Origin of the sequence: Aminobacter anthyllidis, assembly GCF_018555685.1 — a bacterium.
In the GTDB taxonomy this organism is placed as follows: domain Bacteria; phylum Pseudomonadota; class Alphaproteobacteria; order Rhizobiales; family Rhizobiaceae; genus Aminobacter; species Aminobacter anthyllidis.
Genome location: NZ_JAFLWW010000005.1, coordinates 1 through 222152, shown reverse-complemented (window position 1 = coordinate 222152; position 222152 = coordinate 1). Strand labels below are relative to the sequence as shown.

Below are 222152 nucleotides of genomic sequence, written 5' to 3'. Positions count from 1 at the left end.
GCTACGCCGCCGAACGCCGCTTCCGCCTTTACGGCGTGCTGGCGATTGCCGTTGGCCTGGCGTTCCTGGGTGTCATGCTGACCTCGATCATCTCCAAGGGCTACACTGCCTTCTGGCAGACGACGGTGACGCTGCCGATCAATTTCGACGAAAAGATCATCGACCCGTCCAACAAGCGGGCGACCGATCCGAACGTGCTGATCACGGCGAACTATCCCAAGATCGCCGAGGCTGCGCTGATCGAGAAGCTCGGCATCGACCCGAACGACAAGGCCGAGGTGCGCAAGCTCAAGGGCTTCCTGTCCGACAGTTCGCGTGTCCAGCTCCGGGCGATCGTCGCCGCCGACCCGTCGGTCATTGGCACGACGCGCAATGTCGACATCCTGGCTGCCGCCAATCTCGACTCGGCTTTCAAGGGCCAGATCGATCTCGAAGTGCCGGAAAGCCGCCGCAAGGTGTCCGACCAGCAGGTCGAGTGGATGAACAAGCTCAAGGCCGAAGGCGTGATGGCCGAGCACTTCAACACCGGACTGTTCAGCTACGGCGCATCGAGCCGGCCTGAAACCTCTGGTGTCGGCGTCGCTCTCATCGGCTCGTTCTACATGATGGTCATCGTGCTTTTGCTGGCGCTGCCGATCGGCGTCGCAGCCTCGATCTATCTCGAGGAATTCGCCAAGAAGAGCCGCTTCACCGACCTGATCGAAGTCAACATCAACAACCTCGCCGCCGTGCCGTCGATCGTCTTCGGTCTGCTCGGCCTTGCGGTGTTCATCAACTTCCTCGGCCTGCCGCGCTCGGCTTCCTTCGTCGGTGGCCTGGTGCTGACGCTGATGACGTTGCCGACGATCATCATCGCAACACGTGCCGCCCTGGCTGCCGTGCCGCCGTCGATCCGCTCGGCAGCGCTGGGTCTGGGTGCTTCGAAGATGCAGATGGTGTTCCAGCACATCCTGCCGCTGGCCGCACCCGGCATCCTGACCGGCACGATCATTGGCCTGGCGCGCGCGCTCGGCGAGACAGCGCCACTGCTTCTCATTGGCATGGTCGCCTTCGTTGCCGACTATCCCACGACGCCTTTCGATCCGGCGACGGCTTTGCCGGTGCAGATCTACATGTGGGCGAACGAGGCCGAACGCGCCTTCGTCGAACGCATGTCGGGTGCCATCATCATCCTTTTGATCTTCCTCATGGCCATGAACATCGTCGCCATCGTCCTGCGCCGCCGCTTCGAGCGCCGCTGGTAGGGCATGGACAAGGAGTATCCTGCTATGAACATCATGACCGAAAAATCCCTTGACGACGCGGTGAATGCTGAGATGAACGCCAGATCGAATGAAATCATCAAGATGCGCGGCGACAAGGTCACCGTGCACTATGGCGACAAGCAAGCGCTGTTCGGCGTCGATCTCGACGTTCGCCAGAACCAGGTGACAGCTCTGATCGGCCCGTCCGGCTGCGGCAAGTCGACTTTCCTGCGCTGCCTCAACCGCATGAACGACACCATCGACAGCGCCAGCGTCGGCGGCAAGATCACGCTCGACAACGAAGACATCTACGATCCCAAGATCGACGTCGTCGAGCTGCGCGCTCGTGTCGGCATGGTGTTCCAGAAGCCGAACCCATTCCCCAAGTCGATCTACGAAAACGTCGCCTACGGCCCGCGCATCCATGGCCTTGCCAAGAACAAGGCCGATCTCGACGTGATCGTCGAGAAGTCCCTGCAGAAGGCAGCCCTTTGGAACGAGGCCAAGGACCGTCTCAACGAGCCGGGCACCGGCCTGTCGGGCGGCCAGCAGCAGCGCCTGTGCATCGCACGTGCCATCGCCGTTGCGCCCGAGGTGATCCTGATGGACGAGCCGTGCTCGGCGCTCGATCCGATCGCCACCGCGAAGGTCGAGGAGCTTATCGACGAGTTGCGCGAGAACTACACCATCGTCATCGTGACGCACTCGATGCAGCAGGCAGCACGCGTGTCGCAGCGCACGGCGATGTTCCACCTCGGCTATCTCGTCGAGGAAGGCCCGACCGACAAGATGTTCACCAACCCCGACGACAAGCGGACGCAGGACTACATCACCGGCCGCTTCGGCTGAGTGAGCGTTTTCGCCGCGGTACACGAGACGAGGAAGAAATCATGGGCGAACATACAGTCCGGTCCTTCGACGAAGAACTCCAGCACGTCGACCAGCTCATCCGCGACATGGGCGATCTCGCCAGCGCGATGGTCGCCGGCGCCATTCGCGCGCTTTTGTCGTCCGACCAGTCGCTGGCGCAGAACGTGGTTGCTGACGACACCATCATGGACGCCAAGCAGCGGGACCTCGACAATTCGGCGATCACGCTGATCGCCAAGCGCCAGCCGATGGCGCAGGATCTGCGCGCGGTTGTCGGCGCCATCCGCATGGCCGGTGATCTCGAACGCATCGGCGACCTTGCCAAGAACATCGCCAAGCGCGTCGGCGCTGTCGGCCAGTCGGCGACACCGCGCAACCTGTCGCATTCGATCGACGCCATGGCACAGCTGGTGCTTGGCCAGGTCCGCGGCGTCGTCGACCTCTATGTCGCGCGCCAGGCCGAGGGCCTGAAGGAGCTGCGCGCCGACGACCAGAAGATCGACATCCAGTACACTGCGGTGTTCCGCGAACTCCTGACCTACATGATGGAAGATCCGCGCAACATCACCGCCTGCACGCATCTTCTGTTCTGCGCCAAGAACCTCGAGCGGATTGGCGATCACGTCACCAATATCGCCGAGAACGCCTACTTCGTGGTGACCGGCACGCAGCTGCCGCTGAACCGGCCGAAGGTCGACGAGACCACGGCGACGGTTCCGGCCTGAGCACTCCGCAACCGCATGCGTTTGGCGCGGGGGCGCTGCACAGGTTAAATCAGCGCATGGTCCGCAAGGGGCCATGCGCCAGGACAAGGTATCGCCGATGATCGCTCCCAAGATCATGGTCGTCGAAGATGAAGAGCCGCTGGGCGTGCTGCTTCGCTACAACCTCGAATCCGAAGGCTACCAGGTCGAGGTCGTCACGCGTGGCGACGAGGCCGAGATCAGGCTCCAGGAAAACGTGCCCGACCTTCTGGTTCTCGACTGGATGGTGCCGGCACTTTCCGGCATCGAACTGTGCCGCAGGCTTCGGATGAGGCCCGACACCGAGCGCCTGCCGATCATCATGCTGACGGCGCGCGGCGAGGAGAGCGACCGCGTGCGCGGGCTTTCGACGGGTGCCGACGACTATCTGGTCAAGCCGTTCTCGACGCCGGAGTTCATGGCACGGGTCAAGGCGCTGCTGCGCCGGGCCAAGCCCGAAGTGCTGTCGTCGGTGCTCAAGGTCGGCGACATCATGCTGGACCGCGAGTCGCACCGCGTCTACCGCAAGAAGAGCGAGATCAAGCTCGGCCCGACCGAGTTCCGCCTGCTCGAATTCATGATGCGGCATCCGGGCCGGGTGTTTTCGCGCAGCCAACTGCTCGACAATGTCTGGGGCGAGACGATCTACATCGACGAACGCACCGTCGACGTTCATGTCGGACGCCTGCGCAAGGCGGTCAACAACGGCCGCATGCCCGACGTGATCCGCACCATCCGCGGCGCCGGCTACGCCATCCGCGAGGATTAGGCGACATCCGCCTCGGCACGGCGCGGAGCGGTGCCGGCGGCGAAGATTTCCTGATCGACGGTAAGCAGGGCGCGCATCGTCGCGCCCTCGCGCTTGAGCGGAACCTCGTTGGGTTCGGTGTCGAACGAGATCGCCTTCGAGTGCAACCCGCCTGCCGTCTTGGCGATTGCACTGCGCACATGCGGCTCCATGATGTCGAAGGCAGTGGCGCCGACGCCGACGAAGGCGAGCGGGGCGGGGTCGAACAGGGCGAACATCGAACCGAGCCCGAAGCCGATGGCCTCACCGGCCTTGCGGAAGGCTTCGCGCTCGGGACCGTCATGGTCGCGGGCGGCATCGGCGAGTGCCCTGATGTCGTCGTCGGACAGGTCGGCCAGCGGCTCGGCGTTTTCGTCGCCGAGGCGAGCGTTGCGCCAGATGGCGTAGTTGCCGGCATAGGCTTCGATGCAGCCGCGGCGGCCGCATCGGCACAGCGCGCCATCAGGCCGATGAATCATGTGGCCGAATTCGGCGCCGGAGGACTGCGTGCCGGTGAACAGTTCGCCCTTGATGACCAGGCCCATGCCGATGCCGTGCGACAAAAGGATGGCGATGAAGTCGTCGCGATAGCGGACCGGGTCGCGCCAGCGCAGCGCTTCGGCGATCATGTTGCAGTCGTTTTCGACCGAGACCGGCACGCCGAACTCCTGCTCGAGCCGGTCGGCGAAGGGGATGTCGTCGTGCGGGGTGATCGGCGACCACAACAGCTTGCGCGAGGCGGCATCGGTGATGCCCTGCACCGCCATGGCGATGCGCAGGACGGCTCCGCCGGAAGCCGCGTCACTTTGGGTCAGTCGGCGGATCATGGCGACGCATTCGTCGATCAACGCTTCGGCGGACATATGCTGGGTCACCAGCCGCGTGGTTTCCTCGACGACCGTGTTGCCGGCATAGTCGATGACGGCGGCCGACAGGCTGTTGAGGGAAAGCACGACGGCAACGACCGACGCGGCCTTGGGCTCCAGCGTCAGGGCGACCTGGGGGCGGCCGCGCTTCATCGAAACCGGCTCGTTGCTCTTGGCTTCGGCGAGGATGCCTTCTGAAATGAGATCGGAGGAAATCGTCGAGATCGTCGAATGGCTGAGGCCGGTGGTGGCGGCGATTTCGGTGCGCGACGGCTGGCTGGCGCGGCGAACCGCGGATATAACCATGGCGCGGTTGCGCCGTCTCAGATCGTCGTGACGTATGCCGACCGACATGTGCTCGTCTTCCTCCCGGCGAAGCGCTGCCTTCTTAAGCGGCAGTCCCTTACGCGCCAAGTGATTGTGACAGAGCCAGTGCAAAATGTCTCTATTTATTTCGGGTTCCGAAAAAAATAAGGAGCGTAAGCGAAACCATGTTGACAGTGGCGGGCCGTTGCGTCACTATTTTTTCGAGGCTCGAAAAAAAGAGCTTCTCCAAGGGCTATCGCGAAGTAGGCGCGCCCGTTGGGCGCAGGGAGGAAATCATGAAAAAGTTTACCACCGCCATCCTGGCGGGTGTTGCCATGACTCTGTCGCTTTCGGCAGTGGCTTCGGCAAAGGACAAGGTCATCGGCGTGTCGTGGTCGAACTTCCAGGAAGAACGCTGGAAGACCGACGAAGCCGCCATGAAGGCCGCCATCGAGGCTGCCGGCGACAAGTACATCTCGGCTGACGCGCAGTCTTCGCCGGCCAAGCAGCTGACCGACGTCGAGAGCCTGATCTCGCAGGGCGCCAACGCCCTGATCATCCTGGCGCAGGATGCCTCGGCCATCGGACCGGCCGTCGACAAGGCTGTCGCCGAGGGCATTCCTGTCGTCGGCTACGACCGCCTGATCGAAAACAAGGACGCCTTCTACCTGACCTTCGACAACAAGGAAGTCGGCCGCATGCAGGCCAAGGGCGTGCTCGCCGCGAAGCCCGAAGGCAACTACGTCTTCATCAAGGGCAGCGGTGCCGATCCGAACGCCGACTTCCTGTTCGCCGGCCAGATGGAAGTGCTCAAGGAAGCCGTCGACGCCGGCAAGATCAAGAATGTCGGCGAGGCCTATACCGACGGCTGGCTGCCCGCCAATGCCCAGAAGAACATGGAGCAGTTCCTGACCGCCAACGACAACAAGATCGATGCGGTCGTGGCCTCGAACGACGGCGCCGCCGGCGGCGCGATCGCAGCGCTCCAGGCACAGGGCCTTGCCGGCTCGGTGCCGGTTTCGGGCCAGGACGGCGACCATGCCGCGCTGAACCGCATCGCACTCGGCACCCAGACCGTTTCGGTGTGGAAGGACGCGCGCGAACTCGGCAAGAACGCGGCCGAGATCGCCTCGCAGCTCGCCGACGGCAAGAAGATGGAAGAGATCGCCAACGTCACCAAGTTCAAGACGCCTGGCGGCCTCGAGCTGAACTCGGTGTTCCTGACGCCGGTTCCGATCACCAAGGACAACCTCAACGTCGTCATCGACGCCGGCTGGGTTGGCAAGGACGTCGTCTGCCAGGGCGTGGCAGCCGGCTCGGTCGCAGCCTGCAACTAAGATCGGCTTGATCCGATTGGTCAAACGCCGCGGCAATGCCGCGGCGTTTTTCAAAAGCGCCGCTTCATGACATGGCAGATTGACCCTATCATGCGCGCACCGGCTGCCGCGTAGACGGCCCCCGGTCGGGAGGTAACAATGACAGATACGACATCCAACGCGCCGACCGACCGTGCGCGAACGACGGAGCTTAGCCCGATCGGGCGCTTCCTCAGAGACACGGAAATCGATACCCGCATGCTCGGCATGGTTGGCGCGCTGCTGCTGATCTGGGTTGGGCTTCAGGTGATCTCGAGCCTGCGCCTTGGCGTCAATCCGCTCGATTTCGACAGCCGTACCTTCCTGACCTTCCGCAACCTATGGAACCTGTCGGTGCAGGCTTCTGCCGTAGCTATCATGGCTACCGGCATGGTTCTGGTCATCGTCATGCGCAACATCGACCTGTCGGTCGGCTCGGCAGAAGGCCTGATCGGGATGGTGATGGGGTTCGCCCAGGTGCATTTCCTGATCAAGGCCGTCGGTCTCGAACTTGGAAATCCGTGGATCTGGGCCTTGGCACTCGTCATCGGCATCGTACTTGGCTTGGTGATCGGCGGGCTGCAGGGCTTCGTCATCGCCTATATGGAGGTCCCTGCCTTCATCGTGACGCTGGGCGGACTGTTGATCTGGCGTGGCGCGGCATGGTGGGTCACCTCAGGCCAGACGATTGCGCCGCTCGATGCGAACTTCCAGCTCATGGGCGGTGGTCCGCAAGGTGCCATCGGCGCGATGTGGAGCTGGATCGTCGGCCTTGCCGCATGCCTTGCCGTGGTGCTCGCGCTGCTGAATGGTCGCCAGCAACGCAAGCGCTTCAAGTTCCCGCTGAGGCCGCTCTGGGCCGAGGCATTTCTCGGCACCATCACCTGCGGTGTGATCCTCGGTGCGGTCTGGATTGCCAACTCCTATCCCTGGCCCATCGGGATTGTACGCAAGTATGCCGAGGCCAACGGCATCACCATCCCCGAAGGCGGGCTGTTCATCGCCCATGGCATCGCCATCCCCGTGCTGATTGCGGTCGCCGTGGGCATCATCATGACCTTCGTCACCAACCGCACCCGCTTCGGCCGCTATGTGTTCGCCATCGGCGGCAACCCTGAAGCCGCCAACCTCGCCGGCATCAACACGCGCTGGATCACCATGAAGGTGTTCATGATCATGGGCGTGCTGGCGGCGATCAGCGCAGCGGTTTCGAGTGCCCGCCTGAACTCGGCCACCAACTCGCTCGGCACGCTGGACGAACTGCTGGTCATCGCGGCAGCGGTCATTGGCGGCACGTCGCTCGCTGGCGGTGCCGGCACAATTGCGGGCGCCATGCTCGGCGCGCTTTTGATGCAGTCGCTGCAGTCGGGCATGGTGCTGCTCGGCCTCGACACGCCGCTGCAGAACGTCGTCGTCGGCCTGGTGCTGGTCGTGGCCGTGTGGCTCGACACGCTCTACCGCAAGCGCGTCTAACGAAATCCGGGAGGCAAGATCATGGAACAGACCCGTATCCCGCTCGTCGACCTCAGGAACATCTCGATCGCCTTCGGCGGCATCCGCGCCGTCGATGACGCCTCGGTCGACCTCTATCCCGGCGAGGTGGTCGCACTTCTCGGCCACAACGGCGCCGGCAAGTCGACGCTGATCAAGATCCTGTCGGGTGCCTACAAGCGCGACGCAGGCTCGATCTTCGTTCGCGGCGAGGAGGCATCGATCTCCAATCCGCGCGACGCCAAGAAATACGGCATCGAGACGATCTACCAGACGCTGGCTTTGGCCGACAATGTCGACGCCGCTGCCAACCTCTTCCTCGGGCGCGAGATCATGACCGCCTACGGCACGCTCGACGACGTCGCCATGGAGGCCGAGGCGCGCAAGGTGATGGGCCGGCTCAACCCGCGCTTCCAGCGCTTCAAGGAGCCGGTGAGCAAGCTGTCGGGCGGCCAGAGGCAATCGGTGGCGATCGCGCGCGCCATCCTGTTCAACGCCCGCATCCTGATCATGGACGAACCGACGGCGGCACTCGGGCCGCAAGAGACGGCGCAGGTCGGCGAACTGGTCAAGCAGCTCAAGGCCGACGGCATCGGCATCTTCCTGATCAGCCACGACATCCATGACGTGTTCGATCTTGCCGACCGCGTCTGCGTGATGAAGAACGGCCAAGTGGTGGGCACGGCGCGTACCCAGGACGTGACCAAGGACGAGGTGCTCGGCATGATCATCCTCGGCAAATGCCCGCCCGGCGCCACACCCGGACCGGGTGCGATGCAGATCGCCGCCTGATCGACCAGCCATCGGCTTTGCCGGCTACGAATCTGGCTCAAAACATGATCGCGAAAAGCAGTTCCCACTTTTCGCGATCATGCTTTAATGAGTGGAGGGTGACGCGAGCCAGCCGGAATTGAAAAAATACTTCCCCACTTTGATATTCATAGCCGTCGCGCTGGTCAGCCTGACGATGGCGGCGCTCGTTTATTTTGCCACGGTCGAGGCGGCGCGCATCAAGTTCCAGTCGGTGGCCGACGATGCGCTCAACCGCATCGAGGGCAGGATGGAGTTCGACCTTGCCTTGCTGCATGCGACGCAAGCGATGTTTGCGGCCCAGAAGGGCAATCTCTCGCGCGACCAGTTTCGCAGTTATTTCGCTTCGCTCGATGCCGAGCGGAGTTTCCCGAGCCTGCGCGGCATCGGCTTTGTCAGGCTCATCGACAGTGGACAAAGCGACTCCATTACAGCCGAGCTGAAAGAAGGCTACGGCATCGACCGGCGACCTTTTCCTGATACAAACCTGCCATGGCGAACGCCGATCGTGCTGTTCGAGCCGATGAGCAAGGCCAGTCTAGACGCCATGGGCTTCGACATGGCGACCGACCCGCTGCGCCGCCCGGCGATCGAAGCGGCATTGGCGGCAAAAGGCGAGCCGCGGGCAACCGGCCGGGTGTTGCTCGGCCAGGGCGACAACGGCCCGCGCCAGCCGGGGATATTGGTGTTTTCGCGCGTCGACCGGCCCGATGGCGAGGGTACGGCGCCTGCGGGGTTCCTCTATGTTGCCTTCCGCACCTCCGAGCTGTTCCAGGCCGCACTCGGCAAGGCGCCGCTGCTGCCGGTTGTGGTCGAAGTGTTCGACGGCACGATGGGCGACGACACCTTGCTGTTCCGCTCGGAGGCGCCGCCCGACCCAAGCTATGGCCACGACTTCTCGGTGACGCGCGAGGCCGATGTCGCCGGCCGTAAGTGGACGATCAATTTCAGGCCGAGCACCGCTTTCGTGCCGCCATCGCCGCGCGCCGCGCCGTTGATGCTGGGGCTGTTCGGGCTGGTGCTGGCCGGCTCGATCGCGCTGGTTGCCCGTTACCAGCAGCGCGCCTACGAAGTGGCGGTACTGCTTCACGAAACGACGGAGAAGAGCCTTCTGGAGAAGGACCTGATGCTTCAGGAAATGAAGCATCGCATCAAGAACTCGATCGCCCGTGTGTTGGCGATGGCGCGGCAAACGGCGGCTCACTCCGAAAACATCGACGAATTCTCGGCGTCGTTTTCAGCGCGGCTTCAGGCGATGGCGTCGTCGCAGGACATGCTGACGCGTTCGCGCTGGCAAAAGGCGGATCTCGGCGAGTTGCTGCGCATCGAGCTCGGCCAGGTGTTCGGCAAGGAGCTCCCCGTGGACATGATGACCGGTCCTACGGTCGAACTCGACGAGACGACGACGCAGGCGCTTGGGCTGACCTTCCATGAGCTGGCGACCAACGCACTGAAGTATGGCGATGGCGACAATTCGGTTGGTGGGGTGAAGGTGAATTGGCGTGTAAGCGGCCAGGGCAAGCAGCGGCGGCTGCTCCTCAATTGGGCCGAACGCAACGCCAACGGCGTATCGGCACCTGAAAAGACCGGCTTCGGCACCAAGCTGATCGACATGAACATTACCCGCGAACTCGATGGCCAGATCGTGCGGCGCTATGCCGAAGACGGGCTGCGGGTGGAAATCGACATACCCTATCGCGGCTGAAAGCCTCGCGCAGGCATGAAAAAAGCCCGGCGCCGACCAAGGCCGACGCCGGGCTTTGTCTGGCAAACCGTGTTAGCGGCAGCGCGCCGTGTAGATCTGGCCGCGGCTGTTGCGGTATTCGCAGTAGCCATTGCGCAGGTTGCGAACCAGCAGGCCCGACGCAGCGCCTACGGCACCGCCGATGAGTGCACCGCGGCCGCCGCCGATGAGCGCGCCGGCAACAGCGCCGACACCCGTGCCGGTCGCGACGTCGCGCTCGGTCGTCGTGCAGCCTGAGATTGCAACGACGGCTGCAACGACAAGGATAAGCTTCTTCATGTGGTCAGTCCTCTCACTTTAACATCGCCCTGTGAATACTTAGCGTATTGGTCTGAAAATCGGAATCGTTTTTCCGCTCGCCGCATCAATTCAACGGCTTAGCGTATCCGCATGATGTCGGCTCCTTGGTATGAGGGGGGTGGGCGGATACGCTGCCCCATCAATGGAGATAAGCCGGCTTGCCGGTGGCCGTACCCGACGCCACAACGACGCTGGAAACGGTAAGAGACGCCTCGATGGTGCCATTGGGCAGGACATTCCAGGTCAGCTGGTCGTAATCGTCTTCAAGGGCTGGATCGACCTCCAGGCACTTGGCAAAAGTGCGGTTGCTGCTTGACCTGAACGCGCCGAGAACCTTCGGCAGTTCGGCCTGACATGCGTCATAGGCCTCGAACAGGGGCGCAGGCGCCGGAATCTCGCGGCAGCCCGACAAATCCTGGGAGCAGGAAACGACCAACAGAAATGCTGCGATGTGTTCCATGGCAAACCACCTCGGCCAAGAAACGGCGGGTGGCGGCTAAAAGTTCCATGGCGCGACGGAGCTGAACCGTTTGAATTTCGAATCGAGCTAATCCTGCTCCAGCTCGAAGTTCGCCTGGGGCATGACGAGGCGGTACTGCAGCTTGTCGACGCCGATTTCGAGTTCGGCGTTGCCGTTCAGCGCGGCCGGGACGACACGTTCGAGCGCGACACTGCCAAACCGCTTCTTGCGCATCGACGCATCCGCAACGGGATCGATTATCTCCGACCAGTGCAGGGCAATCTGCTCTTCGCCGTCGGGACCCTTTATCTTGCTGGCAGTCACCTCGACATGGCCGTCCACGCGCGAAAGCGCGCCATAACTCACCGAATTGACGGCCAGTTCGTGCACGGCAAGTCCGATATGCAGGGCGGCATTGGGATTGAGATACGGGTCTTCGCCCAGGATGCGCACGGCATGCTCGGTATCGTTGCTGTAGCGCTTGACCTGGCCGACAACCAGTTCGCGGAAGCCAGCGCCGCGCCAGTTGGACGAGGTGACCAGATCCTGCGACGAGGCGAGGGACTGGAGCCTCCCGCGGAAGCGCTCGAGGAAGATGTCGATGGAACCGGAATAGTGGCCAGTCTGGCTGGCGATGCTCTGGATGATGGCAAGCAGGTTCTTGGAACGGTGGCTGACCTCGCGCAGCAGCGCCTTCAGGGTCTGCTCGCGGCGCTTCTGCTCGGTGGTTTCGATGACGGTGACGACGACACCCTGGACCTGGCCGCCGGGGGATCGGTCGGCGTCGATGCAGACGTCGAACCAGCGCATGCCGGCGGAATTGTCGGCGATGCTGACCTCGAGCCCGTCCGAATTGCCTGTTGCAAGGACGTTCTTCTTGGCGGCCACGAGGCGATCGGCCTGCTGTTCGGGGAGAAAGCCGCCTTCGCCGGTCTGCTCTTCCAGGGCGCCTGCCCAAGGCGGCTGCAGATTGTGCGACCAGACCGTGTGGAGCGTGTGATCCTGGTAGAGCACGGCAATGCCCGCATTGCGGGAGGCATGGAGCAGGGCGACGTCGACCCGTTTACTCTGTCCCGCTGTGGGGGAATTGGCCATGCGACGAGAGCCTTTGCTCCGCTCATTGCGGTTCGGCCGAATGATTTCGGAAGAACCAGATGGGACCGCCGGGCAACGCTTCAATAGTGAGGCGCTACCCGGCGGCGCTGGATTCCGACTGAGGGGGCCGGCTTCCAGTCTCGGGTTGGTTCTTCATATTCCCGGTGTCATCAAGCGCGCCTGAACAGGCCCGCGATCAGTGAAATGACCAGGAACGCCAAGAAGATGAAGAACAAGATTTGCGCGATGCCGGCAGATGTTCCAGCGATGCCGCCGAAGCCGAGGGCGCCGGCAATAATCGCGACGACGAGGAATACTAGCGCCCAGTACAGCATGATCTATCTCCTTCAAATGATGAATGAAAAACGTACCGCCCCAAGGTTGGTTCCCTGGGGCGGTGCTAAAAAACCCTATGCAGCAGCCTTTGCCTGTCTGTCAAAGAACAAAGCCTGACTAATCAGCGCCTTGACCATATCGGGGTTGAACGGCTTGGTGACGAGGAACGCCGGCTCCGGGCGCTCGCCTGTCAACAGGCGTTCGGGAAAGGCAGTGATGAAGATCACGGGCAGCGGTGCCGAAGACAACATCTCGTTGACGGCGTCGATTCCGGAACTGCCATCGGCAAGCTGGATGTCGGCCAGGATCATCTTGGGCCGGGTCTTCTTGAACAGCGCGATGGCCTCGGCACGGGTGCGTGCCGTGCCGACGACACGATGGCCCAGGCTCTCCACCATCTCTTCGATGTCCATGGCGATGAGCGGTTCGTCCTCGATGATCAGGATGTCGGTTGCCACCTGACGCGAGATTTCGCCGCTCGCTTCCTGCAGGAGCCTTGTGAACTCATCCTGGTCGGCGTCGAGGACCTCGGCGGCTTCGGCTTCATTGAAGCCTTCGACGGCAACCAGAAGGAATGCCTGGCGCGGGCGCGGCGAAAGAGCGGAAAGATTGGCAGCGGCTCGCTTTTCCCAGCCGAGCGTTGGAGAATCCTGCGGCACGCGGATGGAGACTGAGGTGAAAAGGCGGGCAAAAATCTTGTAAAGCGCAATGCGGTCGTTGGAAGCGGATGGGAAAACATCGATATCGTCGATCAGTGCTTCGAGCATCGCGGCCACCAGCGCATCGCCGCTCTCCTGGGACCCCGCCACCGCGCGTGAGAAGCGGCGGAGATAGGGCAGGTGCGGGGCGATTCTCGTGGATAGTGTCATGATTGACGTCTCCCTCATTCGACGTTGCTGAAACTGTTGTGAAGCGACACACAACGCTTGGTTTGTGCAAAAGTTCCTCGTTTGTGGAACCTATCCGCATTTGAGGAGTTGGATGCAAAATTCGATAAACCAACAAGGTTGTTGCGCGCCGTTTGGGGCGGGACGTCCGACGGGGCAAAAGGGCAAAGACAAGCATATGACCAAGCAGACCAGTGGCGTAGCCAGCGCCGGGCCGAACCGTCGACGCGACGGGGAACCTCTTGGGGCAAATTCCGAAATAGGCCGCAAACTCAAACAATATTACGATGAGCTCGTGTCCGACGAGGTGCCGGATCGATTTGCCCAGCTGCTCAGCCAGCTGGAACAAGCCGAACCTGAGCAGCAGAAGGACTGACCGGGCATGGCAGCATCTCTCGGTTTCAAGGGCGACTTGCTCGCGACCATCCCTGGCCTGCGCGCTTTTGCCATGTCGCTGTCGCAGAACGCCGACAGGGCCGACGACCTGGTCCAGGAAACGCTTGTCAAGGCGTGGGACAAGCAGTCCAGCTTTCAGCCGGGCACCAACCTCAAGGCCTGGCTGTTCACCATCCTGCGCAACGAGTTCTATTCGCAGATGCGCAAGCGCGGACGCGAGGTGCAGGACAGCGAGGGTCTTTTGACAGCCCGCCTGGCCGTGCATCCGAGCCAGCACGGGCGACTCGATCTTGACGACTTCCGCAAGGCGCTGGAGCAATTGCCGGAAGACCAGCGCGAGGCGATCATCCTGATCGGCGCTTCGGGTTTTTCCTATGAGGAAGCGGCGGAGATCTGCGGCTGTGCTGTCGGCACCATCAAGAGCCGCGTCAGCCGCGCCCGCAACCGGCTGCAGGAGATACTCGATATCTCCGGCGAGGCCGATTACGGCCCCGACGCCATTGCCGCTCAGGTGATGGGATCAACTGTCGGCTGAACGCGCAGCCTTGCGGATGCTCTCGGCAACGGCCTCGATGAGGTCGGCGCCGGCATAGGGCTTGCTCACCAGGGCGACGCCCGGGAAGCCGGCAAAGATCTCGTCAAGCTGGTCGTAGCCGGAAGCAAAGACAAACGGCACGCCGGCAGCCTCGAGGGAGCGTGCGAAATCGAAAGTCGGCTCGCCGCCGAGCATGACGTCGATGATGGCGGCATCATAGGGCACTGCGACTTCGCGTGCTTCGCGAAGATTGCCGGCGATGGCGACTTCTCCGGCACCGTGGTCCCGGCAGAGCTGCTCGACATCGAGTGCAATCAGTGCCTCGTCTTCGAGCACGAGGATACGTAGTCCTGAAAGCGGGGTTGGCACGTCGCGGGGCACTCCATGAAATCGAAGCAGAACATGGCGGCAGTTGCGCTTGCTGTCATTTAAAAAAGACATGCCGCGGTCGAGTAGCAGGCATTGGCGCGCGGATGAGGAACCTTCGGTGGTCTCACGGCGTTGCCGGTCACATTCCTGGAGGGTTTCATGACGGCGCAGAGCATTCCAACCGACATGGCGCGGCAGGTTCCGTGCGAGAAGTGTCCGCTCAGGCCATTGCCGGCCTTCAGGCCATTCGACAAGGCGGAACTGGCTTTCGTCAGCAGCTTCAAGCGCGGCGAACTTGCGGTCGACAAGGGTGCGACGCTGCTTTCCGAAGGCAGCAACAGCGCGCATCTGTTTACTGTGCTGGCAGGATGGGGCTTTCGCTACAAGCTGCTCGAGGATGGCCGCCGCCAGATACTGAACTACGTGCTGCCCGGCGACATGATCGGCCTGCAGGGCACCCTGATGGGCGAGATGCAGCATTCGGTGGAAGCGCTGTCGCCGATGCTGTTGTGCATGTTCGAGCGCGACCGGCTGATGGACCTTTATCGCGACTATCCTGGCCTTGCCTACGACATCACCTGGATCGCGGCGCGCGAAGAGCGCATGCTCGATGAAAACCTGTTGAGCGTCGGGCGCCGCTCGGCACTGGAACGCGCGGCCTATCTTCTCGCCTTCATTGCCAGCCGCGCCCACAAGGTCGGCATGGACGGCAAGGGCGATGTCGAAATCCCGATCACCCAGCAGCACCTGGCCGACACGCTCGGGCTTTCGGTCGTCCACACCAACAAGACGATCCGCAAGTTGATGGACCGAAAGCTGGTGCAGTGGCGCGATGGCGGCTGCAAGGTACTCGACATTGAGGGGCTCATGGCGCTAGCGAACTGGAGCGGCCTCGACGAGGGTGTGCGACCACTGCTGTGAAACGCACCGATGCATGACCTCCCCGACATTTGCAGCCATGCCCCTAGCGCTCGTATTGCCGGTCGAGTTCGTCGACACCCCAGTTCACGCCGGGCAGCACGTTGCGGATGATGGCGTAGCCTACGAGCAAAGCGGGGATGGCGATGAAGCCGCCGATGGCACCCCACAGCCAGATCCAGAACGCCAGAGCGAGCAGCACGACGAAGGGGTTGAGCGTCATCGTCCTGCCGATGACCAGGGGCGTGACGAACTGGCCCTCGATGGTGTTGACGCCGAGATAGAGTGCGACCGGTAGCAGGCTCGCGCCCAAAGTGTCGAACTCGGTCAGGCCGACGGCAAACAGGATCGCGACCATGACCAGCGGGCCGACGAAGGGCACGAAATTGGTTACGATCGCCAGCGCGCCCCATAACGGCGCGGAGGGCACGCCGAGCAGGTAAAGGCCGATGCCGACGGTCAGGCCTTCGGCGAAGTTGATGACGGTGATCGACAGCAGATATTGCGAGACGAGCCTTTCGACGTCGCGGAAGATGTGGGCGACACGCCAGCGCAGGCGGCGGTTGAAGCACACCCTGAGGATGGCGGTACGTGTCTGGTAGCGCGTCGCGACAAAGAAGTAGAGGCTGGCGAAGAACAACAGCACCTGGGCAATGACGGCCGGGGCCAGCGTCGCCATCGTCTCTACGCCCATGCCTTCGTCGACAGAGACCGACACACCTTCGCCGCCGGTGACCTGGCGCAGCTGATCGCGCATGCTCTTGAAGGTTTCGAGTGGCCCCTTGAGGTCGGACAGCTGGGTGGCGAGCTGCGCCCAGATCTGCGGCAGGCGCTGAAGCCAGAAGCTGAGCGGAGAGCTGATCAGAAGCGCAAAGATGCCAACGGAGACGATGAACAGCAGAAAGACGATCGCCGCCGACAGTGCCGGCGGAACCTTGAAGCGTTCAAGCCGCGAGGCGAGCGGGCCGAGCATCAGGCCGATGACGACGCCGAGGCCGATGGGGGTGAGGATGAACTCGCCGGCGTGAAGGGCAAAGACGGTGACGACGATGCCGATGAAGATGATCGATACCTGGGCGCCGCGCGTAAGCAGGATCTCGAAATTGGATTTTGGCGGCAGGCGCACGGTCGGCGCCTTCTTGATGGTGCGGGACGGCATCGATGATTTTTCCAGCTGAATGAGACTGGCAAAACGTCCGGCGGTCGGCGATGGTTCCTGCGACGACGGAACCGACAGGGATATCAGGCGTTTCGGCCCCATCGAAATGCAAGGAGCAATGACATGGCGACAGCGACAGGCAAGACCGGCAACGGCACCAAGACGACGCCGGACCTCGAGGCCGACATCAAGCAGTTGAAGGCCGACATCGAAGCGCTCGCCAAGCAGTTGGCCGCGACCGGCGAGCATGGCTACGGTGCTGCGCGGCGCGCGGCGTCGCAAGGTGCCGAGCAATTGAAGGCACAGGGCGACGCGGCGGTCGAAGCCTTGCGCGCCAACGCCCGCGACATCGAAGAGCAGTTCATGACGACCGTGCGCGAAAAGCCGGTGACGTCGCTTGCCATCGCCGCCGGCGTTGGGTTCCTCATCGCGCTTCTGGCGCGGCGCTAGTAACCAGGTCGGGGGACACATGCTGGCATCATTGATTGCGGGTTTCGCCACCGGCGAGACGACACTGGCGCTGAGGCGGACGCGCCGCGCGGCAGCGGCTTATCTGGCCGCTGCGATCGCTGGCCTGTGTGGCACCGGCTTTCTCGTCGGTGCCGCCTTCATCTGGGCGGCCGAGAAATATGGCCATCTTGAAGCGGCAATCGGCTTTGGCCTCGGTTTCCTGGTGCTGGCGGGATTGATCCTGCTTGTGCACAAGCTGATGGCAGGGTCGCGGGCTCGCGAGGACCAGCGGCGGCGGCGCGCCGACATCGCAGCATTGGGCACGACGGCGGCGATGGCCGTGCTGCCGACACTGCTGCGCAGCAAGGGCGGTATCGGCGCACTGCTGGGGCCGGTGGTGGCGTTGGCCGCCTATGCGATCTATCGCGAAAATCACAAGCCCGACGACACCGACGGCGTGGCGGGCGAGTAGGTCTGCGGCCTTCAGGCCTCAGCCAGTTCGCCAAGCGGCATCGAGATGTGGGCGCGCACGCCGTCTGCCGGAAACTCGTGTGTCACCTCGCTGGAGATGACCTTGGCGAGGCTGCGGCGGATAAGGATCGAGCCGAAACCATGATGGGCGGGCGGGGTGACCTTGGGCCCGCCGCTCTCGACCCATTCCAGCTCCAGCTGTTTTTCGCCGCTCACGGTCCACGACACGGAAACCCGACCGGCCGGCACTGAAAGGGCGCCATATTTGAGCGCATTGCTGGCCAGTTCGTGCAGGATCAGCGCCAGGCCCAGTGTCTGGTCCGGGGTCAGCAGCGCGTCGGGGCCTGATATCGCAATGCGCGGGGTGTCCGCGTCGTCGAACGGCGAGAGCTCCAGCCGCGCGAGATCGCGGATGCCGATGCCGCGCCATTCATATTCCGACAAAAGCCCGTGAGCGACGCCGAGTGCGCGCAGGCGCTGGCTGAAGGCGTCAAGGAACTCGCGCGGCTCGCGTGCATGTCGCACCGTCTGGGTGGCAAGCGCCTGAACGGTGGCGAGCGTGTTCTTGACCCGGTGGTTGATCTCGCGCAGCAGGAGGCGCTGGCGCTCCTCGCCACTGCGGCGCTCTGAAATGTCGTAGTTGACGCCGAAGACCAGCGTCGGACGGCCATCGGCATCACGCTCGACGACGCGGCCGCGGGCGGCGAGCCAGCGCGGCGGATCAAAGCCGCGGATGCGGTATTCGCCGGAATAGTCGTCGCTGCCTTCAAGCGCTTCCTGGAAGATCTTCCGCGTCCTGCCGATGTCGCGGCGATCGATGGCGACGACAATATCGCGCGCCCGCATTCTCGTTGCCGGCGGCATGTTGAAGAGTTCGGGCAAGAGCGCGTCGCATTCGACGACGCCGGTACGCGGGTCCCAGACCCAGCTGGCAAGGGCAGCGGCTTCAAGCGCGATCGCACGACGGGTTTCGGCATGCACAAGCGCCGCCTCGGCGCGCGCGCCGGCCTGCGAGCGGTCGCGCAGGACAATCAGGCTTCCGGCAAGTGCCGCGACGTCCTGCAACTGCTCGAGCATGTCCGGATCGGGGGCGGGGCGCTCCCCGCCGTCGAGAACCAGCAAGGCACCGACGCCGCGGCCGGATGCGACGATCGGCGCGCCGGCATACAGGAGAAATGTGCCATCACGCGCTTCGGCCGGGTCGTTTGCCAGGAACCGTTCTGCCAGGCCGAGCGCCTCCGCGGCCTGCGCGGGAGACGTTCCGACATGTGCATGGACGACTTGCTGCCCTGCCGTGTTGGTGAGGGTCAGCAGGGCCGCGGGTGCCGCCATCAGCTTTGCAGCAAGGCGTGCCAGCCGGTCGAAATCGGCGTCACGCGGCCCACGCTTGTGCGCAGCGTTTTCGCTGTCCTCGGCGATGGTGACTGGGTTGGTTCTGTCGTCCTGCACTCGGCCACCCCTCTTGGCCTGGGGAAACTAGACGGGCGCGGCACGCTTGAAAAGCCTTGGTCGAAACTTGGGAACCATGCCGTGATGCTGTCGTTAGCCTTTCTGGAACCAGATGGGAGAGCAAGATGACCAGGATCATTCCAGCCCGAAATGCGCGCCAGGGAACGCGCGGCCGCCACGTCTTGGTGGTGCTATTGGCAGCGCTGATGCTGGCAATGGCGGCATGGGGTGCTGCGGAATTCTATGGCGAGATGATCGACCAGAACGCCAGCCAGACCACCGCCGCCCCGGGCTAAGTGCCCTTGGGGAATGAGGAATTTGAAATGCTTGCCGAAATGCGAGTGACGCTTCGGTTCCCGGCACTCACCGAAAATAAGCCTGCCACAATTTCGGAACCATGACCGGGTCACGACGTTGTGAACCCGTAAAGGGGCCGCGCCGGACCCTTCCCGCAAAAGACTGGTCGAGGCGCGGCATGCATGAAAACACGCACGAGGAGAGAATATCATGATCCGCAACCTTTTGGCCACGACCGCCTTTGCCACGCTTGTTGCAACCGGCGCATACGCCCAGGATACCACCGCACCGGCTCCCGCACCGGCACCGAGCCAGGCCACTCCGGCCACGCCTGAAGTGATCCCCCATGCCGACGGTTTTCTTGCCGCCAACATCATTGGCGAGAAGGTCTATAACGGCACCGCCGACGACGCCGAGAATATCGGCAACGTCAACGACATCGTCCTGACCGCAGACGGCAAGGCCGATCAGCTCGTCATCGGTGTCGGTGGCTTCCTTGGCATCGGCGAAAAGAATGTCGCCGTCAGCTTCGACAAGTTCGACTGGGCCGAGAAGAACGGCGACCGCTGGTTGGTGATGGCCACGACCAAGGAGCAGCTGCAGGCGCTGCCCGATTTCGACCGCCGTGGCTATGAGCCGGCGCCGGCACCTGTAGCAGCGACGGATCCGGCTGCTCCGGCAACCGACCAGACGGCACAGGCTCCCGTAGCACCTGAGGCGACGCCTCCGGCGACGGAAGAGACGGCCCAGGTACCGGCTACGCCTGATGCGGCAACGGCAGACGAGACCAAGACCGCTGCCATCGACAAGTCGACGCTCAAGGAGCTGCCTGCTGCCGATCTGCGCGCCGAGGAGCTGATGGGCACCACCGTCTATGGCGCCGACGACGCCAACATCGGCGAGATCGGCGATATCCTGATGACGGCGGACGGCAAGATCGATGCTTATGTCATCGACGTCGGAGGCTTCCTTGGCATGGGTGAGAAGAAGGTTGCCGTGGGCAGCGACAATCTCGCCTTCATGGTTGATGCCGAAGGCAAGAAGTATCTCTACACCACCTTCAGCAAGGAACAGCTCGAGGCCCAGCCGGCCTATGACGCCGGCAGCTGGGCTGCCAAGCGCGACGAGCAGCGCCTGATCATCGTTCAGTAGATGCGGCGGCACTGAGCAAGAAAGGCCCGCGCTTCGGCGCGGGCTTTTTTACGTGCTAGGGCAGGCGCAGGAAATGGCCGGTGGGACCGGTCTCGGCCAGCTCCGACAGCGCCAGCGACTGGTCGAGGTGCTTGGCACGCCAGGCCAAGAGCCGTTCCGCGAAATCGAGCCGCACGGCCAGCCAGGCCGGATCATCGGCGAGATTGCGCGTTTCGCCGGGGTCGTTGACGAGGTCGTAAAGCAAAGGCGGCAGGCCGCCGCCGAAATGCACGTACTTGACCGCCTCGGTGCGGATGACTGACAGGTTGAGCGAGCGCGAGCCGGTGCCGAAATGGGCTTCGGTGGTGCCGCCGGCGACCGAGCGGAAGTCGTATTCCCAATGGGCGGCATCGCGCCAGCCAGCCGGTTCGTCGCCGTCGAGGAACGGCTTGAGCGACTGGCCGTCGAGATGCGGTTGCGCTGCCCCGCCGATCAGGTCGAGCAAGGTCGGCATGATGTCGACGGCGGCGGTGAAGCGGTCGACGCTGCTGCCCGCTGCCTGCTCGTGGCCCGGCGCCTTGACGATCAGCGGGATGTGATAGCTGCCGTCGAACCAGCCGCCTTTGCCGAGCATGAAATGGTCGCCCATCATCTCCGCATGGTCGGAGGTCAGGATGACGATGGTGTTGTCCCAGTCTCCCTTGTCGCGGATGCCTTGCCAGATCCGGCCGAGCTGGGAATCGACCTCCGAGATCATGCCGTAATAGAGCGCGCGGATCTTGCGGAACTCGTCCTCACTCCAGTCGCCGACATTGCCAGGGGCGCCGGGGATGAAGCTCGACTTATTCTGGTGATGTTCGAGGTGGTAGGCGAGGAACGGATGGCTCGCCTTCTCCGCGCCAAGGGTCGCTGCGCGCGCATAGGCCGGGCCTTCGGCCGGGTCGTACATTGTGTTGAACGGCTCGGGCACGATGAAGGGTGGATGCGGGCTGAGGAACGAGACATGGGCGAACCATGGTTCGCCTTCGTCCAGTTCGCCGAGCCAGCGCAGGAATTCGCCGGTGAGGAAGGCGGCAGGCGTTTCGTCCTTCGAATAGACGGGGATCGCGTTGCTGACTTCTGGAGCATCGGCGTTCGCCGGCCGGTGGACGTCGGGGAAGCCGGCGCTGGAATCGATGCCGCGAGCGGCGAGCCAGGACAGCCAGCCCTTCTGGTGTTCGGGCAGCAGCTGCCTCGTGGTGAACCCCGGAAGCACGCCCTCATAGGTGCGCAGGAACGGATCGCCCGGTGCACGATTGCGCGGGTCAGGCGACACATCGGTGTAGCCGAACAGCGTCGGGTCGTAGCCGACGCGACGGGCGGCGCGGGCGATGTTGTCGTGCCTGTCGTCGAGCGGCGTGCCATTGCGGCAGACGCGGTTGTTCATCTGGTAGAGGCCGGTATAGAGGCAGGCCCGCGCCGGCGAGCAGGGTGCTGCCCCGGCATAATGGCGCTTGAACAGGACGCCTTCGCGGGCGAGCGCGTCGCTGTTGGGTGTCTTAACCACGGGATGGCCTGCGGCGGACAAGGAGTCGCCGCGCCACTGGTCGCAAGTGATGAGAAGAATGTTCTGCCGTCTGCCGGTGCCTGCCAAGCTCGCCCCCAAATCTGAAATCGCGGCCAAGGAAGCCGGATTCATCGGCGCGTGCAAGCGCCATTGTGCCTGCATGGCTCATGCCAAAATCTGTGAACATTTGTGTGATCGTCGTTCACAAATTGGCGACAGTCCATTCTGCGCCGGCCCACTTTGCCGCCACAGCCAATGCGACCATATTCATCGCAACAGCGCGGCAGGGGCCGCAGCGAGAAAGGGAGCAAGTTCATGCTCGACCAGATCAAGGGTCTGCATCACGTCACCTCGATGGCCAAGGATGCGGCACAGAATAACCAGTTTTTTACCCACAAGCTCGGCCTGCGCCGGGTCAAGAAGACAGTCAATTTCGACGCGCCTGATGTCTACCACCTCTATTATGCCGACGAGCTGGGCACGCCGGGTTCGGTCATGACCTACTTTCCGTTCCCCAACATCGGCCAGGGCCGTCCCGGCGTTGGCGAGGTCGGCACGACGGTGTTTTCGGTTCCCGATGGCACGCTACCTTTCTGGGAAAAGCGCTTTGCCGAACAGGGCGTGGGCGGGCTTGCCCGTAACGAGCAGTTTGGCGAGAAGCGCCTGAGCTTCGCCGGGCCCGATGGAGATGGTTTCGCGCTGGTCGAGGCCAAGGGCGACACCCGTGCGCCCTGGGTCAAGGGCGGCGTCGGCAATGACGAGGCGATCCGCGGCTTTCATTCGGCGACGCTCAGGCTGCGCGACGGTGGTGCCACCGAAGAGCTGCTGAAGTTCATGGGCTATGAGGCGGTCGACACGTCCGGCAACGTCAAACGGCTGGCGGTGAAGGACGGCAACGGTGCCGACTTCATCGACATCGAGACGCTGCCTGGGGCATCGTTTGCCGGCATGGGCGCAGGATCCGTGCACCACATCGCCTTTGCGGTGGAGAACCGGGCCAAGCAGCTCGAGGTGCGCAAGGCGTTGATGGATACGGGTTACCAGGTGACGCCGGTCATCGACCGCGACTATTTCTGGGCGATCTACTTCCGCACCCCCGGCGGCGTGCTGTTCGAGGTGGCGACCAACGAGCCCGGCTTCGACCGCGACGAGGACACCGCCCATCTCGGTGAGGCGCTGAAGCTGCCGTCGCAGCACGCGCATCTCCGCGATTATCTCGAAAACAACCTGCAGCCGCTGGACGACTGAGGAGGGACCAATGAGCAAGGATAGCTACATCCACAAGCTGTTGCCCGGCGAACCGGGCAGCGCGTTGGTCTTCGCCTTCCACGGCACCGGCGGCGACGAAAACCAGCTTCTGGGCTTTGCCCAGGAGCTGGTGCCTGGCGCGACGATCGTGTCGCCACGCGGCGACGTCTCTGAAATGGGCGCGGCACGCTTCTTCCGCCGCACCGGCGAGGGCGTCTACGACATGGACGATCTTGCAAGGGCGACCGACAAGATGGCCGGTTTCGTCAGGGCGCACATCGCGGCGGCAAAACCGTCGCGGATTCTGGCGCTCGGCTATTCCAATGGCGCCAACATCCTGGCCTCGGTGCTGTTTGCCGAACCCGGATTGTTCGACGCGGTGGCGCTGATGCACCCGCTGATCCCGTTTGCGCCTGACGTGAAGGGCAGCCTTGCTGGCCGGCAAGTGCTTGTTACCGCCGGCCGGCGCGATCCGATCTGTCCGCCCGAACTGACGAGCCGGCTCGACGCCTATTTGCGGCAAGTCGGTGCCGATGTCAGTCTCGAGTGGCATGAAGGTGGCCACGAAGTGCGACCCAACGAAATCGATGCGGTGAAGCGCCTTTTCACCACCGCAACAAAGGAGCTGTAACAATGGCTGAAGAACTGGCGGCGATCGAGCACGAGGACCGCGGCAGCAAGGGGCGCTACGTCATACGCGGCGCCGGCGGGGCCGAAGCCGAGATGACCTACAGCAATGTCAGCGAACAGCTGTTCATCATCGACCATACCGAAGTGCCCGATGCCTTCCGTGGCCAAGGCGCGGGCCTGCGGCTGGTGACGCGGGCGGTCGAAGACGCACGCGCCGCGGGCAAGAAGATCATCCCGCTGTGCCCGTTTGCGGCGGCGCAATTCCGCCGCCATCCCGAATGGGCTGACGTGCTGAACGGCTAGGCTCAAACACCGACGCCGGGCATCGCCCGGTCCAATCCGATAGGCCGGTGCAGGCGACTGCACCGGCCTTTCGTTATTTTCGTATATGCCTGAATTTCAGGCAGGCTGTTACAAAGGCACTTTCGGCGCTTTCTCGGAATGGTACAGCTTGCCGGCCGAAATGACTGATATGACGACTGATTGTGACCGATTGGACAGAAATACTGACTGTTTATGAGGTTTGCCGGTTGTTGCATTAGACGTCGCTGATCAGCATCGGCGCGTTACAAAGCGCGGTTACATTCATATCAACAGGGGAATGAAATTTAACGAAAAGAGCTGCCCAATGTCCGGTTCCACCCAGCTTTCCGAGTTCGACCACAAGTTCCAGCCGCGTTCGCACATCTATCGCCGTCCGCGCCTTGCCATCCGCCAGCGTGCCAACGAGCACCCGATGGCCATGTTTTCGGTTTTCGTGATCGCCTCCCTTTCGTCGATGGTGCTGGCCCCGACCAGCGGTCCGGCCTTTGCCTCGATGGGCTCGACGCCACGGGTCATCGACGGTGCGCAAACGACTGCCAAGACCGACAGGTTGCCGCTGTCCGAGACCGAGATCGCCTGCCGTGGGCAGGCCTGGGGCGCCGAAAGCAAGATCTGCGTCGAGACCATCGCCAAGGAAACCGGCATGCGCGAAGCGCGCAAAGTCAGGCTGATCGCCAGCGCCGAACTGGTCCGCACCACGCCCAACATCTTCTAGCGCACCGAGCGCTGCCACCAATCCCCGCGCCTGCACACAGATCCTCCAGCGCGTACCTCCCCCGCGGCTTCGGCTGCGGGGGCTTTTTTTGTTCTGGCGCAAGCGTGCTGTTAGTCCCTCAGGACGATGCAGTGGCCAGCGTCGTTGCCCGACCATGAACTCCTCATGCAAGGGGATCAGCGATGGGCCGCGTCGAAGGAAAAGTTGCGATCGTGACCGGTGCCGCGTCAGGCATGGGGGAAGCGAGCGCCAAGCTGCTGGCGCGCCAGGGCGCGGCAGTCGTCGTCAGCGACCTGCAGGCCGACAAAGGCCGCCAGGTCGCCGAAGCCATCCGGATAGCTGGCGGGCGCAGCCTCTATGCCGAACATGACGTGACTTCGGAAACCGGCTGGCAGGGCGTGATGGCAAAGACGCTCGAGGCGTTTGGCGGCCTGCATATCCTGGTCAACAATGCCGGTGTCGGCGCTCCTTTCGGCAGCGTCGAAGATCTCAGCCTCGACGATTGGCGCAAGGTGATGGCCGTCAATATGGAAGGCGTGTTTCTCGGCACCAAATACGGCATCGAGGCGATGCGGAAGACCGGCAAGGGCGGGTCGATCGTCAACTTCTCGTCGACAATGGGCATCGTCGGCAGCCCCTCGACCGCCGCCTATGTCGCGAGCAAGGGCGGGGTCAAGCTGTTCAGCAAGTCGGCGGCGCTGCATTGCGCCAAGGAGCGCTACGGCATCCGCGTCAACTCGATCTGCCCGGGCTGGGTCCGTACGCCGATGTCGACGGGCGCGCTCGACAGGCTTGCGGCCAGCGGTGCGGGCAACAAGGCCGTCGAGCTGACACCGCTCGGCCGGGTTGGAGAGCCTGACGACGTCGCTTATGGCGTACTCTACTTGGCTTCCGATGAATCGAGCTTCGTAACCGGGACGGAGCTCGTCATCGACGGTGGCTACACCGCCCAGTGACGCTATCGATGCAGGACAAGGTCAGGCGCTGTCGGCGACCTGTTCGGAGACCGCGCTGAGCGCGCTGCGCACATCGAAGGTGCTGAACGGCTTTTCCAGTATATGCGGCTTGAGGTTGGGCGGCAGTTGCTCGAGTTCGGCCTTGGCACCGATCAGATCGCCGGTGACGAGCACGAAGCGTGGCGCCATCTCGGGCTGCGACGCGACGATCTCGCGGAAGATGGTGATGCCGCTGCGGTCGGGCATGCGCAGGTCGGAAAAGATGATGTCGGGCTGGTCGGCCAGCGCTTCGGCGACCGAATCCCAGGTCGAAACGATGCGCGACTTGACGCCCATCAGTTCTAGGATGTCGGCCAGCGATGCGGCGACATCAGGCTCGTCGTCGATGATGACGGCATGGCGCAGGCCGCTCGACTTTGGCGTTGCCTCCAGAATCGTGCTGTGGCCGGCGCCCATTGGCGGCAGTTCGACGATGAAGCGCGCGCCCGTCGGCACCACCGGCTCGAACCAGACCTTGCCGTTGTGGCGGTCGACGATGGCTTTCGAGATCGACAGGCCGATGCCGGTGCCGACCCCGACCGGCTTGGTGGTGAAATAGGACTCGAAGATGCGGTCGCGGATCGCCTCGGCGATGCCGGGGCCGGAGTCCTCGACCGAGAAGCCGGCGCTGCCGTCGGCATTGCGGAAAGTCCTGACGCGGATGATCCGGTCGGCGGGTGCCGCAGCCAACGCATGCTGGCTGTTGACCAGGAAGTTGGCGGCGACCTGGGTCATATGGTCGGCGTCGGCCATCACGCTCAGCGTGCCGGGTGCAAGCTCGGTGGCAATGCTGATGCCGCTGGAGCGGGCGCCATAGGCGGTGACCTCAAGTGCTGCGCGAATGACCTGGTTGAGGTCGGTCTCCGCCCGTGAGGTCGGGTGCAGGCGCACCATGCCGAGGAAACTCTTGACGATGCGGCCGCAACGTTCGGCGGCGGCGCGTACCTTTTCAGCGCGGATCTTGGTCTGCGGGTCGGGGGCGAATTCGTGCAGCAGCGTCGACTGGGCAACGACCACGGCAAGCGGGTTGTTGAGCTCGTGCGAGACGCCGGCGAGCAGCGAGCCCATCGCCGCCATCTTTTCGTTCTGGTGCAGCTTCTCGCGCTGGCGGTTGATCTCTTCTTCGGCGCGGTGCTTTTCCCTGAGGTCACGGATCGAGCCGAGCACGAGCCGCCGGTCGGCCAGCCGCATCTCGTTGGCGGTTAGCTCGATCGGGATGATCTCGCCTGACGCGTTCTGGGTCACGGTCTCCAGCCGGTGGCCGACCATCGGCGAGCCACGCCCGGCCAGGTACTCGGCGCCGTTGTTGTAGCCCTTGCGGTAGTAGCTGGGGATCACCGTATCGAGCAGGTCCTTGCCAAGGATCTCGTCGCGGCTCCAGCCGAACATCTTTTCGGCCGCCGGGTTGAACTCGATGATCGAGCCCGTCTCGTCGACGACCATGATGGCGTCGAGCGAGGCCTGCAGCATGGTGCGGCGGATGATCTCGCTGACATGATATTCCGACAGCGAACGCTCGATAGCATCGCCAAGGGCTGCGGCGATGATTTCGAGCGCGGCGATCTCGTCGTCGTTCCAGTGACGCTCGACCAGGCAGTCATTGACGGCGAGCGTGCCCCAGAGATGGCCGTGCGCCGAGACCGACACCGACAGGAACGACTTGATGTGCTGCTTTTCGAAATCGGTGCGCAGGAAGCCGGTCAGGTCGCGTGTCAGGCCGGTGAAGATCTTGCCCTGGCGGCCTTCCTCGGCAAGACGTTCGAGCAGCGGGTCGGAATCGACAAGCGTCTGGTTGATTGTCGTTGGCGGTGCGGCAATGGACTCGATCTTCGGATCGACCCAGTAGGCGGAGATCGACTGCGCGAAGCCCTGGCCGGGCACGTCGCGCAGCCGAAACAGGATGGTGCGATGGCCGCCGAAGCCGCGCGCAAAGCTTTCCAGGATATGGTCGATCTCGATCTGCCAGTCCTGGGCAGCGCGCAGCCGGCGCACGATCTGCCCGGCCACGATGGTGGGGCTCGGCGTGCCCGACGGGTTGTCGGTGCGTGAGACGGTCAACAAGGTCATCGCGGTTCCTGGCGGGGCCGGAGGCTTTAGAGCGCCGTGCGTCCAATCGAATGCACAAAAGACGCTCTAGTTTCTGATTCTGCGCAGCGTGCTTTCCGAAAATCGACTCCGATTTTCGGGCCGATACGCTAGTAGCCTTCGCTGCCGGGCAAGGAGAAGATATAGCCTTCCCCGCGCACGGTGCGCAGAAATTTCGGGTTCGCCGGATCGTCTTCGATCTTCTTCCTCAGCCGCATGATGCGAATGTCGACGGCGCGCGAGGATTCGGGGTCTTCGGCAAAGCCGATGGCCTCCGATATGGTGGTGCGGCTGAGCAGCCGGTTGGGCCGCGTCAGGAAGACCTCGAGCATGTCGAATTCGCTCTTGGCGAGGTCGATGATGGCGCCGCTGCCACCGGTGACCAGGCGGCCGTCGAGGTCGGCCTGGAACGGCCCGAAGGCGATGGTGCGGCGCGGCGGCTGGGCGGCAAGCAGCGACTGCCTGTAGCTTTCGGGCTGTGGCACACGCCGGATGACGGAGCGCACACGCGCCAGAAGTTCGCGCAGTTCATAAGGTTTGACCATGTAGTCGTCGGCACCGATCTCGAGGCCGACGATGCGGTCGAGTGCGGTACCGGCGGCAGTGGCATAGATGATGCCGATCGGCATTTTCGCCCGCAGCCAGCGGCCAAGCGAAAGCCCGTCTTCGCCGGGCATGGCGATGTCGAGGATGGCAAGCTGGAATTGTTCGGTTTCGATGAGGGTGCGCAGGGCAGCGGCACTTTCGACTGCGGTCACGTCGAAGCCGTTCGCGCCGAGATACTCGGCAACGGCGTCCCTCAGGTCGGGCTCATCTTCGACGATGACAATCCGAGCGCGCAGTTTGGTCTCGCCTCCGCTACCGGCGGAAAGTAGATTGGGTATAAACATGATGTCCAGCGATCATTTTAGGTGGGCAGTTGCCAATGGCGTCCTGCCTCGTTAGGGGCGATTTGAGGCTTGGGGCGAGACGACTGGGGACCCATCCCCGGCCAAGCGCATCCCTGGGCATTTTCTTGCCACGGCAGGCGCCGCGCAGTCCGCGCCGGCAGGCAATGGTCGCACTGAGGCTGACGATGCGGGGTGGAACGTGGCTGGAAGATCGGTCGTAGCACTTGTCGCCATAGCGGAGGTCGTCGCCTCCGACCTGACTGATCATCTCGACCGGCGCGGTCATGACATTCGGTCGGCCAAGCGGCTGTGGGAAGCCGAGTCGCTGCTTTCCGCCAAGGGAATGGATGTCGTGGTGGTGGGCGACGGGCTGACGCCGGCAGAGGGCCGCGACCTGCTGCGCCGCTTCGGCGGCGAGGGCGGGCCTGATTTCGTGCTGATCTGCCGCCCCGGCGAACTCGTCGACAAGGTGCTGGCACTCGAACTCGGCGCCGCCGATGTCGTGGAGAGCCCTCTCAATGTGAGGGAGCTCGCCGCGCGCATCGGCGGCCTCCTCGCGCGCCGGGGACGCGGCACGCAGGAATTGGTGGTGCTGGAGAATTCGACAGTCGACCTGCGCTCGGCGCTTGTCATGCACAGCACCGGCGAGGAGGAGCAGCTGTCGCCCGGGCAGATCGCGCTGCTGAAGCTGTTCCTGTCGCAGCCCAGGCGCGTGCTGACGCGCGACGACATCATGGCGGCCGCGCCGGCCGAAAGTGCCGATGCCTTCGACCGCTCGATCGACTCGCGCATCGTGCGCCTGCGCCGCAAGCTCGACACCGAAAGCATCACCACGATCCGGGGTTCGGGCTATCGCTTCGATCCGCCGACAAAGACAGCCGGCCAGGAGGCCGGCACAACCACTCCAACCGAAAACCCGAGCTGATGACGCTGCACTGACCAAAATGTCAGCGGGCCGGCTTAACGACCGCCGGCGCGGCCATCTCGACAACCGCCATCTCTTCGGCATGGGCCCTGTCCTTGAGGAGCACGCTCGCCACGCCCGCGAAGCCAAGCAGCCCCTGGGCATAGAGCAGTGCCGAAAGCACCGATGCTGCGAATTGTCTCTTCATCGCTGTGGCCCCGTTTCCGTTTCAGGGGTTTCAATCAAAACCGGCTACCGAGATACCCGCGCCGCCTGACCTGCCGTGGACGGCGCGGGTATCCTGTCCTCGCTGCGAGTGACGCGCGAGGTTCTGCCCACCCAGGCCAGGCACCCACGCCCATGGACCCGGCAGATGCGCAGAGTTGCGACGAACAAGGCTGCTGCGAAGAAGATGGCGGCGGAGGCCACCGGGGCCATGTCCTGCACCGGCGGCAATTCAGCTGCCATGGCGTTGCCCGGATTGGCCAGAAAGCCGATTCCTGACAGAATCGCCGTAGCGACGCCCACCCGCAGGAACCATCTTGCAGCCAACCGTTTCGCGCTCATCCAACCTTCGCAACGTTCGTTTCGTCGAGGCTGAATGTGCCGGCCGGCTGTATCGGGAAGATGCCGCCGGATAGTCTTTAGTGCTTCCGAATGTTTCAGCCAGGTTGCGGGACAGTCGGGCGCTTGCGCTGCACTTTCAGCAGCATAACGCGCCGAAGCAGCAAGGGATTCATAAAGGGGTGGGCTGCCTGGAGGCGCGAATTCAGGTCAATTCGCGTGGGGCAGTGGCGATTGCAAATTTGGGAGGTGCGGGCTGTAGCGAAACTAAAATTGCCAATCTGGAAACGAGTATGAAACACAAAGAATAGACAAACGAAATTTGTCTGAAACACGAAGCTGGCAAAAAGACGTCCATTCCGAAATGCATTTTTACTGCCGGCACGACCGGCTCAAGGGGACGTCATGAATTCCGAACTGAAGAAGCGACTGATCAACATCACCGCCATCGCCATATCAGGCGCGGCACTGTTGCTGGCCGCCGGCCAGGGCAGCGTCTTTGCGGCGAGCAAGATCGTGGCGCGGGTGTCGATCAGCCAGCAGCGCATGCATGTGATCATCGATGGCCGTTCGGCCTTCGTGTGGAAGGTGTCGACGGCGGGCCGCGGCTATGTCACGCCCAAGGGCTCCTACAAGCCGACGCGTTTGCACGAGATGTGGTATTCGAAGAAATACGACAACGCGCCGATGCCGCATTCGGTGTTCTTCAATGGCGGCTATGCTGTGCACGCGACCAACCACATCAGCCGCCTCGGCCGGCCGGCCTCGCACGGTTGCGTGCGCCTGCATCCCGACAATGCCGCCGACTTTTATCAGCTGGTCCAGGCTTACGGCCCGTCCAACACCAGCATCCAGATCGTCAAATAGACGCGCGCCAGCCAACGACCGGCGCGGCCGGTCTTGACTACAGCTTGTTGTTGACGAACCAGTCGTAGGTCGAGCGTATGCCGCTTTCGAGTTCGATGCGTGGCTGCCAGCCAAGGCGGGCGAGCTTGTCGCCACTCATCAGCTTGCGCGGCGTGCCGTCGGGCTTGGAGGTGTCGAGGGCGATGCGGCCTTCGAAGCCGACGACACGCGCCACGGTCTCGGCCAGTTCGAGGATGGTCACGTCAGTGCCCGACCCGACATTGACGTGCTGGTCGCCGGAATAGGACTTGAGCAGGAAGACCAGCGCATCGGCGGCATCGTCGACATGCAGGAACTCGCGCCGCGGCGTGCCGCTGCCCCAGATCGTCAGCTCGGCGGCGCCTGCGAGCCTGGCCTCATGCGCCTTGCGAATAAGTGCTGGCAGGACATGACTCGACGTCAGGTCGAAATTGTCGCCTGGGCCGTAGAGGTTTGTCGGCATGGCCGAGATGAAGTCGACGCCATGCTGCTTGCGGTAGGCCTCGGCAAGCTTGAGCCCGGCAATCTTGGCGATGGCATACCACTCGTTGGTCGGCTCGAGCGCACCGGTGAGCAGAGAATCCTCTGTGATCGGCTGGGCCGCGAATTTCGGATAGATGCAGCTCGAGCCCAGAAACAGCAGCTTCTCCACGCCGACCTTGTGGGAGGCGTGGATGACGTTGGTCTCGATGGCGAGGTTCTCGTAGAGAAACTCGGCGGGGTAGGTGGCATTGGCGAGGATGCCGCCGACCTTGGCGGCAGCAAGCAGCACGGCCTGGGGACGGGTTTCACCCAGCCAGGCCTCGACCTCAGCCTGCCGGGTCAGGTCGACAATGTCGCGCCCGGCGGTGATGACTTCGCAGTCTTCCTGCGCCAGTCGGCGCACAAGGGCTGAGCCGACCATGCCGCGATGTCCGGCGACCCAGACGCGCTTGCCGGCGAGCGGGTAGAGAATGTCAGCCATTCGTCCGCTCACTGGTTTTTGCCAGCGCTCGCCGATCCTCACGTACCATCTCGGCCACCAGCTGGTCGAAGCTGGTGTTGTGATGCCAGCCAAGCGCTTTGCGCGCCTTGGAGGCGTCGCCGAGCAGGTGGTCGACCTCGGTGGGGCGGAAATAGCGCGGGTCGATCTCGACGAGAACGCGGCCGCTCGCGCTGTCGATGCCGGTTTCGCCAACGCCCTCGCCACGCCATTGGATGGTGGTGCCGATCTCGGCGAAGGCCTTTTCGACGAAGGTGCGGATCTTGTGGGCCTCGCCGGTGGCGAGGACATAGTCGTCGGGCTTGTCCTGCTGCAGCATCATCCACATGCCGAGCGCGTAGTCGCGGGCATGGCCCCAGTCGCGCCGGGCATCGAGATTGCCGAGATAGAGGCGATCCTGGATGCCGGCCTCGATCGCCGCCACGGCGCGGCTGATCTTGCGGGTGACGAAGGTTTCGCCGCGCAGCGGGCTTTCGTGGTTGAACAGGATGCCGTTGGACGCGTGGATGCCATAGGCTTCGCGGTAGTTGGCGACGATCCAGTAGGCATAGAGTTTTGCAGCCGCATAAGGCGAGCGCGGCGCGAAGCCAGAGGTTTCGTGCTGCGGCGCGGGGATGTTGCCGTAGAGCTCGGAGGTCGAGGCCTGGTAGAAGCGCGTCTTGCCGACGAGGCCGAGCAGGCGGATGGCCTCAAGCAGCCGGAGCGGGCCGAGCGCATCGGAATTGGCGGTATACTCGGGCGTTTCGAAGCTGACCTGGACATGCGATTGGGCGCCGAGATTGTAGATCTCGTCAGGCTGGGTCTCCTGCACGATGCGGATCAGGTTGGTGGCGTCGGTGAGGTCGCCGTGATGCAGGACCAGCCTGGGGTCGGCGACATGAGGATCCTCGTAGAGATGTTCGATGCGGCCGGTGTTGAAGGACGACGAACGGCGCTTGATGCCGTGGACGACGTAACCCTTTGATATCAGGATCTCGGCGAGATAGGCGCCGTCCTGTCCGGTCACACCGGTGATCAGCGCTACCTTGCCGTTTTTTGCCGGCGCTGATTTCTGCTCGTTCGACATTCCCGATTCCTTGCGGTTCTTACGTGCCGCGCACCCTAGAGATGTTGAGTGCACTGCGAAAGAGGCGCCGTCCGGATCGGGCGCCGGCGGAGCTCTCCCGTGGATTTCAACACGTTTCGGCAATGCCGCGTTTTGTGCATTGCACGGCAGTGCATGCTTTCATCTTCGTGGAGCTTCTGGACTGCGGTTGGTTCAAGCTTAGCTGTATAAAACATGGGTATTTCAAACAAACTCCGATGATTTGCACGCCTGTGCAATTTTTTGCAGATTCCGGATTGACATGAACGTACCGCCAATGGAATGAATATGCCAACAGGCACGGGAATGTGCCGCACCGCCTGGAGGTGGCGGTGGTGTCGGAAGCAGGACGGGTGAGGTGCGTTCGGGCGGCTGCGGTCGCAAGGGGCAAGTCCCGCTTCAAGGCGCCCAACGGAGGAGAATTCATGCTCATGCCATTGCATGCAAGTCGTGCCGTGCATTCGCGCCGGATCGTTGCCGGCGGCGGGCGTTGCGCCGATTGCGGAACTTGCCCGCGAGGCGTTGCCTCGTGACCAGCTCGTCCCAGACATCTGCCAAGGTCGTTGCGATGCGGCCGCTCAAGGCATCGATAGCCGCGCCGACGCGCGGGCAGCGCCTGCGCTACCGGCTGAAGGTGGCGCTGCGCGAGCCGACGACGACGATCGGCATACTGGCCGCTGCGCTGTTTGCCTATCTCATCGTCGTGCCGATCATCTCGATGCTGTCGGATGCGATGCGGGTGCAGTTCGGCGACGAGCGCCGCATCAAGCAGGATGTCGGCGAGCTGACCTGGTACTATATCGACCGCGTCTTCCTCTCGCGCATCTCGCACGACCTGTTCTGGGAGCCGCTGATCAACACGCTGAGCGTGGCGGCGGGCGCGATCACGCTGTCGATGCTTGTCGGCGGCACGCTCGCCTGGCTGCTCAGCCGCACCGACATGTTCGGACGGCGCTGGTTCGCCACGGCTCTCATCGTGCCCTACATGCTGCCGGCCTGGACCTTCGCGCTCGCCTGGACGACGTTGTTCAAGAACCGCACCGTCGGCGGCCAGCCCGGCTGGCTGGAATCGCTCGGCTTTTCGCCGCCCGACTGGCTGTCCTACGGCCAGCTGCCGGTGACCATCATCCTGGCGCTGCACTACTCGCCCTTCGTCATCCTTTTGTTCGGCAATGCGCTGCGCCGCTTCGACTCGCAGCTCGAGGATTCGGCCCGCATTCTCGGTGCCAGCAGGCTGACTGTGGCAAGCAAGATCATCATGCCGCTGATGCGCCCGTCGCTGATGTCGGCGATGGTGCTGATCTTCGCCAAGTGCCTCGGCGAGTTCGGCGTGCCTTACGTGCTCGGCCTGCCGGTCAATTTCGACGTGCTGGCGACTTCGCTGTACCAGAACATCTCGTCGCGCCAGGTCGGCGTCGGTGCGGTGCTTGCCGGCGCGATCATGCTGATCGGCATCGTCACAATCACCATCGATGCCCGGCTGATGCGGGAAGCGCGCCGCTTCGTGACCATCGGCTCCAAGGGCTCGATGAACAGGCTGAGCCCACTCGGCATCCTCAGGATGCCGGCAACCGGCTTTGCCGCGCTGATGTTCGTGCTCAGTGTCGGCCTGCCGATCGGAACGCTGTTCCTGTCGACGATCATGCGGGTGCCGGGCCAGTTCAATTTAGGCAATTTCACGCTCGACTACTGGATCGGCACCAACCTCAATACGGTGGCGCTGCAGACCGGCATCCTGCTCAGCCCGGATCTGTGGAACGCGGCCTGGAACAGCCTGCGCATCGTTGGTGTCGCCTCGATCACGTCAGGCATCCTCGGACTGCTGGTCGGCTATGTCGTGGCCCGCACGCCGGTCAGGCCGCTCGGCACCTTCCTGCGCCAGGTGACGTTCCTGCCTTATCTGGTGCCGGGCATCGCCTTTGCCGCAGCCTATCTTTCGCTGTTTGCCGTGCCGCGCGGCCCGATCCCCGCCCTCTACGGCACGACGCTGATCCTGATGCTGGCGCTGATCGCCGACCAGATGCCCTATGCCTCGCGCGCTGGCATCGCCGCGATGACGCAGCTCGGCAAGGAGCCGGAGGAAGCGGCGCAGATCGCCGGCGCCGGCTGGTTCCGTCGCATGATCTCGATCGTCATCCCGATCCAGAAGGGGTCGCTGACCACAGGCATCCTGTTGCCTTTCATCTCCGGCATCAAGGGGCTCAGCCTGTTCGTGGTGCTGGCGGTGCCGTCGACCGACGTGCTGACGACCTATTCGCTGCGGCTCGTCGACTACCACTACACGCAGGCCGCCAACGCCGTCGTGCTCATCATCGCCGGTCTCGCCTATTTCGGCGCGCTGCTCGGCCAGAAGCTGACCAAGACCAATCTCGCGCAAGGACTGGGGAACTGACATGCCGAAGATCAACCTGAACGGCGTCGAGAAGAACTACGGCGGCAACTCCGCAAATGCCGTGGCCGACCTCGACCTCGAAATAGGCGACGGCGAATTCATGTGCCTGCTGGGGCCCTCCGGCTGCGGCAAGACCACGACTTTGCGCATGATCGCCGGGCTGGAGCACCTGACGGCGGGCGAGATCCGCGTCGGCCCGCGCGTCGTCGACTCGGTCGTCGAGGGTGTGTTCGTGCCGCCGGAACGGCGCGAGATGGGGCTGGTGTTCCAGAGTTACGCGCTGTGGCCGCATCTGACCATCGAGCGCAACACCGATTTTGGCCTGCGCCTGCGCAAGATGCCCAAGGCCGAGCGCGAGCAGCGCGTCGACAAGGTGATGAAGACGCTCGGCATCGAGAAGTACCGCGACCGCTACCCGTCGCAGCTTTCGGGCGGCCAGCAGCAGCGCGTGGCGCTGGCCCGGATGCTGGCGGTCAATCCGGAGGTGCTGCTGCTCGACGAGCCGCTGTCGAACCTCGACGCTGCACTCCGGCTCGAGATGCGCGCCGAACTCAAGCGGCTGCATGCCGAGTTCAAGACCACGATCGTGTTCGTGACCCACGACCAGTGGGAAGCAATGACGCTTGCCACCACGATCGCCGTGATGAGCGAAGGCCAGCTGCAGCAGGTCGGCACGCCGAACGACATCTACGACCGTCCGGCCAACCGCTTTGTGGCGCAGTTCGTCGGCAACCCGCCGATCAACATCATCGAACTCGGCGAGGCCAGGTCAGAGCTGTCGCGGCTCGCCAATGCCTATCTCGGCTCGCGCTTTGCCGAGCTGCGCGACGCAGGCTCGATCGGCATCCGGCCGGAAGCGCTCCGCCTCGCGGACGCCGAGCGCGGCGTGGCGGAAGGGGCGCTGTCGGGACAGGCCGAGGTGACCGGCATCCTGCCCACCGGTGGCAGCTGGATCATCGAGCTGACGGCCTCAGGCGAGAAGCTGTTCATGACCACGCATCAGTCGCCGGAAATCGAGGTCGGCGAAGCCGTGACCTGGTGGGCCAAACCCAAGGCGCTGCATGTCTTCGACAAGGCCGGCCAGCGCCTGGAGGCGGCCGACAGGCTGATGCGGCCGACGAAGCTGCACTGAGAGGTTCCGGGGGCGGTGGAGGACCGTCCGCGGAAGGAGGCAAGCAGGACTATCGGGAACGAGACGGCCGGCATGGCGCCGGCCCGACAGAGGGAGGAAAAGATGAGCAGACATTTCGATGTGAAACGGCTCCTTGCGGCGACCGCACTTGGTGTCGCAGCCGGCCTGTTTACAGGCGCCGCGCAGGCGGAGGAGTTCGACCTGAACGCGCTGATCGAGGCGGCAAAGAAGGAGCCGCCCATCAACGTCTATTCGAGCACCGGCAAGATCGTGAAGCAGGCCGAGAACTTCACCAAGAAGTACGGCGTGCAGGCGACCGGCACAAAGGCCAATGCCGCAGCGCAGCTGGAAATGGTGATCCGCGAAGGCCAGGCCAAGAACGTGCAGGGCGACGTCATCCAGATCAGCGACGTGCCGGCGGGCGTGGCGCAGCTGGTGCCACAGGGCTTCGTGGAGAGCTGGCTGCCGCCGGATCTCGCCGCCAAGATTCCGGCGCAGTACCAGAACCCGCTGACCGTCTCCAACGAGGCCAACGTCTTTGCCTACAACACCCAGCTCAACGAAAGCTGCCCGGTCAAGAACATCTGGGAGCTGACGGAAGCCAAGTGGAAGGGCAAGCTCGCCATGCAGGACCCGCTGAACAAGGCGTCCTATGTCGACTGGTTCAACCAGATGGCCACCAACGCCGACGACAAGGTGGCTGCGGCCTACAAGGAGTATTATGGCAAGGATCTTGAAGCGGGTGAGGACGGCGCCACCGGTGCCTGGGTCAAGGCGCTTGCCGCCAACGGCCCGCTGCTCACCGACGCTGACGAAGGAGCTGCGCAGGCTGTCGGCGCGCCTGACCAGAAGGAGCAGTTCATCGGCCTGATCAGCTCGGCCAAGTTCCGCAACAACCAGGATGTCGGCTCAAAGCTTGGCCTGTGCACCGGTCTCAAGCCCTTCGCCGGCTGGATGTATCCGAGCCTCGGCTTCATCGCCAAGGGCACCGACAGCCCGAACGCCTCGAAGCTTTTCATCCATTATCTGATGACCGACGAAGGCATCGCCCCGCAGGCGGCCGACGGCAAGATGTCGACCAACAGCGAGGCCAAGCTGCCTGACGACGAGCCCTCCGGCATCGGCAAGGTGCTGGACCAGATTTTCCCCTACGACTCGGCGTCGGCCCAGAGTGACTGGGACGCGCGCCAGGATTGGCAGGATCTCTGGCGCATCAACTACAAGAAATGACGCTTGCGATTGCCGCGCCCGGCACTGACGCCGGGCGCGTTTCAGCCGGATTTTTGGGGAGAAGACGATGAAACCGGCATTTGGAACGAGCAGGACATTTGCACTGGCGACGACGGCGCTGGCCGGGATGATGGCAGCGAGCGTGATGGCGGCGGCTCCGGCACGCGCGGAGGCCTTCGACCTCAACGCACTGGTGGAGGCGGCGAAGAAGGAAGCGCCGATCAACATCTATGACAGCACCGGCAAGATCGTCGAAATGGCCGAGAACTTCAGCGCCAAATACGGGGTGAAGGCGACCGGCGTAAAGGTGTCGGCGAGCGCGCAGCTCGAGATGATCATCCGCGAGGGGCAGGCCAAGAACGTCAAGGGCGACGTCGTGCTGATCACCGACGCGCCGGCAGGGCTGGCGCAACTTCTGCCGCAGAAGTTCGTCGAGAGCTACCTGCCGCCAGACATGGTCGACAAGATCCCGGTCAAGTTCCAGAACCCGCTGGCGATCACCACCAATGCGGCGGTCTGGGCCTACAACACCGAGGCCTACGACGCCTGTCCGGTCAAGAACATCTGGGAACTCACGGACCCCAAGTGGAAGGGCAAGGTGGCCTTCTACGATCCGCTGTCGAAGGGCACCTACCCGGACTGGTTCAACCAGACGGCGACGCATGACGACGACAAGATGAAGGCTGCCTACAAGGCGCATTTCGGCAAGGACATCGAGGTCGGCGAAGACAGCGCCACGGCAGCCTGGGTCAAGGGTTTTGCCGGCAACGCGCCGCTGCTTGCCGATGCCGACGACGCGATCTCGGAGGCGGTCGGCGCGCCGGGCCAGAAGGAGCCGTTCTTCGGCCTGATGAGCTCGGCCAAGTTCCGCGACAATGCCGACAAGGGCTACAAGCTCGGGCTCTGCGAAGGGCTCGATCCCTGGCCGGGCTGGACCTATGTCAAGCTTGGCCTGATCGCGACCGGCACCAAGAGCCCAAACGCGGCCAAGCTGTTCATCCACTACATCCTGACCGAGGAAGGCATCGCACCGCAGGTCAAGGACGGCAAGCTGCCGACCAATCCCGACATCGGCTTGCCCGCCGACGAGCCCTCGGGCATCGGCAAGGTGCTGGACAGGCTGCAGCAATACGACGCCTCGACGGCGCTCGAAGACTGGGATGCGCGCCAGGATTGGCAGGACCTCTGGCGCGTCGCCTACAAGAAATAGCTTTCCGGTGGACTGGGACGGAGCCTTTCTCCTTCGGCTCCGTCCACTTTTTTCCACCGGCGACATGGAGATTATTGAATGACCGGAACCTCGGCGAGGAAACTCGCGGCTGCCAAGGCACTGCTGCTCGATTTCGGCGGCGTCATCGTGTCGACGACGCATCTGCCGGGTTGGCAGGCGCGGCTGGCCGGCCATGTGCGTGTCCTGCTCGACGGGGCCGGTGTCGCGGCGCCTGAGCTTTCGGTCGAGCAGATCACCGACGACATCAAGGCTGCAGGCATCGCCGATTCGCATTGGAAGGATGCGATGTCGCGGCCCTTGGCGCCGCGCGAATTGCGGCACGAGGAGTTCTGGGGCGATTTCGTCGCCGGTGACTGGCCACAACAGGCGCAAGATATCGTCGTGACTGAAGCCTATGATCTCTGCCGCAAGATGGGCAACTGGAAGAGCGAACGCGTCCTGCGCAACGGCATGCTCGAGTTGCTCGATGCCGCGGATGCGGCAGGCGTGCCGGTCGGCATCGTCAGCAATGCGCTATGCGGCCGGGTCCATCTCGACTTCCTCGACGCGCACGGGTTAACCGACCGATTTGCCACCATCATCCACAGCGACGAGGTCAAGCTGCGCAAGCCCAACCCGGAGATGATCTGGCTGGCGACGCGGGCGCTCGGCGTCGAAGCAGGCGCGGCCTGGTATGTCGGCGACAATTTCGACCGCGACGTGCTGTGCGGTAAGCGTGCCGGCATCGGCGGCAACATTTTGATGGAAGCCAAGGGTACCTACAATCTGCCCTATGAGCTGAAGCTAAAGCCCGACGCCATCGTGGCCGACCCGGTCGGCCTTCTCGCCCTTTTCACCCAGGCGACGCGTGGGATCGCAGCATGACGAACATCGAAGAATCAAGGCGCCTTCGCGCCGTCGCCGAGGAAGCGTCGCAGCTGATGCGCGAGCCGCTGCTGGCGGCGTTCCGGTCGAACATGGATGTAAACTACAAGGTCGACCTGCATGACGTGGTGACCAAGCATGACAAGGAATCGGAAGTGGCGATCCGCGACTTCATCCTGCGCGAGGTGCCTGATTCAACCGTGCTCGGCGAGGAAGGCGGAGCCAGCGGCGAGGGCCGGGTGAAATGGTATGTCGATCCGATCGACGGCACCTCGAACTTCGCCCGCGGCTTTGCCTTCTGGTGCGTTTCGGTAGGGGCGGTGATCGACGGCGAGATCGTCGCCGGTGCCGTCTATGACCCTGTCGCCGGCATGTTGTTTTCGGCCGACCTGACCGGCGCCTGGCTGAATGGCGAGCCACTGCGCTCGCGCGCCATTTCAGACGAGCGACAAGCGACGCTGATATCAGGCTATCCGGTTGCGCGCGACCTGCGCCTTGACGGACGCGAACAGGCGCTCGAAAATTTTGGCGAATTGGCCGAGACCTTTTCGACCCTGCGGCGGCCAGGCAGCGGCGCACTCAGCCTCTGCCATGTTGCCGCCGGCTGGGTCGATGCCTCCGCCGGGTTTGGCAGCAACCCGTGGGATGTGGCGGCGGCGGTCCTCATTCTCAAGCAGGCCAGAGGCAGTTATCACCCCTTGACCCTTGGCAAGGTCAGCGCCGACACAAGCGACTTCATGTGTCCGGGCTACGTCGCGTTGGGCGAGGGGGCTGACTATCCAACGCTGATGCGGGTGGCGAGGCGTATCTCCGACGGTCGTGTCGCGGCCCGTGCCCGAGACGCGGCATGACCGACAGAACGCGTGTGCATCCATATGAAATCGTCGGATGCTGAGTGTTCGCGGATGTTCGGAAACATTATTCAACTTAAGACGTTGACGATTTTGCACACCTGTGCAATTTGAGGTCAACTGTTATCACAGGCGGCATAAAAATGACGGTTCACGCAACAGCCAGCGAAGCCAGACTTGAAACCGGCATGGACCGGCGCGCAGCATTCTGCCGCGACATTGCGCGTTCGGCCGGTGCCGTGGCGCTCGACGGGTTCACCAACCGCGTGGCCGGTTTCGGCATGAAGGGGCCGCAGGACTTCCTGACGGAAACCGACGCCGCCGTGGAGCGGCATCTCAAGGCGCGCATCGCCGAAGAATTCCCCGAGGACGGGTTCCTCGGCGAAGAAGGCGGCGGGGCGATCAAGTCGGATATCTGGGTGGTCGACCCGATCGACGGCACGGCGAATTTCGCCCGCGACATTCCACATTTCTGCATTTCGATCGCCTTCGTCAGCAATGGCGAAACCGAGATCGGCGCGATCTACAACCCGGTGCTGGACGAGCTGTATTTCGCCCGTCGTGGGCACGGTGGAACACGCAACGGCAAGGCATTGGCGGTCGCCCAGACAAGTGATTTCGATGCCGCCTGCGTCGAGTTCGGCTGGTCGAACCGCAAGACCAACAAACGCTATCTCGAAGTGCTGTCGAACATCCTCGAGCGCGGCGCCAATGTGCGCCGCGGCGCGTCGGGCGCGCTCGGTCTCGCCTATGTCGCCGATGGCCGCTCGGACGCTTATGCCGAGTTGCACATGCACGCCTGGGACTGCCTGGCCGGGCTGCTGATGGTCAAGGAGGCCGGCGGCGCTGTCGCTCCCTTCCTTTCGCTCGGGGGGCTGACCAAGGGCGGCGCGGTGCTCGCTGCGGCGCCCGGCGTGGCGTTCGGCATGAGCGAGGCGACCGGCATCGCGCTCGAAGCCGGCAAGTGAGTTTTTCGGACACAATCAAGCATCAAGGCCGCCAAATGGACCTCACCAGCCCGCGATATGAGCGCCCGGCGCTCAGCCTGATCGAGCGCGACATCGCCGGCTACGGCATCGACCTCTATGTCGGTGGCATGGACGGTGCGGGCGACCTCCAGCTGCTCAAGGAAAACAACATCACCACGGTGGTGAACTGTGCCGTCAATCTCGACTTCAACTACGCCACCGAGCCGTTCGGCGAGGGCGAGGCGGCTGATGCCATCTACGGCGTCGGTGCCGTGCGCTACTACAAGCTCGGCCTGATCGATGGGCACGGCAACCCCGAGACCATGATGCTTTCGGGCTTCTATCTGCTACGTGGCGCGCTGAGCCAGGTGCTTCCTGACAAGGCCACCTACAGGCGGCGCGAGAAGGGCAATGTGCTCGTCAATTGCCGTGGCGGCCGCAGCCGCTCGGTGTCGCTGGTCGCGCTGTTCCTGCATGTCGAGATGCCCGAGAAATTCCCCACGCTCGACGCCGCGCTCGATCATGTGCGCACGAAGCGCGAGTTGCGCCGCGACGAATGGCACGAGGCGCCGAAGCCGATGCTTGTCGAGGCCGCGCGCAAGGCGGCGCGTTGGATCGCGATGATCGACAAGGGATTGCCTGTCATGGCCTTGGCCGCCCAGGACTGACGGCGAGGCCGTCCAGCTACGAGACTGATATGAAGATTGCCGTCATCGCCGACCCGCATTTCCATGACATCAACCACCGGCAAGGTGTGGGTGTCGGCGAAGGGGCGGCGATCCGGACGCTCGCCGATACGGCGGCGTCGACCCGCGTCTTCAACGAGAGCTATCACGCGACCCGCGCGCTGCTCGACGACATCGTGCGGCGCGGCATTTCGCTGGTCGTCGTCGCGGGCGACCTGACCGACGACGGCCAGCAATCGACGATGGCGGCGGCAACGGCCTTGCTCGACGACTATGCCAGGCGCTTCGGACTGCGCTTTGTCGCGACTGCAGGCAATCACGATCTCTACGCCATCCATGGACGCCACCAGAGCAAGCGCTTCCTCAACACTGATGGTTCGCACACGCTGGTTTCAAGCGATCCGGCGATGCAGCAGGGCGACTCCGTCGAGCGCATCGTTTCGGATCAGATGTATTGCGGCGGTTATGGCACGGCGATCCCGGCGCTGGGTGCCTACGGCTTTTTCAGGCGCGAAGGCGACCTGCACTGGGAGTGCCCGTTCGGGAGCGATGACAGGCTGGAGGCGCGGAGCTTCGAGATCGTCTCGGCAGACGGTTTCACCAGGCGGCGCATGATCGATGCCTCCTTCCTTGTCGAGCCGGTCGAAGGCCTATGGTTGCTGTCGATCGATGCCAACGTGTTTGAACCGAAGGATGGCGACCTCGATCCGAGGTTGGAAAAAAGCTACCACGACAGCACCGATGCCGGCTGGAATTCGATGCCGCGCAACAAGGGTTTCGTGCTCGACTGGATGAGGGATGTGGCGGCCCGAGCGAGGGCGTCGGGCAAGCGGTTGATCGCATTCTCGCACTACCCGATCGTCGATCCGCTCAACGGCACCTCGACTGATGAAGCCAGGCTGCTCAACGACACAAGCTTCCTGCGCCGCACGCCCAATCCCGAGGTTTCCAAGGTAGCGGCAGCGACAGGCATCAAGATCCATTTCAGCGGGCATTTGCACATCAATGACACCGCCGTCTTCCGCGATGGCGATGACTTCCTCGTCAACATCGCGGTGCCGTCGATGGTCGGCTTTCCGCCGGCCTACAAGATCGTGGATGTCGGTAGCGATCGACTCGGCATCGAGACGGTCACCATCGCCGACGTGCCGGGATACGACGCTGCGTTTCCATACTATCGCATCGAGGCTGCGAGAGAAGGGCTGTCGGCTAGAGTGGCGGAAGCGGAAAACCATGCCGACTTCCTCAGCCGGCACCTCGCCGAGATGGTGCGCCACCGCTACCTGCCCAAGGAATGGCCACAGGATCTGGCGCGTCTCGTGCCGCAGCTTACGCTTGGCGACCTGGATGCCTTCGCCGGCAGCCTGCTGCCGCTCACCGTCGAGGATGCGACCGCCATCGTCGGACGCGAGCAAGATGGCGCAGGGGCGATGGATGCACTCCCGCTCTTCGAGGTGATCGTCGACTGGTACCGGCTGCGCAAGGGCAGGGAGATCGCGCTCGACTTCATCGATCCGGCGCGTATCGCAGCCTACCGCCTGACAGCGCAGCGCTATGCCGCCGGTTCATGGCCGCAGGGCAGCCTGCAGGATCGCCTCGGCTCGTTCATGCGCATGATGATGGACTGGCTCGACAGCCAGCCGTCGCGCGATTTCTCCGTAGACCTCGCCACCGGCGAGGTGACGTCAAGCGCTCACTTGGGCCGCACCGTGCGGCGCCAGACCGGAGCCGCGTGAAAGCAGACGCGGCTGCCACTGGCGGCGCCCGGGCCGTTGACAACGTCCGGATTGTCACTGTCGAGCAATGTCGTGATGTGCTCGGCGATCTGGGCGATCGGCTGGCGGAAGGTGGTCAGCTGATAGGATGCCCAGCCGGCCTGCTCGATGTCGTCGAAGCCGACGACGCAGAGGTCGGTCGGCACGTTCATGCCGAATTCGACGCGCGCCGCATCCATGAAGCCGCAGGCGAGCAGGTCGGTGACGCAGAACGCCGCGTCGGGCCGTTCCGAACCGCTGAGCAGCAGGCGCCCCGCCTCGAAGCCGGCGCCGTAGCCTGTCGGGCCGGCACGGGTGATGGTGACGGCCAGGCCCGCCTCACGCGCCGCCTCTTCGAAGCCGCGTTCGCGCGCAACCAGGCTGGGCGTGCCGGCCTGCGAGGAAACGACAGCAATGCGGCGGCAGCCGGCGCGATGCAGCATATGGAAGGCTTCGCGGGCAGCGACGCCGTTGTCGACGGTGATGCTCTCTGGGCCATCGAGATGATCGTCGCGGTTGATCAGGATGACGTGCTGGCCGCTGTTGATGCAGGTGTTGATCAGCGATGCCGGCGGCGTGCCTGACAAGACGATGGTGGCGTTGGCGCGGTAATTCAGCGTCTGGCGAAGGGCGGCCTCGACGCTGTCGCTGTCGCCCGAGGTGTTGATGACCATGGCGACGCGGTTGATCGCCTGCAGGCGCCGGGTGATCGCGTCAAGCAGGCGCGAATGGTAGGGCGTGTTGATGTCGGCGCCGATCAGGCAGACGATGCCGCTGTCTTCATGGATCAGGCTGCGGGCGAGATGGTTGACGTGGTAGCCGAGCTGTTCGGCGGCCTCGAGCACCTTCTTGCGGGTCGTTTCAGAAACGCTGGCGCCGTCGGTGAAGGTGCGCGATACCGCCGAGCGCGACACGCCGGCCAGTTCAGCGACCTGCTGTGCGCTGACGAATGACCTGCCCGGCTTCATTTCGGACATTGCACAGCTCCAGTTTGGCCACGCGGCGAACCGCTTCGCAAGCGTTGCACAAATGTGCAACCCACTGTCCCTGATACAATCGGATCGCCTCGCCTGCAATCCTGCAGCTGCAATCTTGCAGTGCCAGGCCGTGGCCTAGGATACTGCTTCGGCCATCGCCTCGACGGGTGGCGTGATATCGGCAACCGACAGGCTGCGGATGAGGGTGGCAAGCTCGGGTTCGTCGATCAGGACGGCCGCATCGGCAGGCTTGAGCCAGGCGCGCTGGCGTGCCCCGGCCTCCTGCCAAGCCTCGAGTTCCTCGCTGACCTCGACGAGATAGGCTGTGACCACGACATGGACGAAGCTTGTCGACAGCCGCTTCCAGTAGCAGTAGCTGCCGGCCGGCTTTTTCAGCGCCTTGCCGCGCACGCCGGCCTCTTCACGAGCCTCGATCAGCGCCGCCTGGCGCTCGCTCTTGCCCTTAATAGGCCAGCCTTTGGGCACGATGAAACGACGGGTGCCGCGCGAGGTGACAAGCATGACCTCGAGTTCGCCCCGGTCATCCAGCCGGAACGGAATGGCGGCAACCTGGGCGATGATCTCGCCGTTGCTCGCCTTGCGGATGGTCTTCTTGTCCTTTGGCATTTTCGCCCGGTCGTTCCTTTGCCTGTGCCGAAGCGCTGTCGGCTTCGATAGTATCACCTCGGCCCGTTTGGGTTCATGACGCTTAAGATAGTACAATGAACACGATTGCAAAATGCGTAAAAACCACTCACTCTGCAAGTGACCAAAACGACATCAGATCGTTAGACGGCGAATAATTATGTGGAGGGAACCGAAATATGAAAACTGCCCTTTTGCGTTCGGCCGCGCTGGCCGCATTGATGATGGCCGGCGGCGCGTCGGCGCAGGCTGAGAGCCTGACGCTCTATTGCAGCGCCGATGAGGCCTGGTGCCAGCAGATCAAGACCGGTTTTGAGGAAAAGACCGGCATCACCGTCGACATGACCCGCAAGAGCTCGGGCGAGACCTATGCCCAGGTGCGCGCCGAAGCGAGCAACCCCAAGGGCGACGTCTGGTGGGGCGGCACCGGCGATCCGCACCTGCAGGCGGCCGAGGAAAACCTGACCGAAGAATATGTCTCGCCGATGCGCGGCGAGCTGCACGACTGGGCGATCAAGCAGGCGGAAGCCGCCGGCAACAAGACCATCGGCGTCTATTCGGGCGCGCTCGGCTTCGGCTACAACAAGGATCTTCTGGCCAAGAACGGCCTGCCCGAGCCGAAATGCTGGGCCGACCTGACCAAGCCCGAATTCAAGGGCCAGATCCAGATCGCCAACCCGAATTCGTCGGGCACCGCTTACACGACGCTGGCGACGATGGTGCAACTGATGGGCGAGGACAAGGGCTTCGACTACATGAAGGCCCTGCACAAGAACGTCAACCAGTACACCAAGTCGGGCTCTGCGCCGATCAAGGCCGCGGGTCTCGGCGAGACCACCGTCGGCATCGTGTTCATGCATGATGCAGTGGCGCAGACTGCGGCCGGCTTCCCGATCGTGACTGTCGCGCCGTGCGAAGGTACCGGCTACGAGATCGGCTCGATGTCGCTGATCAAGGGCGCCCGCAATGCCGAGGCGGCGAAGAAGTTCTACGACTGGGCGCTGACGGCCGAGATGCAGGGCAAGGCCAAGGACGTGAAGTCGTTCCAGCTGCCGTCAAACAAGGCGGCGACGGTGTCCGAGCTGACGCCTGACCTGTCGACGATCAAGCTGATCGACTATGACTTCAAGAAGTATGGCTCGAGCGAGGAGCGCAAGCGGCTGCTTGGCAAATGGGACACGGAGGTCTCCTCGCTGCCGCAATAATCCATGCGCTCCCGCGAACAGAGCGGCGGCCTGCATCCGACCGTCATCCTGTGGATGGCGGTTGGAATGCTCGGCTTTGCCGTGCTCCCCTGGTATGGCGTCGAAGATGGGTTCTTCGGCTTGTCCTGGCTTTTCGAGGGCTATCCTCTCGAGTTTGCACCGGCGCTGGTGCTCAGCCTCAAGGGCGAAAAGCTATGGCTGGCGCCGCTCGGCCTGCTCATGGCCGCGCCGCTGCTCCTGTGGGGGCGACAAAAATCCGATCCGCTGTTCGGCAAGCTGCTCGTCGCCATCGGCGCGGCGGGTTTCGCCTGGATGCTGTTCCAGGGCTTCGCCATCGGCCTGCGCGGCTGGCAGTTCGGCTGGCTGCAAGGCCTGTTCGGCGAACTTGGCGACCGCCAGTTCGGCATGGGCTACGGCGCGCTTCTGGTCGGGTTGGCGTTCCTGTTCCTGTTCTCCGTCGGCCTTGCGGCGCGTGGCGCGGTTGGCGGCGACGTCTTCGTGGTCTCGACGATCGCGTTTGTGGTGGCGGCGGTCGGCCTGTTCATCTTCATGCCCATCCTGCAGATGCTGGCCAATGCGCTGGTCACCGAGGACGGCAGCTATTCGGTCACCACCTTCCTCGGCAAGCTGTTCAGCGCCCGGCTGTGGAGCCTCGATTGCCTCGCCGGTGGCAGCCGCTGCGGCGTCGCCTGGAACTCGCTGTTCCTCGCGGTTCTTGTCGGCGTCCTGACGACGGTGCTCGGCCTCGTTTTCGCGCTGATGGTGACGCGCACCGGCTTCCGCTATGGCAAGCTGCTCAGGGCGCTGACGGTGCTGCCGATCATCACGCCGCCCTTTGTCATCGGCCTCGCCATCATCCTGCTGTTCGGCTTGTCGGGCGCGGTGACGCAGACATTCTCGGAGCTGTTCGGCATCCAGCCGACGCGCTGGATCTATGGCCTGCCGGGCCTGCTCATCGCCCAACTGCTTGCCTTCACGCCGATCGCCTTCCTGGTGCTGATCGGCGTGGTCGAGGGTGTCAGCCCGTCGATGGAGGAGGCCGCGCAGACGCTGCGCGCCAATCGCTGGCAAACCTTCTGGACGGTGTCGCTGCCGCTGATGCGGCCCGGCCTCGCCAATGCGTTCCTGCTCGGCTTCATCGAAAGCATGGCCGACTTCGGCAACCCGCTAGTGCTGGGCGGCAACTTCGATGTGCTGTCGACTGAGATCTTCTTTGCCATCGTCGGTGCCCAGAACGACGAGGCGCAGGCCGCGATCCTGGCGCTGGTGCTGCTCGCCTTTACGCTGCTCGCCTTCTATGCGCAGCGTTTCTGGCTTGGCAAGAAGTCGTACACAACGATGTCGGGCAAGGGCGACGCCGGCATGCATCCGCAGTTGCCCACGGGCCTCAAGCGCGCCGTCTATGGCGTCGCCGGTTTCTGGGTGGCGTTCACCATCTTCATCTATGCGACCATCTTCTACGGCAGCTTCGTCAAGCTCTGGGGCGTTGATCACAGCCTGACTTTCGCGCATTACGTGAAGGCCTTTGCCGTCGGCTGGAACGAATTCGGCATCCACTGGAAGGGTTCGGCCTGGAGTTCGTTCTGGACGACGCTGCAGATTGCGCTGATCTCGTCGCCGCTGACGGCAGCGATCGGCCTGCTCACCGCCTATCTGCTGGTGCGGCAGAACTTTGCCGGCAAGAATGCCTTCGAATTCGGCACCATGCTGTCCTTTGCCATTCCGGGGACAGTGATCGGCGTGAGTTATGTGATCGCCTTCAACGTGCCGCCGATCGAGCTGACCGGCACCGGCATCATCCTCGTTTTGTCCTTCATCTTCCGCAATATGCCGGTCGGCGTGCGGGCGGGCGTGGCGTCGATGTCGCAGATCGACAAGAGCCTGGACGAGTCGTCGCTGACGCTCGGCGCCAATTCCTGGCAGACCTTCCACAGGGTGGTGCTGCCGTTGCTGAGGCCGGCAATCGTCGCCGCACTGGTCTATTCCTTCGTGCGCGCCATGACAGCGATCAGCGCCATCATCTTCCTGGTCAGCGCCCGCTACGACATGTCGACCAGCTACATCGTCGGCCGCGTCGAGAACAACGAATACGGCATCGCCATCGCCTATTCGGCGGTGCTGATCGGCGTCATGCTGGCGGTGGTCGGGTTGATGCAGCTCGTGGTCGGCCGGCGCAACATCGGCCGGCGCGGGCATGAGCTGTCGCAGTCGCGCACCAATGTGAGCCAGCCGGCATTTTCGGGAGGTAGCTGATGGGCGCGCTCCTGTTGCCGTTCGGGGCGCGGAGGTTGATACCCCCACCCCTAACCCCTCCCCACAAGGGGGAGGGGGACTGCCGGAGCGCAGTCTTGCTTCAGTCAACCAGGGGGCGGAGAAGGCCGGCCGCTGGAGGCAAGGCGCAAGAATCCCCCTCCCCCTTGTGGGGAGGGGTTAGGGTTGGGGATACTGCCGGGCGTAAACCGAAATCGAGGAAACTCTGATGGCCGAGATCAAGAGCAACGCCGCTTCGGTGGAGTTCCGCGACGTCACCAAGGTCTACGGCAAGAGCCCGGTGCCGGCGGTCAACAACGTGTCGCTGTTTGTCGAGGCGGGCAAGCTGGTGACACTGCTTGGCCCATCGGGCTGCGGCAAGACGACGACTTTGCGCATGATCGCCGGGTTGGAGATGGCGACGCGCGGACAGATCCTGATCGGCGGGGCCGATGTCACGCAGCTGCCGGCGACCGATCGCGACGTGTCGATGGTGTTCCAGTCCTATGCGCTGTTCCCGCATATGACAGTCAACGAGAACGTCGAATACGGGCTGAAGTTCTCCGGGTTCGCCAAGAAGGAGATCGGCGAGCGCGCCCGCGCCGGGCTCGAACTGGTCGGTCTCTCCGGCTATGGCAGCCGCTTGCCGAGCGAGCTGTCGGGCGGCCAGCAACAGCGCGTCGCCGTGGCGCGCGCGCTGGTGCTGGAGCCGCAGGTGCTGTTGTTCGACGAGCCGCTGTCCAATCTCGACGCCAAGCTGAGGCGGCGGGTGCGCGAGGAAATCCGCGACATCCAGACCAAGCTCGGGCTGACGGTGGTCTATGTCACCCACGACCAGGAGGAGGCGCTGGCCGTCTCCGACCGCATCATCGTCATGAACAATGCCGTCATCGCCCAGGATGGCACGCCGCGCGAACTCTATGACGCGCCGGCGGATGCCTTCGTTGCCGACTTCATCGGCGAGGCCAACATCTTCGACTGCGAGATCGCCTCGGTCGACGAGGGTCTTGCCAAGGTGCGGCTGGGTGGCCTTGAGACCGAGCTCGACGCGCGTGGCATGAAGCCGGGGCCTGCCAAGCTCGCGGTGCGCCCGAGCCGTATCGAGATCAAGCCGGCCGGCAGTCCACGCACCATCCCGGGCCGGCTCGACAAGGTGACTTATGTCGGATCCGACCTGGAGTTCATGGTTGGCACCGAGTTCGGCGAGGTGTTTGCCGTGTCATCAGATGTCGATGCGCCGTTTGTGCCGGGGCAGGATGTCGGGCTGGGGTTTGCGGCGCGCGGACCGGTGCTGATCAGGGCGTAGGGTAGTGCTGCCCCTCAACCCCTGCCGGACCTTCTCCCCGTAAGGACGGGGAGAAGGAGGCTGACCGCAACGCTGACGCCCCCTCGCCCCGTTCTTCACGGGGAGAGGGTAAGGGTGAGGGGCAGTTTGAACTGCAGTTTCAGATGAAACTCTGCGCTGCCGCGGCCACCGCCAAGTACCGCGTCAGCTTGGCGATGCTGACCAACCCGAGAAAGCTCCACAGCGGCTCCTTCAGCGTGCCGGCGATCAGTGTCAACGGGTCCCCGATGATCGGCACCCAGGAAAGCAGCAGCGACCAGCGGCCATAGCGCCGGTACCAGCTTTCGGCTCGTGCCAGCGCTGCCGGACCGACCGGGAACCAGCGCCGATGCTTGAAGCGCTCGACCTGGCGGCCGAGCAGCCAGTTGACCCATGAGCCAAGGACGTTGCCAAGCGTGGCGACGGCGATCAGCAGCGCAAGCGAATAGCCGTCATTAATGACCAGCCCGGCGAGCAGGGCTTCGGACTGCGCGGGTAGCAGCGTCGCGGCCGTGAAGGCCGCGACGAAGAGACCGCCATAGGCGGCAAGGCTCGTCATGGGAAACGCGCCGGCTACTGGGTCTGTGCCCGGCCGGAGAGGCCATCGATGATCGGGCAGTCGGGACGGCTGTCGCCGTGGCAATTGTGGACGAGATGGCGCAGCGTGTTGCGCAGTTCCGTCAGCTCCGCAAGCTTGCGGTCGATCTCGGTAAGCTTGGTCTCGGCGAGGGCCTTGACGTCGGCGCTCTCGCGCTCCTTGTCGCCGTAGAGCGACAGAAGCTGGCGGCATTCCTCGACCGAGAAGCCTAGGCTGCGCGAACGCTGCAGGAAGCGAAGGCGGTGCACATCGGACATGGAATAGTCGCGATAGCCGTTGTCCGCCCGGTCGGGACGCAACAGGCCGATGTCTTCGTAATAGCGGATCGTCTTGGCCGGCAGGCCAGACTTTTCCGAAGCGGTACCAATGTTCATCTGTCACTCCTTGCGCATCTCGGAGCGGCCTTGTGCGTCCATCAGGATGCACGGCGCTCGAGTGCGAGTTGTTGTCATATAAAGCTTCCAGTAACTGGAAGTGCAAGGGGCTGGTGAAATCGTGATGCAGGTCGGCACGAAACGCACCGGCCTGCTGCTTTCGAATCAATCGTTGTAGGCCATCGATGTCATCATGCCGCCGGCCATGTGGTAGAGGTGGTGGCAGTGCAGCGCCCATTTGCCGGCATTGTCGGCGTCGAAGGCGATGGTCACCATGCCCATGTTGGCCGGCACCAGCACCGTGTCGCGAAGCGCGCCGGCAAAACGCTTGCCGTTGACCGCGACGACCTGGAAATGGTGGCCGTGCAGGTGCATCGGATGCGACATGGTGGTGTGGTTCATGAAGGTGAGCTCGAAGCGGTCGCCGCTCGCCACCGCCAGCGGCTTGTCCTGGCCGTGCATGGCGCCATCAAGCGTCCAGGCATAGTTCGGACCTTCGCCGAGCATCATGGTGTGCTTGCGGGTTACCACCTTCTCATCCAATGGCTTTGCCGCCCGCAGCTTCTGTTCGAGGTCGGCCCCGACGGCGGGGAAGTCCTCATCAGCCATCTCAGTGAGTTTGCCGACCGACGCGCCCTTGGCGGCAAGCACCACGCCGGTGCGCATGCGGCCGCCTTCCTGGACGGCGAAGACCGGCCAGGCCGCGGCCTCCTTGGGCAGTTCGAGCAGGATGTCGAGGCGCTGGGCCACGGCGAACTCGAAGCGTGTGCCCTTGATAGGCTCGATCGGCATGCCGTCGACGGCGATCAGCTTGCCCTCGAGCTTGCCGAGGTCGAGCCACATGTTGGTTGAGGCGGCACCGTTGATGAGGCGCAGGCGAACGCGGCCGCCCGGCTCGACGGCGAAGACCTCGGGGTCGTCGAGCGTGCGGTCATTGGCCAGCAGGGCGTCGTACTGCACGTCCTGCAGATGAGACATCCCTGCCATCTGGCCGCCGCCCATCTGCATGCCGCCCATCGCGCCATGGTCCATGTTGTCGTGGCTCGACTGGCCGGTGCCCATCGCGGTGCCTGACATGCCTGACATGTCGTGGCCCTCATGGCCGCCTGCGGCCGGCGCAGGGGCAGGCGCCATGGCGCTCATGTCGTGGCCGCCGGCCTTGAGCTCGGCGAGAATCTCCTGCGGATCGCGGAAGGTGAAGTCGTGGAACAGCACCACCACCTCCTGCACGTCCTGGCCTGATTCAGCCGGGTCGTGCACGATCAGCGGGGCAGCGAGCATCAGTTGCTCCTGCAGGCCGAAATGCGAGTGCATCCAGAAGGTGCCAGGACGGGCGACGGGGAAGTCGTAGTCGTGGCTGCCGCCGTCGGGGATCGGCTCTTGCGAGATGCCGGCGACGCCGTCCTGCTGCCATGGCGGGGTGAGGCCGTGCCAGTGGATGGCGGTCGGCTCGCCGATGAGGTTGTTCAGCCTGACGCGAAAGTTCTCGCCGGCATTCATGACGAGGCCGGAAGAGCCGTCGGCCTGGGTGAGGCCAAAGACGTTGGCGGCCTTGCCCTTGACCTCGATGATGCGCTTGCCTGCGGTGATGACCTTGTGGCCGTCGGCGTGGGCCGGGCGCACCGGCAGGAGGAGGGACGGGACTGTGGCAGCCGAAAGCGTTGCCGCCGATGCCGCGAGGAAGCCGCGGCGCGAAAGGGTATTCATGTTCATTGTCTCCAAAACTCGATGTCTCCCGGCGCTGACAGGGCCGGGGCGTGCACGTCGAAACGCGTCAGTTCAGGAGAGGGATGGCGGTCGCAGGTGCGGCGAGGAAATCGCCCCGTGCAGCGGTTCGGTCCTGGCGGGAAGCGGCGAGACGCCTACGAGTTCCGGGAAGACAGTCGGCAACGGAACCGGCGCGCAATAGCTGCACGAGGCGAGACATTGGGCGAGACAAGCCTTGGCGTCCTGCGAAAGGTCGCAGCAGCCGGCGTCGGCCTTGGCGTGATGCGACAGCGTCTGGGTGGCGTGCGGCTGGTGCTGGCTGCCGGTCGGGTGGGCGGATGCGGCCTGGCCGAGCGCCAGGAACAACACAAGCAGCAGCGGCAACAGCAGGCTGAGGGCTTTCTGCGCCCCCGACCTGGGCATCACAACAGCTCGCGCACGAGCCTGCCCGCGCCTGGTGGCGCGGAGCGGATGGGTCGTGGCCGTGACGTGCCGCATTGATTGCATGTCCTATTAATGGGTATTGAGACCCGCCAAGGTCAAGCGGCGTTGTTGTCGCTGGCTTCCGCCGTGAAGAAGACGTCGGCGTGGATGTTGGTTGCCAGCACCCCGCGCGTGCCGAGAATGGCCATGGCCGCGTCGACCATCGCGGGCGGGCCGGCGACATAGGCCTTGGCGCCAGTGAGGTCGCGATGGTCCTCGGCAAGCGCGTCTGAAACGAAGCCGCTGCGCCAGCCATCCGAGGCGATCTGCGACAACACCGGCACGAAGCTCAGGTTCGGAAATCTCCGTTCCAACGCGCGGAAGTGCTCGACCAGATAGAGGTCGCGCTCGGCGCGACCACCGAAATAGACATGGATCGGCTGGTCCATGCCTGCATGTAGCGCCGCCTCGACGATCGACTTGATCGGCGCGAGGCCGCTGCCACCGGCAAGAGCAATAATCGGGCCGGCATGGGCCTCGCGCAGATAGGCCGAGCCGGCCGGACCCTTGATCTCAATCTTGTCGCCGACGGCCAGCGTCGTGTGGATCAGGCTGCTGGTGCGGCCGCCCGGTACAGCCCTGACATGAAGCTCGACAAACTCCTCGTCGGGTCGGCTCGCCATAGAGTAGTTGCGAGGAGGGGCGCCCGGCATCGCCAGCGACAGATACTGGCCTGCGGCGAAACGAAAGCTTGCGCGGTCGGCAAGTGCAAGACGGAGCGCAAGGATGTCGTGCGTCATCCGATCGATGGCGACCACTTGCGCGTCCTGCACGACAGTCGGTTCGACGCCGAAGCTCTCGTCCAGCCATTCGACGACGACATCTTCCGTGGGCACGGCGCGGCAGGCGAGGATGAGGCCGTCGGCCTGATCTTGTTCGCTGAGCGCAAAGGGCGAGTGCTTGCCGAGTTCGACATGGCCGGAGACCAGCCGCGACTTGCAGGCGCCGCAACGGCCGGAACGGCAGCTGTGCGGGTAGGCGATGCCGGCGTCGAGTGCCGCCTGCAGGATCGTCCTGCTATCGCCGACCGGGATGCGTCGGCCGGGCTGGGGTAGGGTCAGGTAGCTCATGGTCATGCTGCTCGGGTGAGATCCAGCAGCGCTGCGATCTCGGCGCGCTGGGTGGTGAAGGTGCCGTAAAAGACATGCTTGCCGTCGATGATGGTGATGGGGGCGACGCGAACACCGGTGCGGCGCTTGGCTTCGTCGGCGATTTCAGGGTCGCGCAGGTCGCGCTCGACGAAGGGCAGGCTCTCGGCATTGAGCCAGCGCTTCAGCGCCAGGCAGTCGGGGCAGGTGGGCGTGGTAAAGATCTCGATCCAGGGAGCGTTGGGCATGGCGGCCTCGCATGATGAGGGAACGGAGAGGGGAGGAGCGGCCTGCCTCCTCGTTTAAGCACGATCTTTCGGGATCGCGCTTTGCGAGGCAGGCCGCTGGGTTGGTTACTCGGCAGGGACCAGCGACGGGGCGCCCGATACGGCGGTTGCGCGGGCCGGAGCCTTGAAGCGCTTCAGCCGCATCGCATTGCCGAGCACGAAGACGCTCGACATCGCCATCGCACCTGCCGCCAGCATCGGCGACAACAGCGTGCCGCTGACCGGGTAGAGCACGCCGGCGGCGACCGGGATCAGGGCGGCGTTGTAGGCGAAGGCCCAGAACAGGTTCTGCCTGATGTTGGCAATCGTCGCCTTGGACAGCGCAATCGCGTTGGTGACCCCAAGCAGGTCGCCGGACATCAGCACGACGTCGGCACTTTCGATGGCGACGTCAGTGCCGGTGCCGATGGCAATGCCGACATCGGCCTCGGCCAGGGCAGGGGCATCGTTGATGCCATCGCCGACGAAAGTCACCGCCCGGCCACCAGCACGCAGGCGCTTGATGGCGTCGACCTTGCCGTCGGGCAGCACTTCGGCGACGACCTCGTCGATGCCGAGCTGGGCGGCGATGGCTTCGGCCGTGCGGCGGTTGTCGCCGGTGATCATCGCCACCTTCAGACCCAGATCGTGCAGGGCGCGGATGGCCTGCGGTGTCGTCGGCTTGATCGGGTCGGAGACGGCGATCACGGCGGCGAGCTTGCCATCGACGGCCGCATAGAGCGGGGTCTTGGCCTTGTAGCCCATGCGAACCGCAGTCTCGGCGAACTCCTGCACCGAGATGCCGAGCTTGGCCATGTAGCGGTCGGCGCCGACATTAACGCGACGCTTGCCAACGCTGGCGCTGACGCCAAAGCCGGGCACCGCCTCGAAGGAGTCGATCTCGGCCAAAGCGAGACCTTCTTCCTTGGCAGCAACGACGATGGCCGCCGCGACCGGGTGTTCGGATTGGGCCTCGACTGCGGCCACAAGGGCGAGCACCTTCGTACGCTCAAACCCGTTGGCGACTTCGAGGTCGGTCATCACGGGCTTGCCGGCGGTCAGCGTGCCGGTCTTGTCGAGCGCCACCACCTCTGTCGACTTCAGCGACTGCAAAGCCTCGCCGTTGCGGAACAGCACGCCGAGTTCGGCGGCGCGGCCGGTGCCGACCATGATCGAGGTCGGGGTGGCCAGACCCATGGCACATGGGCAGGCGATGATGAGTACCGCAACGGCGTTGACCAGCGCAAAGCTCATTGCAGGCTCTGGACCGAAGACCAGCCAAACCAGGAAGGTCAGGGCGGCCGCGGCCATCACTGCCGGCACGAACCAGGCCGTGACCTTGTCGACCATCGCCTGGATGGGCAGCTTCGAACCCTGCGCTGTCTCGACCATGCGGATGATCTGGGCCAGCAGCGTGTCAGCACCGACCTTGGTGGCGCGGTAGGTGAAGGAGCCGGTCTTGTTGATCGTGCCGCCGACGACTTCAGCACCTTCGCCCTTGCTGACGGGGATGGGTTCGCCCGAGATCATGGATTCGTCGACGAAGGACGAGCCGGTGAGCACGATGCCGTCGACCGGCACCTTGTCGCCGGGGCGCACCTGTACGACATCGCCGGCAACGACTGCCTCGAGCGGAACGTCGACGAATTCCCCGTTGCGCTCGACGCGCGCCGACTTGGCCCGCAAGCCCATCAGCCGCTTGATCGCTTCGCTGGTGCGGCCCTTGGCCTTGGCCTCGAGCACGCGGCCGAGCAGGATCAGCGTGACGATGACCGCCGACGCCTCGAAATAGACATTGGCGGTGCCTGCCGGCAGCACGCCGGGGGCAAAGGTGGCGACGACCGAATAAGCCCAGGCGGCAGTCGAGCCAAGCACGACCAGCGAGTTCATGTCGGGCGCGAGCCGCAGCAAGGCCGGCACGCCCTTCTTGTAGAAGCGCAGGCCAGGGCCGAACTGGACGATGGTCGCGAGCACGAAGAAGGCGATGTAGAGCTTCTGCTGGCTGACATTCATCATCAGCCAGTGGTGCAGCGCGGGGATGGCGTGCGAACCCATCTCCAGCACGAAGATCGGCAGGGTGAGGGTGGCGGCGATGCCAAAGTCGCGCTTGAGGTTGGAGAACTCACGGTTACGGGCGTCCTCGCGGCTGTCGCCTTCGGCGCCCGCTGTGTCGCTGCGGCGCGGCTCGTAGCCGGCCTTGCGGATGGCGGCGTCGATCGCCGCGCGGGTGGTGCCGGCAAGCGTCTCGATGGTGGCGCGTTCGGTGGCGAGATTGACCGAGGCGGTCTTCACGCCGGGGACGGCAGCAATGGCCTTTTCGACCCGGCCCACGCAGGACGCGCAGGTCATGCCCTCGATTTCGACTTCGATCTTTTCGACCGCCACGTCGTAGCCGGCGTTGCGGATGGCAGCGATGACTCCGTCGGAGTCGATGCTGCCACCGAAGGTCACGTCGGCGCTTTCAGTGGCGAGGTTGACCGCAACAGTGGCCACACCAGGCACCTTGGCGATGGCCAGCTCGACGCGGCGCACGCAGGAGGCGCAGGTCATGCCCTCGATCGGGAAGCTTTGCCTGATGGTGCCGGCTGGCGCATTGGGCGGGTTGAATGGAGCGTTCATGGTCATGGACCTCTATGTCATCAATTTCGAAAACGAGGTCTAAGGCTTCCAGTGTTGGGAAGGTCAACAGCTTTCGTGGACGTTTTTCAGAAATAATGTAACCGGCTGAAAATATTGATTTTTGTCACTCCACCGCAGCCCGTGAGGCTGTGCCGAACAGGATAAGGTCATGGTAACAAATCCGTGATCGAAAAAATGTTTGACCTTCCAGTTGCTGGAAACACCAGATTGCAGTCACGGCGCGATGCCGACCCAGACAAGGATCTTGAAATGCTGAAGATGAATGTTCCCGACATGACCTGCGGCCATTGCGCGGGCATGGTCACCAAGGCGGTGCAGAGCGTCGATGCGGGCGCGCGGATCGATATCGACCTCAAGGCGCAGACGGTATCAGTCGAAACCAGCGCTGACGCCTCCAAGGTTGCCCAGGCGCTCGACGCGGCCGGCTATCCGGCCCAGGCCGTCTGAAGCCTGCCTTCCGGAAAGGGCGGCGCGACCGGGGGCGGTGCGCCGCCCACTTCGTTTGACTTCGCACTCAACAGCATAAAGCCGTTTGCGCAAGAGTTTCCGCAGCCACAAGTGGCCGCGCGAACATGACGCAACCTGCAACCGTCCTGATCCCCTAGTATTTCCGCGCCAAATCAAGCTATGATGCGGCTGGCCTTCCTGCTGGGACAGCGTCCCCCGGAATGCCGGGGAGGACAGAGGATGGCCATAGCGCTCGTACTCGTTCTTGTTGTCGTAGGCTCGGTGCTGTTTCATGCGCTGAGCCCGTGGTGGTGGACGCCGATAGCCTCCAACTGGGGCTACATCGACAGCACTCTTGTTGCGACTTTCTGGATTACCGGCGCCGTGTTCTCGGCAGTTGTCCTGTTCATGGCCTACTGCGTCTACCGCTTCCGCCACAAGGAAGGGCAGAAGGCCGCCTATGAACCCGAAAGCAGGAAGCTCGAATCCTGGCTGACACTGGTGACGGCGGTCGGCGTGGCGGCGATGCTGGCGCCGGGCCTCTATGTCTGGAAGCAGTTCGTCACCGTGCCCAAGGATGCAACCGAGGTCGAGGTCGTCGCCCAGCAATGGCAATGGAGCTACAGGCTGCCAGGTGCTGACGGCAAGCTCGGCACGTCGAATGCCCGGCTGATCAATGCCGACAATCCGCTCGGCATCAATCCCGAAGATCCCAACGGCCAGGACGATGTCGTGGTCGAGGCGGCCGACCTGCATCTGCCGATCGACAAGCCGGTCAAGATGCTGCTGCGCTCAATCGACGTGCTGCATGATTTCTACGTGCCCGAGTTCCGCGCCAAGATGGACATGGTGCCGGGCATGGTCACCTATTTCTGGTTCACCCCGACACGGACGGGCACCTTCGAAGTGCTGTGCGCGGAACTCTGCGGCACCGGACACGGTTTCATGCGCGGCATCGTCATGGTCGACACCGAACAGGACTACACGAGCTGGCTGCAGCAGCAGTCGACATTCGCCCAGCTGACCGGCCCGGCCAAGGTGGGTGCGCTTGCCGACCAGGCGAAAGCCGTGGCGGCGATGGAATAGGAGACACGGCGCGACCGCTCGAAAGCGGCCTCACCGCGAAAGCCAGAGGCAAGAGCAACAGGTGAACGCATGGTCGATGTCACGCCTCACGGAGCAGACCTCATCCCGCCAGCGGAAGTGGGCGAGATGGAGCTCTACCATCCGCACAGCTGGTGGACGAAATATGTCTTCTCGCAGGACGCCAAGGTCATCGCCATCCAGTATTCGGGCACCGCACTTGCCATCGGGCTCGTCGCGCTGGTGCTGTCGTGGCTGATGCGGCTGCAGCTCGGCTTTCCCGGCACCTTCGATTTCATCACGCCCGAGGCCTATTACCAGTTCATGACCATGCACGGCATGATCATGGTCATCTACCTGTTGACGGCCCTGTTCCTCGGCGGTTTCGGCAACTACCTGATCCCGCTGATGGTCGGCGCGCGCGACATGGTGTTTCCCTATGTCAACATGCTGAGCTACTGGATCTACCTGCTCGCCGTGCTGGTGCTGGTGGCAAGCTTCTTCGCGCCCGGCGGGCCGACGGGTGCCGGCTGGACGCTCTATCCGCCGCAGGCGATCCTTTCGGGCACGCCAGGCGGCACGGGACCGGGCATCATCCTGATGCTGGTGTCGCTGATCCTGTTCATCATCGGCTTCACCATGGGCGGTCTCAACTATGTCGTGACCGTGCTGCAGGGGCGCACGCGCGGCATGACGCTGATGCGGCTGCCGCTGACGGTGTGGGGCATCTTTACCGCCACCGTCATGGCGCTGCTGGCCTTCCCTGCCCTGTTCGTCGCCTGCGTGATGATGCTGTTCGACCGCGCCATCGGCTCGAGCTTCTTCATGCCGGCGATCGTCGAGATGGGCGAGCAGTCGCCGCATAATGGCGGCAGCCCGATCATGTTCCAGCACCTGTTCTGGTTCTTCGGCCATCCAGAGGTCTACATCGTGGCGCTGCCGGCCTTCGGCATCGTCTCTGACCTGATCAGCACCCATGCGCGCAAGAACATCTTCGGCTACCGCATGATGGTGTGGGCGATCGTCGGCATCGGCGCGCTGTCCTTCGTGGTCTGGGCGCACCACATGTATGTCTCGGGCATGCATCCCTATTTCGGCTTCTTCTTTGCCACCACCACCCTGATCATCGCCGTACCGACGGCGATCAAGGTCTATAACTGGGTGCTGACCCTGTGGCGCGGCGATATCCATTTGACCATCCCGATGCTGTTTGCGCTCGCCTTCATCGTCACCTTCGTCAATGGCGGGCTTACCGGGCTGTTCCTGGGCAACGTCGTCGTCGACGTGCCATTGTCGGACACCATGTTCGTCGTTGCCCATTTCCACATGGTGATGGGCGTGGCGCCGATCATGGTCGTCTTCGGCGCGGTCTATCACTGGTATCCCAAGATGACCGGCCGGATGCTCAACGAGTGGATGGGCCGGTTCCACTTCTGGGTCACCTTCATCGGCGCCTATCTGATCTTCTTCCCGATGCATTATGTCGGGCTGGTCGGCGTTCCCCGGCGTTATCCCGAGCTCGGCGACACGGCCTTCATCCCGCCGTCGGTGCATACGCTGAACGAGTTCATCACCGTCGCAGCACTGACCGTCGGCTTCGCCCAGCTGGTGTTCCTGTTCAACCTGTTCTGGAGCATCCGCCACGGCAAGGAAGCGGGCGACAATCCATGGCGGGCAACGACGCTGGAATGGCAGACGGCGGGAACACCACCGCCGCATGGCAATTTCGGCAAGGAACTGCCCGTCGTCTACCGCTGGGCCTATGACTACTCGGTACCAGGCGCAGCTGAGGATTTCATCGCCCAGAACGATCCGGGTCCGGCAACGCAAGGCGGGCCGGCATGAGCGCCATCCTGATCTTCCTCGCTTTGGTCACCGCGGTCGCCGGCTGGTGGCTGGCGCGCCAGCGGCTGATGTCCAAGCCGTGGCTGGAAGCAGGGCCGGTCAATGCCTTTCCCGAGACGGAAGCGTCACTGCTGCATCCGGCAAAGCTCGGCCTCGGAGTGTTTCTCGCTGTCGTCGGCGCGCTGTTTGCGCTGTTCATCAGCGCCTATTTCATGCGCATGGTCTACGCCGACTGGCAGGCGGCGCCGATGCCGCGGCTGCTGTGGCTCAACACCGGCATGCTGCTGCTGGCGAGCGTGGCGCTGCAATGTGCAGTGGTCGCCGCGCATAAGGGGCAGGTCGACAATCTGCGCCTTGCCTTGCTTGTGGGCGCGCTGACGTCGGTGGCGTTCCTCGGTGGGCAGTTGCTGGCCTGGCGCGACCTTGCCGCCGGCGGCTACTTCGCCGCCGAGAACCCGGCCGTCAGCTTCTTCTACCTGATCACTGCGATGCACGGCCTGCACATCATAGGCGGGCTGTTGGTGCTTGGCCGAACCAATGTCAGGGCGTGGCGCGGCGAAAGGCCGGCAAAGCTCACACTGACGACAGAACTGTGCGCCATGTACTGGCACGTGCTGCTCGTCGTGTGGCTGGTGCTGTTTGCCGTGCTGGCCGGCTGGGCCGCCGACTTCGTCGACATCTGCCGCCAATTGCTGAGCTGAGGAGAACGCGGATGGCCGAAACCACGCTGGGACATGTCGACCACACCGCGCCGCGGCCGCCGGGCCTGCGCGGCTTCATCGCAGACTGGTCGTCGGACCAGCGGGCGTTCAAGGGTGTCTCCTGGGGGAAGGCCATGATGTGGATCTTCCTGCTCAGCGACACATTCATCTTCGGCTGCTTCCTGCTGTCTTACATGACCGCGCGCATGTCGACTGTCGTGCCGTGGCCGAACCCGAGCGAGGTCTTCGCCCTGCATCTGTTCGGCCAGAACATCCCGCTGATCCTGATCGCGATCATGACCTTCGTGCTGATCTCGTCGTCCGGCACGATGGCGATGGCGGTCAATTTCGGCTACCGCCGCGACCGCAGGAAGACGGCGATCCTGATGTTGTTGACCGCAGCCCTTGGCGCCACCTTCGTCGGCATGCAGGCCTTCGAGTGGACCAAGCTGATCAGCGAGGGCGTGCGGCCATGGGAGAACCCGTGGGGTGCAGCACAGTTCGGCTCGACCTTCTTCATGATCACCGGCTTCCACGGCACCCACGTGACCATCGGCGTGATCTTCCTTCTGATCGTCGCGCGCAAGGTCTGGCGCGGGGACTACGAGACCGGCGAACGGGGGTTCTTCACCAGCCGGCGGGGCCAGTATGAGAGCGTCGAGATCATGGGGCTCTACTGGCACTTCGTCGATCTGGTGTGGGTGTTCATTTTCGCGTTCTTCTATCTTTGGTGAGGTGAAGCGATGGCACAGGTAGAAGCGCAGGATCACGGGCTGCACGGACATGCCGCTCCCGCTCCGGCAATGGCGCATGCCGAAGGGCAGCAGCACCCGATCAAGCTCTATCTCGTCGTCTGGGGCTGGCTGTTCATCCTCAGCGCCTGCTCTTACGCGGTCGATTATTTCGCTCTTCAGGGCATGCTCAGATGGAGCCTGATCCTGATCTTCATGATGCTCAAGGCCGGGCTGATCGTCGCCGTGTTCATGCACATGGCCTGGGAGCGGCTGGCGCTGAGCTACGCCATCATCGTGCCGCCGCTGGTGATCCTGGTGTTCGTCGCGATCATGGTGGTCGAGTCCCGCTATACGGAAATCACCCGGGTACTGTCGTTCGGCACCGGGCAATAGGCACGGGCAATTTGGCCGGCCGACGGCTCGGCCGGCGGCATGCGTTCTTCGTTGACAGGAAAAATGATGGGAGGAGAATGAGCTTTCTCGTTCTCCGATGCGTCACCATGCCAACAGAAGGACGCCCACGATGACGATCGCAAGGAAACTTGAAGACTACCTGACCGGCAAGGGTATCAACTACGATACCGTTGCCCATCACCGGACCTCGACCAGCAGCCAGACGGCGCAGGCGGCGCACGTCCCCGGCCGCAGGCTGGCCAAATCGGTGCTGCTGCACCATGAAACGGGCTATGCGCTGGCGGTGGTTCCCAGCAGCCACCGGGTCGAGCTCAGCACGTTGCAGGACGTGATCGACAAGCGTCTCGGGCTCGCCTCGGAAGACGAGGTCAGCCAGCTGTTCAACGACTGCGACATCGGTGCCGTGCCGCCGGTGGGTGCCGCCTATGACGTGCCTGTCATCCTCGACGAAAGCTTCGGCGCGGATGGCGACGTCTATTTCGAAGGCGGCGACCACAGGACGCTGGTGCATGTCACGGGCGCTGACTTCCGCAACCTGTTGCAAGGTGCACGGGTCGCCCGCTTCAGCCACCCGGCGTGAGGCCAACTGAAGCGCCCGCCCCTTGAACAGGGCGGGCGAAGTTTTTCGATCGAGGGGTGAGCCGACGGCCGGACGCCGGCGGCGGGGATAGTTCAGGCTGCGCGTTTGCGCGACTTCTTGACGGGCACAGGTGCGGGCGCCGGTTCGATCAGCTTGCGGTAGAGGTGCCAGGTCGAATGGCCGAGCACCGGCAGCACGATGGCCAGGCCGACGAGCAGCGGTATCGATCCCAGGACCAGACCGGCGGCAACGATCAGGCCCCAGAGCAGCATCGGCACCGGGTTTGCCATGATCGCCCGTGCCGAGGTTTCGACCGCGGCGTAGGCGCCGATGTCGCGATCAAGCAGCAGCGGGAAGGCGACGACAGTGGTGCTCAGCGCGACAAGGGCGAACAGCAAGCCGACGAGGTTGCCGACGATGACCAGCGTCCAGCCGCGCTGGGTGGTCAGCACGTCGTTGATGAAGGCGGTGTAGCTCGCCGGTGCGGTGTCGCCATAGAGCCATGCGAACAGCGCCTGCGCGGTGAACAGCCAGGCCACGAACAACGCCATCAGCATGATGCCGAGGACCGCGATGGCCGGCATGGCGGGCGACTGCCTCACCTCGAAGGCATGCTTCCACGACGTGTCGAGATGTTGCTCCCGCCTGCGGCTGATCTCGTAGAGGCCGAGTGCAGCGAACGGTCCGAGCAGGGCGAAGCCGGTGACCAGCGGATAGATCAGCTGGAGCGCGTTGCCGCCGGAGGTCCATGTGATCAGGAACACGCCGACAACCGGATAGATCAGGCATAAGAAGACATAGTGTGAGGGTTTGTCCCAAAAATCTTCAAATCCCAGACGAAGCGCGTCGAAGACATCCGCAACCCCTATCCGACGTATGGCGGGTTGTTCGACGTTGCTGCCAGTGCCTGCTGCGTAGACGTGGAAATTTGCCATGAACCATTCCTCCGGGATCGGGTCCGGTTCGGGTCGCGGCTTGCGGTGCTGCCGTCCAGCGTGTCTGGTCACGCAAAACCGCGACCTGCACCGGCAAGGATGATAGCAACCATCGCGGCGCTTGTCGCCCCTCCAGCGTGTTGGCTCCAAAGGCTGCAACGGAATGGCGCATGGTGCGTTGGCAAAGGCAACGCTAGTATCGGCAGCGTCGGCGCCAGGCGCCGGCCTGACCAGGGAGACAGCCATGAGACTGACAGCATGGGGCGTACAAGCCCTTCTTGCAGCTTCGGTTCTAGCCACCAATCCGGTTCATGCGGCGGGCGATGCGGCGGCCGGCAAGAAGGTCTTCACCAAATGCATGGCCTGCCACGACATGGCAGTCGACAAGAACAAGGTCGGCCCATCGCTGCATGGTGTCATCGGCCGCACGGCGGGCACGCTGCCGAGCTTCGAAGCCAAGTACTCCGACGCCATGAAACAGGCCGGTGCCGGTGGCCTCGTGTGGGACGAGGCCAACATCGCCGCCTATATGAAGACGCCGAAAGAGAAGGTGCCGGGCAACAAAATGGCTTTCGCTGGTCTCAAGGAAGATGCCGACATCGCCAATGTGATCGCCTACATCGAAGAGATGTCGAAGTAGCAGTAGGCGCAAGCCGCCACTGTCTTTCATCGGACTAGACGATGGTCACCTGCCCGGTCGCATGCGCGAACGGAGGGGCTTTTGGTATTCCGGCTTGCAGGCAGCGTCAGGGATGCTTCCTGTACGCTTTTGGACGAGGCTTTGATCAAACCGGCCTGAGCGCGCCTCTTTGCCTTGGAAAAGCGCGAGGTTCGATACTTGCCGTGAAATTACACCTTGCTGACATTGTATGAAGCCGGTATCTCTTTGCAATACTGTATGCATTGGTTTTAAGTCACTTAGCTATTACGCCTTCCCTTGGAGGGGAAATTGCGGCTTGCTCTGGGGGGCTAGGCAGCCGCATCATTTCCTTTGCGCGATCTCAGTCCGGTGCGTCGAAATCGGGCGCCACAGCCGCGATATTGTAGGCTTCGAGCCGTGCCGTCGGGGCGTCGGCCGTATCGAAGCTCAGGATCGTTGCGGTACCAGGCGTCACCGGCACGACGCGTGACGGCGGCAGTCCCAGGAAGGCGTGGCAGGCAGCGCGGATGACACCGCCATGGACGATGGCGAGCGTGTCGCCGTTGCACTTCCTCAAACAGTCGCGCAAGCCTTCGACGATCCGGGCGCAGAAATCCGCCCATGGCTCGCCTCTGTCGGGGGTGAAGGTGCCGGCGCGCCAAGCGAGATATTCGTGCGGTCGCTCGGCCTCGAGCTCCTGCTTGATGCGGCCGGTCCAGTTGCCCATGTCGATCTCGCGCAGACGCGGGTCGAGCGGTGCGTCGCCATAGCCGAGCAGGCCGGCGGTCTGGCGCGTCCGGCCAAGGTCGGAGACCACGACATGGTCAGGCGCCATCGCCTTGGCGAAGGATGCGAAACTCTGGACCTGCTTGATGCCACGCGGCGACAGCGGCGCATTGTCGTGGCCCTGCAGCCTGTGCTCGGCATTCCAGGTGGTCTCGCCATGGCGCACCATTACCAGTCTCATCAGCTAATCCTTTCACCGCTCATTGCAAAAACTGCGCTCGGCCCGTTGACGAAGCTGAGGCTTATCTGGTCGCCGATCGCGGCACGGAAGTAGCCGTCGGCCATCGCCGTCAGCCGCTGGCCGTTCGAAAACGCCGTCACCATCGTGCGCCCGGCGATCGGGGCGGCTTCCTCGAAACGCGCGCTGATCGTCGGCCGCCCCTCGACGTCGCCGACCATCAGATCGTGGGCGCGGTAGAGAAGCTGCACACCATCCTGCGCTTCTGCGCGGCTGGCGTCGGCCAGGCGCAGGCCGTCATAGACAAGGCCGTCGCCGCTCTTGTTGACTTCGATCAGATTGGCCGGCGGCGTGCCGAGGAAGGTGGCGACAAAGGTCGTGCGCGGGTTTTCCAAAAGCTCCAGCGGTGCGCCGAACTGTTCGACCTTGCCATTGTTGAGCACGGCGACATGGCTCGCCATGGTCATCGCCTCGACCTGGTCGTGGGTGACGTAGACTGAGGTCGCGCCGGTGGCGCGGTGGATGCGCATCAGCTCGCTGCGCATCTCGATGCGCAGCTTGGCATCGAGATTGGACAAAGGCTCGTCGAACAGCAGGATGTTCGGCTTGGGGCCAATGGTGCGGGCAATCGCCACGCGCTGTTGCTGGCCGCCGGAGATCTCGGCCGGGTAGCGCTCCTTGAGCGCCGCGATGCCGAGCAGGCCCAGCACCTCGTCGACACGGGCGGCGCGGTCGGCCTTGCTCCATTTCGCCACCTTGAGCGGCCATTCAATGTTGCCGGCGACGGTCATGTGCGGCCACAGCGCATAGCTCTGGAAGACAAGGCCGGCGTCGCGGGCACCGGCATCGGCGACGAGGCCGCGGGTGCCGTCGGAGACGATGCGGCCCATGAAGGCCATTTCGCCTTCGCTCGGGGTTTCGAGCCCGGCAAGCATCCTGAGCAATGTCGATTTGCCGCAGCCGGATGGGCCGACCAGCACCAGGAATGCGCCTTGCGGCACCGAGATGTCGACATTGTCGACGGCGGTGAAGCTGCCGAAACGCTTGGAGACGTTGCGGATCGCGATCGCGGCCGGATTGCCGTTGGCGGGGCTCATGCGGATTTCCACTTCTGGACGCGGTTCTGCAGGCGGTGCGCCAGGAGCGTGGCGACGACGCAGAGGACGAGGATGACCATGGTGATGGCGTTGGCGAACTGCATGAAGCCTTCGGCGGCATAGCGATAGGCAAGCATGCTGAGCACCGGCGAGGTCGAGGTGAACAGCAGCACCACCAGCGACAGGTCTCGCACGATCTTGACGAAGACCAGCAGCGCGCCGGCCAGCAGGCCACGGATGGCCAGCGGCATGATGATCGCGCCCATGCGGCGGAAGAAGCCGGCGCCGGTCAGCCGGGCGCTTTCCTCGATGTCGGCCGAGATCTGGCCGAGCACCGAGCGGCCGGACTGGACCGCATAGGGCAAAAGGTGGGCGGAGGCAGCGAGCACCAGAAGCAGGAAGGTGCCGTAGAGCGATGGCAGCGGCCCGATGGGCGCGCCGAACAGGGCGATGTAGGCGGCGGCGAAGGCGATGGAGGGGATCAGGATCGGCGTGAACGAGACCTGGCCGAGCACCGTTGCCAAAACCGTGCCCTTGTTGCGGGCGATGGTGTGGGCCAGCGCCAGGCCGAGCGCCATGGTGGTGACAGCCACTGTCACGGCGAGCTTCAGCGTCATCCACAGAGCTTCGATCAACACCGGATTGCGGAAGATGCCGGCCTGGCCCTGCGCCATGTCGGTGCCGCCTTCACCGATCCAGAAATGCGTCGTCCAGTTGGAAAACAGCGAGCCGTTCTGCAGCGCGAAGCTGGATGCGGTGAGGATCAGCGCCGGCAGGAAGGTGGTGAGCAGGCAGAGCAGCACGGCAACGGCGAACAGCGGCCAGCGCCACTTGCCGAGCGGGAAGCGCTTGGTGCGGCCGCCCTTGCCGGTGACGGTGACGAAGTTCTTGCGGCCGGCGACAAGGCGTTCGCCGAGCCACAGGAAGGAGGCGGAGACGACGATCAAGAGAAGCGCGATGACGAAACCGCGCTCGGTCTGGCCGGTCTCGATCATACCGAACAGGCGTGTCGACAGCGTCTGCATGCGCACCGGCAGGCCGAGCAGGGCAGGGGCGGCGAAGTTGGAGACGGCCCCGGCAAAGGTCAGCGATGCCGCAGCGATCAGTGCCGGGGTGACGACCGGCAGGATGATGCCGAAGAAGATGCGCGAGCGCCTGGCGCCGGCGACCTGGGCGGCCTCGACAAGATCGGCGCCGATCGAACTCAAGGCGGCCGAGATGACGGTGAAGGCGAGCGAGTAGTAATGCGCAATCAGCACGATCAGCGTCGGCACCAGGCCCCAGGCGAGCCAGTCGGGAACGATATAGCCATTGGCCTCGAAGAAGCCGACGGAACCGCCAAGCCGGCTGTTGCGGAACAAGGCGCCCCATGCAAGGGCCGCGGCAAAACTCGGGATCATGAACGGCATGGTGGCAAGCAGGCCAATGGTCCGGGGCGCCGGCACGTCGGTGAGCATCACCAGCCAGGCAAGGAAGCCGCCGATCAGGATGCAGCCGGCGGCAACGCCGACACCGAGCAGCACGGTGTTCCACAGCGGGCGCCACCACAGGTTTTCGGACATCTTGGAGGCAAGCACCGCCTGCCAGGCATCACGGCCTTCGACGGTCAGGGTGGACAGCACGATCTTGACCAGCGGCGCGATGACGAGGATGCCGACGATCAGGATCAGGATGATGGGAACGAGTGTTTCGGAGCGCAAAAAGCCTCTCCTCGACAACACGGATGTTGCGACGACGGACATGACAAGCTTTCTCACAGGAGAGACCGGGGGCAACAAGGCCGCGGCGAAGCGGCTGGGCGGGCTAAGGGTGTGGACCGGCGCCTCCCCCGAGGCGCCGGTCCGGCCGCGGTCATTGCAGCGTCAGCACCAGGTCGGCGATACGCTTGCGGGCAGCGGCGGTCTTGACCGGATCGATGCGCCAGGCCTTGAGCTCCTTGAGCGGCACGGAATCCGGGCTGTCTTTCACAGTCGGTCGCACGGCGTAGTCGCCTGGCACGTTGAAGGGCTCGAAGGCCGGTCCGCCGGTGGCAGAATCGTCGCCCATCATGAAGTCGATCAGCAACCGTGCCGCAGCCGGGCTAGGCGCCTTGTCGACCAGCGCAAGGACTGCCGGAAACAAAATGCCATTGGAGGGCTCGACGTCGTTGGCGACCTGCAGCGCCCAGCCTTCCTTGTCGTTGTCGCGGCGGTCGGAATAGGTGGCGAAGCCGACAGGCGGATTGGCCGAGGTCTTGTCGCCGATGGCCTTGTTGATGACGTCGGAATTGGGAACCATGACGAGGTCGTTGGCAAACAGGTCGCGGACGAACTGTTCGCCGGCGCCCTGCAGGTCGCTGTCGACGGTGATCGGCTTGCCGAACTGCGCCTCGTAGGCCTTGGCCATCTCGTCGGGGCGCAGCGAGAATTCAACCAGCAGGTCGAGCAACTCGCCGCGCTGCAGCGGATCGACCATCAGGACACGGCCTTTCCATTCCGGCGTTGTCAGCTGCCACAGGTTCTTGATCGGCGCGCCATTGGGGTTTGAGGCTTCGTTGTACATCAGCACCTTGGTCGACAGGCGCTGGGTCAGGAGCGGGGTCTTGTGCTCGTCGGCGAGTTCGCCTGATACACGCGGCGGGACGTAAGGCACGACGCGGTTGGTCTTGACCAGGTCTTCATAGACCACCGGCGTGTCGGCGATGTAGAGCACGTCGACGGCGTTGACGCCGGCAGTCTGCTCGGCAACGACGCGGGCGATCTGCTTGACCGAGCTCATGTCGATGCCGACGAGGTCGATGCCGGGATAGGTTTCCTCGAAGGCCTTCTCGACCTTGGCGATGCGGCTCGACAGCGAGAAGACGGTGACCTTGCCTTCCTTCTGCGCCAGCGGCAGCAGTTCCTTGACGCTCATGGCGTCGAGTTCGGCAGCACTGGCTGCCAGGGGCAGCAAGGCGGCTGCTGCGAAAAGCGTCCATTTCATCGACTTGAGCATATTTTCCCTCCCAGGTTTTTCTCAATCGAATTCGTCGAACAGGCCCGACAGGCGTTCGAGCGCGCCCATGACGCGCGTCTGGTGCCGGCCGGCAATGGTCAAGAGAATGGCGTTGACGATGGCGAACGGCACCGTCGGCGTCTGGAACTCGCTGCCCGAACGACCACGCGGTGCGGCCAGCACAAGGTCGGCTTGGGGCTGCATCATGGTGCCGGCAAGGTCGGTGACCAGCATCGCCTTGGCGCCTTGCGCATGACAGTGCTCGACAAGCGGGGCATAGCTGGTCGGCTGCTTGCGGAAGGCCAGCGCCAGCACGAGGTCGCCCTTTTCCATGCCGACCACGCGCTCGGCAATGTCGCGGCCACGGCCCTCGAGCACGATGGTGGTCATGCCGAAGCGGTCGAGCCGGCGGCGCAGGAACTGGGTGATCGACTGGGCATGGCCCTGGCCGAACAGGAAGATGCGCCTGGCGTCGACGATCATGTCGGCGGCGCGGTTGATGCTTTCTTGCGAGACGGCGAGGCGCAGATGTTCGAGGGCGGCGATCTCGCTGCCGATCAGGTCGAGCAGGAAGTCGCCATGCTCGACCTTGGCGACGGAGCGGCGCATGCGTTCGGCGGCGTCCTGGCTCTCGACCAGTTCGCGCTGCAGCTGCGAGCGCAGTTCGGGATAGCCCTTGAAGCCAAGCTTCTGCGCCAGCCGGGTGGTTGCCGCCTCATGCACGCTGGCGCGTTCGGCAAGCCTGGCGCTCGACAGGAAGGCGGCTTCGGCGGCGTTTTCGAGCAGGGCTGAGACGAGTCGCTGGTCGGCCTCGGTGAGGCGGGTCGAATGGCTCTTGATGCGATCCAGCAGCGTCATCATCTTGCATCCATTTTGCACTCGACTCTTATGATGCAAGATATCTTGCAGTCAAGTGCAAACGTGTGCAAGATTGGCTTTTCTGTCTTGCAAGGCGGGTGCGGCGACATGAAAAAGGCGCTCCGAAGAGCGCCTTGATTTCGGTCAGGGCCGGTGAACGACGGTGCCCGAAAACTCAGATGTACTTCATGTAGCCGACGAAACCGGTGATCCTCCAGCGCCCGTCCGCCTTGCGGCAGAAATACAGCGTCTGCCAGTTGAGGACGTCGTCGCTGCCGTCGGCGCGGCGGATGGTGCCGTCGAATTTCTTGCGCGCCACCGCGACATCGCCCGTGATGTCGATCTCGGTCAGCCGTGTCGCACGGTGGATGCCGTCGGCGAGCGGCTCGGCATATTGGGTGGCAGCTGTCTCCGCCGCCTGGCGCAGCCACTCGTCGCGATAGACCGCGAGCGTCGGGAAGGCGGCGTTCCACGCGTCGGGATTGGTTGCGTTATGGGCATGGATGCCGAGGAAACGCTGCTCGTCGAAATCGCCTGCCACCATGGCCCAGTCCTGGCCGACGAAGGCGGCGATGTCGCGCTCGACCAGCATCTCCCAGATGGCCGCGCGGTCGGCATCTCCAGCGAACGGGTTTTCGGCAATCGTCATGTCAGTCCCCCAGAGGCAGTCGCGGGTCGTCGATCTTGAGCATACTCAGGCTCTGCTTGATGCGCCGCAGGCCTTCGAGCACGTTGGTACCGCGGGTCTCGGCGGTCGCGGTGGCGATCATGTCGAGGATGGCCAGCAGCGCGAAACGCGACGAGGTCGGCTTGTAGATGTTGCCGTCTTCGATCGGCTGGAACGGGATGACGATGTCGGCGACCTTGGCCAGCGCCGATCCGGGCGCCGTGATCGCCACGGTGCGGGCGCCATATTGCCGGGCGACCTGGACCGCATCGACAACCGACTTGGCGTGGCCCGAAACGGAGAAGGCAATGACCGTCGTCTCGGGCTTGGCGACCGCCGCATACATGCGCTGCAGCTGGCCGTCGACCTGGGCGACGACAGGCAGGCCAAGCCGGAACAGCCGGTTCTGCAGTTCCGTCGCCATCATCGAGGAGATGCCGCCGGAGCCGAAGCACAGGATGTTCTGCGAGGCCGACAGCCGCTCGGCCACCGAGACCAGCGTCGCCATGTCGAGATTGTCCGAGGCGCGCTGGATCGCGACGATAGCCGCCTCGGTGACGGCGGAGGCGATGCGCTGCTCACGCGCGTCGCGGCTGAGCGGTTCGGGCTTGAGATACTGCCCGCCGATGGCGATCGCCTGCGCGAGGAAGAACTTGAAGTCGCGCACGCCGTCGCAGCCGAGGTTGCGGCAGAAGCGGGTGACAGTGGGTTCGCTGACGCCGACGCGCGCGGCGATCTCCGAGATCGCGGCCTTGGAGGCAAAGTCGAGATCCGACAGCACCAGGCTCGCCAGGCGCTTGTCGGACTTCGATCCGTCCTGCGCCGTGACCTGAAGCCGGGTGATGATGTCGGCGATGTTGCTCATACGGGCAGGCCGGTCGCCTTGTCGAACAGATGGATGTTCTTGGGGTCGGCAGTGACCGGCAGTGTCTCGCCCGGCCGCACCGAAACGCGGTCGCGGAACACGGCGCGTACCTGCTCGTCGCCGATGGCGCCGTAGATATGGGTCTCCGAGCCTGTCGGCTCGATGACGTCGACCTTGAACGGCAACGCGCTTTCGCTGCCGCTGATGACGAAATGCTCGGGCCTGATGCCGGCCTCGACCGCTCCTGCGAAGGCCGAGGCGCGGCCGCCATTGAGCGACAGCTTCTCTCCGGTCGCCGTCTCGAAATGTGCGCCTGTCGCCGATGCGCCGATGCTGCCCGAGACAAAGCTCATCGACGGCGAGCCGATGAAGCTTGCGACGAACTTGTTGGCCGGGCTGTCGTAGAGTTCGAGCGGTGCACCCACCTGCAGGATCTTTCCCTGGTTCATGACGACGATGCGGTCGGCCATGGTCATGGCCTCGATCTGGTCGTGTGTCACGTAAACCACCGTCGATTTCAAGCGCTGATGCAGCGCCTTGATCTCGGTACGCATCTGCACGCGCAATTGCGCGTCGAGATTGGACAGCGGTTCGTCGAACAGGAACACCGAGGGTTCGCGCACGATGGCGCGGCCCATGGCGACACGCTGGCGCTGTCCGCCGGAGAGCTGGCGCGGATAGCGGTCGAGATAGGCATGCAGGTTGAGGATCGCTGCGGCCTTGTTGATCTTCTGGTCGATGGCGGCCTGTGCCTCGCCGCGGATCTTCGGCCCGAACCCGATGTTCTCGGCTGCGGTGAGATGCGGAAACAGCGCGTAGGACTGGAACACCATGGCGATGTTGCGCTTCTGCGGCGGCAGGTCGTTGGCGCGCGTGCCGCCGATCAAGAGGTCGCCGTGGCTGATCGGCTCAAGCCCGGCGAGCATGCGCAGCAAGGTCGACTTGCCGCAGCCGGAGGGGCCGACGAGCACGACGAACTCGCCGCTTGGAATGTCGAGGTTGATGTCGTCGAGCACTTTGTGCTGGCCAAACGACTTGGAGAGGTCGCGGAAGGTTACGCCGGTCATGGTCTTCACGCTCCCAATATGTCGTCGATGAAAGGCAGGCAGCCGGCGGTCAGGCCGGCGTCGACGGGCAGCACCGTACCGGTGATGCCCGAGGCGCGTGGCGAGGCAAGGAAGGCGACGGCCTCGGCCACTTCCTGCGCGTTGACGATGCGGCCAAGCGGATAGAGCCGCTGCAGCTTGCCCAGAATGGCGGGATCCTTGGCCAGGCGATGGTCCCAGGCCGGGGTGCGGATCGAGCCCGGGCAGACGACGTTGGCGCGGATGCCCTGGCGGCCATGCTCGACAGCAATGGCGCGCGACAAGGCGTTGATGCCGGCCTTGGCCGCGGCATAGGCCGGGTTGCCGAAATGCGACAGCGCATTGACCGAGGAGATGAAGACGAAGCAGCCCGCGCCGCGCGCCACCATTGGCTTGAGCAGCGTATTGGTCAGGCTGGCGACGCCGGTCAGGTTGAGGTCGATCTCGGTCTCGACTCGCTCCTGGGTCAGCGCCGGCATGGTTTCGGCGCGGGTCCAGCCGGCATTGTTGATGACGATGTCGGGCACGCCGTCGGCTTCGACCAGCTTGCGCGCCGCGGCTTCGAGGCCGGGGCGGTCGGTCAGGTCGAAGCTGTGGCGCCCGGCGAGATCGAGCCCGTCCATCGCCTCAATGTACTGGTCGCAGCCGATGACGCGGGCGCCGCGATCATTGAAGATCGCAACCAGTGCCCGCCCGAGGCCGCCGCCGGCGCCGGTGATCAGGACGGACTTTCCCCGGAATTCGCTCTCACTGCTCAATGATGTGCTCCCATAGCGATCTTGGCCGCTTTCTTTGCTCAGGACTATGGCTGAAAATGTAATTAAGCAACAAAGAAAATCGCTTGATATGGCGAAAATGCCGGATAATGTAAGAAAGTCACTTAATCAAAGAGGCGCGGCAAAGCGCCGGAGGAACGGGCCTTGGCCCGTGGGAGCAAGGGAACACCGACATGGCGATTTCGAAGTGGAAGACTGGCCTGCTGGCCGGGTTGAGCGTGCTGGCGCTGGCCGCCCAGGCAAATGCCGGCGAAGTCAGGGTCACGGTCGCGGAATACAGCGCAAAGACCGGGCCCTATTTCCAGGAAGTGGAAAAGGCATTCGAGGCAGCCAACCCAGGCGTCGACGTCAAGTTCGAGGTCGTGCCGTGGGACGTGCTGCTGCAGAAGCTGACCACCGACATCACCGCCGGCACCAATGCCGATTTGTCGATCATCGGCACGCGCTGGCTGATCGACTTCGTCCAGCAGGGCGTCGCCGAGCCGCTCGACGGCTACATCACGCCCGACTTCAAGGGGCGCTTCATCGACACCTTCCTGTCGCCTTCGATCATGGACGGCAAGACCTACGGCCTGCCGATCGCCGCTTCGGCGCGTGCCATGTATTACAACAAGGAACTGCTCGAAAAGGCTGGCGTCGCCAACCCGCCGGCGACCTGGGCCGAGCTCAAGGATGCGGCTGCCAAGATCAAGGCGCTGGGCGGCGAGAACTACGGTTTCGGCCTGCAGGGCAAGGAGATCGAGACCGACGTCTATTATTATTACGCGATGTGGTCGCAAGGCTCCGAGATCCTCGACAAGGACGGCACCTCGGGTCTCGACAGCCCCGGGGCCATCGAGGCGGCCAAGCTCTACAAGTCGCTGATCGACGAGGGCCTGACCCAGCCTGGCGTCACCTCCTATGCGCGTGAGGACGTGCAGAACCTGTTCAAGCAGGGCAAGGTCGGCATGATGATCACCGCGCCCTTCCTGTCCAACCAGATCAAGGAAGAAGCGCCGAAGCTGAAATATGGCGTCGCCGCCATCCCCGCCGGCCCGACCGGCGCGCGCGGCACCTATGGCGTCACCGACTCGATCGTCATGTTCTCCAATTCGAAGAACAAAGACGAGGCCTGGAAGCTGCTCGACTTCCTGTTCCAGACCGACTGGCGCGCCAAGTTCACCCAGGGCGAAGGCTTCCTGCCGGTGAACAAGGAAGAGGCCAAGATGGACTATTACGTCAACAATGCCGACCTCGCTGCCTTCACCGCGCTTCTGCCCGACGCCCGCTTCGCGCCGATCATTCCCGGCTGGGAAGAAGTCGCGCAGATCACTTCGGACGCCATCCAGAAGGTCTATCTCGGCGAAGGCGATCCCGAGGCCCTGCTCAAGGAAGCGGCAGCCAAGGCCGACGGCATCCTGAAGAAGTAGTTCTTCTTCCTCCCGCCGGTGGCGCGCCTCAGGGTGCGCCGCCGGTTCCCTGTCCCGTGCTCCGGCCAAGGCTCCCATGCACAATCGCGCCCTGCCATATCTGCTGACGCTGCCGAGCCTGATCCTGGCGGCGGTGGTGATCTTCTGGCCGGTCGTCGACCTGATCCAGATCGCGACGCATGACGTCAGCCGCTTCGGCCAGCTGCGCGATTTCAGCGGCCTCGACAATTTCGCTGCACTGGTTGCCGATCCTGATTTCATCAAGGCGCTGCTGCGCACCGGCGTCTGGACCGCCGCCGTCGTCGGTGGCGCGCTGTTGGTGTCGATCCCGGTGGCGGTCATCCTCAATACCGATTTTTACGGCCGTTCGCTTGCGCGTGTCATCGTCATGCTGCCCTGGGCGGTGTCGCTGACCATGACGGCCATCGTCTGGCGCTGGGCGCTGAACGGCGAAAGCGGCATGCTGAATTCCGCCCTGCGCGGGCTCGGCCTCGCCGACCACAACATCCAGTGGCTGGCGAGCGCGGCGACCGCATTCCCGATGCAGATCATGATCGGCATCCTGGTGACGGTGCCGTTCACCACCACCATTTTTTTGGGCGGGCTGTCGTCGATCCCCGACGATCTCTATGAGGCGGCGGCACTGGAAGGGGCGGGACCGGTGCAGCAGTTCCGGCGCATCACCTTTCCGCTGCTCAAGCCCTTCGTCAACATCGCCATCGTGCTCAACACGATCTATGTCTTCAACTCGTTCCCGATCATCTGGGTGATGACGCAGGGCGGTCCGGCCAACTCGACCGACATCCTCGTCACCCATCTCTACAAGCTGGCCTTCCGCATCGGCAAACTCGGCGAGGCGTCGGCGGTGTCGCTGGTCATGCTGGCGATCCTTTTGGTCTTCACCGCCATCTACATCAGGCTCGCCATGCGGGGAGAACGCGCATGATCGCGCCCAAACTCAAGCGCACCATCATCGCCTGGGGGCTGCTGGCGCCGCTTGTCGTCGTCACGCTGTTTCCCTTCGCGGTGATGTTTTTGACCGCGGTCAAACCGGCGCAGGAAGTGCTGACGCCGAGCTGGTGGCCGAGCGAGTTTCGCTGGCGCAATTTCTACGACATGTGGGTGCAGGCCGGCTTCGGCCGGGCGCTGTTCAATTCGCTTTACGTGTCGGTGATCGCCACAGTCGGCGCGATCGTCATCTCGATCCCGGCCGCTTATGCGATGTCGCGCTTCCGTTTTGCCGGTCATGGCGCCTTCCGGCAGTTCCTGCTGGTCTCGCAGATGATCTCGCCGATCGTGCTGGTGCTTGGCCTGTTCCGGCTGCTCGCCTCCTTCGGGCTGGTTGAAAGCCTGAATGCCGTCGGCGGCGTCTACATGGCCTTCAACATCGCCTTCACCGTGTGGATGCTGCAGAGCTATTTCGACACCATCCCGCGCGACCTCGAGGAAGCCTCGTGGATGGAAGGCGGCAGCCGCTGGCTGACCTTGCGCAAGGTGTTTTTGCCGCTGTGCGTGCCGGCCATCGCCGTCACCGCCATCTTCACCTTCATCAATGCCTGGAACGAGTTCGTCGTCGCGCTGACCATGCTGCGCAGCCAGGAAAGCTATACGCTGCCGATCCAGGTGTTTTCGCTTGTCGCCGGGCGCTACACTGTCGAATGGCACTACGTCATGGCGGCCACGCTCGTCGCCACCGTGCCGGTCGCCATCCTGTTCGTCTGGCTCCAGCGCTATCTCGTCCGCGGCCTGGCGCTCGGCGCCGTCAAGTGACCGCAACCTCCTGACTTCAACGATAAAGAAACGAACCTGACATGCGCATCTTCACCGCCTCGCTGGCGACCGAGACCAACACCTTCTCGCCGGTGCCGACCGATCGCGCCTCGTTCGAGATGGCGTTCTACGCCGGGCCGGGCCAGCATCCGGAGACACCGACCTTGTGCTCGTCGCCGATCGTGGCGCTGCGCCGCCGCGCCGCTGCCGACGCACTGACCGTCATCGAAGGCACCGCCACCTGGGCCGAGCCGGGCGGGCTGGTGCAACGCCAGACCTTCGAGGCGCTGCGCGACGAAATCCTCGACCAGCTCCGGGCGGCGCTGCCGGTCGACGCCGTCATGCTTGGCCTCCACGGCGCGATGGTGGCGCAGGGCTATGACGACTGCGAGGGCGACCTCCTGGCGCGGGTCCGCGACATTGTCGGCCCCGACGTCGTGGTTGCTGCGGAGTTCGATCCGCACAGCCACCTGACGCCGAAGCGCGTCGCCGCCTGCAATGTGCTCGCGGCCTTCCTCGAATTTCCGCACACCGATTTCTACGAGCGCGGCGAGCATGTCGTCGCGCTTGGCCTGGCCGCAGCGCGTGGCGAGATCAAGCCCGTCATCTCGACCTTCGACTGCCGCATGATCACCGTGCTGCCGACCAGCCGCGAGCCGATGCGGAGCTTCGTCGACCGCATCAAGGCGCTGCACGGCAAGGACGGCATCCTGTCGGTGTCGGTGATTCACGGCTTCATGGCCTCCGACGTGCCGGAAATGGGCTCGCGCATCGTCGTCGTCACCGACAACGACAAGGCCAAGGGCGACGCGCTCGCCGAAAAGCTCGGCCGCGAGCTTTATGCCATGCGCGAAAAGACCGCGATGACGATGGTCGACACCGACGCCGGCATCGACCAGGCGCTGAGCGCGCGCCGGGCCAATCCGGCAAAGCCCGCTGTTATCGCCGACGTCTGGGACAATCCCGGCGGCGGGGTCGCCGGCGACGGCACCTTCATGCTGCGGCGGATGCTGGAGCGCGGCCTCGACAAGGTCGGCGTGGCGACGATCTGGGACCCGATCGCGGTGACCTTCTGCCACGCGGCGGGCGAAGGTGCCGTCATCGACCTGCGTTTCGGCGGCAAGGCGGGACCGCAGGCCGGCGAGCCGATCGACGCCAGGGTTCAGGTGCTGAAGGCGGTCGAGGAAGGCTGGCAGAGTTTCGGGCCGAGCCGCGTGACGCTCGGGCAAACGGCGCTGGTGCGCATCCTGGGGACCGAGGTCGACGTCATCCTCAACACCAACCGCACCCAGACCTTCGAGCCCGACATCTTCTCCAATCTCGGCATCGACCTAGCCAGCAAGGACATTTTGCTGGTCAAGTCGACCAACCATTTCTACGCCGGCTTCGCGCCGGTGGCGGCCGAGATCATCTATGTCGACGCGCCGAGTTCGTATCCGAGCAATCCGCGCGTGACCAACTACACCAAGCTTGTCCGTCCGGTATGGCCCAGGGTCAATGATCCCTGGGCATGACAGGCGAGGCCGCCAGGCCTCGCCATTTGTCCGTCAGGTCGCGGGCCGGAACGGCTTGGCCAGCGACGCCGGGAAATGCAGCGCCAGCATCTGGCGGTTCTGCGAGATGATGACCAGCACGATGATCGTTGCGAGATAAGGCAGGGCGGAAAGCAGTTCCGAGGGAACCGCGATGCCGAGCGCCTGGCCCTGCAGCTGCAGGATGGTCATGCCGCCGAACAGCCAGGCGCCAAGCAGCACGCGCAGCGGCCGCCATGTCGCGAACACCACCAGCGCCAGCGAGATCCAGCCCTTGCCGGCGGTCATGTTTTCGACCCATAGCGGGGTGTAGGCGACCGACAGATAGGCGCCGGCGAGACCAGCCATCAGCCCGCCGAACAGCACGGCGAGATAACGTATGCGGATCACCGGATAGCCGATGGCGTGCGCCGTCTCCGGCGACTCGCCGATGGTGCGCAGCACCAGCCCGCCCTTGGTGCGGTAGAGGAACCAGCTGATGACAAAGAACATGACGATGGCGAAATAGACCATCGGATCGAAGCGGAACAGCATCGGCCCGATGACCGGAATGTCTGAGAGATAGGGAATGTAGATCTTCTTCAGCGCGTCGATCGGTGCCGAGCCGAAGTTGCGGCCCAGGAAGGCCGAGACGCCGGAGCCGAAGATGGCGAGCGCCAGGCCCGCGGCGTACTGGTTGGTCAGGAAGGTCAGCGCCAGGACGCCGAACAGCAGCGAGGCGGCGGCCCCGCCAAGCGCGCCGGCAAGGATGGCGACAGGCATCGGCAGCCCGGCGATCACTGCCCAGAAGGCAAAGGCAGCGCCCATCAGCATCATGCCTTCGATGCCAAGGTTGAGAACGCCTGATTTTTCGACGACGAGTTCGCCAAGGGCAGCGAAGATCAAGGGTGTCGCGGCTATGATGGTGCCGGTGAAAATGGCTATGAACAAGTCCATCAGGCATGCTCCGGAATGCGGCGAAGCCGGTAGAAGATGAAGAAGTCTGCGGCAAGCAAAAAGAACAACAATATGCCCTGGAAGATGCGGGTCAGCGCAGCCGACAGGCCAAGATTCATTTGCACTGCTTCGCCGCCGAGGAAAAGTAGCGACATCAACAATCCCCCGAGGACGATGCCGAAGGCATTGAGGCGACCGATGAAGGCGACGATGATGGCGGCGAAACCGTAGCCGGGCGAGATCTGCGGCGACAATTGTCCGAGCGGGCCCGAGACCTCGGCCATGCCGGCGATGCCGGCGGCAGCGCCACCGGCAAGCAGGCCGGTCCAGACGGCGGCGGATTCGCGGAAGCCGGCGTAACGTGCCGCCAGAGGTGCAGCACCACTGACCGACATCTTGTAGCCAAGGAAGCTGCGATCGGTGAACAGCCACATCAGGAATACGGCGACCACGGTGATGAACACCGAGGCGTTGAGCCGGTAGGCATAGTCGAAGGGCTCGAACATCGCCGCCGCCGAGAGCAGTGCCGTCTGCGGATAGTTGAAGCCGGCCGGGTCACGCCAGGGGCCGTGGACCAGCCACGACAACAGCAGGGTGGCGATATAGGTCAGCATCAGCGTGACGAGGATCTCGTTGGTGTTCATCCGCGCCCGGAGGAAGGCGGGGATCGCGGCCCACGCCATGCCGGCGATGGCGCCGGCGAAAAACATCAGCGGCAAAAGCAGCATGCTGTCGGGGTCGGGGTAAAACAGGCCGACGCCGCAGGCGGCAATGGCGCCGATGATAAGCTGGCCCTCGGCGCCGATGTTCCAGACATTGGCGCGGAAGCCGACGGCCAGGCCGCAGGCGATGAGGATCAGCGGCGAGGCCTTGAGCAGCCACTCTGAAATCCCGTTCAACGAGTTGAGCGGGGCGATGAAGAAGGCTTGCAGCGTCGCCAGCGGGTCATAGCCGAGCACGGCAAACAACAGCGAGCCGACGAGAAGCGTAAGCCCGGTCGCGATGACCGGTGCCGCCACCCGCATCCTGGCGGATGGTTCCGGTCTTTGTTCAATCCTGAATCGCAACTTCGCCTCTCCCATTGGTGCCGTTGCCGCGGTCGACCCTTGTCATCAGCAGGCCGATTTCCTCGCGGTTGGTTTTTGTCCTGATCAGTGGCGGCGAGACCTGGCCCTGGCAGATGACGAGCAGGCGGTCGCAGATCTCGAACAGCTCGTCGAGTTCCTCCGAAATCACCAGCACGGCGGCACCCGAGCGGCTCAGGTCGACAAGCGTCTGGCGGATGAAGGCGGCAGCACCGACGTCGACGCCCCAGGTGGGTTGGGCGACGAGGAACAGCTTGGGCTCGAGTGCGATCTCGCGGCCGACGATGAACTTCTGCAGATTGCCGCCGGAAAGACTCTGCGCGCTCGACTGCGGGCCGTTGGCCTTGACCTTGAAGCGCTCGATGATCTTGGCGGCGAAATTGCTCGCCTGCTTGCGGTCGACGAGGCCATTGCGCACCAGCCCGGAGCGATGGGCGGTCAAAACGGCATTCTGCCACAGCGCATGCGGCGGCACGGCTCCGCGACCGAGCCGCTCCTCCGGCACGAAGGCCATGCCGAGCTTGCGCCTTTCGCTGGCGTTGAGATGGGCGGCCGCCTTGCCGTCGATCTGGATCGACAGCGCATTGCCATGGGTGCGCTCGCCGCTGAGCAGCGAGATCAGCTCGGCCTGACCGTTGCCGGAGACGCCGGCAAGCCCGACGATCTCGCCGCCACGCACCTCAAACGAGATGTTCTTGAGTTCGACGCCGTATTTGTCGCGGGCAGGGGCGGTTAGCCCGCGCACCTCGAGCACCGGCTTGTCGCTCGGCACCGAAGGGCTGACATGCATTTCGGGCAGCTCGGCGCCGACCATCAGCCGGGCGAGCTGGGCCGAGGTGCTTTCCTTTGGCCTTGCGGTGCCTGTCACCTTGCCGTTGCGCAGCACGGTGGCGCTGTCGCAAAGCTCCTGCACCTCGTCGAGCTTGTGGCTGATGTAGACGATGGAGCAGCCTTCGGCGGCGAGCTGACGCAAGGTCTCGAACAGCTTGACGACGGCCTGCGGCGTCAGCACCGAGGTCGGCTCGTCGAGGATCAAAAGCTTCGGCGCCTGCAGCAGGCAGCGCACGATCTCGACGCGCTGGCGTTCGCCGACCGACAGGTCGTGGACGCGGCGGTGCGGGTCGATCGGCATGCCGTAGCGGTTGGACAGCTCGGTGATCTGGCGCGCCAGCGCATCGAGGTCGAAGGTGCTCGAGACGGCGAGCGCGATGTTTTCGACCACGGTGACGGATTCAAACAGCGCGAAATGCTGGTAGACCATTTCGATGCCGAGCGCCCGCGATGTCGCTGGCGTGTGGGCGGCGATGGGTTTGCCGTCGCAGAAGATCTCACCGGCATCGGCCTGCGCCGCGCCATAGATGATCTTCATCAATGTCGATTTGCCGGCGCCGTTTTCGCCGAGCACGGCGTGGATTTCGCCTGGCATGATCGACATCGAGATGTCGTCATTGGCGATGATGCCTGGGTAACTTTTGGTGATGTTGCGCAATTCGAGGCGTGGGGGCATAGCCGGGTCCTGCCGTGAGGGTTGGACGGTGCGCAGCCATAGTCCACCGGAGCCAGCACCTGATCCCGAGATCGGAATCATGCGGCGCTGTAGAGCCCCGGTGGCCTTGCTAGCGGATAAGCGAAGATCAGCCGAGCTTGCCGATCATTCCCTTGACGAACCAGTTCATGCCGCGGATGTCGGCATCGGCCAGCACGCTGCCTGCCGCAACCTTGACGTTGCCGTCCTGGTCCTTGAGTTCGCCGGCATAGGGATGGACCTTGCCGGAGCCGATGTCGGCCTCGAGCTGCTTGAGCTTGGTGATGACGTCGGCCGGGATCGCCTCATTGTAGGGCGCCATTTTGACGACGCCGCCGGCCAGGCCGTCCCAGCGCGCTTCGGGCTTCCAGGTGCCTGCTGCCACGCCCTTGGCGGCGCCGACATAGTCGCTCGACCAGTCGAGGGTGAAGGCGGTCAGCTGCTTGCCCGAGCCGAACTTGGCCATGTCGCTGGCGTAGCCGATTGACCACGCGCCGCCTTCGCCCGCGACCTGCACACCGGTCGCGGTGTCGGTCATCGAGCAGATGACATCGCAGCCCTGCGACAGCAGCGTGTTGGCCGCTTCCTTTTCCTTGCCCGGATCGAACCAGGAATTGAGGAAGATGGCATTGCAGGTAGCCTCGGGATTGACACTCTGGGCGCCGAGCAGAAGCGCGTTGGCAGGGCCGACGATGTCGGGGATCGGGAAACCGCCGATGAAGCCGATCTTGCCGGCTTTGCTCATATGCGCGCCGGCAGCACCGGCGACGAAAGTGCCCTCGTAATACTTGGCTTCGAAGGTGCCGAGATTGGCGAGATGGACGATGCCGGAGCAATGCTCGAAGGCGACCTTGGGGAAGCGCGGCGCCACCTTCTGCATCGGCGTGCCATGCGAGAACGAGGTGCCGAAGACCAGCTGGTTGCCGGAAGCGGCGAGTTCGCGGAACACGCGTTCGGCATCCTGCGGCATGAAGATGTTGTCGATGACGGTCAGCGCGACCTTGTCGCCGAACTCCGCCTTGATGGCGTCGACACCGAGGCTGTGCTGCTTGGTCCAGCCGATGTCGGCGATCGGCGAGACATAGACGACACCGATCTTGAGCGGCTCCTGGGCGCTGGCGATGCCGGCAAGGCCCGTGGTGCCGAGAGCGGCCCCCGCGGCGCCGGAATATTGCAGAAATTGCCGTCTGGTCAGATTGAACATGGTGGTAACCCTCTGTTGGTTGGATGCGCCCGGCTTTTTGCCGGGTCTATTTTGCGGCGTGGACATGGGCATGCGCCCGTGCCGCGCCATTTTCTCCGGCCTTCTTTCGTGGTGCCGGTTTCGGCGGCTCGCCTGATTTGCCGTCGAGATAAGGTTCGAGCGCTTCGCGTGGTGTCAGTTCGGGAAACACCTGCCGGTCCATGATGTAGCCGCGCACGACGGAGCGGTGATGCGCGTCGATCAGCTCCATCGCCGGCTTGAGCCGGCCTTTTTCGAGCAGTTCGACCACACGGGCATGGTCGTCGAGCAGGTTGCAGTAGTCGAAATCGGCGGTGATCAGCGAGCGCAGCAAGGTCGTACGACGGACCAACTGGGCGTGAATCTCCTGCATCACCTTGTTGCGGCTGAGCCGCACGAACACTGTGTGGAACTCCTGCCCGAGCACGTCGGCGAGCGCGTCGTTGCCCGAAGCCACGGCTTGGCGCTGGCGCTCGACATGCTGGCGCAATTCGGCCCAGCCGGCTGGGCCTAGGCGGTCGCTCAATTGAGCGGCGACGCCCTGTTCGACGAGCGTGAGCGCGTCATAGATTTCCATTGCGTCCTGCATGCTGGGACGGGCGACAAAGGCACCGCGGTTGCGCTCGATCTGGGCAAGACCATCATCGGCGAGGCGGATCAGTGCCTGGCGGATGACGATGCGGCTGACGTCGAATACCTCTGACAGTTCGCGCTCACCGAGCTTGCAGCCGGGGACGAGGCGGTGATCGAGGATCGCCCGCGTCAACATATCGGCAATGGCCTGCGAGCGGTTGCTCATGGCATTCTCCTCCCCGCCAGCGCCTTTGGCTTGCTTGGCGGCCAGCCCGGTTATCGCTGCGCCGGCGACGCCGCATATCCCGAGTTGCGTTTCTCATATCGGTAGTCAATCAAATCAAGCTGTCAATCAAAATTCTTTCTTTGGCATGCAAATTGTCATTGATTGATATCCAATCCTGTGGTTCCAATATGGGCATAACAGAGCTAGGTTCACGGGGAAGTGCTAGCCAGGGAGGGTGCGATGAGCATAGCTGCCCTTTGTAGCGACAGAGTCCTTCTTAACGATTGGCATGTGATCGCCGACCTGACCAACCTGTCGGCGCACGAGCCGTTCCAGACCCGCCTGCTTGGCGTTGACCTGACCGTCTATTGCCGTGGCCGCTACAACAAGGAAGTGGTGCGAAACGACACCGGGGCGCTGGTCAATGCGACCAAGCGTTATGGCTTCCTGTGGGCCTGCCTCGGCAAGCCGGAGCGCGACATCGTGTTCGTGCCGGAGGCCGAGGAGGAAGACCGCTACCTGCTCACCGGCGGGTCGATCGCTGTCAAGGTTTCAGGCCTGCGCACGGTCGAGAATTTCCTCGACATGGGCCATTTCCCGTTCGTCCATACCGGCTGGCTTGGCGAGGAGCCGCATACGGAAGTCGCGCCTTACAAGGTCGAGCTGACGGCTGCCGACGAACTGGTCGCGACCGAATGCAAATTCTACCAGCCGGTGGCGTCGCCGACGGCCAAGGAAGGCTTTGTCGTCGACTATATCTACAAAGTGATCCGCCCCTACACGGTGGCGCTCTACAAGAGCAATCCGGTGCAGAAGGAGCGGCTCGACGTCATCACCTTGTTCGTCCAGCCCGTCGACGAGGAGAATTGCGTCGCCCATCCCTTCCTTTGCTATCTCAAGGACGGCAGCGACGAGGCCGGAATCCGCAACTTCATGCAGCTGATTTTCGCCCAGGACAAGCCGATCCTGGAAAACCAGCTGCCGCGACGCCTGCCGCTCGACCCGCGTGCTGAAACGCCGATCCGCGCCGATGCGGTTGCTGTCTTGTACCGGCGCTGGCTGCGCGACAAATCAGTCACTTACGGCGCGATACCGGCGCGGATGTGAACCCGCGCCCTCAGGAGGAACCTTAGATGACCGAGACGAGATGCAAGGATCAGGTGATCCTCGACCTTTGGCACCCGCTTGCCGCACTTTCCGAAGTGCCGGCCGGCGTGGTGGTCGGCACCATCCTGCTCGAAGAGCGCCTGAGCCTGGCCTCCGACGGCACCGGCAAGGTTGCCGTCTGGCGTTCGCGACGCGATCTGCCTGTCGACGGGCCGGTCGACATTACAGCGGTCGAAGGCACGCTGCCGGTCAAGCTTGCCTATGGCTATGTCTGGACGTCGCTCGGCAATCCGCCGGCCGACATCTTCCCGATCCCCGAATATGCCGAGGCTGACCGACGCAAGCTCAACGCCGCCACGTTCGGGGTCAATGTCTCGGCGCCGCGGGCGATCGAGAACTTCCTCGACATGGGCCACTTCCCTTATGTCCACACCGACATTCTCGGTGCCGAGCCGCATACCGAAGTGAAGGAATACGACGTCGAGATCTCGGTCGACCGCGACGAGATCCTGGCCACACGCTGCCGCTTTTTCCAGCCGATGGCATCGACCACTTCGGATGGCGGCGCCGATGTCGACTACATCTACCGGGTGCCGCATCCCTATTGCTCGGTGCTCTACAAATCGAGCCCGATGGACGAGACGCGGCTCGATGTCATTGCCGTGTTCCTGCAGCCGGTCGATCAGGAACATGTCCGGGCGCACATGTTGCTGTGCGTGCTCGACGAGGACAATGAAGACAAGGTGATCAAGCGTTTCCAGCAGACGATCTTCGGCCAGGACAAGCCGATCCTGGAAAACCAGTTCCCCAAGCGCCTGCCGCTCGATCCGCGCGCCGAGACCCCCATCAGAGCCGACAAGTCGGCGATCGCCTACCGCCGGTGGCTGAGCCAGAAGGGCGTGACCTACGGGGTCATCCCGGCCGCCACCTGAGCGCCTGAAGGCGCCAACGACAAGATATCAGCGAGGAACCTATGCTCGACCTAGCCAAATCCAGATGGCATCCCATCGCCGCGGCGCACGACCTTCCATTGCGTCATGTCTTTCATGGCCAGCTGCTCGGCCGCGAATTCGCCGTCTGGCGCGCCGACGACGGCTACGTCAACATCTGGGAAAACCGCTGCCTGCATCGCGGCGTGCGCCTGTCGATCGGCATCAATGACGGCCGCGAGCTGAAGTGCCAGTACCATGGCTGGCGCTATTCCAACCGCACCGCCGGCTGCACCTATATCCCGGCGCACCCGGCCGATGCGCCGGCCCGCACCATCACCAACCGCACCTTTGCCGCCGTCGAACGCTACGGCCTGGTGTGGTCGGCAGAAGAGCCGCAAGGCGAGGTGCCCGAGGTTGCTGGGTTTGCCGAGGGCGAGCTTCTGGCGCTGCGCGCCATTCCGGTCAACGCGCCCGCCGACGTGGTGGCGGCCAGGCTTACGGGCTACCGCTTCCAGCCAAGCGGCTACATCGACGGCTCCGCAGCCAAGGTCGCGGTCGAAGCCTCCAACGCCTTTTCGGTGGCGCTGCGTTCGAGCGAGGCTGATGCCAGCACACTCGCCGTGTTCTTCGTCCAGCCGGTCGATTCCAACCGCTCGGTGATCCGCGGCGTGCTCGACGGCGAGGTCGAAGGCGCCGCCCGTCTCGCCGTGCTGCGCCACCACAACGAGCTTCTCTCGCGCCTGCGGGTCGCCGTCGAAGCCGAGGCCGCGCGGGAACCTGCACCGGCGCCGCTGGAGCCGATCATCGAACGCGTCTCGCCAGAACTGGCCGAAATGCCGGAAGAGACGACACATGGCCGCAAGGCGACGATCCGTGTCCAGGTGGCGAGGAAGTGGCCGGCCGCTGACGGCATCGCCGGCTTCGAACTCAGGCCGATCAAGGGCCTGCTGCCGACCTTCCAGCCCGGCGCCCATATCGACGTGCATCTGCCCAACGGGCTGATCCGGCAATATTCGATCACCAACGGTCCGGGCGAAAGCGACAGCTATGTCATCGGCGTCAAGCTCGAGCGCGACTCCAAGGGCGGTTCGACCTGCCTGCACGAGACGGTGCGCGAAGGCGACGTGCTGGCGATCTCCGAGCCGCGCAACAATTTCCCGCTGCGCCGCGATGCGCTCCAGACATTGTTCATCGCCGGCGGCATCGGCATCACGCCGCTGCTCGCCATGGCCCAGGCGCTCAACAACCAGAGCCTCAACCACGAACTGCACTACTTCGCCCAGAACGAGGCCCAGCTCGCTTTCCCCGAGAAGACCAGCACGCTCGGCGCTTCACTCAAGCCGCATCTTGGCCTGACGCCAGAGCAGACCGGCGCCCAGCTGCGCGAGATCCTGAGCGGTTACGGCCCCGACAAGCATGTCTATCTCTGCGGACCCGGCCCGATGCTGGAAGCGGCGCGCAGCATCGCCGCCGAGATGGGCTGGCCGGAGACGGCAGTGCATTTCGAATACTTCAAGAACACCAATGTCATCGACGACAGCACAAGCTTCGAGGTGGCGCTGGCGCGCTCCTGCATGACGCTGACCGTACCGGCCGGCAAGACGATCCTCGAGGTGATGCGCGACGCCGGCATCGACATGCCGTCGTCGTGCGAGCAGGGCGCCTGCGGCACTTGCCTGGCCACCGTCATCGAAGGCGAGCCGGACCATCAGGACGTCTATCTCAACGATGCCGAGCGCAAGTCCGGCACCAAGATCATGACCTGCGTGTCGCGTGCCAAGTCGGCGCGGCTTGTGCTCGACCTCTAGGAGTTTCCCGATGATTACGCTTTACGACTACGAACTGTCGGGCAACTGCTACAAGCTCAGGCTTCTGATGGGCATGCTCGGGATCGAGTGGAAGACGGTGCCCGTCGACTTCTATCCCGGCCGCGAGCACAAGTCGGACTGGTTCCTCAAGATCAATCCGCTCGGCCAGCTTCCCGTCATCGACGACGACGGGCTGATCCTGCGCGATGCCCAGGCAATCCTTGTCTATCTCGCCTCGAAATACGATGCGTCGGGCAGCTGGTACCCACGCGACAATCCGGCGCTGCTCGGCGAAATCAGCCAGTGGCTGGCCTTTGCCGACGGCATCACCGGTACCGCCTCGGCGGCGCGCCTGCACGATGCGCTGTTTTACGATTTCGACGTCGAGGCGGCCCGCGCCGGGGCGCACCGGCTGTTCCGCATCCTCGACGAGCATCTGTGGTTCGGCGAACAGGAAGGGCGCAGCTGGATCTGCTCGGCCGCCCAGCCGACGATCGCCGACATCGCCTGCTTCCCCTACATCATGCTGTCGGAAGAGGGCGGCATCCCCAGACAGGACTATCCGGCAATCCGCCGCTGGTGCGACCGTGTCAAGCGCATCAAGGGCTTTTCCGTGATGTCGGGCGTGTTCCCGGCAGGTCCGGCCAAGGCTGCCTGAGCACAACAAGCAACATCCAGGCCGGGCGATGCGCGCGGCCATGAATCCAGTTTTGGGAGTGAGAAAAGATGAAAACCCGCGCCGCCGTCGCCGTAGGAGCTGGAAAGCCGCTCGAGATCATGGAGGTCGACCTCGAGGGGCCGCGCGAGGGCGAGGTGCTTGTCGAGATCAAGGCGACCGGCATCTGCCACACCGACGAGTTCACGCTGTCGGGTGCCGATCCCGAAGGCATCTTCCCGGCCATCTTGGGCCATGAGGGTGCCGGTGTCGTCGTCGATGTCGGCAAGGGCGTGACCTCGCTCAAGAAGGGCGACCACGTCATCCCGCTCTACACGCCGGAATGCCGCTCGTGCCCGTCCTGCCTCAGCCGCAAGACCAACCTCTGCACCGCGATCCGCTCGACGCAAGGACAAGGGTTGATGCCGGACGGCTCCAGCCGATTCTCGATCGGCAAGGACAAGATCTTCCACTACATGGGCTGCTCGACGTTTTCGAACTTCACCGTGCTGCCCGAGATTGCGCTCGCCAAGGTCAACCCGGACGCGCCCTTCGACAAGATCTGCTACATCGGCTGCGGCGTGACGACAGGCATCGGTGCGGTCATCAACACGGCAAAAGTCGAGATTGGTTCGACGGCGATCGTCTTTGGTCTCGGCGGCATCGGCCTCAACGTGCTGCAGGGCCTCAGGCTTGCCGGTGCCGACATGATCATCGGCGTCGACATCAACAATGACCGCAAGGCCTGGGGCGAAAAGTTCGGCATGACGCATTTCGTCAATCCGAAGGAGGTCGAGGGCGACATCGTGCCTTACCTCGTCAACATGACCAAGCGTGGCGCCGACCAGATCGGCGGCGCCGACTACACCTTCGACTGCACCGGCAACGTCAAGGTGATGCGCCAGGCACTCGAAGCATCGCATCGCGGCTGGGGCGAGAGCATCGTCATCGGCGTTGCCGGCGCCGGCCAGGAGATCGCGACCCGTCCGTTCCAGCTGGTCACCGGCCGGACCTGGAAAGGCACCGCCTTTGGCGGCGCGCGCGGCCGCACCGACGTGCCGAAGATCGTCGAGTGGTACATGGACGGCAAGATCCTGATCGACCCGATGATCACCCATACGCTCAAGCTCGAAGACATCAACAAGGGCTTCGACCTGATGCATGCGGGCGAAAGCATCAGAAGCGTCGTCGTCTACTGAGCTGCCACGGCCGGCCAGGCCCCCATGGCCGGTCCCCCAAACGCCACGGCTTTTCGCCGGCCTTCAAGCCTCCCAGCTTGGCCCGCGTGTTCCCAAAGTCGTGGCGTCGACCGGCGGTGCGCCCGAGGTTTCTGCAAACCCTCGGCCGCGCCGCCGGCATCTCTTTTGAGCGGTTGCAGGTCTTGTGCCCCGAGGTTATGCCGGGGCAGGACTGTTTGACGAGAAGGCAGAGCAGATGAAGACCATTTCCACGTCGAAGTCGCATGGCGGCATCCAGGGCGTCTATGCGCACGCCTCCGAGGCCTGCGCCTGCGACATGACCTTTGCCGTCTTCGTGCCGCCGCAGGCCAAGGACGGCCCGGTGCCGGTGCTGTGGTATCTCTCGGGCCTGACCTGCACGCATGCCAATGTCATGGACAAGGGTGAATACCGCCGCCTGGCCGCCGAGCTTGGCCTGATGATCGTCTGCCCCGACACCAGCCCGCGCGGCGAAGGCATAGCCGACGAGAAGGACAATTGGCAGTTCGGCTCGGGTGCCGGCTTTTATGTCGACGCGACCGAGGCGCCATTCGCGAAAAACTACCGGATGTATTCCTATGTCACCGAAGAATTGCCGGCGCTGATCGCTCAAAACTTCCCGGCCGACATGTCGCGCCAGGCGATCACAGGCCATTCGATGGGCGGCCACGGTGCGCTGACCATCGCCCTGAAGCACCCCGAGCGCTTCAAGAGCTGCTCGGCCTTTGCGCCGATCGCCCAGCCCTCAACCGCCGGCTGGTCGAAGCCGGCACTGGAGAAATATCTCGGCACCGACGAGGCGGCCTGGCGCGCCTATGACACGACGCTTTTGATCGAGGACGGCAAGCGGTTCCCTGAATTCCTCGTCGACCAGGGTTCGGCCGACGGCTTCCTGCAGGAAGGCCTGCGCCCCTGGCTGCTCGACGACGCCTGCAAGAAGGCGGGCATCCGCCTCATCTTGCGCATGCAGGACGGCTACGACCACTCCTATAATTTCATCTCGACCGTCATGGACGATCATCTGAGGTGGCACGCCCAGCGGCTGGGTTGAACCAGGGGATCAGCGCCCTTGCTCGCTTGAAGCAAGCAGCCTGGCGAAGACATGACGCTTTGCCAGGCCGATGCTTGTCTCGAGGCTTTCGCCGAGGGCGAGGTGGGCCGATATGGCGCTGGCGAGCATGCAGCCGGTGCCGCGCATCGTGCCGGTCAGGCGCGGCGCGTCGAAGCGGATGGGTGTGTGGCCCGGCAGCACCAGCAGGTCCGTCGCTGTCGTTCCGGTTGCATGGCCGCCCTTGACCAGCACCGCCTGCGCGCCGGCGTCGAACAGCTTGCCGGCCTGCCTGGGAATGTCACCTTCGCCGGTGGCGAGCGGCAGGCCGCTGAGCAGCGCGAGCTCGGGCAGGTTGGGCGTAACCAGCGCGCAGAGCGCAAACAGCTTGCGCTTTAAGGCATCGACAGCGTCGGTTGCGAGCAGTTGCCGGCCCGAGGTCGAGGCGATCACCGGGTCGAGCACCACGGGTATCGGCAGGCTGCTTGCCAGCACCGATGACACGGCATCGATCATTGCCAGCGATCCCAGCATGCCGATCTTGACCGCAGCGACCGGGTTGGCGGCAAAGGCGGCGCGCATCTGCTCGGCGACGAGGTCGGGCGGCATCTGCTCGATGCGCGCGACGTGCTGATGCGTCTGCACCGTCACCGCCGTTATGGCGACACAGGCGCGTAGGCCGAAGGCCGACACCGTCTCGACATCACGGACGATGCCGGCGCCGCCGCTCGAATCCGAGCCGGCGACAATGAGCACATGCGGGAGCACATGCGGGCTCATCGCCACTGAGCCGTCGCTGCCAGCCATTGACGCGCGCGCGCCTCGGGATCGGGGTTGCGCGTGATGTCGGTGACGACGGCAGCGCTGTCGGCGCCCTGGGCGAAGACGCCCGCGATGCGCTCGATGTTGAGCCCGCCAATGGCAACGAGCGGCACTGTGCCGACGCGCCGTTTCCATTCGGCGATGCGGTCGAGCCCTTGCGGCGCCCATTTCATCGCCTTGAGGATGGTCGGGTAGACGGGCCCGAGCGCGACATAGTCTGGTTCGGCGGCAAGGGCGGTGTCGAGTTCGGCATCGTCATGGGTGCTGAGGCCAAGCTTCATGCCGGCATGGCGGATCGCTGCCAGGTCAGCCTCGGCCAGATCCTCCTGGCCGAGATGGACGAAGTCGCAGCCTTCGTCGATGGCGAGCTGCCAGTAATCGTTGACGATGAGCTGGCAGCCATGGTGCACGCAGATGGTTTTCGCGGCACGGATTTCGCGGCGCAGGCCAGCCTCGTCCATGTCCTTGATGCGCAGCTGCACCAGCTTGACGCCCAAAGGCACGAGACGCTCGATCCAGGCGGCGGAATCGACGATGAGATAGAACGGGTCGAGCTTCATGAAAATGCTGCCATGCCGATGACGGGGGTGGAGGGGACGGCCATGTCGCGCGGTTCGAGCGGGCCGGCGCGGAAAGCCTGGCGTCCTGATTCAACCGCCTTGCCGAAGGCAGCGGCCATGGCGACGGGGTCGCCTGCCTTGGCGACCGCCGTGTTGAGCAGCACGGCGTCGTAGCCGAGCTCCATGACGGTGGTCGCATGCGATGGCCGGCCGATGCCGGCATCGACGATCAGCGGCACGTCGGAGAAATGGCCGCGCAGGCTGCGCAAGGCATCGAGGTTCTGCGGGCCACGGGCGGAGCCGATCGGCGCGCACCAGGGCATCAGCACCTTGCAGCCGGCATCGAGCAGCCGCCCAGCGACGACCAGGTCGTCTGTCGTGTAGGGAAAGACCTCGAAGCCTTCGGATGCGAGAATCCGGGCTGCTTCGACGAGGCCGAAGACGTCGGGCTGCAGCGTGTCGTGATTGCCGATGACCTCGAGCTTGATCCAGCTGGTGGCAAAGACCTCGCGCGCCATCTTGGCCGTCGTCACCGCTTCCTTGACCGAGTGGCAGCCGGCGGTGTTGGGCAAGACACGCACACCGAGCGACTGGATCAGCGACCAGAACTGGCCGCCGGACTTGCCGCCCGAGGTCTCGCGGCGCAGCGACACCGTGACGATGTTGGCTCCGGATGCCGTGATCGCCTCGGCCATGATGGCGGGCGAGGGGTAAAGGGCGGTGCCGAGCAGCAGGCGGGATGAGATGTGTTGTCCGTAGAGTTCGAGCATGGGTCAGCTCCCCGATTTCGATTGGGAGGCTGAGGTACCACCACCCCTAACCCCTCCCCACAAGGGGGAGGGGGACTTCAGTCGCGTCCACCCTGCTAGAAGCCACGCGGGTTCCAACGTCGCTGATCGAAGGGCGGGGCGCTGGCGATCAGCGTTCCCCTCCCCCTTGTGGGAAGGGGTTAGGGGTGGGGGTAGGTTCGCCAAAGCCTTACCCTCCCTTCATCGGTGCGAGGATTTCGATGCGGTCGCCATCGGCGAGCGCGCAGCCGTCGCGCTCCCTGGCCGGCACGACCTCGCCATTGAGTGCTGTGGCGAGCCAGCCGCCTTCGTAGTCGAGATCGGCAAGCAGGGCGGCGAGCGTGGCCGCGGTCACCTCGTGCTGTTCGCCGTTAATGGTGAGCTTCATGGGCGCGCTCCTTCTCCATCTCTGTGCCCAGGATCATGGCGGCCGCCTGCCGCGCCATGGCAGGTGCGAGCAGGAAGCCGTGGCGGTAGAGGCCATTGATGCGGATGGTGTTTCCCTTGCGTTCGACGCGCGGCAAATTGTCGGTAAAGGCCGGGCGGATGCCGGTGCCGGTCTCGACAAGCTCGGCCTCGCCGAAGGCCGGATGCAGCGCATAGGCGGCGTTGAGCAGCTCCATCACCGAACGCGCGGTGACGGGACCAGCGGCATCGCTCTCGATCATCGTTGCGCCGACCATGAACAGATTGCCCGAGCGCGGCACGACATAGACCGGAATGCGCGGATGCAGCAGCCGCACCGGCCGCGCCAGTCCCACCTCCGACGTCCTGAGGATCAGCATCTCGCCGCGCACGCCGCGCAGGCCGGGCTGCCTGCCGGCGATGCCTGTGCAGTCGGCCTCGACATCGCAGGTGGGCATATGCACCGCGCCATAACCGAACTCGAAACGCACGCCCATCGTCACGAGCTTTTGCTGCAGCCCGAGCAACGCCCGGCGCGGGTCGAGATGCGCCTCGTCAGCGAAAAACAGCGCGCGGGCGAACCTGCCTTCGAGATCCGGTTCGAGTGCGGTGATTTCCTCGGCCTCGATGGCGCGAAAACAGGAGGTGCGGCGGCCGAAGCGGTCGAGTTCGGCCACATCGCGGGCGGCGGCAACGACAAGCGTGCCGTTGCGCATGACATGGCCGGGCAGGGCGGCGTCCCACCACTCGGCGGCACCGCGTCCGAGCGTCAGCACCGCCTCTTCGGCGCTCTCGCGTTCGCACCACGGTGCCAGCATGCCGCCGGCCTGCCATGAGGCATTGCCGGCGATCTGCCTGCTGACGTCGACGACGGTGACGTCGACGCCGCGGGATGCGAGATCGTGGGCGAGCGTCAATCCCGTGACGCCCGCGCCGCGGATCAGCAGCTTCATGGCTGGCCTGCTGTCTCCGCCGGCTCGACGCTCTCCACCGCCATGTAGAGGTCGCCACCGTCGCGGTATTTCGCCGCCATGGCCGCAAGCCCTTCCTTCTGTGCCTCGGCGCGGATGTCGTGGGAGATCCGCATCGAGCAGAATTTGGGGCCGCACATTGAGCAGAAATGCGCCACCTTGTGCGCTTCCTTGGGCAAGGTCTGGTCGTGGTAGTTGCGCGCCGTCTCAGGGTCGAGCGAGAGGTTGAACTGGTCCTCCCAGCGGAACTCGAAACGCGCCCGCGACAGCGCGTCGTCCCTGACCTTGGCCGCCGGATGGCCCTTGGCGAGGTCGGCGGCATGTGCTGCGATCTTGTAGGTGATGACGCCGACCTTGACGTCGTCGCGGTCGGGCAGGCCGAGATGCTCCTTGGGCGTGACGTAGCAGAGCATCGCCGTGCCGAACCAGCCGATCATCGCCGCACCAATGCCCGAGGTGATGTGGTCGTAGCCAGGCGCGATGTCGGTGGTCAAAGGCCCGAGCGTGTAGAACGGTGCTTCGCCGCAGACCTCGAGCTGCTTGTCCATGTTCTCCTTGATCTTATGCATCGGCACATGGCCGGGGCCCTCGATCATCACCTGGCAGTCCTTGGCCCAGGCGATCTGGGTCAGCTCGCCGAGCGTCTCCAGTTCGGCGAACTGGGCGGCGTCGTTGGCGTCGGCAATCGAGCCGGGGCGCAGGCCGTCGCCGAGCGAAAAGGCGACGTCATAGGTGCGGCAGATGTCGCAGATCTCGTCGAAATGCTCGTAGAGGAAACTCTCCTTGTGGTGGTGCAGGCACCATTTGGCCATGATCGAGCCGCCACGCGAGACGATGCCGGTGACGCGGTCAACGGTCAGGTGGATATAGGCCAGGCGCACGCCGGCATGGATGGTGAAGTAGTCGACGCCCTGCTCGGCCTGCTCGATCAGCGTGTCGCGGAACACCTCCCAGGTCAGGTCCTCGGCGATGCCGTTGACCTTTTCCAGCGCCTGGTAGAGCGGCACCGTGCCGATCGGCACCGGCGAATTGCGGACGATCCAGTCGCGGATGTTGTGGATGTTGCGGCCGGTCGACAGGTCCATCACCGTGTCGGCGCCCCAGCGCGTCGCCCACACCATCTTCTCGACCTCTTCGGCCATCGACGAGGTGACGGCCGAGTTGCCGATATTGGCGTTGATCTTGACCAGGAAATTGCGGCCGATGATCATCGGCTCGCTCTCGGGATGGTTGATGTTGGAGGGGATGATGGCGCGACCGCGCGCCACTTCGTCGCGGACGAATTCGGGCGTGACGAAGTCGGGGATGACGGCGCCGAAGCTTTCGCCGTCGCGCACAAGCTTGGTCCTGATCTGCTCGCGGCCGAGGTTTTCGCGGATGGCGACGAACTCCATCTCGGGCGTGACGATGCCGGCGCGGGCATAAGCGAGCTGGGTGACGGCACGGCCGCCGGTGGCGCGCAGCGGCGCGTTGCGGACAGGGAATTCCGGCGTCAGCCGCTCGCCCGAGACAAAGCCGTTGTCCTCGGCCTTGACGGCGCGGCCCTCGTAACGTTCGACGTCGCCGCGCGCGACGATCCAGTCTTCGCGCAGCCGGGGCAGGCCACGCTCGATGTCTGTCTTCACCGAGGCGTCGGTGTAGGGCCCCGAGGGGTCATAGACGGTGACGGGCGGCTCGCCCGATGTCGGATGCAGCGAGATCTCGCGCATCGGCACGCGGATGGCGGGATGGAGCTTTCCAGCTTTGTGGACCTTCCGCGATGCGGGAAGTTCGCCTGACGTGACTGTCGGGGTGTGGGCATTCATGCGTGAGCCTCCTTGCTTCGGCGCGCCATGCGTCCGCTAGGACGCACAAGGACGCTCCGGGTCCTTGGGTTTGCGCATCGTGCTTGCCGAAACCGAGAACCGGTTTTCGGACGCGATGCGCTGCAATGGAGACCCAGTTCGTGCGATGAGGAGGAGGTGAGGTTTGCCTGAGGGACTTCGGGCATGAGCCCGAATGCCAAAGCCGGAATGCCCGACCCGCAACGCCTCGCACCGTCCCTACGCCAGTGTGAACTGGATCAGGTTCAACGGGTCACTGCGCTGCGTTAGCGAGCAGTATCTCAGCCCCTTGTCGGGACCCCCCTGGTGAGGCCGGCAACATGAGGGAGGAAGGCCGGTGCTGTCAACCGGGCTTTCGATATTGTCGCGACAATGCCAAACTCGCATCAGCAGCCATTGCGGTTTCGAAAGCGTTGGGATAATAGGTCAGCGTTGCTGACATAAATTGTCTGCCGCGCAGGGAGGATCGGTTGGCCTGCGCGCGAGACAGGAGGAACATCCGTGACGGACAATCCCTCGCCACTCAAGTTTCACGTGCCCGAACCCGAGGTTCGGCCGGGCGGCACGCCCGACTTCTCCAATGTGCCTATTCCCAAGGCCGGATCGGTGGCGCGACCCGAGGTCGATGTCGACCCGCGCAACATTCGCGATCTGGCCTATTCGATCATCCGCGTGCTCAACCGCGAGGGTGACGCCGTCGGCCCCTGGGCCGGCACGCTGAGCGACGAGGAGCAGCTCGAGGGCCTGCGTCACATGATGACGCTGCGCACCTTCGATGCGCGCATGCAGATGGCGCAGCGCCAGGGCAAGACCTCGTTTTACATGCAGCATATGGGCGAGGAGGCGGTGAGCTGCGCCTTCCGCAAGGCGCTCATCCAGGGCGACATGAATTTCCCGACCTATCGCCAGGCCGGCCTGCTGATCGCCGGCGGCTATCCGATGGTCGAGATGATGAACCAGATCTATTCCAACGAGCGCGACCCGCTGAAGGGCCGGCAGCTGCCGGTCATGTATGCCTCCAAGGAGCACGGCTTCTTTTCGATCTCCGGCAATCTGACGACGCAGTATATCCAGGCGGTCGGCTGGGCGATGGCATCGGCGATCAAGGGCGACACCAAGATCGCCGTCGGCTGGGTCGGCGACGGCGCCACCGCCGAGAGCGACTTCCACGCCGCCCTCGTTTTCGCCTCGACCTACAAGGCGCCTGTGGTGCTCAACATCGTCAACAACCAGTGGGCGATCTCGACCTTCCAGGGCATCGCCCGCGGCGGCTCCGGCACCTTTGCGGCGCGCGGCCTTGGCTTTGGCATCGCCGCCTTGCGTGTCGACGGCAATGATTATCTCGCCGTCCATGCGGTGGCCAAATGGGCGACCGAACGCGCCCGGCGCAATCTCGGCCCGACGCTTGTCGAATACGTCACCTACCGCGTCGGTGCGCACTCGACCTCGGACGATCCCTCCGCCTATCGGCCAAAGACCGAATCGGATGCCTGGCCGCTCGGCGACCCGGTGATCCGGCTCAAGAACCATCTAATCAAGCGTGGCCTGTGGTCGGACGAACGCCACAAGCAGGCCGAGGCCGAAATCCTCGAAACCGTCATCGCTGCGCAGAAGGAAGCCGAAAGCCACGGCACGCTGCATGCCGGTGGCAAGCCGTCGACGCGCGACATGTTCGAGGGCGTCTATGCCGAGATGCCGCCGCATCTCAGGCGCCAGCGCCAGAAGGCGGGGGTATAGACCATGCCGCGCATGACCATGATCGAAGCCATCCGCAGCGCCATGGACGTTGCCATGGGGCGCGACGACGATGTCGTCGTCTTTGGCGAGGACGTCGGCTATTTCGGCGGCGTCTTCCGCTGCACCCAGGGGCTGCAGCAGAAATACGGCCGCTCGCGCTGCTTCGACGCGCCGATCAGCGAACTCGGCATCGTCGGTGCCGCCATCGGCATGGCCGCCTACGGGCTCAAGCCTTGTGTCGAGGTGCAGTTCGCTGATTATGTCTATCCAGCCTATGACCAGATCGTTTCGGAAGCGGCACGATTGCGCTACCGCTCCAATGGCGAGTTCACCTGCCCGATCGTCGTGCGCATGCCGACCGGCGGCGGCATCTTCGGCGGCCAGACCCACAGCCAGAGCCCGGAAGCGCTGTTCACCCATGTTTCGGGCCTGAAAGTCGTCGTTCCGTCGAACCCGCTCGATGCCAAGGGCCTGCTGATCGCTTCGATCGAAGACCCCGATCCGGTGATCTTTCTGGAGCCGAAACGATTGTACAATGGCCCCTTCGACGGCCATCACGACCGGCCTGTCACGGCCTGGTCGAAGCATGAGCTCGGCGAGGTGCCGGAGGGGCATTATACCACCCCGCTCGGCAAGGCGGAGATCCGCAGGGCGGGCTCAGCCGTCACCGTGCTTGCTTATGGCACCATGGTCTATGTCGCCCAGGCGGCGGCTGAGGAGACCGGCATCGACGCCGAAATCATCGACCTCAGGACACTGCTGCCGCTCGACCTCGAAACCATCATCGCCTCGGTCAAGAAGACCGGCCGCTGTGTCGTCGTGCATGAGGCGACGCTGACCTCGGGCTTCGGTGCCGAGCTGGCAGCCCTGGTGCAGGAGCACTGCTTCTACCATCTCGAAGCTCCGGTCGCACGTGTCACCGGTTGGGATACGCCTTATCCGCATGCCCAGGAATGGGATTATTTCCCCGGCCCCAAGCGGGTCGGCGAAGCTTTGATCGAAACGATGGGGGCCTGAACATGGGCGAACATGTCATCAAGCTTCCCGACGTCGGCGAAGGCGTGGCCGAGGCCGAACTGGTCGAATGGCACGTCAAGATCGGCGACCTCGTGCGCGAGGACGCGGTGATCGCCGCCGTCATGACCGACAAGGCGACGGTCGAAATCCCCTCGCCGGTCGATGGCGAGATCATCTGGCTCGGCGCCGAGATCGGCGAAACCGTCGCGGTCGGTTCGCCGATCGTGCGCATCAAAATTGCCGGCGACGGACCGGCGGAAACTGTGGCTGAGGCCGCGCCGGCCGAGCCGAAAAGCGAAGCCAGGCAGCCGGCCCCGGCAGCTGTGGAAGCGGCTCCTGCGCCGGCTAAGAAAGCCGAGCCTGCGGCAGCACTCAAGCCTGTGCCACGTGCGACAACGCTCGGCCTGCCCAGGCCGGAAGGCGAACGCCCGCTGGCCTCGCCCGCCGTGCGCTTGCGCGCCAAGGAAGCCGGCATCGACCTGCGCCAGATCCCCGGCACCGGTCCGGCCGGCCGCGTCACCCATGAGGATCTCGACGGTTTTGCCGCGCGCGGTGCGGCGGTCCCGGTGGCCGGCTTGCAGGCCAAAACAGGCGTCGAGGAGATCAAGGTCATCGGACTGCGCCGGCGCATCGCCGAAAAGATGGCACTGGCCAAGTCGCGCATCCCCCACATCACCTATGTCGAAGAGGTCGATGTCACAGCGCTCGAGGAGTTGCGCGCCAAGCTCAACGCCACGAAGAAGCCGGATCGGCCGAAGCTGACATTGCTGCCGTTCCTGATGCGGGCGCTGGTCAAGGCGGTGGCCGAACAGCCGCAGCTCAATGCGATCTATGACGACGATGCCGGCATCATCCACCGCCATGCCGGCGTGCATATCGGCATGGCCGCCCAGACCCCCGGTGGCCTGATGGTGCCTGTCGTCAAGCACGCCGAGGCACGCGACCTGTGGGACTGCGCCGTCGAGGTCAATCGCCTCGCCGAGGCCGCCAAGGCAGGCACGGCGACACGCGAGGAGCTGACGGGTTCGACCATCACCATCACCTCCTTGGGGGCGATGGGCGGTGTCGCCACCACTCCTGTCATCAACTACCCGGAAGTGGCGATCGTCGGCGTCAACAAGATCATGATCCGGCCGATGTGGGACGGCAGCCAGTTCGTGCCGCGCAAGATGATGAACCTGTCGTCGAGCTTCGACCATCGTGTCATCGATGGCTGGGACGCGGCGGTCTTTGTCCAGCGCCTCAAGGCGCTGCTCGAAGCGCCGGCAATGATCTTCGTGGAGGGCTGAGGCTGTGAAGGAAATCTCCTGCAAGCTTCTGATCATCGGTGCCGGCCCCGGCGGCTATATCTGCGCCATCCGTGCCGGCCAGCTCGGCATCGACACCGTCATCGTCGAAGCCGTCAAGCCCGGCGGCACCTGCCTCAATGTCGGCTGCATCCCCTCCAAGGCGATGATCCATGCCGCCGACGAATATCTCAAGGTTTCGGAGATGGCGTCGGGCACAAGCCCGCTCGGCATCTCCCTGTCGGGACCGGCACTCGATCTCGCCAGGACGGTTGCCTGGAAAGACCGGATCGTCGGCCGCCTGACCACAGGTGTTGCCGGCCTGCTCAAGAAGGCCAAGGTCAAGTCGGTGCAGGGCTGGGCGCGCTTCCGCGACGGCAAGACCGTCGAGGTCGACACCGAGACCGGGCTGCAGGTGATCCGCGCCGAAACCATCGTCATCGCCACCGGATCGGTGCCGGTCGAATTGCCGTTCCTGCCCTTTGGCGGATCGGTGATCTCGTCGACCGGGGCGCTGGCGCTGAAGCAGGTGCCGCAAGCATTGGCCGTCGTTGGCGGCGGTTACATCGGCCTCGAGCTCGGCACCGCCTTTGCCAAGCTCGGCGCCAAGGTGACTGTCGTCGAGGCCTTGCCGCGCATCCTGCCGCAATATGATGCCGAGCTGACCCGGCCCGTCGCCAAGCGGCTTGAAGCGCTCGGCGTCAAGGTGCTGACCGGCGCCAAGGCCAAGGGGCTTTCAGCCAAGGGCGATGCGCTTCTGGTCGAGGCCGCCGATGGCAGCGAGCAGAAGATTGCCGCCGACAAGGTGCTGGTGACGGTCGGGCGCAAGCCGCTGGTCGAAGGCTGGGGCCTCGAGGAGATCGACCTCGACCGCGACGGCCGCTTCATCCGCATCGACGAGCAGTGCCGCACCTCGATGCGTGGCATCTATGCCATCGGCGACGTCACCGGCGAGCCGATGCTGGCGCACCGCGCCATGGCCCAGGGCGAAATGGTCGCCGAGATCGTCGCCGGCCACAAGCGCAGCTGGGACAAGCGCTCGATTCCCGCTGTCTGCTTCACCGATCCAGAGGTCGTCACCGCGGGCCTGTCGCCCGAGGAAGCCAAGGCGCTCGGCATCGAGATCAAGTCGTCGTCATTCCCGTTCTCTGCCAATGGCCGGGCGATGACCCTGCTCGGCGAAGACGGCTTTGTACGCATCGTTGCCCGCGCCGACAACCATCTGGTGCTCGGCATCCAGGCCGTCGGCACCGGTGTATCGGAGCTGTCCTCTGCCTTCAGCCTGGCAATCGAGATGGGCGCGCGGCTGGAAGACATCGCCGGCACCATCCACGCGCATCCGACCCAAAGCGAGGCCTTCCTGGAAGCGGCATTGCGCACGCTCGGCCACGCGCTGCACATCTGATCGCCTATCGAGGGACGCGGCCTTGCGCCGCGTCCCTTCCTGCCTTGCCCAATCAGCCAAGCTGGGCTAACAAGCCCACGCACTGGACGACCAGTGCCTAGTACGTTCGGGGACGGCCCCATCCAAGAGATGGCGCCGCAGACTTGTCACCTGAACCTATTCACCCCTTGAAACCGCGAAAACATGCAGCCTCCGCGCGGCGGACTGCCCTGTGCGCTCGACCCTGTCCGGCTTCCGGATCGGGTTCCGGGGCGCGCGCTTTCGCATTCGCATTGACCAGACCGGAGAGGCGCCATGGCCGGACCGATAGAACAATTTGAAATCAAGCCGATCTTCACCGTGTTCGAGTTTGCCGGCCAGGAAATCGCCTTCACCAACTCCGCCGCCCATATGGTCGGCGTCGCGGTGTTCGGCGGGCTGTTCCTGCTGGTGTCGACAAGTGCCCGTGCGCTGGTGCCGACGCGGCTGCAGTCGATCACCGAGCTGATCCATGAATTCGTCTCCAAGACCTTGCGCGAAAATGCCGGCGAGGGCGGCATGAAGTTCTTCCCGCTGGTGTTTTCGCTGTTCGTCTTCATCCTGATCGCCAACCTGGCCGGCATGTTTCCTTATGCCTTCACGGTCACCAGCCACATCATCGTCACCTTCTCTTTCGCCATGATCGTGTTCGGCACTGTGACGCTCTACGGCATCTGGAAGAACGGGCTCGGTTTTTTCAGGCTGTTTTTGCCATCCGGCGTGCCGCTGGCTTTGGCGCCGATCATCGTGCCGATCGAGATCGTTTCCTACATCTCGCGGCCGATCAGCCATTCGGTGCGGCTGTTTGCCGTCATGCTGGCCGGCCACATCACGCTCAAGGTCTTTGCCGGCTTCGTCGTCAGCCTCGGCAGCATGGGCACGCTCGGCATCTTCGCCGCCGTGCTGCCGCTTGCCATGACGGTCGCGCTGACCGCGCTCGAACTTCTGATGGCGGTGATCCAGGCCTACATCTTCACCATGCTGACCTGCATGTATCTCAACGACGCGCTGCACCCCGGGCATTGACCGGCGCAGAAAACAAAAACCCCGGCGTCAGGCCGGGGTTTGAACGCCGAAGCAGATCGATCGGCTCAGTCGCGCGGCGGCCAGAGCTGATCGCTCATCCCCATCCTGGGCTCGCCGAGCAGCGGCGTCTTCAGCGCATGCACGCCATTGACCGAAAACAGCCAGATGATGTTGCGGTCATATTCGGTGAACACCGCAAAGCTGGCATTGTCGAAAGTGTAGTCGGGCATTTCCGATGTCGTGGGGAAACGCGGCACGAAATAGCCTGATATCTTCGGCTGTGCCGGGTCCTTGACGTCGAAGATCTGCAGCCCGGCATTGTAGAAGGCATAAGGCACGATGCCGTCGTGGCCATGGCCGGGCTGGTGCGTGGTGCCGGAGCGCTTGGGCCCGAAGCTGCCCTTGCGCTGGCAGAAATCGCTGAACTTCGCCTCCTTCGGCGGGGTCGGGCGCGGCAAGGTCGCCACCACCTTGGGTGCCGCCACATCCTTGGCGTCGATCACCAGCACGTCCTTGTAGGGCTCGTAGCAGTTCGAGTTCATCGGATAGCCATTGGCAAGGACATAGCCGGTGCGGGCATATTGCGAGGTGTCGACATTGTCGAACTCGGTGCCGGCAAAGCTCGGTGCTGTCGCGACATGGCCCTTGATCTCAGGCTTGTCGGGATTGCTCAGATCGAAGGTGTAGAGCCCGAGCCCGCCCATGGCGCCGAAGGCTATCTTGCCGCCCTTTTCGACCGGCGTCGGCAGGAACGGCGGCATGCGCGAACCCATCCACGACGTGCGGTTGCCGGCGCGTGGGTTCATCAGGTACGCGTCCTCGCTTGCCTTGTCGCCGACCACCTGGCCCGGCACCGTGACCTGGCTGACAAAGACCGGATTGGCCGGGTCCGACATGTCCCAGACCTGGTAGCCCGGCGAGTGCAGGTAGTCAGGATATTCGGTCAGCGCGTAGGAATCGTCCGGAGCCGCCGACAGATACATGTATTTGCCGCCAAACCAGGCCGGCGCGTCGAGCGAGCCCGAGCCCTGCTGTTTGCCGATCGGCGCATCCGGGTTCTTGGTGTCGGTGGTGCGGGTGGCGATCAGCTTCCAGTCGTCGGGCAGCGGCCCGTTCATCTCATAGACCTTGAAGCCCTTGAGCGAATTGTAGTTGCGCAAGCTCGCGACGATGTCGGGCTGGGTGCGCTTGTTGTCGAGGATGCCGAAGCGGCCGATCTCGTAGGAAGCGACGACGACATTCTTCTGAAGCTTCGCGCTCCAGGCGATGGTGATGCCGCCGAAATAGTCCTGGACCGTCTTGGCGTCCCAGTCCTCGCTCGAACCTTCCGGCCCCCACACACCGCCCTTGGAATAGACGACCTTGGCCTTGGCCGGGTCGGTGATGTCGAGCACGCGCATATAGTCGCGGTCGTGCACATACATATAGCGCTTGCCGTCGAAGTCGGCGACGTCGGGCCAGGCATGCCAGGGCGAGCTTATATGCGGATAAAACGCGATCTCCTCGACATTGTGGCTGTAGCTGTTGTCGTCCCAGGCCTCGAGCTGGCCGGGAAAGGCCGGGCTTTCGCCCAAAGGCGTGGCGCGCGGCGCGCGGAACGTGCCGTCCTCCGCCATGCCATAATCCTTGCCGGGCTCCAGCGCCGGCGGCGCCTTGTCATAGGTCAAGGCGTTCCACTGCTTGAGGTAGGGATCGGTGATGTTGATCTCGCTCGGCACCTTGCTGCCCCAGTCGGCGGCCCGGGCCACGCCGGCCGTCAGCGCCAGCACCGAACAGCTGATCGCGATAATCCTTGGTGTCATGACGTCCCTCCCGACGGTTGGCCGCCCGCGTTCTTCGCATTAGGCCGGCCCGGCCAGTTGAGGAAAGTTCGGTCAGTCAGAAAAGTGAATTTTTGGCAGCTGGGTATGAGGGGGTGGCATAGGTAGGTGCTGAAGCGGATGAATATGCATGCACGGTGCGTTAAACGGCATGCAAGATGCAGTCGAAACGCTTGCAAATGCATCAGAGATATCGAGAGCAGCGAGTGGTGATCCCGACAGGAATCGAACCTGTGACCTACAGATTAGGAATCTGCCGCTCTATCCTACTGAGCTACGGGACCACTCGGCTGCACACATAGCGGCTTAGAACGGATTCGCCAACGGTTTTTGGCGGGCCGGTTGTGAAACGTTTTGGCGGGTTCCGGCCCGGCCAAATGCTGTTTCCGCGTCCAGGGCCGGCAGGCGGCCATGGACGCGTTTGGGCGGAGACGGTCAGGCCGCCAGGGCCGTCTCGGCGAGGCGGACCCAGTAGCTGACGCCGTGCGGGATGGCTTCGTCGTTGAAGTCGTAGGCCGGGTGGTGGAGGTTGGCGGTGTCGCCATTGCCGATGAAGATGAAGGCGCCGGGGCGGGCTTCGAGCATGTAGGAAAAGTCCTCGCCGCCCATCAAGGGCTGGATCGCCCGGTGGACCTGCGCTTCGCCGGCGACTGACGCGGCGACATCGCCGGCAAACACCGTCTCGTTTTCATGGTTGAAGGTGACGGGATAATTGGTGTCATAGTCGAGCTCGATCGCCGTGCCAGTGGCTTCGGCGATGCCGCGGCAGATCGCATTCATGCGCTCTTCGGCGAGTTTGGCGATCTCCTTTTTCAGCGTGCGCACCGTGCCGGCAATGACAGCCTGTTCGGGAATGATGTTGTAGGCGGTGCCGGCATTGAACTTGGTCACCGAAACGACGATCGCCTCGGCCGGGTCGGTGCTGCGTGAGGCGATTGCCTGCAGGGCTGTCACCAGTTGGCTGCCGGCGACGATCGGGTCGATGGCGCGGTGCGGCATGGCGGCATGGCCGCCCTTGCCCTTGACGGTGATGGTGAACTCGGCGGTCGCCGCCATGATCGCGCCCGGACGGATGGCGAACTGGCCGACCGGCAGGCTCGGCATGTTGTGCATGCCAAACACCTTCTGGATGCCGAAACGCTCCATCATGCCGTCCTTGACCATCTCGTTGCCGCCGCCGCCGCCCTCTTCGGCGGGCTGGAAGATGACCGCGACGGAGCCGGCGAAATTGCGGGTTTCGGCGAGATATTTGGCAGCGCCCAAAAGCATGGCGGTGTGGCCGTCATGGCCGCAGGCGTGCATCTTGCCGGGGACTTGAGAGGCATAAGGCTTGCCGGTGATCTCTTCGATCGGCAGCGCGTCCATGTCGGCGCGCAGGCCGACCACGCCGCCAGCGCCCAGGCTGCCCTTGATGATGCCGACCACGCCCGTCTTGCCCAGGCCGGTGACGATGTCGTCGCAGCCGAATTCCGCAAGCTTGGCTTTGACGAAGTCGGCGGTTTCGAAGACGTCGAAATTGAGCTCCGGCTTCTGGTGCAGGTGACGGCGCCAGCCGGCGATCTCGTCCTGCATTTCGGCGGCTCGGTTCAGGATCGGCATGTTTGTCTCGACTTCCTGTGTGTTGGACCGGCTGAGTTGCGCCAGGGTCCGGATTCGCAATTGTGATCGTCCAAGCTCTGCCATCTTGGCGTCACATAGGTTATTTAGCAGCGGCGGCGGCGCCGTGGCCATGGGTCTTTTGTACCGGCCAGCGCGTTGCCATCCCGGTTTACGGAAATCTTATGGACGGCCGGCTATGATCGGCAAGAGGCGATTTCGGATTTGATGATGAAGATGCAGTTCGTCAAAAGCATGCTCCTTGGCCTTGTAGCCACAACCGTGCTCGGTGCAGCGCCGGCCGCTGCCAATCCGGTGATGCTTTTCGACATCAATTCAGGTGCCATCATCGAGCACCAGGATGCGTTCAAGCGCTGGCACCCGGCATCGCTGACCAAGCTGATGACGGCCTACACCACCTTCCGCGCCGTCCGGGCGGGGGAACTGGCGCTCGACTCGCCGATCAAGATCTCCAAGAAGGCGGCGGCCTTCCCGCCGGCCAAGATGGGCTACAAGCCCGGCTCGGTGCTGACGCTCGACAATGCGCTCAAGATCATCATGGTCAAGTCGGCCAACGACGTTGCCGCGGCGATCGGCGAGAATGTCGGCGGCACGTCAGAGGCCTTCGCCGCGCGGATGAATGCCGAGGCGCAGCGCCTGGGCATGTCCGGCAGCCACTGGGTCAATGCCAACGGCCTGCATGACCCCGAGCAGTACACCACGGCGCGCGACCTCGCGATCCTGGTCAGGGCGATCCGCCTGGAGTACCCGCAATACGCCGCCTATTTCGACATCGAGGGCATCGTCGCCGGCAAGGCCAAGCTCAAGAATTTCAACCCGCTGGTCGGCCGCTTTCCCGGCACCGACGGCATGAAGACGGGCTTTGTTTGCGAATCGGGCTTCAACCTGATCGCCTCGGCCAATCGCGGCGGCCAGACGCTGGCTGCGATCGTGCTCGGCGCGACGTCGCCGGGTGACCGCGCCGAAGAGGCGGCCAAGATGCTGCAGGGTGGTTTCGGCCGGACCGGCATCAGCTCGGTGACGGTTGCAACGCTGGCACCTTATGGCGACAACCGCGACCTGGCCACCGACATGCGCGAAGTGGTCTGCTCGAAAAAGGCCAAGCACGTGGCTTCCGACGGCCCGACCGAAACGGGTGCTGCACCTGAAAAGGTCTCGATCATCCCCGAGATGACGCGCCCGCGTAACTGGGTGACCGTCAGCCTTGGCGGCGCCACCGGGCCCAGGCCCAAGGCGCTTGGCGGGCGTGACATCGTCGAACAGGCCGACGTGCCGCTGCCGACCTGGCGCCCCGACAGGCCGGCGCCGACAGGTGCCGTGCCGGTGGTTTCGAGCAACAGCCAGGCCCGGTCGTGAACCCGCAGGCAGCGTTCCCGATCCCGGTATCGGTGCTGACCGGCTTTCTTGGCGCCGGCAAGACGACGCTGCTCAACCGGCTGCTCAAGGACCCCGAGCTCACCGACACGGCCGTCATCATCAACGAGTTCGGCGATGTCGCCATCGATCACCTGCTGGTCGAAAAGGCTTCCGACGGCGTCATCGAATTGTCCGATGGTTGCCTGTGCTGCACGGTGCGTGGCGAACTGGTCGACACGCTGGCCGATCTCGTCGACCGCCTGCAGACCGGCCGCATCGAGCGGCTGGCGCGGATCGTCATCGAGACCACCGGCCTCGCCGATCCGGTGCCGGTGCTGCAGTCGATCATGGGCCATCCCGCACTGATCCATGCCTTCCGGCTCGACGGCGTCATCACGGTCGTCGATGCGGTCAATGGGTCGGCGACGCTCGACGCCCATGTCGAGGCGGTCAAGCAGGTGGCGGTGGCCGACCGCATCGTGCTGACCAAGGCCGACCTCGTCGACGACGCGGAATGGCTCCGCACGCTCAAGGCGCGGATCACCCGCATCAATCCGGGCGCTGAAATCCGCGAAGTCGAAGGGGCTGCGGTCGCCAAGCTGTTGCAATGCGGGCTCTACGATCCGGCGACCAAGACCGCCGATGTGCGCCGCTGGCTCGGCGAGGCGCAGGCGCATGATCATCATCACCATGGCGAGCACGATCATCATCACCACCATCATGATCATGACGACCATCACCCCGCCCACGGCCATCACGATGCCCGTATCGGCTCGTTTACGCTGACACATGACGGCCCGCTGCCGTTTTCGACCGTCGAGATGTTCCTCGATCTTTTGCTGTCGACCCAGGGCGACAGGCTTTTGCGCATCAAGGGCATCGTCGAACTGATGGAGGACCGGGCACGGCCGCTGGTCATCCATGGCGTGCAGAAGTTGTTGCATCCGCCGGCACGCTTGCCGTCCTGGCCCGATGCGGTGCGCGGCACGCGGCTGGTGCTGATCGGCATCGACCTGCCGCGCGACTATGTCGAACGGCTGTTTGCAGCCTTCGTCAACAAGCCTGCCATCGACACGCCGGACCGCGCGGCGATGGAAAACAACCCGCTGGCGATCGCCGGGCTGTAGGTTCTGCCGCTGCGTCCTTCGAGGCTCGCCCGCCAACGATATCGCTGGTTCTGCCGCGCCTTGCGGGCTCGCACCTCAGGATGAGGACCTTTGATGCTGGTTATGGTGCCTTGAGTCTGCGGACACATCGAGCTTGCTGAAACATATCCGACAGGCGACTGCGTAGCCGGTGGCGCAAGCGGTCCTCATCTTTGCGGGCTCGCGCCTCAGGGTGAGGACTGTTGATGCAGGCCGGCCTGGTGCCTTGAGCTTGCGGAGACATCGAGTCTGCTAAAACATCTCCGGCAGGTGACGGCGTGAGCTGATGGCGCAAGCGGTCCTCATCCTGAGGTGCGAGCCCGCAATGCGCGGCAGAACCAGGGATACCGTAGGCGGGCGAGCCTCGAAGGACGGATCGACGCTAACTCAGCTTCCGCGTTCAACCAGAAAGCGATGACCGCCTGCGACGGCTGTCGTCTCGACCAGCCGGTGGCCGGCGTCCTGGCAGAAGGCCGGGATGTCGATGACAGCGAGCGGGTCGGTGGTTTCGAGCCACAACAGCTCGCCTGATGCCATGTCGGCGAGGCGGCGCCTGGCCTTGAGCACCGGCAGGGGGCAGTTGAGCCCCCTGAGGTCGTAAATGTCGGTGGTTTCGCTCACGCCGCTCAGCTGCCGAACAGGCCGAGCAGCTTCTTCTTGAGCTTGGTGGCGGCACCTGCCTCTTCGACGGGCGCGACCTGGGCGGCCTGCCTCGGCGCTTCGGTTGCTGCGGGCTCGGGCTGCGGCACGGTCGCGGTCACCACCTGCTGCTGGGCGGCAAGCTTGGCAGCCTTGGCGGCAGCGACCGCGGCAAGCTTCTCCTCAGCCGCCTTCTTCTTGGCTTCGGCGGCGGCGTCAAGCGCTGCCATGCGGCGGCCTTCAGCCGAATCGATGCGGCCCATGCGCGAGGTGACCGTCACGGTGCCATCCTGGTTGAGCGATGGCGGCTCGATCGGCACGCGCTCGCCGCGGGCCCGCTTCTTGGTCCAGTCCGAAACGATGGCCGCTTCCTTGAGGCCGGCGATCGTCGGCTTGGGCGCGGGAATGTCGCCGCCGGTGGCGCTGGCGAAAGCCGCGTCATACTTGCTCTTGTAGGCCTGATAGGCGGTCTGCAGCGCCTGCGGCTGGGTCACGGCAGGGCAGGCGCCGGTCGGATTGAACGTTCCGCCCGCTTCCGGGACCTGGTTGAAGACGTAGCGCTTCTCGCAGACGTCGACCTTCGGCGGCACCTTGGTGATCTCGAAGTGGTCGTAGCCTTCCTTCAGCATCGCCCAGAACTGGTAGTTCGGGTCGTTGCGGTAACGCGCCATGTTGGCGGCGGTCATGCGGAACGGATAGGACTGGACCTGGAACTCGGTCTGGCCGCCCTTGAAGGCGTCGCGCGCGAAGGCGTAGATCTCCTCGATCTGCGCATCGGTCATCGAAAAGCAGCCTGACGACGAGCAGGCGCCATGCACCATCAGGTTCGAGCCGGTACGGCCGTTGGCGCGGTCATAGGTGTTGGGATAGCCGATGTTGAAGGCGAGGTGGTAGCTGGAGTTCGGGTTCATCTGCCCCGGACGCACGGTGTAGAAGCCTTCCGGCGACTGGCGGTCGCCCTCGGTGAATTTGGGGCCGAGCTTGCCCGACATCTTGCAGATGTCGTAGGTGGCGATCAGGTCGTAGCGGCCGTTGGTCTTCTGTTTCCAGACCTCCAGCTTGGCCTCTTCCTTGAACACGCGCGCCAGCACAGGCGAGGTGCGCGTCATGCCCTTGGCTTTCATTTCCGCCACGATCTTGGCCGGCAGCTGCCTGTTGGCGTGCTGCGGCACAAAATCAGTCACGGAAGATTCGGAGCAGCCGGCCAGCGCGAGCGCAGCGAAAAGCAGTCCGGTACGTGCGATATTGGCGATCATCGGTCTAAAAGTCGTCTCTACATTGCAGTCATGGCGCCTAGCGCCATCGACCGGCCCGTCCTGATACTGCTTCGACTTTAGGGTCGTTAACCTTGAAAATTCCTTACCGCAAGTTCCTGGCCCGTCCCACGCGCAAAAATCACGGCCCGTTCATTGACCGTGGCGAGGCGGCAATTTTGTGGCGAAAAGGTGCCGTGGCCCGTTGAGGCCACAGTTTGTGCAATCACAGGCTGCGCATCGTGCTTTTCCGAAAATCGGTTTCGATTTTCGCGCCGATGCTTAGAGGCTGCGACCGATCGCCAGATATTTCTCGCGGCGCTGCTCGCGGAAATCGATGTTAGAGCCGTTGAATTCGGCGAACGTGCTGGCGATCAGGTCGCCGGTGGCCGAAATGACGGCTTCGGCGTTGCGGTGGGCGCCACCGAGCGGTTCGTCGATGATCTTGTCGATGATCTTGAGGCCGAGCAGATCCTGCGCGGTGATCTTCATGTTGGTTGCCGCGTCCTTGGAGCGTGTCGTGTCGCGCCACAGGATGGAAGCCGCACCTTCCGGCGAGATCACCGAATAGATCGCATGTTCGAGCATGAAGACACGGTTGGCCGCAGCGATCGCGATCGCGCCGCCCGAACCGCCTTCGCCGATGACGATGGCGATCGACGGCACCTTGAGGCCAAGGCAGGTCGAGGTCGAGCGCGCAATGGCTTCGGCCTGACCGCGCTCCTCGGCACCGACGCCTGGATAAGCACCGGCGGTGTCGACCAGCATGACGACAGGAATCTTGAAGCGGTCGGCCATTTCAAGCAGGCGCACCGCCTTGCGGTAGCCCTCGGGGCGAACCGAACCGAAATTGTGCTTGAGGCGGCTCTTGGTGTCGTTGCCCTTTTCCTGGCCGAGCACCAGCACCGGCTCGCCGCGGAAGCGGGCGAAGCCGCCGACCATGGCGTTGTCTTCGCCGAAGTTGCGGTCGCCGGCCAGAAGCGTGAAGTCGGTGAACAGGCCGTTGATGTAGTCGAGGCAATGGGGACGGTCGGGGTGGCGCGCCACCTGGACCTTCTGCCACGGCGTCAGCGCCTTGTAGGCGTCGCGCAGAGCGTCGCGCGAGCGTTTCTCCAGCCGTTTGATCTCGTCGCCGACATCGACGGCTTCGCCATTCTCGGCAAGCTTCTTGAGCTCGAGGATCTTGCCTTCGAGATCTTGGACCGGTTTTTCGAAATCGAGGTAATTGTACATTGGCGAGCGGACTACCACGCTGAAAATTTGAGGCACCGGGGGCCGGGGAATGTGGCACCGCGCCAGTGGAACGTGGCACTCACATAGCGATATGGGCCCTAATCGGCAAGCGGATGATGCTCGTTGACCAGTTTCAGCAGCCGTTCTTCCAGAACATGCGTATAGATTTGGGTGGTCGAAATGTCGGAATGGCCGAGCAATTGCTGCACGGCGCGCAGGTCGGCGCCATTTTGCAGCAGGTGGCTGGCGAAGGCATGACGCAGCACATGCGGCGAAATTTTTGCCGAGGCGATGCCGGCACGCGCGGCAAGCCCCTTGAGGTCGCGGGCGAAAACCTGGCGCGGCAGGTGTCCGATCTCGGATGAAGCGGGAAACAGGAACACACTTTCGGCTTGCCCGGGGTCGCGATTGCGCTGGTCGAGCCAGGCCCGCATCGCCTCGCGCGCCTTGGCTGACAGCGGCACCATGCGGTCCTTGTCGCCCTTGCCGCGCACGACGAAAAAACGCTCGTCGCGCAGCGCCACCGTCAGCGGCAGGCTGACCAGTTCGGAGACACGCAGGCCGGTGGCGTAGAGCACCTCGACAAGCGCGTGCATCCTGGCCGCTGCAAAGCTGCCACCACCGTCGGGATCGGCGGCCTCCGCCGCTGCCCTGTCGAGCAGCCGGCCGGTCTCGGCCTCGCTCATCGTCTTGGGCAGCGGCCGTTGCCTTTTCGGGCTGTCGAGGATGCCGGTCGGATCGTCGGTTCGCAGCCCTTCGGCATAGAGGAAGCGGAAGAACTGCCGGAGTGCCGAGAGCTTGCGCGCCTGCGAGGTGGTGGCGAAGCCGCGGCCGGCGATGTCGTCGAGATAGCCGCGGATGGCAGCGGCATCGGCATCGGCAAGGTGGCCGCCGAGATGTTCGGAGGCGTCTTCGAGATCGCGGCGGTAGCTTGACAGCGTATTGTCGGCGGCACCGCGCTCGGCGCTCATCATTTCCAGGAAGGCCTCGATGCGCGCGCCGCTTTTCATTTTTTCGGCGCGAGCTTTTCCGGCGGGATGCGTATGGTGATTTCCGCCTTCTTGGGCTCGACGAACATCACCAGCGCAAACATGGCGCCGTAAGCGATGCCCGCCAGAACAGCGAGCGTGACAAGGAACCGGAAAAGTGTCGGCATCGATGTGTTTGCCCGTCTGTCCTATCCTGTGCCCTTATGGGACGCCGCTTCAGGCAATTCAAGGGCACGTTTGGTGCCATGCGCTTGACGCAACGGGGCTTTTCATGTCGATACGCCGGCGAAAGGGACGCCATGACACCCGACGTGCAGACTCCATTTCCTGAAGGCTCGGTTGCTGCCCTGCTCGAACGGCTCGGCACGCGCTCGATCGTCTTTGTCGGCCTGATGGGCGCGGGCAAGACCGCCATCGGCCGCAAGGTCGCCCAGGCGCTCGGCCTTGGCTTCATCGACAGCGACCACGAGATCGAAAGCGTGTCGCGGATGAGCATCCCCGAGCTGTTCGAACGTTATGGCGAGGTCGAGTTCCGCGCGCTCGAGCAGCGCGTCATCGGCCGCGTGCTGGAGAACGGGCCGCAGGTGCTGTCGACCGGCGGCGGCGCCTTCATGAACGCGCAGACAAGGTCGGCCATCTCAGGCCATGGTGTCTCCGTTTGGCTGAAGGCCGAGCTTGATCTGTTGATGGAGCGCGTCTCCAAGAAGCAGAACCGGCCGCTGCTGCAGAATGCCGATCCGCGCGCGGTGCTTTCCAAGCTGATGGACGAGCGCTACCCGGTCTACGGGCTTGCCGACCTCACCGTTGCGACGCGCGACGACCGCAAGGAAGCAATCGCCAGCGAGGTCATCGAGGCGTTGTGCAACCATCTCGGCGTGCCCGGCAGGATACATGTCTCGGAAGCCTCGGAGGATCACGAATGAGCGTCGTCACTGTCGAAGTCGGGCTTGGCGACCGCGCCTATGACATATTGATCGGCCCGGGCCTGATCGCGCGTGGTGGCGAGCTGATCCAGCAGCGCCTGCCCAAGGCGCGCGCGGCGATCGTCACCGACGAAAATGTCGCTGCCGCCCATCTCGAACCTTTGGTCGCAAGCCTTAGCGCTGCCGGCAATGTGCCGGCGGTGATCAAGCTGCCAGCGGGGGAAAAGACCAAGAGCTTTGATTCGCTGCAGACGGTGGTCGACGACATCATCGCTGCCCGCCTCGAACGCGGCGATGCGGTGATCGCGCTCGGCGGCGGCGTCATCGGCGATCTCACCGGCTTTGCTGCCGGTATCGTCCGGCGCGGCATGAATTTCGTGCAGATGCCGACCTCGCTTCTGGCCCAGGTCGATTCGTCGGTCGGCGGCAAGACCGGCATCAACAGCCCGCGCGGAAAGAACCTGATCGGCGTCTTCCACCAGCCCAAGCTGGTGCTGGCCGATACCGCGGCCCTCGACACGCTGCCGCTGCGCGAATTCCGCGCCGGATATGCCGAGGTCGCCAAATACGGCCTGATCGACCGCCCCGACTTCTTCGCCTGGCTGGAGACCAACTGGCGCGAGGTTTTTTCAGGCGGTGCGGCCCGCATCGAGGCCATCGCCCAGTCCTGCCGCGCCAAGGCCGATGTGGTTGCCCGCGACGAATTTGAAACCGGCGACCGCGCTTTGCTCAATCTCGGCCACACTTTCGGCCACGCGCTTGAAGCCGCGACCGCCTATGACGGTTCGCGTCTCGTTCATGGCGAGGGCGTCGCCATCGGCATGGCGCTGGCGCATCGCTTCTCGGCGCGGCTCAATATGGCAAGCCCTGACGATGCGGCGCGTGTCGAGGCGCATCTGCGCGATGTCGGCCTGCCATGGCGCATGGCCGACATCCCCGGCGCCTTGCCGGATGCCGAGGCGCTGTTTGGCTACATCACCCAGGACAAGAAGGTGTCGCGCGGCGCGTTGACCTTCATCCTGACACGCGGCATCGGCCAGTCCTTCATCGCCAGGGATGTGCCGGCCTCCGAGGTGATCTCCTTCCTCAAGGAGAACCACGCGGGATGATCAATGCTGGCTGGATCGTCGCAGGCATTCTGGCGGGGCTGATCTTGTTGGCCCTGGCGTTCCGCGACCGTCTGCTCGCATCGCTTGGCTACGAGCTTTTTGCGCTGACGCCGCAGCGTTCCGCCCATGACGAGCTGCGCGGGGCGGTCGACGAGTTCCACCGCGACGGCCAGGTGGTCAAGCAGGACCGCGACCGTGTCGGCGGTTTGCTCGACCTGCACGAACTCGAAGTCTCCGACGTCATGGTCCACCGCACCGCCATGCGTTCGGTCAATGCCGACATCGCGCCTGAGGCGCTGGTCCGCGAGATCCTGCAGAGCCCCTATACGCGCATGCCGTTGTGGCGCGGTTCGATCGACAACATCGTCGGCGTCGTCCATGCCAAGGACCTTTTGCGGGCGCTCAACGACGTCGAGGGCGACTATTCCAGGGTCGACGTGCCGAAAGTCGCCTCCAAGCCGTGGTTCGTGCCCGACACCACCACGCTTCAGGAACAGCTCAACGCCTTCTTGCGCCGAAAGGCGCATTTCGCCATCGTCGTCGATGAATATGGCGAGGTCGAAGGGCTGGTGACGCTCGAAGACATCATCGAAGAGATCGTCGGCGAGATCGCCGACGAGCACGACATCGACGTCCAGGGCGTCAAGCAGGAGGCCGATGGCTCGGTGGTCGTCGACGGCACCGTGCCGATTCGCGACCTCAACCGGGCGCTCGACTGGCATCTGCCCGACGACGAAGCTACGACGATCGCGGGCCTCGTCATCCACGAGACGCAGTCGATCCCCGAGGAAAAGCAGGCCTTCACCTTCCACGGCAAACGCTTCATCGTCATGAAGCGCGACAAGAACCGCCTGGCGCGAATCAGGATCAAGCCGGCGGTGGTGGAGCCGCAGACGGCCGCAGCGCGCCCGTCGAAGTAACGCCTGCCCACAACAGTCTTCCCGCAGCCAGTCCGAGAAGCGCCCCGACGATTTGGGACGCGATGAATGCCGGCGCGTCGGCTGGGGCGATGCCGGCAAATGTATCGCTCAGCGCGCGTGCGATCGTCACGGCAGGATTGGCAAACGACGTCGACGAGGTGAACCAGTAGGCCGCAAGGATGTAGAGGCCGACGGCGAAGGGCGTCGATTTCGGCGCCTGCGCGGTGCAGCCCAGGATGGTCAACACCAGGCCAAATGTTGCGATGGCTTCGCCGAGCCATTGGCCAGCGCCAGTGCGGACGGTTGTCGAAAACTGCAGGATCGGCAGGTCGAACATCGCGTGCGCTGCCCAGACGCCGAGGATAGCGCCGGCGAGCTGAGCTGCGATGTATGGTAGGACCGCCGACCATGACAGGCGCCGCTCGATCGCCATGACCAGGCTGACCGCCGGGTTCAGCTGCGCGCCGGAAACCGGCCCAAGGATGGTGATCAGCACGACCAGCATGGCAGCGGTCGCCAAGGCGTTGCCCAAAAGGGCGAGCGCGATGTTCCCGCCCGCCAGTTGTGCGGCCATGATGCCTGAGCCGACGACGGTGGCGAGCAGGAATGCCGTGCCCAGCGCCTCGGCGAGCATGCGGCGGGCGAGCGGTGTGATCATTTGCCGGTATCGCCAGCCTTTGCGCTCGCGCCGTCCATCTTGCCGATGTCGTCGAGGTGCGAGGTCAGCGCCAGATGATCGAGGCTGGAGAGCGGCAGCGCGGTGAAAGCCCTGATGCGGTTGCGCATGTATTTGAAGGCGGTGACGAACGCCGCTTCCTTTTCGAGGTCGGTGCCTTCGATGTGGCTCGGATCTTCGATGCCCCAATGCGCATTGGCCGGATGGCCGAGCCATACCGGGCAGGCTTCGCCGGCGGCGTCGTCGCAGACGGTGAAGATGAAATCCATCTCGGGTGCGCCTTCGACCGCGAATTCGTCCCAGGTCTTCGAGCGGAAACCGTCGGTCGGATAGTCGTAGCTTTCGAGTACCTTCAGCGCGAAGGGGTTGACGCTGCCCCTGGGCTGGCTGCCGGCAGAGAAGGCGTTGAAATGGGGCGCGCCGTCCTTGCGCAGGATGCTCTCGGCAAGGATCGAGCGGGCGCTGTTGCCGGTGCAGAGGAAAAGCACGTTGAAGGGGCGGTGGGTCATGGCATCACTCCGATGTGGTGCAGCAAGGGGCGAGTTCGGCAATCAATGGCGCGCAGATTTCCGGCCTGCCGTCGCAGCAGTCCTGCAGCAGGAACAGCAGGACCTTGCGCAGGGCAGGGAGGTCGGCGCGATAGATGATCGAGCGGCCCTGGCGGTCGCTTGTCGCAAGGCCGGCACGGGCGAGCACGGCGAGATGCGCGGACAATGTATTTTGCGGCACGTCGAGGCGGCGCGCCAGGTCGCCGGCGGCGATGCCGCCAGGTTCAGCTGCCGCAAGCCGGCGGAAGGCCTCGAGCCGTGTCGGTTGGGCCAGGGCGGCCAGCGCGTCTATCGTGTCGTTCGCATCCATATATCCAGACTAATGGATATATGTGACAGCCACATGACGGCGCAGTGGCGCCGCCAAGGTTCACAAGGGTTTAGCTACCAGCGCGTCTTTTCGCCGGGGGCGGCCGGCTCGATCGCAAGCGCATGCAGCCCGGCCTTGAGTTCAGCGGCCAGCGCTTCGTTGACCGCGCGGTGGCGGTCGATGCGGCTCATGCCGGCAAAAGCAGGTGCGACGATACGGATGCGAAAATGCGTTTCGCCCGAGCCGTCAAATGTTGCATGGTGGCCGCCATCAACGTGGTGATGGCCGGCATGCAGGTGGCTTTCGTTGAGGACGGCAAGCCGTTCTGGCGAAAAAGCCTCGTTCAGCTTGTCTTCGATGGTCGCCTGTATGGACATCGGTCTCGCCTTTCACCACATGTGTCGCCGCGGACAATCGTGCTATCAGGCGCAATTGAGCCGCAAATCAGGCGTTAGGGCCAACATCCTTGAAATGTCAATTCTTGTTTCGCCGCGCCAAGAGGCGGTAAATACAATCCGATGAAGCCGTATCCGAAATATTTCGACAAAATCCGCGTCCGGCCCGATCCGGAAACGGAGGTGAAGTCGCACGCGCCGGTCTGCCAGTGGGACGGCTGCAAGCAGCCGGGAACGCACAAGGCACCGGTCGGCCGCATGAAGGAAGGCGAGTACTTCCAGTTCTGCTTCGACCACGTGCGCGAGTACAACAAGGGGTTCAATTATTTCTCCGGCCTCGCCGACGGCGATATAGCGCGCTTCCAGAAGGAAGCGCTGACCGGGCACCGGCCGACCTGGACCATTGGCTCCAATGCTGCCGCCGGTTCCAGTGGCGCGGCGCGCTCGGCACCGGACTTTGCCCAGCAGCGCTCGGGCCGCGCCGGCTACTACAATCGCATGCGCGACAGCAGCAATGTGTTCGGCGGGCAGGGCGCACCACGCCAGCGCAAGGCCAAGCCCCTGGAGGCCAAGGCGCTGGAGACGCTCGGGCTTGATACGCGGGCCACCGGCACCGATATCAAGACGCGCTACAAGGAACTGGTGAAGCGCCACCACCCCGACGCCAATGGCGGTGACAGGGGTTCCGAGGAGCGCTTCAGGGATGTGCTCCAGGCATACCGCGTGCTCAAGCAAGCGGGATTGTGTTGAGCCAGCCGCGGCCGCGGCCTTTTTCCAACTTTCATCTGATCGGAAAAGGCTTTAAGACCGCCCCCGAAGAAAATTCGATTGCCGGCGTGGCCTGAAGCCTCGCGCGTGGAGACGCTATGAACAAGGTCGATCGCGACATCACCAATCTGCCGGACACGACAGTGTCGGTGAAAGACACCTTCGGCTTCGATTCGAAGATGGTCGTGCCGGCCTACGCAGCCTCGTCCGAGCACGTACCCGACATCGATCCGGACTACCTGTTCGACAAGGCGACGACGATGGCGATCCTCGCCGGCTTCGCCTACAACCGCCGCGTCATGGTCTCGGGTTATCACGGCACCGGCAAGTCGACCCACATCGAGCAGGTCGCTGCCCGCCTCAACTGGCCGATGGTCCGCGTCAACCTCGACAGCCACGTCAGCCGTATCGATCTGGTCGGCAAGGACGCGATCGTCGTCAAGGAGGGCATGCAGGTCACCGAGTTCAAGGACGGCATCCTGCCCTGGGCCTACCAGCACAATGTCGCGCTGTGCTTTGACGAATACGATGCCGGACGCCCGGACGTGATGTTCGTCATCCAGCGCGTGCTCGAATCCTCGGGCCGCCTGACCCTGCTCGACCAGAGCCGCGTCATCCGTCCGCACCCGGCCTTCCGCCTGTTCGCCACCGCCAACACGGTCGGCCTCGGCGACACCACCGGGCTTTATCACGGTACCCAGCAGATCAACCAGGCACAGATGGACCGCTGGTCGATCGTGACGACGCTGAACTACCTGCCGCACGACAACGAGGTGAACATCGTCATTGCCAAGGCCAAGCACTATCGCGACGCCAAGGGCAAGGAGATCGTCAACAAGATGGTCCGCGTCGCCGACATGACGCGTTCGGCCTTCATCAATGGCGATTTGTCGACCGTGATGAGCCCGCGTACGGTCATCACCTGGGCTGAAAACGCCGAGATCTTCGGCGATGTCGGCATGGCCTTCCGGCTGACCTTCCTCAACAAGTGCGACGAACTCGAGCGCTCCGTGGTTGCCGAGTTCTACCAGCGCGCCTTCGGCGAGGACCTGCCCGAATCAGCCGCCAACGTCGTGCTGGGATAAGAACAGGCTCAAATGGCGGGGCCGGGCGACAACACACGCAACAAGTCGAAGACGGGCTCGGAAGCCGACAGCTTCAAGCGCGCCGTGACCGTTTGCATGCGCGCTATTTCGGGTGACAACGGCCTCGAAGTGGCATTCGCCAAGGAACGGCCGGCGCTTGCCGGAAATCGTGCTCGCCTGCCTGAACTGCCGAAGAAGGCTTCGGCCGGCGACATTGCTGTCACCCGCGGCCTTGGCGATTCGATGGCGCTCAAGCGCGCCTGCCACGACACCCGTATCCATGCCCGCCTGGCCCCGGAGGGCAAGCAGGCCCGCGCCGTGTTCGACGCCGTCGAGCAGGCCCGCGTCGAGGCCATCGGCAGCCGCGCCATGGCTGGCGTTGCCGCCAACATCACCTCGATGCTCGAGGACAAGTACGCCAAGGCCAATCTCTCCGACGTCACCGAGCAATCGGAAGCACCGCTCGAAGAAGCGCTGGCGCTGATGGTGCGCGAGAAGCTGACCGGCCAGCCCATCCCCAAGAGCGGCGAGCGCATGGTTGCGCTCTGGCGCGAATGGGTTGACCAGAAGGCCGGTGGCGATTTTGACGGCCTGCTTGGCAGCCTCGGGGACCAGCAGGCATTTGCGCGCGCCGTTCGCCACATGCTTGCTTCGCTGGAGATGGCCGAGGAATACGGCGACGACCAGGAAACCGAGGACAACGAGGACCAGGACGACGACCAGCCGCAAGGCGAGGAGCAGAGCGAGGAGGGCGGCGACGACGATTCCGGCTCCGAGCAGGCGCAGTCCGAAGATGCCGAATCCTCCGAAGACGAAGATCAGTCCGGCGAGATGGAGGCGTCCGACGCAACCTCCGACGAGATGTCCGACGACGATGACGTCGATTCGGAGACGCCGGGTGAGGCCCGTCGCCAGGACAACCCGTTCGCCAACCTGCCGCGGGAAATCGACTACAAGGTCTTCACCACCGCCTTTGACGAGACTGTGGGTGCCGAGGAACTGTGCGACGAGGACGAGCTCGACCGTCTGCGTGCCTTCCTCGACAAGCAGCTTGCCAATCTGTCGGGCGTCGTCGGCCGCCTGGCAAACCGCCTTCAGCGCCGCCTGATGGCGCAGCAGAACCGCTCCTGGGACTTCGACCTGGAAGAGGGCTATCTCGACCCCGCGCGTCTCGTGCGTGTCGTCATCGACCCGATGCAGCCGCTGTCGTTCAAGCAGGAGCGCGACACCAAGTTCCGCGACACTGTCGTCACGCTGGTACTCGACAATTCTGGCTCGATGCGCGGCCGTCCGATCACGGTTGCCGCCACCTGCGCCGACATCCTGGCCCGCACGCTGGAGCGTTGCGGCGTCTCGGTCGAGATCCTCGGCTTCACCACGCGTGCGTGGAAGGGCGGCCAGGCGCGCGAGAAGTGGCTCAAGGACGGCAAGCCGCCGAATCCCGGCCGCCTCAACGACCTCAGGCACATCATCTACAAGAGCGCCGACGCGCCGTGGCGGCGTTCGCGCCGCAACCTTGGCCTGATGATGCGCGAAGGCCTGCTCAAGGAAAACATCGACGGTGAAGCCCTGCTTTGGGCGCACCAGCGCCTGATCGCGCGGCCCGAACAGCGCAAGATCCTGATGATGATCTCGGATGGCGCGCCGGTCGACGACTCGACGTTGTCGGTCAACCCGGGCAACTATCTGGAGCGCCATCTGCGCGCGGTCATCGACCTCATCGAGACACGCTCGCCGGTCGAGCTGCTGGCCATCGGCATCGGCCACGACGTCACGCGCTACTATCGCCGCGCCGTCACCATCGTCGACGCCGAGGAACTGGCCGGTGCGATGACCGAGCAGCTGGCGTCGCTGTTTGGCGAAGAGAGCGCGCGCGAGAACCGCCGCGGCGGCTTCCGGCGCGCCGGATGATCTTGTCGCCAAGGCAATTCCAGGAAAAGTGTGCAGCGGTTTTCCGTCCGGAATTGCGCAAAAACAAGAAGTTAGAGCGCTTCCGCGTTTCGAAGAAAAGCGGCAGCGCTCTATCCCGACTGCGGCAGTTTGCGTGCGCTGCAACGGCGGCGCTCGCGCTTTCGACCTTGGTCACCGCCTCCTCGCGGGCCGAACAGCCTGACATCGAGCGCATCGAGATTTCGGCCCGTTCTATCGCCCGCTTCCAGATCGGGCTCGACCAGAAGATTTTCGGCCCGCTCGAATTCGTTGGCGGCCTCGAAATGACCTCGTCGTCGCGCAATCTCGGGGCGCTGTCGGCTTTTCGTTTCCTCAAGCCAGGCAGCGATTTCATCGGCGTCGCCGACACTGGTTTCTGGTATTTCGGCCGCATCGTGCGGGATTCGGCGCTGCGCCCGACCGGCGTCGAGAATTTCCGCATGGTCCAGATGGTCGACGCCACCGGCAGCGCCATCGAGAAGAAATGGCAGGCCGATGCCGAAGGGCTTGCGGTCAAGGACGGCATCGCCACCGTCGGTTTCGAGCGCACGCATCGCGTCGCCCAGTACAAGATCGATCCCGACAACATGGCGCCGCCATTCGGCGAGCTCGATTTCCTGGTGCCGCGCAACGAGTTGCGTATCAATCGTGGTTTCGAAACCGTCGCCTATTCCGCCCAAAAGGGCAGTCTGGTGGTGGTGTCGGAAAAAAGCCTCGACAAATCAGGCAACATCTTCGGCGCCGTGCTTGATGGTCCCGGCAAGGGCGTCTTCACGGTCAAGCGCAATGGCGAGTTCGACATCACAGACGGCGCCTTCCTGCCCGATGGCGACCTGCTGCTGCTCGAACGCAGCTTCTCGATGGCGTCAGGCGTCAAGATGCGGCTCCGACGCATTGCCTCCGAAACCATCGCCAGGGGCCAGGTCGCCGATGGTCCGGTGCTGCTGGAAGCCAATATGGGCTACCAGATCGACAATATGGAAGGGCTCGACGTCTGGCAGCGTGCCGACGGCGCGCTGATGGTGTCGCTGGTCTCCGACGACAACCACTCGATCCTGCAGCGCAATCTCTACCTGGAATTCATCCTGCACGGCGATTGAGCGGCGATTTTCCGCTATTGTCGGCGCTTGCGATGCGGGAGCCGGCCATGTCGTTCGATGTCACAAGCCTCATCGACCGTTACTGCGCGGTCTGGAACGAGCCCGACGCTGTGCGGCGCAAGGCGTTGCTCGAAGCCGTCTGGACTGAGCGGGCGACATACACCGACCCGCGTGCCGATACTGTCGGCGCGGATGAGCTTTTGGCGCATATCGCAAAGATCCGGGCCAGCCGCCCCGGCGCGAAGATCGTTCGCACCACGGCGGTCGACCTTCATCACGGAGTTGCCCGGTTCGGCTGGCGTGTTGTCGAGGCCGACGGCACGCCGCTGCCCGAAGGCATAGACTTTGTCGAGCTGGCGCCTGACGGGCAGCGCATCGAGCGCATCATCGGCTTCTTTGGGCCGATGACGGCGATCTGATCTGCTTGAATGCGTCCATCGGTGCCCGAGTCCAACGCCGTACCCACCTCAGCCTTTCAGGCAAAAAGAAAGCGAGGGGTTCCCCAACCCCTCGCTGCATAAGTCGGACCTCCGGGATATCCTTCCCGTAAGGCGTCCCGTGATCAGGCTGCCAGATGGCTTGCCGCGGCCTGGGCGTAGTTGTGGCCGAAGCGGTTGGCGAGGAAGGCGTCGAGCGCGATGTCTTCCTGGCGGATGAAGCCCTGCTGCGGCAGCGCGCCGGAAGCCAGCATGTCGAGCACCGAGCAGATGCCGGATGCCGTGGTGATCTGGATGGCGCTGCGCGTCATCTTGCCCATCTGGCGGCTGTAGATCTTGTTGGCGTAGCTCTCCTGCATCAGGCGGCCGTTCTTGTGGCCGCTGACGGTGACGAAGATCACCACCACGTCCTGCATGGTTGCCGGCAGGGCGTTTTCCAGGATGTCCTTCAGCACTTCGCGGCGGTGGCGCAGGCCGAGGTCGTTGAGCAGCGCCTTCATGATCGCGGCGTGGCCGGGATAGCGGATGGTGCGGTAGTTCAGCGTGCGCACCTGGCCCTTGTAGGTCTCGCACAAAGTGCCGAGGCCGCCAGAGGTGTTGAACGCCTCATAGGTGATGCCGTCGAGCGAGAACTCCTCGCGCTCCTCGAGCGGCGGCACTTCGACCAGCGAACCCTCGACGATCGCCTCGCAGGGCTCGCAATACTCGTTGATGACGCCGTCGGTGCTCCAGGTCAGGTTGTAGTTCAAAGCATTTGACGGATACTGCGGCAGCGCGCCGACACGCATGCGCACGCTTTCCAGCGTGTCGAAGCGCTTGGCGAGATCGTTGGCGACGATCGAGATGAAGCCCGGCGCCAGGCCGCATTGCGGGATGAAGGCGCTCTTGGCCGTCGACGCCAGTTCCCTGACGATGCGGGTCGAGGCGACGTCCTCGGTCAGGTCGAGATAGTGCACGCCGGCCTTGGCAGCGGCCTCGGCGATGCGCGTGGTCAGGTGGAACGGGGCAGCGGAGAGCACGGCGAACTTGCCGGCCAGCACGGCGTCGAGCGCGCCGGCTTCCGAGATCTCGACCTTCAGCGTCTCAACAGCGTTGCCGGTCTCGAGCGAATCAAGCGCCGCCTGCGAGCGATCGACCACGGTTACCTTGTAGTCGCCCGTTTCGGCCAGCATGTCGGCGATCGTCGAGCCGATCTTGCCTGCGCCTACAACAACGATCTGTTTCATGGTCATGTCCCCTTCGACTGGAATTTCGTGGCGGATTCTACGTCCGCGCCTCGTCGAAAGGCAGTATCGATATTGCCGAAAAGCCGATATGTTTTAGACATAACGACGTAGAGTATTGACGAAATGACGACAGACCCTGACCGTGCCCTGCTTGCCTTGCTGCGCGACAACGCGCGTGCCTCGACCGCTGAACTGGCGCGCAAGCTCGGCGTGTCCCGGACGACAGTGCAAAGCCGCATCGAGCGTCTGGAGCAGCGTGGGGTGATCGCAGGCTACAGCGTCAGGCTGTCGCCGGACTACGAGAAGAACCTCGTCCGCGCCCACATCCTCGTCACCGCCTTGCCCAAGGTCTCGGCTGCGGTCGAGGCGGTGCTGAAACGCATTCCCGAGGTCCGCACGCTGCATTCGGTCAGCGGCAACTTCGACATGATCGTCGTCGTCGAGGCTCCTTCGGTGCGCGACCTCGACGCGCTGATCGACCGCATCGGTGCGCTCGAAGGCGTCGAGCGCACCTTGTCGTCGATCATCCTGTCGACGCGGATAGACCGCTGAGCCGTTTCAGCCGATCGCCGACAGGTCGTGACGGAAGACGACCTCGCCGCCGATGATCTCGCCCGTGGCGCGGAAGCCTGTCGCCCGATACAGCGCCATCGCCGTTTCGTTTTCAGGCACGACGCCGAGGGTGACATGGCTGCAGCCGGGCAGCTTCGACATCAGCGTCAGCATTTCCAGCAGCGCCTTGCGGCCATAGCCGCGCCGCTGGTAGCGCTGGTCGATCATCAGCCTATAGATCCAGTAGTTACCGTCGTCGGGATCGAGCGCATACATGGCGAAACCGACCGGCCGGTCATCGGCATAGATGGCGAACGGCACGCAATGGTCGCCATCATCAGCCTCCTCGATCGATTCTTCATTGCTCGCGACGAACTCCTGCTGTGCGGGAGCGACCTGCAGTTCAAGCATTCTTGCCCGCTCGGTATCGTCGAGCGGGCGTAGTGTAGTAGTCATGTATCCACCGTGTTTGACGTAATGCCGGCGACAATTGACGAGATGCATTACGCAAGCATGTCCCCGGTCGTCTCGTCGTCGCAAGTGCTGGATGCCTTGACGTGATCACCCGCCCGGCTGGCTCCCGGCTGCCTGTCGCAGCAGGCCGGCAAGCTCTTCCACCTGCTTGACCGCCGAAGTCGGCGCGGCCCCGGCCAGGACCATCACCGGCACGCCCGATATGCCCCGTTCGACGGCGAGCCGCCTGTCGGCGCGCACCGCATCGGCGAAGTCCTTGCCGACGAGCAGTTCCGCCACCGCACTCGGCTCAAGTCCGGCCTCGCGGCCAAGCCGGTCCAGCACGCCGAGATTGGCGATGTTTTGTGCCTCGCTATGATAAGCGCGCAGCAGGCGTTCCATCACGGCATCGGCCTTGCCGACAGCCGCACCGAGATGAACAAGGCGATGCGCGTTGAAGCTGTTGACTGGACGGGCATTCTCGAGGTCGAGCCTGATCCCCTCGGCCGCCCCTAGCGACATGATCTCGTTGATCCGCGCCTCGGCCGCATCGCCGCGCCACTGCCTGATCATGTCGGCGGCACTGTCGCCCGGCATCGGGCCGCCTTCGGGTGAAAGCTCGAAGCTGCGCCACACTGTCGTAACAGGGGTGCCGGCCAGTGCCGAGGCCGCTTCGAGGCGGCGCTTGGCGATGTAGCTCCACGGGCACAGTACATCGGCATGTATTTCGATTTGCATGATGCCCTCCCGGCTCAGGCGTCGACTGGGCGCGGACCGGGGGCCACTTCGCGGACGAGGTTGTATCGCGGCGGACCGCTCATCTTGGGCTCGGCCTTGCCCTTGAGGCCGTCGATCACCCCCTGGATCGCCGCGATGCGCGCGGCATTGTCGGAGACGCGCTCGAACTCGCGGTGCGCGGCTTCGCTTTCCCAGTGGATGATGTTGTAGACGCGGGTGCCGTCGGTGCTGGCAAACAGATGCGCCGACTTGTAGCCGGGATAAAACCGCACCCATTTTTCCTGCAGGCCGGCGAAGCCGTCTATCAGCTCGCGCTGCGTCTCGGGGCCATCCACGGTGTAGTCGATGATCGAGTAGAAACCTTGTGTGTCTTGCATCTGCTTGTCCTTTGTCCGGTTCGATGAGCCGAAGGTAAGGACAGGCGGCCGGCCGGATTAGCCGGGGATTTCAGGATGCAGCTTCCGGATCGACGGAAGATCAGCCGGCGAACAGCTGGCGCGGAAAATGCGCGACGACATGGTCGATGAAGGAGCGCAGGCGCCTCGAGACGATGCGCTGGTTGAGATAGACGATGTGGATCGGCTGGGCCTCGCCGCGCCACTCGGGCAGCACCGTCACAAGCTCGCCGCTCGCCAGCTCACGCGCCAGGAACGCGGCAGGCACCAATGCTATGCCACGGCCGGCGACAGTCTGGTGCCGCAATGATGACAGCTGGTTGCCGCTGAAACGGCCTGAGATGTTGACCTCGCAGGTGTCGCCATTGGCGTGGCGGAGCTGGGCTGCGCCATATCCGGCAAAAGACATCAGCTTTTGCGCATCGATGTCGACGGGATGGCCGATCGGCGGATGTTCGGCGAGATAGTCAGGTGAGGCCACAAGCTGCAGCGCGGCAGCGCCAAGCGAACGGGCAACAAGGCCCGAATCGTCGCGCAGCGCCCCGACACGGATGGCGACGTCGATACCGTCGGCAAACAGGTCGGCGTTGCGGCCGCTCAGATTAAGCTCCAGCGACATGTTGGGATGGGCCTCGAGATAGCTGCTCAGCAGCGGTGCCAGCACGTCGTCCATGGCGATCGTGCTCGCCACCCTGAGCTTGCCGCTCAGGCCTGCTGCCGTATCCGTCAGCTCGGCCTCGTAGCCGCGCAGTTCGGCGAGCGCCCGCGACGCAACCTCGTGATAGCTGGTGCCGACCTCGGTCAATGCGAGGCGCCGCGTCGTGCGCTTGAGCAAGGTGCTGCCGAGGCGCGCTTCGAGAGCGGCGATGCGCTGGCTTACCGTGGAGACGGGGATGCCGGTGGCTCTCGCTGCGCCGGAGAAGCTTCCGGTCCGAACGACCTCGAGGAAAAGATCAACCGAATCGAGAGCCATTATCTGCCTGCTATGCCGTGGCGCGAGCCGGCAGCCTATTCGGCGGCGTCCGACATGCAAGAGCAGCCGATGGATCATCGGCTGCTCTTGGCAATGTGGTCGTATGTGCTTGGTGGCTAGGCCAGCGCCGGCTGCGTCCAGCGCGCAGCGATCAGGCGGTAGGGGATGAGCGCGAACAGGGCGATCAGCAGCTTCACCGTCAGGTCGCCCAGCGCCCAGGAGACCCAGCGCGGCGCTTCCATCGACAGCACGCCGAACAAGGGTGCTGCTTCAAGCGCAAAGGCGTCCTCGGGGCCGAGGAAGGCGAAGGCGGCGGCGAAGGCGATGCCGAAGAAGATCGCCGTGTCGAAAACCGAGCCGACAAGCGTGCCGAAGATCGGCGCGCGCCACCAGCTCTGCCGGCGCAGCCAGTTGAACACGGTGATGTCGAGTAGCTGTGCGGTCAGGAAGGCGGCGCCGGAAGCGACAGCAATGCGCGCCAAGCGGTCGGCAGCCGTGTCGAAGGGGATCAGGCCATAGCGGAACAGCACCGGCGGGATGACGATCGAGCAGACCACCGCGGTCATGAAGCCGACGAAGACGATGCGCCGCGCCAGCCTCGGGCCGTAGCGGCGGTTGGCAAGGTCGGTGACCAGGAACGAGAAGGGATAGGTGAAAGCGCCCCAGGTCAGGACATCGGCAAGCGCCAGAGATCCGACCTGTCCCTGCATCGGGAACTGGACGAGAATGTTGGAAGCGACGACGACAAGCGCCATGGCTGCCACGAAAGGCAGATATTTTGAACCGGAGTTCATTTTTTTATCCTGGGTAATGGAACCAGCTGTACGGGCCATGCCCGGGCATTTGGGCGGAGCCTCCATCGTCCTTGCGGCCGTCAGAGGCTCCAGGCGGTCGTCCCCCGCCCTGATTCGTCGATTAGGCTGCGGCCTGCTCGGCGGTCTTCTTGGCGATCTGCTTCTTGAGCAGGCGCGCACGCTGCGACAGCTCTTCGGCGTCAGCCTTGACCAGGAAGGCGTCGAGGCCACCGCGATGTTCGACCGTACGCAGGGCGTTGGCCGAAATGCGCAGGCGCACGTTCTGGTTCAGCGTCTCGGAGATGAGCGTGACGTTGACCAGGTTCGGCAGGAAGCGACGACGGGTCTTGTTGTTGGCGTGGCTCACATTGTTGCCGGTCATGACGGCTTTGCCGGTGAGTTCGCAAGCGCGGGACATGTTACTTACCTTCAGTTCTGGCGGACCAAGCGACGATAACGCACCGATATGGCGCGCGGTCTCAGTCAGGCGGCCTCATGGAAAAAGTTGGCGTTCCATAGTTGTATTTGGCTGACGCGTCAAGCGTCGTGGTCGTTTCCGGGTGTTGTCCCCAACTCCACAGAATGGCCGGAATTGGTTCTATAACCGATCGCAAGGGACACGAACAGCGCGAAGTCAGCTTCCGCTGACGATGAGGTGTTCCCGACGATGCGCCGCCTTTCGCCTTTCCTGCTCGCTTTCTCCCTGGTCCTGTTGCCGTCGCAGCTGCTGGCCGCCGGCAAATCCTTCAGCGGCGACTACTCGCTCTCGTTCCTCGGCATTCCGGTTGCCAAGGCAACCTTCGACAGCAGCTATGATGGCGATTCCTACGTCGTCAACGGCAGGGTCTCCAGCGCCGGCCTAGCGGCGTTCTTCGACGATACGCGCGGCACGATCTCGTCGCGCGGCAGTTTCGGCGACGGCCGAACCCAGCCGCGCAGCTTCCGTGCCGACTATGTCTCGGGCAAGGTCAGCTCGCTTGTCGATATCCGTTTCGCCGGCGACCGCGTCACCAACACCCAGGTCGTGCCGCCGCCCAAGAAGCGCGGCAAGACGTGGATACCTCTCGGCGCCAACGACCTCAGCGGCGTTGCCGATCCGATCGCCGCAACCGTCATCCGCGCCCCCGGCCTCGACAAGGTCTGTGGCCGCACGGTCAGGATCTATGACGGTGAATTGCGCGCCGACCTCAGGCTGACCGAGGTGTCGCGCAAGAAGATGTCGGTTGGAGGCTTCACCGGCGACACGGTCACCTGCCGCATGGGCTTCAAGCCGGTTTCTGGCTACCGCACCGACAAGAAGGCTTTGACCTTCCTGCGCGATCGCAGCCGCATCATGGTGACGTTTGCGCCGCTCGGCAAAACCGGCGTATATGCGCCCATCTATGCCACGGTCAGCACGCAGATCGGCACGATCACCGTGAAGGCCCGGCGTTTCGAGGCAATCGACTAAGCCGGGAGGGGTGTGTGGGGCGCGCGACTTTGATTGGGTTTTCGGCGGTCGCCATGTGGGCGCTGCTGGCGCTGCTCACCGACGCGTCGGGTGCGGTGCCGCCATTCCTGATGTCGGCCATAACCTTCGCCATCGGCACCTGTGTCGGCCTCGTTGCGCGGCTGTTCATGCCGAAACCCGACAAGGCCGAGAAGATCCCGGCACAGGTCTGGGTGATCGGCATCGTCGGGCTGTTCGGCTACCACTTCTTCTATTTCACCGCGTTGCGCAACGCGCCTGCGGTGGAAGCCAGCCTGATCGCCTATCTCTGGCCGCTGTTCATCGTCCTTGGTTCGGCACTGATGCCGGGCGAGCGGCTGCGCTGGAACCATATCGCCGGCGCCTTGCTTGGCCTTGCCGGCACCTTCCTGATCGTTACCAAGGGCGGCGGGCTGGCATTCGAGCCGCGTTATGCCTTCGGTTACGCCATGGCCTTCGCCTGCGCCTTCCTGTGGGCGGGCTATTCGCTGTTGTCGCGCCGGTTTCCGTCGGTGCCGACGACAATCGTCACCTGGTTCTGCTTGGCGACCTCGGTGCTGTCCTTCGCCTGCCACCTGGCGCTTGAGGAAACCGTGCTGCCGGCCAATACCAGCCAGTGGCTCGCCGTGCTCGGCCTCGGCCTGATGCCGGTGGGTGCGGCCTTCTATGCCTGGGACATCGGCGTCAAGCGCGGCAACATCCAGGTGCTGGGGGCGGCGAGCTATGCCGCGCCACTGCTGTCGACGCTGGTGCTGATAGCAGCCGGTTTCGCCGAGCCCAGCTTGCGCATCCTCGCGGCCTGCGTGCTGATCACCGGCGGTGCCGTGCTTGCGGCGAAGTCGCTGATCTTCGGCGAGCGCAAGGCGGCAGTGGACGGAGCAGGGGCTTAGCCGAAACTCGGCTCCCAGCCCGGCTTGGCCAGCTCGAATTGTGCGAATTCGAAGCCGGGCGAAACTGTGCAGCCTACCAGTGTCCAATCGCCCAGGCTGCGTGCGCTCTGCCACCAGCCTGATGGCACCACGCATTGCGGCCGCTGGCCGGCAGCGATGTCGATGCCGAGCGTGTGGGCGACGATGTCGCCGCCTTGCTGGAACAGCCTGAGCTCGATCGGCGCCCCGGCATGGAAGTGCCAGATCTCAGTGGCATCCCTGACGCGGTGCCAGTGCGAGACGTCGCCGCGCTCCAGGAGGAAATAGATCGCCGTCTGGTTGCCGCGCGGACCATGCGGTCCGCTTGCCGGGTTGTCGCGAAAGGTCTCGACATACCAGCCGCCTTCGGGGTGGCGCTGCATGCCGAGTGTGGCGATGATCTCTTGAGCCCTCATGGTCAGATCGGGGTCGAAGCCGAGCCGTGCCCATAGATCACCACGAAGCTATCCTGCTCGATAAATGGAACGTGGATCCGTGTGAGCAGTGCGATCAGTTCGCTTGAGCAATCCTGTATCACCGGGCTTACCAACAGGCCTCTGTGCTCGGTGTAGCGGGGTGCAATCCTTATCCACTCGATGTGCAGGCCAAGGCTCGCTTCGTGGGTTCTTGCCCAGTCGCCGAAGTATGCCGGTGCGTACTCAAGCTCGTGTGTCTCAGGTGCCTGATGCACGTATTTGACCTGGTATGCGGGCGGAAAAGGCAGCTGATACATACCCCGACAAAGTTCCCGCCACTTCGTGTCGTTCATGTATGAAGTCAAACCACGCTCAGTCAGGATTTCCCTGATGCGTTTCTTGCCCTTTGCATCGGTGAGCAGATACACATAGTCTGGATCGGGCGTCGCTATTACCATTTGTCCATCATTGCAGCGATGCTGGAAGGCCGCAACATTTCGTGCGGCTGACGTGTGACTGATCATCCCACCCGCTGCATGCTAAATGTGGCGATGATCTCCTGAGCCCTCATGGTCAGAAATTGTCCTTGCGTTTGCGGATTTCGGCAAAGACGTCGACATCAGCCGCTTTCTCCATGCCGAGATGTGTGCGGATCGCCGGATCGGCCCAGCGCAGGAACGGGTTGGTGGCGAGCTCCTCGCCGATGGTGGTCGGCAGCGTCGGCTTGCCGTCGGCGCGCAAGGCCTCGATCTTTTCGCTGCGGGCGCGCAGCGCCGCATTGTCCGGGTCGATGGTGAGCGCAAAACGCGCGTTGGAGAGTGTGTATTCGTGGCCGCAATAGATCACCGTTTCAGGCGGCAAGGCGGCGAGTTTGTTCAGCGATTCGAACATCACGGGCGCCGGGCGCTCGAACAGCCGGCCGCAGCCGAGCGCAAACAGCGTGTCGGCGGTGAACGCCACCTTCGACTTCGGCAGGTAATAGCAGACATGGCCGGCGGTGTGGCCCGGCGTCTCGATGACCTCAATGGTCTCGCTGCCGAACGGGATCACCGAGCCTTGCTCGACGGTGTCGTCGATACCGGGGATCTTGTCGCGTTCGGCCTCGGGGCCGACGATGCGCAGCTTGAAACGCTGCTTGAGCGCCAGATTGGCTTCGACATGGTCGGCATGGTGGTGCGTCGTCAGGATCGTCGACGGCGTCCAGCCGCTCTGTTCGATCGCCGAGAGGATTGGAGCCTCCTCCGGCGCGTCGACAATGGCTGTCTCGCCAGTTTCGCGGTCGTGCAGCAGCGCGCCGAAATTGTCGGTGCGGCACATGAAAAGCTTGATCTCGACGGCCATCGCAAAACTCCATTTCTCAAGAACGATAGGGCGCGCCGGCAAACCTGTCACGCCAAATGGGCCGGGGTCGTTGAAGTCGACCGTCGGCGCGTCTACCTTCCAGCGATGAATTCCGACATCGTCGACCTTCGCTCCTTCTACTCGACGCCGCTTGGCCGCCTCGCCGAGCAGTCGATATCAATGGCATTGTCGTCGGTGTGGGCCGGGCTGCCCAACGAACGCCTGGTCGGGCTCGGCTACACGCTGCCATGGCTCGACCGCTTCGGCACTGACGCCGAGCGGGTCTTCGCCTTCATGCCGGCAACGCAAGGTGCTGTCGTCTGGCCGGCGAACGGGCCGTCGTCGACCGCACTTGTCTTCGACGAGGAACTGCCGCTCGTCGATTCGTCGATCGACCGGGTGCTGCTCGTTCATTCGCTCGAACATGCCGAAAGCCCGCGCGAGACGCTGAAGGAAATCTGGCGGGTGCTGTCGCCGGCGGGGCGCATCGTCATCGTCGTGCCCAACCGGCGCGGCATGTGGGCGCGCTTCGAACACACGCCTTTCGGCACCGGCCGGCCGTTTTCTTCGGGCCAGCTCAACGAACTGTTGCGCGAGGCCAATTTCACCGTCTCGGCCTGGTCCGATGCGCTGCATTTCCCGCCGTCGCGGCGCAAGTGGATGATGAAGTTCGACCATCTGTTCGAGCGCGCCGGCCGCCGCTTCTGGCCGATCTTTTCCGGCGCCATCGTCGTCGAGGCGCAAAAACGCGTCTACCAGGGCATTCCGGTGGCGCAGCGCGCTTCGCGGCGCGTGTTCGTGCCGGTGCTGTCGCCCAGCGGCGCCTCGCGTGGGTTCCCGGCGCTGCGGCGTGAGGATGCAGAGCACGGCGGCTGAGCGGCACCTCACGAAGGGGTGAAGCCGCGCCACTTCCATTCCGGCGCCATTGCCGCGACACTGGCTTTTCCGACCGGAGAGCCTGCGAATGCTGGGCGTGCTGGCCATAGTCTCATGTCTGGGCTGCGAATTGCCCAAGCCAGTCGCCGTGCCGGTGGCCGGTGTCGCTGTCGACGTCGAGCTGGTGCTGGCTGTCGACGTTTCCAGGTCGATGGACCTGGAAGAATTCACCCTGCAGCGCGCCGGTTATGTCGCAGCACTACGTCATCCCGATTTCGTCGATGCTGTGTTGTCCGGCAAGAATGGGCGCGTCGCCATCACCTATTTCGAATGGGCAGGCACGGTGCGCGAGGAATCGGTGGTGCCCTGGCAGATCATCGACGGGCCGCAGAGTGCCGCAGCCTTCGCCGCCCGGCTCGAGGCGCGGCCATTCAGTGGCTTTCGCGGCACCTCGATCTCGGGTGCCGTGACTTATGGTGCCGCCCTGTTCGACCGCAACGATGCCGATGGCTTTCGCCGGGTCATCGACATCTCAGGCGATGGACCGAACAATTTCGGAAACCCGGTGATCCCGGCGCGCAATGCAGCGCTTGCCCAGGGCATCGTCATCAACGGCCTGCCGATTCTGATCCGGCCGTCGCGAACGGCGGCCAGGCTCGATCGCTACTATGCCGAATGTGTCACCGGCGGCCCAGGCTCGTTTGTCCTGCCGATCAAGGCGGCGTCGGAATTCGCCACCGCGATCCGGCGCAAGCTGGTACTCGAAGTCAGCGGCGATACCCACGTCTTGCCGCTCGTCAGGATCGAGACTGAAGACGCGGTCGACTGCATGGCCGGCGAACGCGACCGGCGGATCTACTCAGATCCCTATTTTCCGGAGCTCGACCGCTAGGTTTTCCTGCCCTGATTTCGGGACACACCTTAAAATCGAACAGTTTCCACCCTAGATGACGCGGGCTTCTATTTGCCCGTACGCCAACATAGGGATTTTCCACCTGACCGACGTCATCCAACAAAAACGCGCCGTGCAGCACTCGAAAGGCAAGCGCGCAATGCTGATCGTCAACCCGCGTGCCCGCCGTGGCGGCGGGTCGATCGACGCCGCGCGCCAGGTGCTCGTCGACGCCGGCCTTGAAATCGAGGAGATGGCGACGAGCAAGGACGAGAACGCCTCCGAGCTGATCTCGCGCCACGCCGATCATTTCGACATAGCGATCGTCGGCGGCGGTGACGGAACGCTCAACAACGCGGCTGCCGGTCTTGCCCATTCCGGCCTGACGCTCGGCGTGCTGCCGCTGGGCACCGCCAATGATTTCGCGCGCACCATGGGCATTGCACCGGACCCGGTGAAGGCGGCCGAGATCATCGCCGCCGGCCACCAGACGACGGTCGATCTCGGCGAGGTCAACGGCCATCTGTTCTTCAATGTCGCCAGCATCGGCTTCAGCGCCGAACTGGCCGGCGAACTGACCGAGCATGCCAAGAAGCGCTGGGGCACGCTCGGCTACGGCATCGTCGCGGCCCGGATGTTGATGCGCTCGCGCCTGTTCACCTGTTATGTCGACCATGACGACACCACCGAAAAGATCCGCACCATGCAGGTCTCGGTCGGCAACGGACGTCACTATGGCGGCGGCATGACGGTCGAGGAAACCGCGACCGCCGACGACGGCTGGCTTGATCTCTACAGCCTCGAGGTCGACCACTGGTGGCGGCTGCTCAGGCTCTTGCCCAGCCTGCGCAAGGGCACGCAAGGGCAGTGGGACGACGTCCGCGCCTTCAAAACCACCGAAGTGACGATCCGCACCAAGCAGCCGCGCCCGGTCAACACCGACGGCGAACTGGTCACCTGGACGCCGGCGCATTTCCGCATCCGCCCGAAATCGGTCAACGTTTTCGTGCCGAAGGCCTGACGCCGCCGCGCCGATCGCAACGCGTCTCGTTCAGCGTCGCGATACGCAGCGGCGCGGTTGGATGGCACACTCGGCCGCGCCGATTCGCACGAAGCGGCCAGCCGGAGGATGCGCATGCCAGGCCAATCGTTCATCCAGACCAATCGTGAGCCTCTGGCAGCGGATGTCGACGGCGGGTTTTTCGACCATTTGAAGATGGCGCGGCAGGCGCTTGCCGGCTCGCCGGTGCGCAGGACGCTTCTCTGGCTCGGCCTGTCGATCCTTGCCGTCATCCTCGCAACGTCGGCCGGGCAGATCGTGCTCAACCGCTGGAACAAGCCGTTCTACGACGCGCTCGAAAACCGCGACCTCGATGCCTTCCTGCATCAGCTGACGATCTTTGCAGCGATTGCCGGCTGCCTGCTGGTGCTCAATGTCGGCCAGCAATGGCTGAACCAGATGATCCGGCTCAAGCTGCGCGAGGGGCTTACGCTCGACCTCATCACCGAATGGCTGCGGCCAGGCCGCGCCTTCCGCCTCGCCAATGCTGGTGCCGTCGGCGTCAATCCCGACCAGCGCATGCAGCAGGATGCCGGGCACCTTGCCGACCTCACCACCGACCTTGCCATCGGCCTGTTGCAGGCCTCGATCCTGCTGGTGTCTTTCGTCGGCGTGTTGTGGAGCCTGTCGTCCGGTTTCGTCTTCCACGTCGGTGATCGCTCGTTCAGCATCCCCGGCTACATGGTCTGGGCGGCGATCGTCTATGCCGGGTCCGCCTCGCTGCTGAGCTGGCTCGTCGGCCGGCCGCTGATTGCCCAAAACGCCGACCGATATTCGCGCGAAGCCGAACTGCGCTTCTCGATGGTCCGCATCAACCAGAACATCGACGCGATCTCGCTGGCGCGCGGCGAAGCCGATGAAAAGCGCCGTCTGGAACTGGATCTCGCCGGTGTGCTCAATTCGCTGCGCCGCATCTTCGCCACCCAGATCAATCTCGGCTGGGTCACCGACGGTTATGGCTGGTTCACAGTGGTCGCGCCGATCCTGGTCGCGGCACCGGTCTATTTCGCCGGCGACATCAGCTTCGGCGGGCTGATGATGGCGGTCAGCGCCTTCAACCAGGTCCACGCTTCGTTGCGCTGGTTCATCAACAATGTCGGCGCCATCGCCGACTGGCGTGCCACGCTGATGCGTGTCGGCGTGATCCGCCGCGTGCTGGTCGCCGCCGACGTGCTGCACGACAAGGAGGAGCGCATCGACCTGACTGAAAGCCGCGATGGCAGCCTGGCGTTCGACGATCTCCAACTGGTCTCGCCGAGCGGCTGCATCAGGCTTTCGGAGCCGCATCTCAGGGTCAAGCCGGGTGAGCGCCTGCAGGTCACGGGCGAGGCGGGCGCCGGCAAGACGCTGCTGTTCCGCGCGTTGGCCGGGCTTTGGCCATGGGGCAAGGGCCGCATCGAGCTGCCTGCCGGCAAGCAGGTCGCCTTCCTGCCGCGCGTTTCCTACCTGCCGCCCGGCACGCTGCGCGAGGTGCTGGCCTATCCCACCAGCGGCACCGCGCTCGACGACAAGGATTTTGCCGAGGCGCTCGCGGCCGTCGGGCTTGAGCGCCTGGCAACTTCGCTCGACCGCGTCGCGCACTGGAACGAGGAACTGACCAGCGATGAGCTCCGGCTCGTCGCCTTCGCCCGGCTGCGCTTGCACAAGCCCGACTGGGTGATCGTCGACGAGGCCTTCGAGACGCTCGACGCTGCCGCGCATGCGCGGGTGAAGGACATGTTCAAGGGCGAGCTCGCCAATACCGGCATCATCTATTTCGGCCCGCAGCGTCACAATGGCGGCCTGTTTGGCAGGACCGTCCATCTCGCAAAGGACAAGCGCGGACCGGTGCTCAAGCCGGTCCGTATCAAGGATGTGGCAAAGGCCGCGGCTCCCGCCTGATGCCGTTGCTTCGCTGCAGGCCCGCCGAAGCGGGCCTGCAGCCGGAGCACTCAGATGGCAGGTGCCTGTGTCTCCGGGCAAGGCTTGGACACCCCTGACGACTTGCCGGCGCCGAACAACGCGAAGCTGATCGCTGCCAGCACCCAGACGCCGATGCCGCCATAGAGCATCACCCAGTGGAAGCCATTGACCAGCGCGGCATGGACCGCGTCGGCCGGCACTGTAAGGGCGCCCCCGGAACCCTCGAGCCCACCGCCGGCGGCGATGCGCTCGGCCAGCACTCGGAGTTGACCGCTGTCGGTAGTTATAGGCAGTGCGTCGCGCAGACCAGCAAGGATGCCTTCGACGAGCACGAAGCCCATGATCGCGATGTTGACGGCGAGCGCGATCAGCCTGGCGCTGGCGTCGATGCCCGAAGCCATGCCGGCGCGGCTGGCCGGCACCGAGCCTGTGGTCATGTTGGTGGCGGGCGTCGTCGTCAGGCCAAGGCCGATGCCGGCGAGCAGCGCGCCGGGCAGCACGGTCAGGCCGCTCGCTCCTTCGACCGGGCTGCCCAGCCACATGGCGATGAAGCCGAGACCGATGGTGAACAGGCCGAGCGGGATGACGACACGGGGGCTGGTGCGCAGCAACAGGTACTGCGCCACTGGCGACATCACCAGGAACGGCACCGTATAGGCGAGCACGGCGAGCCCGGTTTCGGTGCTGTCATAGCCGAGGCCGACGGTGAAGTAGATCGGCAGGTAGACCATGAACGGCCAGTAGCTGAAGTTCATGCCGACGCAGCCGACGATGGCGCCGGAGAAGTCGCGGATCCTGAACACCGAGAAGTCGAACATCGGATGCGGATGCGAGCGCTCGACCGCGACGAAGGCGATCAGCCCGACAAGCGTCGCCGCGGCGATGGCGATGGCCGTCGGGCTGAGGAAGCCGAGATCGGCGCCTTGCGTGATGTAGTAGGTCAGTCCGAAGACAGCGGCGCTCAGGATGACGATGCCGGGCAGGTCCAGCTTGGTGGCCTGCGGGTCGCGCGATTCCTTCACGCTGCCGAAGGTAAGCGCAAGGCACAGCAACGCTAGCGGCGCGTGCACGAGGAACACCCACTGCCACGTCGACAGCGCAACGATCACACCGCCGATGATCGGGCCGAAGCCCAGGCCGATGCCTGAGATGACGCCCCAGATGGCGAATGCGCCGCTGCGCGCCTTCGCGTCCTGGAACTGGTGCGAAAGAATGGCGATCGAGCAGATGAACATGGCGCCGCCGGCCATGCCCTGCAGGAAGCGACTGATGATCAGCACCGTCGTGTTGGGGGCGAGGCCGCACATCAGCGACGTTACGCCAAAGGCGGCAACGGTGATGGCAAACACCAACCGGCGGCCGAAGCGATCGGCCAGCGTTCCCGTCGCCATCAGCACCGTCGTGCAGGCGATGGTGTAGGCATTCATGATCCATTGCATGTCCTTGAAGTCGGCATCCAGCACATGTTCGAGCGTCGGCAGGATCACCGGCACGCTCGATATCTCAAGGCCGAACATCAGCGCGGACAGGCAGATCGCCCCCAGCGCCAGACTGTCTCTCATCGTCAGCTTCATCCCGTGTCTCCGGCTGGCGGTGCCGGGGGAGGTCCGGTACCGCTGGTTGTCTGGAAACATTGGACATAGGCGAAGCTTGAACATATAAAAATGCTATGCAATTCTATTTCAGTGATAACAAAGTGGAATATATAAGATGTTGTGGCTCGATGCCGAGGCCGTGCGGAACTTCGTCATGGTCGCCGAACTGCAAAGCTTCACCCGCGCCGCCGACGCCATGGGGTCGACGCAGGCTGCCGTCAGCGTCAAGCTGAAGCGGCTGGAAGAAAAGGTCGGGCGCAAGCTCATCGAACGCACGCCACGCCGCGTCCGGCTATCCGCCGAGGGCGCGCTGTTCATCGATTCCGCACGCGCATTCCTGGTCGCGCATGACGAGGCGGTCGCCGGGCTGTCATGCGGCACGCGTCGTTTTGCGCTCGGCATCGCCGGACATGTTGCCGGCCCGGAGGTGACGACGCTGCTCGCCCGGCTCAACCAGCACGACCCGGCGCTGACCATCGAGGTCCAGGTCGACAATTCGAGCGTCCTGCTCGACGCCTTCGATCGCGGCAAGCTGGATGCGGCGATCGTCAGGCGCGAGGATGACCGCCGCGACGGCGAGGTTCTGGGACCGGAGCATTTCGGCTGGTTCGCAACACCCGATTTCCATCATCGTCAGGGCGAGCCGATACGCCTCGCTGCGCTGTCGCGCGCCTGTGGCGTCCGTGACCTCGCCACGCGCACGCTCGACGATGCCGGCATTCCCTGGGTCGAGGTGTTTCTTGGCGGCGGCTCGTCGGTGGTGACGGCAGCCGTTTCGGCCGGCCTTGCCACGGCGGTGTTCTCCAGCCGGCTGTCACCGCCCGGCACCATCGAAATCAGCCGCAAGTTCGACCTGCCTCAGGTGCCGTCGTCGGAGATCGTGCTGCACTCGACGCTGACCGACCGCCGCTCGCGCGAAGCGCTGCGCATTCTCGCCTGCGCCTTCCGGGAGCACCGCGCTTCGGCGGAGTAGCAACTGAAGCGTCTTCGCTGCCGGGTATTTGAAGGACCGCGCTCGGCGCCGAGCGCGGTCGTGAGCCGATCGGCTAGCGACCCTTGCCGATGTCTTCCATGTTGTACTCGGTGGTCTGGTAGACGCGGTTGATCCAGTTGCCGAACAGCAGGTGGGCGTGCGAGCGCCAGCGGTTGAGCGGCCGGCGCTGCGGGTCGTCATCGGGGTAATATTCGTGCGGCACGGCGATGGTCACGCCGGCGGCCACGTCGCGGTCGTACTCTTCCTTGAGCGAGGTCGAGTCGTATTCGATGTGGTTGAACATGTAGAGCCGGTTGCCGGTTTCCTCGGAAAGCAGGCTCGGGCCGGTCTCTTCCGATTCCATGAGCAACTCGAGCCCGGAGCCCTCGGGAATGTCGGCGGCACGGACTTCGGTCCAGCGCGACACCGGAATGGCGAAATCGTCCGAGAAGCCGGCGAGATAGGGCGAGGCGGGCGCGTTGTTGTTGTGGCGATAGACGCCGAACGCCTTCTCCTCCAGCGTGTGCTTAGGAACACGGTGGAAATGCCATGCGGCGGCCATCGCTCCCCAGCAGATGAAGAACGGCGAGTGCACGTTGGTCGTCGTCCAGTCCATGATCTGCTTGAGTTCGTCCCAGTAGGTCACGTCCTCGAAGGGCAGCAGCTCAATTGGCGCGCCTGTGATGATGAAGCCGTCGAACTTGCGGTCCTTCACCTCTTCCCAGGTCTGGTAGAAGGAGATCAGATGGTCTTCCGATGTGTTCTTGGCCTTGTGTGTGCCGATACGCACAAGGGTAAGTTCCACCTGCAGCGGGCTGGCACCGATCAGCCGCGCGATCTGCGTCTCCGTCCGCACCTTGTTGGGCATCAAGTTGAGCAGGCCGATCTGCAGCGGACGGATGTCCTGGCGCAGGGCGGTTTGCTCGTCCATGACGGACACGCCCTCTTTCACCAGCACTTCGCGGGCGGGGAGTTGATCCGGGATCTTGATTGGCACTGTGCGAACTCCAAAAAAACAAAAACCGGCATTGCTGTCGCAAAGCCGGTTTACGGATCGCAAACGGCCCTTTAGCGACTTGTTTAACGTGGCTGCAAGCCGACCGGCCAAATCACCACGGGTCCATGCCCTGCTATTACGCCTGGGCGCGGATTGCGTCAACAGCGACCCAAACGTCCGGCCAGACCCGCCGCTTACGCCGGTTTTCCTCGACATTGCGCGCCCTGGGCGGTATTTCCGCTGCGGCCTCCGATCGGAGGCGCCAATCCAGGATATTTCGAAATGACCAAGGCACCTGAGCAGATTCGCCCCGAACCCCGCGCCGGCATCAAGGACATCGCAGCCTATGTCCCCGGCAAGAGCGCAGCTCCGGCAGGCGTCGCCAAGGTCCATAAGCTCTCGTCGAACGAAAACCCGCTGGGTGCCTCGCCGCATGCGATCGAGGCGGTCCAGAAACTGGCGCATAAGATGGAATATTATCCCGACGGGTCGTCGTCACGCCTGAGGCAGGCGATCGCGGCGACCCATGGGCTCAACCCGGCCAACATCCTGTGCTCGAATGGCTCCGACGAGATCCTCGGCTTGCTTGCGCAGAGCTACCTTTCGCCTGGCGATGAGGCTGTGTTCACCGAACATGGCTTCATGGTCTACAAGAACTACATCCAGGCCGCAGGCGCCACGCCGGTCGTCGCCAAGGAAACAGCCGAAAGGGCCGATGTCGACGCAGTCATCGCAGCCGTGACGCCGAAGACCAGGATCGTCTTCCTGGCCAATCCGAACAACCCCACCGGCACCTATCTGCCGTTCGAGGAAGTGCGCCGCCTGCACGCCGCCCTGCCCAGGAACGTGCTTTTGGTGCTTGATGCCGCCTATGCCGAATATGTCCGCCGCAACGACTACGAGTCGGGCGTCGAGCTGGTCGCGGCCAACGAAAACGTGGTGATGACGCGCACCTTCTCCAAGATCCACGGCCTGGGTGGCATGCGCATCGGCTGGGTCTACGCGCCGGCGCACATCATCGACGTGCTGGAGCGCATGCGTGGTCCATTCAACGTCAATGCGGCGGCAATCGAAGCCGGTGTCGCGGCGATGGAAGACCGCGGCCATGTCGAGCGCACGGTTGCGCACAACACGCTATGGGCGGAGTGGCTGGTCGCCGAGTTCGAAAAGCTCGGCTTCCGCGTCACGCCTTCGGTCGGCAATTTCCTGCTCGTGCACTTCCCCGATGACGGCAAGCACTCGGCCGCTGCCGCCGACGACTATCTGACGGCGCGCGGCTATATCCTGCGCAGGGTCACCGGTTACGGTTTCCCCAATGCGCTGCGCATGACCATCGGCACCGAAGAAGCCAATCGCGGCGTGATTGCCGCACTCACCGAATTCCTGAAAAGTTGAACCATGTCAGACCCTGTCTTTGAAAAGATCGCCCTGATCGGCATCGGCCTGATCGGCTCCTCGCTCGCCCGGGTCATCCGGCGCGAGGGCCTTGCCCGCCACATCGCCATCTCGACACGCAGCGCACCCACACTCGCCCGCGCCGAAGAGCTCGGCCTCGGCGACAGCTACTCGACCGACGCCAAGGTGGCGGTGAAGGATGCCGACCTCATCATCGTCTCGGTGCCGGTCGGCTCCTCCGGTGTCGTGGCGGCCGACATCGCATCGGCGCTGAAGCCGGGCGCCATCCTCACCGACGTCGGCTCGACCAAGGCCTCCGTCATCGCCCAGATGTTGCCTTATGTGCCGGCAGGCGTGCATTTCATCCCCGGCCATCCGCTGGCCGGCACGGAGAAGTCGGGCCCGGACGCCGGTTTCGCCGAGCTGTTCGAGAACCGCTGGTGCATCTTCACGCCGCTGCCGGATACCGACCCGGTGGCGCTTGAAAAGCTGTCGGAGTTCTGGCGCCGCTGCGGTTCCAACATCGACACGATGGACCCCGAGCATCACGACATGACGCTCGCCATCGTCTCGCATTTGCCGCACATCATCGCCTACAACATCGTCGGTACCGCCGACGATCTCGAGTCGGTGACCAAGTCGGAAGTGATCAAGTATTCGGCTTCGGGTTTCCGCGACTTCACGCGTTTGGCGGCTTCCGATCCGACGATGTGGCGCGACGTGTGCCTGCACAACAAGGACGCGATCCTCGAAATGCTGTCACGCTTCTCCGAGGATCTCGCTTCGCTGCAGCGGGCGATCCGCTGGGGCGACGGCGACAAGCTGTTCGAGATGTTCACCCGCACCCGGGCCATCCGCCGCTCGATCATCGACGCCGGCCAGGAGGTCGACGTGCCGAACTTCGGCCGCGAGGCCATCGAACATCCGGTGAAAAGCTAGCGAGTAGGGAATAGTGAGTAGCGAATAGGGAAAAGTGCCTTGTGTCCGCCGCACAGGCGGGCATCTGCGCTACTCGCTACTCGCTACTCGCTCACTCCACCGCCGGCACCATCCCCAACGGGATGAACCCCAGCGTCGCCTTGCCCTTGACGATCTTCAGCGGCAGGGTCGGCGCGTCGCCGAGCAAGGCGAGGCCGGTGAACGCGGTCTCGAACTGCTTCTTCTGCTCGGGGATGACCTCCGACAGGATACGCGACAGTTCGCGCGGGTTCTGGATCGTCACCTTCAGGTCGGCGTCGACCAATCCATCCTCGGCGATCGACCATGGGCCGCTTAGCGCTACGCCTGACGTGCCGCCTGACGTCAGCGTCAGCGAGCGTATGGTGCCCGACTGGCCGCGCAGCGCCGGCTGCCGGCTCGCCACAAGGGCAACGCCATTGTTCAGCGTGGTGTCGGCGCTGCCGTCGAGCTTGGGCAGTGTGCGGCCGCCTATCGCCTGGGGATCGATGACGAGGCCGGTGAAGGTGCCGGCGAGATCGATGTTGGCGCCGTTGGGGCGCAGATGCGTCTGTGTCTCTTCGGCGGTGAACAGGGGCTTCGCCACGCCGTCGATGAACGCGGCCTGGCCAGAAAGCTTGCGCGTCTCCAGCGAAAGCCGCTCGGGCAGGGGCTGGGCGATCCGGGCGCTGGCATGCAGCAGGTCCCAGTTGAACTGCAGCTGCGGCAGGTCGGGCGCGGTAACGAGCAGCGGCCCGTCGACCTCCAGCACCGTGCGCATCGGCTGGTAGACCTGGGCAGCGGTGCGGAAACTGCCCGCACTTGCCGAAATCCTGCGTCCGGCATCCTCATAGTCCAGCCTGTCGCAAAACAGGCCGATGCGGAACGGAAAGCCCTTGATCTGAGGGTTGGCGCATTCGAGCGACACGCCATCGCGGTTGACGCCGGCGATCGCCTTGCGCACCTCGCTTTCGGCCTTGCCGGCGAACCAGAACCAGCCGGCACTGTAGCCGCCGAACAACAGCACGATGAAAACTCCGAGCCAGAAGAAGCGGCGGCTGGAATTGGGTTTCGGTTCCTGGCTTGACGGCATGCTCGGGCTCTCGCTAACGCGGTTCTGTTCACCGCGATCACCAACAGGCTGGCGATATGGGCGATTTTTGGGTTTTTGGCTACGGTTCGCTGATGTGGCGGCCAGGTTTCGCGCATATCGAGACACGCCGTGCCCGGCTGATGGGTTTTCGCCGCTCGCTGTGCATCCGCTCCTGGGTGCATCGCGGCACCGAGCAACGACCGGGCCTGGTGCTCGGCCTCGACCGTGGCGGCTCCTGCGTCGGTCTTGCTTTCCGCGTTCCTGGCGATCTTCGCGACGAAGTGCTTGCCTATCTGCGCGACCGGGAACTGGTCACCAGCGTCTATCTTGAACGGCTGTTGGCGATCCAACTCGACCAGGGCGAAAAGGTAGAGGCGGTCTGCTATATCGCCGACCGCAAGCACCGCCAGTATGCCGGCAATCTCGATGCGGCGCATGCGGCCGAGATCGTCACCGGCGCCGTTGGCCAGTCTGGCCGCAACGAGGACTACCTCCTCAGCACCGTCGAGCATCTCCAGGCGCTCGGCATCCGCGACCACTGGCTCGAAGAGGTGGCGCGGCTCGTCGGCAAGTAGTGTCAGGAGGCAAAATCAACGCCCGTTTTTCGGCGGCGCGCCGGGCAGGTTTGCGCTAAGGGTTCGCCATGCTGTTCCAACGCCCCGATGACGATACGCTCTATGATGCCCTGATCGCGCGCGACCCCGGCTATGACGGCTTCGCCTATGTCGGTGTGAGGACGACTGGCATCTTCTGCCGGCTGACCTGTGCCGCGCGAAAGCCCAAGCGCGAAAACGTACAGTTCTTCGACACCACGGCCGAATGCCTGCATGCCGGCTTTCGCCCTTGCCAGCGCTGCCGGCCGATGATGGGCACCGGCGAACCGGAGCCGCTTGTGTCGGCGCTCGTCGATGCGCTCGAACGCGAGCCGGAGCGGCGTTGGCTGGAAGCCGATATCGTCGCCATGGGCTTCGATGCATCGACAGTGCGTCGCGCCTTCAAGAAGCGCTTCGGTATGAGTTTCCTCGAAATGGCGAGGCTGCGCCGGCTCGGGCAGGCGGCCGAGCGGCTGACGTCAGGTGACAGCGTTGTCGACACGCAGGTCGAGGCGGGTTTTGATTCCGGCAGCGGCTTCCGCGCCGCGGTGACAAGGCTGCTCGGCGAAGCCCCGGCCAAATTGCGCGGCAAGACCATGCTCAAGGCGGACTGGATCGAAACGCCGATCGGTCCGATGATCGCCGTTGCCGACCGGCATGCCCTGCACATCCTCGAGTTTCTCGAGCGCAAGGCGCTGGCGACAGAAGTCGCCAAGATGCAGGCTGTCACCGGCTCGGCCATCGCCTTCGGCAGGGCCGCGCCCATCGACCAGATCGAGGCCGAGCTCGGCGCCTATTTCGCGGGCAAATCCGCCGATTTTGCCACCCGGCTCGCGCCGCAAGGCACCGCCTTCGAACGCCAGGTCTGGGACGGCCTGCGGCGCATCCCGGCGGGCGCTGCGGCGACCTATTCCGGCCTTGCCACTGAGATCGGCAATCCCGCTGCCGTGCGTGCGGTCGGCCGTGCCAATGGCGCCAACCCGATCGCGGTAGTCATTCCCTGCCATCGCGTGGTCGGCGTCAGCGGCGATCTCACCGGCTATGGCGGCGGGCTGTGGCGCAAGCGCTGGCTGCTCGAACACGAGCGGCGCATGGCGGCTCGCTAGACAACCATATCAGCCGGCCTTCACACCCAGCTCCTTCAGCCGTTTTGCAGCCGTCGGCGGCATCGGCGGCGGGTTTGCCGAGGTTGCCGCTTCGATCAGGAACGCGTCGCAGGCGGCCTCGGTCTCCGAGATCAGGCGTCGCATGAATTCGTCCTTGTCTAGGCCCGCCGGGATCGGCGGCAGGAAGCGTGCCTTGATCGTGCCGGGGAAGCGCAGGAACTTGCGGCGCGGCCAGTACAGGCCGGCGACATGGGCGACCGGCACCACCGGCAGGTCGAGTGCCGAATAGAGCTCGGCGATGCCCCATTTGTAGGCCGGCTCGTCGCCGGGCGCGCGGCGCGTACCCTCGGGATAGATGATCAGCTGGCGGTCGTTCTGCATCTCCTTGCGGGTCGCAACGACGACGGCCTTCAGCGCCACCGAGCGCTTGCCGCGGTTGACCGGGATCATCTTCATCTTGGCGATGTACCAGCCGAAGAACGGGATCCACATCAGCTCGCGCTTGAGGATGTAGAGCGGGTCGCGCAGATAGGGAAAGAAGGCGATGGCGTCCCAGAACGACTGGTGCTTGGGCGCCAGGATGAACGAGCCCTCGGGCAGGTTCTCCATGCCGGTCACTTCGCTCCTGGTGCCGGCGATCTTCTCCTGCAGCCAAAGGCTCGTGCGCGCCCAGAATTTCGGCACGAACCAGGCGCGGTGGCGCGGCGACAGGAAATAATAGGGCGTCCACAGGATCATCTGGACGACCAGGCTGACATAGAAGACGAAGTTGAATGCCAGCGAGCGGATATAGAGCATTTGTGAGGAGCGCCTGAGGACGGGAATTCGCCGTTGGTTACACCAAGCCGTCCAAAAAGGAAAACGGCGGATGGTGCCGCTCGTGATGGAACCGCCGGCGGATTGCGAAAATTACTCGACCGCCTGGGCCTGGACCACAACCATGCCGTCCGCCGTGGGCTTGACCGGCACGATGCCGCGGGCCAGCGCCAGCAAGTACTTGTTGTACTCGGTGAACAGCACGCGGAATGCCTCGGGCTTGGTCAGCCAGCGGCCGTCGTCGAGCTTGGAGTTGACCACCGGGTAGGGCTCAAGTCTGGCGTTGCGCAGCAGCCGCCCCATTTCGAGCAGGCTGCGCGGCATGTGGTAGTTGTTGGTCACCAGGATGACGCGGGCATAGTCATGGCTCTCGACCCACTTGGCGCTTTCCTCGGCATTGCCGATTGTGTCGAGTGCGGCGCGGTCGATGTCGACCCGGTTGAACAGCGATTTGTCGCTGCCCGTTGCCAGCTGCAGCTGGCGTCGCGTCGCCGCGGGGTGCACGCCGCTGATCAGCAGCCGTTCGCCCTTGCCGGCCTTGAGCAGGCCAAGTGCTGCATCGAGGCGCGCCTGGCCACCGGTCAAAACGATGATGGCATCGGCCCTGGCTGGGTCCTTCGGCGTGCTGAGACCGCTGACATGGGTCGCGAAAAGCGCGAAGCCGCCGGTGAAGATGAAGGCTGCTGCGATGAGGATGAACAATATGCGGCGCAAAAAAATCATTCTCCGGCGCGGCGAATGCCCGGCCGGGTAGAATTTCCTTTCCGAAACCGTCCCCGATGCGGCGAGCGCGTTCTGACCCATCACGAAACCATGGTTACGCAGGGATTAAGGCTTTTGCAGCGCCTATCTAAGCACATTCTGCAACATTGTGACATCATCGGTGATCACATCCTCTCCGGATGCTGCACGTCGATGTCGCCGAGATAATTGACGACGGTGAAATGCGACGTCGCCGCCGTCAGCGCGCCGATCACGGCGACGATGACGGCGACGCCGAGATAACCGTTCACGCCGATGGCGAAGTTGCCAAACAGCGCGGTCGCCTGGTCGGCTTCGGGCGTGGCGAGGTTGAGCGACGACCACCACGAAAAGATGATGAACACGAACACCGCAGCGACGCCGCCGGCGGCAGCGCCCTTCATGCCGGTCAGCAGGAAGTGGCGGCGGAATTCGCTGGCGATGAAATTGGCCTCGGCGCCGACGAAATGCAGCACCTCGATGATGTGCCCGTTGCCGGCCATGGCGCCGCGCGTCGCAAACACCACCGACAGGACAGTCGCCGCCAGCATCAGCACCAGCACGCCGGTGCCGATGGTCACTGTTGTGCGCGCCATCGCCACCAGCCGGTCGACCCAGGTGCGGTGATCGTCGAGCGTGGCGGTCGGCACTTTTGGCGTGATCGCCTGGCGCATCGCGCCGAAATCCGGCGGGCTTGTCTGGTCGATGGTGACGATCACCAGCCGCGGCACCGGCAATTCGTCGATGTTCAGCCCCGAGCCGAGCCAGGGTTCGAGTAGCCGGGCGGTGGCCGCGCGGTCGACGATCTTGGTGCTGCTGACGCCTGCGAACTCGCCGGCGATGCGGGCCGCGGTCTCCAGTGCCGCCTCCATATCGAGCCCGTCGGCGGGCTTGATCTGGATCGTTGCCTCGCGCGAAATCTGGTTCTCCCACACCGAGGCGGTGTCGCGCACCAGCGTGACGGCGCCCAGCGTCAGGCATGACAGGAAGGTCATGATGGCGATGACGAGCACCAGCGCACGGCCGGCGATGTTCTGCGACGGCACGATCGGCGCGGTCTTGCGCTGCAGCCGTGGCGCCTGCTGTTGTTGCGGCCCGTCTTCGAATTCGTCCTCGAAGTCTTCGTCATGGGCGCGTGCGTCGGTGGCGGCCTCAGTCATAGATGTCGAGCCTTCCGCCGGCGAGAATCATGCGTCGCGCATCGACCTGGTCCATCAGCCCGAGATCGTGGGTGGCGATGACAACGGCGGTCCCGAGCCGGTTGAGTTCGATGAACAGCCTGAGCAGGCGCCGTGCCAGCGGCGGATCGACGTTGCCGGTCGGCTCGTCGGCCAACAGGATCTCCGGCTGCTCGATCAGCGCGCGGGCGATCGCTGCGCGCTGCTTTTCGCCGCCTGAGAGCACCGGCGGCAGCACATGCATGCGTTCGCCCAGGCCGACCCATTTCAAAAGCTCGGTGACATCGGTGCGGTAGCTCGCTTCCTCACGGCCGCGCACGCGAAGCGGCAGCGCCACGTTCTCGTAGGTGGTCATGTGGTCGAGCAGGCGGAAATCCTGGAACACCACGCCGATGCGCCTGCGCAGGAGCGGCAGTTCGGTGCGCGAGATGCGCGAGCGGTCCTTGCCGAAGACGCTGATCAGTCCGCGCGTCGGCTTGAGCGACAGGAAAAGCAGGCGCAGCAGGGTCGTCTTGCCGGCACCGGAAGGCCCGCTCAGAAACTGGAACGAGCGCTCGGGGATGTGGAAGGAGATGTCACGCAGGATCTCCGGTCCCATCCCGTATCTGAGGCCGACATTCTCGAAGCGGATCACGTGCTGCAGACCTTGAACTTGCGAAACCCTGGGAACTTGCGAATCCACGGAGATTCATCGGGACCCTGGCTGCCCGTTTCTACGAAACGACCATGGGTCCGCATGGTTAACGGACGGTTAAGTTTCCGTCCGGGGTGGGGCGCTATGGCACCTCGGTGGCGAAGCATTAACCATTTCCGTTTACCCCCTATCGGCAAAATGTCTAAGGGGTCTGATGACTGAGCAGCGGAAAGCACGCCCGGTTTCCGGCGAAATCATGACCGATGACGGCCGCGACACATGCGCCCAGCCCCAGCGCGTGGTTCCGGACGATATCATCGACGCCGATTTCGAGGTCGTGACGCACGCCGCTCGCCCTGACGAATCATCTGCCGCCCAGCCCGTTTTCGCCAACCCATCGGCAAATGTTGGCGGAATGGAGATGCTGCGTTCCGCGCAATTGCGTCCTGACGCTGGCCCTGTTCGAGGTGGGCCGATCTTCTGGATCTCCGGTATCTCCTTGGCCGCAATGGCATTTTGGGCGGCTGGCGGTCATTCCGTCATGCATGCAGCGGCTTTGCCGTTGTCCTGGCAGGCGTCAAATCTGCGCATCGCCGACATCAATTCACGCGTCGACAGCTCCGGCGGCAAGCCGCTGCTGCTCATCGACGGCGCCGCGTTCAATGATGGCAACAGCACTGCAGTGTTGCCGCCGATCGATATTGCGGTCGCCGGAAATGACGGCAAGATCCTGCGTTACAGGCTGGGGACATCAGCGGTTGCGGTGGCGCCCGGCGCAAGATGGGACTTTTCGAGCCGGCTCGACCTGCCTATGAACGGGATAAAGACCGTCACGGTCGCTTTCTCGGAATAGGATGCCGTCATGCCAGTTGTGCGCGACAAGGAAATCGAAGTGCTGTTCTCCGCCTCGGCGATTGCGCGGCGCAATCTCGAACTCGCCAAGGACATCGCAGCGCACGACTACACCGACCTGCTGGTCATCTCGGTGCTCAAGGGCTCGTTCATCTTCGCCGCCGACCTGATCCGCGCCATGCACGACGTCGGCCTGTCGCCGGAAGTCGAGTTCATCTTCATCTCGAGCTACGGCGCCGGCACGACCAGCGGCGAGGTTCGCGTGCTGCGCGACATCGACAACGAAGTCGCCGGCCGCGACGTTCTGCTGATCGACGACATTCTCGAATCGGGCAAGACGCTGAAGTTCACCCGTGAGCTGATGATGTCGCGCGGCGCCAAGAGCTGCTCGATCGCGGTGCTGCTCGACAAGCGCATGCGCCGCAAGACCGACCTCGACGCCGACTATGTCGGTTTTGACTGCCCGGACTATTTCGTCGTCGGCTACGGCATGGACGTGGCGCACGCCTTCCGCGAGCTGCCCTTTGTCGGCGTGGTCAAGGGCGAGGCCTGAGCGGCGATCACAAATTTTGCGGCGTTCAGGAATCGTCAACCAGTCGCGGCAAATATCGCCGCCATGGCAAAACTTCTGATCGTTGAGGACGACGAGTCCGTCCGTACCCTTGCTGCCCGCGCGCTGGAGCGCGCCGGCCATAGTGTCGATGTCGCTTGCGACGGCGCCGAAGGGCTGGAGCGTATCCATGCCCGCAAGGGCGCCTACGACCTTGTCGTCTCCGACATCCGCATGCCGGAGATGGACGGCATCGAGATGGCGCAGAATGCGGCACGCTCCTTTCCCGGGCTGCCGATCCTGCTGATGACCGGCTATGCCGACCAGCGCGAGCGCGCCGAGGAACTCGACGCGATCATCATCGATGTCGTGCAAAAGCCGTTCACCCTGTCGGAGATCCGCGACCGCGTTTCGCTAGCGCTCGCCGCTCAGTCGGCGGTGGCACTTGCCGGTGCTGCCTGAGGCGGCCGCGTCCCGACATTGAGCGCGAAGATACCGGCGCCGACGATCAAAAGCGCGCCGATCACCGTGCCGCTGCCAGGGATTTCGGCGAAGAACAGGAAGCCCCATAACGGCGCCCACAACAGGCCGGTATATTCGAACGTCGCCGCCTTGTTGGCCGGCGTCAGCCGGTAGGCCTGGCCAAGCAGCACCATGCCGGCAGCGGCGATGATGCCGCAGGCGCCCATCATCAGGAAGTCGCGCAGGCTTGGCCAGATCCAAGGCCGCATCAGGAAGTCGAGGCTAGGGTGTCCGGTCTGCTGGAAGCCGGTGGCCGTGAAGACCGTCGTGATCACCACCGCGCCGATGAGATAGGCGGCGTTCTGGTAGAAGGCCATCGTCGTTGCGCTTTCGGTCACGCCGATCTTGCGCGCCATCAGCTGCGAGAAGCTGTAGAGGCCGGCCGAGACCAGCGACAGCAATGCCGCCCATTCGAAGATGCCTGCCCCCGGATTGACCATGACGATGACGCCGAGCAGGCCGACAGCCCCGGCGGCGAGGCTCTGCCACGGCACACGCTCGCCGAGATACGGACCGGCCATCGTCATGATCAGCAGCGGCGCCAGGAAAAACAGTGCCGCCGCATCGGCGATCGGCAGCGCCGGGATCGCCAGGTAGTAGGCGCAGTAGGACACGAACAGGATCGACGAGCGGGTGGCGAGGAAGCGCCAGTTGGGCGAGGCCAGTGCCGCCAGGCCGACATCGCGATGCACCATCCACAGCAGGATCGGCAGCGCCACCATGGCGCGGATCAGCAGGGCTTCGCTTACCGGGTAGGTGCCGGCCACGGCCTTGATCAGGGCGTCCTGGATCGAAAACACCAGCACGCCCAGGCAAAGGCAGAGGATGCCGAGAAGCGTTCTGTTGCGCATTTGCCTGGATTGCCTGTCATATGAGGTCGTTTGACCAATTCTATCTTGGGATGGGGCAGGGCGAGAGCGCTTGTCGCCGCCTCCTGTTGGGCCAGGGGTCTACAGTGCGCCGCGTCCAATTGTAAGCGCAAAGGACGCGGCAGCACTTTGAACGTGTGCCTGATCCTTCCGAACACCGATTTCCGATTTTCGTGAGCCATGCACCGGCCAAAAAAAACCCGCCGGCAAAGTCGCGGCGGGTGAAAGTAAGGACGGTACTTACCAGTCCGTAGCCGCATCTCTTGCAGCCACCTTCCAATGGGTAGGGCGACTATTCCTTGGCGTTTGACACGATGCAAACGAATTGGAATGATGACAGCCATTAGATTTTCTCATGACTGAAAACGTTTTCATGACCGCACGCCTCGACAGCGACCTGTTGCGCACGTTCCTGGCCGTCGCCGAGAGCGGCAACTTCACCCGTGCTGCCGAAGGCGTCGGGCGTACCCAGTCGGCCATCAGCATGCAGATCAAGCGCCTCGAGGAGGTTGTCGGCGGCGTGCTGTTCGAGCGCGGCGCGCGCGGTGTCACGCTCACCGAGCGCGGCACCGAGCTTGTCGGCAATGCCCGCCGCATCGTTGCCCTGCTCGATGAAACCGCCTCGTCGATGCGCGCTGCGCCGCTTGGCGGGCCGGTGCGGATCGGCATCCCCGAGGAGTATGGACAGCCCGTCCTGTCGCGCGCGCTTGGAGCTTTTACGAAGCGCCACTCCCAGGTCGAGATAACCGTCCGGTTCGGCTATTCGGTCTCCCAGCTGGCGGCACTGGCGGCGGGAGAGCTCGACCTGGCGGTGGTCTTCGAATGGCAACAGCCTTCGGGCGCCGAGGTGCTGATGAACGATCCCACCGTCTGGGTGGCTTCCCTCCATCATCACCTTCATCTGGAGCGGCCGCTGCCGATCGCCATGTACACGCGCCATGGCTGGTCGCGCGAATATGCACTTCGCTCGCTGGAGCAGCGTGGCATCGACTACCGCTTCGCCTACACCAGCGACACCACGAACGGGCTTACCCTTGCCGTCACCGCCGGGCTGGCCCTCGCGCCGATGGCGCGCAGCAACATTCCCGTTGACTGCCGCGAACTGACTGATGCCGAAGGTTTCGGGCAGATCGACACGACGAGGGTCGTGATGCATCGCAATCCACGCGCCAACAGCGAAGCCGTCGACGCCATGGCCGATGCCATCCGGGATGCTTTTCATCAGCGGCGCTGATCGCGCGCGGCCATCACCGGCGCTGATTGCGAACTGAGTCGACTTGCTGCCAAGGCTCCTGACAAAATGGTGTTGGGAGGGAGATGCTATTGCGGCTGCATCAAACGAGGAGAAAGCCATGATCATGGCGCAAGAAGCTGGCATGGTTCCCGGCTGAGGCCGGGAGACGGCGTCCGAGCGGCAGTGATAGCGACACTTTCGGACCCGCGCTTCTTCGCACCCCCCCCTGTGTCCTGCCGGACATCTCCTCCTCAAGGGGGGAGATCGGGCCGTCGTCGGTGCTGGGTGGCGAATGAAGCAAGGTAGCTCCCGCCGCTGCTAAACCTACTTCAACTCCAGCAGTCGCTCGAGATAGCTGCGCTCCAGTTCGGGGCTCAGCGCGTTGCCGAGCCGCTTGCGGATCGCGTCGAGGATCTGGCGCGCGCGTTGCGCGTCGATCACGTCGGGCACTGTCGTCGTATCGCCTTGGTCGGGACCATCGGAGGCGCTCGGACGGCCGAGTGGGTCGCGACCGGCATTCTGCTGGCGGCCGCCTTCGCCGCTGCCGCCCTGGTCGCCCTGCATCGCCTGCATCTGCTGCATCATGTCCTGGGCGCCTTTGCGCAGTGCTTCCAGCGCACGGCCCTGATGACCGACGGCACGGTCGCCTTCGCCCTTGCCGAGCGAGCCCTCTGCCTGGTTCATCGATTCGCCCGCGTCGCCAAAGCCTTCGCCCGGCTTGATGCCAAGGCCTTCGAGGCTCTTCATCAGCGCTTCGAGGTCCTTCTCCAGCTGGCCCTGGCCCTGCTGCAACTGTTTCAGCGCATCGGCGAACTCCTGCGGCGTCATCGGCTTGCCCTGCTGGCCTTTGCCTTGCTTATCCTGCTGTTGACCGGGCTCGCCATTGTCGCCGAACGGATCGCTCTGCTGGTCGCCCTGTGGACCGCGCTGCATCTGGTCCATGCGGAAGGTCTCGTTCATCATCTCCTGCTGGCGCCGCATGATCTCGCCAAGCTTGTCCATCTGCTGGCGCATCTCGGAGTTCTGCTGGCCCTGCTGGCCTTGCTGCCGCTTGCCGGCCTGCAAGTTGTTCATCATGTCCTGCAATTGGGACAGAAGCTCCTTAGCCTGGTCGCGGTTACCCGACTTGGCCAGGTTCTCGATCTGGTCGAGCATGCGCTGCAGGTCGCTCTGGCGCAGCTCCTGGGCCGGCGACTGGTTCTGGGCGTTCTGGTTTTGCTGGTTGCGTTCGGCGAATTCGCGCAGGAAGTCGTTCATAGCGTCGCGCAACTCGGCCATCAGCTTGTCGATTTCCTCGTCGCTGGCACCGCGTTCGAGCGCGTCCTGCAATGCCTGCTGCGCCTGGCGCAGGCGCTTTTCCGCCGCCGACAGGTCGCCTTCCTCGATGCCGAGCGCGACCTGCCAGAGATAGGCGACTTCCTCGCGCAACTGGTCCTCGGAACCCGCCATCTGCAGCCGCGTGCGCGCGCTCATCAAAGCTAGGTAATGCGAGAGATTTTCGATCGTGTCTTCGGGGCGCAGGGTGATCGCGTCCATCAGCTCGAGCACGCGCGGCTTGGCATTGGCGTCAAGCGCCAGCAGGCGCCGCTGTTCGATCACCGCCCGGGCAAGCGGGTTGGTGAACGGCTTTTCGGGCAGGATGATCGTCTTGGTTTCGCTCTTCGCCTCCTGGCCGGCATCATCCACCGCTTGCAGCGTCAGCTTCACCGACGCGCCGGCCCAGACGTGCTCTGTCAGGTCGCGTGTCGCCTTGGTCGGCTTCTTGGCAGCGCCTCGGCGCGGCAGGGAAAGCGGCATTTCCGGCGGGCCGTAGAGCGGGCGGGCATTTGGCGACTGGTCTTCTGCGAGCACAAAACCGGCCTTGGCCGAGGCTGCGCCATAGTCGTCCTCGACGTTGTAATTCAGCTCCAGCGTGCCGTTGACGGCGCGCTTGGGCTCGCCGGCAAAGCTGATCTTGGGGGGATTGTCGGGGGTGACGGCAAAACCCCAGCTGTCGAGTTCGTTGTCGCCGGATTTCAGCGTCAGCTTGCCCTCTGCGACAAGCTTTTCGGAGAACTGCCGCACGGTGGCGACAGGCCCTGGCGTCACAGGGGCGGCTGGATCGGCTTTCTGGTCCATCGGCGCGATGTCACGCACGGCACCTGTGGCGTCGGAGAAGGCGAGCGTTTCGTCGCCGGCGCCGCCGGTGACGCGCAGCGACAATTCGCTGCCTTCGGGCACGTTGATGACAGGGGTATCCTTGCTGGCATCGGCGGTCAGGAAGATCGGCGCCTTGCCGGTGTAGGTCGGCGGCGTCACCCAGGCGTCGATGCGCGGCGGAACCGCATCGCGCGCCGCATGCGCCCTGAAGGCATCGCCAAGCCGCCCGCCAATCGGGCCGAAGGAAAAGGCAAAGGCACAGACGAACAGCAGGGCAGCCGCGGCGCGCAGCGCCCATGGGTCGCGTTCGGGCACGCGCGTCTGCGGCAGGTCGCCGCCGAGCGTGCCGAGCCTTTCGGCCATTCGCTTCTGGTGTTCGCGCCACAAGGCGTCGGAGAAGCTGTCGGGCCTGCCGGAGGGCCGGTCGGTCTGGACCTGGACCGGTGTGTGCAGCAGCTGGTTGGCGCGTTCGAGACGGCTGTCGATCTCCGCCCACGATGGCAAGCGGAAAAACCGCAGCGGATAAATCGAGGCCAGTCCGGCGAGAGCGAAGGCTGCGGCCAGCGCCATGCGCGCCATATCTGGCAGGACCCGGAACAGGCCGAGCCACGACAGGCTGACGAACAGGCTCGTAACGACGATCAGCGGCAGCACAAGCGGCCAGCCGCGCTCGACGACCATGGCCGTGGCGATGGCCAGGCGCGTCCTGCCCAGGCTTACGGCAATGTTACGATGCAGCGCTGGTCTTGTCGGTTCCGTCATCGGCCCTTCCGCTTGGGCGGCGCGGGATGCAGCCACTTGCCTCTGGCAGAATACCATCAATCGCGGCGAAGGCGAGGCGACCAACGTAATCGTGAAAGATCAATTGAGTGCCGTTGATCGGTCGTGCGTCCTTCGACAAGCTCAGGATGAGGACGACAAGCTCAGGGTGAGGACTGTTTGCGCTATCGCCGTCTCGAAGTAGCGTTCAAGTCGAACTCTTCAACATGAACGCTGTCAGCACCAACGGTCCTTATCCTGAGCTTGTCGTCCTCATCCTGAGCTTGTCGAAGGACGCACGACCGACCAGCAAATCAAACTCGGTCCCGCCGCAGCTTCCAGTCCGCGGCCGTCAGGCCAGCCAGTCCGGTACCGAATCGAGGCCGATCAGCTCGTCATAGCTCTGGCGCTTGCGCACGACATGGAAACGGTCGCCGTCGACCAGCACTTCGGGGATCAGAAGCCGGGTGTTGTAGGTGCCGGCCTGGACCGCACCATAGGCGCCGGCGGTGCCGACGGCGATCAGGTCGCCTGCCTTGAGCTTCGGCAGGTCGCGGTCGAGGCCGAGATAGTCGCCGGTTTCACAGACCGGCCCGACGATGTCGACATTCATGCGCGGTGCATCGGCAGCAGCCTGCACCACCGGGCGGATGTCGTGATAGGCGTCGTAGAGCGTCGGCCTGATCAGGTCGTTCATCGCCGCGTCGACGATCAGGAAGTTCTTGGCGTCGCCTTCCTTCACGAAGATGACTTCCGACACCAGGATTCCGGCATTGCCGACGATAAGGCGGCCCGGCTCGAACATCACCTTGAGGCCGAGCTTGCCGACATGCTTGTGCACGATCCGGGCATAGGCGTCGGGCAAGGGCGGCGGCGAGTTGTCGGTCTTGTAGGGAATGCCAAGCCCGCCGCCGAGGTCGACATGGTCGATGGCGTGGCCGTCTGCCTTCAGCATGGCGACCAGCTCGACCAGCAGCGCGAAAGCGTCGTCGAAGGGCTGCAGTTCGGTGATCTGGCTGCCGATATGCATGTCGATGCCGGTCACCTTGAGACCGGGCAGGGCGGCTGCGCGGGCATAGACCTCACGCGCCCGCTGGCGCGGAATGCCGAACTTGTTTTCGGCAAGCCCGGTCGAGATCTTCTTGTGCGTCTTGGCGTCGACATCGGGGTTGATGCGCAGCGACACCGGTGCCGTCTTGCCGTTGGCTACCGCGCGCGCCGACAGCAGTTCGAGCTCCGGCTCGGATTCGACGTTGAAGCACAAGATGCCGGCCTTGAGCGCGAAGTCCATCTCGCGCGCCGTCTTGCCGACGCCCGAAAACACGATCTTCTCAGCCGGGATGCCGGCGGCCAGTGCGCGCCGCATCTCGCCTTCCGAAACCGTGTCGGCGCCGGCGCCGAGCCTTGCCAGCGTCGTCAGCACCGCCTGGTTGGAATTGGCCTTGAGCGCATAGCAGACCAGCGCGTCGAGATCGGCGAAGGCCTTTGAGAAAACCTGGAAATGGCGCGTCAGCGTCGCGGTGGAGTAGCAGTAAAACGGGGTGCCGACGGCAGCGGCGATATCGGTCAGCGCCACGTCTTCGGCGTGCAGGACGCCGTAACGATAGTCGAAATGGTTCACGGCAGCAGGCTTTCGAAAGGTGAGCGCGGCTCAAAGCAGCGGGTCGAGGATGAAAGGCTTGTCGGCGACCGGTTTCACCGGGGCGGGGCCAACAGGCTGGCCGGCCTTCTGCGCATCCTTCTGCGCCTGCACGGCGGCGTCATAAGGCGTGTCGAGATCGCCCTTGCGGCCGCAGGCCGAAACCATGCCGACCGCCGCCATCAGCCCGAGCGTCACCAAAATCCTGCCAGCGGTCATGACCCATCCATCCGAGAAAATTTCCCCGCCGCTTGTAGCGGAGATTTTTGGGCTTTGCACCCCGGCTCAATCAAGCTTTCGTCAGTCTCTTCTTCCAGTAGCGGATCTGTTTCTTCACTTCGACAGGTGCTGTGCCGCCAAATGAGGTCCGGCTCTTGACCGAGTTCTGCACCGACAGCACCGAAAAGATGTCGGCGGTGATGCCCGGATGGATCGACTGCAGGTCTTCGAGCGCAAGTTTTTCCAGGCCGAGCTTCTTGCTCTCGGCCAGCGCCACGGCACGGCCGGTGACATGATGCGCCTCGCGGAAGGGCAGGCCGATCTCGCGCACCAGCCAGTCGGCAAGGTCGGTCGCGGTCGAGTAGCCCGAGCCGGCGGCCTTCTTCATCGCCTGGTCGTTGATCGTCATGTCGCCGACCATGCCGGTCATCGCCGCCAGCATCAGGTCGAGCGTCTCGGCGGCGTCGAAAACCGCTTCCTTGTCTTCCTGCATGTCCTTGGAATAGGTCAGCGGCAGGCCCTTCATCACGGTCAACAGCCCGATCAGATGGCCGTTGACGCGGCCGGTCTTGGCCCGCACCAGCTCGGCGGCGTCGGGGTTCTTCTTCTGCGGCATGATCGACGAGCCGGTCGAATAGCTGTCCGACAGGCGCACGAAGCCGAATTGCGGCGTCGACCAGATCACGATCTCTTCGGCCAGCCGCGACATGTGGGTGGCGCAGATCGCGGCGATCGCCAGGAATTCGAGCGCGTAGTCACGGTCAGAGACGGAGTCGAGCGAGTTGCGGGTCGGCTCGCGGAAACCGAGCGCCTTGGCGGTTTGGAAACGGTCGATCGGGAAGCCGGTGCCGGCAAGGGCCGCGGCACCGAGCGGGCTTTCGTTCATGCGCTCGATGGCGTCGCGGACGCGGCTCAAGTCACGCGCGAACATCTCGACATAGGCCATGCAATGGTGGCCGAAGGTCACCGGCTGTGCCGTCTGCAGATGGGTGAAGCCGGGCATGACGGTTGCGGCGTGCTGCTCGGCGCGTTCGAGGAAGGCGGCGATCAGCCCCTTCAGCGCTGCAGCGACACGGTGGAACTCGTCCTTGACCCAGAGCCGGAAGTCGACGGCGACCTGGTCGTTGCGCGAGCGCGCGGTGTGCAGGCGCCCGGCGGAAGGGCCGATCAGCTCGGCCAGCCGCGACTCGATGTTCATGTGGATGTCTTCGAGGCGGGTCGAGAAGGCGAACTTGCCGTCTTCGATTTCTCGCAGGATCGTGTTCAGGCCGTGAGCGATTTTCTGTTGATCGTCGGCAGAAATAATGCCCGTTTCCGCCAGCATCTCGGAGTGGGCGACGGAACCCCGGATGTCTTGGGCGTAGAGCTTCTTGTCGAAGCCGATCGAGGCGTTGATCGCTTCCATGATCGCAGCCGGGCCCGAGGCAAAACGTCCGCCCCACATCTGGTTGCTGGCCTTCTTGTCGCTCATCGTGATACCCGGCTCCGGAGAAAATTGATTAGATGTCGGACCGCAGAAAAATGTTTCCAGCCCCACGCCATATCCTGGTTGCCGCCGTTGCGGGCGTGATCGCCGGCGCGGTCGCGGTATATGTCAGCACGACCCTTCCTGGCAACAAGACGCCGCAGCCGACCGTTGTTGCCGTCACCCGTGCCGCAAGCCCCGACGACAAGCTCTGCGCGGCGAAGGTCGAAAAGGCCAAGGCCGTCGGTGCCGCCGCCACCGGCCAGGTCGCGGCGATGATGCCGGCCGACCCGCCGCAGTCGCTGAAGACGCTCGCCTTCAACGATCCCCAGGGCAAGCCGATGACCATCGCCGACCATGCCGGGCGCACGCTTTTGGTCAATCTGTGGGCGACCTGGTGCGCGCCGTGCCGCGCCGAAATGCCGGCGCTCGATGCTCTGGAACGCGAGATGGGCGGCGAGGAGTTCGAGGTCGTGGCGATCAATGTCGACACCGGCGACGACACCAAGCCGAAGAAGTTCCTCGAGGAAACCGGCGTCGCCTCGCTCGGTCACTACCGCGACAACACGCTTGGCGTGTTCAATGATCTGAAGAAGCGCGGTCTGGCGCTCGGCCTGCCGGTCACGCTGTTGATCGATGGCGAAGGCTGCCTGCTGGCCAACATGAATGGCCCCGCCGAATGGGCCAGCCCCGACGCCAGGAAGCTGATCGAGGCCGCGCTGGCCAAATAAGGCCGGCTTAATAGGCTTGCGTGTCCACACACGTTTGCCGTGGCGCGACTGCAATTCCAGATTGCAGTGCCGGGGCCGCCATCTTCGCGGTTTTCTTCCGCGAAGGGTGCTCCGTGGCATATGCGTTCCATTTCCCGCCTTTCATTAGCCGGCGTTGCCGGCAGTTGAGACGAGTCTAATTCTCGGCAAATTGCTTTCGGTTTTTAAAAAAGCGAAAGCTTGTCATGAGGTTGTGGCGAAAGCGAAATCGAAGCGCGCCAAATGCGACCTTCATACGATCGCTACAAAACTGTTGTCGCGCTGTCATAATCCGACAATACTGGTCCATGCGGAACTAAACATTTCGCCAACCAGAACGGGAGCGAGACGATGAAGACCCTAGGCTTCGCGGCCGGAGTTGCCGCCACCATGACGCTGTTGTCCAGCACCTCCGCTTTCGCGGTCACCGAGATTTCATGGTGGCACGCCATGACCGGCGCGAACAACGAGGTCGTCAACCAGCTTTCCAAGGAATTCAACGAGAGCCAGAGCGACTACAAGATCGTTCCGGTTTTCAAGGGCACCTATCCCGAGACGCTGAACGCCGGCATCGCCGCCTTCCGCGCCAAGCAGCCGCCTGCCATCATGCAGGTCTTCGATGCCGGTACCGGCACGATGATGGGTGCCGAAGGCGCCATCAAGCCGGTCGCCGACATCCTGTCGATGGGCGGCCAGGCCTTCGACAAGAGCCAGTACCTGCCCGGTATCGTCGCTTATTATTCGAAGCCCGACGGCACCATGCTGTCGTTCCCCTACAACTCGTCCTCGCCGATCCTCTATTACAACAAGGACATCTTCCAGAAGGCCGGCCTCGACGTCGACAACCCGCCCAAGACCTGGGGCGAGGTCTGGGATGCCGCCAAGAAGATCAAGTCGAGCGGCGCTGCTCCTTGCGGCTTCACCTCGACCTGGCTGACCTGGATCCACACCGAGAATTTCGCCGCCTGGAACAATGTCTCCTACGGCACCAATGAAAACGGCATCGGCGGCACCGACGTCGAGCTCAAGATCAATGCGCCCGCCTTCGTCAAGCACTTCCAGGAGCTCGCCGACCTCGCCAAGGACGGCACCTTCAAATATGGCGGCCGCACCTCCGAGGCCAAGCAGATCTTCCTCGCCGGCGAATGCGGCATCTTCACCGAATCCTCGGGCGGTCTCGGCGATATCGTCAAGTCGGGCATGAACTACGGCACCGGCCAGCTGCCTTACGAGGCCGATGCAGCCGGTGCGCCGCAGAACACCATCCCCGGCGGTGCGTCGCTGTGGGTCTTCGCCGGCCTGCCGGACGAGCAGTACAAGGGCGTAGCCGCCTTCTTCAACTTCCTGTCGCAGACGCCGATCCAGGCCCGCCTGCACCAGGTATCTGGCTACCTGCCGGTCACGCTCGCCGCTTACGAAGAAACGAAGAAGTCGGGCTTCTACGACAAGAACCCGGCCCGCGAGATCCCGATCAAGCAGATGATGGGCAAGGCGCCGACCGAAAACTCGAAGGGCGTGCGCCTCGTCAACCTGCCGCAGGTCCGCGACATCGAGAACGAAGAGCTCGAAAAGATGCTCGCCGGCCAGCAGACCGCCCAGCAGGCGCTCGACAACACTGTCGCGCGCGGCAACAAGGCGATCCAGGAAGCGATCGGCAACTGACATCAGCCTGAAGCCATCGTAGCGCTGCCCCTCACCCTTACCCTCTCCCCGTGAAGAACGGGGAGAGGGGCGTCCACGTTGCCGCTTGTCCCTTCTCCCCGTTCTTCACGGGGAGAAGGTGCCGGCAGGCGGATGAGGGGCGGCATCAACGCCTGACGTCAGTCACGAGGCCCTCATTGTCCCCACGCGTCGTCTTTCCCAACAAGATCCTGCCCTACCTGCTGGTTGCGCCGCAGCTGGCGATCACGCTGGTGTTTTTCTACTGGCCGGCCAGCCAGGCGCTGCGCCAGTCGATGCTGAGGGAAGACCCGTTTGGCCTGTCGTCGAAATTCGTCTGGTTCGACAATTTCAAGAAGGTGCTGTCGGACCCCAACTATCTCAACTCGATCCAGGTCACGGCGATCTTCTCGATCTCGGTGGCGGCCGTCGCCATGGGCACGGCACTGCTGCTGGCCGTCATGGCCGAGAAGGTGGTGCGCAGCCGTGGCCTCTACCGCACGCTGATGATCTGGCCTTACGCCGTCGCGCCAGCAATTGCCGGCATGCTGTGGCTGTTTTTGTTCAACCCGTCGATCGGCTCGCTCGCTTATGGCCTGCGCTGGCTCGGCATCAACTGGGACCCGCTGCTCGACGGCGAGCAGGCGATGGCGCTGGTCGTTGCCGCAGCCTCGTGGAAGCAGATCAGCTACAATTTCCTGTTCTTCGTCGCCGGCCTGCAGGCCATCCCCAAGACGCTGATCGAGGCGGCGGCCATCGACGGTGCCGGCGAAAACAAGCGCTTCTGGACCATCGTCTTCCCGCTGCTGGCGCCCACCACCTTCTTCCTGCTCGTGGTCAACACCGTCTACGCCTTCTTCGACACCTTCGGCATCATCCATGCCGTGACAGGCGGCGGGCCGGGCAAGGCCACCGAGACGCTGGTCTACAAGGTCTACAATGACGGCTTCGTCAATCTGATCCTCGGCGACTCGGCGGCCCAGTCGGTGATCCTGATGGTCATCGTCATCGCGCTCACCGCCGTCCAGTTCCGTTATGTCGAAAAGAAGGTGCATTATGGCTGAGCCAAAGGCCCTTCCGCCGGCGAGTGGCCACGACAAGCTGATGATCGGCCAGTCGGTCACAGGCATCTATGTCGCGCATGCCATCCTGATCCTCGGCATCGTCATCGTCGCGTTCCCGATCTACTACACCTTCGTCGCCTCGACGCATTCGCTGCAGACCATCCTGCGGCCGCCGCTGCCGCTGCTGCCTGGCGACCGCTTCTTCGAGAACTACGCCGAGGCGCTGTTCGGCGGCGTTGGCCGCATCGGCGGCGTCAGTGTCGCGACGCTTTTGTTCAACACGACGGTCGTTGCGCTCGGCATCGCCATCGGCAAGATCATCATTTCCCTGCTGTCGGCCTATGCCATCGTCTTCTTCCGCTTTCCGCTCAGGATGACGTTCTTCTGGCTGATCTTCATCACCCTGATGCTGCCGGTCGAGGTCCGCATCCTGCCGACCTACAAGGTGATGGTCGATCTCGGCCTGATCGACACCTATACCGGGCTGATCGTGCCGCTGATCGCCTCGGCCACCGCCACACTGCTGTTTCGCCAGTTCTTCCTGACCATTCCGGGTGAACTGGTCGAAGCGGCGCGTGTCGACGGTGCCGGCCCATGGCGTTTCTTTTGGGATATCCTTTTGCCGCTGTCGCGCACCAACATCGCGGCACTGTTCGTCATCCTGTTCATTTATGGCTGGACACAATATCTGTGGCCGCTGCTCGTCACCAACCGCAACGACATGAACACCATCGTCATTGCGCTCAGGAAGATGATCTCGTTTGCCGATGCCGACACCGAATGGCATCTGGTGATGGTCACTTCCATGCTGGCCATCGTGCCGCCCATCCTGGTCGTTGTGCTGATGCAGCGCTGGTTCGTCCGCGGCCTCGTCGATACGGAGAAATAATGGCAACCGTCGATCTCAAGGACGTACGTAAAATCTATGCCGGCGGGGTCGAAGCGGTGAAGGGCGTGTCCATCGCCATTCCCGACAAGGCGCTGTGCGTGCTCGTCGGCCCCTCGGGCTGCGGCAAGTCCACGCTGCTGCGCATGATCGCGGGTCTTGAAACCATCTCGGCCGGCACCTGCTCGATCGACGGCAAGGTGGTCAATTCCATCGGCCCGACCGAGCGTGACATCGCCATGGTGTTCCAGAACTATGCGCTCTACCCGCATATGAAGGTCTACGACAACATGGCCTACGGCTTGCGCAACCGCGGCATGCCGAAGGACGAAGTCGACAAGCGCGTGCGCGGCACCGCCCAGACGCTGGAACTCGAGCATTTGCTCGAACGTCGCCCGCGCGAACTGTCGGGCGGCCAGCGCCAGCGTGTCGCCATGGGCCGCGCCATCGTGCGCAACCCCAAGGTCTTCCTGTTCGACGAACCGCTGTCCAACCTCGATGCCAAGCTGCGCGGCCAGATGCGCGTCGAGATCAAGAGCCTGCAACGCAAGCTCGGCGTCACCTCGGTCTACGTCACCCACGACCAGCTCGAGGCAATGACGCTGGCTGACGTTTTGGTGGTGATGAATGCCGGGCTGGTCGAACAGCTCGGCGCGCCGCTCGACATCTATGAAAAGCCGGCCTCGACGTTCGTTGCCTCCTTCATCGGCGCGCCGCCGATGAACCTTCTGCCGCTGCGCGGCGGCCAGCTCGAAGACGCCATCACGCTGCCGACTGTAACAGGCAATGCCACGACGATCGGCTTCCGGCCCGAGGACTGCGAGGTCGGTGCCGATGGAGCCACGTCGAGCGACGGCCTCAGGCTGATGGCCAATGTCGAAGGCGTCGAGCCGGTGGGGGCCGAGAGTTTCCTCTACTGCGCGGCGGGCGGCGGCAAGATCGTGGTGCGCGTGGCTGGTCGTACCGAGGTGCAGGTCGGCGACCAGTTGCCGATCTTTGCCCGGCGCGAAAAGCTGCACTTCTTCGGCAGCGACGGGAAGAGGGTCTGAAGCGGCACGGCAGACCCGTGGTGGCTGAGATCTGGCGCGGTTGCGCCGTCGTGCGTCCTTCGAGGCTCGCCCTTCGGGCCGAGCACCTCAGGATGAGGACCGTAGATGTTGGCAGCTAACCTGAGAGTTCGGAATGAGGCGGCGCCTGCGCAACCGATCCTCATCCTGAGGTGCTCGGCCCGAAGGGGCGAGCCTCGAAGGACGCATGACCCAGCAGCCCCAGCATTCACCCGGTAGCGCAAGCGGCCCTCATCCTGAGCCTGTCGAAGGACGCACGACCAGCCAACCGCAACCCCTTGAGCGGGATCGCTCGAATTTGAAGACCCGTGCTAACCTCCTGTTCATGCAGCCCGATCGAAGATCGTGTTCGGACCAAGGAGGTGGCAGGGTTGCCGGCATCGTTGAAGAAGCTTTCGCCAAGTGCATGGTTGCAACTCGCGGGCTGGACCGTGTTCGGAACGCTCGGCTGCGTCGCCGTTTCGCTCGCTGTGACCCTGCTGCTTTTCCGCCATGCGAGCGCTGAAGTCCTCGATCTCGCCCTGATCGAGGCGACTGTCGTGCCGATCCTTCTGGCAGCACCTCTGTTCTTCTACCTGACGCTCAAGCTGCGCGAGCTGGCGGTCGTCAACCACAAGCTCGTCGTTGCCGCGTCGACCGACGCCTTGACCGCCTGCCTCAACCGCGGTGCCTTCTCTGCCCGTGTCGAGAATGTGCTCGCCCGCGAGATCGTTCGCCGGCGCGCCATGGGCGCGCTGCTGGTCATCGATGCGGATCACTTCAAGTCGGTCAACGACCGCTTCGGACATGCCGAGGGCGACGAGGCGCTGCGCATGATCGTTGCGGCGATCCAGCCCTGCCTGCGGCGGGACGACATGCTCGGCCGCCTTGGCGGCGAGGAGTTCGCCGTGTTCCTGCCGGGAGCGTCGCCAGTCAGCGCCGCCGACATCGCCGAGCGCATCCGCCGTTCGGTGGCCGAGGCACCTTTCCAGCCCGGAGGCACAAGCCACATGCTGACAGTCAGCGTTGGCGGGGCGGTGTTCGACCGGCCGGTGGTGTTCGACGAGCTGTTCCGCGTCGCCGACCTGCATCTCTATGAAGCCAAGGGCGCGGGGCGCAATCGCGTCGAACTCGCACCGATGCCGCCGGAGCAGACACCGGGCTGGTATACGCCTGCGCTATTGAACTGACGGCTGTCAGCGTGTCGGAACCGGGTGCTCGCCGCGGTAGTCGTAGAAGCCGCGCCCGGTCTTGCGGCCGAGCCAGCCGGCTTCGACATACTTCACCAGCAGCGGGCAGGGGCGGTACTTCGAATCCGACAGGCCGTCATGCAGCACCTGCATGATCGACAGGCAGGTGTCGAGGCCGATGAAGTCGGCGAGCTGCAGCGGACCCATCGGGTGGTTGGCGCCGAGCTTCATGGCGGTGTCGATGGCTTCGACCGTGCCGACGCCTTCATAAAGCGTGTAGATCGCCTCGTTGATCATCGGCAACAGGATGCGGTTGACGATGAAGGCCGGGAAATCCTCCGACACCGTCACCGTCTTGTCGAGGTTGCGGACGAATTCCTTCGACGCCTCGAAGGTCTTGTCTTCGGTGGCGATGCCGCGCACCAGCTCGACAAGCTTCATCAACGGCACCGGATTCATGAAGTGGATGCCGATGAAGCGTTCAGGACGATCGGTCTGGGCGGCAAGCCGCGTGATCGAGATCGACGAGGTGTTGGTGGCGAGGATCGCTTCGGGGTTGAGCTGCGGACACAGCTGCGCATAGATCTTGCGCTTGATCGTCTCGTCTTCGGTCGCCGCCTCGATCACAAGGTCGGCGCTGGCGAGGTCGGCCATCGCCGGCGCGGGCGAGATGCGGGCCATGGCTTCCTTGCGGGCCTGGTCCTCGAGCTTGCCCGAGGCGACCTGGCGCGCCAGATTGCCATTGATGGTGGCGATGCCCTTTTCGATGCGGTCGGGCGACAGGTCGTAAAGCAACACGTTGTAGCCGGCCAGCGCCGAGACATGCGCAATTCCGCCGCCCATCTGGCCAGCGCCGACAATGCCGATCGTCTCGATCTTACCCGTCATCACACCTATCCCGTCGAAGGCTTTTTTAGTTTTGTGCAATGCAAACTAAATGGCCGGGGTAGCACTCGTCTACCCCGGCCATCACATTTAAATACCTCACTCGTTTGGGCGTCAAAGCGCCTTTTCGAGTTCCGGCAGGATGACGAACAGGTCGCCGACGATGCCGTAGTCGGCAACCTGGAAGATCGGCGCTTCCTCGTCCTTGTTGATGGCGACGATGACCTTGGAGTCCTTCATGCCGGCGAGGTGCTGGATCGCACCCGAAATGCCGCAGGCGATGTAGAGATCGGGCGCCACCACCTTGCCGGTCTGGCCGACCTGCCAGTCGTTGGGGGCGTAGCCGGCATCGACGGCGGCGCGGGACGCGCCGACGGCGGCACCGAGCTTGTCGGCCACCGGCAGGATGACTTCCTGGAACTTCTCCGACGATCCGAGCGCGCGGCCGCCCGAGATGATGATCTTGGCCGAGGTCAGCTCCGGACGATCGCTCGCCGACAGCTTGTTTTCGACGAAGGTCGACAGGCCGGGATTGGCTGCTGCTGCAACCGTCTCGACGGCTGCAGAACCGCCTTCGGGTGCTGCCTGGAACGAGGCGGTGCGCACGGTGACGACCTTCTTCGCGCCTGATGCCTGTACCGTCTGGATGGCGTTGCCGGCATAGATCGGACGCTTGAAGGTGTCGGCCGAGACGACCTCGATGATTTCCGAGACCTGGGCGACGTCGAGCAGGGCGGCGACGCGCGGGGCGACGTTCTTGCCGGTCGAGGTCGCGGCCGCAACGATGGTGTCGTAGTTGCCAGCGAGGCCAACGATCAGTGCCGCCATCGGCTCGGCCAGGCGCTCGGTCAGTTCGTCGGCTTCGGCGAGCAGGACCTTGCGCACGCCCTTGAGCTTCGATGCAGCATCCGCGGCTGCCTTGGCGCCCTTGCCGGCAACCAGCACGTCGATGTCGGCGCCGATCTTGAGGGCGGCCGACAAGGCCTTGGCGGTCTGGTCGGAGAGCGAAGCGTTGTCGTGTTCAGCGATGAGGAGAATTGCCATGTTTTTGATCCCTTTCCGCTTCGCTTACAGGACGCCGGCTTCGTTGCGCAGCTTGTCGACCAGCTCGGCCGCGGTCTTGACCTTGATGCCCGCCTTGCGGCCACCCGGCTCCTCGGTCTTCAGCACCTTGAGGCGCGGAGCCACGTCGGCGCCGAAGTCTGCGGCCGACTTTTCGTCGAGCGGCTTCTTCTTGGCCTTCATGATGTTGGGCAGCGAGGCATAACGCGGCTGGTTGAGACGCAGGTCGACCGTCACGATCGCCGGCATCTTGAGCGCCACTGTCTGCAGGCCGCCATCGACTTCGCGCGTCACATTGGCGGTGTCGCCAGCGAGTTCGATCTTCGAGGCAAAGGTGCCCTGGGCCCAGCCGAGCAGGGCTGCCAGCATCTGGCCGGTCTGGTTCGAATCGTCGTCGATCGCCTGCTTGCCGAGCAGCACCAGGCCCGGCTTCTCAGCCTCGACCACGCCCTTCAGCACCTTGGCGACGCCGAGCGGCTCGACGGCTTCGTCGACCTTGACCAGGATCGCGCGATCGGCACCCATGGCGAGCGCGGTACGCAGCGTTTCCTGCGCCTGGGCAGGTCCGATCGAAACGACGATGATCTCTTCGACCTTGCCGGCTTCCTTGAGGCGGATCGCCTCTTCGACCGCGATCTCGTCGAACGGATTCATCGCCATCTTGACGTTGGCGAGTTCGACGCCCGAGCCGTCGCTCTTCACGCGCACCTTCACGTTCGCATCGACAACCCGCTTCACCGGGACGAGAACTTTCATGGGCTGGTACCTCTCTGAACAGCGATATTGTGCGCGCTATAGCAGCGCTTGGGCCCACGCAATTGTCGATTGCCGACATATTGGGCGGAAAAACAGACTTGATCTCGCGCTTTTGGTGGCGGGAGGGCTGCCGCAAGCGGCCGGACCGTAGTTGCGGCTAACGTTAGCGTCAATATCTGCTTCAAGCTCAAATCGTTTGAAACAGACTGTGCCAACGGCCTCTATTGGCGGCCCCAGCGCGTCGTTGGCTGGGCGGTCGGCGGCTCGGGTGTCGAGGGCTCGGGCATGGCAGGCGCTTCGGTCTTTTCCGGGCGCGGCACAGCGTCTTCGGCGTCGGCAAACAGCGGCACGTCGCGCCGGCGCAGGATGAGCACCAGTACGGCGCCGGCAACGATGCCGCCGACATGGGCTGCCCAGCTGACTTCGTCGTCGCCGCCGATGGCGATCATCAGGAACTGGAAGCAGACCCACAGCACGAGCGGAATCCAGGCGGGAATGCGCAGCGGGATACGGGCGAAGGCCAGCACCCACACCTTCACCCGGGGGTAGAGGATCAGATAGGCGGCGACGATGCCGGCGATGGCCCCCGACGCGCCGATCAGCGGCATCTGCGAATCCGGCAGGATCAGCCCGTGCAGGAAGGCGCCGGCGACGGCGCACAGCAGGTAGAACACCAGGAAGCGGAAATGGCCGAGCGCGTCTTCGACATTGTCGCCAAACACCCACAGAAACAGCATGTTGCCGCCGAGATGGAAGATGTCACCATGCAGGAAGGAATAGGTGATGTAGCTCAGGTTCTCCGGGATGATGGCGAGATCCGGCGACAGTTCGGCAAGGTCATGCACCACCGAGGGGATGTAACCGAGCCCGAGCACGGCTGCGGTGGCAAACTCCTCGCCGCCGACCGACGTCATCAGGTAGACGATGACGTTGACGGCGATCAGGCCCAAGGTCACATACTGCATCTTGATATGGCGCAGATGGTTTGAATCGTAGAGCGGAATGAACATGCGGCTCGCTTCCGCCCTCCCGGCGATGACATCGACCCGAATCCGGTTTCGGAAGGTCGATTGCGTGAATTCAAACTGTCGGCTGATCAGCGGTTCTTGCCGGGAACCCATAGCACATCGGCTTTTCCGTTGTCATTGACCACGCGGGCGGCAACAAACAACAGGTCGGAAACGCGGTTGATGTAGCGGATGCCCTCGCGGTTGACGTGCTCGTTCGCATCCTGCGCCAGCGCCACCATCACGCGTTCGGCGCGGCGAGCGACCGTGCGGGCAAGATGAAGCGCCGCCGCTGCCGGCGAGCCGCCATTCAGCACGAAGGACCGCAGCGGTTCGAGCCCTGCATTCAGCCTGTCGATGTCGGCTTCGATGCGCGCGGTCTGGCTGGCGATGATGCGCAGCGGCTCGTAGCCCAGATCCTTGCCGGTGTCGGGCGTCGACAGATCGGCGCCCAGGTCGAACATGTCGTTTTGGATGCGGTAAAGCATGGCGTCGATGTCGGGATGTTCTGACGCCGTATGCACCCGCGCCAAACCGATGCAGGCATTGGCCTCGTCGACGGCGCCATAGGCTTCGACGCGCAGGTCCGATTTCAGCCGCCGCTCGCCGGAGCCAAGTCCCGTCGTGCCGTCATCGCCGGTGCGGGTGTAGATCTTGTTGAGCTTGACCATCAGCGCTCCGCTCAGCCGCCACGGGTGAAGTAGAGGGTCAAAAGGATAAACGCCAGCGCCACTGCCTGGAGCAGCACGCGGGCCTGCATCAGCTTGTTCGAGGTGTTGCCGGAGCCGCCGCGCAGCATGTGGACCAGGCCGCGGATCAGCACGACCACGACTGCAAACATGAAGACGACGGCGAGGATGTTGAAGACGGTAGCCATTTGGGTATCCAGTTCAGTCGGCGGCCGGTCAGGCTTGGCGGGCCAGTATTCTGTAGAGCAGCGAGGCGGGCAATATCCGCTTCAGCACGACGCCGATTCTCGCCGGCGTGGTGACAACATAATGCGGACGCGGGCGGGGCGACAGCAGGGCGTGTCGCAATACCGCATGGACCGCTTCCGGCCCAAGTTTCAGCCGCGATTTCGAGCCGCCGCTGGACAGCCTGGCGAGCTGGGCGCGATAGGCTTCGTGATGCGCGGAGTTCTCATGGTCGATGTAGCGCAGGAACCAGGTCAGCCCGTTGGTGGCAATCTTCGATTTCACTGGACCAGGCTCGATCATCGAGACGTGGATGCCGCTGCCTGAAAGCTCCTGGCGCATGCACAGCATCAGCCCTTCGAGCGCGTGCTTGGAGGCGGCATAGGCGCCGCGGAAAGGCACTGGCGTCAGCCCGAGGATCGACGAGCAGTTGACGATCCGGCCATGGCCTTGCGCGCGCATCACCGGCACCAGCCGCCGGGTCAGGTCGTGCCAGCCGAAGAAATTGGCCTCGAACTGGTCACGCAGTGCTGCCATCGGCAGGTCCTCGACAGCGCCAGGCTGGGCATGCGCACCATTGTTGAACAGCGCGTCGAGCCTGCCGCCGGTGCGTTCGAGCACGGTTTTCACCAGCGCTTCGATCGATTGCGGCTCGGCATAGTCGAGATGGATCGCTTCGAGCCCGTCGGTTTCCAGTGCCGCCAGGTCCTCCGCCTTGCGGGCGGTGGCGAACACGCGCCAGCCTTCGGCCTTCAGCGCACGCGCACAATAAGCACCGATGCCCGACGACGCGCCGGTCACGATTATCGTGCGTAACTCCTTGATCGGGTTCACGTCGTTGCCGCCAACACTTGCCAACTGGGGTAAACCCTTCCCATATTCGCGCCCTGGAAACAATCGGACGGAGCGGTAAACTGGACCTGATGCGCAGGATCGTCGCCACAAGGCGCGTGCTCTTTGACGCAGCCGGTCATTTCCATGACGACGACGGCTGGGCGATGGCCAGTCATCTTGCAATCTCGGCGCTGATGGCGCTGTTTCCGTTCCTGATCTTCGCCACCACGCTCGCCAGTTTCCTTGGCGCCGACGCGTTCGCCGAAACCGCCGTGCACCTGGTCTTCGACACCTGGCCCGACCAGATCGCGGCCCCGATCGCACGCGAGGTGGTCAACGTGCTGACCGTGCCGCGCACCGATCTTCTGACCTACGGCGTTGTACTTGCGGCCTACTTCGCCTCCAACGGCGTCGAGGCGCTGCGCACCTCGCTCAACCGCGCCTACCGCATCACCGAGACCCGCACCATCTGGTACCGGCGCACCCAGAGCCTGATTTTCGTGCTGATCGCCACGATCAGCTTCGTTGCCATCTCCGTGCTCTTGGTGTTCGCGCCGATCATCGCGCGCATCCTCGAGGCCAAGTTCGAATGGATCCAGCCCTATATGGGCACCATCACCGTCTGGCGCTTCTCCATCGCCTCGGCGGTCATCGTCTTCGGCCTGTTTGCCGTGCACATGTGGCTGCCGGCCGGCCGCCGGCGCTTCTTCAGCATCATCCCCGGCATCGTCTTCACGCTGGTCGCCTGGGTCGTCGGATCGACGATCTTCGCCGCCTATCTCGACACCTTCTCGTCCTACGTCACCACCTATGCCGGCCTCGCCTCGATCATGATCGCGGTGGTCTTCCTCTATATCGTATCGGCGATCTTCATCCTTGGCGGCGAACTCAACGCCGCGATCAGCCGCTATCTCGAGGCTCGCGCCCGGGTCCCCGGCTGAGCCGTCGCAAGACCGACGCCGAGCGTGGCGATCGCCATGCCGACGAGCTGGATAGCCGACAGCTGCTCGCCGAACAGCGCCCAGGCGATGACCGCCGTCACCGACGGCACGAGGTAGAACAGCGAAGCGACCTTCGACATGGCACCGTCGCGGATCATCACCATCAAAAGGAAGATCGCGCCGATCGACAACACGAAGACCAGCCAGGTCATGGCGAAGATCAGTTCGCCATTCACCGTCATCTGTTGTTTCTCGAAGATCATCGAGGCAACCGTCGTCAGGATCGCCGCGCCGACATATTGCCAGAAGGTGCCCGTCACCAAGTCGCCTGTGGTGCCGACCCGCTTCTGCCAGATGGTGCCAGCGCTGATTCCGGCCATGGCGATGACCGACGCGGTCAAGGTCTGCCAGGTCACGCCGCCGCCGAGTGCGCCGAGCTTGGGCGAGAGCACGATCACCACGCCAACAAAGCCGACGGCGAGCCCGACCCAGTGGCGTGGCTTGATCTCCTCGCCAAGCAGCTTGCCGGCCAGCACGGCGGTGACCAGCGGCTGGAGGCCTGCGATGAGTGCCGACAGGCCCGCCGGCAATCCCTGGTGGATCGCCCAGAACACGCCGCCGAGATAGACCCCGTGCAGGAGCATGCCGATCAGCACGGCGTGAAGGGCGGCACGCCGTGGCAGCCTGGCCGAGCCGAGCACCAGCATCACCGCGCCGAGCAGCAGGAAGGCGAGCACGAAGCGCACGGCAAGGAAGGTGAAGGGCTCGGCCCAGGGCATGGCGTAACGCGCGCCGATGAAGCCGGTCGCCCACAGCAACACGAAGGTGGCCGGGATCAGCCGCTTGGGAGAGGACGTCATGGCACACCGGGCGTTGCCGGACGCCGCGCCCGGAAAGGAAGTTTTACCGGGATCGCTCTAATGCCGAATATTCGAACAAGCAAAATGAAACGATTGATCCATAGATTCATCGGACCTGATCTGACCACCCGATCCGGATGACGCTTGCCCGGGAGGCGGCCTGGGAGAACTGCACAATCGGCCTCTGAAAGGACCGAGGATGTTGTGGAATCTCGACCCGGGCTGGTTGATGATGGCGATCGCCTTCGTCGCCGTCATGGCGTTCTTCTTTGGCGCTGCACTCGACGCCATCATGAAGGACGACGGCTTTGGCCCGACCGGCAACATGGCGCTGTTCACCGCAGGTTTCTTCGGCGGGGTGCTCGTCGCCAACAGCTACGGCATTACATTGCGCGACCTGCAACTGGCGACCGCCTGGGGGCTTGGCGGCGCCTTCGCCTTGATCAGCGTGCTTGCGCTGATCAAGGCGGCAATCACCCGGATGCTACAACCCTAGCATTGCCTTCACCGTGTCTGGCGTCTCACCGGCCTCGCGCAACGCGGCGAGGCCGGTGTCGCGTTGGCTTTTCGACAGCTTGCGCCCGTCCGGGCCGAGCACCAGCCGGTGATGAAAATAGCTTGGCTGCGGCAGGCCCAGCACCTGCTGCAGCAGGCGCTGCACCGAGGTGGCGAAGTAGAGGTCGAGGCCGCGCACGACATGGCTCACGCCTTGCAGCGCATCGTCGATAACCACCGACAGATGATAGCTTGTCGGAATCTCGCGCCGGGCGATGATCACGTCGCCCCATTGCTGCGCGTTGGCGGCTATGTCAGCGGTGACGGTCATTGCCCCGTCCGTCCATTCGCGCCAGTTCAATTCGCCTGGCAGCCGCGCCAACGCTTCGGCCGTATCGAGCCGCCAGGCGAAGGGCGCTCCTGAATCGATGCGCCGCTGGCGCTCGCGCTTCGACATCTGCTTGTCTGTGCCGGGATATACCGGTGCGCCGTCGGGGTCGCGCGGCCAGCTTTTGCCTGATGCCTCGTGCTCCATGATCGCGCCACGGATCTCGCCCCGGCTCATGAAGGCCGGATAGACAAGCTCATCCTGCTTCAGTCGCTCCAGCGCTGCCTCGTACTCGCCAAAATGCTCCGACTGCCGGCGCACAGGCCCTTCCCAGGCCATGCCGAGCCAAGCCAGGTCGTTTAAAATCGCGGCCTCAAATTCCGGAGTGCAGCGGGTCACGTCGATGTCTTCGATGCGCAGCAACAGCCGTCCGCCAATGGTTGCTGCCATCTTCTGGTTGGTCAGCGCCGACAGCGCGTGGCCGAGATGCAGTTCGCCATTCGGGCTTGGTGCGAAGCGGAAGACAGGAGCGGTCATGAGCGTTGCGGTTTCGGATTGAAGGTTTGCCTTGCCGATTGCTACGTTGCCCGCCGCAACCTAACAAGTGACGCCATGCGCCGGATCTCCAATCTCGACGACGTCAATTTCGGCCTCGACGCGCTTTGCGCGCTCGACCCGCGGCTGGAGGCCGTGCGCGGCATGGCAGGGGAGGTGCCGCTCAGGTTGACCGAACCGGGCTTTGCCAGCCTCGCATCGATCATCGTTTCGCAGCAGGTGTCGACGGCGAGCGCCCGGGCGATCTTCGGTCGCCTGACGGCTCTTGTCGATCCGCTGACGCCAGAAGGACTACTTGCAGCCGGCGAGGATATGTTCCGCGAGGCGGGCCTGTCCCGGCCAAAGCAACGAACGCTGCTGGCGGTGGCGCGGGCCGCCGCCGAGGGCCTCGACCTCGACGGGCTCTGCCGCCTCGACGCGCAGGAGGCGATGGCGTCGCTGGTCGCCATATCAGGCATCGGTCCGTGGACGGCGGAGGTCTATCTGCTTTTCGCCGCCGGTCACCCCGACATTTTCCCGGCCCGCGATGTCGCGCTTCAATCGGCAGTCGGCCATGCGCTCGGCATCGATCCTCGCCCTGGCGAAAAGGCACTGATTCGGCTTGCCGAATCATGGGCACCGTGGCGAGGGGTCGCATCGCGGCTGTTCTGGGCGTATTATCGCGAGACCCGTGGTCGCGATGGCGCGCCGCCGGCCGGAAATCCTGCTTAAATCCGCAAATTCGCGGATTTTTGACTGGATATATGACCGACCAGACGCTTCACATTCCTGTCACCTCGGGCTTACAGTATTCGCGCCGTTAGGTTCGAGGACCAAGGAGGTAGTGGAAGTGACGGTTGCCGTGTCTCCGGATGGGCTCCCAGCACTAGTGCTGAATGCGGACTATCGTCCGCTCAGCTACTACCCGTTGTCGCTCTGGTCCTGGCAGGACGCGATCAAGGCGGTGTTCCTCGACCGCGTCAACATCGTCGCCGAATACGACCACGCTGTCTCTTCGCCGACCTTCTCGATGAAGCTGCCCAGTGTCGTCAGCCTGAAGCACTATGTGAAGCCGTCGCGCTATCCGGCCTTCACCCGTTTCAACGTGTTCCTGCGCGACCGCTTCCAGTGCCAGTATTGCGGCACGCCGGAGGATCTGACCTTCGATCACGTCATCCCGCGCCATAGCGGCGGGGCGACGACATGGGAAAACGTCGTCGCCGCCTGCTCGCCCTGCAATCTCAGGAAGGGCGGCATGATGCCGGCGCAGGCCAGGATGTGGCCGTTGCAGAAGCCGTTCCAGCCGACCGTGCACGATTTGCACAACAACGGCCGGCTGTTTCCGCCCAACCATCTGCACGAAAGCTGGATGGATTATCTCTACTGGGATGTCGAGCTCGAGCCGTGATGCAGGCTGATCTCCCCCCTTGTGGGGGAGATGTCCGGCAGGACAGAGGGGGGTGCGAAGGATCGCGACCCCACGGCGTTACTTCCTGAAAGCCCCGCGCAACGCCACTACCGCCAAAAACGCGCTGGCGAGTACGTTCCAGCCGGCGAAGGACAGGCCGAGCACGCGCAGTGCCGCGTCCTCGCAGCGTGGCGGCACGACATTGTTGAGCACGTCGAGCAGGCCCTTGCCGCCGGTGTCGATGGTGCCGCTGACCGCCGCGCAGTCGGTCGGGCCGGCCCACCAGCGCCATTCGACGCCGGCATGGTAGGCGCCGAGATAAAGCCCGTAGAGCATCAGCAGCCCGCCGACGGCCAGAAGCGCGCGGGTCAGCCAGGCCGGCCAGTGCAGCGCCGACGACAGTGCTGACAGCGCCATCAGCGGCACGCCGACATAATAGGGCGTGCGCTGCTCGAGGCAGAGCTTGCAGGGCAGGTAGCCGCCGATGTGCTGGAAGCCGAGTGCCGCGCCGACGACGACGGCCATGGCAATGGTGAGGAAGATTGCGGTCAGCGTCTGGCTGCGGCCGGTCGGGGAGGCGAGGGAGGTCATTCTTGGGTGCCCAGCTGTCGTTACCGGCATGTGCCGTTCAGTGGAGGTATTTGACGAGAAGATAGAGCAAAATGAGGGCGGCGGCGCCGAGGCCGGCCAGCAGGCCGAGCCGCTTCTCGATGAATTCACGAATCGGCTCGCCATAGGTGCGCAGCAGCCAGGCCAGGAAAAGGAACCGCGCGCCGCGGGCGACGATGGCCGAGACGATGAACCAGCCGAGCGGGAAGCTGACCACGCCGGCGAGAATGGTCACCACCTTGATCGGCGGCAGGTGGGAGAGGCCTGACGTGACCAGCATCAAGAGGATGATGCCGGCGCCGGAGGAGACCTTGAGGGCCTCGAACTCGTCATACTTGCCGTAGAATTCGAGCACCGGCTTTGCCACCGCCTCGAAGGCGTAGTGGCCGATGTACCAGCCGGCGATGCCGCCGAGCACCGAGGCCACGGTGGCGATGATCGCATAGCGGTAGGCCTTGTCGGGCCGCGACAGCGCCATCGGCAGATAGAGCACGTCTGCCGGCACGAGGAAGATAGAGCTTTCGACGAAGGCGATGAAGGCCAGCCACCATTCGGCGGATTTCCTTGCCGCGAGCGACAAGGTCCAGTCGTAGAGTCGGCGAAGCATCTGGCCCCCTTGAGATGTGCGCTGCCTGTTTAGGAAGAATTGCTGTGGCGCACAATGCTCGGGCGGTTCACGAATGCGAAAGCCGGAGTATCAAACACATTCTGTCGCAGCCGGGAACGACAGGCCGGCGACCGTTTGCGGCCGCCGGTCATTTCGGCGCGAGCTATGCCGCGCGGCCTGTCGCGGCGCGATACACGGGCTGCAACGCATCGAGTGCGAAGCTGCCCACGCCCACCGGCGCCAGCCCGTCGACAGCCTCGATGACGGCAGTCGCGTCCTCGGTCGAGAACCCGCCATAGAGTTCGATCAGGCCAAAGCCGGCCTGCGCCAGGTCCGCTGCGACTTTCGCGGCGCTTGCTCCGTCGGGGACGCGGACGAAATGCGTTTCCAGTGGCGGAAACACCGTCACCAAACGGTCCTGGTCTGGTTCGGCGTCGGTCTTCAGGATGATGAATGCCGCCAACGGCGGCTTGCCGTCGATGAAGGCCTGGTTGTAGGCGGCTGCCGGCTGCAGCGATTCGATGCCGAAGGTCACCGAGCTGACCTGCACGTCCGGGCCGACGACAGCCGAGACCTTGGGCCGCCATGCAGGTGAAATCCCGCCGCACAGTTCGATCAGCTTGGCTCCGTGCGCGGCAAGTTCATGCGCCACGGCGGGCGCCTGTATCGGGTCGCCGACAGCAACGATGGTGATCTTGCCGTCCGGCGTGTCCAGCACGCTTCGGTCAATGGTCGGGTCGGCGCCCGGAGCTTCGTAGATGAGGGCCTTGTCGATACGCATGATTACGTCCTTGCATGTCTTCGATGACATCAAGTTGCGACACAACTCTGATCTTGGTAATTGCTATTATTCCGCACTCACTGATCGAAGAAATCGAACTGTGCTTGATAATCTGACGCTGGACCAAATGCGGACCTTTGTCGCCGTCGTCGAGGGCGGCAGCTTTCGCGCCGGGGCCGCGCGGCTGTCGCGGGTGCAATCGGCGATCAGCCATGCCATCGGCAACCTCGAAGCCGAACTCAAGGTGCCGCTGTTTACCCGCACCGGCCGCAAGCCCGAGCTGACCGCCGAGGGGCAGGCACTGCTTGCGGACGCCAGGGCGATCCTGATCAAGGTCGACGCCATGCGCGCCCGGGCGCGCGGGCTGGGGCAGGGACTTGAGCTTTCGCTTGCGGTGGCGGTCGATCCGGTCATTCCACCAGGCATATTGGCCGGCGCGCTTTTCGACCTCAGGGCCGAACACCCCTCGGTCGGGGTCGCGCTGAAGACCCTGCCGATGCGCGCGGCACTGCATGCGCTGATCAACCGGCACTGCACGCTCGCCATCACCACCGACACGCAACGTGACAGCCTCGTCGAGGCCGAGTGCCTCGGCCCGGCGCAGCCCTTCGTCGCCATATGCGCGGCCCACCATCCGCTGGCGACGGCTCCCGCCGCCGGCTGGTCGGCTGTCGAATTGTCCGACCATTTGCAGATCGTCGTCAGCGATCCCTCGCCGATGACCGAAGGGCTGGATTTCGGTGTGTTGTCACCTGGCACCTGGCGCGTCAGCGATCTCGCCACCAAGCTGGCACTGATCCAGGCCGGCGTGGGCTGGGGTAACCTGCCGCTGTGGATGGTCGATGCCGATCTCGCCCGCGGCGTGCTCGTCCGCGTCACGGCAACCGCCATTGGCGCGCAGGCGGAGACGGCACTGACCGCCTACCTGCTCTGGCGCATCGACCAGCCGCTCGGCCCCGCCGCACTTCATCTTCGTGAACGGCTTGTGGTGCGTTTCGGCCAGGGCGTATAGCCGCGCTGCCGGGTCGCGGCGGCAAGCCCGATCCCTGTTGCTTGGCTGTGGCAAACAAACTGTTATGTCGTGTGAAGTTGCGCAAAGACGTGACTGCCCTGTTGACGGCGGGTAGCCCGACCGTATAGTCCGCGACCATTCTGTCCGTTTAGGGCAGGCCCCTATGGCGGAATTGGTAGACGCGCTCGACTCAAAATCGAGTTCCGCAAGGAGTGCTGGTTCGATCCCGGCTAGGGGCACCATTCGCCTTCATGCGGAAGCGTGGAACGGCTCAATGGTCAGCGGTGCCGCCGTTTGCACGTCGTCGGGGGAGTCATTCCGGCCACGAGCAGTTGAGGCAGAACCGCTTTCTGAAATACTACCAAAAATGACCCACCGCTGCGTTTGTCAGAATTTTAGGAACTGGTGTATCAGCCTATCGCGTAAACACCCTTCGTCCATGAACAGGCATTGCATATGCATGGGGAGCTTAGAGTAGCGATCGTCATCCATGCGTTCTACATGGATGCTTTCGATGAAATCCTCGACCTCGCCCGAACTCTACCCCGGCAATACAAGCTTTTTGTAACGACAGTGCCGGTTCATGAGGCCGCGGTCCGCATGCGGCTCGATGCTACCGGGCGAGACTTTAACCTTGGCGTGTTCGAAAACCGAGGCCGCGATGTCTTGCCATTGCTGCTGATGTTCCCGGAAGTTCGCGCCGAGGGTTTCGATCTCATCGTCAAGGTACATGCCAAGAAGTCGCCGCATCTGAGGGACGGGGACAGCTGGCGCCGCGTGCTGGTCTCCGCATTGCTGGAGCCTGCGGCGCTGCAGCGCCTGACTGCGGCGTTTGCTGCGGATCCGTCGCTGGGCATTGTTGGTCCTGACGGGCATTTCCTCTCGCTCACCCGCTACATGGGTGGAAATGAAGCGCGTGTCCTCGCCATCGCTCAGCGACTTGGTCTAGGTCGGCCGCAGGTGCTCAACGCCGGCTACTGTGCCGGAACCATGTTCATGGCACGCAGCGACGTCATCGCGCCGCTCGTTGATCTCGGTTTTTCAGCCAGGGACTTCGAGGCGGAAGCCAACCAGATCGACGGGACGATGGCGCACGCATTCGAACGCTGCCTTGGCCTCGGCGCTGTTGTGCTTAATCGCCGGATCGCCTCGAGTGAGGATCCTTTCGGACATGCCAGCTTCAACGACAGCTATGCCTTTGCCAGATGGCCACGCCGGTCGTCCGTCGCCGCGCGCCTGAAATCCAACTTCAAAGCCGCCCGAGCCAAGATCGGAAACGCGCTGCGGCGGATGCTGGCCAGGGTCGAATGAACGGACGGGTGACGCCCAACTCTATATGATGCCTTGGTCGAAGAGCCTCCTCTCCGTCGAACGTAGCTGGTCTCCCACCCCCTTCCTCTTCATGTCGGAAAGAATGTCGGCTAGATGTCCCTCATGGCCCACGTCGATGAGATTTTTCTCGATCTCGTCGATGTCGAATTGCAGGCGATAGACGAGATCGCGCTTCATCAACGGGCATTCGAGGTATTTCTTGTATAGGAACCCGGCCGTATGGATTTGCGAGCGCGTGGCAATACGCTCGCAAATCTTCGACGCGATGCCAGCTCGGCTTTCATTCTTGAAGCGCGACAAGGGGAGCCTGATCTCCCGGCAGAGATAGGTGATCGTCGACTCGATCTTGTCGGGGGCGATCTCTGCGAGACGATGCTCGATCCTGCTGGTGGTGTAGATGGAGGTGATCGACTCCGCTATTGGCAGAATCGCTTTAGAGAATCCGATCTCTCCCTTTCGGATCGCCCACAGGCGCGAGTTGACCGGAAGGTAATCTGTCCAGAACTTTGAGAACTCCAAGCTTCTGATGATTCGCTGGCTCACCGAGAAGCAGAAGGACTGAACATGATAGGCATGTTGCCAGTTTTCGAACGAACCGGTTACGTCCGCTTGCGAGCCCGCCAAATCCTGAAAAAGGCCGGTCAGTCCCTTTTTGAAAAAATACACGCTGTCGTTGAGATAGATGAGGCGTGCCGGGTGCTCATTTTCGAGCAGATAGAGCGTTGCGTCCCGGTATCCGCCAATGTCGAAGCCGGAATTGTTGCGAATGATGATCTTCGAACATCGTTGCCTGAGATCGAGCAACCGCTCCGGATCGAGGTCATGATTTACGACCAGGATCACATTGGCCTGGCTTTCGTCCAATGATGCGAGCGCGTTGTCGACATACCAGGGTGTCTCCTTGGGCTGCCAAATCAGAAAAATGGCGTACACACCGCCTAGGTGATGCCGCTCGCCCTGATGAACCTGATATGGTTCTTCCTTTCCAAGGCGTCGATTCAGCGTGGCCCTGATGACCTCGACATCGTGGTAGCGAAATTTTGCAACACGCTTCTTGAGGGATCGCAGCAGGTGTCGTTTCGGCATTTCGATCCCTGTCTGGTGCTGCACTGGCCGCCGGACGGTCAGATGACACGACGGAATGCTGCTGGAACGTGACGATCTGGAGCGTTTCTTGACGTGAGCCGCTTCCGATATTAGGCAGGCTTGCTGCTGGTTGGTAGGTCAACTTCGATCCGGCCACAAGGAAATCCCCTCGCGGAGGAGCGGAGACGACCGTCCATGCTCGAACGGCGCGATACTTACGACGCCCTCTACCGCGATTTCCGCTGGCATATCCCGCAAAGGTTCAACATCGGCACTGCCGTTTCCGATCGCTGGGCGCTAGTCGATCCTGACCGCACCGCGCTGCTCGACTACCGCGTCGATGGTGCAGCCAACACGCTGTCCTTCGGCGAGCTGTCGCGCCGCTCCAACGCTTTCGCCAATGCCTTGCGGGCCCGGGGCGTGCGCCGTGGCGATCGGGTGGCGCTGCTTCTGCCGCAAGGCTTCGAAACAGCCATCGCCCATGTCGCGATCTACAAGCTCGGTGCGATTGCCGTGCCACTGGCATTGCTGTTCGGCGTCGAGGCGCTCGAATACCGGCTGCAGACGGCGGGCGTCAGGGCGATCGTCACCAACGAGGCCGGTTTCGCCAAGGTGAGCCAGGTCAGTGGCCGGCTGCCCGAGCTGGAAACCGTGATCGTTGTCGGCGGCGGCGATGTCGATGATTTTCATCGCCTGCTCGCCGCGCATTCGCCTGACTTTACCGCCGAGGACACCGGCCCGGATGATCCGGCGATGATGATCTTCACCTCCGGCACGACAGGCCCGCCCAAGGGTGCGCTGCATGGCCATCGCGTGCTGCTCGGCCACCTGCCGGGCATCCAGATGGCGCAGGAGTTCCTGCCGCAGCCCGGCGACCTGATGTGGACGCCGGCTGACTGGGCCTGGGCCGGCGGCTTGCTCAATCTGTTGCTGCCCGGGCTCTATTTCGGCCTGCCGGTGGTCGCCGCCCGCTTCGACAAGTTTGCTCCCGAGGCGGCGTTGCTGCTGATGGAAAAGATGGCGGTGCGCAACGCTTTCATTCCGCCGACGGCGCTGCGCATGCTCAAGGTCGTGCCCGACATAGGCAAGCGTTTCCGGCTCAACCTGCGCAGCGTTGGCTCGGCCGGCGAAGCGCTCGGCCGCGAGACCTACGATTGGGCCGCCGCCGAACTCGGGCTCGTCGTCAACGAGTTCTACGGCCAGACCGAATGCAACGCGGTGCTGGCCTCCTGCGCTGGCCTCGGCATCAGCCGTGGCGGTTTCATCGGCAAGGCGGTGCCCGGCCATCGCGTTGCCATCATCGACGGCGACGGCCGCCGGGTGCCAGCGGGCGAGCCCGGCCAGATCGCCATCGCCCGGCCGAACCCGGTGATGTTTCTCGAATACTGGCAGAGCCCCGAGGCGACCGAGAAGAAGTTCATCGGCGAATGGATGACGACAGGCGACCAGGGCATCGAGGACGAGGACGGCTACGTCGCCTTCTTCGGCCGCGATGACGACGTCATCACCTCGGCCGGCTTCCGCATCGGTCCCGGCGAGATCGAGGATTGCCTGACCGGCCATCCCGCTGTCGCGCTCGCCGCCGCCGTCGGCAAGCCCGATGCGCTGCGGACCGAGATCGTCAAGGCCTATGTCGTGCTGAAAGATGGTGTCGCAGGCGATGCGGCGCTTGCCGAAGAGATAAAACTCTGGGTGCGCGAGCGGCTGTCGGCGCATGAATATCCGCGCGAGGTCGAGTTCGTGGATTCGATGCCGCTGACTACCACCGGCAAGGTCATCCGCCGCATCTTTCGCGACCGCGCCAGGCGCGAGGCGAAGACGATCTGAACATGATCCCGAAAAGTGGGAGGCTAGGCCCTAGCGCTTCTTGAGCAAGCTGCGCACGCGGTCGCGCAGCTTGACGGCGAGCTTGCGCGTCTCGCGATAGAGGTGAAGCTGCGAGGCTGCCTGGCGGGTGACGCGGTCGGCGTCGGGCGTCAGCCCGACGACGAAGGTGCCCATCGGCTTGCGCTCGCTCCACATCTTGCCGACCATCGGATGATCGGGCACGGCGCAAGAGTCGGTCATCATGATGTTGGGGTCGTCGAGGTGTTGGCCGGTCACCGCCATCATCAGGAGCACGCCCGGCGAAAAAGCTGCCAGCGTCTCGTCATAGGCGGTCTTCCAGGTGTAGGCGACGCCGGCCTCGACGAAGACGACGAGGCTGGCAATGGTGCGGCCGTCCAGCGTCAGCGTATGGATGCGGCACATGTCCTGCTCCGACATGCGGTGCACCGCTTCACGCGCGAAGGCGGCGCGGTAGCGGTCGATCGCCATGGCGGTGCGCTGGCGACCCTTCCAGCCGGACGCCTCCAGCGTCAGGAACTGCTCGATGGCGTGGCGCACGTCGTCCTGGGTGCGGGCGACATTGTGCTCGACGACGCCCTGGTCGGCGAGCCGGCGGCCCAGCCGACGGAATTCCTTGTAGTGGCGGCTGCCGAGCGATTCCTTGAGATAATCCTCGCCCTCGGCGTCGCTTTCGAGGAAGGGCCGCTCGAATTGGCCGGTCACGACGAGCGGCAGGCCGCGCGATTCGGCGGTTGCGCTCAGCATGCGCGCCACGGCGCCGTCGAGGCGCATGTCGGGCATCACGAACACCTTTGGCAGCTTGAGATGCGGCCTCGCCAGCATGGCGAAGAAATCGGCGATCACCCCTTCGGGGTCGTCGCGGTCAAGCAGCGGCGTGCCCAGCGGCCCGAATGGGCTCGACCATGTCCGCATCACTGGTATGCCCAGCGGCACCGCAGGCTTTTCGACCGAGTAGGGCACGAGCAGCCGCAGCCTGCTGCGGTATTCGGTGCCGTCGCGGATGACGGCGAGGCGCACCTCGCGGTCCTCGAGACGCGGCATCGCCGGCGCCAGGAAGCGCGGGTTGAAAAAGACGTTGGGTTCGATTGTGCGGGCACAGAGATGGTCGAGTTCCTCGACCAGGTCGAAGCCGGCGGACGCGGGATAGATCGCAAGCCGGCGCAGCGGCCTTTCGGCCGATGTCAGTTCGAGATGGGCGAGGTCGGCGGCGTCGGCCGGCAGACCGGCAATGCCGGCGATCAGCGAGCCCGCCGGGCCGCCGCTGGTTTCCTCGAGAAGCGGGATGGCTGCCATCAGGCGTTCTCTACCGTGCGTTTCGTGGGGATGAACAGGACCATGACGATGCCGAGCTTGCGCCAGACGGTGAAGGAGAGGGCTGTGGCTTCGAAAATCATCGCCGCCGAGGTGGCAATCGCTGCACCCCACAGGCCCAGCGTCGGGATCAGGATGACGTTGAGGCCGATATTGAGGGCAAGTGTTGCGGCATAGACCATGGCGCAGACATTCTGGTAGCCGCTCATCGTCAAAAGGCTTTCGCATGGGCCGACCGCCGAGCGCGCGACGACAGCCGCCACCAGCAGGAACAGCAGCGGGTAGCCGTCGGCGAAGCCGGGACCGAACATGCCAAGCAGCGGCTCGCCGAGCAGCAGCACCACCATGCCCATCAGAAGCGATGGCCAGAAGGTCCACGATACCGTCTCGCGGGCGAAGCCGCCGAGCTTTTCCGGTTCGCTATGGGCGATCTGGGCGTAGCGTTGGGCCACGCCCGCCTTGACGGCGAAATAGACGAAATGCACAAGCGCCAGCGTCTTCACGGTGGCGAAATAGACGGCCACCTTGTCGGGCTCCATGTAGAAGCCGACCATCAGCACGTCGGCGTTGGTGAGCAGGAAGAAGAAGCTCTCGACCAGGAAGATCGGCAGCGAGATCTTGAGCCAGTAGCCGAGCCGGAAGTTGCGCGGACCCGCAGGGATGCGCCTGTCGGTGCGCGAGGTGACGCGGATGAGCTGGGTGATCGTTGTCACGTAGGTGGCGACGATGGAGGCCAAGACGGCCGTTTCCGCGGTCGGCGCAAGACCCGCCGCGACGGCTATGGCCATGAACACCAGGATCAGCACCGGCCGGGTGATGTAGGTTGGCACGAGTGCTGCGAAGGCCCAGGAATTGGCCCGCGCGAGGCCCTGCAGCACGTCGGACAGGGCCAGCATCGGCAGACAGGTCATGCCGAGGAAGAACGGCACGACGTAGTAGCTCTCGATGCGGCCGGAAAAGGCCCAGACGCCGGCCATTCCCAGCGCCGCGATGACGGTCGAGGCAATGATCACGAACAGGCGGCTGGCCAAGAGCACGCCGCGCAGGTCGTCCAGCATGCCCCTTTCGCGGTATTCGGAAATGAAGCGGATGATCGAGGTGTGGAAGCCGAAGCAGGACAGCGAGCCGACGATGATCATCGACACCCACACCAGGACGAAGATGCCGTATTCGAAGCTGCCCATCCAGCGCGCCAGCAGCACCTGGCTGACGAAGGCGATGGCCGCGCTGACAATGCGCACCGCAAAGGCAAACAGCGACATGCGGCCGGCTTCGCCGCGCTCGTCGGCGCTGAAGAGGATCGCGTCGACGCGGCGCAGCAACGGGGCGAGGCGCGAGGCAATCTGCCCCGGCAGCCACCTTTCGGCCGTCATCGCTGCGGAAAAACGCAACTCGATACACTCCATCTTCCGCGATTTCGCTCACAGCAGTAGCCGAGAGCCATTAAGAAACGGTTGGGTAGGCCAAACAACGGCGGGGAGGGACGGCATGATCTCCGAAGACGAGCGTAAATCGATGCTGCGGGCCCATTCGATCAGCCCGAAGATTATCCGTTATCTCGAGGAGATCGGCATCGAACGCCTTGCCGACCTGCGTGGTGCCGATCCACAGCAGATCGCCATGCGCATCGACATCGCTGTCGGGCGCAAGCACATGAACAGCCTGGGCGTTGCGGCGCTGCGCAACCTCATCGATCTGGCGAATAATGAGCCTGGCTGAATGAAAAAGGCCTGGCGCGGGGCCAGGCCTTCGTCAATTTGCATCTACCGGCAGCCTTCGATCAGGCGAACGCGCCGTGGCAGTGCTTGTATTTCTTGCCCGAACCGCACGGGCAGGCTTCGTTGCGCGAAACCTTGCCCCATGTCTCGGGGTCGTTGGGGTCGCGGTCTTCGGCGGCGACGACGCGGCTGTCTTGCAGCACGGCGACCGAACCTTCGCCAAAATCGTCCTCGCCGGTGGTGCCGTCGATATGGTGGCCGAACATTTCAGGGGTTTCCGGCGGCGGAGCCTCGGCTGCCTGGCGCACCAGTTCGACGCGCATCAGCTGCGAGGTCACGGCCTGGCGGAGGTTGCCAAGCATCGCCTGGAACAGCTCGAAGGCCTCGCCCTTGTATTCGTTGAGCGGGTCGCGCTGGGCATAGCCGCGGAAGCCGACGACCGAGCGCAAATGGTCGAGATTGACCAGGTGCTCGCGCCACAGATGGTCGATCGTCTGCAGCACGACCGAGCGCTCGACATAGGTCATGACCTCGGGGCCGAAGCGCTCGGCGCGATCGGCCGCGGCCTTGTCGGCTTCGGCGGTGATGCGGTCGCGCACTTCTTCTTCGGCGATGCCCTCTTCCTTGGCCCAATCCTCGATCGGCAGGTCGAGGTTGAGATACTGGATCACGCCTTCCTTGAGGCCATTGACATCCCATTGCTCGGCGTAGGCGTTTTCGGGGATGTGCTTGGAGACGAGATCCTCGATCACGTCGTGGCGCATTTCGCCGACGATCTCGGTCAGGCTGGTTGCGTCCATCAGCTCGATGCGCTGTTCGAACACCACCTTGCGCTGGTCGTTCGACACGTCGTCATATTTGAGCAGGTTCTTGCGGATGTCGAAGTTGCGCGCCTCGACCTTTTTCTGCGCCTTTTCCAGCGCCTTGTTGATCCAGGGGTGGACGATCGCCTCGTCTTCCTTGAGGCCAAGCTTCTGCAGCATGCCGTCCATACGCTCGGATCCGAAGATGCGCATCAGATCGTCCTGCAGCGACAGGAAGAATTTCGACCGGCCCGGATCGCCCTGGCGGCCCGAACGGCCGCGCAGCTGGTTGTCGATGCGGCGGCTTTCATGGCGCTCGGTGGCAAGCACGTAGAGGCCGCCGGCGGCGAGCGCCTTTTCCTTGAGGCGGGCGATGTCCTCGCGGATCAGCTTTTCCTTGGCGTCGCGCTCGGGACCGGCTGGCATGTCGGCCAGTTCATCGGCGATGCGCATGTCGGCGTTGCCGCCGAGCTGGATGTCGGTGCCGCGGCCGGCCATGTTGGTGGCGATGGTGATCGAGCCCGGCTTGCCGGCCTGGGCGACGATCGCGGCTTCACGTTCGTGATGGCGGGCGTTCAGGACCTCAAAGTCCTTGAAGCCGTCCTTGCGCAGCCGTTCGGCCAACTGCTCGGACTTCTCGATCGAGGTCGTGCCGACCAGGGTCGGCTGGCCCTTGGCGTTGGCTTCCTTGATCTCGCGGACGATCGCCTTGTACTTCTCCTCGACCGTCCGGTAGACCTCGTCGTCCTCGTCGATACGGCTGACGGGCAGGTTGGTCGGAACCTCGGTGACGTCGAGATTGTAGATGTTGCCGAACTCTTCCGCTTCCGTCAGCGCCGTGCCGGTCATGCCGGCGAGCTTTTCGTACATGCGGAAATAGTTCTGGAAGGTGACCGAGGCCAGCGTCTGGTTTTCCGGCTGGATCGCCACGTGTTCCTTGGCTTCGAGCGCCTGGTGCAGGCCTTCCGAGAAGCGGCGGCCGGGCATCATGCGGCCGGTGAACTCATCGATGATGATGATTTCGTTGTCCTTGACGATGTAGTCCTTGTCTTTCTGGAACAGCCGATGCGCCTTGAGCGCATTGTTGACGTGGTGAACCAGTGCGACATTTTCGATGTCGTAGAGCGACTCGCCTTTCAGCAGGTCCGCCTCGCGCAGCATGTTCTCCATCTTCTCGGTGCCTTCTTCGGTGAAGATGGCCGTCTTCTGCTTCTCGTCGACTTCGTAGTCGGAGGGAACCAGGTGGAGAAGGAAGGCGTCGACGGTGTTGTACATTTCCGAACGGTCCTCGAGCGGACCGGAAATGATCAGTGGCGTGCGGGCTTCGTCGACCAGGATCGAGTCGACTTCGTCGACGATGGCGAAGAAGTGGCCGCGCTGCACCATCTGGGCGCGCTCATACTTCATGTTGTCGCGCAGATAGTCGAAGCCGAGTTCGTTGTTGGTGGCGTAGGTGATGTCGCAGGCATAGGCGGCGCGGCGCTCTTCGTCGGACAGGCCGTGCACGATGATGCCGACCGAGAGGCCGAGGAACTTGTAGAGGCGGCCCATCCATTCGGCGTCGCGTCGGGCGAGATAGTCGTTGACGGTAACGACATGTACGCCCTTGCCGGTCAGGGCGTTGAGATAGACGGGGAGGGTGGCGACCAGCGTCTTGCCTTCGCCAGTGCGCATCTCGGCGATGCCGCGGCCGTGCAGCACCATGCCGCCGATCAGCTGGACGTCAAAGGGACGCATGCCAAGCGCGCGCTTTGCGCCTTCGCGCACGGTGGCGAAAGCCGGGACCAGCAGGTCGTCGAGCGTGGCGCCGTTGGCGAGATCCTGGCGGAACTGCTCGGTTCGCGCCCGAAGCTGATCGTCGGTCAGCGCCTGCAGTTCATTTTCCAGTGCGTTGATCGCTTCCACCCGGGGCCGGGTCGACTTGACGCGGCGGTCGTTGGAGGAACCGAAAATCTTACGGGCGAGACCGCCGAGACTGACCATCAAGTGGTCCTTTCAATTCGAATGAAGCCGACTGTCCGCCGGCTGAACCTGCCGGGGACATAGGATGGCAGACTCAACACGAAAAGCGCCCGGAAAACGGTTCTGGACGCGAAGACGATGGACAGATAAGAGGGGGCACACCTTATGTCAACGTTGCAGAGAGCCTGCCGGAGACGCCAAATTCCGCCACATTCAGGTTGATTTGGAAGTGCGGTCATCACCCCACCGGAGAGTTTAGATGTCTTTTTCGTTCCGTAGCGCCTCGCTTGCCCGCGTCGGGCTTGCCGCCGGGCTTGTGGCGCTGTCGTCGCTGCCGCTGGTTGCACAGGAAACTGCGCCTGCACCCCAGGCCGTTGCCCCTGCAGCCGCTGCCGTCGATCCGAACGCGATCGTGGCGACGATCAACGGTCAGAACGTCACAGAGGCCGACATTTCCCTTGCCGAGCAGGACCTTGGCCAGCAGTTTGGCAACCTGCCGCCTGAGCAGCGCCGCGCCGCCGCCCTGTCGTCGATCATCGAGATCCGCCTGATGGCCGCCCAGGCCGTCGAGAAGGGCCTCGACAAGGATGCCGACTTCCAGCGTCGCGTCGCCTTCCTCGACCAGCGCGCCCTGCATGGCGAACTGGTGGAAAAGGAAGTCGCCGGCAAGATCACCGACGACGAGATCCGCGCCCGCTACGACAAGGAAATCGCGGCCCAGAAGCCGGTCAATGAGGTCCATGCCCGCCACATCCTGGTCAAGACCAAGGAAGAGGCCGACGCGATCATCAAGAAGCTTGAAGGCGGCGACGACTTCCAGAAGCTCGCCAACGAAAACACCACCGACCCGTCCGGCAAGACCTCCGGTGGCGATCTCGGCTTCTTCGGCCCCGGCCAGATGGTGCCGGAGTTCGAAAAGGCTGCGCTCGCTCTCGAAGTCGGCGCCTACACCAAGGAGCCGGTGCAGACCCAGTTCGGCTGGCACATCATCAAGGTCGAGGACAAGCGTTCGCAGCAGCCGCCGGCATTCGAAACCGTCAAGGACCAGGTCCGCTCGCTGCTGATCCGCGAGAAGTACATCGAACTGGTCAAGCAGGTGCGTACCGCCGGAAAGGTCGAGATCACCGATCCGGCCTTGAAGAAGGCGATCGACGCCATCGACGCCTCGAAGTAATTTTCAACGCTTCCAACTCAAAGGGCGGTGCCAGTGGCGCCGCCCTTTTTGTTGGCGTTGCATGACGTGCGTTACCGCGGGCGAGCGTCAGCGATAGCGGGTCGAGGCCTTGAATGCGGCCGGGTCACCGGCTGCCAGCGCGCCGAAGAATTCAGGCACACGCACCGCCAGCATCATCAACCAGAGCAGGGGCCAGTCGGCTGGTCGGCAGAACTGATCGCCCACTGACCTGACCGTTCGGTGGTTTTCCCTGAAGGACGCCATCACCGCGCTGACGGCCAGTCCCAGTCGCGAGCGATCGCTGCGCTTGCGCAGTTTCATCAGGGCGAACTGAAAACCCTTGTTGCGGCGCACGTCCCAGATGAAACCGAGGCCTTCATAGGCGTGGATGGAGACGGCGCGCGGGTCGACCGCCATTTCGATGCCGTCCTCGTTCATCAGGTCTTGCCTGATATGCGCGCTTACGAAGGGTCCCTGTCCCGGTTGGAAACGATAACGCTCGAGCAGCGCACGCCGATAGATGGCGCCGTTACTGGAAACGTGGATCACCTTGCCATGGCGGTCGCGGCACTCGATGAAACCGCGATCGAGCAGCGACATCACCCGCTTCATCATGCTGCCGTCGCCATAGGAGGTCCGCCCGGAGACCGCCTCGGCGGTTGGGTTCTCATCGAGTGCCTTGTGCAGCGTCGCCATCCATCCCGGTTGCGGCAGGCAATCAGCTTCGACGACCGCGATCAGTGGCTGGTGGCAATAAGGAAGCGCGGCATCCTTGAGCTGGGAGGATTCGTCGCTGTCGTGGGTGATGACGACGACCGACTGCGCGCCGTAGGAAAAGTTGCTGCCAGCCGGCAGCATGACGATGATTTCGGCCGGCACGCCCGCCTTGTCGTGCAGATAGGCCTCGATCGACTGGCGCAGCTCGCCGTCGCCGTCGGCGGAGAGATAGTCGGAAACCACGATCAGGCTGATCGGCAGCAGCGGCGGCCCGGTGTCGTCCATCGTCGATTACCCCCTGACAGCAATGCCGTGGACGATATGCCTGATGGCCTGCCTTAGCATAGCCTCGTCCTCGTCGAGCCGGCCGGTCAAGAGGTGCACCCAGGCATAGGACGAGACCATGTCGGCGACCTGGCTGGGGTCGACGTCGGCGGCCACTTCGCCGCGGGCCTTGGCCCGCTCGATCAGCTTGCCGGTATGGGCGCGGCGGCCGCGTGCATATTCGGCCAGCGCTTCGGCGGCGGCCGGGTCCTGCTGCGCTTCGGCGATCAGCGAGCGAAAAATGTTGCCCGAAGGTGTGTCGCGCCATTGTGAAAACAGGCTTTTGGCGAAGATGAAGAGATCTTCCTCGATGTCGCCGGTGTCAGGGTAGGTGATGTCGCGTTTCTGGCGCTGGTAGACCTCGAGCAGCAGCGCCGTCTTGCTCGGCCACCAGCGGTAGATCGTCGGCTTGCCGGCGCGGGCCCGGCGCGCCACTGCTTCGATCGAGAAGCCGGAATAGCCGTTTTCGATCAGCACGGCTTCCGCCGCCTCGAGGATGGCTTCGGCGCTTTCCAGGCTGCGCTTGGCGCCGATCGATTTTCGCGCGCTGTCTGCTTCGATGCTCATCTCGTTCTCCGGTTCTCCAATTCTTCTACACCACCTCTTGACGAAACGAAACGGCCCGTTTTATATAACGAAACGTTTCGTTCCGATGGAGTTGAAGATGACTGCCTCTCAAACCCGCTTTTCCCGCCCGCGTTTCGCCCTCATGGTCCTGCTCGGCGTCTACCCCCTTATCACCGCAATTCTCTACATCATCATGCCATTGACCGACGGCTGGACGATTTGGCAGCGCACGCTGCTGATTGCGCCGCTGATGGTATCAGTGATGATCTGGGGCCTGATCCCCACTGTCCAGCGCGTCTTCCGCGGTTTCCTCAATCCGGTCGTCGGCTGAGGCTCGCCCACGTCTTCGTGAGGTTAAAACGCCTTGCGAAGCCTCGCGCTATCGGGCAAACGGTGCCAACTTCAACCGTTTCCCGAGCCCGCAGAGGTTCCCTGATGTCGACTGCCGTTTCCCCGCTTGCACCCAAGAAATACCCCAAGATGCCCGCCATCGATGGCGTGCGCATCGCCACCGCCGAAGCGGGGATCAAGTACAAGGGCCGCACCGACGTGCTGGCCATGGTGTTCGACGAGGGCACAACGGCCGCCGGCGTGTTCACGCGCTCCAAGTGCCCGTCGGCCCCGGTCGACTTCTGCCGCCAGAACCTGCCCGGCGGCAAGGCGCGCATCCTGGTCGTCAATTCCGGCAACGCCAACGCCTTCACCGGCAAGAAGGGGCGCGAGACGACCTCGCTGACCGGAGAGGCCGCGGCCAAGGCTGCCGGCTGCACCCCCGGCGACGTGTTCTTGGCCTCGACCGGGGTGATCGGCGAGCCGCTCGACGCCGGCAAGTTCAGCCACCTGCTCTCCGGCATGGTCAAGGACGCCAGGCCCGACCAGTGGACCGAAGCGGCCAAGGCGATCATGACCACCGACACCTATCCCAAGGTGGTCACCGCGACCGTCAAGCTTGGCGACACCGACGTCACCATCAACGGCATCGCCAAGGGTGCCGGCATGATCGCGCCCGACATGGCGACGATGCTGTCTTTCGTGGCCACCGACGCACCGATCGCTGCTGATGTGCTGCAGGACATGCTGTCGCGCGGCACCGCCAAGACCTTCAATGCCGTCACCGTCGACAGCGATACCTCGACCTCCGACACGCTGATGCTGTTTGCCACCGGCGCTGCCGCCAGGCGCGGCGCGCCTAAGATTTCAGATCCCAAGGATGCGCGGCTCGCCTCGTTCCGCCGCGCGCTCAACAAGATGCTCAAGACGCTCGCCCTTCAGGTGGTGCGCGACGGCGAGGGCGCGCGCAAGCAGGTCGAAGTCACTGTCACCGGCGCCAAGTCGGCGCGCTCGGCCAAGCGCATCGCGCTGTCGATCGCCAACTCGCCGCTGGTCAAGACGGCGGTCGCTGGCGAGGACGCCAACTGGGGCCGCGTCGTCATGGCCGTAGGCAAGGCTGGCGAGCCCGCCGACCGCGATCTTCTGTCGATCTGGTTCGGCGACAATCGCCTCGCCCACAATGGCGAGCGCGATCCGGGCTATTCGGAAGCGGCGACCTCGGCCTATATGAAGGGTGACAACATCGCCATCCGCGCCGACATTGGCATTGGCCGCGGCAAGGCGACGGTGTGGACCTGCGACCTGACCAAGGAATATGTCGCCATCAACGGCGACTACCGGAGCTGATAGCGCACGTGAACCAGAACCGCCCGTCGCACGAACTCGCGATCGTCCGCCGCTACGAGGCGGCGGGATTTCGCGCCTGGCCGGCGGCGGCGGTTCATTATGACGGCACCTGGCTGGTCCGGCTCACGGCGGGTCATCCGGCCAAGCGGCTCAACTCCGTCAATCCGCTCGACCCCGCCGACATCCGCAACATTCCCGACCGCATCGCCCGCGCCAGCCGCCGCTTCGAGGCCTATGGCCGCCCGCTCACCTTCCGCATGTCGCCATTGTCGGGGCCGGCGATCGCCGCCCATCTCGACCGCGAGGGCTGGAGCACATTCTCGGAATCGATGGTGATGCGGCTGCCGCTCGACGACGGCGTCGTCGAAAGCGCCATGGACCAGATACCGCTCAAGGACATCGGCCGCTTCGTCAGCGCCTCGATGGCGGTGCATGGGCTCGACCCCTCGCTCAGGCCCGGCCTGTCCGAGATCATTGGCGCCATCCAGCCGGAAGCCGGCATGTTCGTGCTCGAGCAGGACGAGCAGCCGGTGACCGCGGCGATCTGCGTCCACGACACCGATCTTGCTGGCCTGTTCGAGATCGCCACCACCGAAGCCGAGCGTGGCAAGGGTTTTGGCCTCAGGCTGATCCTATCGGCGCTGAAATGGGCCCGCCTGCGTGGCGCGCGCCAGGCCTGGCTGCAGGTCGAGGCCGACAATGCCGGTGCCATCCGCCTGTACAAGAAGATGGGCTTCAAGGAAGTCTATCGCTACCACTACCGCCGCCCGCCGGAGGCCTGACTTGACCCAACAGGGAAAACGCCTGCTGCTGGTGGCTGCCTGCGCGCTCGTCGATACCGACGGCCGCGTGCTGCTGGCCCAGCGCCCCGAAGGCAAGTCGCTCGCCGGGCTGTGGGAATTTCCCGGCGGCAAGGTCGAGCCGGGCGAGACGCCCGAGGAAACGCTGATCCGCGAGCTGCGCGAGGAGATCGGCATCGAGACCAAGACGGCGTGCCTGGCGCCGCTGACCTTCGCCAGCCACACCTATGACGATTTCCATCTGCTGATGCCGCTCTACGTCTGCCGCCGCTTCTGGGGCATTCCGGAGCCGAGGGAAGGTCAGGTGCTGAAGTGGGTGCGGCCCAAGCAGATGCGCGACTATCCCATGCCGCCCGCCGACGAGCCCCTGATCCCGTTCCTCATCGATCTGCTCTGACGCGGCATATTAGTCAGCGTTAAGCCAAAGTTTATCCAATCGTGAAAAGTTGAATGGCCGCCGCCTGTCTCGGCTGCGCATCGACACGGCTTTTCGCGGGGGACGTTGCCAATGCAGGCTGACAACGAGTGGGACCTGATCCGCCCCGAGCGCTCGTCCTCGACTGCCAGGGCGCGGGCCGGCATCCTGCGTGTCGCGCTGCTGTTCGGCTTCGTGGCGATCGCGCTGACGCTGTTCGCCACGCCCTTCCTCGAAGACAAGACGCGCCCGCTGATCGGCCAGGTTCGGTTCGACGGTCTCGACTACACCGCTACCGGCTCGGTCAACCGCAATTCCACCTACACGCTGCGCCGCAGCGTGCTGCAGGATACGCCGCAGTCGGTTTGCGTCATCAACGGTAACGGCCAGCGCAGCGGCCAGTGCTGACGGTCCCGGCTTCATCGCCCGTTAAGCCTGCGCCGTTAACCTTTCTTAAGATGTCGGCCTTATGGTCTCACGCAACAAAGACGGGTGGACGCGACCGATGATCAGGCGATTTCTCAGGGACGAAAGAGGCGCCACAGCGATCGAATACAGCCTGATCGCGACGCTGATCGCGATGGGAATCATCGGCGGCCTGGGACAGTTCGGCACGGCACTCACCGCCTATTGGGAAAACATCGACGCCAAGGTCGCGGCACCCTGACGCCTTGGAGCCTAGCTCTTTCCCTCATCCCCCAGCACCTTGGCCAATGACACCTGCGCCGAACCCGGCTTGAGCGGCTTCTGCTGCGAAGGATCGGGCGCCCAGCCCGACAGCCAGACGAACGAAAAGCTTGCCCGCACGCGCCCGTCCGGGTCGGAAAAGCGCTCGGCATAGATCTCGGCCGCGCGCTGGAACAGCCGCCGCGTCGCGGGTTTGCGCGAACGGTCGGCAAGCGCGCTCGTCACACCCATCGCCCGGAGATCGGCCATCAGCCCGAACATCGTGTCGTAACGCACCGTCACCGTCTCGACATCGGCGACAGGCAGGGCAAATCCTGCCCGCTGCAGCAACCCGCCGGCATCGCGCACGTCGGTGAAGGGGATCACCCGCGGGCTTGCTCCGCCTGAAAGTTCCGTCTCGGCTGCAAGCAGGCTCTCGCGCAATTCGACGAGTGTGCCGGCCCCGGCCAAAACGCCAAGGAACAGCCCGTCCGGCTTCAGCGCGCGCCTGATCTGGATCAGCTGGCCGGGAATGTCGTTGGCCTCCTGCAGCGCCAGCAGCGATATGGCGAGATCGATGCTCGCTGGCTCGAGTGCGATGGTCTCGGGATCGGAGACGATGCCCGGACCGCCGCCGAGAAAGGCCTCGTCGGCTTCGACGCGAACCAGTTCGGTGACCTTGCCGCTGGCCGCCAGCACCGCCGTCGCCGCCGGGCTTACCGAAAAGATCGCAGCACCGCGCGCGAAGCTGCGCTCGACGGTGGCAAGCCGTTCGCCGAGATCTTCCGCCGCACGCGCCATCAGGAAGTCGGCACCGGCCACGCCTTGCGCCAATGCGCGCCGACGGTGGGCGATCACGAGGCTGGCGTCGAAAATGGCTTGCACGTCAGGATGTCCTTGTTCGCCGGGTTTCTGCTATGGTCGCCCGACCCAGAACTGTCGTGGCCGATCCGATGCCGGAGATCAAGAGCCTCGCTTTGTCAGTCGCCGCCTGGCCGGCGCGATTGCTGTTTCCGCCTGTATGTGCCGGCTGCCGCCGCCAGGTCACGCAACCCGGCGCGCTCTGCGGTGCATGCTGGCCAAAGCTGCGCTTTCTCGAAAAGCCGTGGTGCGAGGTGATGGGCACGCCGTTCAGCCACGATTTCGGCACCGGCTTCCTCTCGGCCGAAGCGATCGCCAACCCGCCGCCCTTCGCCCGGGCCCGCGCCGCGGTTGCCTACACCGGCATTGCGCGGCGCATGGTGCAGGGCCTCAAATTCCACGACCGCACCGATCTCGCGCCATGGATGGCGCACTGGATGCTCAGGGCCGGCGCGGAGCTTGTCGCCGATGCCGAAGTCGTCGTGCCGGTGCCGTTGCACTGGCGTCGCTTCTTCTGGCGCAAGTTCAACCAGTCGGCGGAGCTTGGCCGCACCGTCGCATCGCTCTCCGCCGTGCCGTTTGCGCCGACAGCCGTCCGCCGTATCAGGCGGACGCGCCAGCAGATCGGTCTCGGCCAGCGCGAGCGCGAGGACAATGTGCGCGCCGCGTTCGTCGTTCCGCCCGAGGCGGAGATCGATGTCAGGGGCAGGCGGGTGCTGGTGATCGACGACGTCTACACCACCGGCGCCACTGTTTCGGCAGTGACGCGCGCGCTCAGGAAGGGCGGCGCCAGCGCTGTCGACGTCCTGACCTTCGCGCGTGTGCTACCGGGGGACTTCCGGCCCGACGAGGCAGACACTATATAGTCGACCAAGGACAACGGATTTTCGTCATGGTCGATGTGACTATCTATACGCGCATGATGTGTGGCTACTGTACTGCGGCCAAGCGCCTTCTGGAGCGCAAGGGCGTTGCATTCACCGAACATGACGCTAGCTTCTCGCCTGAGCTTCGGCAGGAGATGATCACGCGCGCCAATGGCCGTGCGACGTTCCCGCAAATATTCATAGGCAACACCCACGTCGGTGGTTGCGACGACCTGCATGACCTCGATTCGCAAGGCAGGCTCGACCAACTTCTTGCAGCCGGCGCATAGAGCTGAGGACGGACCATGGCGATTTTCAAGGCAGCGGCAGTGCAGATGCGTTCGGGCAAGGAGCCGGAGCGTAACGCGCGCGATTTCGAGGCTCTGGTCCGCGAGGCCGCAGGGCTCGGCGCGACCTATGTGCAGACGCCCGAGATGACCGGCGCCATCGTCGGCGACAAGGACGCGCGTGCCGTGGCGTTCACCTCGGAGGATCGCGACATCATCGTCGCCGCGGGCCGCAGGCTCGCCGCCGAGCTCGGCATCCATCTGCATGTCGGCTCGACGGCAATCGTCCGCGCCGATGGCAAGCTCGCCAACCGCGCCTTCCTGTTCGGCCCCGATGGCGCAACGCTTGCCGTCTACGACAAGATCCACATGTTCGACGTCGACCTCGACAATGGCGAGAGCTGGCGCGAATCCTCGGCCTATGAGCCGGGCACCGAGGCCGTGGTTGCCGACACCTCGCTCGCCAGGATCGGCTTTGCCATCTGCTATGACCTGCGCTTCCCGCAGCTGTTCCGCGCCGAGGCGCTTGCCGGCGCCGAAGTCCTGACCGTTCCGGCCGCCTTCACGCGCCAGACCGGCCTTGCCCACTGGCATCCGCTGCTGCGGGCGCGTGCCATCGAGAACGGCGCCTTCGTCATCGCCTCCGCCCAGGGCGGCACGCATGAGGACGGCCGCGAGACCTTCGGCCATTCGCTGATCATCGACCCGTGGGGCCGCATCCTTGCCGAGGCCGCGCATGACGAACCCGGCGTCATCGTCGCCGAGATCGACACCCAGCATTCGGCTGACGCGCGCAAGAAGATCCCCAATCTCAAGAACGCGCGCGAGTTCAGCGTGGCGCTTCGCGGAGCCGGCCAGGGAGCGCTCCGGGGAGCCGCGTCTTGATCCGCTTTTCGCTGCATTGCGACCACGCGCATGACTTCGAGGGCTGGTTCCGCAGCAACGACGACTTCGAGACCCAACGCAAGCGCGGTTTCGTCTCTTGCCCCGAGTGCGGCTCGCAGAAGGTCGAAAAGGCGCTGATGGCGCCCGCCGTCTCGACCTCGCGCAAACAGGAAAAGGTTGCCCTTGCCATGGGCGAGCAGCAGCGCAAGATGATGGCAGCACTCAAGGAACTGTCCGAGAAGGTGCGTGAGAACGCCGAGAATGTCGGCGACAAATTCGCCGAGGAAGCGCGCAAGATCCATTTCGGCGAGACCGAAGCGCGCGGCATCTATGGTGCTGCGACAATCGACGAGGCCAAGGGCCTCGCCGAGGACGGCATCGAGTTCATGCCGCTGCCGGTGTTTCCCGACGACCGGAACTGACAGGAAGACGTTCCATTCTCCCATTGTGGGGTGTGGAGTGGTGGCTGAAGGCCAGGAAAAGCCAACGGTTTGCTTTTCCAACGACGAACGCCCGGAGCCATAGCGGAGAGCAGGGTGGTACCCCGGAGGGGGGATGACAGGTGCTGGGGCTTGGGGGTAGCGCGGACTTGGAAATTCAGAAGCACCGCATGGCGGATTATCCCTATCCACTTCACACCAACCGCGAGCTCGAGATGATGCTGGCAGGCACGAAGCCCTTCGCTGTTTTCGCGCACGAGCGCGTCGAGGGCTTTGAGAAGTGCGATGCGCTGGCCGGTCAGGACTTTGACGCTCACGTGAAAAGTGGTGTGCTGTCCGAGCAAGTCAGGACTATCCGGCACACGTCGAGTGGCGTCGATATCGATTACTATTTTTATGCGCTGCCCCCGGCGAGGAATGGCGCGTCGAAGCCTGTTTGCTGCTGCTTGAAATGCTGCATCGAGGCGCCTGGTGCCGCCAGCTGGAATGGTTGCACGGGAGGCTGCTCGGCTACACCGACGAGCAGAACGAGTATCATCTGGCCCGCACCTATCCGGAAGGATGGAAGCGTTGAGGCGGCGCCCCACGCTAGCGGGGCGCGCCCAAACTCAGATGCGCTGTCCCACGTCGATCCGGTTGCCGTCGGGGTCGGCAAACACGAACGCGCGCTGGTCGTAATCCTTGTCTTTCAACGACTTGATGATCCGAACGCCGGCCGCCTCGCAAATCGCGTAGAGCGCGTCGATGTCGTCAACGAACATGTGAAAGGCATTGACGGTCGTCGGCGCGTGATCCTTGCTCTGGCTCAGATGGATCTCGGCGGCGTCCTTCTTCAGCACCATGAAACCCACGGGGTTGCCGTTCTCGAACACTTTCTGCATGCCAAGGATCTCGGAGTAGAAGCGGAATGCCGCCTGGATGTCGCGGACGGCAAGGCCTGGGGCCGCCCGGCCGAAGGTGATCGAATGAATAGGGGATGGGCTCATCGCGTGCTCCTGATGTCGAACGGCAGGGGCGGCGATGCGCGTGCCGGGTGAGGAGCGGTGTCCCTGTCAGGCTCGCATGGAAACGAACGCGAGGGAAGTCCCGCCGAGCCGTGGCGTAATCTGCCCGGCGAACACCGGCGCGTCCAAGCCTGTTCGTGGCTGCTTGCATTGCTGCATCGGGGAGCCTGGTGTCGCCAGCTGGATGGCTGAAGGGCGGATCGCTCGGCTATGCTGGCGAGCAGAACGAGTATCCGGATGACGCTGAAGCCCTGTGCGCTGTGCTTGAGCTAGGGTCGGCTGACTAACTGGCGCCCTTGTGAAGCGGCAAGATCGCGGCATGGATTCCCGACACTCTCCGCTCGCTTTGCTCGCTCACGAGGCCGGGAATGACGAACTTCATGATCGTCACCGCCAATCGCAGACGTTGGAGATTTGTGGAGACGCCCTCGCACACTCGTCATTCCCGACCTCGTGAGCGAGCAAAGCGAGCGGAGAGTGTCGGGAATCCATGCCGCGATCTTGCCGTTCCAAATACGGTGCAGGATGTCTTGACCACCACAACCCCACACAGGCTGCGTCGCTTCGATGCCGTGGCGGGATCGTTCACCTCACCCACCGGCCAGGTCGAACGCCTTGCGCAGGGTCGCCGGCGCAGTGTTGCGCCACGCCGTCACCAGCGCGCTGCGCAGCGTCTTTGCGTCCGCTGCCGACAGCATCACCCGGGTCCAGCCCTGCTTGCCCCAGCCGCCTTCGACGGGTTGGAACAACGCTGCTTCCGCTCCGCACATCATCTCCTGCTGATCGCGCGTCAGCTTGATCACGGCATTGCCGTCCTCGGGCAGGGTGGCGAAAACGCGGTCGCGGACTCGGAAGTCGGGCTTGCCGAAATGCGATTTCTCGATCGCCCCGGGCAGCTCCAGGGCGATCCGTCTGACATCTTCGGGTGTCATGGCTCCTCGATCCCGTCATGGCGAATTCGCCATTTTAGGGATCGGGGCGCGTGGAGCAAGTTTAAGGCTCTGTTCTGCCGGCGGCGGCAATCGGGCGTTCGACGCCCGACTTCGAAAGAAAGGATGAGACGGCCTCAGGCCGCCTTTTCCGCCAGCACCATGTAGTTGACGTCCATGTCGCGGGATTTCTGCCAGCGGTCGGCCAGCGGATTGTAGATCACGCCAGTGCGGTCGATGGTGGCGAGGCCGGCACCGACGAGCGCCTTGTCGAGCTCTTCCGGGCGCACCAGCTTGCCGTACTGGTGGGTGCCGCGCGGCAGCCAGCGCAGCACGTATTCGGCGCCGACGATGGCAAGGCCGAGCGCCTTGAAGGTGCGGTTGATGGTGGCGACGAACATGATGCCGCCGGGCTTGACCATCTCGCCGCACTTCTTGACGAACAGTTCGACGTCGGCGACGTGCTCGACAACTTCCATGTTGAGGATGATGTCGAATTTCTCGCCCGCGTCGGCGAGATCCTCGGCCGTCGTTGCGCGATAGTCGATGGTCACGCCGCTTTCCGCGGCATGGATCTTCGCCACCTCGATGTTGGTCGCCGAGGCGTCGGCACCGACGACGTCAGCACCCAGGCGCGCCATCGGCTCGCATAACAGGCCGCCGCCGCAGCCGATGTCGAGGATGCGCAGGCCTTCGAACGGCCGCGCGGCATGGGTGTCGCGGCCGAAACGCTGGGCTACCTGGTCGCGGATATAGCCCAGGCGGATCGGGTTGAACTTGTGCAGCGGGCGGAACTTGCCGTTGGGGTTCCACCATTCGGCTGATAGCGCCGAGAACCGCTCGACTTCTCCGGCATCGATCGTCGATGGGCGGGGATCTGGCATTGCTGTGGTCTCCTTCGAGCGCAAGGAAGTCGGGTCTGGCGCCCCGATTGTCAAGGCGACAATTTCCCCAGCCGTCCGATGCTGGCTTGGCACCGGCCTGTCATGGCACGCCGGCAAAAAATGTCGCGCTGATTTGTCTGGCCGGGCGTCCTTGCGGAATGCGCGTGTTTTGGCTATGCAGGCCGCGCATTCGACACCGTGCCGTTCATCGGTGTTTTCACTCATTTTCCGGCCCCTCGGGGCCGGCGTTTATGGCAAGGGCATTTCGCTTCTATGGCGCGCATCGTGATGAAATTCGGCGGGACATCCGTCGCCGACATCGCCCGAATCCGCAATGTGGCGCGTCATGTCAAACGTGAGGTTGACGCCGGCCACGAGGTCGCCGTCGTCGTCTCGGCGATGTCGGGCAAGACCAACGAGCTCGTCGGTTGGGTGCAGGAAGCCTCGAAGGCCGAAGGCGCCAATTTCAATATCTACGACGCCCGGGAGTATGACGCCGTGGTCGCCTCGGGCGAGCAGGTGACGTCTGGATTGCTTTCGCTTGCGCTGCAGGCGATGGGCATCAACGCCCGCTCCTGGCAGGGCTGGCAGATCCCGATCAAGACCGACAACGCCCATGGTGCCGCCCGCATTCTCGACATTGACGGCTCGTTCCTGATCAAGCGCTTCCAGGAAGGCCAGGTCGCCGTCGTCGCCGGCTTCCAGGGCATCGGCCCCGACAACCGCATCGCCACGCTTGGCCGCGGCGGCTCCGACACCTCGGCTGTCGCAATCGCGGCAGCGGTAAAGGCAGATCGCTGCGATATCTACACCGATGTCGATGGGGTCTATACTACCGACCCGCGCATCGAACCCAAGGCGCGGCGGCTGTCGCGCATCTCGTTTGAAGAAATGCTCGAAATGGCTTCGCTCGGCGCCAAGGTGCTGCAGGTCCGCTCGGTCGAACTCGCCATGGTGCACAAGGTCCGCACCTTCGTGCGTTCGTCCTTCGAGGATCCTGATGCGCCCGGCATGGGCGATTTCCTCAACCCGCCTGGTACTCTCATTTGTGACGAGGATGAAATCGTGGAACAGCAGGTCGTCACCGGAATTGCCTACGCCAAGGACGAGGCCCAGGTCTCGCTGCGCCGTGTCGCCGACCGGCCGGGCGTCGCCGGCGGGATCTTCGGCCCGCTGGCCGAGGCCAACATCAATGTCGACATGATCGTCCAGAACATCTCCGAGGACGGCAAGTTCACCGACATGACCTTCACCGTGCCTTCGGGCGACGTGAACAAGGCGCTGGCCGTGCTCGAAAAGATCCGTCCTGACATCGGCTACGACGCTGTCCAGCACGACGAGGGCATGTCCAAGGTTTCGGTCATCGGCATCGGCATGCGCAGCCACGCCGGCGTCGCTGCAACCGCCTTCCAGGCGCTCGCAGCCAAGGGCATCAACATCCGCGCCATCACCACCTCCGAGATCAAGATTTCGATCCTTATCGACGGGCCTTACACCGAACTTGCTGTTCGGACTTTGCATTCCGTCTACGGGCTCGATAAGCAGTAGTATTAGGAGTCGAGCGTCACCGCGTTGCCGGCGTGGCAAGCACGTGCCGCGCCGGGTCCAACCATTGGAGACGGTGAATGATACGTGACATGGCCGCCGGGCCGCGCGTACTTCTGAAACGGCTCCGCGAATTGATGGCGGAGCCCCTCGAGCCACAGGAACGGCTCGACAGGATCGTGCGCGATATCGCCGCCAACATGGTGGCCGAAGTCTGCTCGCTCTACGTGCTGCGCGCCGACTCGGTGCTCGAGCTCTACGCCACCGTCGGTCTCAATCCCAACGCCGTCCACCTGGCGCAGCTCAGGCTCGGCCAGGGTCTCGTCGGCACCATCGCTGCGAGCGCGCGCGCGCTCAACCTGTCCAACGCCCAGGAACATCCCGCCTTTGCCTACCTGCCGGAAACGGGCGAGGAAATCTATCATTCCTTCCTCGGCGTGCCGGTGCTCAGGGCAGGGCGCACGCTTGGCGTTCTGGTCGTTCAGAACAAGACCATGCGCCACTACCGCGACGACGAGATCGAGGCGCTCGAAACCACCGCCATGGTGATCGCCGAGATGATCGCTTCGGGTGACATCGGCCGCCTCAGCCGTCCCGGGCTCGAACTCGACATGTCCCGCCCGGCCAGCTTCACCGGCATCGCCTTCAACGAAGGTGTCGGCCTTGGCCATGTCGTGCTGCACGAGCCGCGCATCGTCGTCACCAACCTGTTCAACGAAGACAGCGACGAGGAGCTGCGCCGGCTCGAGGTTTCGCTCGGCTCGCTGCGCCTGTCGATCGACGACATGCTGGAGCGCCGCGACGTCGCCTTCGAGGGCGAACATCGCGAGGTGCTCGAAGCCTACCGCATGTTCGCCAACGACCGTGGCTGGGTGCGCCGGCTCGAAGAGGCGATCCGCAACGGCCTGACGGCGGAAGCCGCTGTCGAAAAGGTGCAGAGCGACATGCGCGCGCGCATGCTGCACATGACCGATCCCTATCTGCGCGAGCGGATGAGCGATTTCGACGATCTCGCCAATCGCCTTTTGCGCCAGCTGATGGGCCGCGGCCCCGAGACGATCGCCGAATCCCTGCCCAAGGACGCCATCATCGTCGCGCGTTCGATGGGGGCGGCCGAGTTGCTCGACTATCCGCGCGACAGGTTGCGCGGCCTGGTGCTGGAAGACGGTGCGCCGACCAGCCACGTCGTCATCGTCGCGCGCGCCATGGGCATCCCCGTCGCCGGCCAGATGAAGGGCGCCGTTTCCATGTCGGAAAACGGCGATCCGATCATCGTCGACGGCGTCGAGGGTTTCGTCCACCTGCGGCCGCAGCCCGATCTGGAAGCCGCCTACGCCGAGAAGGTGCGCTTCCGTGCCCGCCGGCAGGAACTCTACCGCGAACTGCGCAAGAAGCCGTCCGAGACCAAGGATGGCGTCAAGGTCGATCTTTTGATGAATGCCGGCCTTGCCGTCGACCTGCCGCAGCTCGCCGAGGCGGGTGCCGCCGGCATCGGCCTGTTCCGCACCGAATTGCAGTTCATGGTGGCTTCGACCTTCCCGCGCGCCGAAGCGCAGGAAAAGCTCTACCGCGACGTGCTCGACACCGCGCGCGGCCGCCCCGTCACCTTCCGCACCATCGACATCGGCGGCGACAAGGTGCTGCCCTATTTCAAGGGCTCGGTGCAGGAAGAGGAAAATCCGGCGCTCGGCTGGCGCGCCATCCGCTTGACGCTCGACCGTCCCGGCCTGCTGCGCACCCAGATCCGCGCGCTGCTCAAGGCCGCCGGCGGGCGCGAGCTCAAGGTCATGCTGCCGATGGTCACCGAACTCTCGGAGATCGCCCAGGCGCGCGAGATCATCGACCGTGAAGTCAGGCACCTGTCGCGCTTCGCCCACCATTTGCCGACAAGCCTCAAGCTCGGCGCCATGATCGAGGTGCCGTCGCTGTTGTGGCAGCTCGACGAGCTGATGCAGGCTGTCGATTTCGTCTCCGTCGGCTCCAACGACCTGTTCCAGTTCGTCATGGCCGCCGACCGCGGCAACACCCAGCTCGCCGACCGCTTCGACACGCTGTCGGTGCCGTTCCTGCGCGTGCTCAAGCAGATCGCCGACGCCGGCGTGCGCAACCACACGCCGGTCACGCTCTGCGGCGAACTCGCCGGCAAGCCGATCTCGGCGATGGCGCTGCTCGGTCTCGGCTACCGTTCCATCTCGATGTCGCCGGCCTCCATCGGCCCGGTCAAGGCGATGCTGACCGAGCTTCCGCTTGGCGAGCTCACAGCCTTTCTCGACGATAACCTTTCCGGTCCTGCCGCCAGCCTGCCGATGCGCGCGCTGCTCCAGGCCTTTGCGGACGACCGTTCCATACCATTATGATCAGCCTGCCTCATGACCGAATGAACCAAGTCGTCAAGCGCTTCGACATGCTCGAAGCGCAGATGGCGGCCGGGCCTGCGCCTGACGTCTACGTCAAGCTGGCGTCCGAATATTCCGACATCCAGGACCTCGTTGCCAGGATCCGCGAGTTGCGCGGCGCCGAGCAGGAGCTTGCCGATCTCGAAGCGATGCTGTCCGACAAGGGCACCGACGCCGAGATGCGCGCGCTCGCCGAGATGGACAAGCCCGACGTCGAGGAACGTATCGACAACCTCCAGCGCGAGATCCAGATCCTGCTGTTGCCCAAGGACGCGGCCGACGAGCGCAACGCCATCCTTGAAATCCGTGCCGGTACCGGTGGCGACGAGGCCGCCCTTTTTGCCGGCGACCTCTATCGCATGTACGAGCGCTACGCTGCCTCCAAGGGCTGGCGTTTCGAGGTTGCGTCAGCCAGCGACGGCGACGCCGGCGGTTTCAAGGAGATCATCGCCACAGTCTCGGGCAAGGGCGTGTTCGCGCATCTGAAGTTCGAGTCCGGCGTCCATCGCGTCCAGCGCGTTCCGGCGACCGAAGGCAGCGGCCGCATCCACACCTCCGCCGCGACGGTTGCGGTGCTGCCGGAAGCCGAGGAAGTCGACATCGACATCCGCCCCGAAGACATCCGCATCGACACGATGCGTGCCTCCGGTTCCGGCGGCCAGCACGTCAACACGACGGACTCGGCCGTGCGCATCACTCACCTGCCCACAGGCATCATGGTGGTGCAGGCGGAGAAGTCGCAGCACCAGAACCGGGCGCGGGCCATGCAGATCCTGCGCGCCCGCCTCTACGACATGGAGCGCAGCCGCGCCGACGAGGAGCGCTCCTCGTCGCGCAAGTCGCAGGTCGGCTCGGGCGACCGCTCCGAGCGCATCCGCACCTACAATTTCCCGCAAGGGCGCCTGACCGACCACCGCATCAACCTGACGCTCTACAAGCTCGACCGGGTGATGATGGGCGAGCTCGACGAGGTCGTCAGCGCGCTGATCTCCGATCACCAGTCGAAACTTCTGGCCGACATGGGCTCGGATGGCTGAGCGCCCGCTCGGCGAACTCCTGCGCCACGCGCGCCAGCGCCTCGCAGGCGCGGGCATAGCGGACGCGGCATTCGATTCCCGGCTGCTCGTCGAGCATTTCTCCGGCACGACACGCACCGATGCGATTTCATCGCCAGACAGGATCGTCGGGCAGGTGGCCGAGATCGAGGCCGCACTCGACCGCCGTATTGCAGGCGAGCCCGTCCACCGCATCCTCGGCTACCGCGATTTCTACGGCATGCGGCTCAGCCTCTCCGCCGAGACGCTTGAACCGCGCCCCGACACCGAAACGCTTGTCGATGCCGTCTTGCCCTTCGTCCATGAGACGGCGGCGCGCGAGGGCATTTGCCGCATCCTCGACCTTGGCACAGGCACTGGCGCGATCGCGCTGGCTCTTGTCACCCAGGAGCCACTGGCCGTGGCGATCGGCGTCGACGTGTCCGACGACGCGCTGGCGACGGCGGCGGCCAATGCCGGCCAGCTTGGCGTGTCGGCGCGCTTTTCGGCAAAGAAATCCGACTGGTTTGCAGAGATTCATGGCCTGCACCATTTAATAGTCTCAAATCCTCCCTATATCTCTTCTTCAGAGATCGAGAATTTGCAGAACGAGGTTCGCAATTTTGATCCGCGCCGCGCGCTCGACGGCGGCCCGGACGGTCTTGAGCCATACAGAATGATCGCGTCGGGTGCTGCGCGCCATCTTGAGAAGGATGGCCTTGTCGGGCTCGAAATCGGGCACGACCAAAGGCGCGATGTAACCGGGATATTCGAGCAAGCCGGCTACCATTTGTTCGCCCAATACAAGGACTTGGGCGGCAACGACCGGGTGCTCGTATTCCGCCGCTGAGCAAGGCTTTTTGGCATTGCAAAAAACCGCTTGGCAAGGAAAGTGAATGCCGCTAGGTTCCCGGCAACCGGATGAGACGAAGCAGGCAGTGCTGTTAAACGATTCGGTTTCCTTCGAAACTAGCTGCCTTCTTGCGTAGACGACGCTCAAGCTTCGTGCGGGGATCGTCCGGCAAGTGACATGAACCGAAACAGGATGGCATGTGGCGCCGACGCAGTAAAATTGCGGGCGATCACCGGCGGAAGAATACGAAACGGCAGGCCGCCTAAGTGCCCCCGTTCGGATTAGACTTCAACACAAAGAGAATCTGATGAGGCCACAACAGCAGAATAGGCGCATGCGCGGTCGTAACAACAATAATAATAACAACAGCAATAACAGCAACAACGGCAATAACAACCGCAAGGGTCCAAACCCGCTTACGCGCAACTACGAGAGCAACGGTCCCGATGTAAAGATCCGTGGCTCCGCGCAGCAGATCGCCGAAAAATACACCACTCTGGCGCGCGACGCGCACAGCTCTGGCGATCGCGTGATGGCCGAAAACTATCTGCAACACGCTGAGCACTACAATCGCATCATTGCCGCCGCCATGGCGCAGATGCCGATCCAGCAGCAGCAGCAGAGCCGCGACGACTTCGACTCCGACATGGATGACGAGCGCGACGACGACGGCATGGGCAACAATGTTGCCGACGTGCAGGTCCAGCAGCCTCAGTCCCAGCCGCAGCCGGTCGTCAATGGTTCCGGCCCGCAGCCTGATATCGAAGGCACGCCGGCTGAGGTCGCCCTCAACCCGGAAGCCGCCGAAGGCCAGCCGCGTGAAGGCCGCCGCGAGCGCCGCCCCAACCGCAACGAACGCCGTCCGCGCCATCATGAGCAGCAGGCCGACGTACCGCAGGCGGATGTCGCCGTGACCGAGCAGCCGCAGCCGCAAGCCGTGGTTGCCGAAGCAATCGTCACTGAGGCAGTCGTCGCCGAGCCGGCCCCTGCAGTCGAAGCTGCCGAGGGTGAAGTCACCGCCGCGCCGCGCCGTGGACGTCGTCCGCGCCGTGGCGAACGCGCTGCCACCGAGGTGCAGGGCGAAGCTGGCGAAGCGCCGGCAGCTGAGCCTGCTGTCGTCGAAGGCTGATCGCCTTTCGCAGGCAGGGCTTCGAAACCACTTCAAGACGGCGGGATGAAAATCCCGCCGTTTTTTGTTTTTGTCCTCGGTCTGGAAATCAGGTTTGATTTTCCAAATGCTCGGTGCGCAGAGTCAAAAATGTTGGAGCGCTATTTGCGCGTCAAAAAATGACGCCCGGCGCGCCCGGCTCCTTGAGGTATATCGTCCTACGCACCATATCAGCCTCAGTTGGGGCCGGCCCGGTCGGGCGGACCCGTCACCTTGAACCTAACCGGTGCCGCCAAGCGGGCCGGGTACGGAATGGAGACATCGAATGAATCTTGAGAAATACTCCGAGCGCGTCCGCGGCTTCATCCAGTCCGCGCAGACCTACGCTCTTTCCAACAATCACCAGCAGTTCACGCCCGAGCACATCCTCAAGGTGCTGATGGACGACGAAGAGGGATTGGCCTCTTCCCTGATCGAGCGCGCCGGCGGCAATGCCGGCAATGTCAGGCTTGGGGTCGAGGCGGCCCTCAAGGCTATGCCGAAGGTCGAGGGCGGCAACGGCCAGCTCTACATGGCGCAGCCGCTCGCCAAGGTGTTTTCATCGGCCGAGGATCTGGCCAAGAAGGCCGGCGACAGCTTCGTCACCGTCGAGCGCCTGCTGACCGCGCTCGCGGTCGAGAAGTCGGCCAAGACCGCCGACATCCTCGCCAAGGCGGGCGTCACCGCACAGGCGCTGAACCAGGCGATCAATGACATCCGCAAGGGTCGTACCGCCGACTCGGCAAGCGCCGAGCAGGGCTACGATGCGTTGAAGAAATACGCGCGTGACCTCACGGCCGATGCCCGCGCCGGCAAGCTCGATCCGGTCATTGGCCGTGACGACGAGATCCGCCGCACCATCCAGGTGCTGTCGCGCCGCACCAAGAACAACCCGGTGCTGATCGGCGAACCCGGTGTCGGCAAGACGGCCATCGCCGAGGGCCTGGCGCTGCGCATCGTCAATGGCGACGTGCCGGAAAGCCTCAAGGACAAGCAGCTGATGGCGCTCGACATGGGCGCGCTGATTGCCGGTGCCAAATATCGCGGCGAGTTCGAGGAGCGGCTGAAGGCCGTGCTGTCCGAAGTCACCTCGGCTGCCGGCGGCATCATCCTGTTCATCGACGAGATGCATACGCTTGTCGGCGCCGGCAAGGCTGATGGCGCGATGGATGCGTCCAATCTTTTGAAGCCTGCGCTGGCGCGCGGCGAGCTCCACTGCGTCGGCGCCACGACGCTCGACGAGTACCGCAAGCATGTCGAAAAGGACGCGGCCCTTGCCCGCCGCTTCCAGCCGGTCTTCGTCTCGGAACCGACGGTAGAGGACACCATCTCGATCCTGCGTGGCCTGAAGGAGAAGTACGAGCAGCACCACAAGGTGCGCATTTCCGACTCCGCACTGGTCGCCGCCGCGACGCTGTCGAACCGCTACATCACCGACCGCTTCCTGCCCGACAAGGCGATCGACCTCGTCGACGAGGCCGGCTCGCGGCTGCGCATGCAGATCGATTCCAAGCCGGAAGCACTCGACGAGATCGACCGCCGCATCATGCAGCTCAAGATCGAGCGTGAGGCGCTCAAGCTCGAGAAGGACGACGCCTCCCGCGACCGTCTCGAAAGGCTGGAAAAGGAGCTGGCCGGGCTCGAGGAAGAGTCGACACGGGTGACCAGCCAGTGGATGGCCGAGAAGGAAAAGCTCGGTCTTGCCGCCGATCTCAAGGGCCAGCTCGAAGAAGCGCGCAACGAACTCGCCATCGCCCAGCGCAAGGGCGAGTTCCAGAAGGCGGGCGAGCTTGCCTATGGCCGCATCCCCGAGCTTGAAAAGAAGCTCGTCGAGGCCGAGGCGCTCGAAGGCCGCGGCACCATGGTCGAAGAGACTGTGACGCCCGACCATGTCGGCCATGTCGTGTCGCGCTGGACCGGCATCCCGGTCGACAAGATGCTCGAAGGCGAGCGCGACAAGCTGTTGCGCATGGAAGACGAGATCGGCGTTCGTGTCGTCGGCCAGGGCGAGGCGGTGCAGGCGGTGTCCAAGGCTGTCCGGCGTGCCCGTGCCGGCCTGCAGGATCCGAACCGGCCGATCGGCTCGTTCATGTTCCTCGGCCCGACCGGCGTCGGCAAGACCGAGCTCACCAAGGCACTCGCCGACTATCTGTTCGACGACGAGCATGCGCTGGTGCGCATCGACATGTCGGAGTACATGGAGAAGCACTCGGTTGCCCGGCTGATCGGCGCGCCTCCCGGCTATGTCGGTTATGAGGAGGGCGGGGCGCTGACCGAAGCGGTACGCCGCAGGCCCTACCAGGTGATCCTGTTCGACGAGATCGAAAAGGCGCATCCCGACGTCTTCAACGTGCTTTTGCAGGTGCTCGACGATGGCCGCCTGACCGATGGCCAGGGCCGCACCGTCGACTTCCGCAACACGCTGATCATCATGACGTCCAACCTTGGCGCCGAATATCTGGTGGCGCTGGGCGAGGGCGAGGATGTCGACCAGGTCCGCGACGAGGTCATGGGTGTCGTCAAGAGCGCGTTCCGGCCGGAGTTCCTGAACCGCATCGACGAGGTCATCCTGTTCCATCGCCTGCGTCGCCAGGACATGGGCAAGATCGTTGCGATCCAGCTCAAGCGGCTCGAAAAGCTGTTGTCCGACCGCAAGATCACGCTGTCGCTCGACCAGGATGCGATCGACTGGCTCGCCAACAAGGGTTACGACCCGGCCTATGGCGCGCGTCCGCTCAAGCGGGTGATCCAGAAGGAACTGCAGGATCCGCTGGCCGAAAAGATCCTGCTTGGCGATGTCCTGGACGGTTCGACCGTCAAGATCACCGCGGGCTCGGACCGGCTCAACTTCCGGTCAAAGCCAACGGTCGTGACGGAAGAAGCGGCATAAGCGCAATCGTTACCCTCCCCCTCGTGGGGAGGGTCGACGCGTAGCGTCGGGGTGGGGGGCTTTGACATACTTCACCCCGGTTCCAATAATTTGCTTCGCCAATATTTCTTTCACCGCCCCTCCCCACGTTGGGGAGGGTAAAGGTCAGCCATGACGCTCGATGACTACAACAGCTTCTGTGCCTCGCTGCCTGCCACCACCCATGTCGTGCAATGGGGCGGGGCGCATGTCTGGAAGGTTGGCGGCAAGGTCTTTGCCATTGGCGGCTGGAGCGACGGCGCGGGGCTCGCCGTTTCCTTCAAGGTCTCCGAAATGGCCTTCGACATCCTGAAGGAGCAGCCAGGTCTCAGGCCGGCACCTTACCTCGCCTCGCGCGGCATGAAATGGATACAGCGCCAGACCGGCGAGACCATGGACGACCAGGGCCTGCGCGACTACATCGGCGAAAGCCACCGGCTGATTGCGGTGAAGCTACCCAAGGCAACGCGCACGCAACTCGGCTTTCCCGTCTGACCTCGATTCGAGGGGCGCGCTTTGGCCGCTCCAAGGTCTCAAAATCCACCTAACGCGGTCATTTTCATGCCCCGTTCATGTTGGAAGGGTTAGCAGATCGTTATTGGATGTCGGTGGATAACAGTGATTCCACCGGGACTGCCTTGGCGGCAGTCGAGATTCGGAGAGATTTGGCGACCATGTTGCGCAAGATCGTTGTGCTTTCAGCCATGGCCACCGGCCTGTCGGCGCTCCAGGCAGCGGCTGCGGCCGCGCCTTCGGGCGGGCCGATGCCAATGCCTCCCGCGACAGACCGGCAGATGATCCGTCTGGCGCAAAACAGCGACGTCGAGATCTTCTACGACAGCCGGGGCAACCGCGTGCTCGTCGATCCCTACACCGGCAAGGTCATCGCCGTGCAGCCGCCGGAGAGCCGCCTCAACCGGCCGGCGCTGCGGCGCGAACAGCGCCGCCAGGAGCTGCGCCGCGACTACCGCCAGGGCGACGTGCTGCTCGGGCCGGCTGACGACGGCTATTACAGCGACGACGCGCTTGCCGTTCCGGCCGATCCCAATGGCGACGACTACTACAACAACGATCCCAACGCCTTCCCGGAGGCACCGGGCGGGCCGCGCGTCGTGTCACGCGAGCCGCTGCAGAGCCCCGACGACCAGCCGGCGCTGCCGGCCAGTCCGCGCATCACCGAGCAGCCGCTCGAGCCGTCGATCGCGGTCAAGGGCCGCGAGGACGTCGCTTCGCTGCAGATCCTGCTCGATCGTCTCGGCGCTTCGCCTGGTGTCATCGACGGCCGCTTCGGCTCCAATGTCGACAAGGCGCTGGCCGCCTACAACGAGATGACGGGCGCCAGCCTGAAGTCGACTGACGCCGAGGGCATCAAGGCAGCGCTCGCCGAGACCGGCGGCGACGCCTTCGGTTCCTACACCATCACGCCGGAAGACGCCGCCGGTCCATACATCGCCTCGGTGCCGGCCGACTACAGCGAGAAGGCCCAGCTCGAGCGCATGGCCTTCACCTCGGTCACCGAAATGCTGGCCGAGCGTTTCCACATGGACGAGAACTACCTCAAGGCGATCAACCCGGACCTCAACTTCAACCGGCCGGGCACCATCGTGAAGGTCGCCAATTTCGGCAAGCTGGTGAACAAGCCGGTTGCGCGCATCATCGCCGACAAGGGGCTGAAGCAGGTCCGCGCCTACAACGAGGCCGGCCAGCTTGTCGCCGCCTATCCGGCGACCATCGGCTCGGGCGACACGCCGTCGCCGACCGGCATCCATGCGGTGTCGCGCGTGGCCCTCGACCCCAACTACACCTACAATCCCAAGATCAATTTCAAGCAGGGCGAAAACGACAAGGTCCTGACCATCCCGCCGGGCCCGAACGGTCCTGTCGGCTCGGTCTGGATCGCGCTCGACAAGCCGACCTATGGCATCCACGGCACCCCCGACCCGTCCAAGATCGGCAAGACCGAAAGCCATGGCTGCGTGCGCCTGACCAACTGGGACGCCCGCGAACTCGCCAAGATCGTCAAGTCGGGCGTGCCGGTCGAGTTCATGGAATAGGGCAGGTTCGCGACCGCGGATCTGCACACGGTCGCGATTTTCATTTGCCTCCTGCCAGCCGTCACGCCGGTTTTTTCGGCAGCGCCATCACAAACACCAGGCTGACTGCAACGCCTGCCGCGGCGAGCCAGAAGGCGATCTGGATGCCGTCGGCGACGGCGACCTTCAGCGCATCGCCGCTCAAACCGCCGGCATGGCTGTTGGCAACCGCAATCAGCGCCGCCATGCCGATGGCGTGCCGACATTGAGCGTCGTCGATGCCATGCCGGAGGCGACGCCCTGCTCGTCACCGGCAAGGTATCTGCTGTCATCGACTTCGCCGGCTGCGGGATTGGGGATCCCGCCTATGATCTCGCCAGCCTGTCGGCCGGCCTGGGCGATGAATTCCTGGCGCTGATGGCGCCGCAATATCCCGGCATCGCCGCGATGTCGGATCGCATCACATTCTATCGCAGTACCTTTCCGCTGCTCGACGTGCTCTTCGGCGTCGACCATGGCGACTCGGCTGCGCTGGAAGCGGGGTTGCGGGCGTTGGACGTGCCGGCAGCGTGACCTTGCATTACGGCAAAACCTGTCGGCAAATGGCGCGAGGTCGAGAGAGCCCAGAATGAACATCCGCCCCGAACAGCCCGCTGACGTCGACACCATCCGGACGCTGACCCGCGCCGCCTTCGCCAATGCTCCGCATGCGAGCCAGACCGAGGCGGCGATCGTCGATGCCTTGCGCGATGCCGGCGCGTTGACCCTGTCGCTGGTGGCAGAGGATAATGGCGAGATTGTCGGGCACGTCGCCTTCTCGCCGGTGACTGTCGGCAAGGATGTCGGATGGTACGGCCTCGGGCCGGTTTCGGTCTGGCCTGAAAGCCAGGGCAGGGGCATCGGCCAATCGCTGATCCGCCACGGGCTCGACGTGCTCCGGCAGATGGGCTCCAAGGGCTGCGTGCTCATTGGCGATCCGGCCTACTACAGCCGCTTCGGCTTCATCACCGATCCCGCCGTCACCTATGGCGACATTCCGCCGGAATATGTCCAGCGCCTCGCATTCGGCCAGCACATTGCCAGCGGCGAAATCGCCTATCACGCCGGGTTCGAGGCAAGCTGAGACGGCGAGCGCTCAGTGCACGCTCGCCGTCTCCCTGGCGAGAATCTCGACCAGCCGGTCGAACCCCGTTTCGGTGCCTGTAATGCGCGCCGCCATTGCCTCGGGGGTGCCGAGAAAGGCAAGCTGCTCGGTGAACCTCATCCGCGTCCGGCCTGCTTCGGGCAAAAGCTCGATGGTGGCCAGCGATGCCGAGATGCGCTTGCCGCCATGGCTCATTTCGAAGCCGTAGATGATGCGCCGTTCGGCCACGATGTCGAAATAGTCGGCGCGGAAAGCGAGCTCTGCGCCGTCCGGCATGCGCCAGCTTTTGGCCTCGATGCCGCCGACACGAAAATCAAAGCTGTCCTCGAGCGTGATCCAGTCGGGATGGCAGTCGTTCCATGCGCGCTTGAGTTTCTGGTCCGACCAGAAGCGGAAGGCGTGTTTCGGGGATGCCGGCAGCTCGCGCTCGATGGTGAACGTCTTGTGCGTGACGGTTGTCGTCATTCGCTTTCCTCCTCGGGAAAATCCTTCATCGCCTGCACGAGGCGGTCAAATGCCTGGTTCATTGCAGTCTGCCGCTGTCTCACCCAGTCGTCTATGCCGGACAATGCCGTGGGCTCGATCGTGTAGGTGCGGGTCCGCCCGACCTTGCGCGAGGCGACGATGCCGCCGTCCTCCAGCACTTTCAGATGTTTCAGCGCCGAGGGCAGCCGCATGCCATGCGGTTCCGCCAATTGCTTGACGGTCGCCGGGCCCATGCTCAGCCGTTCGACCATGCCGCGCCGACCAGCGTCGGCAAGGGCCGTGAAAACGCGGTCCAGTTGTTGCGGTTCGATCATTGCTGCGTCCCGTCCTTGTCAGGCCTGTTCGTGTCAGGCGTCGTCATGGATAAACCGTTCCGGCATGGCTTCGCGATAGGGGAAGAAGTGGAAATAGGGCCGCGCCTCGTTGATCGTGCGCCGAACCGATGGACGCGCGACAAGTCGCTCGAAATAGGCGGCGAGATTGCGCTGCCCGCCGGCGAAGGGATGAACGATCGAGGCGTAGAACAGGCCCGGTGCCGCGGCGCAGTCGGCGATGGTGAAGTCCGCGCCCATCGCCCAGGTCTTTCCAGCCAACTGGCTCTCGATCATCTGGTAGGCGGTGTCGAGCGTCCGCCGCGCATCCGCCACCCCGACCGGATCGTTACCGCCTTCGGGCCTTATCCTGTCGGTCACGATCTTCTGCATCGGCACGCTGATGTAGAGATCGAAAAAACGTTCCCACAGCCGTGCGTCCAAACGGCGCTCGGCGTCCGTGGGCAGCATCGGCGTCGGTCCGGGATAGTGCCTTTGCACATACTCGATGATGATGCTGGTCTCCGGCACCACGCGGTCGCGCGCGCCGTCGTGCAGCACCGGGATCTTGCCAACCGGCCATTTCGCCGTCAGTGCCGCCGTCTCGCCGGGGTCACCGAGATCGACGGTCACCGGGCGGAAGTCGGTTCCGTTCTCGTAAAAGGCGATCAGCACCTTGTGGCAGAACGAGGCAAGAGGATGGGTGTAAAGCGTCAGCGCCATTGAGGTTGCTCCGATAGTTTCCGCATTGGGAAACTATTTGTCTCTTGTGGGATTGGCAAGCGGAAAGTTTCCGAAGGAGGAAACTATCGGGTTTTCGGCTGACGGGCATCAGATGTTGAACGTGGAGAGGTTTTCCACGGTCAGTGACATTCTCGCTTGTCGAACATCCACGACGGGTTCTCGCAGCATCTCATCGGTCGCGATCCTTCGCACCCCCCTCTGGCCTGCCGGCCATCTCCCCCACAAGGACGGAGATTAGTCGCGTCACCGGCGGCGCTCATCCTGCAGCGTTGCAAGGAGTAGCTTTGCGAAGCTGGTGATTGGCCGGGCGCCGATGAAGGCGTGATCTCCCTCCTTGTGGGGGAGATGGCCGGCAGGCCAGAGGGGGGTGCGAAGGAATGAGACGGGAAAGGTTGGCTTCGTAGGGCACTGCCCTCGAAGCTCCATTGTCAGGAACCTTGTCACCAACCCGCGTGGATAGCCGCGCCCGATTTTCCACGCCCTCCAAACCTCCCGTACAATCATCTCAGTTCCTCCCACGGGAACGCCGGTCGCGACGGTGATCAGTGGGGAGGGGCCGGCGCCTCCGGCGGCGAGCCAACGTAGCTCATCGCCCGGGGAGGTTCCGTCGAAAGGTTCCCCTCCCGGGACTACGCCCGGGGTGCGCTGGACGAGCGCTAGTGAGGCCATCGAAAAGCGCAAATGCTTCAAGGCGGCCTGCGGAAGCGGAACGGGCGGAAACAGAAATCGCCGGCGGAGCGCGAGGTTCGCGCCACATATCACTAATCGGCAGGCCCGGCCTCGCGCCCCGCTTCCCGAAGGTTTCTCCCAACACGGGAGTGTTCTTTGACAATGGCCAGACCGGAAACGGGGCGTGGCGGTGAAGAAACTTGGCTCGCCCTCATCCTGAGCCCGTCGAAGGATGGGAAGACGGCTCGGCAGCGATAGACGCCAAACACCAACGCCGTCATCCCGGCCGAGCGAAGCGAGAGCCGGGACCCATTGACTGGATCATCGTCGGGCTCGGCCGGGTCCTCGTCCTGGCGGCCTTCACGAATGCGACCGCAAACCCAGACCCCGGCTGCGCTGATCAATAGCCCCGGGCCTCGGTTCGCTCGCCCGGGATGACGCGCGTGATCTGCGTCCTCACCATGCGAGAAGCCATGTCGCCTGGCTTCCAGAAATCGTCCCCCTGGTCGCTTCCCGTCCAACACGTGCCCACATAATCTCACCCTCATGGACATTTCCGACACCCCGCCTGCTCCAGCCAACAACAACCACGTCTTCTGCCCGCCGGAGGCAAGGCGCTACGTGCTTGTCTCGGCGATCCTTGCCTCGAGCATGGGCTTCATCGACGGCTCGGTGGTGTCGCTGGCCATGCCGGTCATCCGGGCCGACCTCGGCGCGACCCTTGTCGACGCCCAGTGGATCAGCAACGGCTACATGCTGTTTTTGTCGGCGCTCGTGCTTCTTGGCGGTGCCGCCGGCGACGTTTTCGGCGTCCGCAACATCTTCGCCACCGGCATCGTCCTGTTCATGATCACCTCGGCCGCCTGCGCGCTCGCCGTCGATGCCGAAATGCTGATCATCATGCGCGCCGCGCAAGGGGTCGGTGCCGCCCTGATGGTGCCGGGCAGCCTCGCCCTCATCGCCAAATCCTATCCCAACGCGACGCGCGGCAAGGCGATCGGCCAGTGGGCGGCGTTCTCGTCGCTGACCACCGCGATGGGGCCGTTCGTCGGCGGCATGGTGCTGTCGTTCGGCGCCGAATGGATGTGGCGGCTGATCTTCGCCATCAACGTGCCGATCGGCCTCGTCGCGCTCGCCATGCTGCTCAAGAAGGTGCCGCAGGACCGTCCGTCGTCGAAGCGCCGGCTCGACATTACAGGCGCGGTGCTTGCCACCGCCGGCCTTGGGCTGATGGCCTGGGGGCTGACCGCCTTCGGCCTGCCGGCCGCGGACCGCGCCGTCGCGCCCTGGCTGTGGATAGCGGTCGGCGCCGTCATCTTCGCCGGCTTCATCGTGTGGGAGAAATGGGCGCGGGCGCCGATGGTCAAGCTCGAGCTGTTTGCCTCGCGCGCCTTCACCGGCGCCAATCTCTACACGCTGGTCCTGTTCTTCGCCTTCAACGCGGTGCTGTTCTTCCTGCCGATGACCGTCGTCTCGGGCTGGGGCGCCAAGGAATGGGAAGCGAGCCTGCTGTTCTTGCCACTGTCCTTGTTCATCGCCGGCCTGTCGAGCTATTCGGGCCGGCTGTCCGACGCCATCGGCCCGCGTTGGCCGCTGACCGTTGGCGCTGCGATCGTCGGCATTTCTTATGTCGGTCTCGCGCTGACGATGCCGCTGATGATGTTGTGGCAGGTGACGTTCCCGATCCTGCTGCTCAAGGGCCTCGGCATGGCGATCGTCGTTTCGCCGGTGTCGGCGGCGGTGATGCGGGCGACGCCAGAGGAAGACACAGGGTTGGCATCCGGCATCAACAACGCGCTCGCCCGCGCCGCCGGCCTGATGGCGGTGGCCTCGCTTGGTGCAGTCGCCGGCGTTGTCTTCGCAAATGTCGTGGGAACGGCGGCACCGGGCGCCGAGTTCGGCGCCTTCGTCACCACGCCGCTCGATGCCGGGGCGGAAGCCTTGCGGGTTGCCGCCACCAACGATGCCTTTGCGGCCATCGCGGCAATCGCGGCTGTGATGTGCTTCGCGGCGGCAGCCGTCGCCTGGGTCACCCAGCCGTCATGGAAGAGGAAGGAGAAGAGTTAGCCGCTGACCTTTGCGGTGCTCGCGACCTTCAGCGCATCCTTGTTTTCGTCCTTGAGCAGGTCGTCGATGCGCTCGCGCTCGCGCTTGAAGGCGACGAGTTCGTCGCCCTTGAGCACGCGGCCGGTGGGCAGGCGCACGCGCATCGGGTCGACCTTGGTGCCGTTGACGATCAGCTCGTAGTGCAGATGCGCGCCGGTCGACAGGCCGGTGGTGCCGACATAGCCGATGACCTGGCCCTGGCGGACGCGGGCACCGGGAACGACGCCGGGCGCGATGCGGCTCTGGTGGTTGTAGGACGTCTCGTAGCCATTGGTATGGCGGATCATCGTCTGCTTGCCGTAGCCGCCGGCCCAGCCCGCCTTTTCGACGACACCGTTGCCCGAGGCGATGATCGGCGTGCCGGTGGGCGCTGACCAGTCGACGCCGGTGTGCATCTTGACGTAGCCGAGGATCGGGTGCTTGCGGCCGCCGAAGCCGGAGCGGAACTTGCCGTTGGGGAGCGGGTTGCGCAGCAGGAACTGGCGCGCGCTGCGGCCGTCCTCGTCGAAATAGTCGATCGCGCCATCGCCCATCTGGAAGCGGTAGAAGTTGCGCGTGTTGCCGCCGAAATTCGCCGAGACATAAAGCAGCTCGGAATCGGCGGAAGCCTTGTCGTCGCCGTCGGGCTGCGAGAAGAACACCTCGATGCGGTCGGACGGATTGAGCCGCGACTGGAAGTCGACGTCGGACGAGAGCAGCCGGACCAGCTTCTTGGTCATGTCCTGAGACATGCCGTAGGAATAGGCCGCCCGGTAGATGCCGTCATAAACAGTAGGTAGCGCACTGCGCGATGTCGGTATGGTCGGCGTGTCGTCGAAGGCGGTGGCGATCTCGGGGTTTGGCTCGGGCTCGTCGCCGGGAACGAACTGGTTGCGGTCGTCGAGCGCAATCGTCAGGATATGCTGGGTGCGGTCGTAGACGCTGGTGCGCACAATCTTGCCGACGTCGCCGCGAACCTCGAGACCGACGCGCAGAACGGTGCCGGCCTTGAGCGCCGTCGCATTGAGCAGCCGCGAGACGGCATTGGCCATGCCTTGCGCGTCTTCGCCGGCATAGCCAGAGTCGGCCAGCGCATCGACGATCTTGCGGTCCTTTTCGAAGGCGATGATGTCTTCGGCATAAGAAAGTGTCTCGGGATCGACGTCGGCGCGCGCGGTGACCGAAACGTTCTCGGGCACGATCTTGATGCCGTAGGAGCCGGCGAGCGTCTGGTCGGCGAAGGCGTCGCCGAAACGCTGCGGATCGACATAGTGCAGCGAGGCGACCTGGATGTCGCCTTCGGTCAGGTCGCCGCCGGCGTCGCGCACCACCTTTTCGACTTCATTGGCCGAAAGCGCCGAGCTCTCGTCGAAGGCCGCGGTCTCCACGGGGAAGTCGACGGTCTTGAGGCTCATCTCGCTCTCGACCTTGACGCCATAGATCTGGCCGGTCGCGGCAGTCGCTGGTGGCTGTGCCGGGCCGTCTTCGGCGAACACGGTCAGCGGATCGAAGGCGGGATAGCTGCGCGTCGTTGGATGCGAGGCGGCCAGCGCCATCTTGATCTGGACGAAAGGCATGGTGCGAATGACTTCGCGGTCGCCCTCCTTGGTCAGCATGGAAACCTCCATGCGGCGCCGGTCCTTGGCCTTGGCGATCTGGCGCAGCGGCGCCAGCCGGGTGGTCTTGGCGCGCTGGCCGGCATCGCCGCTGGCGGCAAGGGTTGCAAGTTCGGCGATTTCTGGTGGGGTCGCAAGCTTTTCGCGGCCGTCGAGGGCGGCAAAAAGTGCCACGCCCATCAACACACTCGAGGTCACGCCGGTAAGGAAGGTGCCCGAAAGCCAGCGTGCAGAGACCTCGCGTCGGTCCGGGGGACCGGCGCGGCCATCCGCGATAAGCGGCGGCTCATTGCCGAGCTCGGCTATGGTCTGGTCCGTATCCTGCATCCAGTACGGCTAAAATCCCCGGCGCTTCGCGCCCGCTTGCTTTTAGTTGCCAAGACATTTGCCTGTCATGACGCTCCAAGTCAACGAAGCCGCATCCACGGCACCGACAGACCTGCCCCACCCTCTTATATATAGGCGATGCGCACAGACTCGATTTCGCACCAGAGGCGTTTGAGACATCTGCCCGCATTGGGGCGGGAATAGGGCTCCGGCCGGGGCTGGGGACGTCGTCCTGCTCTATATAGGAGAAGCCCGATGCCGCCGACCGGTGCGGCGCTCCTTGTGACGCCGGCGTGCAAGTGCCGGCTTCATATGGTGAGGTGCATGTCGTTTCGGCGGGCTCTGTCTCGGCTAAGCACTTCGGCGACTGGATCTGGCGGTTTTGCCCTGGCCTGTGGACTGTGTCGTGGCTGTTCGTTGCGCCTTCCGCAGGGTTTGCAAGGGTTTTGTTGGCTTCCGAGCTTTCTGTCTTAAAAAATTCGCAAAAGCTGGAAAATTGCGTTGACAGTCTGGAGGGGCGGCGACTATATACGCCTCAACAACGAGGGCGGCGCGCCGCTGGCGGCC

At 64.0% G+C, this 222152-nt stretch carries 226 protein-coding genes, 2 tRNA genes, 1 pseudogene and 2 riboswitches (1 of these 231 running past the window's edge); of the genes and pseudogenes, 122 read left to right on the top strand and 107 right to left on the bottom strand.

What is annotated here, in order from left to right; translation table 11 throughout:
* From pstA to phoB, 4 genes are all read left to right on the top strand, one after another.
* A protein-coding gene (gene pstA, locus J1C56_RS18120) for a phosphate ABC transporter permease PstA (RefSeq protein WP_214391467.1) crosses the window boundary here: on the top strand, nucleotides 1-1244 show its 3' portion. It extends 73 nt beyond the left edge of the window; the window shows 1244 of its 1317 coding nt (coding positions 74-1317); its start codon lies off the left edge, out of view; the stop codon is at nucleotides 1242-1244.
* A gap of 24 nt (nucleotides 1245-1268) precedes the next feature.
* Nucleotides 1269-2093, top strand: a complete 825-nt coding sequence (pstB, locus tag J1C56_RS18115; RefSeq protein WP_214391466.1) for a phosphate ABC transporter ATP-binding protein PstB — start codon at nucleotides 1269-1271, stop codon at nucleotides 2091-2093.
* Between the two features lie 41 nt (nucleotides 2094-2134).
* A complete protein-coding gene (phoU, locus tag J1C56_RS18110) occupies nucleotides 2135-2839 on the top strand; it encodes a phosphate signaling complex protein PhoU (RefSeq protein ID WP_214391465.1) in 705 nt (234 codons plus the stop codon).
* Between the two features lie 97 nt (nucleotides 2840-2936).
* Entirely contained in the window at nucleotides 2937-3626 is a 690-nt protein-coding gene (gene phoB, locus J1C56_RS18105) for a phosphate regulon transcriptional regulator PhoB (protein WP_214391826.1), read from the top strand.
* Here phoB and J1C56_RS18100 read toward each other — a convergent pair.
* Nucleotides 3623-4864 carry an ROK family protein gene (locus J1C56_RS18100; protein WP_214391464.1) on the bottom strand — a complete coding sequence of 414 codons (1242 nt, stop codon included), beginning with the start codon at nucleotides 4862-4864 and terminating at the stop codon, nucleotides 3623-3625. The genes phoB and J1C56_RS18100 overlap by 4 nt on opposite strands.
* A gap of 248 nt (nucleotides 4865-5112) precedes the next feature.
* Here J1C56_RS18100 and xylF point away from each other — a divergent pair, with 248 nt between their 5' ends.
* The 4 genes from xylF to J1C56_RS18080 all read left to right on the top strand — a co-directional run bounded on the left by xylF (nucleotide 5113) and on the right by J1C56_RS18080 (nucleotide 10177).
* Nucleotides 5113-6153, top strand: a complete 1041-nt coding sequence (xylF, locus tag J1C56_RS18095; RefSeq protein ID WP_214391463.1) for a D-xylose ABC transporter substrate-binding protein — start codon at nucleotides 5113-5115, stop codon at nucleotides 6151-6153.
* A 138-nt stretch (nucleotides 6154-6291) separates the two neighbouring features.
* Complete coding sequence (locus J1C56_RS18090) at nucleotides 6292-7644, top strand: sugar ABC transporter permease (protein WP_214391462.1); 1353 nt, start codon at nucleotides 6292-6294, stop codon at nucleotides 7642-7644.
* Nucleotides 7645-7665: 21 nt separating this feature from the next.
* On the top strand, nucleotides 7666-8454 hold the full coding sequence (locus J1C56_RS18085) for an ATP-binding cassette domain-containing protein (RefSeq protein ID WP_214391461.1): 789 nt from the start codon (nucleotides 7666-7668) through the stop codon (nucleotides 8452-8454).
* A 118-nt stretch (nucleotides 8455-8572) separates the two neighbouring features.
* On the top strand, nucleotides 8573-10177 hold the full coding sequence (locus tag J1C56_RS18080) for a CHASE domain-containing protein (RefSeq protein ID WP_214391460.1): 1605 nt from the start codon (nucleotides 8573-8575) through the stop codon (nucleotides 10175-10177).
* A 72-nt stretch (nucleotides 10178-10249) separates the two neighbouring features.
* On the opposite strand, the gene J1C56_RS18075 is transcribed toward J1C56_RS18080, so the two are convergent.
* The 5 genes from J1C56_RS18075 to J1C56_RS18055 all read right to left on the bottom strand — a co-directional run bounded on the left by J1C56_RS18075 (nucleotide 10250) and on the right by J1C56_RS18055 (nucleotide 13276).
* Nucleotides 10250-10495 carry a YMGG-like glycine zipper-containing protein gene (locus tag J1C56_RS18075; protein WP_067957313.1) on the bottom strand — a complete coding sequence of 82 codons (246 nt, stop codon included), beginning with the start codon at nucleotides 10493-10495 and terminating at the stop codon, nucleotides 10250-10252.
* 160 nt (nucleotides 10496-10655) lie between these two features.
* Nucleotides 10656-10976 (bottom strand): hypothetical protein, encoded by a 321-nt coding sequence (locus J1C56_RS18070; RefSeq protein WP_214391459.1) that lies wholly within the window; start codon nucleotides 10974-10976, stop codon nucleotides 10656-10658.
* An 87-nt stretch (nucleotides 10977-11063) separates the two neighbouring features.
* Nucleotides 11064-12071: a sensor histidine kinase gene (locus J1C56_RS18065; protein ID WP_214391458.1), complete on the bottom strand. Its 1008-nt coding sequence runs from the start codon at nucleotides 12069-12071 to the stop codon at nucleotides 11064-11066.
* 170 nt (nucleotides 12072-12241) lie between these two features.
* Nucleotides 12242-12406, bottom strand: coding sequence for a DUF1328 domain-containing protein (locus J1C56_RS18060; RefSeq protein ID WP_018429836.1), 165 nt, complete (start codon nucleotides 12404-12406; stop codon nucleotides 12242-12244).
* A 75-nt stretch (nucleotides 12407-12481) separates the two neighbouring features.
* Complete coding sequence (locus tag J1C56_RS18055; RefSeq protein WP_214391457.1) at nucleotides 12482-13276, bottom strand: response regulator; 795 nt, start codon at nucleotides 13274-13276, stop codon at nucleotides 12482-12484.
* Between the two features lie 196 nt (nucleotides 13277-13472).
* On the opposite strand from J1C56_RS18055, the gene J1C56_RS18050 reads away from it, so the two are divergent.
* Nucleotides 13473-13670 carry a NepR family anti-sigma factor gene (locus J1C56_RS18050; protein ID WP_214391456.1) on the top strand — a complete coding sequence of 66 codons (198 nt, stop codon included), beginning with the start codon at nucleotides 13473-13475 and terminating at the stop codon, nucleotides 13668-13670.
* A 6-nt stretch (nucleotides 13671-13676) separates the two neighbouring features.
* Nucleotides 13677-14225 (top strand): sigma-70 family RNA polymerase sigma factor, encoded by a 549-nt coding sequence (locus J1C56_RS18045; protein ID WP_115730560.1) that lies wholly within the window; start codon nucleotides 13677-13679, stop codon nucleotides 14223-14225.
* Here J1C56_RS18045 and J1C56_RS18040 read toward each other — a convergent pair.
* Nucleotides 14211-14594 carry a response regulator gene (locus J1C56_RS18040; RefSeq protein ID WP_214391455.1) on the bottom strand — a complete coding sequence of 128 codons (384 nt, stop codon included), beginning with the start codon at nucleotides 14592-14594 and terminating at the stop codon, nucleotides 14211-14213. The two genes, J1C56_RS18045 and J1C56_RS18040, sit on opposite strands and share 15 nt — an antisense overlap.
* A 159-nt stretch (nucleotides 14595-14753) precedes the next feature.
* Between J1C56_RS18040 and J1C56_RS18035 the strand changes: the two genes are divergently transcribed.
* Nucleotides 14754-15515, top strand: coding sequence for a Crp/Fnr family transcriptional regulator (locus J1C56_RS18035; RefSeq protein ID WP_214391454.1), 762 nt, complete (start codon nucleotides 14754-14756; stop codon nucleotides 15513-15515).
* A 43-nt stretch (nucleotides 15516-15558) separates the two neighbouring features.
* Here J1C56_RS18035 and J1C56_RS18030 read toward each other — a convergent pair whose 3' ends face one another.
* A complete protein-coding gene (locus J1C56_RS18030; RefSeq protein ID WP_214391453.1) occupies nucleotides 15559-16671 on the bottom strand; it encodes an AI-2E family transporter in 1113 nt (370 codons plus the stop codon).
* 123 nt (nucleotides 16672-16794) lie between these two features.
* Between J1C56_RS18030 and J1C56_RS18025 the strand changes: the two genes are divergently transcribed.
* Entirely contained in the window at nucleotides 16795-17121 is a 327-nt protein-coding gene (locus tag J1C56_RS18025; protein ID WP_214391452.1) for an ElaB/YgaM/YqjD family protein, read from the top strand.
* A gap of 19 nt (nucleotides 17122-17140) precedes the next feature.
* On the top strand, nucleotides 17141-17593 hold the full coding sequence (locus J1C56_RS18020; RefSeq protein WP_214391451.1) for a hypothetical protein: 453 nt from the start codon (nucleotides 17141-17143) through the stop codon (nucleotides 17591-17593).
* 11 nt (nucleotides 17594-17604) lie between these two features.
* Here the strand turns inward: J1C56_RS18020 and J1C56_RS18015 are convergent, their stop codons facing one another.
* Nucleotides 17605-19041 (bottom strand): sensor histidine kinase, encoded by a 1437-nt coding sequence (locus tag J1C56_RS18015; RefSeq protein ID WP_338001465.1) that lies wholly within the window; start codon nucleotides 19039-19041, stop codon nucleotides 17605-17607.
* 125 nt (nucleotides 19042-19166) lie between these two features.
* Here J1C56_RS18015 and J1C56_RS18010 point away from each other — a divergent pair, with 125 nt between their 5' ends.
* Together J1C56_RS18010 and J1C56_RS18005 are read left to right on the top strand one after the other, a co-directional pair.
* Complete coding sequence (locus tag J1C56_RS18010) at nucleotides 19167-19337, top strand: hypothetical protein (protein ID WP_214391450.1); 171 nt, start codon at nucleotides 19167-19169, stop codon at nucleotides 19335-19337.
* Nucleotides 19338-19548: 211 nt separating this feature from the next.
* Entirely contained in the window at nucleotides 19549-20490 is a 942-nt protein-coding gene (locus tag J1C56_RS18005; protein ID WP_214391449.1) for a PRC-barrel domain-containing protein, read from the top strand.
* Nucleotides 20491-20545: 55 nt separating this feature from the next.
* Here the strand turns inward: J1C56_RS18005 and J1C56_RS18000 are convergent, their stop codons facing one another.
* On the bottom strand, nucleotides 20546-22102 hold the full coding sequence (locus J1C56_RS18000) for an alkaline phosphatase family protein (RefSeq protein ID WP_214391448.1): 1557 nt from the start codon (nucleotides 22100-22102) through the stop codon (nucleotides 20546-20548).
* A gap of 228 nt (nucleotides 22103-22330) precedes the next feature.
* Between J1C56_RS18000 and J1C56_RS17995 the strand changes: the two genes are divergently transcribed.
* The 5 genes from J1C56_RS17995 (at nucleotide 22331) to J1C56_RS17975 (ending at nucleotide 25888) form a co-directional block, all read left to right on the top strand.
* Nucleotides 22331-23263, top strand: coding sequence for a VOC family protein (locus J1C56_RS17995; protein WP_214391447.1), 933 nt, complete (start codon nucleotides 22331-22333; stop codon nucleotides 23261-23263).
* A gap of 10 nt (nucleotides 23264-23273) precedes the next feature.
* On the top strand, nucleotides 23274-23894 hold the full coding sequence (locus J1C56_RS17990) for an alpha/beta hydrolase (protein ID WP_214391446.1): 621 nt from the start codon (nucleotides 23274-23276) through the stop codon (nucleotides 23892-23894).
* Nucleotides 23895-23896: 2 nt separating this feature from the next.
* Complete coding sequence (locus J1C56_RS17985) at nucleotides 23897-24196, top strand: GNAT family N-acetyltransferase (RefSeq protein WP_214391445.1); 300 nt, start codon at nucleotides 23897-23899, stop codon at nucleotides 24194-24196.
* Nucleotides 24197-24521: 325 nt separating this feature from the next.
* A complete protein-coding gene (locus J1C56_RS17980) occupies nucleotides 24522-24932 on the top strand; it encodes a hypothetical protein (protein ID WP_214391444.1) in 411 nt (136 codons plus the stop codon).
* A 182-nt stretch (nucleotides 24933-25114) separates the two neighbouring features.
* A complete protein-coding gene (locus tag J1C56_RS17975) occupies nucleotides 25115-25888 on the top strand; it encodes a glucose 1-dehydrogenase (RefSeq protein ID WP_214391443.1) in 774 nt (257 codons plus the stop codon).
* A gap of 21 nt (nucleotides 25889-25909) precedes the next feature.
* On the opposite strand, the gene J1C56_RS17970 is transcribed toward J1C56_RS17975, so the two are convergent.
* Nucleotides 25910-27994: a PAS domain S-box protein gene (locus J1C56_RS17970; protein ID WP_214391442.1), complete on the bottom strand. Its 2085-nt coding sequence runs from the start codon at nucleotides 27992-27994 to the stop codon at nucleotides 25910-25912.
* A 128-nt stretch (nucleotides 27995-28122) separates the two neighbouring features.
* Nucleotides 28123-28902, bottom strand: coding sequence for a response regulator (locus J1C56_RS17965; protein ID WP_214391441.1), 780 nt, complete (start codon nucleotides 28900-28902; stop codon nucleotides 28123-28125).
* Nucleotides 28903-29101: 199 nt separating this feature from the next.
* Here J1C56_RS17965 and J1C56_RS17960 point away from each other — a divergent pair, with 199 nt between their 5' ends.
* Entirely contained in the window at nucleotides 29102-29827 is a 726-nt protein-coding gene (locus J1C56_RS17960; RefSeq protein ID WP_214391440.1) for a winged helix-turn-helix domain-containing protein, read from the top strand.
* A 22-nt stretch (nucleotides 29828-29849) separates the two neighbouring features.
* On the opposite strand, the gene J1C56_RS17955 is transcribed toward J1C56_RS17960, so the two are convergent.
* Both J1C56_RS17955 and J1C56_RS17950 read right to left on the bottom strand, forming a co-directional pair.
* Nucleotides 29850-30014: a hypothetical protein gene (locus tag J1C56_RS17955; RefSeq protein WP_214391439.1), complete on the bottom strand. Its 165-nt coding sequence runs from the start codon at nucleotides 30012-30014 to the stop codon at nucleotides 29850-29852.
* A gap of 44 nt (nucleotides 30015-30058) precedes the next feature.
* Nucleotides 30059-30373 (bottom strand): hypothetical protein, encoded by a 315-nt coding sequence (locus tag J1C56_RS17950; protein WP_214391438.1) that lies wholly within the window; start codon nucleotides 30371-30373, stop codon nucleotides 30059-30061.
* 402 nt (nucleotides 30374-30775) lie between these two features.
* Between J1C56_RS17950 and J1C56_RS17945 the strand changes: the two genes are divergently transcribed.
* A complete protein-coding gene (locus J1C56_RS17945) occupies nucleotides 30776-31237 on the top strand; it encodes a L,D-transpeptidase (RefSeq protein ID WP_214391437.1) in 462 nt (153 codons plus the stop codon).
* Between the two features lie 37 nt (nucleotides 31238-31274).
* On the opposite strand, the gene fcl is transcribed toward J1C56_RS17945, so the two are convergent.
* Both fcl and gmd read right to left on the bottom strand, forming a co-directional pair.
* On the bottom strand, nucleotides 31275-32219 hold the full coding sequence (fcl, locus tag J1C56_RS17940; RefSeq protein ID WP_214391436.1) for a GDP-L-fucose synthase: 945 nt from the start codon (nucleotides 32217-32219) through the stop codon (nucleotides 31275-31277).
* Nucleotides 32212-33303 carry a GDP-mannose 4,6-dehydratase gene (gene gmd / locus J1C56_RS17935; RefSeq protein WP_214391435.1) on the bottom strand — a complete coding sequence of 364 codons (1092 nt, stop codon included), beginning with the start codon at nucleotides 33301-33303 and terminating at the stop codon, nucleotides 32212-32214. Before gmd ends, fcl begins: the two co-directional genes overlap by 8 nt.
* Before the next feature lie 586 nt (nucleotides 33304-33889).
* On the opposite strand from gmd, the gene J1C56_RS17930 reads away from it, so the two are divergent.
* From J1C56_RS17930 to J1C56_RS17890, 9 genes are all read left to right on the top strand, one after another.
* Entirely contained in the window at nucleotides 33890-35713 is a 1824-nt protein-coding gene (locus J1C56_RS17930) for an ABC transporter permease (RefSeq protein WP_214391824.1), read from the top strand.
* Between the two features lies 1 nt (nucleotide 35714).
* The gene (locus J1C56_RS17925) at nucleotides 35715-36845 is read left to right on the top strand and encodes an ABC transporter ATP-binding protein (RefSeq protein WP_214391434.1); all 1131 of its coding nucleotides are present in this window, start codon (nucleotides 35715-35717) and stop codon (nucleotides 36843-36845) included.
* Nucleotides 36846-36947: 102 nt separating this feature from the next.
* The gene (locus tag J1C56_RS17920; RefSeq protein WP_214391433.1) at nucleotides 36948-38075 is read left to right on the top strand and encodes an ABC transporter substrate-binding protein; all 1128 of its coding nucleotides are present in this window, start codon (nucleotides 36948-36950) and stop codon (nucleotides 38073-38075) included.
* Between the two features lie 67 nt (nucleotides 38076-38142).
* On the top strand, nucleotides 38143-39285 hold the full coding sequence (locus J1C56_RS17915) for an ABC transporter substrate-binding protein (protein WP_214391432.1): 1143 nt from the start codon (nucleotides 38143-38145) through the stop codon (nucleotides 39283-39285).
* Nucleotides 39286-39363: 78 nt separating this feature from the next.
* Nucleotides 39364-40170: an HAD family hydrolase gene (locus J1C56_RS17910; RefSeq protein ID WP_214391431.1), complete on the top strand. Its 807-nt coding sequence runs from the start codon at nucleotides 39364-39366 to the stop codon at nucleotides 40168-40170.
* The gene (locus J1C56_RS17905; RefSeq protein ID WP_214391430.1) at nucleotides 40167-41021 is read left to right on the top strand and encodes an inositol monophosphatase family protein; all 855 of its coding nucleotides are present in this window, start codon (nucleotides 40167-40169) and stop codon (nucleotides 41019-41021) included. The genes J1C56_RS17910 and J1C56_RS17905 overlap by 4 nt, the downstream gene beginning before the upstream one ends.
* A 143-nt stretch (nucleotides 41022-41164) precedes the next feature.
* A complete protein-coding gene (locus tag J1C56_RS17900) occupies nucleotides 41165-41989 on the top strand; it encodes an inositol monophosphatase family protein (protein WP_246591558.1) in 825 nt (274 codons plus the stop codon).
* A 35-nt stretch (nucleotides 41990-42024) separates the two neighbouring features.
* The gene (locus J1C56_RS17895; protein ID WP_214391429.1) at nucleotides 42025-42657 is read left to right on the top strand and encodes a dual specificity protein phosphatase family protein; all 633 of its coding nucleotides are present in this window, start codon (nucleotides 42025-42027) and stop codon (nucleotides 42655-42657) included.
* A 29-nt stretch (nucleotides 42658-42686) separates the two neighbouring features.
* Entirely contained in the window at nucleotides 42687-44411 is a 1725-nt protein-coding gene (locus J1C56_RS17890) for a metallophosphoesterase family protein (RefSeq protein ID WP_214391428.1), read from the top strand.
* Here J1C56_RS17890 and J1C56_RS17885 read toward each other — a convergent pair.
* Together J1C56_RS17885 and J1C56_RS17880 are read right to left on the bottom strand one after the other, a co-directional pair.
* Complete coding sequence (locus tag J1C56_RS17885) at nucleotides 44369-45406, bottom strand: LacI family DNA-binding transcriptional regulator (protein ID WP_214391427.1); 1038 nt, start codon at nucleotides 45404-45406, stop codon at nucleotides 44369-44371. The two genes, J1C56_RS17890 and J1C56_RS17885, sit on opposite strands and share 43 nt — an antisense overlap.
* 135 nt (nucleotides 45407-45541) lie before the next feature.
* Nucleotides 45542-46033 carry an NUDIX hydrolase gene (locus J1C56_RS17880; RefSeq protein WP_214391426.1) on the bottom strand — a complete coding sequence of 164 codons (492 nt, stop codon included), beginning with the start codon at nucleotides 46031-46033 and terminating at the stop codon, nucleotides 45542-45544.
* A 212-nt stretch (nucleotides 46034-46245) separates the two neighbouring features.
* Here J1C56_RS17880 and J1C56_RS17875 point away from each other — a divergent pair, with 212 nt between their 5' ends.
* From J1C56_RS17875 to J1C56_RS17865, 3 genes are all read left to right on the top strand, one after another.
* Nucleotides 46246-47256 (top strand): ABC transporter substrate-binding protein, encoded by a 1011-nt coding sequence (locus tag J1C56_RS17875; protein WP_420797417.1) that lies wholly within the window; start codon nucleotides 46246-46248, stop codon nucleotides 47254-47256.
* A gap of 3 nt (nucleotides 47257-47259) precedes the next feature.
* On the top strand, nucleotides 47260-49509 hold the full coding sequence (locus J1C56_RS17870; protein ID WP_214391424.1) for an ABC transporter permease: 2250 nt from the start codon (nucleotides 47260-47262) through the stop codon (nucleotides 49507-49509).
* Between the two features lie 226 nt (nucleotides 49510-49735).
* Nucleotides 49736-50812 (top strand): ABC transporter ATP-binding protein, encoded by a 1077-nt coding sequence (locus J1C56_RS17865; RefSeq protein ID WP_214391423.1) that lies wholly within the window; start codon nucleotides 49736-49738, stop codon nucleotides 50810-50812.
* A 139-nt stretch (nucleotides 50813-50951) separates the two neighbouring features.
* Here J1C56_RS17865 and J1C56_RS17860 read toward each other — a convergent pair whose 3' ends face one another.
* The 7 genes from J1C56_RS17860 to J1C56_RS17830 form a co-directional block, all read right to left on the bottom strand.
* Entirely contained in the window at nucleotides 50952-51389 is a 438-nt protein-coding gene (locus J1C56_RS17860; protein WP_214391422.1) for a YqaA family protein, read from the bottom strand.
* 14 nt (nucleotides 51390-51403) lie between these two features.
* A complete protein-coding gene (gene cueR, locus J1C56_RS17855) occupies nucleotides 51404-51802 on the bottom strand; it encodes a Cu(I)-responsive transcriptional regulator (RefSeq protein WP_214391421.1) in 399 nt (132 codons plus the stop codon).
* A gap of 165 nt (nucleotides 51803-51967) precedes the next feature.
* The gene (locus tag J1C56_RS17850; RefSeq protein WP_214391420.1) at nucleotides 51968-53509 is read right to left on the bottom strand and encodes a multicopper oxidase family protein; all 1542 of its coding nucleotides are present in this window, start codon (nucleotides 53507-53509) and stop codon (nucleotides 51968-51970) included.
* Between the two features lie 72 nt (nucleotides 53510-53581).
* Nucleotides 53582-53932 carry a hypothetical protein gene (locus tag J1C56_RS17845; RefSeq protein ID WP_214391419.1) on the bottom strand — a complete coding sequence of 117 codons (351 nt, stop codon included), beginning with the start codon at nucleotides 53930-53932 and terminating at the stop codon, nucleotides 53582-53584.
* 116 nt (nucleotides 53933-54048) lie between these two features.
* Nucleotides 54049-55068, bottom strand: a complete 1020-nt coding sequence (locus tag J1C56_RS17840) for a 2Fe-2S iron-sulfur cluster-binding protein (RefSeq protein WP_214391418.1) — start codon at nucleotides 55066-55068, stop codon at nucleotides 54049-54051.
* Entirely contained in the window at nucleotides 55065-55328 is a 264-nt protein-coding gene (locus J1C56_RS17835; RefSeq protein ID WP_214391417.1) for a glutaredoxin family protein, read from the bottom strand. The genes J1C56_RS17840 and J1C56_RS17835 overlap by 4 nt, the downstream gene beginning before the upstream one ends.
* 105 nt (nucleotides 55329-55433) lie before the next feature.
* A complete protein-coding gene (locus J1C56_RS17830; protein WP_214391416.1) occupies nucleotides 55434-57965 on the bottom strand; it encodes a heavy metal translocating P-type ATPase in 2532 nt (843 codons plus the stop codon).
* Nucleotides 57966-58235: 270 nt separating this feature from the next.
* On the opposite strand from J1C56_RS17830, the gene J1C56_RS17825 reads away from it, so the two are divergent.
* The 7 genes from J1C56_RS17825 (at nucleotide 58236) to J1C56_RS17795 (ending at nucleotide 63790) form a co-directional block, all read left to right on the top strand.
* A complete protein-coding gene (locus J1C56_RS17825) occupies nucleotides 58236-58433 on the top strand; it encodes a heavy-metal-associated domain-containing protein (RefSeq protein ID WP_214391415.1) in 198 nt (65 codons plus the stop codon).
* Nucleotides 58434-58673: 240 nt separating this feature from the next.
* Complete coding sequence (locus J1C56_RS17820) at nucleotides 58674-59519, top strand: cytochrome c oxidase subunit II (RefSeq protein WP_214391414.1); 846 nt, start codon at nucleotides 58674-58676, stop codon at nucleotides 59517-59519.
* Nucleotides 59520-59588: 69 nt separating this feature from the next.
* On the top strand, nucleotides 59589-61361 hold the full coding sequence (ctaD, locus tag J1C56_RS17815) for a cytochrome c oxidase subunit I (RefSeq protein ID WP_214391413.1): 1773 nt from the start codon (nucleotides 59589-59591) through the stop codon (nucleotides 61359-61361).
* Nucleotides 61358-62062: a cytochrome c oxidase subunit 3 gene (locus J1C56_RS17810; protein WP_214391412.1), complete on the top strand. Its 705-nt coding sequence runs from the start codon at nucleotides 61358-61360 to the stop codon at nucleotides 62060-62062. Before ctaD ends, J1C56_RS17810 begins: the two co-directional genes overlap by 4 nt.
* 11 nt (nucleotides 62063-62073) lie before the next feature.
* Nucleotides 62074-62796 (top strand): heme-copper oxidase subunit III family protein, encoded by a 723-nt coding sequence (locus tag J1C56_RS17805; RefSeq protein ID WP_115730599.1) that lies wholly within the window; start codon nucleotides 62074-62076, stop codon nucleotides 62794-62796.
* A 9-nt stretch (nucleotides 62797-62805) separates the two neighbouring features.
* Entirely contained in the window at nucleotides 62806-63189 is a 384-nt protein-coding gene (locus J1C56_RS17800; RefSeq protein WP_214391411.1) for a cytochrome C oxidase subunit IV family protein, read from the top strand.
* Nucleotides 63190-63319: 130 nt separating this feature from the next.
* Entirely contained in the window at nucleotides 63320-63790 is a 471-nt protein-coding gene (locus J1C56_RS17795; RefSeq protein ID WP_214391410.1) for an aminoacyl-tRNA deacylase, read from the top strand.
* A 92-nt stretch (nucleotides 63791-63882) separates the two neighbouring features.
* Here J1C56_RS17795 and J1C56_RS17790 read toward each other — a convergent pair whose 3' ends face one another.
* Nucleotides 63883-64725 (bottom strand): DUF2189 domain-containing protein, encoded by an 843-nt coding sequence (locus J1C56_RS17790; RefSeq protein WP_214391409.1) that lies wholly within the window; start codon nucleotides 64723-64725, stop codon nucleotides 63883-63885.
* Nucleotides 64726-64969: 244 nt separating this feature from the next.
* Here J1C56_RS17790 and J1C56_RS17785 point away from each other — a divergent pair, with 244 nt between their 5' ends.
* Nucleotides 64970-65365 (top strand): c-type cytochrome, encoded by a 396-nt coding sequence (locus J1C56_RS17785; RefSeq protein ID WP_214391408.1) that lies wholly within the window; start codon nucleotides 64970-64972, stop codon nucleotides 65363-65365.
* 361 nt (nucleotides 65366-65726) lie between these two features.
* Here the strand turns inward: J1C56_RS17785 and J1C56_RS17780 are convergent, their stop codons facing one another.
* The 9 genes from J1C56_RS17780 to J1C56_RS17740 form a co-directional block, all read right to left on the bottom strand.
* Entirely contained in the window at nucleotides 65727-66332 is a 606-nt protein-coding gene (locus tag J1C56_RS17780) for a histidine phosphatase family protein (RefSeq protein WP_214391407.1), read from the bottom strand.
* Nucleotides 66332-67426, bottom strand: coding sequence for an ABC transporter ATP-binding protein (locus tag J1C56_RS17775; RefSeq protein WP_214391406.1), 1095 nt, complete (start codon nucleotides 67424-67426; stop codon nucleotides 66332-66334). The genes J1C56_RS17780 and J1C56_RS17775 overlap by 1 nt, the downstream gene beginning before the upstream one ends.
* Nucleotides 67423-69168 (bottom strand): ABC transporter permease, encoded by a 1746-nt coding sequence (locus J1C56_RS17770; protein ID WP_214391405.1) that lies wholly within the window; start codon nucleotides 69166-69168, stop codon nucleotides 67423-67425. The genes J1C56_RS17775 and J1C56_RS17770 overlap by 4 nt, the downstream gene beginning before the upstream one ends.
* 109 nt (nucleotides 69169-69277) lie before the next feature.
* Nucleotides 69278-70387 carry an ABC transporter substrate-binding protein gene (locus J1C56_RS17765; RefSeq protein ID WP_420797416.1) on the bottom strand — a complete coding sequence of 370 codons (1110 nt, stop codon included), beginning with the start codon at nucleotides 70385-70387 and terminating at the stop codon, nucleotides 69278-69280.
* 33 nt (nucleotides 70388-70420) lie between these two features.
* Nucleotides 70421-71260, bottom strand: coding sequence for a MurR/RpiR family transcriptional regulator (locus J1C56_RS17760; RefSeq protein WP_246591557.1), 840 nt, complete (start codon nucleotides 71258-71260; stop codon nucleotides 70421-70423).
* Between the two features lie 172 nt (nucleotides 71261-71432).
* On the bottom strand, nucleotides 71433-71906 hold the full coding sequence (locus J1C56_RS17755; protein WP_214391402.1) for a hypothetical protein: 474 nt from the start codon (nucleotides 71904-71906) through the stop codon (nucleotides 71433-71435).
* A gap of 1 nt (nucleotide 71907) precedes the next feature.
* A complete protein-coding gene (locus tag J1C56_RS17750) occupies nucleotides 71908-72789 on the bottom strand; it encodes a MurR/RpiR family transcriptional regulator (protein ID WP_214391401.1) in 882 nt (293 codons plus the stop codon).
* Nucleotides 72786-73856, bottom strand: coding sequence for an ABC transporter ATP-binding protein (locus tag J1C56_RS17745; protein ID WP_214391400.1), 1071 nt, complete (start codon nucleotides 73854-73856; stop codon nucleotides 72786-72788). The genes J1C56_RS17750 and J1C56_RS17745 overlap by 4 nt, the downstream gene beginning before the upstream one ends.
* 5 nt (nucleotides 73857-73861) lie before the next feature.
* A complete protein-coding gene (locus tag J1C56_RS17740; RefSeq protein ID WP_214391399.1) occupies nucleotides 73862-74632 on the bottom strand; it encodes an SDR family oxidoreductase in 771 nt (256 codons plus the stop codon).
* Between the two features lie 191 nt (nucleotides 74633-74823).
* On the opposite strand from J1C56_RS17740, the gene J1C56_RS17735 reads away from it, so the two are divergent.
* The 4 genes from J1C56_RS17735 to J1C56_RS17720 all read left to right on the top strand — a co-directional run bounded on the left by J1C56_RS17735 (nucleotide 74824) and on the right by J1C56_RS17720 (nucleotide 79343).
* On the top strand, nucleotides 74824-76059 hold the full coding sequence (locus tag J1C56_RS17735; protein ID WP_214391398.1) for an ABC transporter substrate-binding protein: 1236 nt from the start codon (nucleotides 74824-74826) through the stop codon (nucleotides 76057-76059).
* 76 nt (nucleotides 76060-76135) lie between these two features.
* Nucleotides 76136-77005, top strand: a complete 870-nt coding sequence (locus J1C56_RS17730; RefSeq protein ID WP_214391397.1) for a carbohydrate ABC transporter permease — start codon at nucleotides 76136-76138, stop codon at nucleotides 77003-77005.
* A complete protein-coding gene (locus J1C56_RS17725) occupies nucleotides 77002-77829 on the top strand; it encodes a carbohydrate ABC transporter permease (protein ID WP_165915907.1) in 828 nt (275 codons plus the stop codon). Before J1C56_RS17730 ends, J1C56_RS17725 begins: the two co-directional genes overlap by 4 nt.
* Before the next feature lie 41 nt (nucleotides 77830-77870).
* Entirely contained in the window at nucleotides 77871-79343 is a 1473-nt protein-coding gene (locus J1C56_RS17720) for a M81 family metallopeptidase (RefSeq protein ID WP_214391396.1), read from the top strand.
* A 33-nt stretch (nucleotides 79344-79376) separates the two neighbouring features.
* Here J1C56_RS17720 and J1C56_RS17715 read toward each other — a convergent pair whose 3' ends face one another.
* The 5 genes from J1C56_RS17715 to J1C56_RS17695 form a co-directional block, all read right to left on the bottom strand.
* Nucleotides 79377-80297: an ABC transporter permease gene (locus tag J1C56_RS17715; RefSeq protein WP_115730614.1), complete on the bottom strand. Its 921-nt coding sequence runs from the start codon at nucleotides 80295-80297 to the stop codon at nucleotides 79377-79379.
* A complete protein-coding gene (locus J1C56_RS17710; RefSeq protein WP_214391395.1) occupies nucleotides 80297-81364 on the bottom strand; it encodes an ABC transporter permease in 1068 nt (355 codons plus the stop codon). The genes J1C56_RS17715 and J1C56_RS17710 overlap by 1 nt, the downstream gene beginning before the upstream one ends.
* Nucleotides 81348-82889, bottom strand: a complete 1542-nt coding sequence (locus tag J1C56_RS17705; protein ID WP_214391394.1) for an ABC transporter ATP-binding protein — start codon at nucleotides 82887-82889, stop codon at nucleotides 81348-81350. The genes J1C56_RS17710 and J1C56_RS17705 overlap by 17 nt, the downstream gene beginning before the upstream one ends.
* A 127-nt stretch (nucleotides 82890-83016) precedes the next feature.
* Nucleotides 83017-84111 carry a BMP family ABC transporter substrate-binding protein gene (locus J1C56_RS17700; protein ID WP_214391393.1) on the bottom strand — a complete coding sequence of 365 codons (1095 nt, stop codon included), beginning with the start codon at nucleotides 84109-84111 and terminating at the stop codon, nucleotides 83017-83019.
* A 46-nt stretch (nucleotides 84112-84157) separates the two neighbouring features.
* Nucleotides 84158-84928: a GntR family transcriptional regulator gene (locus tag J1C56_RS17695; RefSeq protein ID WP_214391392.1), complete on the bottom strand. Its 771-nt coding sequence runs from the start codon at nucleotides 84926-84928 to the stop codon at nucleotides 84158-84160.
* 240 nt (nucleotides 84929-85168) lie between these two features.
* Here J1C56_RS17695 and J1C56_RS17690 point away from each other — a divergent pair, with 240 nt between their 5' ends.
* The 6 genes from J1C56_RS17690 to fghA all read left to right on the top strand — a co-directional run bounded on the left by J1C56_RS17690 (nucleotide 85169) and on the right by fghA (nucleotide 91698).
* Nucleotides 85169-86035, top strand: coding sequence for an aromatic ring-hydroxylating oxygenase subunit alpha (locus J1C56_RS17690; protein WP_115730619.1), 867 nt, complete (start codon nucleotides 85169-85171; stop codon nucleotides 86033-86035).
* A gap of 26 nt (nucleotides 86036-86061) precedes the next feature.
* Complete coding sequence (locus J1C56_RS17685; protein WP_214391391.1) at nucleotides 86062-86967, top strand: aromatic ring-hydroxylating oxygenase subunit alpha; 906 nt, start codon at nucleotides 86062-86064, stop codon at nucleotides 86965-86967.
* A 41-nt stretch (nucleotides 86968-87008) separates the two neighbouring features.
* Nucleotides 87009-88775 (top strand): Rieske 2Fe-2S domain-containing protein, encoded by a 1767-nt coding sequence (locus tag J1C56_RS17680; protein ID WP_214391390.1) that lies wholly within the window; start codon nucleotides 87009-87011, stop codon nucleotides 88773-88775.
* Nucleotides 88776-88785: 10 nt separating this feature from the next.
* A complete protein-coding gene (locus J1C56_RS17675) occupies nucleotides 88786-89433 on the top strand; it encodes a glutathione S-transferase family protein (protein ID WP_214391389.1) in 648 nt (215 codons plus the stop codon).
* 68 nt (nucleotides 89434-89501) lie between these two features.
* Nucleotides 89502-90629: an S-(hydroxymethyl)glutathione dehydrogenase/class III alcohol dehydrogenase gene (locus J1C56_RS17670; protein WP_214391388.1), complete on the top strand. Its 1128-nt coding sequence runs from the start codon at nucleotides 89502-89504 to the stop codon at nucleotides 90627-90629.
* Between the two features lie 235 nt (nucleotides 90630-90864).
* Nucleotides 90865-91698 carry an S-formylglutathione hydrolase gene (fghA, locus tag J1C56_RS17665; protein WP_214391387.1) on the top strand — a complete coding sequence of 278 codons (834 nt, stop codon included), beginning with the start codon at nucleotides 90865-90867 and terminating at the stop codon, nucleotides 91696-91698.
* Between the two features lie 9 nt (nucleotides 91699-91707).
* On the opposite strand, the gene J1C56_RS17660 is transcribed toward fghA, so the two are convergent.
* The 6 genes from J1C56_RS17660 to thiC form a co-directional block, all read right to left on the bottom strand.
* Entirely contained in the window at nucleotides 91708-92502 is a 795-nt protein-coding gene (locus J1C56_RS17660; protein ID WP_214391386.1) for a hydroxymethylpyrimidine/phosphomethylpyrimidine kinase, read from the bottom strand.
* Nucleotides 92472-93077, bottom strand: coding sequence for a thiamine phosphate synthase (locus tag J1C56_RS17655; RefSeq protein WP_214391385.1), 606 nt, complete (start codon nucleotides 93075-93077; stop codon nucleotides 92472-92474). Before J1C56_RS17655 ends, J1C56_RS17660 begins: the two co-directional genes overlap by 31 nt.
* Entirely contained in the window at nucleotides 93074-93847 is a 774-nt protein-coding gene (locus J1C56_RS17650; protein WP_214391384.1) for a thiazole synthase, read from the bottom strand. The genes J1C56_RS17655 and J1C56_RS17650 overlap by 4 nt, the downstream gene beginning before the upstream one ends.
* A 208-nt stretch (nucleotides 93848-94055) precedes the next feature.
* The gene (thiS, locus tag J1C56_RS17645; RefSeq protein ID WP_214391383.1) at nucleotides 94056-94253 is read right to left on the bottom strand and encodes a sulfur carrier protein ThiS; all 198 of its coding nucleotides are present in this window, start codon (nucleotides 94251-94253) and stop codon (nucleotides 94056-94058) included.
* On the bottom strand, nucleotides 94237-95223 hold the full coding sequence (thiO, locus tag J1C56_RS17640) for a glycine oxidase ThiO (RefSeq protein ID WP_214391382.1): 987 nt from the start codon (nucleotides 95221-95223) through the stop codon (nucleotides 94237-94239). Before thiO ends, thiS begins: the two co-directional genes overlap by 17 nt.
* Nucleotides 95220-97046, bottom strand: coding sequence for a phosphomethylpyrimidine synthase ThiC (thiC, locus tag J1C56_RS17635; protein ID WP_214391381.1), 1827 nt, complete (start codon nucleotides 97044-97046; stop codon nucleotides 95220-95222). Before thiC ends, thiO begins: the two co-directional genes overlap by 4 nt.
* A gap of 216 nt (nucleotides 97047-97262) precedes the next feature.
* A riboswitch (TPP riboswitch) is annotated at nucleotides 97263-97379 on the bottom strand.
* A 186-nt stretch (nucleotides 97380-97565) separates the two neighbouring features.
* Between thiC and J1C56_RS17630 the strand changes: the two genes are divergently transcribed.
* The 5 genes from J1C56_RS17630 (at nucleotide 97566) to J1C56_RS17610 (ending at nucleotide 103553) form a co-directional block, all read left to right on the top strand.
* The gene (locus J1C56_RS17630) at nucleotides 97566-98801 is read left to right on the top strand and encodes a 3-methyl-2-oxobutanoate dehydrogenase (2-methylpropanoyl-transferring) subunit alpha (RefSeq protein ID WP_214391380.1); all 1236 of its coding nucleotides are present in this window, start codon (nucleotides 97566-97568) and stop codon (nucleotides 98799-98801) included.
* A gap of 3 nt (nucleotides 98802-98804) precedes the next feature.
* On the top strand, nucleotides 98805-99818 hold the full coding sequence (locus J1C56_RS17625; protein WP_214391379.1) for an alpha-ketoacid dehydrogenase subunit beta: 1014 nt from the start codon (nucleotides 98805-98807) through the stop codon (nucleotides 99816-99818).
* A 2-nt stretch (nucleotides 99819-99820) separates the two neighbouring features.
* On the top strand, nucleotides 99821-101107 hold the full coding sequence (locus J1C56_RS17620) for a dihydrolipoamide acetyltransferase family protein (protein WP_214391378.1): 1287 nt from the start codon (nucleotides 99821-99823) through the stop codon (nucleotides 101105-101107).
* Between the two features lie 4 nt (nucleotides 101108-101111).
* Nucleotides 101112-102509, top strand: a complete 1398-nt coding sequence (lpdA, locus tag J1C56_RS17615; RefSeq protein WP_214391377.1) for a dihydrolipoyl dehydrogenase — start codon at nucleotides 101112-101114, stop codon at nucleotides 102507-102509.
* A gap of 294 nt (nucleotides 102510-102803) precedes the next feature.
* Nucleotides 102804-103553 (top strand): F0F1 ATP synthase subunit A, encoded by a 750-nt coding sequence (locus J1C56_RS17610; protein WP_214391376.1) that lies wholly within the window; start codon nucleotides 102804-102806, stop codon nucleotides 103551-103553.
* 65 nt (nucleotides 103554-103618) lie between these two features.
* On the opposite strand, the gene J1C56_RS17605 is transcribed toward J1C56_RS17610, so the two are convergent.
* The 3 genes from J1C56_RS17605 to J1C56_RS17595 form a co-directional block, all read right to left on the bottom strand.
* Nucleotides 103619-105355 carry an LVIVD repeat-containing protein gene (locus J1C56_RS17605; protein ID WP_214391375.1) on the bottom strand — a complete coding sequence of 579 codons (1737 nt, stop codon included), beginning with the start codon at nucleotides 105353-105355 and terminating at the stop codon, nucleotides 103619-103621.
* A gap of 225 nt (nucleotides 105356-105580) precedes the next feature.
* A tRNA-Arg gene (locus J1C56_RS17600) sits at nucleotides 105581-105657 on the bottom strand.
* 151 nt (nucleotides 105658-105808) lie between these two features.
* The gene (locus J1C56_RS17595; RefSeq protein WP_214391374.1) at nucleotides 105809-106972 is read right to left on the bottom strand and encodes a M20 aminoacylase family protein; all 1164 of its coding nucleotides are present in this window, start codon (nucleotides 106970-106972) and stop codon (nucleotides 105809-105811) included.
* A gap of 225 nt (nucleotides 106973-107197) precedes the next feature.
* On the opposite strand from J1C56_RS17595, the gene J1C56_RS17590 reads away from it, so the two are divergent.
* Nucleotides 107198-108346, top strand: coding sequence for a D-alanyl-D-alanine carboxypeptidase family protein (locus tag J1C56_RS17590; RefSeq protein ID WP_214391373.1), 1149 nt, complete (start codon nucleotides 107198-107200; stop codon nucleotides 108344-108346).
* Nucleotides 108343-109473 carry a CobW family GTP-binding protein gene (locus J1C56_RS17585; RefSeq protein ID WP_214391372.1) on the top strand — a complete coding sequence of 377 codons (1131 nt, stop codon included), beginning with the start codon at nucleotides 108343-108345 and terminating at the stop codon, nucleotides 109471-109473. Before J1C56_RS17590 ends, J1C56_RS17585 begins: the two co-directional genes overlap by 4 nt.
* Nucleotides 109474-109878: 405 nt before the next feature.
* On the opposite strand, the gene J1C56_RS17580 is transcribed toward J1C56_RS17585, so the two are convergent.
* From J1C56_RS17580 to J1C56_RS17560, 5 genes are all read right to left on the bottom strand, one after another.
* Nucleotides 109879-110112, bottom strand: coding sequence for a sulfurtransferase TusA family protein (locus tag J1C56_RS17580; protein ID WP_214391371.1), 234 nt, complete (start codon nucleotides 110110-110112; stop codon nucleotides 109879-109881).
* A 5-nt stretch (nucleotides 110113-110117) separates the two neighbouring features.
* Nucleotides 110118-111386: a L,D-transpeptidase family protein gene (locus J1C56_RS17575; RefSeq protein ID WP_214391370.1), complete on the bottom strand. Its 1269-nt coding sequence runs from the start codon at nucleotides 111384-111386 to the stop codon at nucleotides 110118-110120.
* Nucleotides 111387-111665: 279 nt separating this feature from the next.
* Nucleotides 111666-112616: an acetyl-CoA carboxylase carboxyltransferase subunit alpha gene (locus tag J1C56_RS17570; protein ID WP_214391369.1), complete on the bottom strand. Its 951-nt coding sequence runs from the start codon at nucleotides 112614-112616 to the stop codon at nucleotides 111666-111668.
* 98 nt (nucleotides 112617-112714) lie between these two features.
* Nucleotides 112715-113626 (bottom strand): site-specific tyrosine recombinase XerD, encoded by a 912-nt coding sequence (locus J1C56_RS17565; protein WP_214391368.1) that lies wholly within the window; start codon nucleotides 113624-113626, stop codon nucleotides 112715-112717.
* Nucleotides 113623-113772, bottom strand: a complete 150-nt coding sequence (locus J1C56_RS17560; protein WP_067957555.1) for a histidine kinase — start codon at nucleotides 113770-113772, stop codon at nucleotides 113623-113625. The genes J1C56_RS17565 and J1C56_RS17560 overlap by 4 nt, the downstream gene beginning before the upstream one ends.
* 132 nt (nucleotides 113773-113904) lie before the next feature.
* Between J1C56_RS17560 and J1C56_RS17555 the strand changes: the two genes are divergently transcribed.
* From J1C56_RS17555 to J1C56_RS17545, 3 genes are read left to right on the top strand one after another with little or no spacing between them, the layout of a single operon-like run.
* Complete coding sequence (locus J1C56_RS17555) at nucleotides 113905-114528, top strand: shikimate kinase (protein WP_214391367.1); 624 nt, start codon at nucleotides 113905-113907, stop codon at nucleotides 114526-114528.
* Entirely contained in the window at nucleotides 114525-115637 is a 1113-nt protein-coding gene (gene aroB / locus J1C56_RS17550; RefSeq protein WP_214391366.1) for a 3-dehydroquinate synthase, read from the top strand. Before J1C56_RS17555 ends, aroB begins: the two co-directional genes overlap by 4 nt.
* Nucleotides 115634-116557 carry an HlyC/CorC family transporter gene (locus J1C56_RS17545; protein WP_214391365.1) on the top strand — a complete coding sequence of 308 codons (924 nt, stop codon included), beginning with the start codon at nucleotides 115634-115636 and terminating at the stop codon, nucleotides 116555-116557. Before aroB ends, J1C56_RS17545 begins: the two co-directional genes overlap by 4 nt.
* On the opposite strand, the gene J1C56_RS17540 is transcribed toward J1C56_RS17545, so the two are convergent.
* From J1C56_RS17540 to J1C56_RS17525, 4 genes are all read right to left on the bottom strand, one after another.
* Nucleotides 116505-117215, bottom strand: coding sequence for an aquaporin (locus tag J1C56_RS17540; RefSeq protein ID WP_214391364.1), 711 nt, complete (start codon nucleotides 117213-117215; stop codon nucleotides 116505-116507). The genes J1C56_RS17545 and J1C56_RS17540 overlap by 53 nt on opposite strands.
* Nucleotides 117212-117742, bottom strand: a complete 531-nt coding sequence (locus J1C56_RS17535; protein WP_214391363.1) for an arsenate reductase ArsC — start codon at nucleotides 117740-117742, stop codon at nucleotides 117212-117214. The genes J1C56_RS17540 and J1C56_RS17535 overlap by 4 nt, the downstream gene beginning before the upstream one ends.
* A gap of 4 nt (nucleotides 117743-117746) precedes the next feature.
* Nucleotides 117747-118091, bottom strand: a complete 345-nt coding sequence (locus tag J1C56_RS17530) for an ArsR/SmtB family transcription factor (RefSeq protein WP_214391362.1) — start codon at nucleotides 118089-118091, stop codon at nucleotides 117747-117749.
* Between the two features lie 74 nt (nucleotides 118092-118165).
* The gene (locus J1C56_RS17525) at nucleotides 118166-118468 is read right to left on the bottom strand and encodes a BolA family protein (RefSeq protein WP_214391361.1); all 303 of its coding nucleotides are present in this window, start codon (nucleotides 118466-118468) and stop codon (nucleotides 118166-118168) included.
* Between the two features lie 141 nt (nucleotides 118469-118609).
* On the opposite strand from J1C56_RS17525, the gene J1C56_RS17520 reads away from it, so the two are divergent.
* The 5 genes from J1C56_RS17520 (at nucleotide 118610) to J1C56_RS17500 (ending at nucleotide 123787) form a co-directional block, all read left to right on the top strand.
* Nucleotides 118610-119236, top strand: coding sequence for a J domain-containing protein (locus J1C56_RS17520; RefSeq protein ID WP_214391360.1), 627 nt, complete (start codon nucleotides 118610-118612; stop codon nucleotides 119234-119236).
* 116 nt (nucleotides 119237-119352) lie between these two features.
* On the top strand, nucleotides 119353-120339 hold the full coding sequence (gene cobS / locus J1C56_RS17515) for a cobaltochelatase subunit CobS (protein WP_214391359.1): 987 nt from the start codon (nucleotides 119353-119355) through the stop codon (nucleotides 120337-120339).
* A 12-nt stretch (nucleotides 120340-120351) separates the two neighbouring features.
* On the top strand, nucleotides 120352-122250 hold the full coding sequence (gene cobT, locus J1C56_RS17510; RefSeq protein WP_214391358.1) for a cobaltochelatase subunit CobT: 1899 nt from the start codon (nucleotides 120352-120354) through the stop codon (nucleotides 122248-122250).
* A gap of 167 nt (nucleotides 122251-122417) precedes the next feature.
* Nucleotides 122418-123368, top strand: coding sequence for an esterase-like activity of phytase family protein (locus J1C56_RS17505; protein ID WP_246591556.1), 951 nt, complete (start codon nucleotides 122418-122420; stop codon nucleotides 123366-123368).
* A 47-nt stretch (nucleotides 123369-123415) separates the two neighbouring features.
* Nucleotides 123416-123787 carry a nuclear transport factor 2 family protein gene (locus J1C56_RS17500; RefSeq protein ID WP_214391357.1) on the top strand — a complete coding sequence of 124 codons (372 nt, stop codon included), beginning with the start codon at nucleotides 123416-123418 and terminating at the stop codon, nucleotides 123785-123787.
* A gap of 143 nt (nucleotides 123788-123930) precedes the next feature.
* Here the strand turns inward: J1C56_RS17500 and J1C56_RS17495 are convergent, their stop codons facing one another.
* Entirely contained in the window at nucleotides 123931-125031 is a 1101-nt protein-coding gene (locus J1C56_RS17495) for a saccharopine dehydrogenase family protein (RefSeq protein WP_214391356.1), read from the bottom strand.
* Between the two features lie 123 nt (nucleotides 125032-125154).
* Between J1C56_RS17495 and J1C56_RS17490 the strand changes: the two genes are divergently transcribed.
* Nucleotides 125155-125583, top strand: a complete 429-nt coding sequence (locus J1C56_RS17490) for an Lrp/AsnC family transcriptional regulator (RefSeq protein WP_192568223.1) — start codon at nucleotides 125155-125157, stop codon at nucleotides 125581-125583.
* Nucleotides 125584-125589: 6 nt separating this feature from the next.
* On the opposite strand, the gene J1C56_RS17485 is transcribed toward J1C56_RS17490, so the two are convergent.
* The 6 genes from J1C56_RS17485 to rpmB all read right to left on the bottom strand — a co-directional run bounded on the left by J1C56_RS17485 (nucleotide 125590) and on the right by rpmB (nucleotide 129354).
* Entirely contained in the window at nucleotides 125590-126039 is a 450-nt protein-coding gene (locus J1C56_RS17485) for a GNAT family N-acetyltransferase (protein WP_214391355.1), read from the bottom strand.
* Between the two features lie 105 nt (nucleotides 126040-126144).
* The gene (locus J1C56_RS17480; protein ID WP_214391354.1) at nucleotides 126145-126774 is read right to left on the bottom strand and encodes a DsbA family oxidoreductase; all 630 of its coding nucleotides are present in this window, start codon (nucleotides 126772-126774) and stop codon (nucleotides 126145-126147) included.
* A 14-nt stretch (nucleotides 126775-126788) separates the two neighbouring features.
* On the bottom strand, nucleotides 126789-127151 hold the full coding sequence (locus J1C56_RS17475; protein WP_214391353.1) for an antibiotic biosynthesis monooxygenase family protein: 363 nt from the start codon (nucleotides 127149-127151) through the stop codon (nucleotides 126789-126791).
* A 100-nt stretch (nucleotides 127152-127251) separates the two neighbouring features.
* Nucleotides 127252-128142, bottom strand: coding sequence for a LysR family transcriptional regulator (locus tag J1C56_RS17470; protein ID WP_214391352.1), 891 nt, complete (start codon nucleotides 128140-128142; stop codon nucleotides 127252-127254).
* 116 nt (nucleotides 128143-128258) lie between these two features.
* A complete protein-coding gene (locus tag J1C56_RS17465; RefSeq protein ID WP_214391351.1) occupies nucleotides 128259-128936 on the bottom strand; it encodes a queuosine precursor transporter in 678 nt (225 codons plus the stop codon).
* Nucleotides 128937-129057: 121 nt separating this feature from the next.
* Complete coding sequence (rpmB, locus tag J1C56_RS17460) at nucleotides 129058-129354, bottom strand: 50S ribosomal protein L28 (protein WP_214391350.1); 297 nt, start codon at nucleotides 129352-129354, stop codon at nucleotides 129058-129060.
* A 249-nt stretch (nucleotides 129355-129603) separates the two neighbouring features.
* On the opposite strand from rpmB, the gene J1C56_RS17455 reads away from it, so the two are divergent.
* Together J1C56_RS17455 and yddG are read left to right on the top strand one after the other, a co-directional pair.
* Entirely contained in the window at nucleotides 129604-130386 is a 783-nt protein-coding gene (locus J1C56_RS17455) for a DUF3108 domain-containing protein (RefSeq protein WP_214391349.1), read from the top strand.
* Nucleotides 130387-130400: 14 nt separating this feature from the next.
* The gene (gene yddG, locus J1C56_RS17450) at nucleotides 130401-131294 is read left to right on the top strand and encodes an aromatic amino acid exporter YddG (RefSeq protein ID WP_214391348.1); all 894 of its coding nucleotides are present in this window, start codon (nucleotides 130401-130403) and stop codon (nucleotides 131292-131294) included.
* On the opposite strand, the gene J1C56_RS17445 is transcribed toward yddG, so the two are convergent.
* The 3 genes from J1C56_RS17445 to gloB are packed head-to-tail and all read right to left on the bottom strand — an operon-like array spanning nucleotide 131291 to nucleotide 133069.
* Nucleotides 131291-131728, bottom strand: a complete 438-nt coding sequence (locus tag J1C56_RS17445; RefSeq protein WP_214391347.1) for a cupin domain-containing protein — start codon at nucleotides 131726-131728, stop codon at nucleotides 131291-131293. The genes yddG and J1C56_RS17445 overlap by 4 nt on opposite strands.
* Nucleotides 131729-131730: 2 nt before the next feature.
* On the bottom strand, nucleotides 131731-132252 hold the full coding sequence (locus J1C56_RS17440; protein ID WP_214391346.1) for a DUF6678 family protein: 522 nt from the start codon (nucleotides 132250-132252) through the stop codon (nucleotides 131731-131733).
* A 49-nt stretch (nucleotides 132253-132301) separates the two neighbouring features.
* On the bottom strand, nucleotides 132302-133069 hold the full coding sequence (gloB, locus tag J1C56_RS17435) for a hydroxyacylglutathione hydrolase (RefSeq protein ID WP_214391345.1): 768 nt from the start codon (nucleotides 133067-133069) through the stop codon (nucleotides 132302-132304).
* Nucleotides 133070-133174: 105 nt separating this feature from the next.
* Here gloB and J1C56_RS17430 point away from each other — a divergent pair, with 105 nt between their 5' ends.
* From J1C56_RS17430 to J1C56_RS17415, 4 genes are all read left to right on the top strand, one after another.
* Entirely contained in the window at nucleotides 133175-133945 is a 771-nt protein-coding gene (locus J1C56_RS17430; RefSeq protein ID WP_214391344.1) for a class I SAM-dependent methyltransferase, read from the top strand.
* A gap of 88 nt (nucleotides 133946-134033) precedes the next feature.
* Nucleotides 134034-134837, top strand: a complete 804-nt coding sequence (locus J1C56_RS17425) for a DUF1194 domain-containing protein (RefSeq protein WP_214391343.1) — start codon at nucleotides 134034-134036, stop codon at nucleotides 134835-134837.
* A 133-nt stretch (nucleotides 134838-134970) separates the two neighbouring features.
* A complete protein-coding gene (locus tag J1C56_RS17420) occupies nucleotides 134971-135858 on the top strand; it encodes a lipid kinase (protein ID WP_214391342.1) in 888 nt (295 codons plus the stop codon).
* Nucleotides 135859-135972: 114 nt separating this feature from the next.
* Nucleotides 135973-137778 carry an ABC transporter ATP-binding protein/permease gene (locus tag J1C56_RS17415; protein WP_214391341.1) on the top strand — a complete coding sequence of 602 codons (1806 nt, stop codon included), beginning with the start codon at nucleotides 135973-135975 and terminating at the stop codon, nucleotides 137776-137778.
* Between the two features lie 50 nt (nucleotides 137779-137828).
* Here the strand turns inward: J1C56_RS17415 and J1C56_RS17410 are convergent, their stop codons facing one another.
* Nucleotides 137829-139373 carry an MFS transporter gene (locus tag J1C56_RS17410; RefSeq protein WP_214391340.1) on the bottom strand — a complete coding sequence of 515 codons (1545 nt, stop codon included), beginning with the start codon at nucleotides 139371-139373 and terminating at the stop codon, nucleotides 137829-137831.
* Between the two features lie 136 nt (nucleotides 139374-139509).
* On the opposite strand from J1C56_RS17410, the gene J1C56_RS17405 reads away from it, so the two are divergent.
* Nucleotides 139510-140367 carry a LysR family transcriptional regulator gene (locus tag J1C56_RS17405; RefSeq protein WP_214391339.1) on the top strand — a complete coding sequence of 286 codons (858 nt, stop codon included), beginning with the start codon at nucleotides 139510-139512 and terminating at the stop codon, nucleotides 140365-140367.
* A gap of 73 nt (nucleotides 140368-140440) precedes the next feature.
* Here J1C56_RS17405 and metA read toward each other — a convergent pair whose 3' ends face one another.
* A complete protein-coding gene (gene metA, locus J1C56_RS17400; protein ID WP_214391338.1) occupies nucleotides 140441-141364 on the bottom strand; it encodes a homoserine O-acetyltransferase MetA in 924 nt (307 codons plus the stop codon).
* A 51-nt stretch (nucleotides 141365-141415) separates the two neighbouring features.
* Nucleotides 141416-141493, bottom strand: a riboswitch (SAM riboswitch).
* Nucleotides 141494-141646: 153 nt separating this feature from the next.
* Between metA and hisC the strand changes: the two genes are divergently transcribed.
* Nucleotides 141647-142759 (top strand): histidinol-phosphate transaminase, encoded by a 1113-nt coding sequence (gene hisC, locus J1C56_RS17395; protein ID WP_214391337.1) that lies wholly within the window; start codon nucleotides 141647-141649, stop codon nucleotides 142757-142759.
* A 3-nt stretch (nucleotides 142760-142762) separates the two neighbouring features.
* The gene (locus tag J1C56_RS17390) at nucleotides 142763-143698 is read left to right on the top strand and encodes a prephenate/arogenate dehydrogenase family protein (RefSeq protein WP_214391336.1); all 936 of its coding nucleotides are present in this window, start codon (nucleotides 142763-142765) and stop codon (nucleotides 143696-143698) included.
* 91 nt (nucleotides 143699-143789) lie between these two features.
* Here J1C56_RS17390 and J1C56_RS17385 read toward each other — a convergent pair whose 3' ends face one another.
* Nucleotides 143790-144788 (bottom strand): DUF2125 domain-containing protein, encoded by a 999-nt coding sequence (locus J1C56_RS17385; protein WP_214391335.1) that lies wholly within the window; start codon nucleotides 144786-144788, stop codon nucleotides 143790-143792.
* Nucleotides 144789-144844: 56 nt separating this feature from the next.
* Here J1C56_RS17385 and J1C56_RS17380 point away from each other — a divergent pair, with 56 nt between their 5' ends.
* Nucleotides 144845-145363 (top strand): gamma-glutamylcyclotransferase, encoded by a 519-nt coding sequence (locus J1C56_RS17380; RefSeq protein WP_214391334.1) that lies wholly within the window; start codon nucleotides 144845-144847, stop codon nucleotides 145361-145363.
* Between the two features lie 68 nt (nucleotides 145364-145431).
* The gene (locus J1C56_RS17375) at nucleotides 145432-146487 is read left to right on the top strand and encodes a bifunctional transcriptional activator/DNA repair enzyme AdaA (protein WP_214391333.1); all 1056 of its coding nucleotides are present in this window, start codon (nucleotides 145432-145434) and stop codon (nucleotides 146485-146487) included.
* A 9-nt stretch (nucleotides 146488-146496) separates the two neighbouring features.
* Here J1C56_RS17375 and J1C56_RS17370 read toward each other — a convergent pair whose 3' ends face one another.
* The 4 genes from J1C56_RS17370 to ftsE form a co-directional block, all read right to left on the bottom strand.
* Entirely contained in the window at nucleotides 146497-147285 is a 789-nt protein-coding gene (locus J1C56_RS17370) for a lysophospholipid acyltransferase family protein (protein ID WP_214391332.1), read from the bottom strand.
* A 111-nt stretch (nucleotides 147286-147396) separates the two neighbouring features.
* On the bottom strand, nucleotides 147397-148026 hold the full coding sequence (locus J1C56_RS17365) for a YdcF family protein (protein ID WP_420797413.1): 630 nt from the start codon (nucleotides 148024-148026) through the stop codon (nucleotides 147397-147399).
* Nucleotides 148027-148190: 164 nt separating this feature from the next.
* A complete protein-coding gene (locus tag J1C56_RS17360) occupies nucleotides 148191-149204 on the bottom strand; it encodes a cell division protein FtsX (RefSeq protein ID WP_214391330.1) in 1014 nt (337 codons plus the stop codon).
* Nucleotides 149197-149856: a cell division ATP-binding protein FtsE gene (ftsE, locus tag J1C56_RS17355; RefSeq protein WP_214391329.1), complete on the bottom strand. Its 660-nt coding sequence runs from the start codon at nucleotides 149854-149856 to the stop codon at nucleotides 149197-149199. Before ftsE ends, J1C56_RS17360 begins: the two co-directional genes overlap by 8 nt.
* A 256-nt stretch (nucleotides 149857-150112) precedes the next feature.
* Between ftsE and J1C56_RS17350 the strand changes: the two genes are divergently transcribed.
* The 3 genes from J1C56_RS17350 to J1C56_RS17340 all read left to right on the top strand — a co-directional run bounded on the left by J1C56_RS17350 (nucleotide 150113) and on the right by J1C56_RS17340 (nucleotide 151720).
* Nucleotides 150113-150709, top strand: coding sequence for a hypothetical protein (locus tag J1C56_RS17350; RefSeq protein ID WP_246591553.1), 597 nt, complete (start codon nucleotides 150113-150115; stop codon nucleotides 150707-150709).
* A gap of 9 nt (nucleotides 150710-150718) precedes the next feature.
* A complete protein-coding gene (gene hpt, locus J1C56_RS17345) occupies nucleotides 150719-151261 on the top strand; it encodes a hypoxanthine phosphoribosyltransferase (RefSeq protein ID WP_184773976.1) in 543 nt (180 codons plus the stop codon).
* 63 nt (nucleotides 151262-151324) lie between these two features.
* Entirely contained in the window at nucleotides 151325-151720 is a 396-nt protein-coding gene (locus J1C56_RS17340; RefSeq protein WP_214391328.1) for a response regulator, read from the top strand.
* Here the strand turns inward: J1C56_RS17340 and J1C56_RS17335 are convergent.
* A complete protein-coding gene (locus J1C56_RS17335) occupies nucleotides 151687-152631 on the bottom strand; it encodes a DMT family transporter (RefSeq protein ID WP_214391327.1) in 945 nt (314 codons plus the stop codon). The genes J1C56_RS17340 and J1C56_RS17335 overlap by 34 nt on opposite strands.
* 391 nt (nucleotides 152632-153022) lie before the next feature.
* On the opposite strand from J1C56_RS17335, the gene J1C56_RS17330 reads away from it, so the two are divergent.
* Nucleotides 153023-153883 carry a LysR substrate-binding domain-containing protein gene (locus J1C56_RS17330; protein ID WP_214391820.1) on the top strand — a complete coding sequence of 287 codons (861 nt, stop codon included), beginning with the start codon at nucleotides 153023-153025 and terminating at the stop codon, nucleotides 153881-153883.
* Nucleotides 153884-154207: 324 nt separating this feature from the next.
* On the opposite strand, the gene J1C56_RS17325 is transcribed toward J1C56_RS17330, so the two are convergent.
* The 4 genes from J1C56_RS17325 to argH form a co-directional block, all read right to left on the bottom strand.
* Complete coding sequence (locus tag J1C56_RS17325; protein WP_214391326.1) at nucleotides 154208-156784, bottom strand: TIGR02302 family protein; 2577 nt, start codon at nucleotides 156782-156784, stop codon at nucleotides 154208-154210.
* A gap of 349 nt (nucleotides 156785-157133) precedes the next feature.
* On the bottom strand, nucleotides 157134-158402 hold the full coding sequence (gene lysA / locus J1C56_RS17320; protein ID WP_214391325.1) for a diaminopimelate decarboxylase: 1269 nt from the start codon (nucleotides 158400-158402) through the stop codon (nucleotides 157134-157136).
* A 30-nt stretch (nucleotides 158403-158432) separates the two neighbouring features.
* The gene (gene lptM, locus J1C56_RS17315; RefSeq protein ID WP_214391324.1) at nucleotides 158433-158639 is read right to left on the bottom strand and encodes an LPS translocon maturation chaperone LptM; all 207 of its coding nucleotides are present in this window, start codon (nucleotides 158637-158639) and stop codon (nucleotides 158433-158435) included.
* Between the two features lie 70 nt (nucleotides 158640-158709).
* The gene (argH, locus tag J1C56_RS17310; RefSeq protein WP_214391323.1) at nucleotides 158710-160110 is read right to left on the bottom strand and encodes an argininosuccinate lyase; all 1401 of its coding nucleotides are present in this window, start codon (nucleotides 160108-160110) and stop codon (nucleotides 158710-158712) included.
* Between the two features lie 32 nt (nucleotides 160111-160142).
* Here argH and tlpA point away from each other — a divergent pair, with 32 nt between their 5' ends.
* The 6 genes from tlpA to J1C56_RS17280 all read left to right on the top strand — a co-directional run bounded on the left by tlpA (nucleotide 160143) and on the right by J1C56_RS17280 (nucleotide 166698).
* Nucleotides 160143-160835 carry a thiol:disulfide interchange protein TlpA gene (gene tlpA / locus J1C56_RS17305; protein ID WP_214391322.1) on the top strand — a complete coding sequence of 231 codons (693 nt, stop codon included), beginning with the start codon at nucleotides 160143-160145 and terminating at the stop codon, nucleotides 160833-160835.
* A 369-nt stretch (nucleotides 160836-161204) separates the two neighbouring features.
* Nucleotides 161205-162515, top strand: coding sequence for a sn-glycerol-3-phosphate ABC transporter substrate-binding protein UgpB (gene ugpB, locus J1C56_RS17300; RefSeq protein ID WP_214391321.1), 1311 nt, complete (start codon nucleotides 161205-161207; stop codon nucleotides 162513-162515).
* A gap of 176 nt (nucleotides 162516-162691) precedes the next feature.
* A complete protein-coding gene (gene ugpA / locus J1C56_RS17295) occupies nucleotides 162692-163576 on the top strand; it encodes a sn-glycerol-3-phosphate ABC transporter permease UgpA (protein WP_214391320.1) in 885 nt (294 codons plus the stop codon).
* Nucleotides 163577-163616: 40 nt separating this feature from the next.
* Nucleotides 163617-164465, top strand: coding sequence for a sn-glycerol-3-phosphate ABC transporter permease UgpE (gene ugpE, locus J1C56_RS17290; RefSeq protein WP_214391819.1), 849 nt, complete (start codon nucleotides 163617-163619; stop codon nucleotides 164463-164465).
* Nucleotides 164465-165511 carry a sn-glycerol-3-phosphate ABC transporter ATP-binding protein UgpC gene (gene ugpC, locus J1C56_RS17285; RefSeq protein ID WP_214391319.1) on the top strand — a complete coding sequence of 349 codons (1047 nt, stop codon included), beginning with the start codon at nucleotides 164465-164467 and terminating at the stop codon, nucleotides 165509-165511. The genes ugpE and ugpC overlap by 1 nt, the downstream gene beginning before the upstream one ends.
* Nucleotides 165512-165900: 389 nt before the next feature.
* Entirely contained in the window at nucleotides 165901-166698 is a 798-nt protein-coding gene (locus tag J1C56_RS17280; protein ID WP_214391318.1) for a GGDEF domain-containing protein, read from the top strand.
* 6 nt (nucleotides 166699-166704) lie between these two features.
* On the opposite strand, the gene J1C56_RS17275 is transcribed toward J1C56_RS17280, so the two are convergent.
* From J1C56_RS17275 to J1C56_RS17245, 7 genes are all read right to left on the bottom strand, one after another.
* The gene (locus J1C56_RS17275; protein ID WP_214391317.1) at nucleotides 166705-167586 is read right to left on the bottom strand and encodes a 3-hydroxybutyryl-CoA dehydrogenase; all 882 of its coding nucleotides are present in this window, start codon (nucleotides 167584-167586) and stop codon (nucleotides 166705-166707) included.
* A gap of 111 nt (nucleotides 167587-167697) precedes the next feature.
* On the bottom strand, nucleotides 167698-168627 hold the full coding sequence (locus J1C56_RS17270; protein ID WP_214391316.1) for an electron transfer flavoprotein subunit alpha/FixB family protein: 930 nt from the start codon (nucleotides 168625-168627) through the stop codon (nucleotides 167698-167700).
* A 24-nt stretch (nucleotides 168628-168651) separates the two neighbouring features.
* Nucleotides 168652-169401, bottom strand: coding sequence for an electron transfer flavoprotein subunit beta/FixA family protein (locus tag J1C56_RS17265; RefSeq protein ID WP_214391315.1), 750 nt, complete (start codon nucleotides 169399-169401; stop codon nucleotides 168652-168654).
* 221 nt (nucleotides 169402-169622) lie between these two features.
* On the bottom strand, nucleotides 169623-170411 hold the full coding sequence (locus tag J1C56_RS17260; protein WP_214391314.1) for a rhomboid family intramembrane serine protease: 789 nt from the start codon (nucleotides 170409-170411) through the stop codon (nucleotides 169623-169625).
* Nucleotides 170412-170497: 86 nt separating this feature from the next.
* The gene (locus tag J1C56_RS17255) at nucleotides 170498-171079 is read right to left on the bottom strand and encodes a cob(I)yrinic acid a,c-diamide adenosyltransferase (protein WP_214391313.1); all 582 of its coding nucleotides are present in this window, start codon (nucleotides 171077-171079) and stop codon (nucleotides 170498-170500) included.
* Nucleotides 171080-171090: 11 nt separating this feature from the next.
* Complete coding sequence (locus tag J1C56_RS17250) at nucleotides 171091-171285, bottom strand: twin transmembrane helix small protein (protein WP_214391312.1); 195 nt, start codon at nucleotides 171283-171285, stop codon at nucleotides 171091-171093.
* Nucleotides 171286-171313: 28 nt separating this feature from the next.
* Nucleotides 171314-172156 carry an SDR family oxidoreductase gene (locus J1C56_RS17245; protein ID WP_420797412.1) on the bottom strand — a complete coding sequence of 281 codons (843 nt, stop codon included), beginning with the start codon at nucleotides 172154-172156 and terminating at the stop codon, nucleotides 171314-171316.
* An 89-nt stretch (nucleotides 172157-172245) separates the two neighbouring features.
* Here J1C56_RS17245 and J1C56_RS17240 point away from each other — a divergent pair, with 89 nt between their 5' ends.
* Nucleotides 172246-173097, top strand: coding sequence for a YihY/virulence factor BrkB family protein (locus tag J1C56_RS17240; RefSeq protein ID WP_214391311.1), 852 nt, complete (start codon nucleotides 172246-172248; stop codon nucleotides 173095-173097).
* On the opposite strand, the gene J1C56_RS17235 is transcribed toward J1C56_RS17240, so the two are convergent.
* Nucleotides 173064-173957, bottom strand: a complete 894-nt coding sequence (locus J1C56_RS17235) for a DMT family transporter (RefSeq protein ID WP_214391310.1) — start codon at nucleotides 173955-173957, stop codon at nucleotides 173064-173066. The two genes, J1C56_RS17240 and J1C56_RS17235, sit on opposite strands and share 34 nt — an antisense overlap.
* A gap of 199 nt (nucleotides 173958-174156) precedes the next feature.
* Between J1C56_RS17235 and J1C56_RS17230 the strand changes: the two genes are divergently transcribed.
* Nucleotides 174157-174453 (top strand): hypothetical protein, encoded by a 297-nt coding sequence (locus tag J1C56_RS17230; protein ID WP_214391309.1) that lies wholly within the window; start codon nucleotides 174157-174159, stop codon nucleotides 174451-174453.
* Here the strand turns inward: J1C56_RS17230 and gluQRS are convergent.
* Nucleotides 174442-175317, bottom strand: coding sequence for a tRNA glutamyl-Q(34) synthetase GluQRS (gene gluQRS / locus J1C56_RS17225; RefSeq protein ID WP_214391308.1), 876 nt, complete (start codon nucleotides 175315-175317; stop codon nucleotides 174442-174444). The two genes, J1C56_RS17230 and gluQRS, sit on opposite strands and share 12 nt — an antisense overlap.
* A 75-nt stretch (nucleotides 175318-175392) precedes the next feature.
* Between gluQRS and J1C56_RS17220 the strand changes: the two genes are divergently transcribed.
* Complete coding sequence (locus J1C56_RS17220; RefSeq protein WP_214391307.1) at nucleotides 175393-176046, top strand: DNA-3-methyladenine glycosylase family protein; 654 nt, start codon at nucleotides 175393-175395, stop codon at nucleotides 176044-176046.
* A 118-nt stretch (nucleotides 176047-176164) separates the two neighbouring features.
* Entirely contained in the window at nucleotides 176165-176722 is a 558-nt protein-coding gene (locus J1C56_RS17215) for an HNH endonuclease (protein ID WP_214391306.1), read from the top strand.
* A 78-nt stretch (nucleotides 176723-176800) separates the two neighbouring features.
* On the opposite strand, the gene J1C56_RS17210 is transcribed toward J1C56_RS17215, so the two are convergent.
* The 3 genes from J1C56_RS17210 to J1C56_RS17200 form a co-directional block, all read right to left on the bottom strand.
* Entirely contained in the window at nucleotides 176801-177313 is a 513-nt protein-coding gene (locus tag J1C56_RS17210) for a disulfide bond formation protein B (protein ID WP_214391305.1), read from the bottom strand.
* 37 nt (nucleotides 177314-177350) lie between these two features.
* A complete protein-coding gene (locus J1C56_RS17205) occupies nucleotides 177351-177938 on the bottom strand; it encodes a YqaA family protein (RefSeq protein ID WP_214391304.1) in 588 nt (195 codons plus the stop codon).
* A 163-nt stretch (nucleotides 177939-178101) separates the two neighbouring features.
* Nucleotides 178102-178719: a DUF6506 family protein gene (locus J1C56_RS17200; RefSeq protein ID WP_246591551.1), complete on the bottom strand. Its 618-nt coding sequence runs from the start codon at nucleotides 178717-178719 to the stop codon at nucleotides 178102-178104.
* A gap of 100 nt (nucleotides 178720-178819) precedes the next feature.
* Here J1C56_RS17200 and J1C56_RS17195 point away from each other — a divergent pair, with 100 nt between their 5' ends.
* From J1C56_RS17195 to J1C56_RS17185, 3 genes are all read left to right on the top strand, one after another.
* The gene (locus J1C56_RS17195; protein ID WP_214391303.1) at nucleotides 178820-179731 is read left to right on the top strand and encodes a LysR family transcriptional regulator; all 912 of its coding nucleotides are present in this window, start codon (nucleotides 178820-178822) and stop codon (nucleotides 179729-179731) included.
* Nucleotides 179732-179888: 157 nt separating this feature from the next.
* A tRNA-Leu gene (locus J1C56_RS17190) sits at nucleotides 179889-179973 on the top strand.
* A 214-nt stretch (nucleotides 179974-180187) separates the two neighbouring features.
* On the top strand, nucleotides 180188-181042 hold the full coding sequence (locus J1C56_RS17185) for a rhamnan synthesis F family protein (protein WP_214391302.1): 855 nt from the start codon (nucleotides 180188-180190) through the stop codon (nucleotides 181040-181042).
* Nucleotides 181043-181063: 21 nt separating this feature from the next.
* On the opposite strand, the gene J1C56_RS17180 is transcribed toward J1C56_RS17185, so the two are convergent.
* Nucleotides 181064-182149 (bottom strand): rhamnan synthesis F family protein, encoded by a 1086-nt coding sequence (locus J1C56_RS17180; RefSeq protein WP_214391301.1) that lies wholly within the window; start codon nucleotides 182147-182149, stop codon nucleotides 181064-181066.
* A 195-nt stretch (nucleotides 182150-182344) separates the two neighbouring features.
* On the opposite strand from J1C56_RS17180, the gene J1C56_RS17175 reads away from it, so the two are divergent.
* Nucleotides 182345-183976, top strand: a complete 1632-nt coding sequence (locus tag J1C56_RS17175; protein ID WP_214391300.1) for an AMP-binding protein — start codon at nucleotides 182345-182347, stop codon at nucleotides 183974-183976.
* 30 nt (nucleotides 183977-184006) lie between these two features.
* Here the strand turns inward: J1C56_RS17175 and J1C56_RS17170 are convergent, their stop codons facing one another.
* The gene (locus J1C56_RS17170; protein WP_214391299.1) at nucleotides 184007-185290 is read right to left on the bottom strand and encodes a GNAT family N-acetyltransferase; all 1284 of its coding nucleotides are present in this window, start codon (nucleotides 185288-185290) and stop codon (nucleotides 184007-184009) included.
* Nucleotides 185290-186699, bottom strand: a complete 1410-nt coding sequence (locus J1C56_RS17165; protein ID WP_214391298.1) for a lipopolysaccharide biosynthesis protein — start codon at nucleotides 186697-186699, stop codon at nucleotides 185290-185292. Before J1C56_RS17165 ends, J1C56_RS17170 begins: the two co-directional genes overlap by 1 nt.
* Before the next feature lie 97 nt (nucleotides 186700-186796).
* Here J1C56_RS17165 and J1C56_RS17160 point away from each other — a divergent pair, with 97 nt between their 5' ends.
* On the top strand, nucleotides 186797-187027 hold the full coding sequence (locus tag J1C56_RS17160; protein ID WP_214391297.1) for a hypothetical protein: 231 nt from the start codon (nucleotides 186797-186799) through the stop codon (nucleotides 187025-187027).
* A gap of 61 nt (nucleotides 187028-187088) precedes the next feature.
* On the opposite strand, the gene secA is transcribed toward J1C56_RS17160, so the two are convergent.
* Nucleotides 187089-189812 (bottom strand): preprotein translocase subunit SecA, encoded by a 2724-nt coding sequence (gene secA / locus J1C56_RS17155; RefSeq protein ID WP_214391296.1) that lies wholly within the window; start codon nucleotides 189810-189812, stop codon nucleotides 187089-187091.
* A gap of 238 nt (nucleotides 189813-190050) precedes the next feature.
* Here secA and J1C56_RS17150 point away from each other — a divergent pair, with 238 nt between their 5' ends.
* Complete coding sequence (locus tag J1C56_RS17150) at nucleotides 190051-190965, top strand: peptidylprolyl isomerase (RefSeq protein WP_214391295.1); 915 nt, start codon at nucleotides 190051-190053, stop codon at nucleotides 190963-190965.
* 87 nt (nucleotides 190966-191052) lie between these two features.
* Here the strand turns inward: J1C56_RS17150 and J1C56_RS17145 are convergent, their stop codons facing one another.
* Both J1C56_RS17145 and J1C56_RS17140 read right to left on the bottom strand, forming a co-directional pair.
* Complete coding sequence (locus tag J1C56_RS17145) at nucleotides 191053-191967, bottom strand: glycosyltransferase family protein (protein ID WP_246591549.1); 915 nt, start codon at nucleotides 191965-191967, stop codon at nucleotides 191053-191055.
* Between the two features lie 6 nt (nucleotides 191968-191973).
* The gene (locus tag J1C56_RS17140) at nucleotides 191974-192573 is read right to left on the bottom strand and encodes a TetR/AcrR family transcriptional regulator (RefSeq protein ID WP_214391294.1); all 600 of its coding nucleotides are present in this window, start codon (nucleotides 192571-192573) and stop codon (nucleotides 191974-191976) included.
* A 97-nt stretch (nucleotides 192574-192670) separates the two neighbouring features.
* Here J1C56_RS17140 and J1C56_RS17135 point away from each other — a divergent pair, with 97 nt between their 5' ends.
* The 6 genes from J1C56_RS17135 to J1C56_RS17110 all read left to right on the top strand — a co-directional run bounded on the left by J1C56_RS17135 (nucleotide 192671) and on the right by J1C56_RS17110 (nucleotide 196132).
* Nucleotides 192671-192904, top strand: coding sequence for a putative antibiotic biosynthesis monooxygenase (locus J1C56_RS17135; protein ID WP_246591548.1), 234 nt, complete (start codon nucleotides 192671-192673; stop codon nucleotides 192902-192904).
* Between the two features lie 104 nt (nucleotides 192905-193008).
* Nucleotides 193009-194250, top strand: a complete 1242-nt coding sequence (argJ, locus tag J1C56_RS17130; protein WP_214391292.1) for a bifunctional glutamate N-acetyltransferase/amino-acid acetyltransferase ArgJ — start codon at nucleotides 193009-193011, stop codon at nucleotides 194248-194250.
* Between the two features lie 8 nt (nucleotides 194251-194258).
* Entirely contained in the window at nucleotides 194259-195032 is a 774-nt protein-coding gene (locus J1C56_RS17125; protein ID WP_420797411.1) for a GNAT family N-acetyltransferase, read from the top strand.
* A 1-nt stretch (nucleotide 195033) separates the two neighbouring features.
* Nucleotides 195034-195447, top strand: coding sequence for a (deoxy)nucleoside triphosphate pyrophosphohydrolase (locus J1C56_RS17120; RefSeq protein WP_214391291.1), 414 nt, complete (start codon nucleotides 195034-195036; stop codon nucleotides 195445-195447).
* Between the two features lie 111 nt (nucleotides 195448-195558).
* The gene (locus tag J1C56_RS17115) at nucleotides 195559-195873 is read left to right on the top strand and encodes a hypothetical protein (RefSeq protein WP_214391290.1); all 315 of its coding nucleotides are present in this window, start codon (nucleotides 195559-195561) and stop codon (nucleotides 195871-195873) included.
* Nucleotides 195874-195970: 97 nt separating this feature from the next.
* On the top strand, nucleotides 195971-196132 hold the full coding sequence (locus J1C56_RS17110; protein WP_214391289.1) for a Flp family type IVb pilin: 162 nt from the start codon (nucleotides 195971-195973) through the stop codon (nucleotides 196130-196132).
* Between the two features lie 11 nt (nucleotides 196133-196143).
* Here J1C56_RS17110 and J1C56_RS17105 read toward each other — a convergent pair whose 3' ends face one another.
* Nucleotides 196144-197016: a methyltransferase domain-containing protein gene (locus tag J1C56_RS17105; protein WP_214391288.1), complete on the bottom strand. Its 873-nt coding sequence runs from the start codon at nucleotides 197014-197016 to the stop codon at nucleotides 196144-196146.
* Nucleotides 197017-197072: 56 nt separating this feature from the next.
* Here J1C56_RS17105 and J1C56_RS17100 point away from each other — a divergent pair, with 56 nt between their 5' ends.
* The 5 genes from J1C56_RS17100 (at nucleotide 197073) to J1C56_RS17080 (ending at nucleotide 200044) form a co-directional block, all read left to right on the top strand.
* Nucleotides 197073-197858, top strand: coding sequence for a ComF family protein (locus J1C56_RS17100; protein ID WP_214391814.1), 786 nt, complete (start codon nucleotides 197073-197075; stop codon nucleotides 197856-197858).
* Between the two features lie 26 nt (nucleotides 197859-197884).
* Nucleotides 197885-198148, top strand: coding sequence for a glutaredoxin 3 (grxC, locus tag J1C56_RS17095; protein ID WP_214391287.1), 264 nt, complete (start codon nucleotides 197885-197887; stop codon nucleotides 198146-198148).
* A 15-nt stretch (nucleotides 198149-198163) separates the two neighbouring features.
* Complete coding sequence (locus J1C56_RS17090; protein WP_214391286.1) at nucleotides 198164-199030, top strand: carbon-nitrogen hydrolase family protein; 867 nt, start codon at nucleotides 198164-198166, stop codon at nucleotides 199028-199030.
* Complete coding sequence (locus tag J1C56_RS17085) at nucleotides 199027-199452, top strand: DUF1178 family protein (RefSeq protein ID WP_214391285.1); 426 nt, start codon at nucleotides 199027-199029, stop codon at nucleotides 199450-199452. The genes J1C56_RS17090 and J1C56_RS17085 overlap by 4 nt, the downstream gene beginning before the upstream one ends.
* Nucleotides 199453-199906: 454 nt before the next feature.
* Nucleotides 199907-200044, top strand: coding sequence for a hypothetical protein (locus tag J1C56_RS17080; RefSeq protein ID WP_214391284.1), 138 nt, complete (start codon nucleotides 199907-199909; stop codon nucleotides 200042-200044).
* Nucleotides 200045-200078: 34 nt separating this feature from the next.
* On the opposite strand, the gene J1C56_RS17075 is transcribed toward J1C56_RS17080, so the two are convergent.
* The 3 genes from J1C56_RS17075 to ubiG all read right to left on the bottom strand — a co-directional run bounded on the left by J1C56_RS17075 (nucleotide 200079) and on the right by ubiG (nucleotide 202287).
* Nucleotides 200079-200456, bottom strand: a complete 378-nt coding sequence (locus tag J1C56_RS17075; RefSeq protein WP_214391283.1) for a VOC family protein — start codon at nucleotides 200454-200456, stop codon at nucleotides 200079-200081.
* 608 nt (nucleotides 200457-201064) lie between these two features.
* Nucleotides 201065-201406 carry an MmcQ/YjbR family DNA-binding protein gene (locus J1C56_RS17070; RefSeq protein WP_214391282.1) on the bottom strand — a complete coding sequence of 114 codons (342 nt, stop codon included), beginning with the start codon at nucleotides 201404-201406 and terminating at the stop codon, nucleotides 201065-201067.
* A gap of 134 nt (nucleotides 201407-201540) precedes the next feature.
* Complete coding sequence (gene ubiG, locus J1C56_RS17065; RefSeq protein WP_214391281.1) at nucleotides 201541-202287, bottom strand: bifunctional 2-polyprenyl-6-hydroxyphenol methylase/3-demethylubiquinol 3-O-methyltransferase UbiG; 747 nt, start codon at nucleotides 202285-202287, stop codon at nucleotides 201541-201543.
* 273 nt (nucleotides 202288-202560) lie between these two features.
* On the opposite strand from ubiG, the gene J1C56_RS17060 reads away from it, so the two are divergent.
* From J1C56_RS17060 to J1C56_RS17025, 8 genes are all read left to right on the top strand, one after another.
* Nucleotides 202561-203835, top strand: coding sequence for an aspartate kinase (locus J1C56_RS17060; protein WP_115730732.1), 1275 nt, complete (start codon nucleotides 202561-202563; stop codon nucleotides 203833-203835).
* Nucleotides 203836-203912: 77 nt separating this feature from the next.
* Entirely contained in the window at nucleotides 203913-206189 is a 2277-nt protein-coding gene (ptsP, locus tag J1C56_RS17055) for a phosphoenolpyruvate--protein phosphotransferase (protein ID WP_246591547.1), read from the top strand.
* Nucleotides 206186-207265 (top strand): peptide chain release factor 1, encoded by a 1080-nt coding sequence (gene prfA / locus J1C56_RS17050; RefSeq protein ID WP_214391280.1) that lies wholly within the window; start codon nucleotides 206186-206188, stop codon nucleotides 207263-207265. The genes ptsP and prfA overlap by 4 nt, the downstream gene beginning before the upstream one ends.
* Nucleotides 207258-208112: a peptide chain release factor N(5)-glutamine methyltransferase gene (prmC, locus tag J1C56_RS17045; protein WP_214391279.1), complete on the top strand. Its 855-nt coding sequence runs from the start codon at nucleotides 207258-207260 to the stop codon at nucleotides 208110-208112. The genes prfA and prmC overlap by 8 nt, the downstream gene beginning before the upstream one ends.
* Nucleotides 208113-208449: 337 nt before the next feature.
* Complete coding sequence (locus J1C56_RS17040; RefSeq protein WP_420797410.1) at nucleotides 208450-209244, top strand: DUF4167 domain-containing protein; 795 nt, start codon at nucleotides 208450-208452, stop codon at nucleotides 209242-209244.
* A gap of 304 nt (nucleotides 209245-209548) precedes the next feature.
* A complete protein-coding gene (gene clpB / locus J1C56_RS17035; RefSeq protein WP_214391277.1) occupies nucleotides 209549-212152 on the top strand; it encodes an ATP-dependent chaperone ClpB in 2604 nt (867 codons plus the stop codon).
* A 150-nt stretch (nucleotides 212153-212302) separates the two neighbouring features.
* Nucleotides 212303-212665: an MmcQ/YjbR family DNA-binding protein gene (locus J1C56_RS17030; RefSeq protein WP_214391276.1), complete on the top strand. Its 363-nt coding sequence runs from the start codon at nucleotides 212303-212305 to the stop codon at nucleotides 212663-212665.
* 179 nt (nucleotides 212666-212844) lie between these two features.
* Nucleotides 212845-214224 (top strand): L,D-transpeptidase family protein, encoded by a 1380-nt coding sequence (locus J1C56_RS17025; RefSeq protein ID WP_214391275.1) that lies wholly within the window; start codon nucleotides 212845-212847, stop codon nucleotides 214222-214224.
* A 61-nt stretch (nucleotides 214225-214285) separates the two neighbouring features.
* Here the strand turns inward: J1C56_RS17025 and J1C56_RS33890 are convergent, their stop codons facing one another.
* On the bottom strand, nucleotides 214286-214450 hold the full coding sequence (locus tag J1C56_RS33890; protein WP_246591546.1) for a hypothetical protein: 165 nt from the start codon (nucleotides 214448-214450) through the stop codon (nucleotides 214286-214288).
* A gap of 17 nt (nucleotides 214451-214467) precedes the next feature.
* Between J1C56_RS33890 and J1C56_RS33885 the strand changes: the two are divergent.
* The 3 genes and pseudogenes from J1C56_RS33885 to J1C56_RS17015 form a co-directional block, all read left to right on the top strand.
* Nucleotides 214468-214572 (top strand): annotated as a pseudogene (locus J1C56_RS33885) (hypothetical protein); the annotation flags it as partial.
* A 48-nt stretch (nucleotides 214573-214620) separates the two neighbouring features.
* A complete protein-coding gene (locus tag J1C56_RS32965) occupies nucleotides 214621-214776 on the top strand; it encodes a hypothetical protein (protein ID WP_246591544.1) in 156 nt (51 codons plus the stop codon).
* A 55-nt stretch (nucleotides 214777-214831) separates the two neighbouring features.
* Entirely contained in the window at nucleotides 214832-215326 is a 495-nt protein-coding gene (locus J1C56_RS17015; protein ID WP_214391274.1) for a GNAT family N-acetyltransferase, read from the top strand.
* A gap of 12 nt (nucleotides 215327-215338) precedes the next feature.
* Here J1C56_RS17015 and J1C56_RS17010 read toward each other — a convergent pair whose 3' ends face one another.
* The 3 genes from J1C56_RS17010 to J1C56_RS17000 are packed head-to-tail and all read right to left on the bottom strand — an operon-like array spanning nucleotide 215339 to nucleotide 216867.
* Complete coding sequence (locus J1C56_RS17010; RefSeq protein ID WP_214391273.1) at nucleotides 215339-215812, bottom strand: SRPBCC family protein; 474 nt, start codon at nucleotides 215810-215812, stop codon at nucleotides 215339-215341.
* Nucleotides 215809-216147: an ArsR/SmtB family transcription factor gene (locus tag J1C56_RS17005; RefSeq protein WP_214391272.1), complete on the bottom strand. Its 339-nt coding sequence runs from the start codon at nucleotides 216145-216147 to the stop codon at nucleotides 215809-215811. Before J1C56_RS17005 ends, J1C56_RS17010 begins: the two co-directional genes overlap by 4 nt.
* A 33-nt stretch (nucleotides 216148-216180) precedes the next feature.
* Nucleotides 216181-216867 carry a glutathione S-transferase family protein gene (locus J1C56_RS17000; protein WP_214391271.1) on the bottom strand — a complete coding sequence of 229 codons (687 nt, stop codon included), beginning with the start codon at nucleotides 216865-216867 and terminating at the stop codon, nucleotides 216181-216183.
* A gap of 1236 nt (nucleotides 216868-218103) precedes the next feature.
* On the opposite strand from J1C56_RS17000, the gene J1C56_RS16995 reads away from it, so the two are divergent.
* Nucleotides 218104-219624: an MFS transporter gene (locus J1C56_RS16995; RefSeq protein WP_214391270.1), complete on the top strand. Its 1521-nt coding sequence runs from the start codon at nucleotides 218104-218106 to the stop codon at nucleotides 219622-219624.
* On the opposite strand, the gene J1C56_RS16990 is transcribed toward J1C56_RS16995, so the two are convergent.
* Nucleotides 219621-221585 carry a M23 family metallopeptidase gene (locus tag J1C56_RS16990; RefSeq protein ID WP_214391269.1) on the bottom strand — a complete coding sequence of 655 codons (1965 nt, stop codon included), beginning with the start codon at nucleotides 221583-221585 and terminating at the stop codon, nucleotides 219621-219623. The genes J1C56_RS16995 and J1C56_RS16990 overlap by 4 nt on opposite strands.
* Nucleotides 221586-222152: the final 567 nt, after the last annotated feature.

Coding starts and splice junctions, on each gene's coding strand:
- pstB (WP_214391466.1), top strand. CDS start 1,269: ATGAACATCATGACCGAAAAATCCCTTGACGACGCGGTGAATGCTGAG.
- phoU (WP_214391465.1), top strand. CDS start 2,135: ATGGGCGAACATACAGTCCGGTCCTTCGACGAAGAACTCCAGCACGTC.
- phoB (WP_214391826.1), top strand. CDS start 2,937: ATGATCGCTCCCAAGATCATGGTCGTCGAAGATGAAGAGCCGCTGGGC.
- J1C56_RS18100 (WP_214391464.1), bottom strand. CDS start 4,864: ATGTCGGTCGGCATACGTCACGACGATCTGAGACGGCGCAACCGCGCC.
- xylF (WP_214391463.1), top strand. CDS start 5,113: ATGAAAAAGTTTACCACCGCCATCCTGGCGGGTGTTGCCATGACTCTG.
- J1C56_RS18090 (WP_214391462.1), top strand. CDS start 6,292: ATGACAGATACGACATCCAACGCGCCGACCGACCGTGCGCGAACGACG.
- J1C56_RS18085 (WP_214391461.1), top strand. CDS start 7,666: ATGGAACAGACCCGTATCCCGCTCGTCGACCTCAGGAACATCTCGATC.
- J1C56_RS18075 (WP_067957313.1), bottom strand. CDS start 10,495: ATGAAGAAGCTTATCCTTGTCGTTGCAGCCGTCGTTGCAATCTCAGGC.
- J1C56_RS18070 (WP_214391459.1), bottom strand. CDS start 10,976: ATGGAACACATCGCAGCATTTCTGTTGGTCGTTTCCTGCTCCCAGGAT.
- J1C56_RS18065 (WP_214391458.1), bottom strand. CDS start 12,071: ATGGCCAATTCCCCCACAGCGGGACAGAGTAAACGGGTCGACGTCGCC.
- J1C56_RS18060 (WP_018429836.1), bottom strand. CDS start 12,406: ATGCTGTACTGGGCGCTAGTATTCCTCGTCGTCGCGATTATTGCCGGC.
- J1C56_RS18055 (WP_214391457.1), bottom strand. CDS start 13,276: ATGACACTATCCACGAGAATCGCCCCGCACCTGCCCTATCTCCGCCGC.
- J1C56_RS18050 (WP_214391456.1), top strand. CDS start 13,473: ATGACCAAGCAGACCAGTGGCGTAGCCAGCGCCGGGCCGAACCGTCGA.
- J1C56_RS18045 (WP_115730560.1), top strand. CDS start 13,677: ATGGCAGCATCTCTCGGTTTCAAGGGCGACTTGCTCGCGACCATCCCT.
- J1C56_RS18035 (WP_214391454.1), top strand. CDS start 14,754: ATGACGGCGCAGAGCATTCCAACCGACATGGCGCGGCAGGTTCCGTGC.
- J1C56_RS18030 (WP_214391453.1), bottom strand. CDS start 16,671: ATGCCGTCCCGCACCATCAAGAAGGCGCCGACCGTGCGCCTGCCGCCA.
- J1C56_RS18025 (WP_214391452.1), top strand. CDS start 16,795: ATGGCGACAGCGACAGGCAAGACCGGCAACGGCACCAAGACGACGCCG.
- J1C56_RS18020 (WP_214391451.1), top strand. CDS start 17,141: ATGCTGGCATCATTGATTGCGGGTTTCGCCACCGGCGAGACGACACTG.
- J1C56_RS18010 (WP_214391450.1), top strand. CDS start 19,167: ATGACCAGGATCATTCCAGCCCGAAATGCGCGCCAGGGAACGCGCGGC.
- J1C56_RS18005 (WP_214391449.1), top strand. CDS start 19,549: ATGATCCGCAACCTTTTGGCCACGACCGCCTTTGCCACGCTTGTTGCA.
- J1C56_RS17995 (WP_214391447.1), top strand. CDS start 22,331: ATGCTCGACCAGATCAAGGGTCTGCATCACGTCACCTCGATGGCCAAG.
- J1C56_RS17990 (WP_214391446.1), top strand. CDS start 23,274: ATGAGCAAGGATAGCTACATCCACAAGCTGTTGCCCGGCGAACCGGGC.
- J1C56_RS17985 (WP_214391445.1), top strand. CDS start 23,897: ATGGCTGAAGAACTGGCGGCGATCGAGCACGAGGACCGCGGCAGCAAG.
- J1C56_RS17980 (WP_214391444.1), top strand. CDS start 24,522: ATGTCCGGTTCCACCCAGCTTTCCGAGTTCGACCACAAGTTCCAGCCG.
- J1C56_RS17975 (WP_214391443.1), top strand. CDS start 25,115: ATGGGCCGCGTCGAAGGAAAAGTTGCGATCGTGACCGGTGCCGCGTCA.
- J1C56_RS17970 (WP_214391442.1), bottom strand. CDS start 27,994: ATGACCTTGTTGACCGTCTCACGCACCGACAACCCGTCGGGCACGCCG.
- J1C56_RS17965 (WP_214391441.1), bottom strand. CDS start 28,902: ATGTTTATACCCAATCTACTTTCCGCCGGTAGCGGAGGCGAGACCAAA.
- J1C56_RS17955 (WP_214391439.1), bottom strand. CDS start 30,014: ATGAAGAGACAATTCGCAGCATCGGTGCTTTCGGCACTGCTCTATGCC.
- J1C56_RS17950 (WP_214391438.1), bottom strand. CDS start 30,373: ATGAGCGCGAAACGGTTGGCTGCAAGATGGTTCCTGCGGGTGGGCGTC.
- J1C56_RS17945 (WP_214391437.1), top strand. CDS start 30,776: ATGAATTCCGAACTGAAGAAGCGACTGATCAACATCACCGCCATCGCC.
- fcl (WP_214391436.1), bottom strand. CDS start 32,219: ATGGCTGACATTCTCTACCCGCTCGCCGGCAAGCGCGTCTGGGTCGCC.
- gmd (WP_214391435.1), bottom strand. CDS start 33,303: ATGTCGAACGAGCAGAAATCAGCGCCGGCAAAAAACGGCAAGGTAGCG.
- J1C56_RS17930 (WP_214391824.1), top strand. CDS start 33,890: ATGCGGCCGCTCAAGGCATCGATAGCCGCGCCGACGCGCGGGCAGCGC.
- J1C56_RS17925 (WP_214391434.1), top strand. CDS start 35,715: ATGCCGAAGATCAACCTGAACGGCGTCGAGAAGAACTACGGCGGCAAC.
- J1C56_RS17920 (WP_214391433.1), top strand. CDS start 36,948: ATGAGCAGACATTTCGATGTGAAACGGCTCCTTGCGGCGACCGCACTT.
- J1C56_RS17915 (WP_214391432.1), top strand. CDS start 38,143: ATGAAACCGGCATTTGGAACGAGCAGGACATTTGCACTGGCGACGACG.
- J1C56_RS17910 (WP_214391431.1), top strand. CDS start 39,364: ATGACCGGAACCTCGGCGAGGAAACTCGCGGCTGCCAAGGCACTGCTG.
- J1C56_RS17905 (WP_214391430.1), top strand. CDS start 40,167: ATGACGAACATCGAAGAATCAAGGCGCCTTCGCGCCGTCGCCGAGGAA.
- J1C56_RS17900 (WP_246591558.1), top strand. CDS start 41,165: ATGACGGTTCACGCAACAGCCAGCGAAGCCAGACTTGAAACCGGCATG.
- J1C56_RS17895 (WP_214391429.1), top strand. CDS start 42,025: ATGGACCTCACCAGCCCGCGATATGAGCGCCCGGCGCTCAGCCTGATC.
- J1C56_RS17890 (WP_214391428.1), top strand. CDS start 42,687: ATGAAGATTGCCGTCATCGCCGACCCGCATTTCCATGACATCAACCAC.
- J1C56_RS17885 (WP_214391427.1), bottom strand. CDS start 45,406: ATGTCCGAAATGAAGCCGGGCAGGTCATTCGTCAGCGCACAGCAGGTC.
- J1C56_RS17880 (WP_214391426.1), bottom strand. CDS start 46,033: ATGCCAAAGGACAAGAAGACCATCCGCAAGGCGAGCAACGGCGAGATC.
- J1C56_RS17870 (WP_214391424.1), top strand. CDS start 47,260: ATGCGCTCCCGCGAACAGAGCGGCGGCCTGCATCCGACCGTCATCCTG.
- J1C56_RS17865 (WP_214391423.1), top strand. CDS start 49,736: ATGGCCGAGATCAAGAGCAACGCCGCTTCGGTGGAGTTCCGCGACGTC.
- J1C56_RS17860 (WP_214391422.1), bottom strand. CDS start 51,389: ATGACGAGCCTTGCCGCCTATGGCGGTCTCTTCGTCGCGGCCTTCACG.
- cueR (WP_214391421.1), bottom strand. CDS start 51,802: ATGAACATTGGTACCGCTTCGGAAAAGTCTGGCCTGCCGGCCAAGACG.
- J1C56_RS17850 (WP_214391420.1), bottom strand. CDS start 53,509: ATGAATACCCTTTCGCGCCGCGGCTTCCTCGCGGCATCGGCGGCAACG.
- J1C56_RS17845 (WP_214391419.1), bottom strand. CDS start 53,932: ATGCCCAGGTCGGGGGCGCAGAAAGCCCTCAGCCTGCTGTTGCCGCTG.
- J1C56_RS17840 (WP_214391418.1), bottom strand. CDS start 55,068: ATGACCATGAGCTACCTGACCCTACCCCAGCCCGGCCGACGCATCCCG.
- J1C56_RS17835 (WP_214391417.1), bottom strand. CDS start 55,328: ATGCCCAACGCTCCCTGGATCGAGATCTTTACCACGCCCACCTGCCCC.
- J1C56_RS17830 (WP_214391416.1), bottom strand. CDS start 57,965: ATGAACGCTCCATTCAACCCGCCCAATGCGCCAGCCGGCACCATCAGG.
- J1C56_RS17825 (WP_214391415.1), top strand. CDS start 58,236: ATGCTGAAGATGAATGTTCCCGACATGACCTGCGGCCATTGCGCGGGC.
- J1C56_RS17820 (WP_214391414.1), top strand. CDS start 58,674: ATGGCCATAGCGCTCGTACTCGTTCTTGTTGTCGTAGGCTCGGTGCTG.
- ctaD (WP_214391413.1), top strand. CDS start 59,589: ATGGTCGATGTCACGCCTCACGGAGCAGACCTCATCCCGCCAGCGGAA.
- J1C56_RS17810 (WP_214391412.1), top strand. CDS start 61,358: ATGAGCGCCATCCTGATCTTCCTCGCTTTGGTCACCGCGGTCGCCGGC.
- J1C56_RS17805 (WP_115730599.1), top strand. CDS start 62,074: ATGGCCGAAACCACGCTGGGACATGTCGACCACACCGCGCCGCGGCCG.
- J1C56_RS17800 (WP_214391411.1), top strand. CDS start 62,806: ATGGCACAGGTAGAAGCGCAGGATCACGGGCTGCACGGACATGCCGCT.
- J1C56_RS17795 (WP_214391410.1), top strand. CDS start 63,320: ATGACGATCGCAAGGAAACTTGAAGACTACCTGACCGGCAAGGGTATC.
- J1C56_RS17790 (WP_214391409.1), bottom strand. CDS start 64,725: ATGGCAAATTTCCACGTCTACGCAGCAGGCACTGGCAGCAACGTCGAA.
- J1C56_RS17785 (WP_214391408.1), top strand. CDS start 64,970: ATGAGACTGACAGCATGGGGCGTACAAGCCCTTCTTGCAGCTTCGGTT.
- J1C56_RS17780 (WP_214391407.1), bottom strand. CDS start 66,332: ATGAGACTGGTAATGGTGCGCCATGGCGAGACCACCTGGAATGCCGAG.
- J1C56_RS17775 (WP_214391406.1), bottom strand. CDS start 67,426: ATGAGCCCCGCCAACGGCAATCCGGCCGCGATCGCGATCCGCAACGTC.
- J1C56_RS17770 (WP_214391405.1), bottom strand. CDS start 69,168: ATGTCCGTCGTCGCAACATCCGTGTTGTCGAGGAGAGGCTTTTTGCGC.
- J1C56_RS17765 (WP_420797416.1), bottom strand. CDS start 70,387: ATGAAATGGACGCTTTTCGCAGCAGCCGCCTTGCTGCCCCTGGCAGCC.
- J1C56_RS17760 (WP_246591557.1), bottom strand. CDS start 71,260: ATGATGACGCTGCTGGATCGCATCAAGAGCCATTCGACCCGCCTCACC.
- J1C56_RS17755 (WP_214391402.1), bottom strand. CDS start 71,906: ATGACGATTGCCGAAAACCCGTTCGCTGGAGATGCCGACCGCGCGGCC.
- J1C56_RS17750 (WP_214391401.1), bottom strand. CDS start 72,789: ATGAGCAACATCGCCGACATCATCACCCGGCTTCAGGTCACGGCGCAG.
- J1C56_RS17745 (WP_214391400.1), bottom strand. CDS start 73,856: ATGACCGGCGTAACCTTCCGCGACCTCTCCAAGTCGTTTGGCCAGCAC.
- J1C56_RS17735 (WP_214391398.1), top strand. CDS start 74,824: ATGGCGATTTCGAAGTGGAAGACTGGCCTGCTGGCCGGGTTGAGCGTG.
- J1C56_RS17730 (WP_214391397.1), top strand. CDS start 76,136: ATGCACAATCGCGCCCTGCCATATCTGCTGACGCTGCCGAGCCTGATC.
- J1C56_RS17725 (WP_165915907.1), top strand. CDS start 77,002: ATGATCGCGCCCAAACTCAAGCGCACCATCATCGCCTGGGGGCTGCTG.
- J1C56_RS17720 (WP_214391396.1), top strand. CDS start 77,871: ATGCGCATCTTCACCGCCTCGCTGGCGACCGAGACCAACACCTTCTCG.
- J1C56_RS17715 (WP_115730614.1), bottom strand. CDS start 80,297: ATGGACTTGTTCATAGCCATTTTCACCGGCACCATCATAGCCGCGACA.
- J1C56_RS17705 (WP_214391394.1), bottom strand. CDS start 82,889: ATGCCCCCACGCCTCGAATTGCGCAACATCACCAAAAGTTACCCAGGC.
- J1C56_RS17700 (WP_214391393.1), bottom strand. CDS start 84,111: ATGTTCAATCTGACCAGACGGCAATTTCTGCAATATTCCGGCGCCGCG.
- J1C56_RS17695 (WP_214391392.1), bottom strand. CDS start 84,928: ATGAGCAACCGCTCGCAGGCCATTGCCGATATGTTGACGCGGGCGATC.
- J1C56_RS17690 (WP_115730619.1), top strand. CDS start 85,169: ATGAGCATAGCTGCCCTTTGTAGCGACAGAGTCCTTCTTAACGATTGG.
- J1C56_RS17685 (WP_214391391.1), top strand. CDS start 86,062: ATGACCGAGACGAGATGCAAGGATCAGGTGATCCTCGACCTTTGGCAC.
- J1C56_RS17680 (WP_214391390.1), top strand. CDS start 87,009: ATGCTCGACCTAGCCAAATCCAGATGGCATCCCATCGCCGCGGCGCAC.
- J1C56_RS17675 (WP_214391389.1), top strand. CDS start 88,786: ATGATTACGCTTTACGACTACGAACTGTCGGGCAACTGCTACAAGCTC.
- J1C56_RS17670 (WP_214391388.1), top strand. CDS start 89,502: ATGAAAACCCGCGCCGCCGTCGCCGTAGGAGCTGGAAAGCCGCTCGAG.
- fghA (WP_214391387.1), top strand. CDS start 90,865: ATGAAGACCATTTCCACGTCGAAGTCGCATGGCGGCATCCAGGGCGTC.
- J1C56_RS17660 (WP_214391386.1), bottom strand. CDS start 92,502: ATGGCTGGCAGCGACGGCTCAGTGGCGATGAGCCCGCATGTGCTCCCG.
- J1C56_RS17655 (WP_214391385.1), bottom strand. CDS start 93,077: ATGAAGCTCGACCCGTTCTATCTCATCGTCGATTCCGCCGCCTGGATC.
- J1C56_RS17650 (WP_214391384.1), bottom strand. CDS start 93,847: ATGCTCGAACTCTACGGACAACACATCTCATCCCGCCTGCTGCTCGGC.
- thiS (WP_214391383.1), bottom strand. CDS start 94,253: ATGAAGCTCACCATTAACGGCGAACAGCACGAGGTGACCGCGGCCACG.
- thiO (WP_214391382.1), bottom strand. CDS start 95,223: ATGAAGCTGCTGATCCGCGGCGCGGGCGTCACGGGATTGACGCTCGCC.
- thiC (WP_214391381.1), bottom strand. CDS start 97,046: ATGAATGCCCACACCCCGACAGTCACGTCAGGCGAACTTCCCGCATCG.
- J1C56_RS17625 (WP_214391379.1), top strand. CDS start 98,805: ATGCCGCGCATGACCATGATCGAAGCCATCCGCAGCGCCATGGACGTT.
- J1C56_RS17620 (WP_214391378.1), top strand. CDS start 99,821: ATGGGCGAACATGTCATCAAGCTTCCCGACGTCGGCGAAGGCGTGGCC.
- J1C56_RS17610 (WP_214391376.1), top strand. CDS start 102,804: ATGGCCGGACCGATAGAACAATTTGAAATCAAGCCGATCTTCACCGTG.
- J1C56_RS17605 (WP_214391375.1), bottom strand. CDS start 105,355: ATGACACCAAGGATTATCGCGATCAGCTGTTCGGTGCTGGCGCTGACG.
- J1C56_RS17595 (WP_214391374.1), bottom strand. CDS start 106,972: ATGCCGATCCTGAACCGAGCCGCCGAAATGCAGGACGAGATCGCCGGC.
- J1C56_RS17590 (WP_214391373.1), top strand. CDS start 107,198: ATGATGAAGATGCAGTTCGTCAAAAGCATGCTCCTTGGCCTTGTAGCC.
- J1C56_RS17575 (WP_214391370.1), bottom strand. CDS start 111,386: ATGATCGCCAATATCGCACGTACCGGACTGCTTTTCGCTGCGCTCGCG.
- J1C56_RS17570 (WP_214391369.1), bottom strand. CDS start 112,616: ATGTACAATTACCTCGATTTCGAAAAACCGGTCCAAGATCTCGAAGGC.
- J1C56_RS17565 (WP_214391368.1), bottom strand. CDS start 113,626: ATGAAAAGCGGCGCGCGCATCGAGGCCTTCCTGGAAATGATGAGCGCC.
- J1C56_RS17560 (WP_067957555.1), bottom strand. CDS start 113,772: ATGCCGACACTTTTCCGGTTCCTTGTCACGCTCGCTGTTCTGGCGGGC.
- J1C56_RS17555 (WP_214391367.1), top strand. CDS start 113,905: ATGACACCCGACGTGCAGACTCCATTTCCTGAAGGCTCGGTTGCTGCC.
- aroB (WP_214391366.1), top strand. CDS start 114,525: ATGAGCGTCGTCACTGTCGAAGTCGGGCTTGGCGACCGCGCCTATGAC.
- J1C56_RS17545 (WP_214391365.1), top strand. CDS start 115,634: ATGATCAATGCTGGCTGGATCGTCGCAGGCATTCTGGCGGGGCTGATC.
- J1C56_RS17540 (WP_214391364.1), bottom strand. CDS start 117,215: ATGATCACACCGCTCGCCCGCCGCATGCTCGCCGAGGCGCTGGGCACG.
- J1C56_RS17535 (WP_214391363.1), bottom strand. CDS start 117,742: ATGACCCACCGCCCCTTCAACGTGCTTTTCCTCTGCACCGGCAACAGC.
- J1C56_RS17530 (WP_214391362.1), bottom strand. CDS start 118,091: ATGGATGCGAACGACACGATAGACGCGCTGGCCGCCCTGGCCCAACCG.
- J1C56_RS17525 (WP_214391361.1), bottom strand. CDS start 118,468: ATGTCCATACAGGCGACCATCGAAGACAAGCTGAACGAGGCTTTTTCG.
- J1C56_RS17520 (WP_214391360.1), top strand. CDS start 118,610: ATGAAGCCGTATCCGAAATATTTCGACAAAATCCGCGTCCGGCCCGAT.
- cobS (WP_214391359.1), top strand. CDS start 119,353: ATGAACAAGGTCGATCGCGACATCACCAATCTGCCGGACACGACAGTG.
- cobT (WP_214391358.1), top strand. CDS start 120,352: ATGGCGGGGCCGGGCGACAACACACGCAACAAGTCGAAGACGGGCTCG.
- J1C56_RS17500 (WP_214391357.1), top strand. CDS start 123,416: ATGTCGTTCGATGTCACAAGCCTCATCGACCGTTACTGCGCGGTCTGG.
- J1C56_RS17495 (WP_214391356.1), bottom strand. CDS start 125,031: ATGAAACAGATCGTTGTTGTAGGCGCAGGCAAGATCGGCTCGACGATC.
- J1C56_RS17490 (WP_192568223.1), top strand. CDS start 125,155: ATGACGACAGACCCTGACCGTGCCCTGCTTGCCTTGCTGCGCGACAAC.
- J1C56_RS17485 (WP_214391355.1), bottom strand. CDS start 126,039: ATGACTACTACACTACGCCCGCTCGACGATACCGAGCGGGCAAGAATG.
- J1C56_RS17480 (WP_214391354.1), bottom strand. CDS start 126,774: ATGCAAATCGAAATACATGCCGATGTACTGTGCCCGTGGAGCTACATC.
- J1C56_RS17475 (WP_214391353.1), bottom strand. CDS start 127,151: ATGCAAGACACACAAGGTTTCTACTCGATCATCGACTACACCGTGGAT.
- J1C56_RS17470 (WP_214391352.1), bottom strand. CDS start 128,142: ATGGCTCTCGATTCGGTTGATCTTTTCCTCGAGGTCGTTCGGACCGGA.
- J1C56_RS17465 (WP_214391351.1), bottom strand. CDS start 128,936: ATGAACTCCGGTTCAAAATATCTGCCTTTCGTGGCAGCCATGGCGCTT.
- rpmB (WP_214391350.1), bottom strand. CDS start 129,354: ATGTCCCGCGCTTGCGAACTCACCGGCAAAGCCGTCATGACCGGCAAC.
- J1C56_RS17455 (WP_214391349.1), top strand. CDS start 129,604: ATGCGCCGCCTTTCGCCTTTCCTGCTCGCTTTCTCCCTGGTCCTGTTG.
- J1C56_RS17445 (WP_214391347.1), bottom strand. CDS start 131,728: ATGAGGGCTCAAGAGATCATCGCCACACTCGGCATGCAGCGCCACCCC.
- J1C56_RS17440 (WP_214391346.1), bottom strand. CDS start 132,252: ATGATCAGTCACACGTCAGCCGCACGAAATGTTGCGGCCTTCCAGCAT.
- gloB (WP_214391345.1), bottom strand. CDS start 133,069: ATGGCCGTCGAGATCAAGCTTTTCATGTGCCGCACCGACAATTTCGGC.
- J1C56_RS17430 (WP_214391344.1), top strand. CDS start 133,175: ATGAATTCCGACATCGTCGACCTTCGCTCCTTCTACTCGACGCCGCTT.
- J1C56_RS17425 (WP_214391343.1), top strand. CDS start 134,034: ATGCTGGGCGTGCTGGCCATAGTCTCATGTCTGGGCTGCGAATTGCCC.
- J1C56_RS17415 (WP_214391341.1), top strand. CDS start 135,973: ATGCCAGGCCAATCGTTCATCCAGACCAATCGTGAGCCTCTGGCAGCG.
- J1C56_RS17410 (WP_214391340.1), bottom strand. CDS start 139,373: ATGAAGCTGACGATGAGAGACAGTCTGGCGCTGGGGGCGATCTGCCTG.
- J1C56_RS17405 (WP_214391339.1), top strand. CDS start 139,510: ATGTTGTGGCTCGATGCCGAGGCCGTGCGGAACTTCGTCATGGTCGCC.
- hisC (WP_214391337.1), top strand. CDS start 141,647: ATGACCAAGGCACCTGAGCAGATTCGCCCCGAACCCCGCGCCGGCATC.
- J1C56_RS17390 (WP_214391336.1), top strand. CDS start 142,763: ATGTCAGACCCTGTCTTTGAAAAGATCGCCCTGATCGGCATCGGCCTG.
- J1C56_RS17385 (WP_214391335.1), bottom strand. CDS start 144,788: ATGCCGTCAAGCCAGGAACCGAAACCCAATTCCAGCCGCCGCTTCTTC.
- J1C56_RS17380 (WP_214391334.1), top strand. CDS start 144,845: ATGGGCGATTTTTGGGTTTTTGGCTACGGTTCGCTGATGTGGCGGCCA.
- J1C56_RS17375 (WP_214391333.1), top strand. CDS start 145,432: ATGCTGTTCCAACGCCCCGATGACGATACGCTCTATGATGCCCTGATC.
- J1C56_RS17370 (WP_214391332.1), bottom strand. CDS start 147,285: ATGCTCTATATCCGCTCGCTGGCATTCAACTTCGTCTTCTATGTCAGC.
- J1C56_RS17365 (WP_420797413.1), bottom strand. CDS start 148,026: ATGATTTTTTTGCGCCGCATATTGTTCATCCTCATCGCAGCAGCCTTC.
- J1C56_RS17360 (WP_214391330.1), bottom strand. CDS start 149,204: ATGACTGAGGCCGCCACCGACGCACGCGCCCATGACGAAGACTTCGAG.
- J1C56_RS17350 (WP_246591553.1), top strand. CDS start 150,113: ATGACCGATGACGGCCGCGACACATGCGCCCAGCCCCAGCGCGTGGTT.
- hpt (WP_184773976.1), top strand. CDS start 150,719: ATGCCAGTTGTGCGCGACAAGGAAATCGAAGTGCTGTTCTCCGCCTCG.
- J1C56_RS17340 (WP_214391328.1), top strand. CDS start 151,325: ATGGCAAAACTTCTGATCGTTGAGGACGACGAGTCCGTCCGTACCCTT.
- J1C56_RS17335 (WP_214391327.1), bottom strand. CDS start 152,631: ATGCGCAACAGAACGCTTCTCGGCATCCTCTGCCTTTGCCTGGGCGTG.
- J1C56_RS17330 (WP_214391820.1), top strand. CDS start 153,023: ATGACCGCACGCCTCGACAGCGACCTGTTGCGCACGTTCCTGGCCGTC.
- J1C56_RS17325 (WP_214391326.1), bottom strand. CDS start 156,784: ATGACGGAACCGACAAGACCAGCGCTGCATCGTAACATTGCCGTAAGC.
- lptM (WP_214391324.1), bottom strand. CDS start 158,639: ATGACCGCTGGCAGGATTTTGGTGACGCTCGGGCTGATGGCGGCGGTC.
- argH (WP_214391323.1), bottom strand. CDS start 160,110: ATGAGCGACAAGAAGGCCAGCAACCAGATGTGGGGCGGACGTTTTGCC.
- tlpA (WP_214391322.1), top strand. CDS start 160,143: ATGTCGGACCGCAGAAAAATGTTTCCAGCCCCACGCCATATCCTGGTT.
- ugpB (WP_214391321.1), top strand. CDS start 161,205: ATGAAGACCCTAGGCTTCGCGGCCGGAGTTGCCGCCACCATGACGCTG.
- ugpE (WP_214391819.1), top strand. CDS start 163,617: ATGATCGGCCAGTCGGTCACAGGCATCTATGTCGCGCATGCCATCCTG.
- ugpC (WP_214391319.1), top strand. CDS start 164,465: ATGGCAACCGTCGATCTCAAGGACGTACGTAAAATCTATGCCGGCGGG.
- J1C56_RS17275 (WP_214391317.1), bottom strand. CDS start 167,586: ATGACGGGTAAGATCGAGACGATCGGCATTGTCGGCGCTGGCCAGATG.
- J1C56_RS17270 (WP_214391316.1), bottom strand. CDS start 168,627: ATGGCAATTCTCCTCATCGCTGAACACGACAACGCTTCGCTCTCCGAC.
- J1C56_RS17265 (WP_214391315.1), bottom strand. CDS start 169,401: ATGAAAGTTCTCGTCCCGGTGAAGCGGGTTGTCGATGCGAACGTGAAG.
- J1C56_RS17260 (WP_214391314.1), bottom strand. CDS start 170,411: ATGTTCATTCCGCTCTACGATTCAAACCATCTGCGCCATATCAAGATG.
- J1C56_RS17255 (WP_214391313.1), bottom strand. CDS start 171,079: ATGGTCAAGCTCAACAAGATCTACACCCGCACCGGCGATGACGGCACG.
- J1C56_RS17250 (WP_214391312.1), bottom strand. CDS start 171,285: ATGGCTACCGTCTTCAACATCCTCGCCGTCGTCTTCATGTTTGCAGTC.
- J1C56_RS17240 (WP_214391311.1), top strand. CDS start 172,246: ATGCGCAGGATCGTCGCCACAAGGCGCGTGCTCTTTGACGCAGCCGGT.
- J1C56_RS17235 (WP_214391310.1), bottom strand. CDS start 173,957: ATGACGTCCTCTCCCAAGCGGCTGATCCCGGCCACCTTCGTGTTGCTG.
- J1C56_RS17230 (WP_214391309.1), top strand. CDS start 174,157: ATGTTGTGGAATCTCGACCCGGGCTGGTTGATGATGGCGATCGCCTTC.
- gluQRS (WP_214391308.1), bottom strand. CDS start 175,317: ATGACCGCTCCTGTCTTCCGCTTCGCACCAAGCCCGAATGGCGAACTG.
- J1C56_RS17220 (WP_214391307.1), top strand. CDS start 175,393: ATGCGCCGGATCTCCAATCTCGACGACGTCAATTTCGGCCTCGACGCG.
- J1C56_RS17210 (WP_214391305.1), bottom strand. CDS start 177,313: ATGACCTCCCTCGCCTCCCCGACCGGCCGCAGCCAGACGCTGACCGCA.
- J1C56_RS17205 (WP_214391304.1), bottom strand. CDS start 177,938: ATGCTTCGCCGACTCTACGACTGGACCTTGTCGCTCGCGGCAAGGAAA.
- J1C56_RS17200 (WP_246591551.1), bottom strand. CDS start 178,719: ATGCGTATCGACAAGGCCCTCATCTACGAAGCTCCGGGCGCCGACCCG.
- J1C56_RS17185 (WP_214391302.1), top strand. CDS start 180,188: ATGCATGGGGAGCTTAGAGTAGCGATCGTCATCCATGCGTTCTACATG.
- J1C56_RS17180 (WP_214391301.1), bottom strand. CDS start 182,149: ATGCCGAAACGACACCTGCTGCGATCCCTCAAGAAGCGTGTTGCAAAA.
- J1C56_RS17175 (WP_214391300.1), top strand. CDS start 182,345: ATGCTCGAACGGCGCGATACTTACGACGCCCTCTACCGCGATTTCCGC.
- J1C56_RS17170 (WP_214391299.1), bottom strand. CDS start 185,290: ATGGCAGCCATCCCGCTTCTCGAGGAAACCAGCGGCGGCCCGGCGGGC.
- J1C56_RS17160 (WP_214391297.1), top strand. CDS start 186,797: ATGATCTCCGAAGACGAGCGTAAATCGATGCTGCGGGCCCATTCGATC.
- secA (WP_214391296.1), bottom strand. CDS start 189,812: ATGGTCAGTCTCGGCGGTCTCGCCCGTAAGATTTTCGGTTCCTCCAAC.
- J1C56_RS17150 (WP_214391295.1), top strand. CDS start 190,051: ATGTCTTTTTCGTTCCGTAGCGCCTCGCTTGCCCGCGTCGGGCTTGCC.
- J1C56_RS17145 (WP_246591549.1), bottom strand. CDS start 191,967: ATGGACGACACCGGGCCGCCGCTGCTGCCGATCAGCCTGATCGTGGTT.
- J1C56_RS17140 (WP_214391294.1), bottom strand. CDS start 192,573: ATGAGCATCGAAGCAGACAGCGCGCGAAAATCGATCGGCGCCAAGCGC.
- J1C56_RS17135 (WP_246591548.1), top strand. CDS start 192,671: ATGACTGCCTCTCAAACCCGCTTTTCCCGCCCGCGTTTCGCCCTCATG.
- argJ (WP_214391292.1), top strand. CDS start 193,009: ATGTCGACTGCCGTTTCCCCGCTTGCACCCAAGAAATACCCCAAGATG.
- J1C56_RS17115 (WP_214391290.1), top strand. CDS start 195,559: ATGCAGGCTGACAACGAGTGGGACCTGATCCGCCCCGAGCGCTCGTCC.
- J1C56_RS17110 (WP_214391289.1), top strand. CDS start 195,971: ATGATCAGGCGATTTCTCAGGGACGAAAGAGGCGCCACAGCGATCGAA.
- grxC (WP_214391287.1), top strand. CDS start 197,885: ATGGTCGATGTGACTATCTATACGCGCATGATGTGTGGCTACTGTACT.
- J1C56_RS17090 (WP_214391286.1), top strand. CDS start 198,164: ATGGCGATTTTCAAGGCAGCGGCAGTGCAGATGCGTTCGGGCAAGGAG.
- J1C56_RS17075 (WP_214391283.1), bottom strand. CDS start 200,456: ATGAGCCCATCCCCTATTCATTCGATCACCTTCGGCCGGGCGGCCCCA.
- J1C56_RS17070 (WP_214391282.1), bottom strand. CDS start 201,406: ATGACACCCGAAGATGTCAGACGGATCGCCCTGGAGCTGCCCGGGGCG.
- ubiG (WP_214391281.1), bottom strand. CDS start 202,287: ATGCCAGATCCCCGCCCATCGACGATCGATGCCGGAGAAGTCGAGCGG.
- J1C56_RS17060 (WP_115730732.1), top strand. CDS start 202,561: ATGGCGCGCATCGTGATGAAATTCGGCGGGACATCCGTCGCCGACATC.
- ptsP (WP_246591547.1), top strand. CDS start 203,913: ATGATACGTGACATGGCCGCCGGGCCGCGCGTACTTCTGAAACGGCTC.
- prfA (WP_214391280.1), top strand. CDS start 206,186: ATGATCAGCCTGCCTCATGACCGAATGAACCAAGTCGTCAAGCGCTTC.
- prmC (WP_214391279.1), top strand. CDS start 207,258: ATGGCTGAGCGCCCGCTCGGCGAACTCCTGCGCCACGCGCGCCAGCGC.
- J1C56_RS17040 (WP_420797410.1), top strand. CDS start 208,450: ATGCGCGGTCGTAACAACAATAATAATAACAACAGCAATAACAGCAAC.
- clpB (WP_214391277.1), top strand. CDS start 209,549: ATGAATCTTGAGAAATACTCCGAGCGCGTCCGCGGCTTCATCCAGTCC.
- J1C56_RS17030 (WP_214391276.1), top strand. CDS start 212,303: ATGACGCTCGATGACTACAACAGCTTCTGTGCCTCGCTGCCTGCCACC.
- J1C56_RS17025 (WP_214391275.1), top strand. CDS start 212,845: ATGTTGCGCAAGATCGTTGTGCTTTCAGCCATGGCCACCGGCCTGTCG.
- J1C56_RS33890 (WP_246591546.1), bottom strand. CDS start 214,450: ATGGCGGCGCTGATTGCGGTTGCCAACAGCCATGCCGGCGGTTTGAGC.
- J1C56_RS32965 (WP_246591544.1), top strand. CDS start 214,621: ATGGCGCCGCAATATCCCGGCATCGCCGCGATGTCGGATCGCATCACA.
- J1C56_RS17015 (WP_214391274.1), top strand. CDS start 214,832: ATGAACATCCGCCCCGAACAGCCCGCTGACGTCGACACCATCCGGACG.
- J1C56_RS17010 (WP_214391273.1), bottom strand. CDS start 215,812: ATGACGACAACCGTCACGCACAAGACGTTCACCATCGAGCGCGAGCTG.
- J1C56_RS17005 (WP_214391272.1), bottom strand. CDS start 216,147: ATGATCGAACCGCAACAACTGGACCGCGTTTTCACGGCCCTTGCCGAC.
- J1C56_RS17000 (WP_214391271.1), bottom strand. CDS start 216,867: ATGGCGCTGACGCTTTACACCCATCCTCTTGCCTCGTTCTGCCACAAG.
- J1C56_RS16995 (WP_214391270.1), top strand. CDS start 218,104: ATGGACATTTCCGACACCCCGCCTGCTCCAGCCAACAACAACCACGTC.
- J1C56_RS16990 (WP_214391269.1), bottom strand. CDS start 221,585: ATGCAGGATACGGACCAGACCATAGCCGAGCTCGGCAATGAGCCGCCG.